This is a genomic window from Synechococcus sp. RSCCF101 (assembly GCF_008807075.1).
Lineage (GTDB): Bacteria > Cyanobacteriota > Cyanobacteriia > PCC-6307 > Cyanobiaceae > RSCCF101.
Genome location: NZ_CP035632.1, coordinates 1,402,387 through 1,624,233, shown reverse-complemented (window position 1 = coordinate 1,624,233; position 221,847 = coordinate 1,402,387). Strand labels below are relative to the sequence as shown.

Below are 221,847 nucleotides of genomic sequence, written 5' to 3'. Positions count from 1 at the left end.
GAAGCGTTCGCTGCCGGGGAACTGCTCCAGCCGTTCCCTGCACCAGCGCTCGTGCTCACGCCAGATGTGCACCGGTGGCCGCCCGTCAGCCAGGTCCACAACGCAGGCCGGGTCCAACGGCCGGGCCGGCGGTGCGCTCACCTCCAGGTGGCGGAAGATCTGCTCGTGAATGCCGCCCGGTTCGAGCCCGGCCACCTGGGTGGCGCCCACGTCGAACACGTAGGGCCCGCGGCGGAAGGTGCCGGCGCAACCGCCGCTCTGATGATGGGATTCCAGCAGAACCACCCTCAGGCCCTGCTTCGCCAGCAGGGCGGCCGCCGTGAGGCCGGCGATCCCGGCACCCACCACCACCACGTCGCAGTGTTCCTGTCCCGCCATTGGGCGATGCTGGCAGCTTCAGCGGGCCTGGCGTGATCGGTGGCGAGGGACCGGGCTGGCTGAGCGAGGCGCTGGGCCGGGATGTGCTGCGGCTGGAGCCGGTGGCCGGTGGGTGCATCCATGCCGCCTGCCGCGCCCTGATGTCCGACGGCTCCCAGCTGTTCGTCAAGTCGAACAGTCCCGCACAGCTTGAGCTGTTCGCCTCCGAGGTTGATGGGCTGGATGCCCTGAGGCGCCTGGCTCCTCCGGGGCTGGTTGTCCCCGCCGTCGAGGCCTGGGGTGTCTCGGGAGGACGCAGCTATCTGGTTCTCGAGTGGCTGCCGCTGCTGCGTTCCGGCGACTGGTCGCGCCTCGGTACGGGCCTCGCCCGGCTGCACCGGCGCTCGGCATCGGAGCCGGTGCACTCCGGAGCCGGGAACGGGGAGCGCTTCGGCTGGCACCGGAACAACGCCATCGGCTCAGCTCCCCAGAGCAATCGCTGGCACGGATCGTGGGGGATGTTCTTCCGCCAGGAACGGCTGCTGCCGCAGCTGCAATGGGCTGGGATCGAGGATCGGGACCTCCCCGGACTGGACCGGGCGCTGGAGCGGCTGCCGGCCTGGCTGGATGCTCACGCCTGTGACCCCTGCCTGGTGCATGGCGATCTCTGGAGCGGCAACGCTGCCCTGCTGGATGGCGGTGGCGGCAGCCTCTACGACCCGGCCGTGTACCTCGGCGATCGGGAGGTGGATCTGGCGATGGCCAGGCTGTTCGGAGGATTCCCGGAGAGCCTGTTTGAGGCCTACGAGGAGGAATGGCCCCTGCCGCCCGGTCACCGCGAGCGCTCAGAGGTTTACGACCTGTACCACCTGCTCAACCACGCCAATCTGTTCGGAGGCGGCTACCAACGGCAGGCCAGGGCCTCCATCCGAACGATGCTCCGGCTGCTGGAGCGGCCGCCGGTCTGAGCGATCAGCCCAGGTATTCCTGCTGCCAGCTGCGCAGCCGGCTGGTGAGGGCCTCGCGCTTCTGGCTGGTGGTGAGATTGGCCAGCGCCCAGCGACCGGCCACCACCAGACCGAGCAGTTCGAGAAGTCCGGGGACGATGGGGATCAGATTGACCGTGTCGAGCAGCCCCTTGATCAGGATCTGAGCCACGATGACGGCGGTGAAGATGCCGGCCACCTTCACGATCAGCCCCGCCTGGCTCCAGTCGACCTGGTTGAGGGTGCTGTTGATGGCCCCGAGCACCTGCTCGTAGCGCTCGCTGAAGCCGGCGCTGCTCTCGGCGGCCGGAGTGGCGGCGTCGTTGGGGGCTGAGGAGGTGAAGGTCGCTTCCGGCGCGTCGACCGCTTCACTGGTCGTTGTCACTGTTTCGCTCATCGCGCTGGGAAAGACTCAACTTGAAATCAAATGGAACATACCGCCGACGCCCCGAGCTGGCCAGCGGCGGTGCTCCTCCCGCTCGAGTGTTTGCGGATTCTCAGACGCCTTCTGGCCGCGGCCTCCCCGGAGGAGGGGTGCTGCCTGCTGCTATCGCCCGTCGACCCGTCCGGTCGGGACGCGGTGCTGCTGGAGGCGCTCTGGCCCTGCCGCAACGTGCAGCAGCCCCCCTCCGCGCGGCAGCGTCACTTTCTGGTCGACCCGCGTGAGCAGCTACTCGCCCAGCGCTGGGCCCGCGGCCGCGGGCTGAGGCTCGTCGGCCATGCCCACTCCCACCCCGCCGGCCCGGCCGTTTCCTCCCCGCTGGACCGGGCCATGGCCCTGCATCCGGCGCTGGTGCTCATCTGGGCCGGAGGGCAGCCGGCACGGGACGGACTGCGGGCCTGGTGGCTCGAGCCTGCCGCGGGGGAAGGGCCATCGCCCTCCCCCCGGCCGGTGCCGATCCACTTGTGGCACCGATCCCCGCTGAGCAGGATGGTGGTCTGCGGTCCTGAACCCTGATCCTGCAGGACGCCCACCGGCATGCTCCCCCCCGAGATCGGCAGCACGGCACTGGATGCAGAGGAGACCGGGCGCTACGCCCGCCACCTGAGCCTGCCCGAGCTGGGGGTGGTGGGGCAGCGGCGCCTGAAGGCCGCCTCCGTGCTCTGTGTGGGGGCCGGCGGGCTGGGCTCACCCCTGCTGCTCTACCTGGCGGCGGCGGGAATCGGTCGGATCGGTCTGATCGACTTCGACGTGGTCGATGCCAGCAACCTGCAGCGCCAGGTCATCCACAGCACCGCACGCATCGGTGAGGCCAAGGTTCACTCGGCCCGCGCCCGCATGCTCGAGCTCAACCCCCGCTGCGACGTGCAGGTGCACAGGGAGGCGCTCTCCAGCGCCAATGCCCTCGAGCGTCTGGCCTCCTACGACCTGGTCTGTGACGGCAGCGACAACTTCTCCACCCGCTACCTGGTCAACGACGCCTGCGCTCTGCTGGGGCTCGCCTGGGTCTATGGCGCGGTCTTCCGTTTCGAGGGCCAGGCCAGTGTCTTCAACCACCGGGGCGGGCCCGACTTCCGCGACCTGCTTCCCGAGCCGCCTCCCGCCGGTGCGGTTCCCTCCTGCGCCGAGGCGGGCGTGGTCGGGGTGCTGCCCGGCCTGATCGGAACCATCCAGGCCACCGAGGCCATCAAGCTCATCGCCGGCATCGGCACCAGCCTCAGCGGCCGCCTGCTGGTGCTCGATGCCCTCTCGATGCGGTTCCGTGAGCTGCGTCTGCAGCCCACGCCCGGCCGGGAGCCCATCCGTGAGCTGATCGACCACGCCCGCCCCTGCGCCGGGACGCCTGCGTCGTCACCGGAGGGTGGTGACGGCCACCCCGGCATCGATGTGGAGACCCTGCGGCGCCGACTGGAGAGCGCCACGCCAGCCGCCCCCATGCTGCTGCTCGATGTGCGCAGCGCCGAGGAGGTGGCGGCGGCCTCGCTGCCCGGTGCGCTCAACATCCCTCTGGCCGAGCTGGAGCGGGAGGCCAGCCTCTCGCAGCTGAAGCGGATGAGCGCTGCCGGCACGATCCACGTGGTCTGCAAGGCCGGCGGACGCAGCACCAGGGCCCTGGGGCTGCTGCGCCGCCATGGGATCGAGGGCATCAACGTGCTCGGGGGGATGGATGCCTGGCTGCAGCGGGGCTGGCCGGTGGAGTCCGCCGCACCCGGGGCCCGGTCATGACGGGACGCAGCGGCGGGCATCCCCTGGTGGAGCACCTCGAGGCGGCGGACCTGGAGTCGCTGCGGGCCCTGCGCGACTGGATGCTGAGCCACGACCGTCTCTGCATCGCCTACTCCGGTGGGGTCGACAGCACCCTGGTGGCCGCCATCGCCGCCGAGCAGCTGGGGGAGCGGGCCCTGGCTGTTACGGGTGTGTCGCCGGCTCTCGCGGAGGGACTCCGCCGGCAGGCGGGCCAGCAGGCGGGCTGGCTCGGCATCCGCCACCGGGAGGTGGGCACCCAGGAGTGGCGTGATCCGGCCTACAGCAGCAATCCCTCCCACCGCTGTTATGCCTGCAAGAGCGAGCTGCACCGGGTTCTCGCCGCCATCGCCGGGCAGGCCGGCCCCGGAGCGCAGGTGGTGGATGGCGTCAATGCCGACGACCTCGGGGAGCATCGCCCAGGGATCGCCGCCGCGCGCGAGCATGGCGTGAGATCGCCTCTGGCGGAACTGACGATCCGCAAGGCCTCGGTGCGCGCCATCTCGCGCGCCCTGGGCTTCCCCTGGTGGGACAAGCCCGCCCAGCCCTGTCTCGCGTCCCGTTTTCCCTACGGCGAGCCGATCAGCCCGGATGGCCTGGACCGGGTGGGGCGCGCGGAAGCGCTGCTGGAGGAGCGTGGCTTCCGCCGGCTGCGCGTGCGCTCTCAGGGGGACACCGCCCGGATCGAGCTCTCGCCCGGGGAACTGGCCCGGGCCCTGGAGCTGTGGTCCGACAGCCGTGAGCGAGCGGAGCTGGTGACCGCTCTGCGCGGCCTCGGGTTCACGGCTGTGAGCCTGGATCTCGAGGGGCTGGTGAGCGGCAAGCTGAATCGCTCGCTGCCCGGGCCCCCGGGCAGCGGCGGCTCCTGAGGTCCTCAGGCGGCCTGCAGCTGCGGGGCCAGAGGAGCCCGTTCGCTGCCGGCGACCGCGGCGGGTGCCTCCCTGAGGAAACTGCGCAGGGAGTAGCGGCCGGCCAGCAGCGCCTCGCGCAGGTGGGCGCAGGCCAGCTCCGGCATGGTGTGGTCACCGCAGGTGAACACGTCCACGGCGGCGTAACCCGACTCGGGCCAGGTGTGAATCGAGACGTGGGATTCGGCCAGCAGCGCCAGGCCGGTCACCCCCTGGGGTTCGAACCGATGCGTGACGAGCCGGAGCAGGGTGGCTCCGGCCTCGCTGGCCGCCCGGGTCAGGCTGCCGGCGATGAAGGATTCGTCGTTGAGCCGGACCGATGAACAGTCGTAGAGCTCGAGGATGCAGTGTTTGCCCACCAACGCGCCGGTGGGGCTGGAGAGAGGGGGCCCGGACTCGGGGCTCGGATCATCCACGCTCCATCCCGGGTGGGGATGCAGGCAGCTGAGTGTCTGCTTCATGGATTGCAATAAGGGCGCACGATCTTAAACCGCCCTTCACACCACATCGGCCACGCCCATCGGCCTCAGTCCGCCCTGCTCCACCTGCACCAGCTGGGACTGCCGCCGCCACTGCGGATCGAACCCCGCCAGGTGGGTGGCGCTGATCAGGCACTGATGGCCGTTCCCGGCCGTTTCCAGCAGCCAGCTCTGGCGTTGCAGATCCAGCTCCGCCAGCACGTCGTCGAGCACCAGAACGGGCGGTGCACCGCACACCGCTTCGATCAGTTCGAGCTCCGCCAGCTTGAGCGCCAGCACCAGTGTGCGCTGCTGACCGGCGGATCCATACCGCCGGGCCGAGCGGCCGGCCAGCAGAAAGCTGATCTCGTCGCGGTGGGGACCGGCCTGGGGGCTGCCGAGCCGCGACTCCAGGGAGCGCTGCCGTTTCAGCTGCTCCAGCAGCCGCTCCTCCCAGGAGTCCGGAGCCTCTCGGGGCGAAGGCTGCCCGGGCCCCTCCTCCTCCCGCTCGCTGCCGGCGTCCCCGCCGGTCCGGTAGTGCAGATCCAGGCTGCCGAGTGCGCCGCTCAGGCGCGCGTGCCACCGCTTCAGGCAGGGATCCAGGCGGCTGAGCGCCCGCTCCCGTCGCCGTCGGATCCGCCCGCCCACCATCGCCATCTGATGGTCGAGAGCGTCGAGCAGCGACTCCCGGTCCGCCGCCGGCATCGGCAGCTGCCACACCCGCCGGCGCTGGCGCAGCAGGCGCCGCTGGCGCTGCAGCAGATCGGCGTAGGCGGGCTCGAGCTGGAGCACCACGCCATCGACCCAGTGCCGGCGCCGACCCGGTTCGCCGCGGATCAGGTCGAGATCCATGGCGCTGAAGCTGACGCAGCGCAGATGGCCGAGCAGATCGCTCTGCCGGTTGAGAACGCGGTCGTTGCGCCTGACCTGGCGTCCGCCCCGCCGCCGCAGCACCAGCTCCAGGCGCTCGTCGGCGTCGGTGAGGCCGACCAGGCGCGCCCAGCGCTGACCGTGGCCGATGAGCTCGCCATCACTGCTGCAGCGATGGGAGCGAAGCGTGCCCATCAGTTCCACCGCTTCCAGCAGGTTGGACTTGCCGGCCCCGTTGGGACCCAGGAGGAGCAGCCGCGGTTCGTCAATCGTGAGGGAGACGTGCCCGTAGTTGCGGAAGCTCTGCAGGTCCAGGCGGAGCAGGCGGATGGGCTTCCGGCGGCGCTTGGGTAAGGTAACGCTGGCCCACTGGGGCCACTGGATGCATCGGCTTCAGCGTTCCACGCGAGCGTTGTCCGCTGATGACCCCAGGGCATGTAGCTCAGTTGGATAGAGCATCAGATTCCGGTTCTGAGGGTCGGGGGTTCGAGTCCCTCCATGCTCGTCATCAGACGCCGATCAGTTCCGTGCGGGATCGCGGAGCTGAAGGCCCATGGCCCGGATCCCGCCGGGATCCACCACGAAGCCGAGGGACCGCAGCGTCTCCAGTGCCTCGGGTGGCGCCGAGAGCGAGATGCTGCAGCCGGCCCGCTCGCGGCGCATGTGGGTCAGGGCCCGGTGCAGCAGCACTGCCATCAGGTCCCGCCGTCCGGAAAGGCTCGGCTCAACGGCCAGATTCCAGAGATTGGCGTTGAGGGCCCGGTCGCTGGTGGCCCGCACATAGCCCGCGAGGTGCTCCTGCTCATCACGGATCGACAACCACCAGTCGCTGGCCGCCATGGCCCTCGCCAGCCGCTCTCCGGCTCGGTCCGGGTCGCCGCAGGCCACCAGCAGCGCGTTGAGCTCCGCCGGCTCCGGCGGCGTCTCCCCCTCGAGCCGGAAGGGTGCGGGCAGGGCGGGGGGCGGCGCGAGGACGCGGAAGATCATCCGGCGTGTCTCATCCCGTGTTGCGCATTCCGGCGGCGATGCCGTTGATGGTCAGCAGGGCGCCCCGCAGCAGTTCGCTGCGGCTGTAGGTGCGGCTGTCGCGGCCGGGCTGTTCGGTCTCGCTCATGGGTGGCTGACGGTTCTGCTCCCGCAGCCTGCGCAGCAGTGCGGCCTGCAGGAAACCGAGGGGAACGATGGTGCGGTTGCGCACGTCCACCGAGGCCTGCAGCGCCGGGTCGGCGTCCAGAAGTCTCTCCTGACCGGTGATGTCGAGCACAAGAGAGCGGGTCAGGCCGTACTCGTGCGCGATCCGGGTGAAGATCGCCTGGAAGGCCTGCCGGTGGCTGGGGCGCCCCAGGCTCTCCACGTAGTGACGGGAGAGGTCGAGATCCACCTTGGAGAGCGTCATCTCCACCTTGGAGATCAGCATCCGGAAGAAGGGCCAGCGCTGATGCAGGCGCCGGAGCTGGGCGAGAGCCTCCGGATCGCTCTCCAGCTCCTCCTGCAGGGCCGAGCCCACTCCATACCAGCTGGGCAGGAGGAAGCGGCTCTGGGTCCAGCCGAACACCCAGGGAATGGCCCGCAGGCCCGACAGGTCGCGGGTGCCGGTGCGGCGGCGGGCGGGCCGCGAGGAGATCTGCAGCTTGCTGATCTCCTCGATCGGCGTGACCTGCTGGAAGAAGTCGACCAGATCGGGGTTCTCGTGCACCAGCTGGCGGTAGTGGTGGCGCGAGCGTCCGGCCAGACGCCGCATCAGTTCGTTCCAGGCCGGTGTGTCGTCCAGGTGAGTGGAGACCAGGCTGTTCTGGATCACCGCGGTGGTGACCGTCTCCAGGTTGTAGAGGGCCAGCTCGGGGAGGGAATACTTCGAGGCCAGCACCTCCCCCTGCTCGGTGATCTTGATGCGGCCCTCCAGCGTGCCGCTGGGCTGGGCCAGGATCGCCTGGTAGGCCGGCCCGCCGCCGCGACCCACCGACCCCCCCCGGCCGTGGAAGATGCGCAGGGCGATGCCGTGCTCCTCCGCCAGCCGCTCGAGTGCGATCTGGGCCTGGTGGATCTCCCAGTTGCTCGAGAGGAAGCCGGAATCCTTGTTGCTGTCGGAGTAGCCGAGCATCACCTCCTGCAGGGGCGGGCCGGCCGGCGTGCCGCTCTGCAGCAGCTCCAGGTAGGTGGGCTCGGAGAACAGCCGCCCCATGATCGCCGGCGCCTTCTGCAGGTCCTCCACCGTCTCGAACAGGGGCACCACCAGCAGCGCCGCCCGACTGTTGGTGGGGTCCACCAGTCCCGCCTCCTTGGCCAGCAGCAGCACCTCCAGCAGGTCGGAGACCGAGTGACTCATGGAGATCACGTAGGTGCGGCAGATGCGTGAGCCGAACTCGTGCTGCAGCCGCTGCAGCATCCGGAACACGGCCACGGTCTCCTGCGTTGCCGCTGACCAGGTGACGGCGGGGGGATCAGGGGGCGCAGGGTGGAGAGCTCGTTGAGCAGCCAGCTCACGCGGCTGTCCTCGTCCATCTCCTCGTAGGGGACCGGCAGACGCAGGTAGCGGGTCAGCTCATCGAGGGCGCTGCTGTGGCGGGTGCTCTCCTGGCGGATGTCCAGGCTGGCCAGGCTGAAGGAGAAGATGCTGACCTGGGATATCAGGGTGTCCAGGGCGTCGCAACCCAGGCCGGTGCTCTTGAGGCTCTCGCGGATCAGCTCCAGATCGGCCCGGAAGTCATCCACCGAGGCGTAGTGCCATTCGGCCGGCGGGCCGCTGAGGCTCTGACCATCGTTCGCGGGCGGCTCGCAGGGGGATTCCCAGCCGGCATCGGCCAGGAGCTGGTTGCGTTCCCGGGTGCGGCGCAGCCGTTCCAGGGTGTAGCTGAGCTTCAGCCGGTAGGGCTCCAGGCGGTAGCGGGCGGCACGCTCCTCGTACACGTCCGGGAAGCGGATCCGGTCCATCTCCAGGGACTCGAGCAGGGGTGCGCTCACCTGGCTCCACTGCATCGACACGCTGAGCTGTTCGCGCAGCTCCTGCACCGAATGGATGTAGCGGTCCAGCATCAGCTGCCGCTGGAAGCAGGCGGTGCGCCAGGTGATCGGCGGGGTGACCGAGGGATTCCCGTCGCGGTCGGCCCCGACCCAGGAGCCGAAGGTGCAGAACGCCGCCCGGGGTGGCCGCACATCCGGATAGCTGCTGCCCAGGGCGGCCTGAAGTCGGCGGCTCAGCTGCGGCATGGCCTCGAAGAGCACGTCCTGGAAGTAGTGCAGGGCGTAATCGACCTCATCGAGAACGGAGGGCTTGAACTGGTGCAGTTCGTCGGTGCGCCACCAGAGGCGGATCTCCTCCTCCAGCTGCAGCTGCAGGGCGCGGGGGTCACCCATGGGCTGGGGATGCTGCAGGCGCTGGATCAGGGAGGCGACGCGGCGCTGCTTGTGGCGCACCGTGTGGCGGACGATCTCGGTCGGGTGGGCTGTGAACACGAGCCGGATGTCGAGCACCTCCAGCAGGCGCTCCAGCCGCGCGGGCGGCAGGTTGAGCCGCCTCAGCCGGCTGAACAGCTGGCCGAAGGTGGCGGGGTCGGTCTGGGTGGCCAGCGGCGGCGCGAACGGGTCGACCGGTGCCGGCATCTCCGGCTCGCCCATGCTGGCCAGGTAGCCCTCCTCCTCGATGTGCTGCTCGATGATGTTGATCAGCTGGAAGTAGAGCGAGAAGGCGCGGGCCGCGGCGATGGCCTCGGAGAGATCCATCTCCCCGATCACCGACACCATGCGCGTGCTGGCATCGTGCGCGGCCGCGTCCTCTCCGGCGGCGACGGGTCCGCTGAGGTCCTTGAGGGTGAGCAGCTGTTCAGCCAGGCCTGGCGAGCACTCGCTGAGCAGCACCGTCTTCCACAGCTCCTCGACGAGCTGGAGCCGTTTCTGCAGGCGGATCGGGGCCGATTCCACGGCGCGCTGCACTCCGAGGCCGTTGCCGGCTGCCGTGGTCAAGGTCCCGGACTGCGGCATGGAAGCGCCCGACGTCGTCGTGATCTCCATGATCATCCCAAAGGCACGGAAGGAGTGCCGGGCAGGCCCATCGCCAGGGTGGCGTCGCGCTGGTCCAGCCAGCGGATCTCGCGCTGCAGCACAGAGGCGATGCTCTCACCCCCGTTCACGGCCTGCAGCCAGCGCATGGCGGCGTTCCCGCGCTGCAGCAGAGGCTCCAGTGGGGCCAGGGTCCCCTCCAGTCCCAGCTCGGCGGCCAGCGGAGCCAGCTGAGCGAGGAGCTGAGCGATCCACTCGCGGGCTCTGATGCTCCTGCCGTCCTGCCAGTGCACCAGCTGGGCGTCGAGGCTGTCGGCGGCGGCCCGGCTGTCGTTTGTGTCGGCCAGTTGGGCCAGTTCCTCCGGTGTGAACCGGCTGGCCCGCAGCGGGTCGTGCGCATCGCCCTGCTCGAGCAGGGTCAGGAGGCGCAGTTCCAGCAGGGCCGTGATCGCCAGCAGCAGATCCGGTTCGGCCACCAGGTCGCAGATGCGCAGCTCGAGCCGATTCAGGTCGTAGGGCCGTCGCTCACCGTTCGGCCGGACCGAGGTCCAGAGATGGCGCTCGTTGCGCATGGCCCCGCTGGCGAGCATCGACTCGAGCCAGCGCACGTAGTGGGCGTGATCGAGGAACAGGGGCACCTGTTCGGGGGTGAGCGGGAACTGGAGCCAGCGCTGGGAGTGGGCGCCGGTGCTGCGGCCGTCGAGGAAGGGAGAGCTGGCGCTGAGCGCCAGAAACAGGGCCGCCTCGCAGCGGAGCAGCCGGCAGCAGGCGAACAGCGGCTCCATCGCCGTGATGCCCAGGTTGATGTGGACGCTGGCGGTCACAACGCGCGTGCCGTAGGTCGCCTCGATGAAGGCGTGGTACGGGTTGCCGGGGTTGGAGCGTACGAAGCGGCTGCTGTCGCCCAGGCTGAGGGTGCTGCCCGGGAGAACGGTGAGCTCACGCTCGCTCAGCCAGCGCCTGAGGGCCAGCCGCGGTTCCAGCAGCCAGCGGAGCTGGCGCCGGTAATCGGCGTCCGGAGGGGTGATGTACTCGAGATTGCGCTGATCCGGCTCGGTGGCGAACCCGTTCAGAGCCCGTGCCGCATCGGCGGACACGCCCACGACGGTGCCATCCGCCCGCCCGGTGAAGAGCTCGACCTCGAACCCCTTGAGCAGAAATGATGGGCTCATGGCGTCGGGGTGGTCTCCGGGGTGCCGGCGCGCTCGCCGCCGGCGGGGGAGGCCAGGCAGGCCAGCGATGTGAGCAGGGCCCGCGCCTTGTTGAGGGTCTCCTCGTACTCTGCATCGGGCCTGGAATCCGCCACCAGCCCGGCGCCCGCCTGAACCTGCACGCGCCAGGTCCCGGGGGCGTCACGCTGAACCACCATCGTGCGGATCGTGATCGCGGTGTTGATGGCGCCGGCCAGATCCACCGAGCCGTAGACCCCCGAATAGGGACCACGGGCCTCGGGCTCCAGGGCGTGAATGAGCTGCATCGCCCGGATCTTGGGTGCCCCGCTCACGGTGCCGGCGGGGAAGGAGGCCATGAGCAGGTCCCAGATGTCGAGGCCATCGGCGAGCCATCCCTCCACCTCGCTCACGATGTGCATCACGTGGGAGTAGCGCTCGATCACCATCAGGTCCTGCACCCGCACGCTGCCGGGGCGGCAGACCCGGCCCAGGTCGTTGCGCCCCAGATCCACCAGCATCACGTGCTCGGCGCGTTCCTTCGGGTCCGCGAGCAGATCCTCCTCCAGGCGCTCGTCCTCCTCGGGGGAGGCGCCTCTCGGCCGGGTGCCGGCGATGGGGCGCAGGCTGGCCTTCACGCCTGCCGGGCCCGGCGCGGCCTTGACCATGACCTCGGGGCTCGATCCGATCAGGCACCAGGAGCCGAAATCGAAGAAGGCCATGTAGGGCGATGGATTCACCATCCGCAGGCTGCGGTAGAGGTCCAGCGGTTCGTGGCTGACGCTGGCGCTGAGCTTCTGGCTGAGCACCAGCTGGAACACATCGCCGGCTGCGATGTGAGCACGCGCCTGCTGCACCGCCGCCTCGAAATCCTCGCGGCTGCGGTTGACGCTGATGGCCGGCTGCCGCTGGGGCGTCTGGGACCAGGCCAGTGGCCGCACCGGCGGCAGGGGGGCCTGCATGGCCCGCTCCAGGGTGGCGATGCGCTCCAGTGCACCGCTGTAGGCCCGGTCGGGATCCTGCCCGTCGCTGACATCGGCGTAGGCCACCGCCGTGATCTGCCGCTTCACCTGATCGAAGATCAGCAGACTGTCGGCGAGCATCCAGCAGCCGTCGGGCGGGGCGGACCCGGGGCGATCGTGCACCGGAACCGTCGGTTCGATCCAGCGGATCAGCTCATAGCCCCAGAAGCCGAACAGCTGGCCCAGCGCCGGCAGGTCGGGCTGCGGTCCGGTGCGGTAGGCACCCAGGAGCTCGCGCAGCAGATCGAAGGGATTGCCCGTGAGGCGGCGGCGCCGTCCATCGCGCCAGCGCTGCTCCAGTCCATCGCCCCGGGCTTCGGCGATCCAGAGCGGATCCACCGCGACCGTGCTCCAGCGGCCGAGGGTCTCGCCCCCCTCCACCGACTCCAGCAGAACGCCGCAGCTGCCTTCGCGCCGCACCTTCAGCCAGGTGGTGAGCGGCGTCTCCAGATCCGCCGGCCAGCGGTGGGCGATCGGGATGAAGGTGTCCCCCGCCGTCAGCCTTTTGAGGAACAGCGCGCGGTCGGGGGAGCTCATCGGACGGCAGGCAAGACAAAGGGGCCCGTCGGCCCCACTCACCAGGCCCTCAGGGTCGCCGGGTCAGCTGTCGTAGGGGGTGCGACCGCTGAACTTGAGGCTGGACGGGTCGGCGTTGGCGCCGATGCGACGTGGATTGTGCCCGACGATGGGACGCCCCTCGTTCACCTTCTCGGGGAACACGCCATCCTTGGGGTGCAGATACTCGGTGTCGCCACCCGGGAAGATGCGGTAGATCTTGTAGTCCTCGATCCGGGGCTTGAACTTGGTCCTCAGCTGGGTGCCGAGGGCCAGGCACTGCTCCTTGCGGGCGAAGTACATGATGTTCTCGCCCTGGTTCATGATCGCCGCGCCGCCCGTGGGCAGCTCGAAGGTCTGGCTCGAGGAGCTGGTCCAGGTGATGGCGTACTTCTCCTCCGTCTCGGCGGAATTGAGGAGGCCACCGGTGCTGCCGATGAACTGGGGTAGTTGACCGCTCAGCGCCGTTGCTGTCATGGCTGTGCTTGCAGTGGGGACGGAAGGACCGGAAACCCTCGGGATCAGAACTCTGAACCAGCCGCTCGGGTGGGCCTGGCGGGAAGCTAGCACTGCGTTCTGGGCCCATCCGCACCGGCGTTGGCTCTCGTCACACCCGTCAACAAAGTCGATCGACGCTGGCCTCATCGGCCACAGGGAAGAACACCACCATGCTCTGACCGCTGCGTTCGGTGAGCCGGCCGCCGAGGTTGTGGAAGAGGCGCTGCGTCGCCTCCTGACTCAGGTGCAGACTGCCCGTTTCCGGGCTCCAGCTGAGCACCGGGCCCACCGTCGCGGCGCTCGCCTGGGAGGACTCCGCGGCACAGGCTCCACTCGGTCCCGGGCTCGGATCGCGAGCCGTGAGCTGCAGTTTGAGCCGGTCGCCGGCCGGGCTCAGTTCCAGCGTCACCAGCTGGCGGGCGCGCAGGCTGCGGCTGAATCGGTCCATCAGCCCTCCCAGGGTGGTCTCGAGCAGGCTGGCGTCGCTCAGCACCGGCGGCAGGTCGGGTGCCAGCAGGAGCTGGAATGTCAGGTCACGCCGCTGCAGCTGCTGGGCCCAGGCCGGACTGAGCTGCTGCAGCAGGCTGCTGAGGTCCGTGCGGGCCAGGGCGGCGGGACTGGGGGGCCTCCGTTCCAGCTCCGCGGCATGGAAGATCAGCCCGAACCGGTCGATCTGTTCGCTGCATTCGGCGTCGATCCGCTGGAGGCGCTCCCGCACCACCGCATCCAGACCGCTGCGGCGCAGCAGGGAGCGGATCAGGGTGCGGATCGTGGCCAGAGGTGTGCGCACCTCATGGGTCAGGGCCTCCAGCAGCTGAAGCTCCGCGGCCCTGGCCCGCGCCGCATCGCCGTCATCGGATGCGGGCGTCAGGACGGGCTGAAGCGTGACGCTCGGGGCCATGCCGGCCAGGCGAGCGCTGAGCCTGGGCCAGAACCCCGCCGCCAGCTCCGGGTCACTGCGCATGGCCCCCACGTCCCGCAGGGCCTCCCGCAGTCGCGTCGATTCCTCAGGGTCGTCCTCCTTGAGGCGCGAGTCCAGCAGGGTGAGGGCGGCCGAGAGGATTTCCGGATCACTGCGGATCACCAGCCCCCGGCGGCCCGGTTCGCCGTGCAGGGCCAGTCCCAGCTGGATCCGGCTGGTGAACAGCATCAGCACCGGATCCGTGCCGTCCTCGTCCCGCAGGGCCAGTCGCCTCAGACCGCCGCCGGTGGCGCCGGCCCCGCCGGGGAGCATCGGTTTCGCTCCGGGCCACTGGTCGCTGAGATCCGATGGGGTCCACACCCACCCCCGCAGCGCGGCCAGCAGCTCTGGTTCGTAGAGAGCCGGCAGGGGCGCCGCCAGCCAGACGCCGCTGTCCGGCGGACGGGGGATCAGATAGTCGTCCTGCAGGACACCGAGAGCCGCCCACCACTGGCGGCGGGCGCTGTCCTCATCGCCGGGGATCTCTTGCTTCCCCTCCGCCATCAGGTCCCGCAGACGGGCCAGGGTGGCCGGGCTGCTCACCGGAAGGAGGCGTGGTGGCGGCCGCGGCGGGCAACCGATCCGCACAGCCCCAGGGCGATGAAGTTGGCGAGCATGGCGGAGCGCCCGTAGCTCATCCATGGAAGCGGAATGCCGGTGACCGGTCCGAGACCGATGGTCATGAAGATGTTCACCACGACCTGGAACATCAGCATCGCTCCAACCCCCACCACCACCAGCGACTCGAAATCGGTGCGGGCATGTCCCGCGATCTGCAGGAGGCGCCACATGAGCAGAGCGAAGCCGAGAATCACAAGGACGCAGCCGATGAAGCCGGTTTCCTCGCCCAGGGCGCTGAAGATGAAGTCGGTGTGCTGCTCGGGGATGAACTGCAGCTTGGTCAGCTGGCCCTGCAGCAGCCCCATGCCCGTCAGGCCGCCGGAGCCGATGCCGACCTTGCTCTGGAGCAGGTGGTAGCCGCCGCCGAGAGGGTCCTGGGCGGGGTCGAGAAAGAGCACCAGCCGGTCGCGCTGATAGTCCTGCAGCACGTTCATCCAGAGCCAGGGGGTGAGCAGCGCCACGGCCCCCTGCACCAGCATCACCAGCACCGTCGCCAGCCGTTTCCAGGGCAGCGTCCGCCAGGCCAGCAGGCCGCAGAGAGGAATCCAGACCACCAGGCTCAGCGGCAGGAGGCCCGCCAGCAACGCGGCCGGCAGGGGGGAGAGCAGCAGCAGCACCCAGGCCAGCGGCATGCCCGACCAGAACAGCATCACCAGCAGCAGGGCCCCGAAGACCAGGGAGCTGCCCAGATCTGGTTGCAGGAACACCAGAAGCCACGGCAGCGCGATCACCCCTGCCGGTCGCCAGAGATCCACCGGGCGTTCGACGGGATGGCGGGCCAGCACCCCTGCCAGCAGCAGGATCACGGCCACCTTGGCGAATTCGGAGGGCTGCACGTGGAAGCCGCCGATGCTGATCCAGCGCTGGGCGCCGAGGGCCGTGGTGCCGGCCACCTTCACCGCGACGAGTCCGGCCAGGGTGACGGCGTAGACGGGCGCCAGCAGGAGCCTGAGCCGCTCCAGGGGCACCAGGGCCAGCAGCAGGGCGAGGATCAGCCCGACCCCGGCCGTCAGCCAGTGGTGGTACCAGTCGGCGTAATCGGCCTGCCGCTGGGTGCTGGCGATCAGGCCGCCAGCCACCAGGGTGATGGCGACCGGCACACCCCAGAGAATCCAGTCGATGCGGGCCAGCCGGCCACGGGAGCGCTGGCGCCGGCCCCCTCTGGAGATCAGGGCCCCGGGCGGCGACTGGGCGCGGGAGTACATCGTTCGGCGGCCGGCCCTGCCCTCAGACCGCCGCGGCGGCACGGCCGGCCAGGACGGTGCGGGCCAGATCGGCGAAGGCCCGTGCACTCGCCGAGTCCGGCTGGGCGATCACCACCGGCAGACCCCGGTCGCCGCCTTCCATCAGCGGCATCTCGATCGGCAGCTGCGCCAGCAGCGGTACGCCGGCTTCCGAGGCGAGCGTCGCCCCACCTCCGCTTCCGAAGATCGGGTAGCGACGATCGGGCAGATCGGGGGGGATGAAGCTGCTCATGTTCTCAACGACGCCGAGCACGTGCACCCCGAGCTGGCGGAACATGGCCAGCCCGCGGCGGGCATCCTGAAGAGACACCTGCTGCGGAGTGGTCACGATCACCACGCCGGCCATCGGTACGGCCTGGGCCAGGGTGAGCTGGGCATCGCCCGTGCCGGGCGGCAGGTCCACAACGAGCACGTCGCGCTGGCCCCAGTTCACCTGATAGAGGAACTGGCGGATGATGCCGTTGAGCATCGGCCCCCTCCAGATCACCGGCTGGTGGTCATCGATCAGCAGACCCATGGAGACCATCCCGATGCCGCAGCACTCGATGGGTTCGAGAATCTGGGCATCGCCGCCACTCACCTCGGGCGTCCGGTCCGCCACCCCGAGCATCGTGGGAGCGTTGGGACCGTAGATGTCGGCATCGAGCAGGCCGACGCGCTTGCCCTGAAGCGCCAGGGCGCAGGCCAGGTTCACGGCCACCGTGCTCTTGCCCACGCCGCCCTTGCCGCTGCTGACGGCGATGATCGTGCCCACGCCCTCGATCGGTTGTCGGGCCGGGACCCCGGCCGGGCCGCCGGAGGGCCCATGACCGGCCTGGCCGATCGGTGCGGCGGCTGGCGGGTCGCCGAGCTCGATCTGAACCGAGTCGATGCCATCGAGAGCGGTGAGCCGGGCGCGGGTCTCACCGGCGAGGCGGTCGCGCTGGCTGGCGGCGTAGCCGGGCAGGGAGAGACGGACCACGGCCCGCGGCGGGGTCACTCGCAGCTGCTGCAGCCAGCCCAGCTCGACAGCGCTGCGGCCGCTTCCGGCGTCGGTGATCGCCTGGAGGGCGTTCTGGGCGCGCTGGACGAGGGATTCACCGGACTCCGTCAAGCCGACCACAGATTCACAGAGCCGATCCTAGGGGCCTTGTGAAAGGCCGTGATGGGCTGGAATGCTGATCCATATCCGTGAGGCCCTCCGTATCCATGGCCGGAACCCTGCCTGCCCCGCCAGCCGACTCCCGCGGGCGTGCGCGCGACCTGCTGATGGGCCTGCAGGACCGGATCTGCGCCGGGCTGGCTGAGGCCGACGGTGAGGGCCGCTTCCAGGAGGACAGCTGGGAGCGGCCGGAAGGCGGTGGAGGCCGGTCCCGGGTGATCCGCGACGGTGCCGTGTTCGAACAGGGCGGTGTGAACTTCTCGGAAGTGGAGGGTGACTCGCTTCCCCCATCGATCCTCAACCAGAGGCCGGAGGCGAAGGGCCAGCGCTGGTTCGCGATCGGCACCTCGATGGTGCTCCACCCCCGCAGCCCCTACATCCCCACCGTTCACCTCAACTACCGCTATTTCCAGGCCGGGCCGGTCTGGTGGTTCGGCGGCGGCGCCGACCTCACCCCCTACTACCCCTATCTGGAGGACGCGCGCCACTTTCACGCCACGTTGAAGGGCGCCTGTGATTCCGTTGACGAGCGCTACTACCCGGTCTTCAAGCGCTGGTGTGACGAGTACTTCTTCCTCCGTCACCGGGGCGAGACCCGCGGCGTCGGCGGCCTCTTCTACGACTATCAGGACGCCAGCGGCACGCTGTACAAGGGCAACGATCCGGAGGGACCCGCAGCGGTCCTGGCCGCGGCAACAGGCGCCGTTCCCCAGGACTGGGAGAGCCTCATGCGCCTGGCCCGCGCCTGCGGCGAGGCCTTCCTGCCCAGCTACCTCCCGATCGTGGAGCGCCGGCGTGAACAGCCCTACGGCGAGCGGGAGCGTCAGTTCCAGCTCTACCGGCGTGGACGCTATGTGGAGTTCAACCTCGTCTTCGACCGCGGCACGATCTTCGGACTCCAGACCAAGGGGCGCACCGAATCCATCCTGATGTCGCTGCCGCCGCTGGTGCGCTGGGAATACGGCTATCAGCCCGCGCAGGGCAGCCGTGAGGCCCTGCTCACCGATGTGTTCACACGCCCGCAGGACTGGCTGACGGACGAGGGTCTTGAGGCGCTCTGCGAGCCGCGGGGCGCTGTGAGCTGAGTTCCCCGGGCGCCGGGGCCAGCGGGTCGTGACCGCTCACCAGGCTGCCGCGCATGCTCGTCACCACCCGCAGGGCGATGGCATCGATCGTGGACTCCCGTGTGCGGGGATCGCGCAGCCGGCGCTCAAGATCACCCTCCAGCTTGCCCACCTCCAGCAGCGAGATGCCGCGCCTGGGTCCCCCGAGGCCACCGCGGAAGCGCAGCGGGAAGGGTCCGAAGCTCGCCGCCAGGCCCTCATCCAGTCGGTTCGGGCCGGGGCTGAGCCTGGGGATCAGGCCGGAGCCGTAGCCATCGGGGCCGTAGGCATCGAAGTGCACCTCGAGGGCGTATCCGCCACGGCGCACATGGCGACGACCCACCGACCAGTTGGTGCGTGGATCGTCGGCGTTGTCGATGCGTAGGAGCGGCGGTTGGTAGTAGCGGATGTTGAGCCCCTGCTGCCGGCCCATCTGCACGACCCGGATCGCCACGAGCCGGTTCCAGAACAGCTCGTCGCGCATGCGGGGATCCATGGGGGCCTGCCCGAGGAGATCCACCGCCTCGCCGCTGGTGCCCGAACCCGCGATGCCCTGGGAATCGGCATGGCCGGCCAGGATCAGGATCGGGATGCCGAGGCCAGGCTGCTGCCTCCCGATCCAGTCCTTGGTCAGGGCGCTGCGCGGGCCGGTGATCGGGTCGCTCAGGGGCGGACGGGGTGCCATGGCCACGGCCGGGCGCCAGAGAGACACGCTGCAGGCTGCAGCCAGGACCAGGAAGGAGGCTCGGTTCATCGGCAGGCGGTGTTCAGATCGGTGAGCTGAGCAGGGAGCCGTCGCTGGCCAGATCCAGGCGGGCACCCAGCTGCTGCTCGATCGCGATCAGTTCATCGCGATGGGCCCGAAGGCGCAGCTGGCAGGGAACAGACTCACCGCTGCTCATCAGACGGATCTCCAGGGCTTCACTTCTGCTCGCCCGCTTCCGGTAGATCAGGCCGGCCAGCGGACCGGCGGCGATCAGCAGCAGAGGCCACCAGCCGAGCGATGGCAGCAGTTGGCGCAGGACCAGGCCGAGGCAGCCGGCCCCGAGCCCGCCGAGAAGGGAGAGGAGCACCGCCAGGGGGGCGGAGGCGGCCACCTGCCCTTCGAAACGCAGCACACGACGCTCCGGGTCCCCCCCTGGGTCCGCCAGCCCCGCTCCCTGAGCCAGTCGGAGACCCCGGTCAGCACCTCGAGGGCCGGCCGGGAGGATTCCACGTCGATCACCGTGGTGCGGTCCTTGCTGGCGGCGCGCAGAAAGAACACCAGCCCGATGGCCAGCAGGAGGGTCAGCAGCAGGGTGGAGGACAGTCCGGCGCTCATGCTTCCGCGATCCGGCGGGCTTGGAACAATGGCGCCATCCTGACGCATCCGTTCCGGCGGGAGGTCTGCGGTCGCTGAGGATGGGCAGCCAACGCGCATCGTCCATGGCCTCACCCTCCGAACCGGCTGCCTTCCAGGTCTTCGACGGCGACCTGGACGCGGCCTGGACCGAGCGGTACCGCGCGTCGGGCGCCCTCGGGGTGGACACCGAGACCATGGGCTTGGTGCATGGGCGCGACCGTCTCTGCCTGGTGCAGCTCTGCGATCGCGAGGACGGGGTGGCCTGCGTGCGGATCGCCCGCGGCCAGGACTCGGCACCGAATCTGCAGGCCCTGCTGGAGGACGCCGCGGTGGAGAAGGTGTTTCACTTCGCCCGTTTCGATGTGGCCGCTCTGGCTTGCGGGCTGGGCATCCGCGTGCAGCCCATCTTCTGCACCAAGGTGGCCAGCCGCCTGGTCCGCACCTACACCCCCAGGCACGGCCTCAAGGACCTGGTGAACGAGCTCACCGGCGTTGAGCTGGACAAGCAGGCCCAGAGCAGCGACTGGGGGCGTGTGGATGAACTGAGCGACAGCCAGCTGGCCTATGCGGCCAATGATGCCCGCTATCTGCTGAGCGCTCGGGACCAGCTGGAGCAGATGCTGCGGCGTGAGGAGCGTCTCGAGCTGGCCCGCCGCTGCTTCGCTGTGGTCCCTCTGATGGCGGATCTCGACATCCAGCGCTTCACCCAGGTGTTCGAGCACTGAGGCGACGGTCCGGGAGGAGGCCCCGGGCGCCCTAGTCGTCCTCCACGATGAAGCCGCCCCCGTCCTCGTCCGTGTTGAGCAGGGCGTCGAGCAGGGGGGCCCGCGGCGCGGCGCCCCGCTCCACCTCCAGCATCTCGAGGGCCATCGCCAGCCGGGCGGGTCTGTCCCGCTGGCCTGCGGCGGCGGCCGCCTGGTCCACCCGGCGGCGCGCCGAGGCCAGGCTCACCCCGAGCAGCCGGGCCAGTTCGCCGCAGGCGATCACGAAGGCTTGTTCCTCCTTGGCCATGCAGCTCACAGGCGGTTCAGGACCCATTCATCATCGGTGCCGGCGGTTGGATCAGTCGCTCCTCCAGCAGAGCGGCGAATCGGGCGCTGCCGCCGGGTCGGCCCATGCGCCGCCGGCCGATCAGCGCCAGCTGCCGGCGTCTGTGCGGCTGGTCCAGCAGGGTCTCCATCCGCTCCTTCAGCTCGGTGCTGCTGCTGCAGCAGGCCACCGCTCCTCCCAGCAGACGGCTCTGCCGGCGGGCGAAAGCGGCGGTGAACTGGGGGCCCGCCCCGGGCAGGGAGAGGGCGGGGATGCCCAGGCCCACCAGCTGCTCGGTAGCGGTCCCCGCGGTGGCCAGGCCCAGCTCCCCCCGCCCGGCCCATGCCGAGAATCGGCCCCGGCCGATGTGCAGCCGGATCCGGCCGCGCCGCCAGCTGGCGTCCGCACCCCGGTAGGCCGCCTCCGCCCCGTTGATCCTCCGGAAATCTGCGGCCTCCAGTAGCGGGGCGAGCTCCGCTGCCGCTGGCCGGCTGCCCGTCGGCAGCAGCACCTCCCACAAGGGCCCATCACGCCGTCGGGGCAGGCCGTCGATCAGGCGCGCCGCATTGCCGAGGGCTTCGGGGAGGCGGCTGCCGGGCAGCAGCACGATCGTGCGCATCGCCGCATCGACCGGTTCGCCCTGGAGATCCGCCGTGCCCGCGTCGGCCTGCAGGCCATCCATCATCGGGTTGCCCGGTGCCAGGGCCGGCACGCCGTGACGCCGCAGGCCCCTGGCGGTGAGGCCATCGCGCACCGCAACGAGCCGGCAGCGGCCATGGGCCATCAGCGTCCATTCCCAGGGGTCCCACTCACTCCCCTTGCAGCGGTGGTAGGCATCGGCCATCAGTGCCCGCCCCGGCCCGCTGCGCCAGGTGTAATCGCTCTTCGGCGTGCCGAGGAAGGCATAGGGAGCACCGCTGCTCCAGGCCAGGGCCAGGGGCAGCAGGTCACCCACAGCGAGGATGGGAACGCCGCGTCGGCCCAGGCTCCGGACCCGCCGCCACTGACGGCCCGTGAGCTGCAGCACCCCGGCCGCCAGGTCCCTGAGCAGGCCGTTCAGGCTCTGATTGCTGAACCCGCCGCTGGGCAGGGGCCGGGTGAGATCGCTGCAGTGCAGCCAGGAGGCCAGCGCCGGATCCCGGAAGGCCTCGCCCCGGCCCACCAGAGGCAGCACCTCCACCTGCAGCTCGGGGCGGAGCTGATGCAGGGCCCGGAGCAGGCGCAGGGCGATCTGGTCCTCGCCATGCCCGTTGCTCAGGGTCAGCAGCTGGGGGGGCCGGTCGTGGCTGATACGATCTCCCATCAGGGCTGCACCCCCTGAGGAACGGCTGTTCCCATCTGCGGTGTCCCGGCGGCATGGCCAAGTGGTAAGGCAGAGGATTGCAAATCCTTTATCCCCAGTTCGAATCTGGGTGCCGCCTTCGTCTCAGCATCCCTCAGAACTCGGCAGACCCCTGCCACAGGTCCCCGAGAAAGGTGGTGGACTCGCACCGTGCCTGACCGCCGGACAGAGTGCACTGTCCGGTTGCGGGCCATCCCGATGGCAGGGAGAGCGGGATGCCCCGCTCATCGAAACGGCCATGGCTGAGGCTGCTGACCACCGCCAGGTGATCCCGATCGTCCGGCCGGCATTGGCCACCTGAGCAGTTCAGAGCCGCTGTGGCATCGGGCAGGCGGCCGACGAATGTCATCTGGTGGCTGATCCCTTCGGCGTCGGAGCCCGTGATGAAGCGGATGCTGATCTGGCCCGGCAGCTGCTGGTGCAGCTGCACAGCGGAGCAATCCAGTGGGCCATCTCCCAGCGGCGCGGCGCTGATGCTGCAGCGCTGCGGCGTCGTTCGCCAGCGTCCGAACGGGAAGGTCGGTTCTGCGGAGGCGGGCGTCACCGGAGCCAGCAGCAGGACGGCCAGCACCAGAGATGCACGCACGGGTCGCTGCCGGCCGGGCTCAGTCGTCGGCGTCAGCCACACAGATGCCGCGGCAGCGGATGCCGTTGCTCGCCGTGCGCAGGCAATGGGGGCAGAGCACCCGGTCAGTCGAGCCGGGGTCGGTTCCCGGTGCCGTGTCCAGTGGAGCCGTGGCCGGCGGAGCCGGCGCCGCCGCTGTCGCCACCGCGATCGAAGGGAGTTGTGCCGCCATCGTTGGATCATGGCGTGATGCAGCCGGTGCCCGTGATCGACGCCATGCCCGCCGCCTCCGTGCCGCCCACCGGGCTCGCATCGACCATCGGCGTGGGCACCTGGGCCTGGGGAAACCAACTGCTCTGGGGCTACCGGGCCGATCAGGATGACCCCGTGCTCGGGGCCACCTTCGATCGCGCGGTCGCCGCCGGACTGCGGCTGTTCGACACGGCGGATTCCTACGGGACCGGACGCCTGCAGGGCCGCAGTGAAGAGCTGCTGGGCCGCTTCTCGGACCGCTGTTCCCCCGGGACCGCCTCCGAGCTGGTGCTGGCCACCAAGCTGGCCCCGTTCCCCTGGCGCTGGGGTCGGCAGGGGTTGAGGCGTGCCTTCGAGGCCTCCCGCCGGCGGCTCCGGGGCCGCCTGAGACGGGTGCAGCTGCACTGGAGCACCGCCCGCTACGCCCCGTGGCAGGAGGGGCCCCTGGTGGACGGGCTGGCGGACCTGGTCCTGGCGGGCGATGTGGAGGAACTGGGGCTGTCCAACCTCGGTCCGCAGCGGCTGCTGGCCCTTCACGGCCGCCTCGCACGGCGGGGTGTGGCGATCCGCAGCCTTCAGGTGCAGGGCTCCCTGCTCTGCCCCGAACCTCTGCTGGCCGGAGGCCTGGCGGATCGCTGCCGCGATCTGGGCGTGGATCTGCTCGTCTACAGCCCTCTGGCCCTTGGACTCCTCACGCAGGTGCCGGGTCATCCGGCGGCCGTGCCCCAGGGGCTGAGGGGGCTGCTGCAGCGACGCCTCCTGCCCCGAATCCAGCCTCTGCTGAGCCTGATGGGCGAAATCGCCGGGCATCACGGTGTCAGCCCGGCCCAGGTGGCGATCAACTGGTGCCGTCACCACGGTGCGGTGCCGCTGGTGGGCATGCGCCGCCCATCCCACGTGGACGAGGCGGTGGACGCCCTCGGATGGAGCCTGTCGCCCCAGGAGGTCGATCGGCTCACCGCTGTGAGCGTGAGCCTGCCGGTGCGCATGCCCGCCAACCCGTTTCAGAGCAACTGAGGGCTCGCGGACGGGGCCGGCGACGCGTCGCTCTCCTCCGGATACGGGCTCAGCACCACGGGAAGCCGGGCATCCGCGGCCCCCTGAATCATCTCCTCCGGTTCCGCAGGGGTGGCCGCCGTCTCCTCACCGCCGGCCTCTGCCTCCTCATCGCAGGCCTGCAGGGCCTCCTGCAGCAGCGAGTCGAAGGTGGCTCCCGGCAGCCGGTGGCGGGCGATCTCCAGAAAGGCCCGGGCGAGGGATTCCCCGGCCGCAGCCTTCAGAGCAGGGTTGCTGCGCCGCTGGTCCTGTTCCTCCCGCACCGCGCGGATGAAGCGCTCGGTGACATCGCGCTTGGTGGAGGCCCGGATCATGGTCTCCTGCTCCAGGGTGCTCAGGGTTCCCTGGCGCTGAAAGTCGGACAGCTTCTGCTCAAGGCTCTGCAGCATCTCGGCCGCTTCCTTGCCGACGTTGGCCAGCTGGCCGTCGGAGAGGCGTGGCAGATCCGCCACGAACACCTTGCCGTGATCCCTCAGGGTCAGGAACGTGGGTCGTGCGCGGGGGCGATTCGACAGCGGTTCCCGGCTCCGCAGTGGGCGCCTGGGGGGGAGCGGCCCGGCCGAACTGCGCCGACGCGTGGTGCGATGGCTGCGTTCGAAGCCCATGGAAACCTCCTTCGGTACGGATGCCGCGTCAGAGCGGCCGGATGTTGGATCGCGCGTCAGGCGGGCCGCGGCTGTCCTGGCATGAACAACCCGGACCTGGATGCCCAGTGGCGGGACTGTAGGGCGGATGCCCGGGTGGATGCTTCGGGATCCCTGCGGGGCCCCTCAGAGCGGCAGGCCGGTAATGACGGCGTCTCCAGCAGCGGCTTCCTCGACCACACCCATGTCCCAGGCGCGATGTCCCTCCTGAGTGCACACGTTCAGAGCCCGCTCCGCCTCGGTCGCCGGCACCACCAGGCAGAAGCCCACACCCAGGTTGAACGTGTTCCAGAGATCCGCTTCGGGGACCGCGCCCCTGTCCTGCAGCCAGTCGAACAGGGCCGGTCGTCTCCAGGTCGCCGTGTCGATGTGCGCCCGCAGTCCGTCCGGCAGGGCTCTCGGCAGATTTTCGGGCAGTCCGCCGCCGGTGATGTGGGCCATCCCATGCAGGGACACGCTCTGCATCAGTGCCGCCACGAGACTCACGTAGAGCTGGGTGGGCTCCAGCAGCATGCTGATCAGGCTGGTGTCCTGGCCCGTCAGTGGGGAGGAGAGATCCGCCTGGCAGGCCTCCAGGATGCGCCGCACCAGGCTGAAGCCGTTGCTGTGCACACCGCTGCTGGCCACGGCCAGGATGCGGTCGCCGGGCCGGATGCGGCTGCCGTCCACCCGGTCCTCCTCCTCCACAACCGCCACGCAGAACCCCGCCAGGTCGTAGCGGCCGGCCGGATAGAAGCCGGGCATCTCCGCGGTCTCCCCCCCAGCAGCGCACAGCCGCACTGGCGGCAGCCGTCGGCGATGCCCTCCACCACTTCGGCCATGGCCGCCGGAGTGAGCCGGCCGGTGGCGATGTAATCGAGGAAGAACAGCGGTGCGGCACCGCTGGTCACCACGTCATTGGCGCACATCGCCACCAGATCGATGCCGACGCCGTGGTGGCCGCCATGGTCCTGAGCCAGTTCCAGCTTGGTGCCCACACCATCGGTGCCGGCCACCAGCAGAGGCCGCCGCAGCCCCCCGGGCAGGCGGATCAGCCCCCCGAAACCGCCCAGTTCGCCGAGCACCTCGGGCCTGCGGGTGCTGTTGACGCTGTCGCGGATGCGGGTGACGAACTGCCGGCCGGCCTCAACGTCGACACCGGCGGATCGGTAATCCATGGCTGGGCGCTCCTGGGCGATGGACGGGTTGCCGTGGGCCTCAGCTAAGCCGATCACCCCGCGGAAGCGCGGTGCGATCGAGGCATCGTCCACCTGTTGATCAGTGGCGCTGATCACGCTGATCACCTGTGCTGATGCTGGATCGCCTGGTTCCGCGCGGCGTGCCGGGCCGGGCTGTGCCCCTCAGTCGCCAGCAGCACTGGTGTCATCGCCCTGTGGCGCGGCCCGCTCCGGGCTCCGGGCGGGCGTCCCGCCCTCCCCGGCCTGCACTGAACAGGGGGGTGACGGCTTCGGTCACCACCGATACCTTTTGCAACGTTTCATCCCCAGGGACATCGCCACCTCGTCGCGATTACCCCCGCCCGCCGGTTCGGGTCGCGTCCAGGGGAGACGCCCCGCGATTGCAGAGACACCGTCATCCAGATGATCCAGATTCCGTACCGCCTCCTCAGCCTCAGCGCCGGACTTCTCCTTGCCGGTCCCATCGTTCCCGGTGTTGCCGACGGCTTCGCGGACGGTCAGCCGATGCAGGCCACGATGGCCACTCTCCTCGAGTCGGTTCCGCTGGTGGATGAGGCGGCCACGCCTGACTCCGAGGTCACCGTGCCGGATTCAGCCACAGGTGCTGTTCTGACTCCACCTGCCGAGGTGGCTGAACCCAGCGATCCTGCGGCAGCCCTGGCCGAGCCGGTGGACTCCGAACCCGCGAACCCGGCGGTCGAGCCTGAGGCTGCCGTGTTGCCTGAACCGGAAGTCGAACCCGAGCCCGTCAGCGACGTGGTTCAGGTGATCACCGGCGAGGCCAGCTGGTATGGACCCGGCTTCTACGGCAACCGCACGGCGAGTGGGGAGGTCTTCCGCCCCGGCACCGTCACCGCCGCCCATCGCACCCTCCCCTTCGGAACCCGCGTGCGGGTCACCAACCTCTGGAACGGTCGCTCGACCGTGGTGCGCATCAACGATCGTGGTCCGTTCGCCGGAGCCCGCGTGATCGACCTCGCTCACGGTGCGGCCACCGAACTGGGCCTTATCTCCAGCGGGATCGCTGATGTGAAGCTGGAAGTGCTTCGGTGAGCGAGCCGGCGCTTCTGCGCCGCCGCCAGGCCCTCCATCACTGGCGCCGCCGCCAGGCTGAGGCCGGCCGGCCCGTTCACGTGGTGCCCACCATGGGCGCGCTGCATGAGGGACACCTCGCCCTGGTGCGTGCGGCCAGGGAAGCCTCGCCTTGCCGGCCGGCCGCGCTGCTGCTCACCATCTTCGTCAACCCGCTGCAGTTCGCCCCCGGCGAGGACTTCGATCGCTATCCGCGCGATCTGGAGGCGGATCTGGAGCGTGTCCGCGAGGCGGGGGTCGACGCCGTCTTTGCTCCGGAGACCGGCGAGCTGTTCCCGGGCGGAGAAGGGAGCCTGACCCGGCTCCTGCCGCCGGAAACCCTCTGCCGCAGTCTCTGCGGGGCCCATCGCCCCGGTCACTTCGAGGGGGTGGCCACCGTCGTGGCACGCCTGATCGCCCTGATCCGTCCCGATCTGATGGTCTTCGGTGAGAAGGACTGGCAGCAGCTTCAGGTGCTGCGCCGGGTGGTGGGCGATCTGGCCCTGCCGGTGCGCCTGCGCAGCTGCGCCACGGTGCGCGAGGTCGATGGCCTCGCCCTGAGTTCCCGCAACCGCTACCTCAGTGCTGCCGAGCGCCGGCTGGCCTCAGGCCTGCCCCGCTCCCTTCGCCGTGCCGCGCCTGCGGTCGCTGGGGCGCTCGGCAGCGGTGATCCGGGTGCTCTGGCCCGCGTCCTGGGAGACCTGACGAGCGAGCTGGAGGCGGGCGGGCTCAGGGTCGAGTATCTCGACTGCGTGGACGCCCACAGCCTCGTCTCCCACCGGCAGGCGCTGCCTCCGCTCGCCGGCAGGCCAGACTCGCCCGAGCCTTCCCCCCGCGCGGCTCCCCCGGCGACGCCCGGCATGGCCCTGCTGGCCGCTGCCGTGCACTGCGGCCCCACCCGCCTCATCGATCACCTCCTGCTGATGTCCCGAGCTCCGATCGTCGCCATCGACGGCCCCGCCGGAGCCGGCAAGAGCACGGTGACCCGGGCTCTCGCCTCCCGCCTCGGACTCCTCTACCTGGACACCGGCGCCATGTACCGCGCGCTTACCTGGTGGGTGCTGCGCCAGGGCGCGGACGCCGCATCGGCCGCGGCGGTCGCTCCGCTGCTGCGGGATCTCGACCTCAGCCTCAGCCTCGAGGCCGGCGGCGCCCAGCGCGTCACGCTCAACGGTCACGAGATCACCGACGCCATTCGCACGCCCGAGGTCACGGCGGCCGTGTCCCATGTCGCGGCCCACGCCTGCGTTCGCGAGGCGCTCACGGCCCAGCAGCAGCGGATGGGGCAGCGCGGTGGCCTGGTGGCGGAAGGTCGTGATGTCGGAACGGCCGTGTTTCCGGACGCGGAGGTCAAGATCTTCCTCACCGCCACCGTGGCGGAGCGGGCCCGACGACGGGCCGGGGATCTGCGTGAGCGGGGATTCGAGGTGCCGGAGCTGGCCCTGCTCGAGCAGCAGATCGAGGAGCGCGACCACCTGGATCGCTCGCGGGAGGTGGCACCGCTGCGGCGCGCGGATGACGCGCTCGATCTGATCACCGATGGCCTGACGGTGGAGGAGGTGATCGAGCGGCTCGTGGATCTGGTGCGGCAGCGGGTGCCGGAGGAGGCCTGGCCCCCGCCCGCCGAGGATCAGTCGTCGCCCCTGAGCAACACCTGATGCAGCAGGCCCTCGCAGGCCTCTTCAAGCAGATCGAGCACCAGCTCGAAGCCCTGATCGCCCCCGTAGTACGGGTCGGGCACATCGAGGCTGCCGCCCCGGCCTGAATAGCGGAGCATGGGCTCCACGATCGCCCCGCCCCCGTGCCGCCGCTGCAGCGCGGAGAGGGCGGCCAGGTTGTCGCTGTCCATGGCGAGGATGCGATCGAAGCGGTCCAGGTCCTCGGGCACCACCTGGCGCGCCCGGCTGGGCAGGTGCACGCCGCGGCGTTCGGCGGCGGCCTGCATGCGGCGGTCAGCGGGCTGTCCGGCGTGCCAGCCGCCCGTGCCTGCGGAATCCACCGTCACGCGCTCCAGCAGACCGTGCTCGCCGAGGAGCTGCAGCATGATCCCCTCCGCCGCGGGGGAGCGGCAGATGTTGCCCATGCAGACGAACAGGAGGCGCATCGGTTCAGGCTGGGGGCAGGAGACTTGGAGTGGTGGCGGCGTCGAGCCGCTGCAGAGCCCGGCGTGCCCGCTCCCGCACCACGGCCACCTCTTCCAGCTCGGGGTCGCTGCATCGGCGCAGCACCGCCAGTGCGCTGCGCTGTGCATCGGCGCCGAACGGAGGCTGGCTGAGGCGGCGTTCTAGGCCCACCACGGACGCGTAGCGGACCACCCATTCCCCGTCGTCCGCGCCCTGACAGAGAGCCGCCACACACTGGGTCAACGCCTTCGACTCGCCTGTCGTCCCAGCGGCCTGCAGCTGCAGACCCCCCAGGCCGCAGGCGGCGGCCCTGCGGACGCTCGGCCCCACGTCCGTCAGCAGCGAGTCCACCAGCACCTCCAGCCCTCGCACGTCCCGCAGGCCGGCCAGCGCCCGGATCGCCCAGGCCCGGGCTCCGTAGTTGCGGGCGTCCAGATTGCCGAGCAGCGGCAGCACGGCTGGTTCGCCGATGGCCACGAGGCCGTCCACAGCGGCCACGGCGGCACCGGGGTTGTTGAACCCGAGGATCGTGATCAGGGTCGGGATGGCAGCGGGATCCCCCATGGCGGCGAGGGCACGGCTGGCCATCAGCAGGGCCTGTGCACTTGAGGCCTCATTCACCGCGGCGATGGCCGCCTGAACCCTGGCTGGCGTGACTGTCATGGGTGTCCGTGCGGCGGCGCTGCCGGCCGGCTGGAGCTGGGCATGGACCGTTCTGGCACAGAGCGGGTGTCAGAGCAGGGCATCCATCGCCTCCAGCACACGCTCCAGATCCGGCCCCTCTCCGCGGGGATGTTCGGCGAGGCCACGCAGTGCGATCAGCTTGAGGCTGTTCTCCGCCTGGGTGCGCTGGATCGGCTCCAGTGAGTTTCGCCAGCCCACGGCACCGAGATCCATCAGGGCGGCTCGCCGCACCTGCAGAGAGCCATCCTGGAGCAGTTCCAGCAGCTTCCCGGCCCAGCGGCTCTCCCCGGTGAGGATCAGCAATGCCCGCCATGCGGCGCTGCGGATGATCGGGCGCTCGTGCTTCTCGAACGGCTGCACGGCATCGAGAACAGCCTGATCGGCAACGCCGATGTCGCCCAGCGCCTCCAGCAGGGCTTCGCAGGGCTCCTGCAGAAACGGTGTCCCGGCTGCCGGGGCGCCGGCTCCCGTCACGCCTCCTTCCAGCCGGCGGCAGAGGCCGGGCAGGGCGCGGGCGTCACCGATGTCACCGAGGGCGCGGGCGGCGGCTTCCCTCAGCCCGTAATCGGGATCCTCCAACACCTGCAGCAGTTCGGGCACGGCCTGCGCGGCTCGGAGCTTGCCCAGGCTGCGGGCCGCGTTGCGGGCCACAGCATTGGCCTCGACGCCGCTGTCGGGTTGGCGCGGCTGCCGCTGGGCCAGCGCACGGATCAGAAGAGGAATCACCTCCGGATGGCGGCTCCGCATGCGGCCGACCCACCAGGCGGCGTAGTACTGAGCGGAGGTGTCCTCCGTCTGGCGGAGGCGTGCCAGGGCCTCCTGCTCATCGATCGGTTCACCGGTACTCACGGTTGCGCTCCTGCTTGCGGTGCCCACCGGCCCGGAGCACCGGGGTCCGATGGGATGGGTTGCAGAGTCATGAAAAAAGGGGGGCTCCTGGCCCCCCGTTGATCATCGCGGTCTGAGGGCTCAGACGAGGGCGTTGATGGCGTAATCGATGTAGTTGTTGGCGATCACACCGGGGTCACCGCTGATGCCGTGGTTGGCCTTGATGTACTTGAGGGCTTCAACGTACCAGGAGGGGGAGAGCTCAAAGGCACGGTTGATTTCATCGAGACCGGCGATGAGGTACTCATCCATGGGTCCGGTGCCACCGGCAACGAGGCAGTAGGTGACCATGCGCAGGTAGTAACCGATGTCACGAGCGCACTTCTCCTTGCCACGCTGATCAGCAGCGTAGTTCGGGCCCTGCATCTGGGTGGTGTAGGGGAACTTGTTGTAGACGGCCTGAGCGGCACCGTTCACCAGGGAATCGGCGTTGCTGGTGAGGGCCTTGGCAGCCTCGAGGGCATTCTTGGCGCGCTCAAAACGACCGAAAGCGGAGTTGATTTCGGTGTTGCTGAGGTAACGGCCCTGAGAATCAGCAGCGGCGACGGCTTCTGTGAGAGGGGTCTTCATCGTGTTGGAAGAGAGATTGATAAGGGGTGAACGTCAGGGGAGACGTTGAAGCAGACGAGGCCGAGAGGCTCAGGCGACAGCGGCGGCAGCGCGGTCGAAGTAGGTGCCGACTTCAGACATGATGGCGGAGCAGTCACCGGGGGTGATGCCGTTGCTGTCGTTGGCGATACCGATGGCGGCATCCTTCATTTTGCGGACGCCTTCGGCGACGGAAGCGCCGGGAACGCCGAGGGCGAGGTAGGTCTCACGCAGACCGTTGAGGCAGCGATCTTCGAGGACGGAGGCGTCACCGGTGAAGATGGCGTAGGTGACGTAGCGGAGGATGATTTCCATGTCGCGGAGGCAGGCAGCCATGCGACGGTGGGTGTAGGCGTTACCACCGGGAGCGATCAGAGCGGGCTGCTGAGCGAAGAGTTCGCGAGCAGCGCTGGTGACGATCGCGGAAGCGTTGGAGGTGATGCGATTGACGGTGTCCATGCGCTTGTTGCTTTCAGCAACCATGGAGGCAAGCGCGTCGATCTGACCGGCGCTGATGAATTCGCCGCGGGCGTCAGCCTGCGCAACGACCTTGGTGAAGGCGTCGAACATTGAAAGAAACTCCGGGTGGTTTCGTTGGAACTGTTCCGAAGAACAGTCGGTGGGAAAGGTGAGCGGCCGGCAGCCCGAAGGGGATCTCGGCAGCGCAGATATCTTGAAGCAATGCGGGAGGAATCCGGGACCGTGTTCACAAAGGGTCATCCCGGTTGAAGCCATCCGTTTGTGGGCGCCCGGCGCCTGCCGGGCCGAGCGGTTCTGCCGCCTTCAGGCCACAACGCACCGCAGCACTCGCGCCCACATCCTCCGGGCTGAGAGGACGGATCTCCATAACACAAGCCCGGCCAGGCAGCCGATGGAAGGCTGCATGGCCGGGCACCGGGAGGCTGGATCCCTCCCTTTGCGGTGGTCAGAAACGATGGCTCACTGCACGGTGATTTCGCGCACCTTGCCACCCAGGCGGTTGGCACGCTGAAGCGCTTCATTCATGCGGGACACCGGCACACGGATCACGTAATCGGCGCTGCGCACCACGCTGTTGCGCGCCACACCGCTGATGGTGATCGTGGCGACGCGTCCTCCCGAGCTGCCCGCATCACGGTTGCCGGTGGGACCTCTGAGTTCGCTGGAGCGATGCAGGCCTGCCACGCCAAGTCGCGGGGTGGCATTCGGGCTCACCACCGGGGCGGGTCGGTTCTGGTGCAGTGCCGCACCCAGGCGGAACTGGGTGCCGGAGGCATCACCCTTGACCGACGCGGCCGATCCGCGGGCGAGCTGCATCAGCCAGGAGAACTGGCGGCCCTGATGCCCGGGTGTGTAGTCCCAGCCGTGGATGTAGGGCACGCCATCTTCGCCGAAGCGGGCCACGTACTCACTGCTGTCGATGTAGGAATCGATCTCGCTGTCAACGCCCTGCTCCTGCAGGATGGTGAAGTGAGCCAGCATCTCTTCGCGGTTCTGCGGAGCCCGTCCGAGAAGGTGCTTGTGGTTGAGCTCAATGAAGCGATAGGGATTGCAGTTCTCGAAGAAGCGCTCCCGATACAGGCCACTCTTGGCGACCGTGCGAACCAGCTCCCGGACGGTGAGGTAGTTGTTGCGGAACAGCGACTCGGCTCCGCTGAGACGCTCGTTCTCCATCAGATACTGCTGGCCCAGCACCTGCCGATAGACGGCACGGATGATCGTCTCACGATCCTGTTCTGCTGCGACCTGCCAGGATTCACGATCGCGATCGTTCGCGAACCGTTCAATGCCGAGATACGAGGCCTGAAGCAGAGCCATGGCGTGCGGAAAGTGATGGGAGGAGACGTCCAGTTGACTCGTTCAGGCGGACATCGTCATGCGCTGGTCGGCGTGCAGACGACGGATCCTGGCGAGTCCAGCGGAGTGCTTCTTTGACTCAATCTCTCTGATCGATCCCGATGAGCGGACCGATCAGATGACAAGTGCCTGTGAGCGTCAACGCCGCAGTGGCATCAACGTGAAGCGACTCGGGGAGTGTAGTGGTGTTTTGATCTACTCACAGGGAACCTTCACAGAGACTTTATGTTCTCGACTCAAGCCCCGACCGTGCCGGTTCGCTTCGAATCGCCCTGAGCCGGCCCATTAAAAAAGGGGGCCAAAGGCCCCCGGCTGATGATGGCTCCGGCTGGAGCATCCTGCGGCCAGATGGATCTGCTTCGAGTTGAGGAGATGACCTGGCCGATGGGATGCTCAGACGAGGGCGTTGATGGCGTAATCGATGTAGTTGTTGGCGATCACACCGGGGTCACCGCTGATGCCGTGGTTGGCCTTGATGTACTTGAGGGCTTCAACGTACCAGGAGGGGGAGAGCTCAAAGGCACGGTTGATTTCATCGAGACCGGCGATGAGGTACTCATCCATGGGTCCGGTGCCACCGGCAACGAGGCAGTAGGTGACCATGCGCAGGTAGTAACCGATGTCACGAGCGCACTTCTCCTTGCCACGCTGATCAGCAGCGTAGTTCGGGCCCTGCATCTGGGTGGTGTAGGGGAACTTGTTGTAGACGGCCTGAGCGGCACCGTTCACCAGGGAATCGGCGTTGCTGGTGAGGGCCTTGGCAGCCTCGAGGGCATTCTTGGCGCGCTCAAAACGACCGAAAGCGGAGTTGATTTCGGTGTTGCTGAGGTAACGGCCCTGAGAATCAGCAGCGGCGACGGCTTCTGTGAGAGGGGTCTTCATCGTGTTGGAAGAGAGATTGATAAGGGGTGAACGTCAGGGGAGACGTTGAAGCAGACGAGGCCGAGAGGCTCAGGCGACAGCGGCGGCAGCGCGGTCGAAGTAGGTGCCGACTTCAGACATGATGGCGGAGCAGTCACCGGGGGTGATGCCGTTGCTGTCGTTGGCGATACCGATGGCGGCATCCTTCATTTTGCGGACGCCTTCGGCGACGGAAGCGCCGGGAACGCCGAGGGCGAGGTAGGTCTCACGCAGACCGTTGAGGCAGCGATCTTCGAGGACGGAGGCGTCACCGGTGAAGATGGCGTAGGTGACGTAGCGGAGGATGATTTCCATGTCGCGGAGGCAGGCAGCCATGCGACGGTGGGTGTAGGCGTTACCACCGGGAGCGATCAGAGCGGGCTGCTGAGCGAAGAGTTCGCGAGCAGCGCTGGTGACGATCGCGGAAGCGTTGGAGGTGATGCGATTGACGGTGTCCATGCGCTTGTTGCTTTCAGCAACCATGGAGGCAAGCGCGTCGATCTGACCGGCGCTGATGAATTCGCCGCGGGCGTCAGCCTGCGCAACGACCTTGGTGAAGGCGTCGAACATTGAAAGAAACTCCGGGTGGTTTCGTTGGAACTGTTCCGAAGAACAGTCGGTGGGAAAGGTGAGCGGCCGGCAGCCCGAAGGGGATCTCGGCAGCGCAGATATCCTGAAGCAATGCGGGAGGAATCCGGGACCGTGTTCACAAAGGGTCATCCACGCAGGCATCCCTGCCGCCAGACAGAGCAAAGCCCGGCCGAAGCCGGGCGTGAGGCCTGAACACCGTTCCTCGGAACGGTGCGATCCACAGCTCCGGGTTGTGTGGGCGCCTGGCTCAGCTGACGGGTGTCACGCTGGCGACACGTCCACCCTGGCGATGAATTATCCGCTGGGTTTCGAGCATCTTGTCGAAGGTCACGAAGCGCACCGTGTTGCTGCGCTTGTGGAGGCGGTAGTTGTTCAGTCCGGTGATCTCGAGTCGATACACCCGTGCTTTCTGGCCAATGCCCTGAGCCATGGTGGTGATGCTCTCATTCGGCACCTGAGCCGGTTGGAATGCGGACCCCTTGGCATTCGGGCTGACCACGGGCACGGCACGGTCCTGATGCAGGGCCTTGCCCAGACGGAAGTTGGTGCCGGCCAGGTCACCCTTGACCGACGCCGCTGAACCGCGGGCGAGTTGCATCAGCCAGGAGAACTGGCGACCTTCCTGACCTCTGGAGTAGCCCCAGCCATGGATGTAGGGCACGCCCTGTTCGCCGAAGCGCTCCTGGTATTCGTTGCTGTCGATGTAGGAGTCGATCTCAGCATCAACGCCTTCCTCCTGCAGGATTGTGAAGTGCCTGAGCATCTCCGCCTTGTTCTGCGGAGCCCGGCCCAGCAGGTGTTTGTGGTTGAGCTCAATGAAGTGGTAAGGGTTGCAGTTCTCGAAGAACCGCTCCCTGTACAAGCCGCTCTTGGCCACAGCGCGCACGAACTCCCGCACGGTGAGATAGCCATTGCGGAACAGCGACTCTGCGCCGGTCAGTCGCTCACTGTCCATCACGTACTGGAATCCCAGCACCTGGCGGTAGACGGCCTGGATCACGGCTTCCCGATCCTGCGCCGAGCTGACCGACCAGTTCTCATTGTTCCGGTTGGCTGAGAATCGCTCGATGCCGAGATAGGGAGCGTTGAGGAGCGCCATGAGTGAAGGGGTGTGAGGACCGGTTGATCAGAACCGATCAGAGCTTATGTGCACTTCCTGATCGTGACCTTGCGCATGCGTCGTCTTTGTTACACCTTCTCATACTTGCCTGGCTTCCATTCCGGTTGTGCGGCGCAGCTGTCGCCCGTCCAACTCTGAGCCGGCCCATCAAAAAAGGGGGCCAAAGGCCCCCGGCTGATGGTGGCTCCGGCTGGAGCATCCTGCGGCCAGATGGATCTGCTTCGAGTTGAGGACATGACCTGGCCGATGGGATGCTCAGACGAGGGCGTTGATGGCGTAATCGATGTAGTTGTTGGCGATCACACCGGGGTCACCGCTGATGCCGTGGTTGGCCTTGATGTACTTGAGGGCTTCAACGTACCAGGAGGGGGAGAGCTCAAAGGCACGGTTGATTTCATCGAGACCGGCGATGAGGTACTCATCCATGGGTCCGGTGCCACCGGCAACGAGGCAGTAGGTGACCATGCGCAGGTAGTAACCGATGTCACGAGCGCACTTCTCCTTGCCACGCTGATCAGCAGCGTAGTTCGGGCCCTGCATCTGGGTGGTGTAGGGGAACTTGTTGTAGACGGCCTGAGCGGCACCGTTCACCAGGGAATCGGCGTTGCTGGTGAGGGCCTTGGCAGCCTCGAGGGCATTCTTGGCGCGCTCAAAACGACCGAAAGCGGAGTTGATTTCGGTGTTGCTGAGGTAACGGCCCTGAGAATCAGCAGCGGCGACGGCTTCTGTGAGAGGGGTCTTCATCGTGTTGGAAGAGAGATTGATAAGGGGTGAACGTCAGGGGAGACGTTGAAGCAGACGAGGCCGAGAGGCTCAGGCGACAGCGGCGGCAGCGCGGTCGAAGTAGGTGCCGACTTCAGACATGATGGCGGAGCAGTCACCGGGGGTGATGCCGTTGCTGTCGTTGGCGATACCGATGGCGGCATCCTTCATTTTGCGGACGCCTTCGGCGACGGAAGCGCCGGGAACGCCGAGGGCGAGGTAGGTCTCACGCAGACCGTTGAGGCAGCGATCTTCGAGGACGGAGGCGTCACCGGTGAAGATGGCGTAGGTGACGTAGCGGAGGATGATTTCCATGTCGCGGAGGCAGGCAGCCATGCGACGGTGGGTGTAGGCGTTACCACCGGGAGCGATCAGAGCGGGCTGCTGAGCGAAGAGTTCGCGAGCAGCGCTGGTGACGATCGCGGAAGCGTTGGAGGTGATGCGATTGACGGTGTCCATGCGCTTGTTGCTTTCAGCAACCATGGAGGCAAGCGCGTCGATCTGACCGGCGCTGATGAATTCGCCGCGGGCGTCAGCCTGCGCAACGACCTTGGTGAAGGCGTCGAACATTGAAAGAAACTCCGGGTGGTCTCGTCGGAAGGGGTCTGGTGAGGAGTGAGGCCTGGTTCAGCCGTGTGAACGGTTCTGGAACGTCCTGCTCCTCAAGCCGATGAACCTGAACTGTCAGACAGAACGTCCGAAGCGAGGCATTCATGGCACCCAGCTATTTTTCATCAGCTCTCAGGCGGTCTGTGGCTGTTGTTACAAACGGTCATTTGCTGACTGTCCTGTCTTCCGTTGGTCCCGAAGCCCATGAAAAAGTCCCTTCATCGTGGGATGAAGGGACTCAGGAGACGACGCCGAAATGGCTGATGCATGGTCAGAGCCGTGTGGTCCGTTCGATTGCGTCGAGCGGACCACCAACCTGGCCAGGCTGACTCAATCGTCTGACGATTCAGCCTTGTGGGACTCGTGCTCCGTCTGGGGATGTCCGAGGTCACCACCGCAGACGGTGACTGCCGTGATCCGCCCTCCCATGCGCTGCACCATGCGCATGGTCTCGTTCATGCGCGAATACGACACCTTGAGTGTGGTATCCGCGCTGCGCAGATAGTCGTTGTTGGCGATGCCGGTCACCAGGAGGGAGACCTGACGGTCTCCGGTGTCTGTGGTGGAGCGATTGCCTGCGGAGACCTTCATGACGGCATGGGGGCGTTGGTTGACAGTGGCGATTGGATGGACGTGATCAGAACGTCGGACGACCGTTCAGTTCACCGGTGTGATGCTGGCGATCCTGCCGCCTTCCCGTTGGATCTGCTGTTGATACTTCAGCAGCTTGTTGAAGGGGATGAAGCGAACGCGGTTGCTGCGCTTGTGCAGCCTGTAGTTGTTGAAGCCTGAGATCTCCACCCTGAAGGTGCGGCCTTCCTCGCCCGATCCAACGCCCTGACGCGTGATGCCATCCTTCATCACCTTCCGGAAGACGGCGCCCTTGGCATCGGGGCTGACCACCGGCACCGGGCTCTCGCTGTGAACCGAGGGATTCAGCCTGGACTGGTTCTTGCAGATGTCGCCCTTCACAGAGGCCGAGACGCCCCGGGTGAGCTGAAGCATGTAGGAGAACTGCAGGCCCTGCTGGCCAACCGAGTAGTTCCAGCCGTGCAGGTAGGGCACCACTTCTTCGCCGAAGCGGTTCTGGTACTCCTCGCTGTCGATGTAGGAGTCGATCTCGGCGTCGAAGCCCTCGTCCTGCAGGATGGTGAAGTGGCGCAGCATCTCCGCTTTGTTCTGGGGAGCGCGACCCAGCAGATGCTTGTGGTTGAGCTCGATGAAGCGATAGGGGTTGGTGTTCTCGAAGAAACGCTGGCGGTAGAGGCCGCTCTTGGCCAGTTGACGCACCAGTTCCCGCACGCTCAGATAGCCACGGCGGAACAGTGATTCCGGTCCGTCGAGACGATCGCTGTCAAGGATGTACTGGTAACCGAAGACCTGCTGGTAGGCGGCCCGGATCAGCGTTGACTTGTCACGCTCGGAACCGTTGGTCCAGTTTTCACGATTTCTGTCGGAGGCAAATCGCTCAATGCCTAGATACGACGCGTTCGCGAGAGTCATGGGGCAGTGGTGCCTGTTGGGGGAAGGGCTGTGCTCTGCACGGTTCCAGGGCGCTGACGCCATGCCATCTCAGCGGGCGGACGAGAGCGCGGAGAGTGGACGATCGTGCAGTGGTGCTCTGTGGCGTGACGGGCCAAGGGAGAAGAAATACCCAGCCCTGATGGGAGCAGCACGATCCTATGGATCTCGGCTGAGTCAAAGGCGCCAGTCTCCAAATCGTTACATCCACTGTCACAGACTGCTCCGGACCGGATGTCCGTGCCCTGGCCGTGTCCAGGATCGGCACCCGGACATGGAGAACCCTCCGGGTCGTCAAGACGGCGCACGCCTGTCATGACAACCCGGAGGGCCCTGGCCGTTCGGCTCTGTTCAGGCCTGCTGCGACTCAGGAGCCGGTGCTGAGCATCGCCCCGGCCGTGGTCGCCAGGACACGCACCAGTTCGATCGCTCCGAGAGCTCCGAGCAGCAGCCAGATCTGGAGCGCGATGCGAGGGGGCTGGCCACCCTGCCAGGCGGCCGAGACCGGCCCGGTCGGCGCCGGCGCCGCACCCCAGCCGGCGCCCCAGCCACCGCCTGGGGCACCCGCCGGAGCCCGCTGGGCCGACATGTCGCGCCAGTAGGCGTCGTAGCGAGGCAGGCGCTGGTTGGTGGGACGATCTCCCGTGGCGCGGCCCGCCAGCACGCGGTTGCGCTGGAAGGGCACGGTGTGTTCGCCGAAGGCCTGCTCGTATTCCTCCGATTCGAGCAGATGATCCACCAGGCCCTCCAGACCGCCGTTGGCCAGCAGGATGGAGAGGGCGATCCGCTCCTGATCACCGTGAGGCTGCCGGCCAAGGACTCGGCCGACGAGATGGTCCGCCACCCGATAGTTGCTGTTGCAGCCATAGAAGCCATCGCGGAAGCGGCTCGAGAGCAACAGGCCACGCACGAATTCCTTCACGGTGATGCGTCCATCGCGAAGCTGCGACTCGAGCACCGGTTCGCGGTCAACCTGGAAGGTGTGAAAAAACAGCTGGTAATAGGCCTGGTTGATCTGTTCCTCAACGCTCACGCCGCGCATCACCGAGGGGCCTCCCTGCAGGCCGGCCTCACTGACGCGTGGTGCTTCATCGCCTCCGGCGGTGAAGGTGTGCACCCTGGCGTTCTGACTCACAAAGGGTGTTTCGAGAACCGGGAGCGCCATGTCTGAGAGGGGGGAGCGAGAGAATGCAGCAGACCGTACGGGGTGTGGCCGGCTGTTGCAGTCGTCTGTAAAAAACACTCCACGTAGCTTCACCAGCCGCAACGAGGGGTGACCTTTGCCCCTCGGAGTCAGGCGACCCCGCTGCGCTCCCAGGTCTGGGTCCAGCTCTCCGGCACCTCTCCGCTGAGATCATCGGTCCGGTCGAATTCGAACGGACCGGCCTTGGATCCCCACAGCTGCTCGTGGGTGGTCGGGCTGTGCCCCCGGTCGATCGTCAGCATCCGCGAGCCGTCGATCTCGAACCGGCTCACCAGGTAGGTGATGGCCCCCTTCCGCTCCACCAGACAGCCGCATCCGGGCTCCACCTCGCCGACGAAGCCGCTGCCATTCTCCCGGACGAGATAGGCGCACCCCTCGAGGTAGCGCAGGTCGTCGGAGGTGATCGCATCGCGACGCTCGGCATCATCAATGCTGCCCCAGAAGCGTTCCTCATCCCGCAGTCCATGGTTGAGGATCCTGAGGCCAGCCTCGTCGCTCACCACCCGCAGCACCCGGATTCGGTAGGGCTTGCTCGGATCCAGGGCGTAGGACTGCTCCAGCAGCAGGGAGCCCGGCGCCAGCTGGGGCAGCGGGCGGACCTGCACCAGGATGTGGGCGTAGAGGGGGGGGTTGTCGAACGCCTGCTGCTGATTGCTGAAGCGTCCGCACAGCAGTCGAGTCAGTCGGGTGATCGGTTGCGTCATCAGGGGAGGGTGGTGATCCGGCCTGCAGAGGCGGCGGCGGCCTGCTGTTCAGAAGTCGAGCAAGCGCATGCGGAACAGCGCCACGTCGCGGGCCAGCTCCGGCGAGGCCTGAACGAAGGGATGCTCCGTCAGCGACGAGAGGATCTCTTCAAGTCTCTGATCACGTTCATCCTGGTCTCCTGAGCTGAGCGACGGGCGGCTCCGCCAGGCTTCATCGAAAGCCATGGCGAAGCTGTCGGCATTGTTGAACTGCCGGCCCGACTGTTCGCTGGCTGATATGAAAGGCAACGCCTGGGGCCTCTCCCAAAAGATGCCAGGACCCAGATTTGAACTGGGGACACGGCGATTTTCAGTCGCCTGCTCTACCAACTGAGCTATCCCGGCCTGTCGCCATTTCGGCTTTCACACCTTAGACCAGAGCCCCCTGCCCCCCGTCCAGGCTCCGGTGTGCGGGCCAGGCAGAGGACTCCGGCCACGGTCAAGCCGGCTCCCTGCAGGCAGCGGGCGGCAGCCGCCACGGTGTGCCCCGTGGTGAGGATGTCGTCCACCAGCACCAGGGGCGGGCCGGCGCTGCATCGTGAGGGGCCGGGCTGCCTGAGACGGAAGGAGTGCGCCTGGTTGCGCTCCCGCATCGCCCGGTCGAGATGGTGCTGCCCCAGGGTGGCGCGGCTTCGCTCCAGCAGATCCACCGGCTCTCCCGGCAGGGCCCGGGCGATCAGGTCCGGCAGGGGATTGCCCCGTCGTTTCCAGCTGGGGATCGGCTGCAGCCGGAGCGGACCGGCATCCGGGTCGCCGAAACGCATTCCTGCGGCATCGCTCACCCCGGCAACGAGCACCCTGAGCACCCGTTCATCGGGCTTCCGGCGTTGCGCCAGCAGCAGCTGGCGGAGTGCGCCGTCGTACGGGCCGGCACAGATCCAGGGCAGCCGGGGCTCGGGCCGCAGCCGTCCGCGCAGGCCCTTCGCCGGAAGTGTCAGCCGCTGGCGGCAGCGACCGCAGGGTTCGGCCTCACCCTCCCCGGGCTGCAGGGGCACCTGGCACACGCTGCAGGTGGGCTGCAGCACCAGGCTTCGGAACTGGGCCAGCAGGTCCCGCCACATTTCGTTCGCTCCGGAGTCGCAGCAAGGGTTCCCCGGCAGCGCCGGCCTGAACCGCTCTCAGCCCGGCAGGGCCCGCAGCATGGCCACCAGGGTGCGGTGGGCGTCCTCGCTGTCGCTGAGGCGGTGGTCGAAGCGGATGGTCATGGGCTGGCCATCCACGGCCAGTTGCATCGCCTCGGGTTCGATGCGCTCGAGCGTGGCCTGACTGGCCGCCGTCGCACCTCCGTAATGCCGGGCGTAGCTGAGCACGGCTTCGCCGTGGTCCTGGTTCATGTGCCGGCAGATGCGGTCACTCACCTCAGGGGTCAGGGGATCGGCGGCCATGGCGGTCGGGTGGATTGGGATCGGGCGGGGGGGCTGAGCGGCTCGGCTTCAGCCGGCCTGGAAACGCTGCCACAGGATCCAGCCCAGCCGCAGACCGCTGAAGCTCACGTAGGCGGCCAGGACCACAAACAGGGCCCCGGCCAGCAGATCGCGCGGTCGCAGGTTCATCGGGAACTGGAGAAGAGCGGAACGGAGCTCTGGCCGGTCAGGGCGGCCAGGGCCAGGCGGGCCACGCCGGCGGCCGGCAGCAGGTCGGGCCGGCTGAGCACCGGCACACCCAGATGATGCTGCCGCATGGCGCGCCACTGCGGGTTTCTGGCCCCTCCGCCCAGGGTGATCACCCGCCGCAGAGGCGGGGCTCCCAGGGCCTTCAGGCGCTGCCAGCCCCTGGCCTCGATCCTGGTCAGCCCCTCCAGCAGGGCCTGCAGATAGAGGGCGTCGCTCACCGGCCGCGGGTTCAGCCTCGGCTCCAGGTGGGGATCGTCGTCCGGGAAGCGCTCCCCCCGGCCGGGCAGGGGCAGAAGATCCAGCCCCGTGGGGCGACGCCAGTCCAGCTGGCGGCTGAGTTCCGTCAGATCCAGCCCGGGCAGCTCCCGGTCGAGCACCCCGCAGCCGGCGTTGGAGGCTCCTCCCGCCAGCCAGTGTCCCCCCAGGCGATGCATGGTGATGCCGGCCCCCTGCACGGGCTTCTCCACCCGGCACTTCAGAGCGATGGTGGTGCCGAGCACCGTGATGCCGTCCCCCTCGCGCAGGTCTGCGGCCAGCACGGCGGCATTGGCATCGGTGGTGCCGGCCACCACGAGGCAGCCCGGCTCCAGTCCGAGATCGGCCCGGGCCTGCACCCCGACCGTGCCGAGAATGGTGCCGCTGCTCACCACCTCGGGCAGGGCTTCCGCCCAGGGCCGCGATGTGAGGGCCTCCAGCCAGCTCCCCTCAGCAATCCGCCAGCCCAGCCGCAGGTTGTTGCCCTCCTCGCCCCAGCGCCAGCAGCCCAGCAGCCAGCCCATCAGCCAGTCGGCCTGATGCCGCAGCAGCGGTGCGGGCCCAGCCGGTGTCGCGCCGCTTCCGTCCAGCAGGGCCAGGGCCCTGGCCAGGCTCCCCGAGGTGGACCCGGCCGGCCCCTCGTCCTCTGCGACCAGCTGCCGCAGGCGCGTCTCCTGCTCCGGGCTGCGGTGGTGGTACGGCAGGGCGTCACCCAGGGGCCGGCCGTTCCGGTCGCAGAGCAGCAGAGTGCCGGAGGTGCCGTCGACAGCCACCGCAGCGATGGACCGGCGCAACGCGATCGGCATCGCTGCCAGCAGGGCCCGGGTGCCCGTGAGCCAGGAGTCCGACTGATCGAATGGGCCCGGGTATGGCAGAGCCCCGCTCCACACCTGCTGGCCGTCAGCGTTGAGAAGAGCGGCCCGAAGACCGCTGCTGCCCAGGTCGATGCCAAGTGCGGTGCTCACCCCATGGCGCCGGACGCGGTGGCGGTGCTGTCGCTGTTCGCACGCGCATGGCGCAGCGTATCGGCGATGGCCGTCACGTTCTCCCAGGGCAGATCCAGGTCGGGCCGGCCGAAATGGCCGTAGGCCGCGGTGTCGCGGTAGAAGCGGCCGCCCCGCTCGCGCGGCAGATCCCTCAGCCGCAGGTTCTCGATGATCGCGCCCGGCCGCAGGTCGAAGTGCTCCTGAACCAGGGCGGTGAGGGCTTCATTGCTCAGCTCGCTGCTGCCGAAGCTCTCCACCAGGATCGACACGGGCCTGGCCACTCCGATCGCATAGCTCAGCTGCACCTCGACCCGATGGGCAAGACCCGCCGCCACGAGGGCCTTGGCCACGTATCGGGCCGCATAGGCGGCGGAGCGATCCACCTTGGTGGGGTCCTTGCCCGAGAAGGCTCCCCCACCGTGGCGGGCATAGCCGCCGTAGGTGTCCACGATGATCTTGCGCCCGGTGAGGCCCGCATCCCCCTGCGGTCCGCCGACCACGAACTTGCCGGTGGGGTTGACCAGGAAGCGGGTGCGGTCCCGGTCCGGCCTGAGGCTCAGATCCGCCGTGGCGGGCTCCACCACATGGGTCCAGAGATCGCGGCTGATGCGGGCGCGCAGGTCGCTGTCCGAGGTGAGACCCTCGATCTCGGCGAGGTGCTGGGTCGACACGAGAATCGTGTCGATCGCCACCGGTTGGTCGTTCTCATAGACGACGCTGACCTGGGTCTTGCCGTCCGGCAGCAGGTAAGGGAGGGTGCCGTCGTGGCGCACCAGGGCCAGGCGACGCGCCAGTCGATGGGCCAGGCTGATGGGCAGGGGCATCAGCTCGGGCGTTTCATCGCAGGCGTAGCCGAACATGATTCCCTGATCGCCGGCCCCGATCCGATCGAGCGGATCGCCGCGATGGTCATCCGCCTCATCCACCCCCATGGCGATGTCGGGCGACTGCTGATCGAGGGCCACCAGAACGGCGCAGCTGTGGGCGTCGAAACCGCCGGCCCGGGCACTGCTGTAGCCGATGTCCTCGATGACGCCGCGCACGAGCGTGTTGAAGTCGACCCTGGCCTTGGTGGTCACTTCGCCGGTGATCAGGCAGAGGCCGGTGTTGACCACCGTCTCGCAGGCGACCCGGCTGGCGGGGTCCTCCCGCAGCAGGGCATCGAGAACCGCGTCGCTCACCTGATCACAGATCTTGTCGGGATGGCCCTCGGTGACCGATTCCGAGGTGAAGACGTGGCGACTCATGCCCGCTGCAAAAGTTGAGTGACTTTATGCGCCAGGCGCAACGCTGATCTCCTGCCAGTGGTGCAGGCTTTCGTGCGCCCTGGCGAGGGTCGGCGGTTCGCTCCAGGCGGAGAGATAGGCCAGGGTGAGCGGCACGCCGGCCCCGCGCGCCATCGTGAAGTCGCTGTCCGCATCGCCGATCAGGGCGCAACGCTCCGGGCGGCAGCCGATGCGGCGGCAGAGTTCGGCCACGGCGGCCGGGTCGGGCTTGCGCGGGCGGTCGTCGGCGCTCCAGATGGCGTCGATCCGCTCGAGGAGATGGTGGTGCGCAAGGAAGCGCCGGATGCCGTCGGCGCTGTCATTGCTGATCACGGCGCAGCGCACCCCGCTGGTCTGAAGCGCCTGAATCAGCTCGCCGGCTCCATCACTCAGGGCGCTCTCGCCATGGTCCCGGCCCGGCCGGTCCGCGTCGCAGGCATCGAAGGCCTGCTCCGCCACGGCCAGAGCGTCCGGCCAGGAGAGGCCCAGATGGCGCAGGGTCGACGCGGTGGCGATCAGATTGTCGTGCCGGCTGGCCACGGCCAGCACGCCGGCCGGTTCCACGGCCGCGTGCCCGAGCCCGTACACCTGTCTGAGGAGGGGCTCGACGGCTTTGGCCGGTTCGTCAGGCAGGAGGGAGGCGCAGGCCCTGAGCCGACAGTGGCCGAGGGCGAGGAGATGGGGCTGGCTGATCGAGAGGGTGCCGTCCTTGTCGAAGAGAACGGCATCCACCTCAAGCAGCCGATCACCCCTGAGGCTCAGCCAGGCCATGGGGGATCAGCGGGGGAGCGAGGCTCCCACCCCGTCAGTCGTAATCGACCATGTCGCCGCCATCCTCGGCCTGCTCCATCAGCATCTGCTTGTAGCGGGCCGCCATCTCCTCGGCCCGGTCGAACACCTTCTGGGGATCGGTGAGCATGTCGCCCGGCTCGGGCTCAAGCGCCTTGGTGGAGAGAGAGATGCGACCGCGCTCGGCGTCGAGATCGATGATCATGACCTTCATCTGATCATTGACATTGAGCACCGAGTGGGGCGTCTCGATGTGCTCGTGGCTGATCTCGGAGATGTGCAGCAGGCCGCTGACACCGCCGATGTCGATGAAGGCGCCGTAGGGCTTGATGCCACGGACGGTGCCGATCACCACTTCGCCCACCTCGAGGCGATTCATCTTGCGCTCCACCAGCGCGCGGCGGTGGCTGAGGACCAGGCGGTTGCGATCCTCGTCCACCTCAAGGAACTTGAGCGGCAGGAAGTCCGCGACCAGCTCCTCCTTCGGCTTGCGGGTGCTGATGTGGCTCCCGGGGATGAAGCCTCTCAGCCCCTCGACCCGCACCAGGGCTCCACCCCGGTTGGTGGCGAACACTTCGCTGTAGATGGTGGCGTCCTCCTTCTGGAGCTGGCGCACCCGCTCCCAGGCCCTCTGGTACTCGATCCGGCGGATGGAGAGGGTGAGCTGGCCATCCTCGTTCTCTTCGCTGAGGATGAAGAACTCGCGGATCTCGCCGGGCTCGAGCACATCGGCCAGCCCCTCGACCCGGTTGATCGAGACCTCGGGCAGTGGCATGAAGGCGGCCGTCTTGGCGCCGATGTCGATCATCGCGCCCTTGGGCTCCAGGGCGAAGACCGTGCCGTTGACGATGTCTCCGGGCTTGAAGTTGTAGTCGTACTTGCTGAGGAGGGCGGCGAACTCGTCGAGGGAGAAGCCGGCGTCGTTGGTGTCCTTCGGCAGGAAACGGCTGCTGCTGTCATCGGCAGCAGGCACATCCTCGGGCACCTCGCTGAGGTCCTCGTGGCCTGCCTCCGCCACCTCCGGTTCGGGCTCGGTGTGAAGCTCCTGCTCCTCGGCCGGAAGGGTGTCGGACGGCGTTGCGGTCATGAATGGCTGGCGGTCTGCCTTCAGGCAGTGAGACATGGGACGCCCATCCGCCCGCCGACGGACTGACGCAAACGTTGATCGTACCGTGCCAGACGTCAGCCGATCATGGCCAGTGAGGCGGCACCCGTCTCGGGTGGCTCATCCCGGTGCAGGCCGTCCAGGGCGGCGACGAAATCACTCACGCCCTGAAACTGGCGGTAGACCGAGGCGAATCGCACGTAGGCCACCTCGCTGATGCAGCGCAGCTTCTCCAGCACCAGCTCACCGATCTCGAGGCTGCTCACCTCCCGGCTGCCCCGCTGCTGGAGCAGCAGCTCGATGTCGTCCACAACCATGTCCAGGCGGCCGGTCTCCAGTCCGGTTTTCTCGCAGGCCCGCAGGAGACCGTGCAGCAGTTTGGACCGGTTGAAGGTCTCACGGGCGCCGTCGCGTTTGACCACGGTGATCGGAACCGTCTCGACCCGTTCGTAGGTGGTGAAGCGAAAGGTGCAGTTGAGGCATTCACGTCGCCTGCGCACGCTTCGCCCTCCGTCGGCTGCCCTGGATTCGAGCACCCTGCTGTCTGTGTGTTGGCAGGAGGGACACTCCATCCCCGGTCCGTGCTGATGCAGAAGCCTGCAGATTGTAAGCAGGCAGCATCTGATTGCCCAGAAGCGTGATGCAGCCGCTCCATCCAGGCCGATCCAGACAGCAAAAAGCCCCGCACGTGGGCGGGGCTGGATGGGATCAGCAGACGGGAGAGGTTGACCGCTCCGTTGCCGGAGAGGCTCCGCGTCTGGGGATCATTTCCCGATCTTCGGGGGGTCGCGGAAGGCGATGGCGAAGAAGAGGGTGGCGATCGCCAGGGTCAGGATGAGGATGTACGCGAAGCTCTCCATGGAAGGTCTCCTGAGGGTGGGTCAGCTGAGGGGGGTTCCCGCTGGAGGTGTGTAGCCCTCCGGCAGACGGCGAGTGCTCTGGTCGCCCAGTTTCTGGAACAGGCCGAACTCGACCTGTTCACCGAGATCGGGATCGATGCCCGCGAACACGTCCCTGTAGAGGGTGCGTGCTCCGTGCCAGATGTGCCCGAAGAAGAAGAGCAGGGCGAAGGTGGCATGGCCGAAGGTGAACCAACCGCGGGGTGAGCTGCGGAAGGTGCCGTCGGAGTTGTAGGTCTCCCGATCGAACTCGAAGGCCTCACCGAGCTGGGCCTTGCGAGCCAGACGCTTCACGTCGGCGGGATCGGTGAAGGTCTGCCCGTTCAAGGCACCGCCGAAGACGGTGGCCGTCACGCCCTGCTGCTCGATCGAGTAGCGGGCCTCAGCACGACGGAAGGGGATGTCAGCCCTGACGACGCCGTCACTGTCCTCGAAGATGACGGGGAAGTTCTCGAAGAAGTTCGGCAGCCGGCGCACTTCGAGGTCGCGTCCGTCCTTGTCGGTGAAGCTGATGTGGCCCAGCCAGCCGGTGGGTAGGCCGTCACCGTTGACCATCGGGCCGACGCGGAACAGGCCGCCTTTGGCCGGGCTGTTACCGACGTAGTCGAAGAAGGCCAGCTTCTCGGGAATCGAAGCGAAGGCTTCGCTGCGGGTGGCCCCTTCGTCCATGGCCGTCTGGACGCGGCGGTTGATTTCAGTCTTGAAGTAGCTCTGGTCCCACTGGAAGCGGGTCGGCCCGAAGAGCTCGATCGGAGTGGCGGCACAGCCGTACCACATGGTGCCGGCCACGATGAAGGCGGCGAAGAACACAGCGGCGATGGCGCTGGCCAGAACCGTCTCGATGTTCCCCATGCGCAGGGCCTTGTAGAGGCGTTCCGGCGGACGGGTGGTGATGTGAAAGACGCCGGCGATGATGCCGACGATGCCGGCGGCGATGTGGTGGGCCACGATGCCGCCTGGATTGAAGGGATCAAATCCCTCCGGCCCCCAGGCCGGTTGGACGGCCTCGATGTGGCCGGTGACTCCATACGGATCGGACACCCACATCCCCGGACCGAAGACCCCGGTCAGGTGGAAGGCGCCGAAGCCGAAGCAGCCCAGGCCGGCCAGGAGGAGGTGGATCCCAAAGATCTTGGGAAGGTCGAGTGCGGGCTCACCGGTGCGGGGGTCCTGCCAGATCTCGAGATCCCAGTAGGTCCAGTGCCAGATGGCCGCCAGGAAGAGGAGACCGCTGAAGATGATGTGTGCAGCGGCGACTCCCTCGAAGCTCCAGAAGCCGGGGTCCACCCCGGTCTCTCCGGTCACGCTCCAGCCACCCCAGCTGCCGGTCACACCCAGACGGGCCATGAACGGCATCACGAACATGCCCTGACGCCACATGGGGTTCAGGACAGGATCGGAAGGATCGAAGATGGCCAGTTCGTAAAGAGCCATCGAGCCGGCCCAGCCGGCGACGAGGGCGGTGTGCATCAGGTGCACGGCCAACAGTCGGCCCGGGTCGTTGATGACCACGGTGTGCACCCGGTACCAGGGCAATCCCATGGGGGTTTCAGGTCCGAGGAACGAAATCGGCTTCCGTCTGCTGCGGAAGCGGCACTGCCTGGGCCGGAGCCGTTGAAGAGGTGGGCCCAGGGAAATGCAGGGCTGAGCGTAATGGCTCCCGGGCGTGGGATGGGGGCCTCTCCCATGCCCTGACATGAGCCGTGATGCGCCCGTTCCCGGGCATCACACAATGGGTCTCCGCCGTGGAGTGGTCATGCCTGTGATCCGTTTCGTCCGCGAGGGCCGCGATGTGCCCTGCCTGCCGGGCGAGAACCTGCGCGAGGTGGCTCTCCGCGCCGGCGTCGAGCTCTATGGCTGGAAGGGCCGCCTGGGCAACTGCGGCGGCTGTGGCCAGTGCATCACCTGCTTCATCGCCGTCGATGAGTCCACTCAGGTGGAGGCTCTCTCGCCGCGCACGCCGGTGGAGGATCTCAAGCTCCGCAGGCGGCCTCCCCAGTGGCGTCTGGCCTGTCAGGCCCTGGTGAACCGCTCGCTGATCGTGCTGACCCGGCCCCAGGCGGATCTGCCCAATCGCGAGTCCCTGCTCGAGGCCGCCAGGCGGGCTCCCCTGCCGGATGGACCGGAGCTGCCGGAGGGGCTTGTGACCGCTCCCGATGCCGGTGAGCTCGAGTCGGAACCGGAGACCACAGCCGAGTCGTCCGCCCCTGACGCGGACGACTGACGCGCCCCGCAACAAGCGGCGACGGTTGTCCGGCGGCACGGTTCAGCGGTGATACGGTCGTGGCCCGCCGCTGACTCCTCACCCCATGGAAACGAACGATCTGGGCTTCGTGGCCAGCCTGATGTTCATCCTGGTGCCGGCCGTCTTCTTGATCATTCTTTACATTCAGACCAACAGCCGTCAGGCCTGACGGCTGTTGGTCTGGTGGTGGTCCGGCATGAGCTGGCTCAGGCGCTGAGCGTCCCGCCCCGGATGAGCAGAACGGGTGCCGGTGCATGCACCCGGATGTAGTCGCTCACCGAACTGCCAAGAAGCCGGTCCAGGTCGACCAGTCCCCTGGCAACCAGAGGCCGCCGGTCCTGGGAGGCGATCACCACCAGATCAGCCCGGCAGGATTCGGCGGCCTCGCACACGGCCCGCCCCACATCCCCCGTGACGTGCATCGGTTTGAGCTCCACGCCGAGGGTGCGTGCGCGTTTCACGGCCGCCTCGAGAACGGCATCGGCCGGCTGGGACCCGCCTCGGGTCGGCGCCAGGTCCCTCCGGCTCACATGCACGCCGGTCAGGGTGCCTCCCGGGATGTCGCGCACGAACTGACAGGCGATTGAGAGGGCCTCGGACCCCACGCCTGTCCCGTCCACCGCCACCATGACACGGTTCACGTGACGCACGTAAAGGTCGTCGCGCACCAGGAGCATGGGCCGGGTGGAGAGCTGGAAGACGTATTGACTGGCGCTGTTGGCCAGGATCGACTGCAGGCGTCCCAGGCCGCGGGAGCCCATCACGATCAGATCCGCATCCACCTCATCGGCCACCTTGAGAACGGTCTGCTTGGCGTCGCCCTGGCGGATCAGCGTGTTCACGCGCCCGGGCTCCAGCCCGATGCGGCTGACGGCCTCTGAAACAAGGCCTTCGGCCTCGCGCCGATGCCCCTCGACCGTTTCCGCGCCCTGTTCGCCCACCACGTGGAGCAGGTTGAGTCTGGCCTCCCGCAGCTGGGGCAGATCCAGCAGCATCCGGACCATCTCCTCGACATGACCCTGGCCGGAATCGGCGATCAGAAGGTTGCGGAACACGGCTGTCACAGGACTGTGAGGCAGCCTATGGCTGTTTCCCCTCCCCCCTGCCCATGGCACAAGCTCCCGTCATAGAAGAGGGGTGGTGCCTCCGCAGAACGGTTCTTCCCCAGCACGCGGATCACGCCGGGGTCATGTGGCACGGCGCCTATCTGGCCTGGCTCGAGGAAGCGAGGGTGGGGGCGCTCGAGCAGGCCGGGCTGCCCTATCACCGGCTTGTGAACCAGGGCGTGGAGCTTCCCGTGGTCTCGCTGCGCCTGGACTACCGCCAGCCTCTGCTGCTGGGGGATGCGGTGGAGGTGCGGAGCCACCTGCGACCGCGGCGGGGGGTGCGGCTTCATTTCGTCAGCCGGATGCTCTCGCCACGGGGTGGTGTGGCCGCGGAAGCCGAAGTGGTGCTGGCGCCCGTGGCCCAGACCCCTGCGGGTCCGGTGGTGATCAAGCGACTTCCCACCGAGCTCCGCTCGGCCCTGGAGACCCTGGAGACGAGACAGCGAACCGTGCGACAGTAGTACTTCTGTATTGGTATTTGTGCCATGTCCGACGTCCGGGAGTCTGGATGTGCCCATCGGCGTCCCTCCTGGTCCCATCGTCAGCGGGTCTGGTGGTGGTTTTCCTCCTGCTGCCCCGGTCTCGGCAGTCGGAGGCTTGCGCAGCTGCTCAGGGCCTACCCCGATCTCTCGCAGGCCTGGCAGCTCACGCCTGAGGCGCTGATCTCCCGGATGGACTGGCCGGCCCGGCTGGAGGCGACGCTGGCCTCTCACCGGCGCCCGGGAATGCCGGAGGGCCTGGAGCCGTCGCTGCCGACGCGCTGCCTGCTTCCGGGGGACCCTGCCTTCCCCGGGTCCCTGCATGGTCTGGAGCGAGTCCCGCTGGCGCTGTTCTGGAGGGGGCGCGGCAGCCTCTGGCCCCTGCTGCGTCAGCGTCAGGCCGTTGCCGTCGTCGGGACCCGCCGGGCATCGCCCAACGGACTGTCACTGGCGCGGGCCATCGGCCGCGAGCTGGCGTTGGCCGGCTGGCCCGTGGTCAGCGGACTGGCTGAGGGGATTGATGGAGCCGTTCACAGGGGCTGTCTGCAGGCCAACGGGGCCCCGGTGGCCGTGCTGGGCACCCCCCTCAGCCGGGCCTACCCCCGTCACCACGCCGCGCTCCAGGGGCAGGTCGGTGCCGCCGGTCTGCTGGTGAGTGAACAGCCGGAGGGTGCCCGGGTTCAGGCCGGCCACTTCGCAGCCCGGAACCGCCTGCTGGCGTCCTTCTGTCGTGCCGTGGTCGTGGTGGAGTGTCCCGAGGCGAGTGGGGCCCTGCATTCAGCCCGGATCGCGCTCGCTGAATCCCTGCCTCTCTGGGTGGTGCCGGCCGACCCGGGCCGGCGCTCGGCCGCCGGCAGCAATGCCCTGCTCAATGAGGGGGCCAGGGCGCTGCTGGATCCGGCTGATCTGACCCGCGCGCTGGGGCGGGGGCCACTGGCCCGAGCCACGGCTGTCCCCGGAGGCAGCAGCCGGTCGCCGGCCACGCCTGTGGATGGGGCGGCCGATGAGGTGCTGGCCGCGATCGGCCATGGTGCGGATCGCGACACGCTGCAGCAACGCCTGAGCATGGGCTCTGAAGACCTCACCCGATGGCTCGTGGAACTGGAGCTCGCCGGGCGCATCGTCGCTCACCCCGGCCTGCGCTGGTCGCGTCCATGAGGTCGCAGCCACCGCCCGGGGATGGAGTCTCGCTGGAGGCGGAGCGGCTGTTGGCCTGGCGCCGCAGGCTGCTGCGGGACGGTGGCTCGCCGGCGGAGCTCGACTGGTTGCTGGATCTGGCGGGGGGCCTCGGATGGAGGGACCTCCAGCACCTGCATCTCGATCCCGCCCGGACCGTTCGGCTGCGCCTCACGCTCGCGGAGCTCGAGGAGCTCTGGTGGCGTCACCGCCGCCAGAGGATTCCGCTCCAGTACCTGGTCGGACGCTGCCCCTGGCGCGATCTGGTGCTGGCCGTTGCGCCGGGGGTTCTGATCCCGCGCCAGGAAACCGAGCTGCTGGTGGATCTGGCGCTGGATCGGGCCGCCAGGCTACCGGACTCACCGGGGAGCCCGGCGCGCCTCCGCCACTGGGCTGATCTCGGTACGGGGTCCGGCGCCATCGCCGTGGCGCTCGCCCGGGCCCTTCCCACCTGGCGGGGCGCGGCCGTGGACTGTGAGCCCGCGGCGCTCGAGCAGGCCGGCGCCAACATCCGACGGCTGACGGACCCGGCCCTGGTGACGCTGCACTGCGGCCGGTGGTGGCAGCCGCTGCGGACGCTCCTGGGGCAGCTGGACCTGGTGGTCGCCAATCCTCCCTACATCCCGTCGGCTGAGGTGGAGCGTCTGGAGCCGCTGGTGCGGGACCGGGAGCCGCGGGTGGCCCTCGATGGGGGCCCCGATGGGCTGACCGCGATCCGGGACATCGCGTCCGGCAGCGGCGTGGCCCTGGTGCCTGGCGGCTGGCTTCTGCTCGAGCACCACCACGACCAGAGCGCTGCCGTTCTGGAGCTGCTGCGGCAGGCCGGCCTGGTGGACGTCACCTCCGCCCATGATCTGGAGGGCCGGTGCCGGTTCGCCCTGGCACGTCGGCCTCCGTCCGTGGGGGTGCAGCAGGATGGCTGAGACAACGCCTCCTGCAGGACCCATGGCCCGCGCCTGTTCGGCAGACGTGCTGGCCGAGCACCTCGCCTCCGGCTCCCCGGCACTCTTCCCCACCGACACGGTGCCGGCCCTGGCGGCCGCACCCGGGGCGGTGGCCCAGCTCTGGGCGCTGAAGGAGCGACCCCGCGACAAGCCGCTGATCCTGATGGGGGCTGCCCCGGAGGTGCTGTTCGAGGCCCTGGAGGTGCCGGTTGAACCGGCCTGGCGGGACCTGGTCGCGGCGCACTGGCCCGGCCCGCTCACCCTGGTGCTTCCCGCGCGGGGGGCCTGCCTCAACGCGCTCAATCCCGGCGGCAGCTGCCTCGGCCTGCGCATACCGGCCTCGGCCGCTGCCCTCGCGCTGCTCCGGCAGAGCGGGCCGCTGGCCACCACCAGTGCCAACCGCTCCGCCCAGCCGCCCTGCCTCAGCGCTGCGGCAGCGCAGCGGGCCTTCCCCGATGTGCCGCTGCTCGCACCGCTGCCGTGGCCGGCTGGAAGCGGACTGGCCAGCACCGTCGTGGTCTGGCAGCCGGATGCGGCCGGCCCATCGGATGTGCCATGGCGGGTGCTCCGGCAGGGCTCGCTTCGGCTCGAACCGGCCCCGACCGCCGCCACCCGAACTCAGGAGGGGGGCTGATGCTCTGGCTGGCCGTGTTCGTTCTGCTGATGCAGCAGAGCTACGCCCTCTTCGTGGCGCCCCTGATGGATCTCGCCATCCCGCTCACTCAGACCGGCTGGCTGGTCTGGGTGCTGCTGGGGATCGCGATCTGGGGCCTGTCCGTGCGGGACTGACGGCCGACAGGTGCTGACCAAGCCGGCTAACGGATTTGAACCGATGACCTTCGCTTTACAAAAGCGCTGCTCTACCGCTGAGCTAAGCCGGCCTCACGACACATTATCCCGCGCTCTGTCTCCCAGCGCCGGAGCGATGGCCGGTGTGAGCGACCACAGCAGCAGCTCCAGTCGGTTCCGGCAACCGCTTTTGCCCAGAGCACTCGAGAGGTGGCTCTCGATCGTTCGCGGGCTCAGCACGAGCCGTTCAGCCATGGCCCTGTTCGACAGGCCGCGCTGAAGCAGGCGCACCACCCTGGCCTCGGCGGGTGTGAGCGCGTCGGCTCCCGGGTCGGGGAGGGCGGGACCGGCAGCGGTGGTCATGGAGGAATCGATCTCTCTGGGAGGGATTCCCCACGCCGGCGGCGCTCCGGACCACGCCGGACCGGTTCAGCGGCTGCGGCTGACCCGGTTGCCCGGGGTGCTCAGGGGCCGACGGATCGGCAGGTTGGCCACCAGGGCGGTGACGCGGTCCTCCGTCTCCAGGCTCACATCGCCGTGGTCGACGTCGATCTCCACGTACTTGGCCACCACCGCCATGATCTCCTTGCGCATCTGCTCGAGCAGCTCGGGATTGAGGTCGCTGCGGTCGTGGGCGAGAACCAGCTGCAGGCGCTCCTTGGCCCGCACCGCGCTGGCCGGCTGCTGGCCGAGCAGCTTGGCGATGAACTCACGCAGGGTCATGGGTCAGAAGAGCTTCTTGGACATCAGCCGACTCAGCCGCGCTCTCAGCCCCTGATCGGCGTCAGCGGGGTCCATCAACGGGATCGCCTCACCGCCCAGGCGGCGGGCGATGTTGAGGAATGCCGTGGCCGCGGGCGATCGGCTGCCGTTGAGCGTGAGCGGTTCGCCCCGGTTGGTGGAGACGATCACCTTCTCATCCTCCAGCACCAGTCCGAGCAGGGGCAGAGCAAGGATGTCGGTCACGTCGCTGACCGAGAGCATGTCCTGACTGGCCATCATCGTGGGACGGACCCGGTTGAGCACCAGTTGCACCGGGGACACCTGCTGGGTGTTGAGCAATCCGATCACACGATCCGCGTCACGCACGGCGGAGACCTCGGGCGTGGTGATCACGATCGCCTCCTCAGCCGCTGCCGCCGCGTTCTTGAAGCCGTCCTCGATCCCGGCCGGGCAGTCGATGAGCACGTAGTCGTACTGACGCCGCAGCAGATCGACGATGCGGCACATGTCGGCCGGCTTCAGCCACTCCAGCATGCGGGGGTTGCCCGCCGGCAGCAGCGCCAGCTCCGGCTCCTGCTTGTGCTTCACAAGGGCCTGCTCCAGCCGGCAGCTGCCGGCGAGCACCTCCTGGGCGGTGTAGACGATCCTGTTCTCGAGGCCGAGCAGCAGGTCCAGGTTGCGCAGACCGAAATCGGCATCGAGCACCACCGTGCTGCTGCCCAGCCGGGCGAGCGCCAACCCGAGGTTGGCGGTGAGTGTCGTCTTGCCGACGCCTCCCTTGCCGGAGCAGATCAGGATGATGCGGGACTGGGACGCCACGGATTCGCCGGGATTGGCACGACATTAAGGCCCCTGCCCGGAGGCTCTGCCCTGTGCTGCCCGGCGGTCGGTGACGCGTGGCATCCAGCCGGGGTCGGCAGGCTCGATGCGGATCTCGCCGTCGCGAACGATCGCCTGCTCCGCCATTCCGGGTGGTGGAGCATCGTCGGGTCCCCGTGCCACCAGCTCCGCGATGCGCAGCTGCACGGGCCGCAGTTGCAGAGCGCTGATGCGGGCCGTCCGGTCGCCATCGCGGCCGGCATGGGCCACGCCCCGCAGCCGTCCCCAGACCAGGATGTCGGCGCCGGCGCTGAGGGTGGCACCGGGGTTTACATCCCCGAGCAGCAGAACCGAGCCATCCACCTGCAGGTGGTCGCCGGAGCGCAGGGTTCCGGTGTGCATGGCGATTGCGTTCGCCCTGCCGGCGTCGCTCAGCGCCGCCTCCTCCCGCGTCGCCTCCGTCTCCCGCTCGATCGGCGCACCGATGGCGCGACCCGCCACCAGGGTCCTGGCGCAGGCGGTGCGGATGGCGATGAGGGGATGACCGGCCTTCTCAAGCCAGGTCTTCAGATCGCGCAGCTCTGCGGTGCCCAGCCGCCTGCGGCCGGTCTGAATCATCAGCGGGGCACCGGGCGGCAATCCCGGCAGAGCGTGGTGCACGTCCTCATGCCAGGGCCTGGCCCCTCCGTCGGGGATCGTGAGCGTCAGCCCTGGCTCAGGCACCCCGCTCCGGTTCCCCGCCTGTCGCCTCTCCGGGTCGGCTGACGGCATCGGCGCGGCGGCGGCGGACACCGGATCCAAGCAGAACCTCCCGGGCCCCGCTCAGCTCCGCAGTGATCTCGCGCGGGTGCAGCAGCCAGGCGAGGGCCGTGGGCGTCATCAGCGTCGCCACGAGTCTGGAGCGCGTCTCCAATGGATGCACCGCCTCACCGTCCCACACCTGCAGGCCTCCCCGGTACGGGGCGTAGCCGCGGCTGCTCTGCCGGTGCAGATCGCAGCAGAGGGCGGGGTCCAGGCCCCGCTCACGACTGAGGCTGCTTGCCGTGCGGAGCAGCTGATCCTGCTCATCCGCCGCCAGCTCGCTCACATCCAGCGCCTTCAGCAGGCGTCGATCCAGCAGGCGGGCGCTCAGCTCGTTCAGGGGAGCCGGACCGTCCTCCCGCCAGCGGAGCAGGTGGTAGCCCAGCCGCAGATCGTCCTGGGCGAGATAGCTGGCTACGTCGAGCGGTGGATCCGGCCAGAGCCAGCGCGCCATGACGCGGTCGCAGTCCACAGCCTCCGGCCCCAGGCGCCGGGCCCAGCCCACCACCTGGTTGAGCAGCCAGTTGCAGACCACATTCAGGCGGTGGTTGTAGACGCTGCGATACATCAGATCGCGCACGAGCAGGTAGTGCTCCGCCGCCATCACGCCCTTGGCATGGATGGCCAGGTGCCCATCCGGGGCCAGTGTCAGAGCCGAGATCAGGCGATCCAGATCCAGCTGGCCGTAGCGGGCACCGGTGCTGTGGCTGTCCCGGAGCAGGTAGTCGAGCCTGTCGCAGTCCAGCTGGCTGCTCACCAGGCTGCCCACCACCGGATGGGGGCTCCGCCCATGCTCCAGCAGATCCGCCACCTGGCCTGCGAGCTGAGGGGCGTGGCTGTCGAGGCAGCGCCTCACCTCCGGCTGTTCCCGGATGATGCGGGCCGACCAGTGCTCATGCCGCATCCCGAACATCGCCTCGCCCGCGTGGCTGAGGGGGCCGTGCCCGATGTCGTGCAGCAGCGCGGCCGCATAGAGCAGGGCCTGATGCGACTCGAGGGCGGGGTCCAGCCGCATGAGCTGACCCAGGGCCCGACGGGCGAGATGCAGCACGCCGAGGCTGTGGGTGAAGCGGCTGGATTCGGCGCCGTGAAAGGTGAGAAAGGCCGGCCCGAGCTGACGGATCCGACGCAGACGCTGAAAGGGCGGCGTGTCGATCAGTGCCGTGGCCAGGCGCTCGGCCGGCCGGTCGCGGGCCAGGCTGATCGCCCCATGCAGGGGGTCGTGATACGTGCGGCAGCCGGCCGTCATGGCTGGGCGTCGGTCCGATCCGCCTCGTCCGTGGCCAACGCCGGCCCTGAGTCCGGCTCGGAGGTTCCGGATTCCAGCCGGCGCACGAGCATGCGCTCGGCCGCCCGCAGCCAGCGGTCCTCCTCGCTTCCGGGAACCAGCACCTCCTCGTCCTCCAGCACCTCGTCCGGCACGATGCCGGTGATCTGGATGTCACGACCGGCCGGAGTCAGATAACGCGCCACGGTGATGGCCAGACCGCTCCCGTCGCTCAGAGGGATCAGGCTCTGGATCAGGCCCTTGCCGAAGCTGGTCCGGCCCATCAGCGGCGATCGATCGGCATCCTGAAGGGCACCGGCCAGGATCTCGCTGGCGCTGGCGGTGCCTCCATTCACCAGGGTCACCATCGGACCGTCGTAGGCCTGCTCCGCGTGGGCGGAGAGCAGCTCGTCGATTCCCTCCCGGTTTCTGGTCTCCACGATCGGGACGCCTACGAGGAAGGCGTCCGCCACCGCCAGCCCGGCTTCCACCAGGCCGCCGGAGTTGTTGCGCAGATCGAGGATCAGCCCCTCGATCCCCTTGCCGGAGAGATCGGCCAGGGCCTGGATGAGCTGATCGGGCACGCCCTCGCTGAACTGGGTCAGGCGCACGTAGCCGAAGGTGTGGCCATCCAGTCGCACGCGACGGCTCCGCACCGGACGCAGATCGACCTGGCGTCGCTCCAGGGTCACCTCCGTCGTTTCACCCGGTGCTGCGCCCGGATCACGCAACTGCAGGATCACCTGTGTGCCGGCCTCCCCCCGCAGGCGGGCGGCTGTGGTCTCCAGGCCCAGAACGCTCACGGAGGCACCATCCACCGCGATCAGTTCCGTGCCGCTCTCGATCCCGGCTTCCGCCGCGGGGGAGCCTTCGAGCGGCGCGATCACCACCACCGATCCCTGCTCGCCACGAACCCCGAGCTGAAGCCCCACACCGCTGAGATTCCCCTGGGTGCTGGAGCGCAGAGCGGCGTAGTCCGCCGGCCTGAGCAGACGGGTGTAGGGGTCCCCGAGCGGCATCAGCATGAACTCGATGGCCTCGTAGGCATCGGAGCTGGTGACGATCGATCGCTCCAGGGCCTTCTGTCGCAATCGGCGCCAGCGCACCGCCTCCAGGCGGTCCGGATCCACATAGCCCTGGGACACGAGCCTCCAGGCCTCCACCACCAGGGCCTGGGCGTCGCTCAAGCCCGCGGCGGGCAGCGGCTGCAGCAGCAGCACGGCCACCAGAACCCAGGACATGAATCCGCTCAGGAGCCCCCTGGGCCCCGGGCTGATGTCCAGGCCCCGGAGCCTGTCCGGCCGGCTCCTGCCGGGGCTGTGGAATGGGGTGAAACGGAGACTCACGCCGCTGAGAGGGGATCGGTAGACTCTCGCAACCCTTGCGCCCCCCTGCATGGCGAATTCGTCCCCCGTCTACGACTGGTTCCAGGAGCGACTGGAAATTCAGGACATCGCCGACGACATCTCCTCCAAGTACGTCCCGCCCCACGTCAACATCTTCTATTGCCTGGGCGGCATCACCCTGGTGTGCTTCCTCATCCAGTTCGCCACGGGGTTCGCGATGACGTTTTACTACAAGCCCACCGTGGCTGAGGCCTACACCTCGGTGCAGTACCTCATGACTGACGTGAGCTTCGGCTGGCTGATCCGCTCGGTGCACCGCTGGAGCGCCAGCATGATGGTGCTGATGCTGATCCTTCACGTCTTCCGCGTGTATCTGACCGGCGGCTTCAAGCGCCCGCGGGAGCTCACCTGGATCACCGGGGTGACGATGGCCGTGATCACCGTGTCGTTCGGTGTCACGGGCTATTCCCTCCCCTGGGATCAGGTCGGCTACTGGGCCGTGAAGATCGTGAGCGGCGTTCCTGCAGCTATCCCTGTCGTGGGCGACTTCATGGTTGAACTGCTCCGCGGTGGTGAAAGCGTCGGTCAATCGACCCTGACTCGCTTCTACAGCCTTCACACCTTCGTCATGCCGTGGCTGCTGGCGGTGTTCATGCTGATGCACTTCCTGATGATCCGGAAGCAGGGCATCTCCGGTCCCCTCTGACCGCTTCATTCGCTCATCCCAGCTGGGAGCCGGCTGGCATCACGGTGAACACCTGTTTCATCCTCTGATGCATGCTCCTGTTCCCAGCCAGACTTTCTTCCTCTTCCACGCGTCACCGGCTGACGCCCACCGGCCCGAACTTCTGGTCCTGTTCAGCGAGTTCCACGCCATCCCCACCGCTTGAGCCATGCACATCCTCAAGAAGCCCGATCTGTCTGACCCCAAGCTCCGCGCCAAGCTGGCCAAGGGCATGGGCCACAACTATTACGGCGAGCCCGCCTGGCCGAACGACCTTCTTTACATCTTTCCCGTCGTCATCCTCGGCACGATCGCCTGCATCGTCGGCCTCGCTGTCCTCGATCCGGCCATGCTCGGCGACAAGGCCGATCCGTTCGCCACGCCTCTTGAGATCCTGCCGGAGTGGTACCTCTACCCGGTCTTCCAGATTCTCCGGGTCGTTCCCAACAAGCTGCTCGGCATCGCCCTCCAGACCCTGATCCCTCTCGGTCTGATGCTGGTGCCCTTCATCGAGAGCTTCAACAAATTCCAGAACCCCTTCCGCCGTCCTGTGGCCATGGCCGTGTTCCTCGGCGGAACCCTGGTCACCATCTATCTCGGTATCGGGGCCGCCCTTCCGATCGACAAGTCCCTGACCCTGGGCCTGTTCTGAGACCAGGCTTTCAACCCTGCTGATCTGAACCTCCGACCGTCCGCAGAGCCTGCGGGCGGTTTTTTTATGGCTCCGCAGCGGCGGAGCCGACGCTGGCATCCAGGTCGAAGAGCTGCACGTCGGCGGTGTTTCTGCGCAGGAAGTGGTGCAGCAGCAGAAACCCCACGATCGTCCAGGTCTGGTAAGTGCGCGACTGCTGGCCCACCCAGGTGCCTGTGGGGCCGTCGAAGTACTCAGCCCACTGCTGACGCGGCAGCTGGTTGAGCTGGGCCCAGTAGCACTCCTCCACCATGCTGCGGATCTGACCGAGCAGGAGCACATCGGCCTCGGGATGGAGCTGCTCGTGCAGCAGGGCAGCGGAGGTGAAGAACCAGAGCAGACTCGGCCAGTGGCCACCGTTGTGGTAGCTCCAGGGCCAGTTCTTGGGATCGGAGCCCGTCTTGTTGCTCCATTCGATGCCTTCCATTGGTGGATGACAGATGCGCATCGGCATCTGGGCCATCAGGTGCTGGCGGTTGTGCAGCACCAGCCGGAACAGGGCCCGCTGCTGGGCCGCCGTCAGCAGGCCGAACAGGCAGGCCAGGGAGTTGCCCAGGCTGTAGAAGCGGAAGTCCGGCCGGCCGGTCCGCATGTTGCCGATCAGGTAGCCGCCCCGGTTGTCGAGCCACTCCTGCAGCCAGGGCGGGATCACCTGAGGCTGCACGTTGAACTCGTTCTGATGCTGCAGATCGCCGTACTGCTCGGTGGGGCGCCGCCGGAGCACCTGCAGCGTCTTGCTGGTGACCCAGTAGTGCTTGAGCAGGAACAGCCGCAGATCGTGCAGCCACTGGTGTGTCACCGCCAGCCGCTGCTCCAGCAGGCGGCTGCGGTGCTGACGCTGGGCCAGCTCCATCAGCTGACAGCAGCTGCGCAGACAGCCGAACAGCAGCACCTCCACCTCCAGCGGGGCGCCCCAGACGTCCATGGGACGGTCAATCATGAAGGCGCAGTCCGGCACGAACAGCACCGGTGTGCCCTCGAACGTGGGGTGGAGCACCAGGTCGAGCAGCATCTGCACGCCGCGCTGCACGGACTGGCTGGTGCCGAAATCCACATCGCCGCTCCGTTTGACGTAGAGCCAGCAGAGGATCGGCCACCACAGGCTGGCGTCGACCGAGGTGATGCGTCCGATCGAGCGCTGGCCGTAATCCGCGATCAGCTGCCCGTCCTCCTCGACGAAGCTCGTCGGGAAGACCCCCCGGGTCTGGAAGCTGGAGCTCTGAAGCTGCAGGCACACCTCCAGGAAGTGGCGCACGATCCCGTAGCGCCCCTGGAGCAGCAGGTAGATCATCACCGGGACGTTGTCCCTGAGGAAGATCTCCCCGTAGTTCAGGGCCTCGTCACGCTGAGGGTGCTCCAGGGCGGCCACCGATCCGGCCAGCTGCCCCCCACCTGGACCAGCGTTTTCTCGAAATGCTCCTGGGCCCGGCCCACGATAGTGCCCTCACGCGAGTTGGGGCGAACCCGCAGGCGCTCCTGACTGAAGTGCAGTGCCATGTCCCGAGGCTAGGTCTGCTTGCCGATGCAGCCCTCAGGTGCATGCCGTCGTACCCCGGGGCTGGCCGTTTGGGCCCTGGGCGAACGCCCTGAGCGGCTGACCCCGTCCCGGTCCCAGGGCTGCTACCCAGGCCAGCCTTCCAGCCGGAGGTATTGCTGCCATCTGACTTGTCCCGGGGCATGTGGGGGTGTGTGTTGTTGCGGTAGCGGGGGTGATGGTGTTATGTTCTTGGGTCTGCGCGAGAGCGAGGAGCCGCGAGGTTCTGAGCTTGAGAGCAGCTCTCTGGATTGTGAGTGACGGTGACCGCTGAGAGGCGGAGGAGCGTTGCGAGCGGTTCTGGGAGACGGGAGCCGATGGAATGGCCTGTGAGGGCGGTTCGGTTGTGCTCCTGGGCCTGCGAGCCGGACAAGCGAGCGAGAGCGAGCGCGACGGTGTTGTAGGTTCTACAAGCGACCGGGATGACCGGTCCGAGCCACGGGAGCCTGGAGAGCAGGCGAGCGTGGCGCACCTGGACAACCAAGAAGTTTAGGAACTGACGCTTCTACCGCGTCATGGCCTCTGACCTGTGTGGTGAGGGAGCTGTGATGAGAATGCGGTGGAGGTGTGAGGTCCCGTCAAGAAAGAAACGCGATATTGCCGCGTTGCACCTGCTGCTGAGCTGGTTCTCACGATCAGTCGGTAGCGAGATAATGGTGCGAGGCGGAGGTATCAAACCGGATCTGAGATCCGGGTCAAGCATGATCAGTTGAGCGAGAGTTGAACTGGTTGGAATGCTGTTGTAGCCATTGTTATGAGAATAATGATGGAGAGTTTAGGCGACAACTATCATGTTGCTTTTTGGAGCAGCCGTGATGGGTGGAAGGCCGGCCACATCGAGCCGAGGTTGATCGAGCACTGATTGAGCCGAAAGGCTGAGTGAGTGATTGGTTGAATTTGGTGCAGGGATGTGAGTTTACAACGGAGAGTTTGATCCTGGCTCAGGATGAACGCTGGCGGCGTGCTTAACACATGCAAGTCGAACGAACCTTCGGGTTAGTGGCGGACGGGTGAGTAACGCGTGGGAATCTGCCCTCAGGAGGGGGATAACAGTTGGAAACGACTGCTAATACCCCATATGCCGCGAGGTGAAATGAATTTCGCCTGAGGATGAGCCCGCGTCTGATTAGCTAGTTGGTGTGGTAAGAGCGCACCAAGGCATCGATCAGTAGCTGGTCTGAGAGGATGATCAGCCACACTGGGACTGAGACACGGCCCAGACTCCTACGGGAGGCAGCAGTGGGGAATTTTCCGCAATGGGCGAAAGCCTGACGGAGCAACGCCGCGTGAGGGAAGAAGGCCTCTGGGCTGTAAACCTCTTTTCTCAAGGAAGAAGATCTGACGGTACTTGAGGAATAAGCCACGGCTAATTCCGTGCCAGCAGCCGCGGTAATACGGGAGTGGCAAGCGTTATCCGGAATTATTGGGCGTAAAGCGTCCGCAGGCGGCCTTTCAAGTCTGCTGTTAAAACGTGGAGCTTAACTCCATCATGGCAGTGGAAACTGTTGGGCTTGAGTGTGGTAGGGGCAGAGGGAATTCCCGGTGTAGCGGTGAAATGCGTAGATATCGGGAAGAACACCAGTGGCGAAAGCGCTCTGCTGGGCCATAACTGACGCTCATGGACGAAAGCCAGGGGAGCGAAAGGGATTAGATACCCCTGTAGTCCTGGCCGTAAACGATGAACACTAGGTGTCGGGGGAATCGACCCCCTCGGTGTCGTAGCCAACGCGTTAAGTGTTCCGCCTGGGGAGTACGCACGCAAGTGTGAAACTCAAAGGAATTGACGGGGGCCCGCACAAGCGGTGGAGTATGTGGTTTAATTCGATGCAACGCGAAGAACCTTACCAGGGCTTGACATCCTGCGAACCTCTGGGAAACCGGAGGGTGCCTTCGGGAACGCAGTGACAGGTGGTGCATGGCTGTCGTCAGCTCGTGTCGTGAGATGTTGGGTTAAGTCCCGCAACGAGCGCAACCCACGTCTTTAGTTGCCAGCATTCAGTTGGGCACTCTAGAGAGACCGCCGGTGATAAACCGGAGGAAGGTGTGGATGACGTCAAGTCATCATGCCCCTTACGTCCTGGGCTACACACGTACTACAATGCTACGGACAAAGGGCAGCGAACTCGCGAGAGTCAGCAAATCCCATAAACCGTGGCTCAGTTCAGATCGTAGGCTGCAACTCGCCTACGTGAAGGAGGAATCGCTAGTAATCGCAGGTCAGCATACTGCGGTGAATACGTTCCCGGGCCTTGTACACACCGCCCGTCACACCATGGAAGTTGGCCACGCCCGAAGTCGTTACTCCAACCCTTGTGGAGGAGGACGCCGAAGGTGGGGCTGATGACTGGGGTGAAGTCGTAACAAGGTAGCCGTACCGGAAGGTGCGGCTGGATCACCTCCTAACAGGGAGACAAACAAGATCGTGATGTCAGTCGTTTTTGTACTGACCATGATCGTGTCACCTTAGGTCGATCGGTACCTCAGCATGACTTGCATGAGTGAGTCATGATCAGTTCCTGAACTTCGTCTAGGTCACCCCGCAACGGGTCCTCCTGGGCCATTAGCTCAGGTGGTTAGAGCGCACCCCTGATAAGGGTGAGGTCCCTGGTTCAAGTCCAGGATGGCCCATTCGTGATTGGGGGTTTAGCTCAGTTGGTAGAGCGCCTGCTTTGCAAGCAGGATGTCAGCGGTTCGAGTCCGCTAACCTCCACTGACGCTTGACCGCCGCGCGTGAGTGTGGAGGAAACGTAGGGTGACGAGACAGGTGGACAGCTGAGAAGGAATTCAGCATTGTTCCATGCCTGAGAGGGTTGGAAGAATGCTGGACTCTGCCTGGTTGCGCAAGCGATCAGAGTTTAGTTCAGCGGAACCTTGACAACTGCATAGGTGAGTCTGGAAACAAGCATCTCATGGAAGGTGTTCTGTTGACGGCTTGGGGGATAGCGATCAGCGAAGCAATTCGCTGATCAAAGTTTCTAAAGTTGAGAACGGAGCATCAAATTCTTGAGTTGAGTCTCCATGAGCTTCATCAGAGATGATGGAGCGGAATGGTCAAGCTACAAAGGGCTCACGGTGGATACCTAGGCACACAGAGGCGATGAAGGACGTGATTACCTGCGATAAGTCTCGGGGAGCTGGAAGTACGCTTTGATCCGGGAATTTCCGAATGGGGCAACCCCTAGTACGACCATCTGAATCCATAGGGTGGAACGAGCCAACCCGGCGAACTGAAACATCTTAGTAGCCGGAGGAAAGGAAAGTAAAAACGACTCCCTCAGTAGCGGCGAGCGAACGGGGAAGAGCCTAAACCAATGCTTTCGAGCATTGGGGTTGTGGGACAGCGACATGGACCTGGGAGGTTAGTGGAAGCGTTTGAAAGGCGCGCCAGAGAGGGTGAAAGCCCCGTACGCGAAAACCGAACAGGCCTAGCTGGATCCCGAGTAGCACGGAGCACGTGGAATTCCGTGTGAATCAGCGAGGACCACCTCGTAAGGCTAAGTACTCCTGTGTGACCGATAGCGCAACAGTACCGCGAGGGAAAGGTGAAAAGAACCCCGGGAGGGGAGTGAAATAGAACATGAAACCGTGAGCTTACAAGCAATGGGAGCCCGACTGATCGGGTGACCGTGTGCCTGTTGAAGAATGAGCCGGCGACTTATAGGCACTGGCAGGTTAAACCGAAAATGGTGGAGCCAAAGCGAAAGCGAGTCTGAATAGGGCGTTAGTCAGTGTTTATAGACCCGAACCCGGGTGATCTAACCATGGCCAGGATGAAGCTTGGGTGATACCAAGTGGAGGTCCGAACCGACTGATGTTGAAAAATCAGCGGATGAGCTGTGGTTAGGGGTGAAATGCCAATCGAACCCGGAGCTAGCTGGTTCTCCCCGAAATACGTTGAGGCGTAGCGTCTGGTGCTCCAGCAGGGGGGTAAAGCCACCGTTTCGGTGCGGGCTGCGAGAGCGGTACCAAATCGAGACGAACTCTGAATACCCTGTGTGAAGCCAGGCAGTCAGACTGTGGGGGATAAGCTCCATGGTCGAAAGGGAAACAGCCCAGACCGCCAGCTAAGGTCCCTAAATGAACACTAAGTGATAAAGGAGGTGGGATTGCACAGACAACCAGGAGGTTTGCCTAGAAGCAGCCATCCTCAAAGGAGTGCGTAATAGCTCACTGGTCGAGCGATCCTGCGCCGAAAATGAACGGGGCTAAGTGTTCTACCGAAGCTGCGGATTCATTGAATGGTAGGGGAGCGTTCCATGTAGGGTGAAGCGTTAGCGTAAGCGGGCGTGGACAGCATGGAAGTGAGAATGTCGGCTTGAGTAGCGAAAACATGGGTGAGAATCCCATGCCCCGAAACCCTAAGGGTTCCTCCGGCAGGCTCGTCCGCGGAGGGTTAGTCTGGACCTAAGGCGAGGCCGAAAGGCGTAGTCGATGGACAACAGGTTAATATTCCTGTACCGGTTATGTTTTGGGAAGGGGGACGGAGAAGGCTAGCCAAGCCAGATGTTGGTTACTGGTTCAAGCGTTCGAGGCGTTGAGGAGTGGAGAAAACACTCTGAGCTGAGGCGTGAGTACGAGCTGCTACGGCAGCGAAGTTGGTGATGTCAAGCTTCCAAGAAAAGCCCTATACCCGTTAAGGCATAACTGCCAGTACCCGAAACCGACACAGGTGGGGTGGTAGAGAATACCGAGGGGCGCGAGGTAACTCTCTCTAAGGAACTCGGCAAAATGGCCCCGTAACTTCGGGAGAAGGGGTGCCAGCGAGAGCTGGTCGCAGTGAAGAGGCCCAAGCGACTGTTTACCAAAAACACAGGTCTCCGCTAAGTCGCAAGACGATGTATGGGGGCTGACGCCTGCCCAGTGCCGGAAGGTTAAGGAAGCTTGTCAGCGTAAGCGAAGCGAGCGACTGAAGCCCCGGTGAACGGCGGCCGTAACTATAACGGTCCTAAGGTAGCGAAATTCCTTGTCGGGTAAGTTCCGACCCGCACGAAAGGCGTAACGATTTGGGCGCTGTCTCGGAGAGAGGCTCGGCGAAATAGAATTGTCTGTGAAGATGCGGACTACGTGCACCCGGACAGAAAGACCCTATGAAGCTTTACTGTAGCTTGGTATTGTGCCCGGGCTCTGAATGCGCAGGATAGGTGGGAGACGTTGAACCATTGCTTGTGGGTGATGGTGAGTCACTGGTGAGATACCACTCTTTCAGAGCTAGGGTTCTAACCCTTACCCGTTATCCGGGAAGGGGACAGTATCTGGTGGGCAGTTTGACTGGGGCGGTCGCCTCCTAAAAGGTAACGGAGGCGCGCAAAGGTTCCCTCAGGCTGGTTGGAAATCAGCCGACGAGTGCAAAGGCAGAAGGGAGCTTGACTGTGAGACCTACAAGTCGAACAGGGACGAAAGTCGGCCTTAGTGATCCGACGGTTCTGAGTGGAAGGGCCGTCGCTCAACGGATAAAAGTTACTCTAGGGATAACAGGCTGATCTCCCCCAAGAGTTCACATCGACGGGGAGGTTTGGCACCTCGATGTCGGCTCATCGCAACCTGGGGCTGAAGTCGGTCCCAAGGGTTGGGCTGTTCGCCCATTAAAGCGGTACGCGAGCTGGGTTCAGAACGTCGTGAGACAGTTCGGTCCATATCCGGTGCATGCGCAAGAACATTGAGAGGATTTCTCCCTAGTACGAGAGGACCGGGAGGAACACACCTCTGGTGTACCAGTTATCGTGCCAACGGTAAACGCTGGGTAGCCATGTGTGGAGCGGATAACCGCTGAAAGCATCTAAGTGGGAAGCCCACCTCAAGATGAGTGTTCTCATGGCATAAGCCAGTAAGGTCACGGGAAGAACACCCGTTGATAGGCTCTACGTGGAAGCTTGGCAACAAGTGAAGCGGAGGAGTACTAATAGACCGAGGGCTTGACCAATCCCCAATGGGGACGTGACGCAAGCACGTGAGAGCTTGTTTTCAGGCGAGAAACCATTCCTTCTGGTGGAACCCAGACGGTTGGTTCATACCTATGCAGCTTTCAGGGTTCTGAAGCCAATGGATGCGTCTGTTGGTTTCCGACCTGATCCTCAGACAAGTTGGTTTTTACCTGGTGTCCATGGCGCTGTGGCCCCACACCGATCCATCCCGAACTCGGTTGTGAAACGCAGCAGCGGCGACGATAGTTGGGGGTAGCCCCCTGAGAAAATAGCTCGATGCCAGGTTAAACCTCTTGATTTGAGTGATGAGAAAGCCGCCTTTCGAGGCGGCTTTTTTCATGGTCGCCCCTGCCTGCCTACCTGCCTGCCGTTGTGCTGGCCCGAGGGGTCGCACCGGTCATGGCATGAGCAGCAGCTGATCGAGGCGTTCGATCCGCCGGTGGGGGCCGGGGGTGTCCTCCCTGTTGCCGTCGCGATGGCAGTAGGCCGTCCGGCAACCGGCTGTGCTGGCGGCATCGCATTCGGCCCGCGCATCGCTGACAAACAACACGGTCGATGGCTGACATCCCAGTTGGGAGGCAATGGTGCGGTAGCTGGCTGCGTCCGTTTTCCTGCCGCTGGTGGTGTCGAACCAGTGGCTGAACAGAGAACTCAGATCGCCCTCGGTGGTGTGGCTGTAGAGGAGTTGCTGCGCGCGCCGGCTGCCCGAGGAATACACCGCCAGCGTTCGCTTCTTCTGCCGCCACTGGCGCAGGCAATGGCTCACCTCAGGGAACAGGCTCACCTTCAGGTCACCGCTCTCATAGCCCCGGTTCCAGATGCGGCCCTGCAGTTCCTTCAGAGCCGTCACCTTCAGATCGGCATCGATCATGGCCAGGGCGATGCCGATGGCCCGTTCCGTGTCCGGCACTGTGCTGCTCTGCTGTTGTGAGGACCGCTCTGCTGCCACCGGCAGGGTGCCGGCATGCTCCCGGTCCCAATCGATCAGATGCTGCAGCTGACGCCTGACCTCCGGCTCTGCGGCATGGGCCCTGATGTGGTCAGCAAGGTGCTCGCGGGCGTAGGGGAACAGCACCTCGCTAACGAACGCGATGGGGCAGGTGGTGCCTTCGATGTCCAGCAGGATCACTTCGATTGGAGGCGCGTCTGACATCTCAGCCGGGCCTCCCGCCGTGCAGTTGTGGTGCTGCCCATGGCCTGCAAAACCGTTGCTCTGGCCCGAATCGTCGAGCTCTCGTTCCGCCGTCATCCGAATGCCCTCAATCCGCTGAATCGAGAGTGCTCATCCTGGCCTGACAGCCAGGGCCTGCAGCAGCAATCGGCGCCAGTGCTGTTCCAGCAGAAATTCCAGAATCTCCAGGTGGCGCCGGGCAGTGCTCAGGCCTGCGCCCCAGGCGTAGAGACCATGCCCCGCCACCAGCAGGCCCGGGCATCCGGGTTCAATCGTCCTCTGCGCCAGTTCGGCCAGTCGCGGCACGTTCTGGTCATTGGCGATCACGGGGATCCGCAGCTGCTCCTGATGGCTGCTCCGTCCGTTCAACCCCTTCAGCATCTCCAGCCCGGTGAGCCTCAGTCCGCCCCTCTCCAGGTAGTGGTCCGACAGCAGTGTTCCGGCCTGGGAATGGGTGTGCAGCACCGCACCGGCGCCCTGCGTGCTCACCGCCATCCAGTGCAGGGGCCATTCGGCGCTGGCCCGGCCGGAGCCCTGCACCACCTCCCCGCTGCCATTCACCAGGATCAGGGCATCCGCCTGAACCGTTCCCTTCTCCACCCCGCTCGGTGCCATCAGCAGCAGGGGTGGATCGCAGGAGGGCACGCGTACGCTGAAGTTTCCACCCGTTCCATCGCACCAGCCGCGCCGGTGGATCGCGGCCATGCAGCTGCACAGCTCTTCCCGCATCCGAGCTTGAGCACCTGTGTCCAGGGGCTGTTGAGGCAATGCGACCACCGCTCCTGCTCCACCTGTGACCAGGATGCCTCCCGCGTCGTCCATGACCCTGCCACCCAGCCTGATCTGGCGATCGGATCACCTCGATCTGCTCGACCAGCGATGCCTGCCTCAACAGGAGATCCGGCTGAAGCTGCGCACACCGGAATCCGTGGCCGACGCGATCCGCGCGATGGCGGTGCGCGGTGCACCCGCCATCGGCCTGGCCGGGGCCTGGGGCCTGGTGCTGGCGGCCCGTCAGGGGCGCGAGCTGCCGGAGGCGGCCTCCATGCTGCGGGCCTCAAGACCGACGGCGGTGAACCTGGCCTGGGCTCTGGATCGCATGCTCGAGGCCAGCAGCAGCGATCCCGAGCGGCTGGCCCTCGTGGCCGGGCGTCTGGCCGATGAGGAGCGTGAACGGAGCGAGCGCCTGGTAGCCCACGGAGTCCGGCTTGTGCCGGAGGGCGCCTCGGTGCTGCACCACTGCCACACCGGTGCCATCGCCACGGGGGCCGGCGTGGGTACCGCTCTCGGTGTGATCGCTGCCGCCCACCGGCAGGGTCGCCTGCGCCAGGCCTGGCTGGACGAGACGCGTCCGCGCCTTCAGGGTGCCGCCCTGTCGGCCTGGGAGCTGCAGCAGCTCGGGGTGCCCTGCACCGTGCTGGTGGATGGCGCCAGCGGGCTGCTGATGCGCCAGCGCCGGGTGGACCTGGTGATGGTGGGCTGCGACCGGGTGGCCGACAACGGCGATGTGGCCAACAAGATCGGCACCTACAACCTGGCCCTGGTGGCGAGGGCCCATGGCCTGCCCTTCTACGTCTGTGCGCCCCGCAGCAGCATCGACACCGCCACGGCCAGCGGCGGGGCCATCCCGATCGAGGAGCGGCCGGCCCGTGAGATCACCCACTGGCGGGACACGGCCATGGCGGCGCCCGGGGCCCGGATCTGGAATCCGGCGTTTGACATCACCCCGGCCGAACTGGTGACGGGGCTGATCACCGAAGACGGGGTGCTCCGGCCACCGTTCCCCGGCGGCCTCGGGCAGGCCCTGGACAGGATCGGTTCCACACGGGCTTGTGATCAGGCCGGAGCCTGACGGACGGCCTGGCAGCGGGGACACCAGTGGCTGCTGCGGCCGGAGATGCGCAGGCGCTCGATCACCGTGCCGCAGCGGCGGCAGGGCTCGCCCGTCCGTCCGTACACCCAGGCCTGACCGCCGTAGTTGCCGTTGAGGCCCCGCAGATCCCGGAAGTCGCGGAAGGTGGTGCCGCCGGCACCGATGCTGAGCTGCAGCACCTCGATCAGGGCCTGTCTCAGCCGCTCCAGCGCGGCGTCATCGAGAGTGCCGGCGGGGAGAAGCGGATGCAGGCCGGCCATGAACAGGCTTTCGTCGGCGTAGATGTTGCCGATGCCGGCCACCACCCGCTGATCCAGCAGCGCCGTCTTCACCGGGCGCCGGGAACCCTTCAGGGCCTCCCGGAATCCCGCCAGGGTGAAGGCGTCACCCAGCGGTTCCGGCCCCATCTCCTGAAGGCCGCGCACGATCGCCTCGACCGGTAGATCCGGAGGCACCCACCACATCTGGCCGAAGCTGCGGGTGTCGACGAAGCGGAGTTCGTCGCCGCCGGCGTCCCAGAGTCGGACGCGCGTGTGGGGGCATGGATCGGGAAGTGGCGGGGTGTGCCAGAGGAACTGGCCGGTCATCCTGAGATGCACCACCCAGAGGCCACGATCGGCCTCACCGTTGTCAGCGGTTGAAACCGGTCCGGATCCGGTGGAGTGGAGGGGGCAGATCAGGTACTTGCCCCGTCGCTGCCACACACCCGTCCGACTGCCCTCCAGGCCGGCCCTGAAGGCCGGCACCTCCGGAGGCCAGGCCACGGCTCTGGCCCTGAGCACTTCCACCCTGCGGATGGAGAAATCGGTCAGCTGACGCGATAGACCGCGCCTGACGGTCTCCACTTCGGGGAGCTCAGGCACGGCTCTCAGACCGGATCACCGGATCCCTGGTTGTCAGTGGATCCGGTGATCGTGATGCGATGCGGATTCAGGCCAGCTCGAGTTCGGACTCGGCGAAGTTGTTGGTGTTCACCCCGCCGTCGGAACCGCTGTAGCCGTTGTAGTTGACCTTGTCGAAGCGCACCACGACCGGGTAGCGGATGCCCGATGTGTCGACTGAGGCGACGGTGCCGACCTCGTTGAACCAGTAGGACTCAGGGCGCTTGATGCGCACCTTGGCGCCGCGGGAGATGGCCATCGCTGCGTTGGAGAACTGGTGTCTGCACGGGGAACCTAGCCGTGCGCCCCGGGCAGCCTCTGGCCGTGTCACAGAACGTCGCGGGGGCTGCGTCGTGGCACGATCGCGGCGGATCCACGGGACGGCTTGTGAGGGATGCTCCGGTTCTGACGCTTGATCTGCCCGATCCGGAGCAGGACGATCTGAGCACCGTGGAGTTCCTGGCCCGGCTGGAGGAAGCCTGGTCGGTGTGCGATCGCTTCGATCTGCAGACCGAGATCTGGCGCGGACGCATCCTGCGCGCGGTGCGCGATCGGGAGAAGCGGGGCGGGGAGGGCCGCGGCGCCGGTTTTCTGCAGTGGCTGCGGGAGCGGGAGATCAGCAAGACGCGTGCCTACTCCCTGATTCAGCTGGCCGATTCCTCCGATGCCCTGGTGGAGGACGGGCCGCTGGAGGCCGGCAGCGTCAATCACTTCTCCAAGCGGGCCTTCGTCGAGACCGCCCAGGCCCCTCCCGAGGTGCAGCAGATGATCAGCGAGGTGGCCAATGAGGGGCAGTCGATCACCCGCAAGCAGGTGCGTCGTCTCAGCGACGACTACCTCGCCGCCACCAGCCCGCTGATTCCGGAGGAGGTGCGGCAGCGCACGCAGGAGAACCTGCTCCCCCCCGGGCGGTGGCGCCGCTGGTGCGCGAGCTCGCCCGCCTGCCCGAACCCCAGCTGGAGGATCTGCGCTCGGTGCTGAAGGAGGAGCCGGAGCTCGAGCGGGTGCGTGAGGTGACCAACACGGCCCGCTGGCTCAGCCGTATGGGGGATGCGGCCCCGGCGGTGCGGGCCTTTCAGGATCTGGGTCTGGATCTGGAGGGGGCGTCGCGGGAGGCGGTTCGGCTCGATGTGCTCGGTGTCCTCTCCGATGCGGTGGCTCAGGCCCAGCAGCTGGAAGCCGCCGTGCTCAAGCTGCACACCAGCTGGCGGCGGCTGGCGGGACTGCACGAACGGCTCTGGGTGGAGAGCGGCAGCAGCACGCCCCATCTGCGGGAGGCGCTCGCGGCGCTCCAGGCCCTCAGCGGCAGCACGATCCGGGTGTCCCTTGGGGAGCTGAGCGGGGGCAAACGGCTGCGCCTGCAGCTGGTGGAGGAGAGTCCCGATCGCCTGGAGGCGCCGCCGCTGCCATGAGCCGCACCGATCCGCTCGGCCAGGCGCTGGAGCGGCACTTCGGCTGGACCAGCTTCCGCTCCGGCCAGCGGCCGGTGATCGAGGCCCTGCTGGCCGGGCGCGACACCCTGGCCGTGCTGCCCACCGGCGGCGGCAAGTCGCTCTGCTATCAGCTGCCGGCGCTGGTCCGGGAGGGACTGGTGCTGGTCGTCTCCCCTCTGGTCGCCCTGATGCAGGACCAGGTGCACCATCTGCGGCGCCGGGGCATCGCCGCGGCCTGCCTGCATGCGGGTCTGCCGCGGGAGGAGGCGGATGCCGTGCGGCGCTCCGTCGGCGACGGGAGCCTGCGCCTGCTCTATCTGGCGCCGGAGCGCCTGCAGTCGCAGGGGATCGCGCAGCTGCTCCGCGATGCGCTGGCCCGGGGGGGCCTGGTGGCTCTGGCGGTCGATGAGGCCCACTGCATCAGCGCCTGGGGCCACGACTTCCGTCCCCGCTACCGGCGCCTGGGGGAGCTGCGGGCGCTGTGTCCCGGTGTGCCGATGCTGGCCCTGAGCGCCACCGCCGCACCGCGGGTGCGGGCCGACATCATCCGCCTGCTGGCGCTGCGCCGGCCCCTGGTTCAGGTGAGCTCGGCCCGCCGCGCCAACCTCCAGTACACGATGCGGCTCCGTCCGAGTGATCCCCTGCCCCAGGTGCTGGACGCCGTGGCGGCCGCCCGCGGCGCCAGGCTGCTCTACGTGCGCACCCGCCGCGCTTCCGACACCTGGGCGGCCCGGCTGCGGGAGAACGGCGTGGCGGCCTGCGCGTATCACGCCGGCCTGGACTCCGGCGATCGCCATCAGGCTCTGCGGCACTTCCAGCAGGCGGATCGTCCCGTGCTGGTGGCGACCTCGGCCTTCGGGATGGGGGTGGACCGTCCGGACGTGGGGCTGGTGATGCATCTGGATCTGCCGGCCAGTGCCGAGGCCTATCTGCAGGAGTCCGGCCGGGCCGGGCGGGATGGGGCCGGGGCTGACTGTGTGGTGCTCTTCCATCCCGAGGACCGGCAGCGGCTGGCTCTGGCCATGCGGGCTTCGGTGATGCTGCAGGCCGGCGAGGAGACGGCCGAGCGGCTGGCCTGGAGCCAGCGCCAGCTTCGGCGGATGGAGGCTCTGGCCGAGGGGGAGGGGTGCCTGGAGCAGGGCCTGCTGCTGTCGGTCGGTGAGGTGGTGGACCCCTGCGGTCGCTGCGATCGCTGCCTGCGGCCGCCCGCCGCCAGCGACTGCAGTGACGGCGTGCGCCTGATTCTCGAGCAGCTGCCCGAGGCCGGCAGCGCCGATGGGCGCCGGCTGTGCCAGGAGCTCCAGCGCAGCCGGGCCGAGCAGGACCTTCAGTGGGACTGGCTGGTGCGGCGGCTGGTGGAGGAGGGGCTGGTGGGAGAGAGCGAGGACGGCGGGCGCCGGCTCTGGCTCACCGCCCCCGGTCGGCACTATCTCCGCTCACCCTGGAGGCTTCGCTTCGGCCGGCCGCAGGCGGCCTGATCGTTCCGCTGCCGCAGGCGGCCCCCCTCTCCTGCCCGCCGCGTCAGCCTCCCTTCTCCCGGCAGAGGTCGCTGAGCAGCTGTCGCTCGAAGTCGCTGCGGGGGGTCTCCCAGGTCTTCCAGGCTCCGGTGGCTCCGGTGGCGTTGAGCCGCTTCGCTCCGCAGTTCACCGCCAGGTAGAGGGGCTGATCGTCGCCGTTCAGCGTCGGCGCCACGTGGCTGCCATCCATCGGCAGCCAGTTGGCCCAGTCCACCCGGAGCGGGCCGTAGGTGCGCCAGTCGGGGGCGTTGGCCATGCCCTCCGCCGTGGCTGGTACGGGTTCCGCGGCGGCCGCGCGCTCGGGCTGTACCGCGGCGACCACGGTTTCAGGGGCCGGCTGCGGAGCGGGAGCTGCCGCCGGAGCGGGGGCTGCTGCTACTGGTGCGGGTGTGGGAGCGACCGCTGCTGGTGAATGGGCGGGTGCCGGTGCGGGGGGCGCCGCCGAGGCCGGCTGGCGGAGGTTCAGGCGCTGCCCCACCTGCACCCGGTCGGCATCCTCGATGCCGTTGAGCGCCATCAGGCGGCTGAGGGGCAGGTCGTAGGCCTCAGCGATCCGGGAGAGGGTCTGGCCGCGGCCCACCACATGCTCTGCGGCAGAGGGGTCCACCTTCAGCGGAGCGGGTTGGCTGCGAACGCCCGCCGGCAGCCGCAGGCGTTCGCCGGCCTGGACGTAATCGTCGTCGTCGAGGTCGTTGAGGGCGGCCAGCTGAGCTGCGCTCACGTTGTAGCGCTCGGCGATCTCCGAGAGGGTCTCCCCGGGTTGCACGGTGTGGCGGCCGCTGCCGGCGGTGCTGCCGCCGTCGCCTGTCGGGCTGAGCTGCAGGCTCTGGCCCGCCTCGATGTGGGCCGGATCACTCAGGCCGTTGAGCTGCATCAGCCGGCGCATCGACACCCCGTGCCGCTCGGCGATCTCCGAGAGGGTGTCTCCCGGTTGCACCGTCACCTGGGCGGCCGGCATCGGAGGCAGTGCGCCCAGCAGCAGGACGGGAGCGAGCAGTGCGCTGGCCGTGCCACCGAGGGTGCGCAGCATGGGTCTCACGTGGGTGAGCGAACCCTAAGGCGATTGCGGGAAGGCGCCAGTCCCTTCGGGGGCTGGACGGCAGCGCCCGGCGGACCTAGCTGTGAAGCATTGGCCTGGGCCGTTGATGTCGGGTGCTGGATCCCCCTGGTGGGAGGGGTGTGTGATCTATCAGCTGATCCCCCGTTCGTTCAGCGATGGCAACGGCGACGGCATCGGCGACCTGCAGGGTCTCAGTTCCCGGCTGTCCTACCTGCGCTGGCTCGGGGTGGAGGCGATCTGGCTGACGCCCATCTACCCCTCCCCCCTGCGGGACGGTGGGTACGACGTCAGCGACTTTCAGGCCATCCATCCCGAGCTGGGCGATCTGGCGGCCTTCCACCGGTTCGTGACCGCCGCCCATGCCAAGGGCATCAAGGTGGTGCTCGATCTGGTGCTGAACCACACCAGCGTGCTGCATCCCTGGTTCCAGCGGGCCCGCTGGGCACCCCAGGGGAGCGTGGAGCGCGAGGTGTACGTCTGGAGCGACGATCCCGGGCGCTATGCCGGGGCACCGGTGCTGTTCCGCCACTTCGAATCCTCCAACTGGGAGTGGGACGAGGTGGCCGGCCAGTACTACTTCCACCGCTTTCTGCGCCATCAGCCCGATCTCAACTACGAGAACCCCTGGGTGCAGGAGCAGATGCTCGCGGTGGTCGACTTCTGGCTCGAGCGCGGTGTGGACGGCTTCCGCCTCGATGCGGTGCCCTTCCTCTACGAGGAGGAGGACAGCCGCTGCGAGGGGCTGCCCGCCACCCATGCCTTCCTGAAGCGGCTGCGCGAGCGGGTCGATGCCTCCGGCCGCTCGATCCTGCTGCTGGCGGAGGCGATCCAGCCGGTGGAGGAGTCGGCCCCCTACCTGGCGGATGACGAGCTGCACGGTGCCTTCAATTTCGTGCTCACCGCCCATCTGTTCTCGGCTGTGGCCACCGGTCGCACCGAGGGCCTGAAGCGGGCCATCAGCCAGGCCGTGAGCACGGTGAAGGGCTGTCGCTGGGCCCTGCCCCTGCGGAACCACGATGAGCTCTGGCTGGGGGATGGCCATCTGGTGGAGCCCTCGGTGATCCAGGCGATCCGCTCCGGGCTCGTGCAGGGCCAGGGGCACTGGCTGAACTGGGGCATCAACCGGCGCCTGGCCCCCCTGCTCAACGGCGATCAGCGGGCCAACTCGATGCTGCACGGTCTGCTGTACAGCCTGCCGGGCATGCCGTGTCTGTATTACGGCGATGAGCTGGGCATGGGCGACTGGCCCGGTCTGCGGGACCGCGATCCCAACCGCACCCCGATGGCCTGGACGCCCGCCCGCAACGGCGGCTTCTCCACCGCCCCGGATCCCCTCCTCGTCTTGCCCCCGATCACCGCCCCGGGCTACGACTACCGGGTGGTGAACGTGGAGGTGCAGAAGCAGCTCTCCGGCTCGCTGCTCAACTGGCACCGGCGCATGCTCACCTGCCGTCGGGTGCTGCCGGCCCTGCGCACCGGCGACTGCCAGCTGCTGGATGCCGGCCATCCCAGCCTGCTGGCCTATGCGCGCAACGGGGATGGCATGACCGTTCTCGTGGTGGCCAACCTCTCCTCCGCCGGCGCCTCCACCTGGCTCGATCTCTCGGGCTGGCAGGGCGCGCGGATGCGGGAGGTGCTCTACGGCAGCGAGTTTCCCCCGGCCTCCCGCCGCTGGCACGTGTATCTGCCGGCCTATGGCTTTTTCTGGTGGCTGATCGGTGAGGTCGGCGAGGCGGGCGAGGGCAAGGGGGATGAGGCCTCCGAGACGCCGCGGCGGGCCGTGCCCGCGGCCCCTGCCGGCACGGTGGCCGCGGGGGGCATCCGCCCCTGAGCCTCAGACCAGCGTCTCCCAGTCGCCCGGCGCCGCTCCCGCCGGGGTTGGGGGGTGGCCTTCCCGGTCCAGGAGCTCCTCCACCAGCGGCGCGAGGCGGCGTGCTTCGGCCTGATCGACCATGGCCAGCCGGCAGCGGCGCGCCAGCACCTCCACCGCGCTGCGGGCCTGCTCGTGGCGGATGCCGTGGCGGATCTCGGCGGCGCAGAGCGGCACCGCCGGGCTGAGGGGCTCCAGCTCGGCGGGCGTCTCGGCGCAGGCCAGCACCCGGTCCGCCCTCAGGCCGTGGGAGGCGATGAGGTGATCGGCCTGCGCCTCCTGCAGCACTCCGGCCGGCAGTTGGCTGAGCAGGTCCTGCCGGCAGCGGTGCAGCGGCTCGGCCATCGCCGCCGCGCCCCCGGCCACGGCGCCCAGCACCGGAGCTTCGCGTTCGGCCGGCAGGCTGCGCCCCAGCTGCCGCTCCACCGCCTGCAGGGTGTCGTGGGCCATGGGCCGGCAGGTGGTCCATTTCCCGCCCATCACGCTGATCAGCCCGCTGGGCAGGGTCTCCACCTCGTGCTCCCGCACCAGGCCGGCGGTGTTGCCGGTGGGGCCCCCGGCGGCCTGCAGCAGCGGCCGGCCGCCGGCCCACACGGCACTGACGGTCACCGGTCGGTTCGGGAACCAGCGCGCCACGTAATCGAGCAGGTAGTCGCGCTCCTGGGGGCTGGCCCGGTTCACCTCGGCGGCCTGGCAGGGGGTGTCGGTGGTGCCCACCAGGGTGCGGCCATGGAAGGGCAGCATGAACAGCACGCGCCCGTCGTCGGTGGAGGGCACCAGGAGCCCGGCACCCTCCGGACAGAGGTTCTGCTCGAGCACCACGTGCACGCCCCGGCTGGTCTGGAGCCGTGGCGGAGCATCGGGATCGGCCATGTGCCGCACCGCATCGGCGGCCAGACCCGTGGCATTGACCACGACCCCCGCCTCGATCCGTTCGCAGCGGCCGCCCTGCTCCACCAGCGCGCCGCCGACGCGACCGTTCTCCAGCAGCAGCTCACGGGCCCGGCAGTGGGAGCGCACGTCGGCCCCTTCCGCCGCGGCAGTGAGAGCCAGGAGCAGGTTCAGCCGGGCGTCGTCGAACTGGCCGTCGCTGTAGAGCACCGCGCCGCTGGCCCGGGAGCTGAGGCCGGGCAGCAGCCGCTGCAGCGTGCCGCCGCTCACCGCCCGGCTGGGGGCGATGGCGCGGCGTCCGGCCAGGGCGTCATAGAGGCCCAGGCCGATGCGGTAGTAGAGCGTGGCCAGGGGCTGGCCGGTGGGCAGGGCCAGCTCCAGCGGCCGGGCCAGGAAGGGGACCTGATCGAGCCAGTGACCGCGCTCCAGCAGGGCCTCGCGCACCAGCCGCAGCTGGCCGGCATCGAAGGTCTTGAAGGCCAGCTCCAGGTAGCGCACACCGCCGTGCAGCAGCTTGGTGCTGCGGCAGCTGGTGCCGCCGGCCAGATCGCCCGCCTCCACGAGCACCACGGAGAGTCCACGCCGCACGCCGGAGAGGGCCACGGCCGCACCGGTGGCCCCGCCGCCGATCACCAGCAGGTCGGTATGGGTGGTGGACATGGCAGACCGATCAGGTGTCCCAGTGGAGGCTGCGGCGCACCGCCTCCTCCCAGCGCCGGCGCCACTGGCTCCGGGCCTCGCTGTCCATGCTGGGCTGGAAGCGGCGCGGGCCGGGATCGCGCACGCCAGCCTCGAAGGCGGATGGCTCGGCCACGACCCCGGCCTCCAGGCCGGCCATCATGGCCACGCCCCTGGCGGTGCTCTCCAGATCCGCCGGCCGCCGCACCGTGATCCCGCTCGCATCGGCCTGGGCCTGCAGCAGCAGGTCGGAGGCGGCGGCCCCGCCATCCACGGCCAGTTCCTGCAACGGGGTGCCCATGGCCTCCTCCGCCAGGCTGACCAGCGTCGCCACCGACAGGGCGATGCCCTCCAGGGCGGCCCGGGCGATGTGGCCGCGGCGGCTGTCGCGGGTGAGGCCGATCAGCAGAGCCCGCGCACCGGGATCCCAGTGGGGCGTGCCCCAGCCGGTGAAGGCGGGCACCAGCATCACGCCGCCGCTGCCGCTCACCTCCGCCGCCAGGGTGTTGACCTCCTCGGAGCGCTCGAACAAGCCGAGGCCGTCCCGCAGCCACTGCACCACCGTGCCGGCATTGAACAGGCTGCCCTCGAGGCAGTAGGTGGGGGTGCCGTGGGCGTCGGTCCAGCCCAGGGTGCTGAGCAGGCCGCTGTCGGAGCGCCGCAGCTCGCTGCCGGTGTTGATCACCAGGAAGGCGCCGGTGCCATAGGTGCATTTGGCCTCGCCCGCCCGGAGGCAGAGCTGGCCGAGGGTGGCGGCCTGCTGGTCGCCCAGCATCGCCGTGATCGGCACCCCGGCGAAGGGCAGGCCGGCGGCGATGGTTCCGAAGCCGCCCCGGCAGGGCCACAGCTCGGGCAGCGCGCTCTCGGGCAGACCGCAGGTGCCGGCGGCATCGGGCAGCCAGGTTCGCTGTTCCAGGTCCATCAGCAGGGTGCGGCTGGCGTTGCTCATGTCCGTGCGGTGGGGCTGACCCTCCGCCAGGTTCCGCAGCAGCCAGCTGTCGACCGTGCCGAAGCAGAGCTCGCCCCGCCCGGCGGCAGCCGCGGCCTCGGGCTCGTGCTCCAGCAGCCAGGTGATCTTGCTGGCACTGAAGTACGGATCGAGCAGCAGGCCGGTGCGGTGGCACCAGCTCTCCTCCAGGCCCGCCTCCTTCCAGCGCCGGCAGATGGCGGCGGTGCGCCCGTCCTGCCAGACGAGGGCGGGCCCGAGGGCGCGGCCGTCGCGGCGGGACCAGAGCACGGTGGTCTCGCGCTGGTTGGTGATGCCGCAGGCGGCCACCGCGCGGCGCTGAGCGTCATCGAGCTGGGTCTCGAGCGAGCGCATCGCCTGCCGCTGGCTGTCCCAGATGGCCCCGGCGTCCTGCTCCACCCAGCCATCGGCGGGATAGCGGATCGGCAGCGGCGCGCTGGCGGAGGCCACCTGCCGGCCCGACGGGGTGTACAGCACCGCCCTGGAGCTGCTGGTGCCCTGATCGAGAGCCAGGATCAGCGGTTCGGCCATGGCCCGCATCGCACTGCTCCAGTGCTAACGCTGAGGCCGGATGCGGGCCATGGGCATGGAACAGGCCGGTGCAACGGGCGGTGGCGGCGGCGGTCTCGACGGGTCGCTCGAACCGAGCTGGGTGGCCGATGCGGTGGTGTATCAGGTGTTCCCCGACCGCTTCCGCCGCAGTGGCCGGGTTCGCGAGCAGGCGGGCCTGACCCTGGACCCCTGGGGCAGTCCCCCCAGCCCGCATGGCTTCCAGGGGGGCGACCTGCTCGGGCTGATCGAGGGGCTGGATCACATCCAGTCGCTGGGGGCCACCTGCCTGCTGCTGAACCCGATCTTCCAGTCGGCCAGCAATCACCGTTACCACACGGACGACTACCTGCGGGTCGATCCCCTGCTGGGCGGCGAGGAGGCCTTCTCGGCCCTGCTGGAGGCCGTGCATGCGCGCGGCATGCGGCTGGTGCTCGACGGGGTGTTCAACCACTGCGGCCGCGGCTTCTGGCCCTTTCACCACCTGGTGGAGAACGGTGCCGACTCCCCCTACCGCGACTGGTTCGTGGTGGAGCGCTGGCCGATCGATCCCTATCCCCGCAGCCCTTCGGACACCTGCGGCTACCACTGCTGGTGGAACGCCCCCGCCCTGCCCAAGTTCCGCCACGCCCATCCACCGGTGCGGGACTTCCTGCTGGACGTGGCGCGCCACTGGCTGGAGCGGGGCATCGACGGCTGGCGCCTGGACGTGCCGGACGAGGTGGAATCGGGCTTCTGGCTGCCCTTCCGCCGGATGGTGAAGGCGGTGAACCCCGAGGCCTGGATCGTGGGCGAGATCTGGGGCGATGCCCGCCCCTGGCTGGCCGGGGACCGGTTCGACGGGGTGATGAACTACCGCATGGCCTGGAGCAGCCTGGGCTTCTTCGGAGCGGAGACGATCCGCTCGGACCTGGCCTTTCAGGCCATGCCCTATGGCCCCCTCGATGGGGCCGGCTTCCTGACGGTGGTGGAGCAGACCCTGGGCTGGTACACGGCGGCGGTCAACCGCTGCCAACTCAACCTGCTGGACAGCCACGACGTGCCGCGGGCGCTGCATGTGCTCGGGGGGGATCGCAGCGCTCTGACGCTGGCGCTGCAGTTTCTCTTCGCCCTGCCAGGCGCACCCTGCATCTATTACGGCACGGAGGTGGGCCTGAGCGGCGGCCCGGAACCCGGCTGCCGGGAAGCCCTGCCCTGGCGGCCACTGGAACAAGGGGGCGCTGCCGGGGCGAAAGCCGCCGTGGTGGTGGACCCGGAGCTCACCCGCCTGCTGCAGGAGCTGACGGCGCGGCGGGCCCGCCATCCGGCACTGCGGGGCGACGGCTGGCGGCTGCGGGAGCTCAGCGACGACAGCGGCGTCTGCTGGGGGCTCTGGCTCGAGCGCTGGCAGGACGGCGACCGGCTGCATCTGGTCTTCAACCGCAGCCGGGAGGAGCGGCCCGTGCCCGAGGCTCTCCTCTCGAACCTGGACGCGGAAACCCCATCCCGCATCCCGGCACGGGAGGTGCTGGTGCTGCCGGCCTGAGCGTCGCCGCAGGCGGCAGAAGCGGGTTCAGGGCAGTGCCAGCGCCGATCCCTCCCGTCGTGGGTCGGCGGCGCCACGCCAGCGATCGCCGCGGCGCCGGATCAGGGCCAGGCCGCTGCTGAAGCCCCGCCGCTCAATCCGGTGCCCCAGCTCGCTCAGCCCGTCAGCCGGGTGAGCGGGGGCCTCCTCCAGCAGGGTCGTCTCGGGCCGGACGGCCAGATGGGGAAGGGCCACCACCTCGGCGGCCGGCAGGTCCCAGTCGAGCGCGGCCTGCAGGGCTCCCACCAGATAGTGGGGAATCAGCCAGCCACCCGGTGAGCCCAGGGCCAGCACGGGCCGGTTGCCGTCGAACACGATCAGCGGGGCCATGGCGCTCATGGGCCGTTTGCCGGCATCGATGCGGTTGGCGATGGGCAGGCCGTCCCGCTCGGGCCGGAAGGAGAAGTCGGTGAGCTGGTTGTTCAGCACCATGCCGTCCACCAGGTGCCGGCTGCCGAACACGGTCTCCACCGAGCCGCTGAAGCTGGCGATGTTGCCGGCGGCATCCACCACCACAAGATGGGTGGTGCCGCCCCCGGCGCCGCGGGACTGGCTGGCGAAGCGGAGGCCGGCGCTGCCGGGCGGCGTGCCGGCGGCCGGGGCGGGGGTCGGCCGCTCCGGATCGATGCGTGTTGCCCGCTGCTGCAGGTAGGCCGGATCGAGCAGCCCCTGCAGGGGTATGGGGCCCTCGGCCGGATCCCGCACCCAGTGGGCGCGGTCGGCATCGGCCAGCCGCAGGGCTTCGGCCCGCAGATGCCAGGCCTTCAACTCCTCCTCCGGTGCGGGCTCCGGTAGGCGGGCCTGGAGCAGGGCCAGGCTCTGCAGCAGCGCCAGGCCGCCGCCGCTCGGGGGCGGCACGCTGCAGACCCGCCAGCGCCGGTAGGGCAGGCACAGGGGCTTCCGTTCCAGGGCCCGGTAGGCCGCCAGATCCTCAGCGGCGAAGCCCCGCCCGCGGGCTCCCTGCCGCGCCAGGCCCCGCAGCCCGGCGAGCAGGCTGCGGGCCTGCTCGCCGCGGTAGAAGGCGTCGCCGCCTCCCGCGGCCAGGCGCCGCAGGGTGGCCGCCAGCTCCGGGTTGCGCAGCCGGCTGCCCACAGCGGCCGGCTCTCCGTCCGGGCGGTAGAGCCGGCGGAAGGCCGGGCTGTGGCCGGTGCCGAGGCGTTCGGCCAGGGCGATGGAGCGCTGCAGCCGGGGCGTCACGCGGAAGCCACCGTCAGCCAGCGCGATGGCGGGCTGGAGCAGCTCACCCCAGGGCTGCTCCCCGAAGCGACGGTGGGCTTCGGCGAGGAGGGCGACTGTGCCGGGCACGCCGATGGCGGTGAGGGTGCGCGTGGCCTCCAGCCAGGGCAGCGGCGTGCCATCGCTCTTCAGCCAGCTGGCGGGGGTGGCGTGGGCCGGAGCCGTTTCCCGGCCATCGAAGGCCTGCAGCCGGCCGCTGGCCTGATCCCAGTGCAGCAGGAAACCGCCCCCTCCCAGCCCCGAGCTCTGGGGCTCCACCACCGCCAGCACCGTCTGGGCGGTCACGACAGCATCCATGGCGCTGCCGCCCTCGCGCAGCACGGCCAGGGCGGCCTGGCTGGCCAGGGGATGGGCCGTGACCACCAGGGACCGCCCCTCGGCACGCGACACGGTGGGGCGGGAGGCCTCGATCGCCTCCGGAGCTTCCGGGCTCGGCTGAGCCCAGACGGGCGCAGCGCCCAGGCCCGTCAGCAGGCTGAGCAGGGCGCCCGCCATGGTCACGCGGCGTGAACAACGGGGCATGCGGCAGCGAGGCTTGGAGGCAGGGTCCAGGATGGTGCTCCGAGACGGCGCAGCGGGAATCAGGGGAGCGTGCCGCCTGGGCTGGGGGAACAGGACGAAGCCATGAAGCCATCAGCAATGCTCAACCGTTGCTTTTCCACAGCTGCATCCGAGCTGTTTCCACAGGTTGATGCGGGACTTTCCACAGCAGGCTGCTGGCGAAGCTGATTCAGTGCAGGCTGTTTCGCACCTGGCTCTGGAAAACCCCGGTTTCCACTTGACAGGCTCATGCCGTGCGTTTTTCCGGCGGTTGTTGAGTCGATCTCCCTCCTCCTGGCCTGCCAGGACAGGCTTCTCGCGATCAGACGTGTACGAGAAGCGCGAGACGGGTGTTTTTGACGGGCCCAGGCTTCCGTGGCGAACTGGTGCTCCATCCTTCGCCCGCTGTCTCCGTGGAACGACCGCAGGAGCCATCGACGCGTGCCTCATCCGCTCGACGATCCGCGTCGCTGCCGCCGTCGCCCGCGACCGAGCTGTTGGTTCTCAGAGCCAGCAGTTTCGATGATGCCGCCAGCGCGATCGATTCGGTTCGCACCGGCGTGCCGGTGGTGTTTGATGTGTCCGGCCTGCCAACGCCGGTCCAGACCCGCCTGACGGATTACCTCTGCGGGGGTGTGGTTCTCGTCGGGGGATCGACCCGCTGCCTTCAGCCGGGATGCTGGCTGGCGGCTCCAATGACGCGACCCGCTTCGTGCCCCGGAAAAGCCCTTGACGAGACTTGAACTCGTGACCTCTCCCTTACCAAGGGAGTGCTCTACCGCTGAGCTACAAGGGCATGTGGAAGGTGGGCCGGGTTGGATTTGAACCAACGTAGGCAGAGCCAGCGGATTTACAGTCCGCCCCCATTAACCACTCGGGCACCGACCCGAACCACACCACGTGACCCTACCAGCCGACGCGCCGAGGACCCTGAAGGTGCTGCTGCTGAACGGTCCCAACCTCAACCTGCTGGGCCGCCGTGAACCCGGCATCTACGGCAGCGCCTCGCTGCAGGCGATCGAGGAGGACCTGGTCAGCCGTGCCGCCCGGCAGACCGTGGAGCTCGCCTGTTTCCAGAGCAACCATGAGGGGGCGCTGGTGGAGCGGATCCAGCAGGCCATGGGCCAGATCGATGGCATCCTGATCAACGCGGCGGCCTACACCCACACCTCCATCGCCCTGCGCGATGCCCTCGCCGCGGTGGCCCTTCCCTATGTGGAACTGCATCTGAGCAACGTGCACGCCCGGGAATCCTTTCGCCACCACAGCCTTCTGGCCGACCGGGCCCTGGGTGTGGTGAGCGGCTTCGGCGCTCACAGCTATGTGATGGCCCTCGATGGCCTGGTGCAGCATCTGCGCCGGAAGGAGGACGCCGGGGCCGGCGCATCCCGATGAGCCTGCTGCTCAGCCCGGAGGCCGCTACCGCCCGCATCCGCTGGCTGGCGGAGCCCAGCAGCGCCGCCTGGCTGGAGCAGGCCCTGGCCCATCCGATGGCGGTGCTGATCGATCACGCCCACTGCGAGCGCAAGGCCGCCGGAGCAGCGGTGCAGCTGATGTTCCGCTACCTCTGCGAACCGGGGCTGGGGGAGGTGCTCAGCCCGCTGGCGCGCGAGGAGCTGGAGCATTTCGAGCGGGTGCTGGCGCTGATCAAGGCGCGCGGTGAAACCCTGCAGCCCCTCAAGGCGCCGCCCTATGGCGCGTCGCTGGCGGCGCTGGTGCGCCGCGGCGAGCCCCAGCGCATGCTCGATTCCTTCCTCGTGTCCGGGCTGATCGAAGCCCGCAGCCACGAGCGGATGGCCCTGCTGGCCAGCCACAGCCCCGATGCCGAGCTGCGGCGCCTCTACGGCGACCTCCTCGCCAGCGAGGCGCGCCACTTCGGGGTGTACTGGCTGCTCTGCGAGGCCCGCTGGCCCCGGCCGCTGATCATGGAGCGCCTGCAGGAACTGGCTCAGGCGGAGGCGGCGATCCTGCGGACGCTGCACCCTGAGCCCCGGATGCACAGCTGAGGGCCTCCGGCAGGGCGTCGAGGCGTGGGTAGCGCGCTGCTCCCTCCCAGCCCGTGAAGCTGGCCACCCAGCCCTCCGGGTTGCCGAAGAAGCGCAGGGCACAGAAGTGGGGCCGGGGTCCCATGTCGAACCAGTGGCGGGTGCCGGCGGGCACGGCGATCCAGTCGCCCCGGGTGCAGAGCACCTGCAGCACCTCGTCTCCGATGTGGAGGCAGAACAGCCCCCGGCCCTCCACGAAGAAGCGCACCTCGTCCTCGCTGTGGGTGTGCTCCTGCAGAAACATGGCCCGCAGGCGCTCCCGCTCCGGGTGATCGGGGGCCAGGCGCACCACATCCACCGTCTGCAGCCCCACCTCGTTCCGCACCCGCTCGATGGCGGCGGCATGGCGCTGCAGCAGGGCTTCAGAGGCGGTGGCGTTGTCCGGGGTGTCGACGGTTGCCGGCGCGGTGGTCTCGATCGGCCAGCGCTCGAAGCGCAGGCCCCGGGCCGCCAGTTCCACTGCGATCCGTTCCGGCTGCTCGTGCAGGGCCCGCGGGCCGGCGGGTGCTCCCGTGCTGTCGTCTGTGGCGACGTCGTAGATCAGGAGCCGGCTCACCGCCCATCCGCAGCATCCGGCCGACCCTAGGAAGGCGGGTTGCGGTTTCTCCTCCTGCCTCCCTCCCCGACCGCTGCCGCGTGGCCGTTCCGCCTGCCCTCGCCACCATCGCCGCAGCGGCCGAGAGCGCGCCGGCCGGCCTGACCCTGGTGGGCGTGGGGCCCGGGGATCCGGAGCTGCTCACGGTGGCGGCGGTGCGGGCGATCGCGGCCGCCGGTGTGGTGGCCTACCCAATCAGCGCCGAAGGGGCCGCCAGCATGGCGGCGGCGATCGCGGCCCCCTGGATCGGGCCCGAGCAGCGTCGGCTGCCCCTGCTGATGCCGGTGGTGGAGGCGGCCGAACCGAGGCGACGGGCCTGGCGCGAGGCCTGCGACCGGCTGGCGCGGGAGGTGGAGGCCGGAGCCGCGGTGGTGTTTCTCTGCGAGGGCGATGTGTCGCTCTACGCCACGGCCGCCTACGTGCTGATGGCCCTGCGCCGTCACCATCCAGCCTGCCCGGTGGCCCTGATCCCCGGCATCACCTCGATGGCGGCGGCCGCCGCCCGCGGGGCCTGGCCCCTGGCGCTGCAGCGGGAGCAGCTGCTGATCACCCCCACGCCCGACACTGGGGAGGACATGGATTCCCTGCTGATCACCGCGGCCCGCGCCAACCGGGTGCTGGTGCTGCTCAAGCTCGGTCGCCGCTGGCGCTGGCTGCGGCCCCTGCTGGAGGCGCGCGGACTGCTGGAGGGGGCCCTGTTGGCGAGGCGGGTGGGCTGGCCCGATGAGCTCATCGCCCCGGCCGCTGCGGTGCCCGCCGCCGAGCTGCCCTACTTCTCCCTGCTGCTGCTGCGCCAGGGGCGGGCGGAGGTGTTGCCGTGACCGCAGCCCTCCCCGGCCCAGCCACTGATCTCCGCCTCCCCGGCCGCGGCCGGCCGCGCCAGCTGCGCTGCCGGGTGCTGCAGTCGCCCCTGGCGGGGGTGAGCGACCGGGTGTTCCGCGGCCTGGTGCGCCGCTGGAGCGCCGATGCGCTGCTGTTCACCGAGATGGTGAATGCCACCAGCCTGGAGCTCGGCCACGGTCTGCAGAAGATCGATGAGCTGGAGCGGGAACAGGGCCCGATTGCCGTGCAGCTGTTCGATCACCGCCCGGAGCCGATGGCCGATGCGGCCCGCCGGGCCGAAGCGGCGGGGGCCTTCCTGATCGACATCAACATGGGCTGCCCCGTGCGCAAGGTGGCCCGCAAGGGCGGGGGCAGCGGTCTGATCCGGGATCCGGATCTCGCCGCCGCGATCGTGAGCCGGGTGGCCGAGGCGGTGCGCGTGCCCGTGACCGTGAAGACCCGCCTCGGCTGGTGCGGTGGTGATGCCGACCCGGTGGGTTGGTGCCGCCGCCTGCAGGAGGCCGGCGCCCAGATGCTCACCCTGCACGGCCGCACCCGCGAGCAGGGCTTCAAAGGGTCGGCCGACTGGTCCGCCATCGCCGCGGTGAAGCGGGCGCTGCGGATTCCGGTGATCGCCAACGGCGATGTGGACAGCCCCGAGGCGGCTCTGCGCTGCCTGCGTCTCACGGGGGCCGATGGGGTGATGGTGGGCCGCGGCAGCATGGGCGCTCCCTGGCTGGTGGGCCAGATCGATGCGGCCCTCAGCGGCCAGCCGCTGCCGCCCACCCCAGATGCCCGGCAGCGCATCGCCCTGGCCCGCGAGCAGCTGCAGGCGCTGGTGGAGGCCAGGGGAGAGCATGGGCTCCTGATCGCCCGCAAGCACATGGGCTGGACCTGCCAGGGCTTTCCCGGAGCGCCGCAGCTGCGCCATGCCCTGATGCGGGCGCACACCCCGGCCGAGGCCATCGACCTGCTGGATCGGGCTGCAGACTCAGTGGCGTGCCGCACCGGCCTCGAGCTCGGAGGGGTGGCATGAGCGAACCCCTGCCCGACTGGCCCCTGAGCCGGGCCCTGCTCCAGGCGGTGCTCGATGATCGCCTCAGCGACCGCCAGGTCTGCGCCCTGATCTGGCACCGGCTCGGCTACGAAGCCGACCCAGGCGGCGGACCCTGGCGTGCCGGCGCCGCCACGCCGCCCGAGTGGGCCGAGGCCTTCCCTCTCGCGCCGGAGCTGATCGCCGAACGGCCGGCCAGCGTGCGGCTCACCCGGTCGATCGAGCGGCCCCACAAGCAGCTGCTCAAGGAGCAGCTGGGCTTCGCGGGGTACACGATCTCCGAGCTGGTGCCGCGCCGCACCCGCCGGGCCACCGCGGTGAACTGGTTGCTCGCCTGGCTGCGTCGCCGCGGCGAGCCCCTGCCGGAGCAGGGCCCGTTGCCGCCCCTGCAGCCCCCGCCGCCCGCTCCGGTGCAGGGCCATCCGGGAGATCCGCCGGTGCGCTGATCGCCGCCGCGATCCGCCGCGCTCGCCTCACACCTGGATCGTGACCGGAGTGCCCTTGGGCGTGCGCTCGAACAGCCAGCGGGCCTCCCGGGTGGGCATGCGCACGCAGCCGTGGCTGCGGGGAACCCCGAAGGACTGACCCGCCTGCTCCTGCCAGGGAGCGGCGTGGATGCAGATCGTCTCGTTGCGGGTCACGCACATCGCCCAGGGCACACCCGGCGCCACGAAGCCCCGGCCCCGCATGGTCACCGAGCGGTACTTCGTGTGCACCTGTCCCTGTCCGGTGGGGGTGGGCGAGGCCGGCGCACCGGTGCTCACCTGGATCACCCGCACGGGCACGTTCTGCTGGTCGTAGGCCGTGAGGGTCTGATCCGACAGATCCACCACGATGCTGGCGATGAGTTCGAGCATGGGCGCCTCCTTGCTCCTGCTGCCGCTGTCCTCGCCCTAGCCCGCTGCGCCCGCCGCAGCGCGAGACGCAACAGTCTCTTCTGTATCGCCAGCTACCGCGCTGGCCGCCGTGCTTCCCGAGAGCCCCGGAGAGCGTCGAAGGCCTCTGTTTAGGGTGATGGGCTTCTCGCTCCCCAGGGAGCTCCGTCTTGCCTCGTCCCCTCGTCGCCGTTCTCGGCCGTCCCAACGTGGGCAAGTCCACGCTGGTGAACCGCCTCTGCCGCAGTCGGCAGGCGATCGTTCACGACGCCCCTGGGGTCACGCGCGACCGCAGCTACCAGGAGGGCTTCTGGCGCGACCGCGACTTCCGCGTCGTCGACACCGGCGGCCTGGTGTTCGACGACGACAGCGCCTTCCTGCCGGCGATCCGCGAGCAGGCCTCCCTGGCTCTGAACGAGGCCCAGGTGGCTCTGCTGATCGTTGACGGCCAGCAGGGCGTCACCGCGGCGGATCAGGCCATCGCCGAGTGGCTGCGGGTGCAGGCCTGCCCGGTGCTGCTGGCGGTGAACAAGTGCGAGTCTCCCGATCAGGGCCTGGCCATGGCGGCCGAGTTCTGGGGGCTGGGCCTGGGTGAGCCCCATCCGGTCTCCGCCATCCACGGCGCCGGCACCGGTGAACTGCTCGACAAAGTGCTGGAGCACTTCCCTCCCCTGCAGGAGGAATCGGAGGAGCCCGAGCCGATCCAGCTGGCGATCGTGGGGCGCCCCAACGTGGGCAAGTCGAGTCTGCTCAATGCCATCTGCGGCGAGCCGCGGGCGATCGTGTCGCCGGTGCGTGGCACCACCCGCGACACGATCGACACCCAGCTGGAGCGGGAGGGCCGCTCCTGGCGTCTGCTCGACACCGCCGGCATCCGCCGCCGCCGCAGCGTCTCCTACGGACCGGAATTCTTCGGAATCAACCGCAGTTTCAAGGCGATCTCCCGCAGCGATGTCTGCGTGCTGGTGATCGATGCCCTCGATGGCGTCACCGACCAGGATCAGCGCCTGGCTGGCCGGATCGAGGAGGAGGGCCGCGCCTGCGTGGTGGTGGTCAACAAGTGGGATGCGGTGGAGAAGGACAGCCACACCATGGCCGCGATGGAGAAGCAGCTCCGCTCCCGCCTCTACTTCCTGGAGTGGGCCGCGATGCTGTTCACCTCCGCCCTCACCGGCCAGCGGGTGCAGGCGATCTTCGCCAGCGCCGCCGCGGCGGTGGATCAGCACCGGCGGCGCGTCAGCACGGCCGTGGTGAACGACGTGCTGCAGGAGGCCCTGAGCTGGCGCAGTCCCCCCACCACCCGGGGCGGCCGGCAGGGCCGGCTCTACTACGGCACCCAGGTGGCGACGCGGCCTCCCAGCTTCACCCTGTTTGTGAACGAGCCGCGTCTGTTCGGCGACAGCTATCGCCGCTACGTGGAGCGGCAGCTGCGGGAGGGGCTGGGCTTCGAGGGGTCGCCGCTGCGGCTGTTCTGGCGCGGCAAGTCGCAGCGCGACGCCGAGCGGGAGCGCTCCCGGGGGAGCTGAATGGACTGGTTGCGTCAGCTGCCCATCGGCCAGTTCGTGGCCGGCTGCCCGTGCTGGCTGCGCCGCCTCGATGCCCGCCTGAAGCTGGCCTGGACCGTGGCCTTCCTGATGACCCCCGTCCTGGCGGGTCCCCTCTGGCGGCTCGGCCTGGTGCTGCTGCTGCTGCTGATCACGGCGGTGAGCGGCCTGCCCTGGGCTCTCTGGCGCCGCAGCCTGCCCCTGCTCCTGGCGCTCTGCCTGCTGGTGGGCGGCCTGGCGGCCTTCCTGCCGGCAGGGGCCGGCGCCCCCATCCCCCTGCAGCGGCCGCCGCAGGAGCTGCATCTGGCTCCTGATGGCCCGAAGGACCAGGTCGGTCCCTCCTGGATCGTGTTTGAGGCGGGCCCGCTGAAGCTGGGGCCCCTCAGCCTGGGGCCGCTGACGGTGACCCGCCGCTCGGCCCGGCTCGGCTTCAACACCGCCACGCTGCTGCTCACCCTGATCCACAGCGCCAACCTGATGCTGGTCTGCACACCGCCGGAAGAGCTGGTGTGGGCCCTGGCCTGGACGCTGACGCCGCTGCGCTGGTTCCGGGTGCCCGTGGAACGCCTGGCCTTCATGCTGCTGCTGGCCCTGCGCTTCCTGCCCCTGGTGCAGGAGGAGTTCCAGAACCTGCTGCGCTCGCTGGCCACCCGGGCGGTGAGCTTCCGGCGGCTGGGGTTCAAGCCCGGGCTCGGTCTGGCCCTGGCCGTGGGCGAGCGGCTGCTGGCCAACGTGCTGCTGCGGGCCGAGCAGGGGGCCGATGCCCTCATCGCCCGCGGTGGGCACTGGCTGGCCCCGGCCCAGTTCCGGCCCCTGCGGGGCGCCCGGCCGCTGGTGAACGGCGCCGGCTGGCTCGCCCTGGTGCTGTTGCTCGGGCTGAGAGGCAGGTACGGTGCCCTCTGAAATTGTTGCAACCGCTGCTGCACCGGTGAGCGCTGAGAGCTACCTCAACCACCCAACGTTCGGGATGCTCTACCGGGTGGCCCAGGCCGGCGAGAGCCGCGACCTCTACGCAACGCTCTACGCCCAGCGGATGTTCTTCCTGGTGACCCTGCAGCCGCGCGGCGCCCGCTTCGAGGTGATTCCGCTGATGGATGCCCGCCACGTGGCCGAGCAGAACCTGGCCCGCAGCCGCCGCGATGACCCCACGGCCTACGCCCGCTGGCGCCAGCTGTTCGATCAGACCTTCATCTGAAGGCCCGCGGCATGACCGGCGCGTCCGACTCCCCCGCGCAGCGCTGGCAGGCGATTCAGGCCCGCCTGCCGCCCTCCTGCCGGCTGCTGGCGGTGAGCAAGGGTCAGCCGCTCGCCGCCATCGAGGAGTTGGCCGCTCTGGGGCAGCGCCACTTCGGTGAGAGCCGCCTGCAGGAGGCCCAGGTGAAGCAGGACGCCCTGGCGGCAGCGCCGGACGGAGGCTCCGGACTCGACTGGCACTTCATCGGCCGGCTCCAGGCCAACAAGGCCCGGGCCGTGCTGCGGCGCTTCGGCACGATCCACTCGCTCGACAGCCTCCCCCTGGCCGAGCGCCTGCACCGCATCGCCGGCGAGGAGGGACGTCGCCCGCGGGTGTTCCTGCAGGTGAAGCTGCGGCCGGATGAGGCGAAGGGTGGCTTCAGTCCCGAGGATCTGGCGGCCGCCTGGCCGCGCCTGCAGGAGCTCGATGCGCTCGAGCCGGTGGGCCTGATGACGATCCTTCCGCTCGGGCTGGAGGTTGATGCACGCCGCCGGGTGTTCGCCGAATGCCGCGCTCTGGCTGATCGGATGGGCTTGCCGGAGTGCTCGATGGGGATGAGCGGCGACTGGCCCGAGGCCCTGGAGCAGGGGAGCACCTGGTTGCGACTCGGCAGCGTTCTGTTCGGGCCGCGGCCGGCGCGGCCTCACTCCGCAGCGGCCGGACCGGCGGCATGAGTGGACTCCCTGCCGGGAATGCTCTTGCAGCGCTTGTCCCGGGACGCTATTTCTAGTCGAGCTTTGGCGGCGCTTTGACGGTCCCGTCGCGGCTCGATTCCTCTTCAGCTGATCTCCGAGGTTCCCAGGTGTCGTTGTTTTCCCGTCTTCGCTCCGTTGTTTCCGGCGACGACTATCTCGAAGACGATTACGACGAGCTCGAGTACGACACCGCTGACGAGAGCGAGGCAACTCCGTCGCCTTCCTCGCGCAGCTCAGCGGTGAGCAGCGCCCTAGCGCCCCTGGACTCCGGTTTCAGCAGCTCGGATCCCTTCGCCGGCACCAATGTGATCGGCATGCCGGGCATCGCCGCTGTAGCGGCCGAGATCTCCCTGATGGAGCCCCGCAGCTTCGATGAGATGCCGGCGGCCATCCAGGCCCTGCGCGACCGCAAGACCATCATCCTCAACCTGACGATGATGGAGCCCGACCAGGCCCAGCGGGCCGTGGACTTCGTGGCCGGTGGCACCTTCGCCATCGACGGCCATCAGGAGCGCGTCGGGGAGAGCATCTTCCTCTTCGCCCCCAGCTGCATCACCGTCACCACCAGCGACCGGGAGGAGACCTCCAGCACCACGGTGGTGAACAGCCCCACTCCCGCAGCTTCCGATAGCAGCCCGGCTCCAGCTCCCGCCTGGTCGCGTTCGGCTGAGACCGGTCTCAGCGCCGGCGTCTGATCGCCTCCGCAGCCGTGCCCGAGCCCAGCGGCGATCGCCCCGCCAGCTTCGGCGTGGTTGGCTTCGGGCGCATGGCCCGGGCCCTGCTTCAGCCCCTCCTAAGCGATGGCCTGCTCGACCCGGGCCGCGTTCGCGCGGCGGTGGCCACGCAGGCCTCTCTGGAGCGACTCCGTCCACTGCATCCTATCGAGCTCAGCTGCGACCCGGCCCGGGCCTGGGCCTCTGATGTGGTGCTGCTGGCGGTTAAGCCCCAGCAGCTGGAGGCGGTGGCCGCCGGCTGCACCGCGCCGGCCCCCGGTCAGCCGCTGCTCATCTCGGTGCTGGCGGGCGTGCGGCTGGAGCGGCTCCAGGCTCTGTTCCCTGCCCACCGCTGCATCCGGGCGGTGCCCAACACCCCCTGTCTGGTTCGGCAGGGCCTCACCGCACTGGCCTGGGGGCCTGGGGTGGAGGCGGCCCAGCAGCGCTGGGTGGCCTCCCTGTTCGCGGCGGTGGGCCGGGTGGTGGAGCTGAGCGAGCCGCAGCTCGATCCCTTCCTGGCGCTCACCTCATCGGGCCCGGCCATGGTGGGGCTGATGCTCGAGGCCCTTGCTGACGGGGCCGTGAGTGCCGGCATGCCCCGGGCGCTGGCGCTGGAGCTGGCCCCGGCCATGCTGCGCGGCAGCTGCGCCCTGGTGGAACAGGAGGCGCTGCATCCCTCGGCCCTCAAGGACATGGTGATGAGTCCTGCCGGCACCACGGCTGCGGCGGTGCGGGTGCTGGAGCGCGCCGGCCTGCGCTCGGCCCTGCTGGAGGCGGTGGTGGCCGCGAGCGAGCGCAGCCGGGAGCTGGGCTAGGCGCCCCTCAGGCTCACCCTCCGGCTCAGGGCCTGGACCCCGAACCGAGCCGGGGCTCCTGGCCCTTGACCAGTCGCTGGAGGTTGCTGCGGTGCCGCCAGAGCACAACCGCCATCGCCAGCACGGCAAGAGCCAGGTGGGCGGGCGGGGCCGAGCCCTTCAGCAGCATCAGCAGCGGCAGGCTCAGGGTTGCCAGCACGCTGGAGAGGGACACGATCCGGCTCAGGCTCAGGCTGAGCAGGAACACCCCCAGGCAGGCCAGGCCCACACTCCAGCTGATGCCCAGCAGAACGCCGAGCCCGGTGGCCACGGCCTTGCCGCCCCGACCCCCCAGCCACACCGGCCAGATGTGCCCGGCCAGGGCCAGCAGTCCGGCCGCCACCACCCACCACGCCGCTGCCGGTGTGGTGCCGCTCACCAGCAGGGCGGCCAGGCGCACCGCCGCGGTGCCCTTGCCCACATCGATCAGAAACACCACCAGGGCGGGGCCGCGCCCCACCACCCGCAGCACGTTGGTGGCTCCGGTGGAGCCGGAGCCCTCGTCGCGCAGGTCGACTCCGGCGCACCAGCGGCCGGCCAGCCAGCCGGCGGGGATCGAACCGAGCAGATAGCCCAGCAGCAGGCTCAGCGGACCGGCCAGCCCCGTCACAGCAGGTCCTCCTCGTCGCCCAGCTCGCCGGGACCGGCGGCGAAGGCCAGCCAGAGCGGGAACTGCAGCACCGGGATCTCCACCACCTGCTCGGCGGCATCGATCACGATGAAGGGAAGCTCATCACGCTCCTCGAGCCGGTCGGCCCGGTCCACCAGCGCATCCGGCCGCTCGAACAGCACGATGCCGCTGCTGGGGCCGAAATCGTCGCGCGTCAGACCCAGGGCATCCTGCAGGCAGCGGCGCCATTCCCCCAGCCGCTCCGGCCGGCTGGCCAGCACCAGGGTCTGGAACCGATCCCCGTAGAGCTCCCCCAGGATGGCGATCGCGGCCGCCGTGATCAGGGCGTTGCGGCTGCGGTTGCCGCCGCTGGGCTGGGCGCCGCGGCCGCCCTGGCTCAGGAACCAGTCCTCCAGCAGGGGCGCATGACGGGGGTCCAGGCTGCGGCGCAGCTGCCAGGGGTCGGCGTAGAAGTCCGGTTCCTCCAGGAACCGGCCCAGCCGATCCCGGATCAGGTCCGTATCGGCCGCGAAGGCGGCCGCGGCCCCGGCGGGTCCGGTGGCGGGCTCCGCGGCCGGGGCCGGATCGGCGTTCTCGCCGGCAGCGGCCTGGGCCTGCTCCAGATCGAGGGGGGAGGGCTGCACCACCAGGGGCTGCACCACCAGTTCCATCTGGGAAGCCGAGCTCACCAGGTCCTGCAGGGCACCCACCAGATAGTCCTGGAAGCCCTTCAGGCGTCGGGCCACCGCGTCGGTCTTGCCGGGCAGATCGTCCGTCAGCTCCTGCTCGAGCTGATCGCGGCGGCGCTGCAGGTCGCTGATCTCGCTCTCGAGGGCCTGACGCCGCGCCTGCAGGTCCTGCAGGGCGAGGGCGTAGAAGGCGTCGGCGGAGCCCGTGGCCTCGGTGGCGGAGGGTGCGTCGCTCAAGATTGGCCTCCATCGGTGGCCGCGGCGGCCGCGGCGCTGCGCTCCTCGATCGGCGCTCCCACGTTCCGGCGCAGCTCCCGGTTCAGCCCATCCGGCTCGAAGAGCATCGGCAGAAAGTGAATGCTGTTCACTTCACGGAAATAGAAGAGGATCGGCAGGCGCGGCCAGAACACCCGCCAGGCCAGCCACTCCCGGTAGGGGAAGCGGCGGATCACGGTCTGCTGCCGGCGCACCAGCAGCGCATCGCCGCTGAACTCCAGCCGGATCAGGGCCGTCTGCACCACCAGCACCAGCCCGAAGAGAGCGGTGAGCAGGGCCGCCACCACTGCGATCGCCAGCCAGGGGGTGGCCAGGGGCAGGTCGTTGAGGCGGCCGACCAGCACCGCTGCGGCCAGGATCACCAGGCCTCCTGCGGTGATCGCCAGCGAGAGGCGATAGCTGGGGGAGAGCACCGGATGCAACCGCGAAACGGCTCCATGCTGCCTCAGGCGATTCCTGGGAGCCTCAGCCGAACAGCAGCTGGGTCAGCACCACGTCCACCAGTGACACGGTGACCAGGATCATCACCACCGCGCCGGTGGTGCTGGTGCCCACCTCCTTGGGCCCGCCGCGGGTGGTCAGGCCCCAGCCGCAGGCCAGCACCGCGATCTGCAGACCGAACACCACCGCCTTGATCAGCATGCTGGGCAGGTCGTCGGGCAGCACCCAGGTGCGCACCGAGGTCCAGAACACCGTGGGAGGGATCTGATACAGCAGCGTGCTGCTCACCTGGCCGGACCAGAGCGCCACGATGAAGAACATCAGGCACTGCACCGGCGCCATCAGCACCATCGCCACCACCCGCGGCACCACCAGGTATTCCACCGGGTCGGTGCGGAGCATGGTGATGGCATCGATCTGCTCGGTGACCTTCATGGTGCCGAGCTGGGCGGCGTAGGCCGTGGCCACCTTGCCCGTGAGCAGGGTGGCGGTGAGCAGGGGCGCGATCTCCCGGGCCAGCCCCACCGCCAGCAGCCCTCCCACCGTGCTGTCGGCCCCCTGCCGGGTGAGTTCGGCGGCCACCTGGATGTTGAAGACCGTGCCCGCCGCCAGCGAGGTGATCAGCACGATCAGAAAACTGCCGGGACCAGCCTCCATCAGCTGATCGATCAGGTCGATCCAGTTGATGCGGCCGCGGGCGATCGCCGTGACCGCCTGGCCGCCGATCAGGGCGCTGGTGCCGAGCCGTCCCAGCCACGGCGGAGCCTTGGCGTTCATGGGGCGATGGGTTGCAGATGGGCGCCGCGGTCGGGCCAGCGGCGCATCACGATCAGTCCCAGCACCACCAGTACGGAGGGGATCAGGCCCATGCACAGGCGGATGGTGATCAGGGCACTGTCGGGTTGCTCAAGCGCCTGGGCCGTGGCCCCGGTCACCGACTCACCGGAGCGGTAGCCGCTGAGCGACAGCAGCACCCCCAGCAGCTGGATGCTGAGGCCGATGCCGATCTTCTGGATCAGCACCATCCAGGCGGTGTAGAGCCCGGCGGGCTTGTCGGGGTCGGCATCGATCGCATCGGGCAGGAGCGACCAGGGGATCAGGTAGGCCGTGGAGGCCCCCAGACCCATCAGCAGGATCGTCGCCACCAGGGCCAGGAACCGGGGCGCGTTGGCGCCCTGCATCACGGTGGCCCAGCCCGGCGTGGTGCCTGCGGCGGCGGGCTCCAGCGCCAGCATCGGGATCACCCAGAGGGCGATCAGGCAGGCCACGATCCAGATGGCCGCGCCCCAGCGCAGGGCCAGCACCCGGCCGCGGCGGTTGGCCACCAGGCTCCAGAGCTGGAGCCCCACCAGAGCGCTCACCTGGAACGGCAGCAGGATCCAGCTGGAGAGGGTGCCGGGCACATTCACCACCTCCACCAGGTAGATCAGGGCCACCGGCTGCATCAGCTGCAGCGCGCACCAGAGCAACAGATAGAGCCCAAGCACCCGCAGGAAGCGGCCGTTGCGCAGGATGCGGCGCAGCTGCTGCCGCACCGGTTCCGGGTGTCCACTGGGCCTGCTGGCCTGGCGGGCGAAGGGGGCCAGGCCCCAGCAGCAGCTGAGGGTGGCGGTGGCGGCGATCAGGCCGGTGATCTGGCCCATCTGGCGGTAGCCCGTCTCGCCGTTGGCCACCAGCAGCGACGCCACCACCAGGCCGCTGATGCCGGCGAGGATCGAGCCGGTGAAGCGAGCCGCATTCAGGCGCGTGCGGGTGCGGGTGTCGGTGGTGAGTTCGGTGGCCAGGGCCGCATAGGGCAGGTTCACGCTCGTGTAGGCCGTCATCAGCAGCACGGCCATCAGCACGTAGTAGGCGGTGCGGTGGAGCACGTCTCCGGGCGGCACCCACCACATGGCGGCCAGGGTGATGCCGAGGGGCAGGGCGGCACCGAGCATCCAGGGCAGCCGGGGACCCCAGCGCGTGTGGGTGTGATCGCTCAGCCAGCCCACCAGCGGGTCATTGATACCGTCCCAGACCTTGATCACCATCAGCAGCGAGCCGGCCACCGCCGCGGGCAGGCCCGCGATCGAGGTGAAGAACACGAAGAGATAAAAGCCCAGCTGGGTGGCGGCCAGGCCAGTGCCGGCATCCCCCAGCCCGTAGCCGACCATCAGGCGTCGGCGGGAGCCTCCCCGCGGGTTGGGCGTGGCGGCCAGCGTGGTCACGGTTCACGCATTCAGGTGCCCGCCATCATGAACGGAGCCCCGCCAGGTAAGGTGCCCTCGTCGCTACGACTCGAACAGAGCATTCACTGTTGCTTGTCCAGCAGAAGTGCCAGCTGAAACTGTTCATTTTGCGGGCGTAGTTTAGTGGTAAAACCTCAGCCTTCCAAGCTGATGATGCGGGTTCGATTCCCGCCGCCCGCTTGAATCTCTGCCGCTGCTGTCACAGCCGCGTGTCTCAATCGGTGGCGGCTGTGTCAAGTCCGGAAGCCTCCTGCAGCACGGCGAGCAGCGCATCGCCGTAGCGCTCCAGCTTGGCGGCACCGATGCCGCTGATCCCCGCCAGCCCGCTGCGATCCGAGGGGGCCGTGCCGCCAGTTCCATCAGGGTCCTGTCATGGAAGACCACATAGGGAGGCACCCCCTGCCGGCTGGCCTGCTCCCGCCGCCAGCGCTTCAGGGCCGCCAGCAGAGCCGGATCGCCATCCCCCATGGCTGCGGCCGTTCCAGCGGAGGAGGCCTGGCGTCGCTCGCGAGCGGCCGGGGCCAGCGGCAGCTCCAGGGTGCGCTCGCCCCGCAGCAGCGGCCGCACCAGATCGGGCGGCCCGAAGCGCAGGCCGCCCTTGCCGTCCGGCACCGGTTCCAGCACCCCGAGGCCGGTGACCTGACGCACCAGGGTGCGCCACTGGCCCCGATCCAGTTCCCGGCCGATGCCGTGCACGCTCAGCTGATCGTGGCCGAAGCGGCGGATCCGCTCACCGGTGCCCCCCAGCAGCACGTCCACCACGTGGGCCGCCCCGAAGCGCTGGCCGGTGCGGTAGACCGCCGAGAGGAGCTTCTGCACCGGCACGCTCTGGTCCACCAGGGTGCGGGGCTCCAGGCAGCCGTCGCAGTTGCCGCAGGGCTCGGCCAGGGTCTCGCCGAAATGGCGCAGCAGCACCTGGCGGCGGCAGCCCGCCGCTTCGCAGAAGCCGATCAGAGCTTCGAGCTTGCCGTGCTCGATCCGCTTCTGCTCCTCGTCTGCGCCGGAGTCGTCGATGAAGCGGCGCAGCTGGGGCACATCCCCCGGCCCCTGCATCATCCAGGCCACGGCCGGCAGCCCGTCGCGTCCTGCCCGGCCGGTCTCCTGGTAGTAGGCCTCGAGGCTCTTGGGCAGATCCACGTGGGCGACGAAGCGCACATCGGGCTTGTCGATGCCCATCCCGAAGGCGATCGTGGCCACCACCACCACGGCGCTGCCGGTGCGGAAGTGCTGCAGGGCCGCGGCACGGGCCTCGCTGCTCAGCCCGGCGTGATACGGCACTGCATCAAAGCCGGCGGCCTGCAGGTCGGCGGCGAGCCGGTTCACCCGGCTGCGGGAGCGGGCGTAGACGATGCCGGCCTCGCCCCGGTGCTCCGCCAGGAACTGCTGCAGCTGGCGGGCGGGCTGGTCCTTGGCTCGCACCATGTAGCGGATGTTGGGCCGGTCGAAGCTGGCCAGGAACACCCGGCCCGTCTGCAGCCGCAGCCGCTCGAGGATGTCCTCGCGGGTGCGGGGGTCCGCCGTGGCGGTGAGCGCCAGCCGCGGCACCTCGGGGAAGCGGTCCGCCAGCTCGCCCAGCTGCCGGTACTCGGGACGGAAGTCGTGGCCCCACTGGGACACGCAATGGGCCTCGTCGATGGCGAACAGAGCCAGGGGCTGGGGGCCCGGCAGGTCCGCCAGCCGCTCCAGCAGATCGCCGTTGAGCAGCCGTTCCGGGGACACGTAGAGCAGATCCAGCGCGCCCTGGCGCAGCCGTGACCAGAGCCCGGTGGCGCGCTCGCCATCCAGGCCGGAATGCAGCGCCGCCGCCTGCACGCCCAGCTGCTGCAGGGCCTCCACCTGGTCGTCCATCAGGGCGATCAACGGTGAGACCACCACCGCCAGCCCCGAGCGGCACAGGGCGGGCACCTGATAGCAGAGGGATTTGCCGCCACCGGTGGGCATCAGCACCAGGGCCGAGCCGCCGTCGATGACATGGCGCACGATGTCTTCCTGCGGGCCGCGGAAGCCCGGGTAACCCCACACCCGCTGCAGCACCTCCTGTGGGATCACCGGTCCGGCAGCGTGCGTCGCATCACCTCCACCAGGCCATCGGCCAGCGGTCGCCGCTGCTGCAGGCGGACGCTCCAGATCGATCCGCTGCGCAGGTCGTCGCTGCTCACCAGCGCCATGTCCTGCCCCTCCAGCAATCGCAGGGTCGACAGGGGCACCGTGAGGTCGGCCCGGAACACATGGGCCAGGCGGCGCTCGTTGCGGTGCTGCAGCCAGAGCACGGGCGCGACCGGCTGCCAGGCGATCTCCTCCAGCAGCTCGCGCCGGATCGCCTGCTCGGGTGTCTCGCCTGGGTCGAGATGCCCCCCGAACAGTCCCCAGCATCCCGGGGCGACGATGCCGGGTACGTCGTCGCGCAGCTGCATCAGCCAGCAGCCCTGCCGCTGCAGCATCGCCAGGGCCACCTCCTGCGTCATCGCCTCGCCCGGGGCCACGGCAACCCCCGGGGCCTGTGCTGCCCACGCGGAAGGGCCCCCCGTGGGGAGGGCCCTTGCACCGGTTGCGGGAGGTGCAGCAGAGCTCCCGGTCGGGTGTCTATCCACGTGTTAGCCCGCGTCCGGCCGGTTGTCAGCTCCATGGTCTGCATGGCTCTCGGCTCAGTCTTTCTCAAGGTCCGGCTGCCCGGCGGTGCTGCCTTCGGGGCAGATGAGATCCGCCGCGTGCCGCGCGTCCTGCAGCACCTCCCGCAGCTGCTCGGGGGTCTGCTGGAGCAGGCGCAACCAGGCATCGAGGTAGGCGGCGTGATTGGCCATCGCACTGCCGATCTGCAGGCGATCCCCCAGCAGCACGGCGCCGGGCTCCGCCACCAGCTCCTCACGGGCGTAGGCCGGGCCCAGCACGGCGCGATCCGCCGCCGCCCCCTGCAGATCCCGGTTGAGCCGCGATGGGTGCCCGCTGGAGTGCACGGCTTCGTGGGCCCAGGTGGCATAGAAGCCTTCCGCTGAGCCGAAGCGGCTCCGCTCCGGCAGCCGGATGCGATCCGCGGCGGGGTCGTAGCCGGCCGAGTCGCCGCCGTGCTGCACCGGCACGGGCCAGCGGCGCAGCTGCCGCTCCGCCGCCGCCAGGCGTTCGGGTGGCCGGAGCAGCGCCGCGGCTGCAGCGCGGCGCCGGGCCTCAATCAGGCGGCCCAGCCGGGGCCCCTCCAGATCGGCCGCGTTGACCAGCGGCACCGGCCTGAAGCGGCACCGGCCGCCGCCTGCATCGGGCAGAGGCTGGATCACCGCCACCGGCCGGCAGCCCGCCCGGGGCACCAGCCCAAGAGTGGCGGCCCGGCGCAGGCCGCACCAGTAGGGCCGGGCGGAGGGGATCCAGCCCATGGCCAGGCGGAGCAGCAGCGGATTGCCGCCCCGGTAGGGCCGGCCGCTGAGGAGATTGACCTGCTGGCCTGCCGCGCGCGGATCCCACGGACGACGCCATGGAGCGGTGCCGGCCCTGAGCAGGGCGATCAGTTCCTCCAGCAGCAGGGTCTCGGCAGCCGGCATCGGCGGCGCAGCGGTGCTCCCGGTTCATGCCCGGACCGTCTCAGGGCGCCGGGGCGACAGCCGGGTCCGGCTGGGCCAGGCTTGGTGGGCCGCGATCCCTGCAGACCCGTGACGCGCAGCCAGCCCGCCGGTGATTTCCTCCAGTTCCTCATCGGCGGCTGCCTGTTCGGCGCCGGCGGCTTCCTGATGGCCAACCAGGTGATGGTGCGTTCCGCCCTGGTGGGCGGAGGAGGGGGCTTCGGCTGGCGCGGCTTTGCCATGCCCTGGGGCACACCGGGCATGGGACTGCTGATGCTGCCGCTCGGGATCGGGGTGTGCCTGCTCTTCGCCGGACGCGTGCGCCTGTGGGCCAATCTGCTGATCTGGGCCACCCTGGCGGCCCTGTTCGTGGGCGTGCTCAACAGCCTGCGCATGACCTTCATGCCCACGACCCTCTGGCAGCTGGCGGCCTATGTGGTGATGATCGCCGCCGGTGGCGGCCTGATGTTCCGCGGCCTGCGGGCCTACGACGCCAACGGCCGCGACGGGGTCCGCGGCGACGCCCCAGGCGGTGAAGATCCGGAGGCGCTGCGGCGCGAGATCGACGATCTGCGCCGGCGCCTGGATCGTCAGGAGGAGGGGCCGGGCCGCTGAAGGCTGAGGCCGGCGGCCTCGCTGGCACTGATGTAGCCGCTGGCCACCAGGAAGGCCCTGAGCGCTTCGGGGTAGGAGCCGTAGCGGATCTCGGGGACCGGGCAGCGGCCCTGCTGGTCCAGGGGCTGGGGACAGTCGCTCAGCCCCCAGTCCTCGTCGGGGTCATGGCTGCGCAGCATCCGATCCCAGCCCGCCTGCAGATCCCCCACCAGGGCCGTGGTGGCCACGTAGGCCGCCAGAACGCCGTTGGGCATGTCTCCGGCCTCCTCCAGCTGGTCCTCCATCTGCAGCAGATGCTGCTGGTGCAGGGGTCTGTAGGCCGGCTCGTGGCTCACATCGCGGAAGCGATCGCCCTGGAGCTGCCAGATGCGCAGCGGCGCACCGCTGCAGGCATAGCAACCGAAGCGATAGAGGAAGCGGTTGTCCACATCCACGATGCGCCAGCGGCCATCACCCAGCGGATCGCTGGCGGGCGCCGGGCCCCCATTGAAGGGACCCAGGCTCACCTCCTGCCAGGCGCCGCCGCTTGCGGTGGGCCGCAGCACCTGGATCTGATTGCAGCAGTGGGCTCCGCCGGTGAAGGAAGAGAGCAGCACTTCGGGCAGGGGTGAGGCGGGGTCCATCTGGGCGATCTGCACCAGACCGGTGGGGTGGCCCCAGTGCTCGGCCCCCACCATCCGACCCACCGGCTGACCGTCCAGCAGAACCCTCAGCTCGGGCTGCACGACATCGGTCTCGTGGGGGCCATTGGCCTTCAGCTGGTTCACGCGCACCTGCACCTCCAGGGGGCCGCTGCGCAGGCTCATGGGCCCGCCGCTGCTCTCCTTCAGGTCGCTCAGTTCCAGCACCGGAGCCTCGCTGGCTCCGGGTCCGGCCGCGGCCGGCATCCAGGCCATCGCCCCCAGCAGGCCGATGAGGAGAGCGGCGGCGGCGGATCGGGGCCACCGGGATGGTGTGGCGGCCTCAGGCACCCTCCACCCCCGCCGCGCTGTCGCCGCCGCGGCCATCGAGCAGACGGCGCAGGTTCACCCCGGCGTCGTAGGCGGCCTGTTGCAGCACTTCCTGCTGGCTGGCGTCCAGCCCATCCCAGAAGGCATGGAACAGATCGAGTGAGGCCTTGCCCATGCCCACCAGTCCCATCAGGGTCAGGGGGCCGGTGAGCCAGGGGCAGACCAGCAGCACCACCGCCAGCACCATGCTCACCAGGGCGCCCTGCTTGGCCGATTCCCAGACGGTGACGGCGATGGTGTGCAACTGGGTGGCGCGATCGATCTCGCCCCGCTGCCGCATCGCTTCGGTGCGCAGGGCCGTGAGCAGAGCCTGATAGCCCGCGTAGACCGCCACCCCGCCGAGGGTGGATTCGGCCACCATCTCGCCGCTGCCGAAGGCACCGCCGTTGGCATTCAGGTCGATGGCCGCCAGTCCGGCTGCCGGTGCGGCCTCCCAGCCGGCGCGGGGGATGCGGAAGGGATCGCGTTCGCGGCTCATCACCGGGCTCCGGAGGGATGGCACCAGCTTGCCCCCATCTCCGGCCGGCGAGCGATCAGGGGTTGAGCGGTTCTTCCCGCCAGCCCTGCTCCAGCCGCCAGAGACTGCGGCGATGGGGATGGTCGCGGAGGTCGAGCAGCTCGGCCCGCTCGATCTCCAGCCGCAGCAGCAGGAAGCTGGCCGGAATCGGGCTGTCGTCCGCCAGCTCGGCCGGAAACAGGGCATCGCTCTCCCGGGCGGCCCCGGGCTGGGGCCAGCCCCAGAGCGCGCGGCCCGCGGGGCGCAGCGCCAGCCAGTGGCGGTTCTCCTCACGCCGGCGCCGCTCGGGCTCGAGCTCCGCGACGCGCCCCCGCAGACGGAACTGGCGGCGGGCCTTCGGCAGCAGCCAGCACACCTCCACCGCCGGCTGAGCCTGCAGTTCAGCGGCCTTGGCGCTGCGGCCATCGGTGAGCAGGTCCAGTTGCGCCGGTCCGGCCCAGCCACGGGCCACGAGCGTGCGCACCCGGGGCGTGCCATCTGCGGCCACGCTGGCCAGCTGCAGCCAGCGGGCAGCGGGGGAGCGCCCCTCCTGCTGCCGTGCGGCCCGCAGCAGCGGACGCCAGGGAGGCAGAGAGGGTTGACCGGAATGGGCCGAGGGTCGGTCTGGATCGTTCATCCGCCTTGGTCAGGTCAGCAGCCATCCCCACAGCGGCACGGTGATCAGGGCCAGCAGGGTGCTCCAGAGCACCATGGCCGACGCCGCGTCCACATCCGTTCCGGCCGCCTCCGCCATCAGCAGCACGGCGATGGCCGTGGGTGCAGCGCCCTGCAGCACCACCGCCTGCCGCACCAGCAGCGGCAGATCCAGCAGCAGACAGAGGCCCAGCAGCAGGGCCGGAAACAGCACCAGCTTGCTCAGCAGCGGCAGGGGCAGGCGCCCGGTTGAGGGCAGGCCCGTGCGCGTGAGGGCTCCGATCCGGGCACCCACCACCAGCAGGGCCAGCAGAATCACGATCCGGGCCGGCCACCAGAGCGCCGCGGCGATCGGTTCGCTCCAGGGGCTGACCTGAAGCAGCAGGGCCAGCAGCAGGCCACGGCTGGCGGGAGAGCGCCACAGGGTGCGCAACAGGGCCGGGCCGCCCAGGGCCTGACCGGAGATCAGGGCCGGCCCGAAGGTCCAGGCAAACAGGGTGGCTCCCACGTCGTAACTGACGCTGTAGGCCACCGCTTCCGGGGGCAGCAGGGCGAGGGCGGCGGGGATGCCGAAGTAGGCCGTGTTGCCCACCACCCCGCCGAGACGGCACGCCCCTGCCTGCAGTGCCGGCCGCCGGCGCTGCAGGCCGCTCAGCAGCAGCAGCGCCAGGCCGATGGCCAGCAGGGCCACCAGGGCCGCATCCAGCAGCTGCCAGCGCAGGCCCGCCCGCAGCAGCAGGGCCGTGATGCTCAGGGGAACCCCGAAGCGCACCAGCGGCGGCGCCAGTCGGGCGGCCAGCTCGGGGTGGCGTCGCCCCAGCAGCAGGCCCAGTCCGATGGCCGGCACCAGATCGAGCAGCAGCTGGAGCATGGCCCGGGCTTCCTAGAGTCCAGCTTCGCCGAGGCGCCTTCCGTGTTGCGACGTTGGTGGCCCGGTGTTCTGGCCCTGCTGCTCGTGCTGGCGCTGGCAGTGCCGCACCCGGGGAGCGGGGCGGCGTCCCGGGAGCCGGAGATCCGTGGGGTGTGGCTCACCCTCAACGACATGGCCACGCTGCGCGACCGGGAGCGGATGCGCGAGGCCGTGCGCCAGCTCCGGGCCCTGAACTTCAACACCCTCTACCCGGTGGTGTGGAACGGCGGCTACGCCTACTACCGCAGCGACATCACCCGGCGCATGGGGCTGCAGAGCTTCAGCTTCCGTGGCCTGCAGGGGCAGGACGTGCTGGAGGAGCTGATCGAGGAGGCCCATGCCCAGGGCCTGCTGGTGATCCCCTGGTTCGAATTCGGGTTCATGGCCCCGCCCACTTCGGAGCTGGCGGTGAAGCAGGCCGACTGGCTGACCCGCAAGCGCGACGGCGGTCTCACCTCGGTGAGCGCGGCCGGTGAGGTGGTGTGGCTGAACCCGTTCCGGAGCGAGGTGCAGCGCTTCATCCGCGACCTCGTGCTGGAGGTGGTGCAGCGCTACGACGGCGACGGCATTCAGTTCGATGACCACATGAGCCTGCCGCGGGCCTTCGGCTACGACCCGCAGACCCTGGCTCTCTACAAGGCGGCGACGGGTCGCAGCGATCCCGGCAACCCGGAGAACCCGGCCTGGGTGAAATGGCGCGCCGACCGGCTCACCGCCTTCATGGCCTCGCTGAAGCAGGAGCTCGAGACGACCCGGCCCGGCCTGCGGCTGTCGGTCTCGCCCAATTACCACGACTTCGCCTACAAGCTGCAGCTGCAGGACTGGCTGACCTGGGTCAGGCGAGGCATCGCCGACGAGGTGATCGTGCAGCTGTATCGCCCCGATCAGGCCAGCTTCGAAAAGGAGCTGGCCCGGCCGGAGCTCGCCACCAGTGCCGCTCGCATCCCCACCGCCGTGGGGGTGATGAGTGGCCAGCGCGGCCGCGGCGTGCCGATCCAGCTGGTGGCGGACCAGACCCGGGCCCTTCGGAGCCGGGGGCTGGGGGTGGCGTACTTCTATTTCGAGTCGTTGTGGCAGCGCAGCCCGGAGGATCCGGGGCTGCGGAAGCAGGCGTTGCTGCGGTTGTTCCCCAGGCCAGCGCTGAGGCCGCGGCGCGTCCAGGCCAGGGCTCCGGCACCGCCGCCGCCTCCCCTGCCGGCGGGTGCTCCCGTGTCCTCGCCGGCAGGCCGGCCCCGCCTGGTGCCGCCGCCGCTGCTTCCGTAGCGTCAGGAGAGCCTTCCGGTTGATGCCGGTCGCCCCCTGATGAACGCGTTGAGCCCCACCTCCGCCACAGCCCTGAGGGCTGCGGCCACCGCCGAAGGCGTGCTGATGATCGTGCTCGGTGTGCTCGCTCTGGTGTTTCCGGTGCTGGCCTCCTTCTGGGTCACGGCGGCCATCGCGATGCTGTTTCTGATCGGGGGGATCGTGGCCTGGATCACCACCCTCACCCGCGCCCGCGGCATGGATCGCTGGAGCTGCTTCTGGAAGCTGGTGGTGGCCACCCTGTTCCTGGTGGCGGGCGGCTCGATGATCAGCGGCTTCCGCGATCCGGCCCAGGCCACGCAGCAGGTGGCTGCCCTAAGCCTGGCCATCGGCATCGTGTTCCTGGTTGAAGGGGCACTGGCGCTGGCGACGGGCCTGCGTCACGCCCGCCGCCCCGGCGCGGGATGGGGCATCGCCAACGGGGTGGTGACCCTGATCCTCGGGATCCTGATCCTCTCGATGAAGTTCTGGGGTCTGCTCTGGGTGCTCGGCACGCTGGTGGGGATCAGCTTCATCTTCAGCGGCATCGATCTGGTGGCCTTCAGCGCCGCCCTGCACGGCGCCGATCCGGAGAAACCCGCCGGCGAGTCGGGTGAGCCCGCCTAGATCCCGGCCCGGTGCAGCCGGGCCTGATCGGTCGCAGCCCGGAACACGAGCAGGTGCCGCTCCACCAGCTCCGGCAGGGCGTCGTAGCCCCCGCCGATCACCGTGGCCACGGGCACACCGCGCCTCAGGCAGGCATCGAGCACCAGGTGATCGCGGCGCAGCAGCCCGGCGTCGCTGAGCTCCAGCCGGCCGAGACGATCCCTGCGGTGCGGGTCCACGCCGGCGTTGTAGAGCACGAGCTGAGGTCGGTGCTGCTCGATCAGCTCGGGCAGCACGCCTCCCACGGCCTCCAGGTAGGGCTCATCCTCCAGGCCGTCCGGCAGGGGCAGATCCAGATCGCTGCTCTGCTTGCGGGCCGGGAAGTTGCTGGCGGCGTGAGCGGAGAAGGTCAGCACCCGGGGCTCGCCCTGGAAGATCAGGGCGGTGGCATCCCCCTGATGCACGTCGAGATCCACCACCATCAGCCGCTGCACCAGCCCTTCGCTCAGCAGCACCCGCGCCGCCACGGCCACATCGTTGAAGATGCAGAAGCCGCTGCCGTGCTCGGGGAAGGCGTGGTGTGTGCCGCCGGCGAGATGGCAGGCGATCCCGTGCTGCAGGGCCAGCCGGGCGGTGAGCACGGTGCCCCCCACCGAGAGCCAGGTGCGCCGCACCAGCGGGGGCGTGGCGGGAAGGCCGATGCGCCGCTGCTGCTGACGCTCCAGGCTGTTGCGGGAGAAGGCCTGGTGGTAGGTGCGGCTGTGCACCAGCTCCAGCCAGCGGCGCGGGGCCGGTAGGGGACGATGCCACTGGTCCGCAGAGGCCAGTCCCCGCTGCTGCAGCGCCTGGTGCAGCAGGCGGAACTTGGCCATCGGGAAGCGATGGCTCGAGGGCAGTGGCGCCGAGTAGGCCGGGTGGTAGACGAGCGCTGGCCTCAAGGCATCGGCTGGAGGTGGGTAGCGAGAACGGTCAGATCAGTTCCCGCTTCAGGTTGTAGTAGTGAAAGGTGACACCGTCGGCGGCGTTGTCCTGATTGACGGCATGGCTGACCATCCCCCAGCCGTCTGCCCGGTCCCTGATGTGCTTGTACTCGAATCGCTTGCGGGAGTTGGGGTTCGGCATGGCGTCTGCGGGGATGGGGGATTCGGAGGATGGCTCAGGCCATCAGCCTCGGATTGGCCGCCTCAAACCCGAAGAAGGCGAAGGCCGATGTGGCCTCGTCGCCCGGGGCCGGCAGCAGGTTGCCCGGATTGGAGCTCAGAAAGCGGTCCACAACGTCTTCAACCTCGAGATCGTTGCCGCGGGTGGTGAGCAACACGGTGGCGAAGCCGGCTCCTCGGGCCGCGGCGAGCCTGTCCTGCCACGATCCACCGTCAGGCACACGGAACGGCTCCGGGTCGTCCTCATTCAGTACACGGCCCGTGATCAGGTCGCGCACCACCGCTTCGGCGTAGCCGCTCTCTCCGGGGCGGATCGTGTCGTTGCTGCGGCCGTCGCCATCGCTGTCGAAGCGGTCGATCACTGCGCCATCGGCACTGAACAGGCGGTAGAGGCCCAGCACCTCCACCACAGGCTTGTCCTCAGGTGCATCGCCTGACTCCTTTGCCGCCGTGGCATCGGCCGCCTGCACCGGCCCGATCAGGGGCGTGTCCACCGGGGCACCGAGGCCCACGTACTCGATCACGTTGCGCCCGCCGTAGTTGCGCGGGTTGGTCTGGTAGTTGTTCGCCACCCAGAGGTTGCCCGCCGGATCGAGTTCGAGGCCGGTGCCACGGAACAGGGTGCCCTCGATGCGGTAGCCCTCGGCGGGGGAGAGCAGCTCGCCCCGCCGCACCAGTTCTCCGGCCACGAGCTGGTCCTTGCCGCTCACCACATAGATCGACTCCTGTTTGAAGGCGTTGACGAACGCGTTGCCTGCGGCATCGAGATTGATCCCCCAGACACCGAGCTCGTCCTCGCTCAGGCTGAAGGTGTCGATCTGGCCCGACTCGGGGTCGATCACGTTCACGGTGGAACCTCGGCGACCGCCGCTGTTGGTGAACCAGACCTCACCGTCGCTGGCCACGGCGATCGCCCAGGGGCCATTGAAGTCCGGATCCAGGTAGCTGCGGCTCAGATATTGGCGGGTGAGCCGGTCGTAGCGGAGTTCCACCACACCGCCGTTGCCGTACTGGCCACCTTCGGTGAAGGCCACCCAGGCATCACCATCGGCGTCGATGGCGATGTCGAACGGTTCGCTCAGATCGGGATGAACAAAGGGCTCCGGATTCCAGGGATTCTCCGGCTCACCATCCAGGTAGAGCACCACCTTGCTCTCCTGGCGTCGCGTCTCGCGGTTGCTGGCGATCCAGATGTTCCCCTCCTGGTCGGACACGGTTCCCTGGGGGCCGAGCATGTCGCCCTGGGTGAAGCCGCCGCTGGGCACCCGCTGCGGGAGTTTCGGCCCATCCGGAGAGAGCGCTTCTCCCTCCGGGCTGAAGGCCGACACGCTGTTGCCGTTGCCCCGCAGCGGAATCAGGGCCGCCTCATCGGTGATCGGGTTCTCGCCACCGAAGCCGTAGTTGCCGACCCAGATGCGTCCCTCCGGGTCGATGCCGATGCCGAAGCCGGCTCCGTAGAGGCCGCCGCCGCTCAGGGGCTCGGGCTGAATCAGATTGCCGCCCGGATCGAGATTGATCAGGGTGTTGGCGGGGAAGGGTGGATCGCCTTCCGGCGTGTAGTTGTTCGTGACCCAGAGCTGGCCCTCGCGGCCGATCGCGATGTTGCCCGGGCCATTGAGCGGATTGCGCCCCTCGGCATCGGGCGCGAAGTGCACCAGGCTCAGCACCCAGGCCTGCGGTGTTCTGCCCGGAGGCCAGCCGCCGCTGTAGGCCGGATCCTCCAGGGCCAGCGCGATCAGTGGCTCGCTGACGCTCAACGGCGCCCGGGCCAGGTTGAGCAGGGCGTCCAGGGTGGAGCCCGCCGGCTCTCCCTCGGCATTGACCGCATGGTTGAACAGCACCGGGCAGCTGCCGCTCGGGTCGCTGATGCAGGCCGCCAGAAGATTGGAGAGGGTGAGGAAGGTTCTGCTGCCCTGCTCACCGGCCGCCAGCCGTGGGGCCACCGTGCCATCCGCCTGAACCAGGTTGCGGTACGTGGCCTCACCGATGCTCAGCGAGCGCTGGGGGCCGCTCAGCTCCGCGCCCTCGAGGAAGGGGTTGAGGCTCCAGGCGGTGGCCACCGTGCTGAGCTCGTTGACCACCAGGTCTTCTGTGGCCGTCTGGGGGGAACCCACCACCGCCGCCAGCTGCAGGGGCGGCCCGCCCGCCGGAGCTTCCCCAGCCAGGTTGGCAACCAGATAGATCAGCCCGTCGCCGGCTGGAGCCACGTCCTCGAAGAGGAAGCGGCCATCCGCCGAGGCCCGGCTGCGGCCGAGCAGCCTGGGATGTCCGCCATCGCCGCTCGCCTGCAGGAGCAGCAGCTCCGATCCCCCCTGGGGACCCTGGCCTGAGCGCACCTCGCCTGCGATCCGCAGATGGGCCATCGGAGCGTCGGGAAAAACCCAACCTCGGCATGGCCGGCCCGGCGGTCAACGCGCCGTCATCTGAAGACATGGCCGGCTCCGCCCGGCCCGATCACAATGCGACCGGCTCCCATGAGCAGCCCCGGCTGCGCGGCACCCGATGGCGGCAGTCCTGGCCCAGATCGCGAGTCAGCCCTTTCTGGCCGGTGTGGTGTCGGCCTGTTCGATGCCGCTCGGCGCGGCCACCGGCCTGCTCTGGCGGCCCCGCAACCGCACGAGCGCGGTGCTCATCGCCTTCGGCGCCGGGGCCCTGCTCTCGGCCCTCGTGATCGATCTGGTGGGCAGCGCCCAGGCCAAGGGGCACCTGCTCGAGCTGGGGGTGGGAAGCGTGGCCGGCAGCCTTTTCTACACGCTCGTGAACGCGCTGGTGAATGGCAGCGGCGGCTTCCTGCGCAAGCCCGCCACCATGCTCTCCCACCTCAGCGCCGAGAGCGCCCGCCTGCGCCGGCGCCGGGTGCGGCAGCTGGCGGCGGTGGATCTGTTCCGCGGCCTGCCGATCAGCGATCTGCAGGACCTGGCGGCCTGCGTTCAGGTGGCCGCCTACAGCGAACGCCACACCCTCTTCCGCAGCAACGACCCGGGCGAAAGCCTCTACCTGGTGCTGGAGGGAGCGGTGCATCTGCTCGATCCGGGCCGGGATGACGGCCTGTACGCCAGCGTCGGCCCCTTTGGCAGCGTGGGCCGGCTGGCGTTTCTCACCGGCACACCGCACCGGATGGCGGCCGTGTGTGCCTCCGAGGCCCAGCTCGCCATCCTCAGCCGGCCCGACTTCGAGCGGCTGCTGCAGGAGTCGCTCAGCTTCAGCCGCCACATCGCCGCCCGCCTGCACCATCCGGAGCTGCTCAGCTACCTGGAGGAGCGGGAACAGCTGCCGCGGCAGCAGGCGGAGGCCTGGGTGGCCGCAGCCCGGCAGGCGCTGATGGCCACGCGCCACCTGCCCGATGCGGTGACCATTGATCGCCACATCGCCGCCTTCCAGGCGCAGGCCCGCCACATCGGCAAGTTCCCGGTGTTCGCCAACCTGCCGGAGGACGACCTCGAGCAGGTGGCGGATCGTCTGGTCTACGGCCGCTTCGATGACGGGCACGCCTTCTTCCAGGCCGGTGAGGAGGCCGAGCGGCTGTTCCTGCTGGAGCGCGGAGAGGTGGAGCTGCTCGATCCCCGTCAGCCCCGGCGGCGACCGCGCCTGATCCGGGGCGGCGAGGCCCTGGGGGAGCTGTCCTTCGTCACCGGCGTGGACCACACCGTCACCGCGGTGGCCCGCACCACCGGGTCCGCCTGGGCGCTGCGGCGGGAGGACTTCGACCATCTGCTGGAACGCAGTGCCGCTCTGGATGAGGCCGTGCGTCTGTTCCTCAGCGATGAGCGGGTCCGCACCTATCTGCAGGGCAAGCAGGGGTTCACGGTCGATCTGAGCGAGCGCTGGGTGAACCGGGCCCTGCACGAGATGCACCGCGGCCACCTGCTGCCCTCGGCCAGCGTGGTGCTGGATGAGGTGAACAGCCGCGGCTCGGCGCCGCTGGCCATCTGGATCGGCCTGCTGATGGACGGCATCCCCGAAGCCCTCACCATCGGCGCCCATGTGATCGCCGCACCCCTGAGCTCCTCGCTGCTGCTGGGGCTGTTCATCGCCAACTACCCGGAGGCCCTCTCCAGCTCCCACGGCATGCGACAGCAGGGATTCCCCCCCTTCATGATCCTGGGCATGTGGGCCGGCCTGGCCCTGCTCACCGGGGTGCTGGCCGCTCTGGGCGCCGCGGTGTTTCAGGGCGTGTCGGACCGCTGGGTGTCGCTGATCGGTGCCATGGCGGCCGGCGCCATGCTCACGGTGATCTCCGAAACGATGCTGCCCGAGTCCTACGCCAAGGGTGGCTCGGTGGTGGGTCTGTCCACCATTCTCGGTTTTCTGGCGATCATCTACGTCAACGGCCTCAACGCATCCCCCCATGGCGCTGGCTAGGCGGCTGCGGACCGCGCTCCGCGATCATCCCCTGCTGACGGGCCTCGCCGTGGTGTCCGGAGCCATGCTCGTGTCGCTCGGGATCACGATCCAGTCGCAGCGGCAGCTGGCCCAGCTGACGGAGAACCTCCACCGCCACCTGTTCACGGTGAGTCGCAGTGTCTGGGGGATTCGGGCGGCGATCGTGGAGATGCACCGCGACATGAAGGATGTGGTGCTGGCCGAGAATGACGCGGCCATCCGTGACCGTGCGAACTCGGTTTATGAGCTTGAAGGCCGAGTCTTCGGTCTGTCTGATGTGATCGAGGAGCGCTTTCTCGGCGACCTCGACAAGATCACCAGCCTGAGGAAGGCGTTCGCTGACTGGCGACCGATTCGTCAGGAGGTGATTGCCCTCAGCCTCGCTGGCAAGCGGGAGGCGGCGGCGGCGCTCACGAAGGGAAAGGGCAGAGAGTACATCAACTCCTTGCTCCTGGAAATGAACGACGTTCAGGAGTTTGCCGAGCAGCAAGCTGCCACCTTCCTGGCTGATTCCAAGCGGGTGCAACGGAGGGTTGAACAACGCACCACGCTGTTCATCGTTTTCTTCTTCGCTCTGCTGAGCGTCTGGCTGTGGCTGTTGCTGCGCAGCCTGATGCTGCTGCGTCTCGACAGCGCCCGCACTCAGGCGCTGCTCACGATTCCCAGGCTTTCGGAAGGGGAGCACGAGCAGGATTTTCTCCAGGACGGCCTCGAGGTGGCCGAATCCCTCACCGGCAGCACCATCGGCTTCCTGCATTTCGTCAATGAAGACGGCCACTCGATCGAGCTGATCACCTGGTCTCGCCGCACGCTGTCGGGCTATTGCCACGCGGTGCATGACGCCCACTATCCCGTGGCGGAAGCCGGCATCTGGGCCGATGCGATCCGGCAGAAGCGGCCTGTGGTGGTGAACGACTACGCCAAAGCCAGCCATCGCAGGGGATTACCGGAGGGCCACGCCCACCTGGCTCGCTTCCTCACGGTTCCTGTGATCGAAGACGGACGCGTGGTGATGATCGCGGGAGTGGGCAACAAGCCCTCGGGCTACAAGCAGTCGGACGTGGAGACCATGCAGCTGCTGTTCAACCAGATCTGGCGCGCCGTCCAGCGGAAGCGCACCATGGCGTTGCTGGCCGAGACGGCCAAGGACCTGAAGATCTCAGCTGTGGCCTTCGAGCACACGGCCGACGGCGTGATGATCACCGATGCGAGCAATGCCATCATCAAGGTCAACCAGTCGTTCTGCCGGATCACGGGGTATTCGGAGGCCGAAGCGCTGGGTCAGAAGCCCAGCTTCCTGAAGTCGGATCGGCACGATGATGTGTTTTACGGCCAGATGTGGAACGATCTCCAACGCCACGACCAGTGGCAGGGCGAGATCTGGAACCGCCGCAAGGACGGCTCTCTCTTCGCCGAATTGCTGACCATCAACGTGGTGCGCGACAGCGCGAACACAAAAACCGGCTATGTGGCGGTGTTCACCGACATCTCCAGCCTCAAGCAGAGCGAGGCCATGCTCTACGACATGGCCCACACCCATCCGCTCACGCGTCTGCCGAACCGGCTGATGCTGAAGAAGCGGCTGGAGGAGAGCCTCAAACGGGCCGATCGGGAGGGCCGCAAGGTGGCGGTGATGTTCATGGACCTCGATCATTTCAAGAGCATCAACGACAGCCTCGGTCACGAGGTGGGTGACATCGTGCTGCTGGCTGTGTCCGATCGCATGAAGGCCCTGTTCCGCGCCAACGACACCCTGGCTCACTTCGGCGGTGATGAGTTCGTTGCCGTGCTCGAGTCGATTCCCGATAGTGATGCCGTGCAGATCGTGGTGAAGAAGATCCTCTCCCTCTACCGCGACCCGGTGGAGGTGGATGGCCACCAGCTCTTTCTCACCAGCTCCATCGGGGTCAGCCTCTATCCCGACGACGGCACCACGTCCGAGGTGCTGCTGCAGCACGCCGATGCGGCCATGTACAAGGCCAAGGAGAGCGGTGGCAATGCCCATCGCTTCTTCTCCCGCGAGATGGCCGAGCACTCGGCCCGCCACCTGGCCTGCTCCAACGCCATTCGCCAGTCGATCCAGCAGCAGGAGCTGGAGCTGCTCTACCAACCGCAGATCGATCTGGCCAGCAACCGCATCGCCGGCGTGGAGGTGCTGGTGCGCTGGCACGGCGCGCTGTCGTCCTCCATCAGCACCCGCGATTTCATCGACATCGCCGAGCAGAACGGCATGATCGAGGAGATCGGCCGCTGGGTGCTCGGCGAGGCCTGCCGGCAGGGCCGGATCTGGCTGGATCAGGGCATCGATGTCGGCCTGGTGGCGGTGAACATCGCCGGCCCGCAGATCCAGTCCGGCCAGCTGCTGGAGGTGATCGACAGCGTGGTGGCCGAAACAGGCTTCCCCACCTCCCATCTGGAACTGGAGGTGAACGAGGACTTCATCATGACCCACCCCGAGGAGCAGGTTCACACCCTGCGGGCCCTGCGGGAGCGGGGCCTCAACCTGTCGATCGATGATTTCGGCACGGCCTATTCCTCTCTCGCCCAGCTCAAGCGTCTGCCGATCGATCGCCTCAAGATTGATCAGTCGTTCGTGATGGCCCTGCCCAGCAGCCGCGAGGACCTGGCGATCGTGGAGTCGATCCTGGCCCTGGCCAAGGCGATGGATCTCACCACCGTGGCCGAGGGCGTGGAAGACGAGGCCCAGGCCCGGTGTCTGCGCGAGCGGGGCTGCACGGTGGGGCAGGGCTATTACTTCGCCCGACCGCTTTCCGCTGGCGATTTCCTGGCTTTTCTGCGGCGCTGGCCGAATGAGAGCCCGCTGCCGGCACCGGCTGCCGCGGCGGGCGCAGGCCATCCACCCGAGTCCCCGGCGCCCTGACGTTCGAGCCTGCCGGCGCCGGCCGCTAGACCTCCTCGGACTCGCCCCATTGGGGTGCGACCGGCTTCCACCCCTGTCGGCGCAGGCGCTGCCAGAGCGCGGTGGCCTCATCGCGGTGCACGTAGGAGCGGCTCTTCAGCAGAGCGGGCTGCCCAGGAAGAGGTCGCCCTGAATCGATGAAGACCATCGGGGTCTCCGTCCAGTGCGTCGTGTCGCGGTGGAAGCGTTTCGTTTCCGTGCTCGTGGGGTGCTGCAGCCAGCCTTGCTGTCCCATGGGTGCTGATCGGTGCGGGGGAGAGGGCATGGGCCGGAGTTCCAGTCCTGAGCCCGGAAGGTGGCGTAGGGGGAGGCGACAGGCATGGTTCGGCCGCAAGTACACCCGTACTAGCCGTGATTGGTGCAGCGGTCAAGCGACCCCGGATGGCCCTCTCCGAGGTGCGCGCCCTGAGCGGGTTGTCGCAACGGGTCCGCATCGTCATGGGCGGCCGTCTCAGTCGCAGGCCGTTCGCCGCCGGGCTTTGGACACGGGCCTGTCGCTGCGGCTTGCCGTTGGAGTGATGTCAGGTCTGAACCGGTGGCCTGCTCTTGCCGCCGCGATCACGGCTGCAGCGGCGTTGCTGTGGAGGCAGGGGGAGTCAGCTCAGCGGAGTGATGGATGGGGGCAGGGGGACTTGAACCCCCACAACCTTGCGGTCTGCGGATTTTAAGTCCGCTGCGTCTACCGATTTCGCCATGCCCCCGGCGGCTGTCTCAGAGGCGCGAGGCCGCCGCACCAGGCCCGGCGCCATCCCGCGCCTGGATGCGCAGGGCTTCGAGGGTGATGGGGCTGCGTCCGGCGGGACGCTCGCCCCGGGCCATCTGCCACTGGCTCAGAGCCTCTGCGTGCTGCCGCCACCAGCTGCCATCCCGCAGCAACCGCTTCAGGGCCATGAGGGGAGCGATGAACAACAGACACACGTTGGCGAGCCAGGCGCGAGATGCAAGGGTCGGGGTCAAGAGTGCCTCGGCCAGTCGTGTGCCAGTCACACCCGGCCTTGAGCCTGTGGTTCCGTGGGCTGGCGAGAGCGGCTGGTCGCGTTGTGAGACCGGTTGAGAGCGTCGTCGGCGGTGGAGCGCCGATTGATCTGGCTTGTTCCGTCTCAGTCGGTCTCGTGGCTGGTGTGCCACTTTGCGCCTGTCGATTCGTTCTCCCGGTGTGGCCCGTACAGTTGGCCCGGTGTTCATTGCAGCCTCCGAGCCATGACTCTGCCCGGGTTTCTGAGCAGCATCAGCCTGGAGAGCTGGTTGGTGATCGGCGCCTATCTCAGCCTGGGCGGCCTCTATCTGGTGGTGGTGCCGCTGCTGCTCTACGTCTGGATGCAGCGACGCTGGGTGGTGATGAGCAAGCTTGAGCGTCTCGGCGTGTACGGGCTGGTGTTTCTGTTCTTCCCCGGCCTGATCGTCTTCGCTCCCTTCTTGAACTTCCGCCTCAAGGGTCAGGGCGAACTCTCATGACGCGCGGACGGGCTCTGCTCCTCGGCCTGGCCGTATTCCTTCTGGGAGCGGCGGGCTATGGACTCTTCCAGCGCGTCGGGCTTGAGGCCGCTCAGGCGGGCATTGCCGCCCAGGCCATGCTGGTGCTGATCGTGCTCGGTTGGACCGGCACATACCTGGTGCGCGTCGTCAGCGGCCGCATGACCTTCATGGAGCAGCGGCGTCGCTATCGCGCCGGTTATGACGCCGCCACCGACGACGCATTGATGCGCCGCTTCGAAGAGCTCAGCCCGGAACAGCAGCGTGAACTGCTGGAGGAAGTGGGCCAGGTGGACGATGCTGACCGGGCCGAATCGGCCGGGCTCTGAGCCGCCGCCGGCATAGTCTGACCGCTGCATCCGTGCCTGACGGCTTGACAGGACTCCCCACTCCCGCCGCAGGCGCCCGAGACACAGCGATCAGCTCCCTGTTCAGCGCACTGCGTCAACAGCAGCGCTGTGCATTGATGCCGTTCCTCATGGCCGGCGACCCGGATCTGAACGTCACGGCCGACACCCTTCTGGCGCTGCAGCGTCATGGCGCTGATCTGGTGGAGCTCGGCATCCCCTACAGCGATCCTCTTGCCGATGGACCGGTGATTCAGGCTGCCGCCTCCCGCGCTCTGAAGGCTGGAACCACGCCCGCCAGGGTGCTGGAGATGCTGGCCTCGCTGCGTGATCAGCTGCGGCTGCCTGTGGTGTTGTTCACCTACAGCAATCCCCTGTTGAACCGGGGCATGGAACGCTTCTGCCGCGAGGCGGCCGAAGCCGGTGCCGCCGGGCTCGTGGTGCCCGATCTTCCCCTGGAGGAAGCGGACCTGCTCTCACCGATCGCTGCCGATCACGGACTTGATCTGGTGCTACTGGTTGCACCCACCACGCCGGTGGAACGCCTCCGGCGCATCGCGGCGGCCAGCCGCGGCTTCCTCTATCTCGTCAGCGTGACGGGAGTCACCGGTGAGCGGGCCCAGTTGCAGCAGGCCGTGGGCGATCGTGTGCGGCAGCTGAAAGAGCTCAGCACCATCCCAGTGGCTGTCGGGTTCGGCATCTCCGGCCCCGATCAGGTGCAGCAGGTGCGCGACTGGGGTGCCGATGGCGCGATTGTCGGCAGTGCCCTTGTGCGGTTGATGGCATCAGCCGGGCAGAAGGCCCAACCTGTTGCCGAGGCTGCTGGTGTGTTCTGTGGAGCGTTGCGGCGCGCGCTCGACGACACCGCAACGGCCTGAGCCGCGGGTCGGTTCACCGGTCCGGCAGGACGTGAGCCCTCGGCTTCAGATCATGGAGACGGCCTGAGGGGAGAGATCCCCTCAGGCCAGTGCTGGCCTGCCTTTCGGCGAGGCCAGCTGATCACTCCTCGTCTTCGTCGGTGCCGCCCACAGGCACCAGACGGATCTGTTTGCGGCCGAGCTTGATCTCGAATTCGTCGCCGGGCTTGAGATCCAGAAGGGCGGTGTAGGCCTTGCCGATGAGCAGATTGCCATTGCCCTGAACGGTGGCCACGTAGCTGAGTTTGCGGCCGCCCTTGCCGATGCCGGCGCCTGCACCGCCACCGAGGCTCACACCCTTGGCCTCGAGCAGGGCCTCGTAGAAGGCGGTGAAGTTCAACCGCTCGCTGCCGTCCTTCTTGGAGGACACGTAGCCGCAGGAGCGGACCAGTTCAGACTTGGAGACATCGCCGAGCTCCTTGACCTTGGCCAGAAGATCACTGCCGGTGAGCATTGGTGAACCTTTGAATCATCTCGCCAAACATAGCGCTTCAAGGGTGCCTGGCAGCAAGTCTCTTCACGTCAGAATGCTGAGAAGCTCTGAAGCCGAGGTCTGAACATGGCGCGATTCGTTGTCTGGGGTCGCTACTGCGAGGGTGCGATCGAGAAGCGAACACCCTTCCGCCAGGAGCATCTCGATCGCCTCAAGACCCTCAAGCAGGAGGGTTCTCTGATCACCCTGGGCCCCACGCAGGACAGCAGCCACCTCTTCGCCATCTTCGAGGCGGAGAGCCGTGAGTGGGTGGATGCACTCCTGCGGCAGGATGTCTACTGGCGCCAGGGAATCTGGATCGAGCTGCAGGTCTACCCCTGGATCCAGGCATTCTGAGCCTGCTGCCACACCCATTCCCCCACACGTTCGGCGCCACCGCTGCCGAGCACCTCTCCATAGCCGCTCATCTGGCCGATGCCTTCGGCTGCCACGCGGGCGATGGCCTGAGGGTCGGCAAGCCCCGCCCGCTCAAGCGCGTTGAGCTTGAGGGTTTTGCCGCGCCGGATGATGTTGCCGCCATTGATGTGGCAACCGGCACAGTGCTGCTGGAACAGGCTCTGGCCCGATGGAGGCGTCACCGCAGCGGCGGGACGTGCGATCGGCAGCAACAGCAGAGCGATCAGCAGCAGTCCGGCAAGACGGCTCTGGAGGGATCGTGTGGGTTGCCGCATGAGCACATCAATGGAGCGTCGCCTCCACTGTGCTCAATCGCCTTCTCCGCAGCTCCTGGGGTGATGTGTGACAAGGTGAGGACCTGTGATCAGCGAGCCGTGGCGGAAGAGGATCTGATTCGCTTCCTCGCCAAGGTGGCATCGCTGCAGGACCTGGTGCGCAGCCTGGAGGCGCAACCGCAGCGACGTCAGCAACTGGCCGCCTGCAGCCATCACAACGAGGTGGTGCAGCTGGCCCGGTCCTGGGGATTCAGCATCGGCACGCGCTGGGGCGATCGGGGCAGCGATGCCGTATCAGCCGGTCAGGACAATCTGTTGTGCTCCAGCTGCCCCGCGCCCGGGCAGGAGCGCCTGGATGTGCTCCTGCATCAGCCGACCTGGCGTCTCGAGAGGATCCACTCCAATGGCTTCAGCCACCCGGAGGATGTGTGGTGTGAGCAGCAGGAGCATGAGTGGGTGCTGCTGCTGCGGGGCAGCGCGCGTCTGCGCTTCGCGGATGAGGCGCAGGAGCGGGATCTGAGTGCCGGCGATCAGCTGTGGATCAGTGCCGGTCGTCGCCACCGTGTGCAGCGGACGGATCCCGATCCAGGGACGATCTGGCTGACGCTGCTCTGGACGGGCGAGTGGCCTCCGGGTTGAGCACCGGCTGACGCACGAGCCAGTAGGCCGCTGCAAGGGCCAGGGTGGCCAGCGCCAGGCCACCGAGCAGGGCCGGTTTGTCCTCGGCGCCGGCGGGGAGAACGATCACCTTCCGGGCCACGGCGGTGAGGGCGGTGACGAGCACCAGCTCCACCTGCACCACATGGCGGCGCAGGTAGCTGGTGATGTTCTGGAGCACCTCCAGGGCGATCAGGATGGTGAGGGTGTCACCCAGCACCTTGATCAGGCTGTCGCCGAGCCAGGTGGCCGAGTCGGGCTGGGCGAGTTTGGTGCTGACCCCCACGATCAGCTGCACGATCGAGGCAACGATCACCACCCCCATCACCACGGTGAGGATCTTCGCCACCAACTTTTCGCCCCGGTCGACCTGAGCCAGGAATGACCGACGCTTGGAATTCTGCGGATCCGACACCGTCAGTTCGAGAAGGGGTCGTACTGAATGCGGGCCGGCGTGTCGCTGGGGGAGCGTTCCACGCTGGTGTCACAGGTGATGGTGCCGTCCACCTCGGTGACGCAGTTGGTGGGAACGATGGTGCTGCCGGGTCCCGACTTGCTGCTCGGGCCGAGCAGGAAGCTCTCCCGCTGGGCCAGGGCCGCAGCCGGCAGCAGCAGGATCGCCGTCAGCAGGCCCAGGCTGAGAACCCCTGCCTTCGGTCGCAGCGATGACACGGCCGGCGCCGGACGGCGGCGTCGGAGGGGAGGGCGGGTTCCGGGCATGGGCGCAGGCCTCATCTGCCCCCACTCTGACGAATCTCCTGGAGCAGGAGATCAAGCTGGGCGTCCACATTCGCTTCTGACAGCCCCTCCGGCGCATCGTCGGCGGGCGTCTGCTCCTTCCACTCGCCCTCGATCCGACACAGGGTGCTGGCCAGACCCCGGAGCCCCTCGCGCTGATGCACCGCATCAAGGGCGTCGAGGATCACCGGCATCCGGCTGGAGGGAACCCGCAGGGCCCGCCTCAGGTCGGACTGCCGCCGGCCGCAATGGCGCAGCCAGTCGCGCAGGAGATGCTCGAGGGCCTCGCGATCGTCAGGGGAGAGGTCGGGGGCCATGGTTCGGCGGAAGGAGGGCCGCTGCGGCCGGATCAGCGCGTGGGTGGAAACCAGCGGTCGAGCCGATGGCGTGCCCGGCGGCGGATGTCGGGGGTCAGGTGGCCCCGCCAGACACTCATCAGTGCCGTGAGGGCCACCAGATCATCGCTGAAGCCCCCCACCGGGATGAAATCCGGGATGAGATCCAGCGGCATCACCAGATAGGTGAGGGCCGCGAGCATGGTCAGGCGCACCTGGGGCGGTGTGGCCGGATCGAGCATCACTTCGAAGCACTCCAGGGCCGGCAGGGCGAGGGTGCGGCCGGCCTGCCGCAGCACGCGCCAGAGCACGCCCTCGTCCACCACGCTGCTGTCCACCACTTCGGCATCCACCACACCGTTCTCGGGCGGAGCGGAACTGGAACGGCTGGAGGAGGCCATGGCACCCACAGGCTGCTGAGCCATCCACTATGTGCGGATCCGAACCGACACACCAGAGCGGGTCTCCCCCCGGCGGTCTGTCGGGCCAGGCAGGCCCTCAGTCGAGGGCGATCTCGGCCAGTCCGTCCTGGATGGCGGATTTGCGCAGCTTGCGCAGGGCTCGCTGCACCACCTGGCGGCAGTATTCGCGGCTGCAGCCCATCTGCCGGGCCACCTCCGCCAGGGTGCGCCACTCATTGCTGCCGTCCAGCCCGAAGCGCAGCATCACCACGGTGCGTTCCTTCGGTGTGAGGTTCGACTGGTCGAGCAGCTTCCAGGCCGAGGCGCTGCGTTCGTCGAGTTCGGCCCGCTCCAGTGGCGGCATCTCCTCACTGGGGAGCACATCCACCAGCTCGGACGGGTCCGATTTCGACTTCACCACCCCCTGCAGGCTGACGGTGACGCTGCGCAACTCACAGGCCAGCAGATCCTCCACATCCGCGAGTGGCAGGTTGAGGGCGCCGGCCAGCTGCTCGGGAGTGGGGGACGCGCCGTGCTCCTGCATCAGCCGGGCCTTGGCCGCGCGCATGCGGGTGAGTTTCTCGTTGACGTTGACCGGAATGCGGATGGTGCGGCTCTGAGTGGACAGGGCGCGATTCAGACCCTGACGGATCCACCAGTAGGCATAAGTACTGAAGCGATGGCCGCGGGTGGGGTCATATTTCTCCACCGCACGTGTGAGGCCGAGCGTGCCCTCCTGGATCAGGTCCAGCAGATCCAGACCCTTGCCCTGGTAGCGCTTGGCCAGATTCACAACCAGCCGCAGGTTGGCAGTGATCATCTGGTGTTTGGCCCGCTCGCCCAGGCGCAGGGTGCGGCGTTCCTGCGGGCTGGGGTCGTGCTCGGGAGCCGTTGCATCCGCGGTGCCGACGCTGCCGGCAGCCCACTGTTCGCGCAGCGTCATCATCGCCTGCACCTTGCGGCCGAGGGTGAGCTCCTGTTCGGGCGTGAGCAGTTGATGGCGGCCGATCTCGCCCAGGAACACACTCAGAGAACTCGCCATGACCCTCAGTTCGCTGTTTTGAAGCTAGGGGATCAGGAGGCATCGTTTGAGAGCAACGTAAAGACTTTGGTTTTCAGACTTCATTCCAACTTCAGACTTATTTCGGTGAACTTTTGTTCATTGGTTTCTTGCGTTCCGGGCCCTCGCTCGCTCCCGGACCCGCTGATGCCCGCCCCGGTCGGATCGCAGCGCAGCCCATGGGCCCGGCCCGCTGGTTACGGTCTGAGCCCCTGAACCGCACCCGGTGACCGGCCTGCTCTCCATCCCCAGCGACACGCTCGCCCGCGCCGGCGTGGCCTATGTGCACTACCTGAGCTTCATGGTCTGCTTCGGAGCCCTGGTCCTGGAGCGCCGCATCCTGAAGCCCTCGCCGGATCGGCGTGAGGCCATCGCCATGGTCATCACCGATGTGGTGTACGGAATCGCCGCCCTGGCGCTGCTGGTGAGCGGCATCCTTCGGGTCGTGCACTACGCCCAGCCCACGCCCTTCTACACAGAGAATCCGCTCTTCTGGTGGAAGGTGGGGCTTTACCTCTCCGTTGGCGCCCTCTCCCTCTACCCCACCATCACCTACATCCTCTGGGCGATTCCCCTGCGCAAGGGTGAGTTGCCGCAGGTGAGCGACGCGCTGGCCCGCCGTCTGGGCTGGATCATCAACATCGAGATCGCCGGTTTCGCCCTGATCCCCTTCCTCGCCACCCTGATGGCCCGCGGCGTGGGCCTGCCGGCGGCGTGATCGCGGCGCTGCTGCGGCCGCGACTGGGCGCGGCGGCCCTCGCCGCAATGGCTGCCGTGTGTGCAGGCGGTGCGCCCACGTTGGCCGGTCCCGATGAGCCGTGCGGCGAGGTCTTTGCCCACAGCGATCCGGAGCCGGCAGTGTTCCGGGCGCTTCGGCACACGGTCCCAGGCACCTACGTCGATCGCCTGGCCACCACCGATCAGGGTCTGCCGATCCTTCCCGTCTGGTGCGTCTGGGTCGAGCCGTTGCCGGAGGGAGGAGGGAGCCGCTGGGATCGGCGCTGGTTCGAGGCGGTGGAGGCGGCTCTCTCCACCTGGAGCCAGCACCTGAGCTTGGTCCGCGTTGCCGATGCCGGGCGGGCCCAGGTGCTGGTGCAGCGGCGCCGGCCGCAGCGCCGGCAGATCGCCGGCGTCTGGCGCGCCAGTCACGGCCGCGGCACGCTCCTGCTCAGGCGTGTGAACCGTTCGGGCGACTCGCCGGAGGGCACGGACCTCGCGGAGTCGCCTCTGGAACCCCTGGTGGTGGTGCAGGTGAGCCCGGATCAGCGGCGGCAGGCCATCGAAGCCACCGCCCTGCACGAACTCGGCCATGCCTTCGGCATCTGGGGGCACAGCGATGAGGCGGCCGATGCGATGGCCACGGCTCCCGGAGCCGAGCCCGTGCTCAAGCTGAGTGAGCGGGACCGGCGCACGCTCGAGTGGCTGCGCCGCCAGCCCACCGGCTTCGGTCGCCCCTAGTCCCGCCTGGGGGCACCGCGACGGCGCGCCAGTTCCTCCTGCACGGCCCGCCAGTCGACACCGTGGTGAGCCAGGGCCACCTGCATGTGGAAGAGCAGATCGGCGGCCTCCGAGGCGATGGCCTTCTCCTCCCCGTCCTTGCAGGCCATGACGAACTCGGCGCTCTCCTCGCCGATCTTCTTGAGAATGCGGTTGTCGCCGCCATCGAGGAGCCGATTCGTGTAGCTCCCCTCCAGGGGGGATGAGCGGCGCGACGCGATCACCCGGTAGAGCTCGGTGCAGGCATCGGCCGGCGGCTCGAGCACCGCCTCACCCGGCAGCCCATCGCTGTAGAAGCAGCTGCGGGCGCCGGTGTGACAGGCCACGTTGCCGCGTTGCTCGACGGTGAGCAGCAGCACATCGGCGTCGCAGTCGTAGCGGAGTCCCCGCAGGGTCTGGATGTGGCCGCTGGTGGCGCCCTTGTGCCAGAGCTCCTGACGGGAGCGGCTCCAGTAGTGCACCTCGCCGCTGGCCAGGGTGTGATCCAGCGCCAGCCGGTTCATCCAGGCCACCATCAGCACCGCCCCATCGAGCCAGTCCTGGGCGATGGCCGGAAGCAGACCATTGCTGTCGAAGCGCAGCCGGTCCTGCCAGCTCTCGGCCGCAGGGGAGGAGGGGGTGGATGGGGGCACGGACGGTGCGCCTGCAGAGCGGAGTGCACTGCAGCCATGATGCCGCCGGACCGATGCCCATTCCGCTTCGATGACCGCCAGCGACACCGCGACACTCCCCAGAACCGAGGGCGTGCCGGTGACGATCCTCACCGGCTTCCTCGGGGCCGGCAAGACCACCCTGCTCAACCACATCCTCACCAACCAGCAGGGGCTCAAGACCGCCGTTCTGGTCAACGAATTCGGCGAGATCGGCATCGACAACGACCTGATCGTCGCCACCAGCGAGGACATGGTCGAGCTCAGCAACGGCTGCATCTGCTGCTCGATCAATGGCGAGCTGCTCGATGCGGTGGACCGCCTGATGGAACGGCAGGCCGAGCTCGACTATCTGGTGGTGGAGACCACCGGCCTGGCCGATCCCCTGCCTGTGGCCATGACCTTTCTCGGCAGCGAGCTGCGCGACAGCACGCGGCTGGATTCGATCGTGACTCTGATCGATGCGGAGAACTTCGACGACAGCCTGCTGGCCGGTGAGGTGGGCCGCTCCCAGGTGATCTACGGCGACATCCTGATGCTCAACAAGTGCGATCTGGTGCCCGAGGAGCGGTTGCAGGCCATCGAGGCCGAGCTTCGGGCGATCAAGACCGACGCCCGCATCCTCCGCTCCGTGAATGCGGAGGTGCCGCTGGGCCTGCTGCTGAGCGTGGGCCTGTTCGAAAGCGACCGGATCGCGGCCTCCGAGCCGAATGGTGGCCACGACCACAACCACGACCACGACGGGCACGGCCATGGAGGCCATCACGACCATCACGGTCATGACCATGGTCCTGCCCATCACCACCACGGGCACGATCACCACCACGATCACGACCACTCCCATGAGGCCTCGCCGGATCACCTGGCGATCGAAGGCTTCACCTCGCTCTCCTTCCGCAGCGACGGGCCCTTCGCCCTGCGCAAGTTCCAGCATTTTCTCGACAACCAGCTGCCCGCGGGGGTGTTCCGGGCCAAGGGCGTGCTCTGGTTCAACGAGAGCGAACGGCGCCATGTGTTCCACCTGGCCGGCAAGCGCTTCTCGATCGACGACAGCGACTGGCCCGGTGAGCGCAAGAACCAGCTGGTGCTGATCGGCCGCGATCTCGATCACGACCGTCTGCGGCGTCAGCTCCAGGCCTGCGTCGCCCCCGATGCCGGCAAGGGCTTCGCCTGAGCGCGGCGAGTGGCAGCGGCTGCCTGATCCCCCCGGGGCGGACAACCGTCGCCCGGGTGTCGCCGGGCCTGGACAACCCGACTAGGGTGACGGCCCGACGAGGAACCGGCTCCATGGTTGATCTCCTCTCCGCCGCAGCCGTCCTGGGTCTTGTGGGCCTGCTCTGCTGGCTGATTGCCGATTCCGACGACGACAATTCCGGCGGCGGCCTGATGCAGCGTCAGCTCCAGCCCGAGCTGATTCCGGTCCGCGTCCGTTCCGGTCCCTCCCGCCGCGTCTGAAGGACGTCGCCGCAGCCCACGCGGCGCCCGTCACTGCACCCTGTTTCATTTGTGACGGGCTGAAGCGACAAATGTGCTGTTCGCACTGTGCGGTCGCTTCTTACCTTCGGGCATCTGAAGCGAGTGACATCTGTTCCTCCAACGTTTCGTTGACGCGCCCAGCGACCCTGCTCTTGGCGACCCGAGGCAGCCAGTCGGTCAAGCGCTGTTGCGGCTCGTCCGGCTGCTGAGTCCATCAGCGCTCCGGCCCCTCACCCACAGACCTCCTGTCTCCGGAAGCCGTCAGCTCCTGGTGGTTTCGGCGTTGCTGGTGGTCCTTCTGGCGCTGAGCCCTCTGCTGGGGCTGGGCTGGGCCGCTCTCGACGGCGCCGATCTCGGGGTTCTCTCCCTCGGCGCGGATGGCCTCGAACAGCTGATCAGCACCCTGACCCTGCTGCTGGGAGCAGCTGCTGCGGGCGCTGCTCTGGGGACGGCGAACGGCTGGCTGCTCGCCCGCTGCCGCTTCCCCGGGCGCCGCTGGCTGCGCATTGCCCAGCTGGTTCCCCTGGCCACGCCCGGCTACCTGCTGGCCGCCACCCTGGTGGACCTGGCCAGCCGCGCCGATTGGCGGGTGTACGGCATGGGCTGGGGCGTGCTGGTGCTGGGCCTCAGCACCTACCCGTACGTGTTCCTGCTGAGCACCGAGTCCTTCCAGCAGGGTGGCGCCCGCCAGCTCGAGGCCTGCCGCAGTCTTGGCGTGGGCCCCTGGGGCAGCTTCCGGCGCGTCGCCCTGCCCATGGCCCTGCCGGCCATCGGGGCGGGCGTGGCCCTGATCGGAATGGAGGTGGTGAACGAGCTCGGGGCGGTGCAGCTGCTCGGCATCCCCAGCGTGTCCGCCGGCATCCTGCAGCGCTGGCAGGCGGAGGGTGATCCCGCCGGCGCCGTGCTTCTGGCCCTGCTCACCCTGCTGGTGGTGGCCCTGCTGGTGGCGGTTGAGCGGCAGCTGAGGCGACGCAGCCGGCGCTGGAACCTGGGCAGTGATGCGGTGGCCGGCCCCGCCTGGTCCCTGAGCGGCGGCCGGGCGCTCGCCGCCCAGGCTCTGGCCGGCCTGCCGCCCCTGATCAGCCTCGGTGTGCCGCTGATCTGGATCGCGCTGAGCCTGGACCAGCTGGTGCTCAGTGACGCTGCTGAGCTTCTCGCCCTGAGTGGCCGCAGCCTGGCCCTCGGCGGCCTGGCCACTGTCCTCGCTGCCGGTGGAGCTCTGCTGCTGGCACTCACCGCCCGCTGGCAATCCCATCCCGTGCTGCTGGGCCTCACCCAGCTGGCGGGTCTGGGCTATGCGGTGCCGGGCGCCGTGCTGGCCCTGGCCCTGCTGCTGGTGGGAGCGCCCATCGGCCTGCCGGCCCTGCTGCTGCTGGTCTGGGGCTGCGCCGATCGGTTCATGGCCGTGTCCAAGGGCGGGCTGGACGCCGCCTTCGAGCGGATGCCCGTGCAGCTCGATGAGGCGGCCACCGCACTCGGGCAGGGCTGGAGCGGCGTGCTGCGCCGGGTTCACCTGCCGCTGCTGCGCGGGCCCCTGATGGTGGGTGGTCTGCTCGTGTTCGTCGACACCGTGAAGGAGCTGCCGCTCACCTTCGCGCTGCGGCCCTTCGGCTTCGACACCCTGGCGGTGCGGGTGTACCAGTACGCCAGCGACGAGCGGCTGGCCAGTGCTCTGCTGCCCTGCCTGATGATCATCCTGCTGGGCCTTGCCGCCTCGATCGCCCTGATCCCCGGCCTCGAGCGGGAGGCTTAGGCCAGCAGAGGCCGGCCATCATCGCGCCGGATCGCCACCACAGCCGGCCTCGGGGGCTGGCCCGGCGCCGGCGATGGCCAGGACGACCCCAGCGGGACCTGCCGCCGCTGCAGGAAGGTCCGGCCCTCCCGATCCACCAGCCGGTGCTCCTGCTCCAGCTGGCGGCCGGCCATCCTCCGCCCATGCCGTTCGCCGGGATGTTGCACCGCGAGGAACAGGGTGCGCTCATCCCGATCGAGCGCCAGGCCGCAGAGTTCGCACTCCATCGGCCCCGTGGCGAAACAGAAGGCCGTTTCCTCGGACCCGCTCCCACGGGGGACCAGCCAGCAGCTGTTGTTGCCGAAGATCTCCCCCGCAGGATCGCCGATGGACCGGTCCGTCACGATCCAGAGGTTGCCGTTCCGGTCCAGGGCGAGATTGTCCGGGTTGGCAAAGCCCAGGCCGCCGGCCCAGGGCTCACCGCCGGTGACCGCAAGACGCCAGCGGAACCCGTCGTCCTGATCCTGCAGGCGCATCACCCAGCCATGGGGCCAGCCGGCTTCTCCGGCCGGTCCGGTGAACACGGCCGGATCCGCGCCTCCCCGCTCATTCGGACGGCCGGACGTGAAGGCCACCAGCAGGTCCTCGCTCACCGGATCGAGGTCGGTGTCCTCCGGGCGGGCGGTCGGCGTTCCGCCAACAGCGCTGGCCGCGAGGTGGGCATCCACCAGGATCGCTCCCTGCAGCGCGGCGGCTGCGCCCCGGTAGAGGTGGGCCAGGGTCGGGAACCGCCGGCGGTAGGCGGCCACGGCGGCGTCATCGTCGAAGAGCTCGGCGCCAGCGAGGCGACGGTCGGAATGGGGCAGCTCCACCGGACAGCTGAGGCCTGCCGTCTGAAAGCGGCTCGGTAGAAACGGATCCACGGGCGTCTCGGGACGCAGCGGAATCCAACGGCCGCTGCCATCGCCCTCGAAGCGGGCCACCTGGAGGTCGCCCTGATCGAGCAGGGCCGAGTTGGCGGGATCGCTCGGGTCCTGCACCACCGCGTCGCTCACATAGCGGTAGAGGTGGCCGCCGCGCCGGTCACAGCCGGAGTAGATCTGCAGGTGTTCGCCGGCGATGGCCCTCACGGCCACCGCTTCATGGCGGAAGCGCCCCAGCCAGCTGTGCTTGCAGGCCGGGCGGGTCGGGTCGGCGGGATCGACCTCCACCATCCAGCCGTATTTGTTCCCCGCCAGGCCGTAGACGTTGCCGAGGCCGGCCAGGCGCGTCTCGCTGCAGAGAAAGGGCCTTCGGGAGGGGTGGGAGGCGCTGCCATCGGCATGAACGTCCTCGCTGATCTGGACCTGCACGTTCTCCTCGGCACTGAGCACAGTGCCCCAGGGGGTCACCCCGCCGGCGCAGTTCGCGAAGCTGCCGATCACGGATGCTCCCAGGCCATCGCTGTAGCCCATGGGCTCCGGCAGGTTGAACACAGCTGCGGCGGGACCACTCACCCGCAGCCGCTGGGCGGGATCCCTCAGACCGGCGAGCCCATCGATGCGCCGCTCCAGCGGCGAGGTCCTCCGCCTCCAGGCGCCCCGATGGCGCTCCAGGGCGATGACCCCCACCCCCAGATCGGCCATCGCCTCATCGCTCACCGCCCGGATGAGGGCGAGGAGCGGATGGCCTTCCGGCAGAGCGGTGCAGTCCGCCTCTCCCTGCTGTGGCTTGAGGGTGTCCGCCAGCTGCTGGTAGGGGAGTGGTCGACCCAGCACCGCTTCAAATCCCTGTTGCCAGGGGAGCGGGCTGATGTACTCGAAGTTCACCACCAGGAGCGCGCGTTCCGGACCATCCGCTCCGTCCGCGCGTGGTCCGGTCGGCTCGGGCACCAGGGCGACGTAATCGTTGTTGAATCCAAAGCGCGCCCCGACCGCCGGATCGCCGACGGGCTCACCCCACACGGCCAGAAGATCGGCCCGGAAGCCCGCCGGCAGCACCAGGCGATCCTCAAGCTGCACGCTGGCAAGACGCTGCCGCTGGGCTGCGGCCTCCAGTCCATCGCCTTGCACGGGCAGCGGTAGAGCGACCGGCTGAAATAGCAGTGCAGCTCCCGAAGGGTGCCCAGGTCGTCTCGCTGCGGTTCCAGCCCGGGGCCCTCCTTCAAGGGCGGCCCCTCCCGCGACCCCGCAGCTCAGGCCGAGCAGGCTGAGAACCGAGCGGCGGGTCAGGCTCATGTCGGGGGCCGGGAGGCTTCGGAGTCCAGGTGACCGGGCGCCACCGCCCCGCAGCCCGGGCGGCGACGGGGAGCGAGGCGCACCAGCCAGCTCCGTTGCCGGGTGGAGAAATTGTCATCGCTCAGCAGCAGCAGTGTCGCTCGCCCATCCGGAAGCGGCGGGCCCGGGGTCATGCCCTCCCAGTTGTCCGCCGGCAGCAGGTCAGCCAGCAGGTCCCAGCCCATCAACGGCTGCAGCGGTGCGGCCCGATCCGGCGCCTGCACGGGTCCGGGCAGGCGATAGAGCTGCAGCCGGGCCCACCAGCCCTGCAGCGGGTCGTAGCCGCGCACCAGGGCGAGCAGACGGTCCTGCCGCGGCAGGGGCAGGAGTTCGGTCAGGCCCCAGTTGGCCGAGCGGGGCTGCAGCGCCAGCGGGCGCAGGGGCTGGGCTGGTGGTGCGGGGCCGATGCCGGATCCCTCCATGCGCAGCCGGGCCAGGCGCACCCTGTCGTCGCGGTCCTGTTTCAGCGGACTCTCGGCGCCGACCAGCAGCTGCTCCTCACCCCAGCGGGCCAGGCTCTCGGGCCCCTGGTTCGAGCGCAGGCCGGCATCCGGAGCGGGCCGCCAGGCCCGGGGCAGGGGCCGCTTCTCCCGGAACCGGCCGCTGGCCAGATCGAAGCGCAGCAGCGCCGGTGGCCGTCCCAGCCGGCGCCGCCCCTCGCTCACGATCCAGAGGCTGCCATCGATCCGGACCAGTCCCTCACCGTCGAAGCGCGGCGCCAGCAGTGCACCGTCGGCCCCCCGCAGCCGCAGCCGCGGCCCGTAGCGGGGTGTGTCCATCCACCCCAGCAGAGGAATCAGCTCCGGCTGGTCCGTGTCGCTCAGCAGCCACAGCGGCCGGTCCCCGCTGCCGGAGTCCGCTCCCATCGCCAGGGCGGAGAAGCCGCCCATGCGGCGGCCATCGGGGTGGCGCCTTGGCAGGGCCGTGCGGGAGATCACCTGCCAGCCGGCACTGAGGGGGCACGGCAGGGGGATGGGCGGGGCAGGCAGCACGTGAACGGTGGTTCGGTGTCATCCGGACGCGGCCCCAGTGTCGCCTGCACGGACAATCCGGGTGGGTGCAGCGCAGGCTGGAGGCCAGCACTGCACGGACGTGATGATCCGGATCCGGGGAGATCGCACCAGCCTGATGACGGCGCTCCAGGCCGCCCAGGAGGATCCCACCGCGCCACCGCGGCTCTCGGCGGCGGCCATGGCCTCCCGGCTCAGTCCGGCTCCAGGGCCGGGTCTGCAGGGCTCCCGGCCAGGGCGGCGCAGCTCGGACAGAGGGCCCGCACGCTGAAGACGCACTCGAGCATCTTGAAGCCGTTCTCGCTGGCGGCCCGGGCTCCGGCCTGGAGCACCGCCTCGCTCTCGAACTCCTCGGTGCGGCCGCAACGCACACAGACGAGATGGTGATGGTCGCGGTGGGTGTCGCCCGCCAGCTCGAAGCGGCGACCGCCGTCCTTGATCTCCAGCTCCTGCAGCAGCCCCATCGAGCTGAGCAGCCGCAGGCTGCGATACACGGTGGCCAGCGACACCCGCTCCTGCTCCTGAAGCAGATGCTGATGCACCTGCTCGGCACTCAGGTGACGGCCCTCGCCCAGCTGCTCGAACACGCCGAGCACCTTCTGCCGCTGGGGGGTGAGGCGCCGCCCCCGGCCGCGCAGACCCTGTCTCAGCAGATCGGAGACCATCGGGGCCAAACTAAGACTCAGGAGCTGGAGCTGCCCTCAGACAGCGATACGGCCGGCGCGGCCGCGGCAGCGGGTGGCCCCACCAGTCGCCGGTCCAGGTGGCCGGTGGCCGCCAGCAGTCCGTCGGCGAGGGTGGCCAGCAGCCGGTAGCAGAGCGCGATGGCCAGCAGCGGGGCCTCGGGGATGAGGCTGCCGAAGCGCAGCAGCAGCGCCGCCTCGAACACCCCCAGTCCGCCCGGCGCACCGGGCACCACCAGCCCGGCCGTCCAGGCCAGGGCGAATCCCGCGATCCACACGGGCCAGCCCGCCGCGGCCTGCTCGGAGAAGGCCACCACACAGCAGGCGAAACCGAGGAACCGGATCAGCACGAACGCCAGGGCCGCCAGCAGCGGCAGCAGGGGGTAGCCCGGCACCGACCAGGCCGGTTCAGCGGCCAGCTCCCCCTCCAGGTGCATGGCCTCGGCCCGGCTGCGCTCCAGCCGTGCCAGCAGCGGGTTGAGCCAGCGGGGCATCAGGGCCAGCAGCGGCAGCAGCGCGATCAGGCCCAGCCCGCCCTGCAGCCCGCCCAGGGGCACCAGGGCCAGAGCTGCCGTGGCCATCAGGATCGGCTCCAGCAGCACGGACACCAGCGCGGGCGCCAGGCCGAAGACCGGCTTCAGGGCCTTCACCCGTGCTGCCAGGTGCCACACATTGCCCGGCAGGTACTTGAGCACGTTGGTGGTGAGGTAGAGCGTGAACGGCTCCAGGCCCTTCGGCCAGCGCCCCAGCCAGCGCAGCAGCACCGCCCAGACACCGGCGTTGCAGACCATGCTCGTGGTGGTGATGCCCAGCCCGACCGCCAGCCACAGCCAGCCCTGGCGGCTGATGCGCAGGGCCAGAAGCTGCTGCCCCTGATCGATCACGGCGGCCGCCACGAAGCCGATGCAGGCCAGGGCAACGGCGAACTTGAGCAGGCTGCCGCGGCTCATGGATGCTCCTCCAGGGCTTCCTCAGCCTCGGCGGTGCCTGGCTGGCAGGCGGCCAGAGCGATGCGGCGCACCTCGGCCAGGGGCAGGCCACTGGCCTCGGCCAGCGCCGTCAGATCGTCGTGCTCGGGCTTGAGGGTGCGCCCGCCCGGCCGCTCCGCCTCCTTGATGCGAACGGGACCGAGGCGGGTCTGCACGGTCCGTTCGCGGCGGGGCAGGGTCCAGCGCTGCTGCACCACCTCCCGCAGGCCGAGCGTGGTGCTTTCGCGGAACCAGATCCGGCGCAGCGCCGCCGCCCGGTCCGGCCGGGCCAGGGCCTGCACCAGCACCCCCGAGCGCCCCTTCTTCATCTGGACCGGCTGGCAGACCACATCGAGGGCTCCGGCGCGTCGCAGGCACGCCTGCAGATGGGCCACCGCCTCCCCGTCGGCGTCATCGAGCTGACACTCCTGCACGAGCACCGTCTCCGGCAGCGCTCCATCCTGGCTCTCGCTCATCTGCCCCTCCAGCCAGAGCCGCACCAGGTTGGGCCGATCCAGCACCCGGTGGCCGAGGCCCACCCCCACCGCCTCGGGCCAGCCGCCCCGGCTCGTTCCGAAGCGGCTGGCGTGCACTGCCATCAGGGCCAGGCCGGTGGGCGTGAGCAGTTCGCCGGCGGGGAGATCGCCGCTGCCGGCCAGGGGAACGCCGCAGCGCCGCGCCAGCTCCAGCACCGCCGGCACGGGGACCGGCAGGCGGCCATGGGCCGTGCCGACGCTGCCGTGGCCGGCGGGTGGGCAGGCGCAGATCAGCTCCTCACAGGCCAGATGTTCGAGCGCGGCGCAGACTCCCACCACGTCGACCAGGGTGTCGAGGGCGCCGAGTTCATGGAAGTGCACCGCCTCGGGCGCCTGGCCGTGCACCGCGGCCTCGGCCTCCGCTAGGAGCGCGAACACCGCCAGCACCTTGCCGCGCAGAGGCTCCTGCAGGGGGCTCCGCTCCAGCTCGCCCCGCAGCTCGCTCCAGTGGCGCTCCTGCGGCTGGCTCTGGAGGGGCGTCACCGTGACCCGCAGGCCGCGCAGGCCGCCGCTGCGCCCTTCATCGACGCGGAGGCGCAGTTGATCGAGCAGTCCCAGGTGCCGCAGCGGCTCCTCCACCACGCCACGAGGCACCCCCAGATCCAGCAGGGCCGCCAGCAGCATGTCCCCCGCCAGGCCGGTGGGGCAGTCCACCACCAGTCGCTTCACGAGGCGCCGCCCCGGAAGAGTCGGGGGGCCTGATCCAGCAGCTGCCGGGCCTGTTGCTTCAGGGCATCGGGATCGGAGCGAAGCCGGCGGGTCACCTCCCGCCGGGCCAGTCGCTGCTCCCGCCGTGCCGTGTCGACGTCGTGACCGGAGAGCCCCCAGAGGCGTCCGAGCAGGTGGCGGTCGTCGCGGCCGCCCCAGGCCTCGCCCAGGAGCAGTTCCTCGGCGACCATGCCCGCCTGCAGCACGCGGCTCCAGCGACGCAGCTCCTCCAGGGGAAGCTTGGCGTGATCGGGCACCGAGAAGGCGGTGGCCCCGCGGCTGGTCAGGCCGGCCCGCACACAGGCCAGGCTGCCCACCAGCACCTGAGACACGGGAATGGTCTCCGCCTGCGCCATCAGCACGTGTCCGGCCTCATGGGCGGCGATGCGCCAGAGGCGTTGCTGCCCTCCAGGGAGCGCCTCGGCCAGGATGTGGCCTCCCATGCCGGAGAAGCTGGCGGCATCCAGCGTGAGGGCGGCCAGGCCGCCGGCACTGATCAGGGCCAGCCAGGAGGCCGGCAGACCGAGCATCGGCCCGGCCACCGAGAGGCCGGTGAGAGCGGCCACCACCGCCCCCGCCCGCAGGGCGGTCGCCTCGCTCTGGGAACTCATCGGATCCAGCTGCCCACCACCGGCGCGAGGGCCAGGCCCGGCCAGGCCTGGCTCACGGAGGGGGCGGGGCAGTCGAGCAGCTCCAGCGCCAGGGCGAGCACCATCAGACCACCCACGGCCGAGGGAAACTGCACGAGCGGCGAGCTCTGCGGGTCGCTGATCAGGGCGCTGAGACGGGCCGCCGCCAGAGAGAGAGGAAGCTGGAGGGCCAGCAGCGGTGCCGCCACCCAGGCCAGGGCCGCATCGGTGCCGGCGGCCAGAACGGCAGCCGCCACTCCATCGAGGCTGGACTTGACCAGCAGCAGGTCGGCATCGCCGAAGGCGCCGTTGCGCAGGCAGCCCAGCAGGGTCATCGGACCGGCGCAGAAGAGCACGAAGGCACCGGGCAGCACGCCCTCCCGCAGGCCCCCCAGACGGGCCGGCAGCCGCAGGCTGCGGTTGAGGCGCCGGCCGATGGCGCTGCCCGCCAGCAGCAGCAGCAGGGCGGGCAGGAGGGCGGGCAGCGGTCCCAGCTCCAGCTCCAGCAGAGGGGCGGCCAGGCGCAGGCCCAGCAGCACGGTGATGACCCCCAGCCAGCGGCGCCAGTGATCCTGGAGTTCACTGGGCAGCCGGTGGCCGAACCGTCTGCCAAGCCAGCCGCCCAGCACCACGGCACCGGCGTTGAACCAGGTGCCCCAGGTGGCGCTCCAGAAGCTCATCCGCGCTGGCTTCCTGGACGGGAGAGTGCCGAGCGCAGCGCCCGCAGAGGCCGGCTGGCGGGTCTGTTCTGCTCCGGCTGGCCGCCGGCGGCATCGTGCCGCTGAGGGGCGCGGGCCGGCTTGTTGCGGGCCCGGCCGCCCCGTTCGCCGCGTCGCGGCAACGGTCCGACCAGCTCGTGCTGCTCGATCTGGAGCTCCTGCCCGTGACGGCGCACATCGAGCGCCACGAACTGGCGCAGGTGATCCATGGGCAGCGTGCCCTTCAGCTGAAGCTTGAACGGCAGGGGACGCTGGCCATCGGCGCGCCGCTTCTGGCGCACCTTCAGCACCACGTCTCCGGTCTCGGGGCGGGTGAACAGCACCTCGCCGCGGATGGAGAAGTAGTTGTCGCCCTCAGGCAGGGTGTCGGAGGTGTCGGTGACCTCCTCAGAGTCCTCGTCGGTCGTGAGGGTGCTGGGCTCCCAGATCCCGACGATCTGGAGGTGCAGCTGATCGGCGGTGCGGCAGCGGGGGTAGGTGACCCAGAGGTGGGGCGCGTCGAGGTCGATGTGCCGGCGCATCAGGGTGAGCACCCGGCCCAGCACAACCGCCTCAAGCTGGCTGCCGTCCTCGGTGCTGATGTGGCCGCGGGTGAGCTCGCCGGGGTCGTCCGGGCAGTAGCGCCCGCGCACCACACCGATGGCCCGGTACTGCATCGGTTCGGTGACCGGGGAGATCGGATGGTGGCGCATCGGGCGATGGAAAAGCCGGGACCGCTCGAGCCAACCTCGATCGGGGGTTCAATGTAGCGAGCGTCAATGGTCCCCTCGTCATGCCGCCGTCTCCGGCACGACCCCTGTCCCTCCGCCGCCAGCCCTTGACGCCGCTGCAGATGGGCCTGGCCCTGCTGGCGGTGCTGCTGGCGGCCGGACTGGGCTGGGAGCTGAGTGGTGCACTGCGGCAGCGCCGGCCGGAACCGGCCCAGGACTCGACCGGTGATGCGGAGCGGGACCTGTTGCGCAGCCGGATCATGGCCGGCGATCTGAGCGAAGCCGAGCAGTACGAACTCCTCGACCGCCTGCTTCTGCTGGGCAGCATGCCGGAAGCGCTGATGCTGCTGGAGCAGATGGCCGATCGCCGCTCCGAGGACCCCGGCCTGCGCCTGATGCTGGCCGAGCTGCGCCGCACCCAGAATGACCCCGAGGGCGCCGAGCGGGAACTGCGGCTGATCCTGCACCGCACCCCTGCCCACCTGGAGGCGCTTCAGATGCTCACGCTGGTGCAGCTGGAGCAGGACCGCGCTCCCGAGGCCGAGCAGCGGCTGCGGGAGGTGATGCGGCAGCTCGGCGCGGGCGAGCGGATGGAGGTGGGTCTGATGCTGGCGGAACTACTGGGACGGCAGGAGCGCCACCAGGAGGCGCGTGCCGTTCTGCGGATGCTGGCCGGTGAGCAGCCCGGCGACGTCCGGCCCCATCTGGCCCGGGCGCTGAGTGTGATGGACCAGGGCAACACCGCAGCCGCCCTTGCGGAACTGGAGACGGCCCGCGCCGTGGCGGGTTCCGAACTGCAGCCGCTGATTGACGGTCTGGCGGCCAGCTGGAGTCTGGAGGCCATGCGGGACGGTGAGCCACCCAGTTCAGTGGAGTCGCTCGCAGCGGAGGACGAGGCGACGTCCGGGCAGCCCGAGGAGAGCGGCGGTGACCAGGAGCTCAGGGGCCGCTGAGGCTGGCGCCGGGGGTCTGCTGCGCCTCGAAGTCCCGAAGGGCGGCATCGATGGCGTCATCGGGCGGGGTGGCGTCGTCCATGGCGGTGAGCCGCCGCAGGCGGTTCATCAGCTCGAGCGGGTTGGTGGCATCGAGAATGCCCTGATCCTGGGAGCCGGTGGGGTCATAGTCGTAGAGCTCCTGTTCCTGGCGGGTCCAGCCTGAGTCCCGGCTCCAGGTGGAGTTGGGATTGGACAGGGCGGGGCCGGCGGCGAGGGCCATGCAGGGGAGGCTGGCGGCGGCGCCGAGGAGAAGACGGAGTGTGCGGGTGGCCGGCATCTCGGGATCGCGTCGTCGATCGGATGCTAGGGGTCGCACCCCGACAGCGACGATCGGTGCAGATCGCCACCTGGAACGTCAATTCCATCCGCACGCGCCTGCCGCATGTGCTCGCCTGGCTCGATCGCTGCCGGCCGGAGGTGCTCTGCCTGCAGGAGACCAAGGTGGAGAACGACCGCTTCCCCACGGCGGCCTTCGAGGCTCTCGGCTACAGCGTCGGCATTCACGGTCAGAAGACCTACAACGGCGTGGCGATCCTGAGTCGGCCCCCGATCGAGAGCCTGGAACGCGGTTTCCGGGCGGTGCTGGCGGAGGATCCTGAAACCATCGCCTGTGATGAGCAGGCCCGGGTGCTCAGCGCCTGCATCGACGGCCTGAGAGTCGTGAATCTCTACGTGCCCAACGGCTCCTCGCTTCAGTCGGACAAGTACGCCTACAAGCTGCGCTGGCTGGCCCAGCTGCGCCGCTACCTGGAGCGGCAGAGCCGCGAGCCGGAGCCCCTGTGCGTGGTGGGCGATTTCAACATCGCTCCGGATGCCCGCGATCTGCCCGATCCGGACCGCCAGACCGGGGGCATCATGGCCAGCGACGCGGAACGGCAGGCGCTGCAGCTGGCCCTCCAGGCCTGCGGCGACGGGGAGGATGCTCTGCAGGATGGCTTCCGGGCCTTCGAGCCGGGCGCCGGCCACTGGAGCTGGTGGGACTACCGCAGCGGCGCATGGGATCGCGACCGCGGCTGGCGGATCGACCACATCTATCTCGATGCCGTGCTGCTCGCCCAGGCCAGTGGCTGCTCCATCGACCGCCAGGAGCGGGGCCGCCCGCAGCCGAGTGATCACGCTCCGGTGATCGTGACCCTCAGCTGGCCGCCGGCGGGCGGGGACGAGGAGGAGTGGCTGGAGGATCAGCCCCTGGGCTGGGAGACGTGATGGCCGGCGCCTGGAAGCCCCCCTGGACGACCAGAGCCGCCTGCATCGCCTCGGCTGTCATCGGTCGTCCGTAGAAATACCCCTGGGCGATCCCGCAGCCGCGGGAGCCGAGGAATTCGGCCTGCTGCCGGGTTTCGACCCCCTCGGCGATCACCTCCAGATTCAGGGCACGGCTCAGGGCGATCACCGCATCGGCGATGGCGGCATCGTTGCCGTCGGCGGGCAGGCCGCGGATGAAGGACTTGTCGATCTTGAGCCGGCTCACCGGCAGGTGGCGCAGGTAGGCCAGGGAGGAGTAGCCCGTGCCGAAGTCGTCGACGCTGGTGCGCACGCCCATGCGCTGCAACTCCTGCAGCTGGCCGATGCTGGTCTCGATGCTGTTCATCACGCAGCTTTCGGTGAGTTCCAGTTCCAGGCAGTCGGCGGGCAGGCCGCTCCGTTCCAGGGCGTCCTCCACAGCGCTGGCGAAGTCGAGCTGCTGGATCTGGCTCCCGGCCACATTCACCGCCACATAGCCGAAGGCGAGCCCCATGTCGTGCCAGGTGCGCGCCTGGAAGCAGGCCTCCTGCAGCACGTAGTCGCCCAGCTCACGGATGAATCCGCTGCGTTCGGCCACGGGAATGAACTGGTCGGGTGTGATGGGACCCAGATCGCCGTGGTCCCAGCGCAGCAACACCTCCATCCCCAGCAGCCGGCCCGTGCGGATCTCCACCTGGGGCTGATACGCCAGTGAGAACTCACCGCAGGAGAGCCCATGCCCGAGGCCGTTGAGCAGCTGGGCCTCCCGCTGCGCGCCCGCGCTCATGTCTTCGGTGAAGCAGCAGATCGTGTTGCGGCCCTGATCCTTGGCCCGCTGAAGGGCGGTATCGGCGTGTCGGATCAGGCTCAGGCCATCGGCCCCATCCTCGGGATACACACTCAGCCCGAGGCTGCAGGTGGTGTAGAAGCGCTGCGGGCCGATCTGGAAGGGGGCCTGGAGTTCCCGGTGGATCTTGCCGGCGATGCCGCGCGCTTCGCTGGGTGCGACGAGATCATCCAGCAGCAGCAGGAATTCATCGCCGCCGATGCGGGCCACGGTGTCCGAGGAGCGCACCAGCTTCTTCAGCCGGGTGCCCAGGTGCTGGAGCAGTTCATCACCGGCCAGATGGCCGAAGCTGTTGTTGATCGGCTTGAAGCTGTCGAGATCGATGTGGATCACCGCCAGCCGGGTGCCGTCGCGCTGGGCGGCGAGCAGCCGTTTGCCGAGGAGGGCGTCGAACAGCAGACGGTTGGGCAGGCCGGTGAGGGAATCGTGCTGGCCGAGCCACTGCAGCCGGGCCTCGGTCCCCTTGCTGGCGGAAATGTCAGAGAACACACCCACGAAGCCCGTGCTCTGGCCCTCCGCGTTCCGCACCGTGCTGATCGCCATCAGCGACGGATAGATGCGTCCGTCCCTGCCCCGGTTCCACAGCTCTCCCTTCCAGCGGCCCGTCTTCAGCTCCAGCGGCCCGTCTTCAGCAGCCCCTTCCAGAGCTGCCGATAGAAGCCCCGGTCGTGGCGGCCGGACTGCAGCAGGCGCGGGTTCTTCCCGAGCACCTCGAGCCGCGTGTAGCCGGTGATGGTCTCGAAGGCCGGATTCACATCGAGGATCGTTCCCTCCAGATCCGTGATCAGCGCCCCCTCGATCGTGTTGGCGAACACGGTGGCCGTCTGCTGCAGCCTCAGTTCCGCCCGCTTGCGTTCGGTGATGTCGATGTGGACACCGAGGATGCGGCTCAGCTCCCCCTGGCTGCCGAGCACCGGCACGCCCCGGGCCAGCATCCAGCGGTCCTCGCCCCGCCGGTGCCGCAGCCGGAACTCCGACTCCCAGACCCTGCCGGGGGCCAGGAGAAAGGCCTCCAGCTACTGCTGCACCCGCGGCCTGTCGTCGGGGTGGAGCAGGCGCTTCCAGGTGGCGACGCTGTCCTCGAGTTCGTGCCGCTGATAGCCCAGCTGGGCCTTCCAGCGATCGGAGAAGAACACGCGATCGCCGGCCAGATCCCAGTCCCAGATGCCATCCAGGCTGGCCTCGGCGAGCAGTTCATAGCGCTGGTCGCTCCCCCTCACCTCGCGCTGGACGCTGGTCATTGCCCGGGCGTCGAGGTCCCGGCTGATGAGCATCAGCCGGCCGCTCGGCAGGGGGTGCACCTCGTGCTCCCGCCAGCCGCAGATCCGCTCATCGGCGTAGGGGGCGCCGGGCATCGCTTCGGCCTTGCCGCTGCCCAGCACCCGCCGCATCACGGCCAGCAGTCCGAAGGCCTCCGCTGCGGGAAACACCTCCTGCAGCTCTCGCCCCAGCACCTGCCGGTGCGACAGACCCTCCATGGCCTCGGCCCGCCGGTTGAAGGCCAGGATGCGGAAGCGGCGGCCTCCCTCCAGCGGCTCATGCACGGACACGGCGAGAGGCAGGCCATCGAGCGCCTCCCGCAGACCCTCCTCATCGAGAGGGGTCACCGCAGTTGCCGCTGGGTCAGCCACGGCTGCCGGGGGTGCTCGGAGCCGGCGGTATCGCGGAAACAACGGAACGGTGAATCCAGCGTAGTGCGATGCCGGTGCCGCCTCCGGTGTTGCTTCCGGCGTCGCGGCCGGGTTCAGGTCTGCTCCGAGAGCACGGCTTCGATCTGCTCGGCCGGCATCGGAAGGCCATAGAGGTAGCCCTGGGCCAGTGGGCAGCCGTGATCGCGGAGAAACGCCGCCTGCTCGCGGAGCTCCACCCCCTCGGCGATCACGTCCAGCCTCAATGCCCGGCCCATGCTGATCACCGCCTCGGCGATGGCTGCGCTGTCATCGTGATCCGGAAGCCCGGCCACGAAACTGCGATCGAGCTTGAGGGCGTGGAGCGGCAGCTTCCGCAGGGCCGCCAGAGACGAGGCGCCGGTTCCGAAGTCATCGAGGCTCACAGGCACGCCCAGGTCCTTCAGGGCCTGCAGCAGCTGAGCGGCACTGCCGTTGCCGCTGCGTCGCATCAGCGCTCGCTCGGAAAACTCCAGCTCCAGATGCCTCGGCTCCAGGCCCGTCTCCTTCAGGGTCTGATCGATGCGCTCCACCAGATCACCCTGCTGCACTTCGGAGCCGGCCATGTTCACGCTGATGCGACCGAACAGCAGGCCCTGATCGAGCCAGTGCCGGCCCTGCCGGCAGGCCTGGTCCAGCACGTGAGCGGTGAGCGACCCCATCTGGCCACTGCGCTCCGCCAAGGGCACGAACAGATCGGGCGGGATGCTGCCCAGGCTGGGGTGCTGCCAGCGCAGCAGAACCTCCAGGCCCCGGAGCCGGCCGGTTTTCAGATCCACCAGGGGTTGATACATCAGTGAGAGCTGATGGCCGGCCAGGGCGGGAGCGAGGTCCTTCAGCAACCGGGCCTCCCGCTGGGCCGTGATCGTCATCTCCCGGGTGTGGAAGCTGATGCAGTTGCGGCCGAGTTCCTTGCTGCGGTACATCGCCGCATCGGCATGGCGCATCAGGCTGATCGCGTCATCGCCGTCCTGGGGGTAGAGGCTGACGCCGATGCTGCCGCTGATGCGCACCAGGTGGCTGCTGACGGTGAAGGGCCGCTGCAGGCTGCGCTGGAGCTGGTGGGCGATGATCCGCGCCTGATCGGTCGAGGCGAGCTGATCCAGCAGCAGCACGAACTCATCCCCCCCGATCCGGGCCACGCCATCGCTGGAGCGCACGGCATCCCTCAGGCGGTCAGCCACCTGCCTGAGCAGGCCATCGCCGATCAGATGGCCGAAATTGTCGTTGACGGGTTTGAAGTTGTCGAGATCCACATACACCACGGCCAGCTGGCTGTGATCGCGTTGCGCGGATTGCAAGCGCTTCTCCAGCAACGCGTCGAAGCAGGCCCGGTTGGGCAGGCCGGTGAGGGAATCGTGCTGGGAGAGGTGCTGCAGGCGTGCTTCGGTCTGTTTGCTGGTCGAGATGTCGGAGCAGACGCCCACATAGCCGTTGGCCCGACCGTTCTCATCCCGCAACCGGCTGATCGAGAGCCGAATCGGATAGGGATGGCCATCCTTGTGGCGGTTCCACACCTCACCGCTCCACTGGTTGCGATCCAGCAGCGCATTCCACATCCCCTGATAGAAGGCCTGATCCTGATGGCCTGACTTGAGAAAGCGCGGGTTCCTGCCGATGCTCTCCGCCCGGCTGTAGCCGGTGATGGTGGTGAAGGCGGCATTCACATCGAGGATCGTGGCATCGAGATCGGTGAGGATCACGGCTTCGCAGGTGTTGGCGAACACGGCCGCGGCCTGGCGGAGCTTCCGTTCATTCTGTTTGTGTGCGGTGACGTCCTGCGTGAGGCCCTCGATGCGGATCACGGCCCCCTGCTCATCCCTCACCGCAGCACCGTGGGCATGAATCCAGTGAATGGAGCCATCTGGATGGACGATCCGGTACTGGAGGTTGTGGTCTGATTCCCCCGACAGGCAGCGCGCCACGTCGTCCTGCCAGGCCTGAAAGTCGTCCGGGTGGATGGCTTGCCTCACCTCCTCGAAGGTGCCCCGGAACGAGCCGGCCTCCATTCCGTAGATGGCTTCCACTTCCTCCGACCACGTCACCGCCTGGCTGGCCACATCAAACGACCATGAACCGGTTTGCGTGGCTTTGAGCACGAAGCGGAGATGGCGTTTCTCTTCAATCAGCCTCTGCTCAGCCTGCTTGCGATCCGTGATGTTGATGTGCACACCGAGCAGGCGCACCACCTTGTTGTCGGCGTTCAGCACCGGCGTGCCTCGTGCCATCACCCACTGGTCATCGCCGCCCTTGGCCTGCATGCGGAACTCCTCGAGCCAGAGCTCCTCGGGCTGATCGAGAAACCGCTGCAGATGGGCCAGCACCCGAGTGCGATCCTCCGGGTGGAGATGGGTGGTGAAGGTTTCGAAGCTGTTGGCCAGCTCGTCATCCGCGAAGCCCAGCTGGGCCTTCCATCTGGGTGAGAGATAGAGCTGATTGTCCTCTACGTTCCAGTCCCAGATCCCGTCCAGGCTCGATTCGCTGAGCAGCTGGGTCCACTGCAGCAGGGCTCTGCTCAGGGATTCACTGGCCACGCGATCGCTCACGTCCTCGTAGACCGCCATCAACAGGCCGTTGTCCAGCCGGAAGACCCTGTTTTCCCGCCAGCCGCTGATGCGTTCGTCCTGATAGTGGGTGGGCGGCATGGTTTCGGGCCTGCCGCTGGTCTTCACCCGGTTGAGCACCTCCAGCAGCCCGAAGTCCTCCACACCGGGGAAGGCCGTTGTCAGCCGTTGGCCCAGCAGGTCCCCGCGCGGGACAGCCTCGGTCTGCTCCACCATCCGGTTGAGGCCGACGAAGACGTAGTCGTTCGCATCGGCAACGGGTCGGTAAAGAACGATTCCCCAGGGAAGCGTGTCGAGAACATCCCACAACGCCTCGTCATTCAGGAAACCCCTGGCGTCCTCCTGCTCCGGAGCGGCGGCGGCGTACGCCTCAGCGTTCTCCTCGTCTTCGGTGGGTTCCTGGGCTCTCATGGCGTTGCCTCGGCTCCCCCCCCTTGCAGTGAGGAAGGCCCAACTCCTGTCTGGCAAGGCATGTCTGGACACGCCACCGGCAGCAATGCCTAATCCAGCAGTTCAGGCTTGGCTTGCCCACCCCCTTCTGAGGACATCGGCGGAAGCGTCAATACACCTCGACCCCCGGCAGCACAGCCGCTCTCGGTGTCGCGGCCACCTTCAGGCCGGCATCGCTTCGCTCCGCCGCCTGCCGCCGCCGCAGCGACTCGCCGCAGCTGGTGGGGGTGGGGAAGATCTTGCCGGGATTGGCGCGCTGCGCGGGATCGAAGGCCTGCCGCACCAGCCGCATGGTGTCCAGATCGTCGGCGGCGAACATCCAGTCGAGGTAGCAGCGCTTGTCGGAGCCGATGCCGTGCTCGCCGCTGATGCTGCCGCCACTCTCCACGCACAGGCGCAGGATCGCGGCGCCCAGCTCCTTCACCCGGCTCTCCACCCCCGCCTCACGGCCGTCGTAGAGGATCAGCGGGTGCAGGTTGCCGTCGCCGGCGTGGAACACGTTCGCCACCGGCAGGCCGTGGTGACGGCTGAGGGCCTCGATCTCCGCCAGCACCTGCGGCAGCACGCTGCGGGGCACCACCCCGTCCTGCACGTAATACGTGGTGGTGATCTTGCCCACGGCGGCGAAGGCCGACTTGCGGCCCTTCCACAGCTGGGCCCGGTCCGCTTCGGAGTCCGCCTGGCGGATCCCGCCCGCCCCGGCTTCCCGGCAGAGCCGGTTGGTGGTGTTCACGGCGGCCTCCACCTCGGCCGGGCGCCCGTCGAGCTCGATCAGCAGCACGGCGGCCGCCTCCGGCGGGTACTCCTCGCGGCCGAACAGATCGTTCACCGCCCGGATCATGAAGTTGTCCATGATCTCCATGCCCGCCGGCAGCACCCCCGCCGCGGTGACCATGCGCACCGCCTCGCCGGCCGCCTCCATCGAGGGGAAATCGGCCAGCAGCACCGCCACCCGCCCCGGCAGCCGCGACAGCCTGAGGGTCACGGCGGTGGCGATCCCGAGGGTGCCCTCGCTGCCGATGAACACCCCGCGCAGATCGAGCTCGGGCTGTTCGCTGAAGCGCCCTCCCAGCTGGGTGATCGTGCCGTCCGGCAGCACCACCTCCAGGCCGAGCACGTGGTTGCTGGTGACGCCGTACTTCAGGCAGTGCACGCCGCCGGAGTTCTCGGCCACGTTGCCGCCGATGCTGCAGACCACCTGGCTGGAGGGATCGGGCGCGTAATAGAAGCCGTCGCCGCAGACCGCACGGGTCACCCAGCTGTTGATCACGCCCGGCTGCACCGTGATCAGCCCGTCGGCCAGGTCGGTGGCCAGGATCCGCCGCATGCGGCTGGTCACCACCAGCAGCGCCTCCTGTTCGGCCACCGCACCGCCCGACAGGCCCGTGCCGCTGCCCCGGGCCACGAACGGCAGCTCCAGCTCGTGGCAGCAGCGCAGGGCGGCCGCCACGTCAGCGGTGGTCTCCGGCAGCACCACCAGGGGTGGGGCATGCCGCTCCAGGGTGAGGCCGTCGCTGTCGTAGGTGAGGAGCTCCTGGCGCCGGCTCACCACCGCCCGTCGGGGCAGGTGACGCAGCAGGGCCCGTTCCAGCTGCGCCCAGCGGTCAGCGGCGGCTGCGGGCAAGGCGGTCACGGTTCAGTTGGATCCGCCCCGTTTTAGGCCAGGATGGTCGCCGGTCTGCACGGGCGTCCCGTGTCCGGCCCCACTTCTTCATCACCGTCTGCGGAACCCGTTTTGACCTCGGCGCCAGTGTCATCCCCTGCTCTGAACACCAGCCGTTCAGAGGAGATCTTCACCGCGGCCCAGTCGTTGATGCCCGGTGGCGTGAGTTCCCCCGTGAGGGCGTTCAAGTCGGTCGGCGGCCAGCCGATCGTCTTCGACCGGGTCAAGGGCGCCTACGCCTGGGACGTGGATGGCAACCGCTACATCGACTACATCGGCAGCTGGGGCCCCGCCATCTGCGGCCATGCACGCCCCGAGGTGGTCTCCGCTCTGCAGGAGGCCGTGGAGAAGGGCACCAGCTTCGGCGCCCCCTGCGCCCTGGAGAACCAGCTGGCCGAGATGGTGATCGACGCCGTTCCCAGCGTCGAGATGGTGCGCTTCGTCAACAGCGGCACCGAGGCCTGCATGTCGGTGCTGCGGCTGATGCGCTCCTTCACCGGTCGGGAGAAGGTGATCAAGTTCGAGGGCTGCTACCACGGCCACGCCGACATGTTCCTGGTGAAGGCCGGCTCCGGCGTCGCCACCCTCGGCCTGCCCGATTCCCCGGGTGTGCCCCGCGCCACCACCTCCAGCACCCTCACCGCCCCCTACAACGATCTGGAGGCGGTGAAGGAGCTCTTCGCCGAGAACCCCGATGCGATCGCCGGGGTGATCCTCGAGCCGATCGTGGGCAATGCCGGGTTCATCACCCCCGAACCCGGCTTCCTCGAGGGGCTGCGGGAACTGACCCGCGAGCACGGCGCTCTGCTGGTGTTCGACGAGGTGATGACCGGCTTCCGCATCAGCTACGGCGGCGCCCAGAAGCACTTCGGGGTGACACCCGACCTCACCACCATGGGCAAGGTGATCGGCGGCGGGCTGCCGGTCGGGGCCTACGGCGGCCGGGCCGACATCATGGCGATGGTCGCCCCCGCCGGCCCCATGTACCAGGCCGGCACCCTGAGCGGCAATCCCCTGGCCATGACGGCCGGCATCAAGACGCTGGAGCTGCTGCGCGAGCCGGGCACCTATGAGCGCCTGGAGGCCATGACCCAGCGCCTCAGCGCGGGCATCCTTGAGGCCGGCAAGGACGCGGGCCTGCCCATCTGCGGCGGCAGCGTCAGTGCGATGTTCGGCTTCTTCCTCTGCGCGGGGCCGGTGCACAACTTCGAGGATGCCAAGGCCTCCGACACCGCCCGCTTCGGCCGGGTGCACCGGGCCATGCTCGAGCGGGGGGTCTATCTGGCGCCGAGCGCCTTCGAGGCCGGCTTCACCTCCCTCGCCCACAGCGAGGCCGACATCGACGCCACGATCAAGGCCTTCCAGGAGAGCTTCCGCCAGGTGGCCTGAGCGGCTGGGCCGGCCCGTAGCCGCCGCCGCCGGGAGTCTCGATCGTGAGCCGGTCCCCGGCCATCGCCTCCACCTGGGCGGATCCCGGCAGCTCCTCGCTGCTGCCATCGGCCCGTTCGATCCGGTTCCGACCCACCCGGCCCGCCTCGCCGCCCGCCAGCCCGAACGGTGCCACCCGCCTGGAACCGGAGAGGATCGCCACGGTCATCGGCTCCAGGAAGTGGATCCGGCGCACCAGTCCGTCGCCGCCACGCCAGCGGCCCCTGCCGCCGCTGCCCCGCCGCAGGCCGAAACGTTCCACCCGCACCGGGTAGCGCTGCTCCAGGATTTCCGGATCGGTGAGGCGTGAGTTGGTCATGTGGGTCTGCACCCCTGACGCTCCCTCGAAACCGGACCCGGCGCCGCTGCCGCCGGCGATCGTTTCGTAGTACTGACGGCGTCCATCACCGAAGGTGAGGTTGTTCATCGTTCCCTGGCTGGCGGCGCTGGCCCCGAGGGCCCCCAGCAGCAGGTTGCACACGGCCTGGGAGGTCTCCACATTGCCGGCCACCACCGCCGCAGGAGGCCTGGGATGGAGCAGGCAGCCCTCGGGCACGATCAGCTGCAGGGGCTGGAAGCAACCCGCATTCAGGGGGATCGGCTCGCGCACCAGACAGCGGAAGACATAGAGCACCGCCGCCTTGGTCACCGCCAGCGGGGCCTGGAAGTTGTGGTCGCCCTGGGGTGATGTGCCGCTGAAATCGAGAACGGCCTCGCCCCGGGAGCGGTCCACCCGCAGCTGCAGCTGCAGCCGGGTGCCGTTGTCGAGCTCGAGGGAGAAGCGCCCGCTGCCCAGTCCCTCGATCACCCGCCGCACCGCCTGGGCGGCCTGGGCCTGGATGTGATCCATGTAGGTGGTCACCGGCTCGAGCCCCTGGCGCTGCACCAGCTGCTGCAGCTCTCGCACCCCCAGCTGGTTGGCAGCCACCTGGGCCTGCAGGTCGGCGAGCAGCTCGCCCGGGTTGCGGGGCGGCATCGGCCCCTCCCGCAGCCGTCGCTCCCACAGGCTGCGGTCGTGCTGCCCGCCTACCACAAAGGGCACGTTGCGCAGCAGCAGGCCCTCATCGCCGATGCGCCGGCTGAAGGGGGGCATGGAGCCCGGCGTCAGGCCGCCCACATCGGCATGGTGGCCGCGGCAGGCCACGAAGAACCGGGGCCCGCCGGCATCGATGTGCACCGGGGTGATCGCGGTGATGTCGGGCAGGTGAGTGCCGCCGTGGAACGGGTCGTTGCTGAGCACCGTTTCGCCGGGGCCGAGGGGGCCCCGCTCGCCGGATTCGATCTGCGCCAGCAGGTCCACCACCGCCTCCCCCATCGAGCCCAGATGCACCGGGATGTGGGGTGCGTTGGCCACCAGGGCGCCGCGGTGATCGAACAGGGCGCAGGAGAAATCGAGCCGCTCGCGGATGTTCACCGAGCGGCTGGTCTGGCGCAGGCGCTCCCCCATCTGCTCGGCGATGGCCATGAAGCGGTGGTGGAAGAGCTCGAGCAGCACCGGATCCGGCCTGGCGGCCATCGGCTCTGCCCTCGCTCCAGCGGCGGCAGGGGCGGAGGAGCCGGGGCCCGGTGCCTGCTCGCAGCGCTCCAGCAGCAGGGCGCCGTTGCCGTCGGTCTGGGCCTGCCAGCCCGGTTCCAGCACGGTGCAGCCCGTGCTCTCCACGATCAGGGCGGGCCCGCTCACCGTGTGGTCCGGCCTCAGGTCCTGCCGCTGCAGCAGGGGCACGCTCCGCCAACCCTCACCGGGCCAGTGCACCCTGGCGGCCTCCCGCGAGGGTGGCGCCTCCTGGCTGCGGCCCGTGCTCTCCGTGCCCCGTCCGCTGACGGCCACGGGCGCCACCAGCTCCACCACCAGTCGCTCCACCACCAGCGCGTCGTTGCGGGGCGGCACGTAGCCGAAGCGTTGCCGGTGGGCCTCCTCGAAAGCCATCCAGACCGCATCCCGGTCGCCGGCGGCGGGCAGCGGCAGGAGCAGACCCTGCTCGCTGGATCCGTAGCGCAGCTCGATGCGCTGGCGCCGTTCCCCATCGCCGGGGGCCGCTCCCGCCGACCAGTCCCCCGATTGCCTGAGCTCGGCCAGTCCCGCGGCGAGCTCCGCCTCGGCCTGCCGGCGCAGGTCCGTCAGCAGCGTGTCATCGAGGGCCTGCCGGATGGCCCGCTGGCGTTCCCGCCTCTGGCGCGCATGGCCGATGCCCCAGGCCGAGAGCACCCCGGCCAGGGGCGGCAGCAGCACGCGCTCGAGGCCGAGCTGTTCCGCCAGGCGGCAGGCGTGCTGCCCGCCGGCGCCGCCGAAGGCCACCAGGCTGCCGCCGCGGATGTCATGGCCCCGCTGCAGCGACACCCGCCGGATCGCGTCGGCCATCCGTTCCACCGCGATGGCCAGCGCCCCCTCGGCGACCTCCACCGGGCTGGTGCCGAGGCACTGGGCCAGCTCAGCAAAGCGGGCCTCCACCACCTGCCGGTCCGGAGGCAGGGTGCCATCGGGGCCGAACACCGCCGGGAACCGGCTCAGCTGCAGGCGCCCCAGCAGCAGGTTGGCATCGGTGATGGTGAGCGGGCCGCCGCGGCGGTAGCAGGCCGGGCCAGGGTTCGCGCCCGCCGAGCGGGGCCCCACCAGCAACCGTTGTTCCCCGTCGCTGCGGATGATCGAGCCGCCGCCCGCCGCCACCGTGTGGATCGGCAGCCGGGAGGCCATCAGGCGCTGGCCGGCCACCTCCGTCTCCGGAATGCGCGGCCAGTCCTCCTCCCGCAGGCCCGGGGCCACGTGGAACACATCGGTGGAGGTGCCGCCCATGTCGAAGCCCACCAGCGGCCCGTCCGCCAGTCCCGCCCGCTGCGCCGCCGCCACGGCGCCGACCATGCCGCCGGCCGGTCCCGAGAGGATCGTGTCCTTGGCCAGCAGTCGCAGGGGGCTGAGCAGGGAGCCGCTGGAGCCCATCACCCGCAGGCGCGGCTTGGGCCCCAGGGCGCGGCGCACCTGGGTCAGGTAGCGCTGCAGCACCGGCGCCACGGCCGCCTCCGCCAGGCAGGTCTGACCCCGAGGCACCAGACGCGGCAGCGGGCACACCTCATGGGAGCTGACCACGGTCCGGAAGCCCCGCTCCCGCAGCCAGGTCTGCAGCCGCTGCTCGTGCCGCGGCTCGGCGTAGGCATGCATCAGGGCGATGGCGCAGCTGTTCACGCCCCGCTCGCGCCATTGCTCAATCTCCCGCTCCAGGGCTCCATCGAGCTGGAGCGGCTCCACCTCCCGGCCCCGTGCATCGAGGCGGCCGCCCACCTCCACCACGCCGGCGGTCAGGCCGGCAGGTCTGCGGATGGCCAGGGCGAACAGGTCCGGCCGGTGCTGATCCCCGATCTGCAGCAGGTCTCCCAGGCCGCGGTTGGTCACGAGCAACACCGGCTCTCCGGCGGCTTCCAGCAAGGCATTGGTGGCCACGGTCGTGCCGAGGCGCACCTCGTCGATGCAACCGGCCGGGATGGCGGCACCCTCCGGCAGGCCGAGCACCTCGCCGATGGCCCGCACCGCCGGGTCGCCCCTGTGCTCCGGCTGTTCCGAGAGCACCTTGCGCACCACCACGGCTCCGTCCGGAGCGATGCCCACCAGATCGGTGAAGGTGCCGCCGCGGTCGATCCAGAACTGCCAGGCCATGGGTTCAGCGGTGGGTGGGCGGCGGCAGCGCGCGAGACCCATCATCCAGCGGTGCCCTCTGCCGGTACGGACAGGGGTGCTCCCCCACCGCGTCCTGCGCGTCCCGATGCCTCGATCCGCTGCTGCTCGCCTCAACACCATCGTCCGCAGCCGCCTCGGTGCGGCCCTGGTGCTCGCCGCACTGCTGCCGCCGCTGCTGGGGGCCTGCGGCCGCGGGCCGGGGCCGGCCCCGCAGGCAGCGGTTCCGGGACAGGAGGCCCCTGCTGCGGCTCCCCTGGACGATCGGGCCTACGCCGAGCTGCTGGCCCGCCACGTGGATGCGCGCGGTCAGGTGGACTACGCCGCGCTGCAGGCCGATCGCGCCGGCCTGGATCGCTATGCCGCGGCGATCGGAGAGGTGAGCCCCGAGCGCTTCGCCGCCTGGCCGGAGGCCGAGCAGATCGCCTTCCTGATCAACGCCTACAACGCGCTGACGCTCGTCTCGATCGTTGATCGCTACCCGGTGGACAGCATCCGATCGATCCCCGGGGTGTGGCGCTGGCGGCGCTTTCCGGTGGCGGGCCGTCAGCTCACCCTCGATGCGATCGAGCATGAGGTGCTGCGCAGGGAGTACGACGAGCCGCGCCTGCACATGGCGGTGAACTGCGCCTCCCGCGGCTGTCCGGTGCTGCGGCAGGAGCCGTACCGGGGTGCGGACCTTGAGGACCAGCTCCAGGATCAGGTGCAACGGATGCTGGCCGACCCGGCCCAGTTCCGCTTCGAGCCCGAGGCCGCTCAGGTGCGCCTCTCGGCGGTCTTCGACTGGTTCGGGGAGGATTTCGAGCCCAGGTTCGGTGAGGCCGAGCCCTACCCCGGCCTGAATGCCCGCCAGACGGCCATCCTCAATTTCCTGGCCGGCTCGCTGCCCCGGGAGCAGGCCGAGCGGCTGCGGCAGGGCAACCTGTCGGTGTCGTTCCTCGACTGGGACTGGAGCCTCAATGACCGTGAGCGCTGAAAGCGACCGGGCTGACGGGGCCCCTGCTCATCCCCCGCGATGACAGGGCTGCTCCCGAGCCTGATGGCCATCGTGCCGGTGCGGGATGAGGAGGACTCCATCGCGGCCGTGGTGGAGGAACTCCGCCGGCACGGGGTGCAGCGCTGCCGGGTGGTGGACAACGGCAGCCGCGACGGCAGCGCCGAGGCTGCCCGAAGGGCCGGGGCCGAGGTGCTGAGCGAGCCGGTGCCCGGTTATGGCCAGGCCTGCCGCCGCGGCCTGCAGGATCTGCCCGACGATGTGGAGTGGCTGCTGTTCTGCGACGGCGACGGCAGCGACGACCTCAGCCCACTGCCCCAGCTGCTGCGGGAGGCGGAAGCCGGTGCGGATCTCGTGAGCGGCAACCGCCTGGCCACGGCGGCCGGTCGGGCGGCCCTCAGCCCGGCCCAGCTGGGCGGCAACCGACTGGCCACGGCACTGATCCGCCTGGGCTGGGGCGGGCGCTGTCGGGATCTCGGCCCGCTGCGTCTGATCCGACGCAGCGCCCTGGAGCAGCTGCCGCCCCTGGATCGCGGTTTCGGCTGGATGGTGGAGATGCAGGTGCGGGCCCTGGAAGCCGGTTGGCGCATCGCCGAGCTGTCGGTGCCCTACCGCCAGCGGCGGGCCGGACACTCCAAGATCTCCGGGCGCCTGCGGGGGGTGCTGCTGGCCGGCGGCACGATTCTTCTGGCCCTGGCCCGCCTCTGGTGCCAGCGCGTCCGGGCCCGGTGGCGGGCCGGTGCCCAGCGTCTCGCCGCCTGGTCCTCAGGCCTGCTGCCGCTCTGGGCGGGGCTGCTTCTGCTGGGGGCCTGGCTGGTGCGGGGCCACGGTGGTTTTCTCGCTCCGGGTGGTCTGGGGCTGTTCTGGAGCGGTGCCGCATTGATGGGCGCCGGGTTCGCGGGCAGCTGGGCGCTGCAGCGGCCCGGAGCGCTGCCCTACTGGGGTGTGGCTCTGCTCGCCCGGCTGCTGCTCCTGGGCATGGAGCCCAGTGACGACATCTGGCGGTACCTGTGGGAGGGCCATATTCAGAACGCCGGGATCTCCCCCTATGCCCTGGCGCCGGATGCTCCGGAGCTCGAGGGACTGCGCACCCTCTGGTGGGACCGCATCAACCACCCGGGAACCAGCGCCATCTATCCGCCGCTGACCCAGTTGCTCTTCCGCCTGGTGGCGGCGCTGAGCACCAGCGTGCTGGCGTTCAAGCTGCTGGTGCTGGCGGCGGATCTCGCCGTCTGCCGCCTGCTGACGCAGCGCTGGGGCCGCGCTTCCGGGCTCCTCTACAGCTGGAATCCCCTGGTGCTGGTGGCCTTCGCCGGCGAGGGCCATCTCGACAGCCTGCTGCTGCTGGCGATGGTGCTGGCCTGGCAGGCCTGGGACAGCCGGCGACCGGTGGCGGCTGCTCTGGCGACCGGTGCCGGTCTGGCGCTCAAGTGGGTCAGTGCGCCTCTGGCGCTGTTCGTGCTGCTGCGGGGGCCAACGGCTGCGGGCCCACGCTGGCGGATGGTGGCGGCCCTCGCCCTGCCGTTCCTGCTCACCCTGCCCCTCGCCTGCGGGTTGGAGCTGTGTGTGCCGGCGCCGCTCCAGTCACGCTTCGTGCAGAACGGCCGCAGCGCCGAGCTGATTCCCGCTCTCGTGGGGCTGGTGCTGCCCGCCAGCCGTGCGGCCAACTGGCCCTGGGCGCTCGCCTTCGCCGTGGTGCTGGCCCTGCTGCTGCTGCGCTGCCGACGCTTCGAGGGGTATGCGGAGGGGAGCCTGTCGGCGTTGCTGATGCTCTCTCCGATCGTGCATGCCTGGTACGCCACCTGGCTGATGCCGTTCGCGGTGGCCACCGGCAACCTGGGCAGCCGGCTGCTCAGCCTCTCGGTGTTCAGTTACTACTGGCTGCGCGAGCAGCAGCTGCTGGGGGATCTCTCCTGGAACCTTCCGCCATTGCTGCGGCTGGCTCTGTGGGGGCCTTTTCTGCTGGGGTTGGTCCTGCAGCGGTGCTGGCCCGGCCGGCCGGGGGCCGGGTGTGACCCAGGATGCGTTCAGTCGCAGGGGGCAGGCGCCGGGTCACAGATCAGCAACCTCCCGGCCGACGGCCATCGCCACACTTCGGGCGTTCCTCAGCTCTGAGCACCATGTGGACCGCACGCCAATGCTCTCTGACGGCTCAGGCCACACTCCTGTTCACGGCCAGCGTGGCCCTGCCCGCGGTTCAGGCGGGTCCGAGGCCGATCGCCCAGACCTGCTACCAGCGCGTCTACGACGAGCGCTACGTGCCCGGCACCCCAACCCGGCAGGGGTACGTCCTGGCGGATTGGAAGGATGTGGAGGTGCCCTGCGCCCGCCCGTCGCTGGCGCCGGTGGCCCCGATCAGCCCGGCCGCCAATCTCTATGAGCCCGATGTGCCGCAGCGGGGGTACGGAGCCTGCACCGAGGGAGCTGTGATCGGCGGGCTCCTGGGCGGGGGCGTGGGGGCCGCCAGCTCCAGACCCTCGGCCCGCGGATGGGCCATCCCGCTGGGAGCGGTGGTGGGTGGCGGCCTCGGTTGCCTGCTCGATCGCAGCTGACGGTGTGTGGGTGGCGTTCGGGGGAGTGCTCAGGGGCGGTCTTCGATTGCCGCCCGATGGCCTGAGCGCGGGTGGATTCAGCGGTAGTTCTCGAATTGGAGCATGGGCTGATAATCCAGTCGTACCAATGCTTTTGAAGGGTAGCCTAGTCCCAGGTTCTTCGAATTCCTAGTACCACTTTGCCGATCTGCTTCACAGAACTTCTTGCGCTGCTGGGTCGAGGCCCTGGAGGAAGGGCATCAGGGCCTTCGGCTCTCACCCCGTCCAGGTGGGGTGGTCGTTCGCGTCCCCCTGTGATCGCCATCCAGGCCGGGAATGGGAAGGAGTACCAAGGCGGAGGTCGCTGGGTTCTGGTTTGAGCACCCCATGAGTTGCGGCTGGCGGGCGAGTGGTGCACCTGTGTCGCGGCTGGACGGGCCTCCACTTCGGGGTAACGGGAGGTGTCTCTTTGCGTTCAGACCCCTGAGCAATCTGGGTAGGGGTACCGGGGGAGATGTTGGCTTCGATGCCTTTGATTGGGCCCACGAAATTTTGCGTGAAAATCTCATCGGGAGCAGCCGTGGCTTAATCCACGACCCCGCTTCAGGATCTCAGCATCGAAGACATCCTGGAGAAGCATCAGCTCCTGTTCGAGCTGTCTGAGCTTCGGCTCCTTTCCACCCTTGAAAGCTTCATCCATCTTGGTTAGGAAAGCACGGGCCTGAGGTGTGCTCAGGTTCGCACCGTGCTTGGTCAACAGTTTGGTCATTGTTGTCTGTTCTATAGGTTGTAGATAGTTTCTTTCCCTCTCTGCGTGAGTCCGTAGTTACCCCATCAGGGGCTGCGAAAGCCAATGGCCCCGCCATAAGTGAGTACCTTCTCTCAGCGGGCCACGAAAGGCTATGGTCCCGTCAACAGGGCCGACACCCACAGCAGGGGCCACGAAAAGGCAATGGTCCCTCCAATAGAGTCGACACCCCCAGGACTACGTCTTGGTGATGGGTTCTCCTCTGAGCCCTCTGGAGCCCCCGTCTAAACTAGGCCCTTCACAAAACAATTCTGCGCCAGGCTTTCTCCGCGGGCTGGATTCCCCTGGAACCCCGTTTGAGCGATGGGGCCTCCTATAATCCTGACTTCTCAAACCCTGTTAGGACCTGAGTTGTTCCCAGGTTCGGGTAATGCGCTTTGAGAGGCGTGCTTGGGCCACCATCAGGGGTACACCTACGGCCAGGGGTCTACTGCTGCTAGGGGGTCATTCGCCGGGCTATCTCCAGGGCGACTTCGGCATCGATACGGAAGTTGTCATCATCTGGAGGCCATCGTGACAACAGTCGGAGGTACTTAATCCGCCTTCATCAGACAGAGCGGGGAACGCATAGGGGGCCCACCTAATAGCTATGGGTCTCTCTCTAAACGGTACACTTCAACAAAGCCAGTCGCCGTCTGGCTTTTGCCCAGATCTAAATCCCCCCCCGAGTCGTCTCTTGGCTGTCATGAGGGGTGTCCCCATGGCCAGGGCGTCTACCGCTGCCTCTGGCTCCTCCATGAACATGTAGAACATGACTAGGAACTCTTCGGCCTTGTGGGGTACCCTTGTTCCTGTGCTTGTGGTCGTTGAGGCCTCATCCTTCCTCAGCAGGTAGGCAAGTTGCTGGTGAGTACGCAGGTCATCACCATGCATGGTCCGCCATCTCACCATTTCCCCCTTGGAACGTAGTCAAAACGGGCTTCTCCGCTCGGTTTTCAAAACTGGAAGACCCCTCTGGTGGTGGTCGCGTGTGTTCATGCCTGAAGGGAATCACGGGGCTCTGGGGGGCATTGAGAGGCCGTAGAGGACAGGGCGGCATCGAGGAGTGCCTGGGATCGCGGACATACAGTCTTCGGTATCAGCATGTGGCTGTCCCTCTGTGGAGGTACGGCCATGGACGTCCACCCCGTCAACGATCGCAGGAGCTTCCGGCAGTTCAAGGCATGGCACCGTTCTCAGCTCACGAGGCGTCGTACTGCAGCCTGCGCGATGAGAACAGCCAACGAAAGGGCAAGTCGCGGCTGAGTTGCCGGTACATCACTCCTCGGTAGGTCTTGGTGTACTCATCCGGAGAGCCCTGTGACCAGGCCCTGGCAATGTCGGGGTTGTAGGCCACACCGCGATACGTCAAGAGGCCAGGTGAGAAGGAGGAGATGTGATTGATGGATCCCTGGCTGTGCCGTGCATAGGGGATGCCGCGATAGGTCAGCATGCTCATTGGTGCATTGGGTGTGAGTTGGGCGGAGAGAACCGTGTTCTTGGCTCCACTGCAGACACCCTCCTGGAAATGACGAGTCAGCACATCCTCCATTTGAAGGGTCTTTCCGGGGATCGCCCCGGCCATGAAGTGCCGTCGTGAACTTGGGTGCGGTTGAGGATCGGAGAACCGGACCGAGCGGGGTGGTCTCAGCACCTCTGCTGAGGAGTGTGTGACCAGACCTGAGCCTGCGAGGCTTCGGTGATGGCAACTCTGGGTTCGTTGCTGCTGGCCAAGCTGCTCCTGGCGTGAATTCAGCGGGCCTGGCCCAGAAGAGTCCAGTGAGAGCCCTGATTCGATCGACCCGGAGGGGCTGCCGGCAACACGCCGTGCCAGCGGCCAGTCGGGCAAGCCTCCCCAAGCCACTCAAAGGTTGGGGGGAGGGGCCATGCGCCGATGGCTATCCGCCCCTCCTGCGGAAGGCCACCAAAGGGGGATCGCGGACCTTCGCTGGCTTGGTCTAGCGAGACCCTTCCCGCGGATCTCATGACAGCGTTCATCCGAGACAAACTGAGACAACAGGCTCCCTGTTGGCTGGGTTCTGCTGAGCCCAGATCCCTCGACCAGCGCACGGCCCGGAGAAGAGGACCGGATGGGCTTCAGTCGCGGACACCTCTCGGGGGCCACCTGGACTGCGATGTGACTCCCGGAGTGTCGATCCAGCTCAGGCGAGACCATGCGTGCCGCATTGGCGTCGAGCCCCTACTGATCTAGCGGAGGTCAGGGCGGCAACCCATGGCGATGAATTGCAACTGGACTGTGACCCGACTTGCGTCTGCGTGCCTTTGAAGCAGCTCATCGTGGCGCTCCGGTATCAGCAGCGACAGATCCTTGCTCACCGGTTGCACTCTGAAGTGGCCATTGCGTTGTCTGGTGGAGCAGCACCCCTTCATTTGTAGGGTTCTGCCCTCGAATCCTTCAGATGAAGGATGAACGGTTCGGGCGGCAGGCAGATCATGACGTCAGGAGCCAAGGGAAGCGGCCTGCAACAGAGTCCTTCTGAGCAGGTCTGACATCACTACTCCTTCATTCCAAAACACAAGTGATGATCATGACCTTCACCAACATCGACCCCATCACCGGCTACAGCAGCGAGCATGCGCTGGAGACCGAACTGGCAAAGACCACACCAACCAATCCGAGCTTTGTTGACGGCTCCTCCGGATTAACAACACAGGGCAACACGCCATCACCCGCCATTGGCCTTAACAGCACATCAAGCGAGACATCGATGGCTTCAGAAGGCCAACATGGGGAACAGCCCCCGGAAGATCATGACGCAGGTGTCGAGAGTCCAACTACCGAAAAGGTGCTAGGCAGCACCAACGATCGCGTGCGTTCCTATGAGGAATCAACAGTAGTTGACGCTGGTGGCAAATACATTGCCGGAGATGAGTGGCTTAGGGTTGTCGACAAGCCTGGCAATCAAGCCAGCAGTCTCGTCCTGGCTCACACCGGAGCGAGGGTGGACATCGAGGGCAACCAGGATTCCATCATTCTTGTTCACAGCCTAGGCGATCAGGCGGTGGACGAGAAGCACGCGATGCTGATTAACGGTGGCGATGGATCCGATGTCATCGTCGGCTGGCAGGGAATGAGAAGCTCGGATTGGGAGCAGGCAACTCCTGAAACGGTATTCAGTTATGAGCCGAATGGAGATGGAATAAACAGGACCAGCGACATCATTAACGGAGGAGCCGGAGACGACTTGATCATGACCGGGGGAGGAAGTGATCTGGTCGACGGGGGTGATGGGAATGATGTGATCTGGATTAACTCCATGGGCAAGAACTCATACGAACACGGTGAGGAGGGGAAAGGAGATCACCACTTCGATCAGAATACGCTCAGCGGAGGTGAGGGCTCGGACACCTTTGTCGTCAGCACCTTCGCCCAGCAGATGCTCAGCTACGACTTTAGTCCCGGCTCATTTACTGAGCATCACAAGAAGAACGACTGGACAGAGACCTTTCGTGATATCGGCTTGAAGCTCGGCTCCAAGACGCCGGTTATTGGAGGGTTTATCGGCGCCATTGGTGACATCAGCCGTGCAATTAGCGGCTACACAAGTCCCACCTATGACCAGTTCGACTGGACGCCTCCCTCCCTCACCATCGACATCCCCGCACCGGAGAAGTCGCAGATCATCACCGACTTCAACCCTCTTGAGGACGTTCTGATCGTCGACCTGGTGCCCGAGAACGACACCCGTCTCAAGTTCGAGGCCAAGGACCCCCAGCAGGGCTTCGGGTTCTTGGTCAGCCAGCTCGACATGGCCACACCCCTGCTCGATGTGACCCTCAACCTCGATGAGGTGAAGGATCAGCTCGGCAACGCCTACGGCCCCCTCAGCGACGGCGACCTGAGCGAGGCACTGCTCGACTCCATCCATCGCAGCTATCTCTACCTCGATGGTGCCAACGATGCAGTGGCCACCGGCGCCGAGTTGAACACGGCACTCGCAACTGACCTCGACTGGCTCGGCAACAACCAGATGGCGGCCTTCGGGGCAGTCGGAACTCCCCTGCTGCAACAGTATGGCCAAGACGACGTCAATAACCTCACCGGTACCAATGGAAACGAAGTGATCGCCGGATTCTCCACAGGGTCCTGGCGGCCGGAAGCTCCCAGTAATTCCGACGTCGGCCTCTATGGCTTCGGGGGGACGACATCCTCATGGGCGGGAGCGGTAACAACCAGCTCCACGGAGGCGACGGCAATGACACCGCATTTTACAACTACGATCTAACCAACAATCCACGTGCTTTTGGAATAGAGGTAGACATGCTTCAGATCTACTCCACCTCATGGGAAAATCAAAACAACGGAACTTACTTCAACGTCTACCATGGGACCGTCGGCAATACCGCAGACGCCAGCACGCGAACAGATCATCTCTACAGCATTGAGAACATTACTGGAGGGATGCTTGATGATGTAATCCGGGGTGACGACTCCAACAACACCATCACCAGCGGAGGCGGTAATGACACCCTTGCTGGCCGCGGGGGAGCAGACACATTCGTTCTTACCGGAGGCCTCAATGTCATCGAGGACTACTCGTCAGCTGAAGGCGATGTGATCAAGATCAATGTCGACTCGTATAGCAACGCCAATGTGTCTGACTGGTATCGAACCCACGGCAGGAACACTGGAACCATGGATGTACGCTTCAAGACGGGCGACGACCAGGTGAAGGTTGCTGTCAAGCTAGAAGGAGTAACTAGTGACGATCCTCACTGGATTCAACTTGTTAATTCTGATGGCAAGGTTCTCAGGAACTTTGACTATCGCCACAACAGCTCCTCATTGGCTGATCCCCTGGATGAAGCCGATGACTTGAGCCCCAGCGCTCCCATCCTCCCGGATGATGGCCTCGGACCGGTTGATCCGATCACGGGAACAGCCGGCAACGATGTTCTGATGGGTACAGAGCAAGCCGACACCTTCCACTGGTCCGCAGGAGATGACGTCGTCTCGGGCTTCAGCTTCGAGCACGGTGACCTCTTCCACATCACGGCCGATACCAGCTACACGGTCCTCCAGTCCGGAGCCGATGCTCAGCTGGTCACTGATTTCGGCACCACCACCTTCACGGGGGTCTCCGCTGATCAGCTCGTGGAGGGACAGTCGGTCGTGATCGTCTGAGTACTCAGTCCGCCTTCAACTGCCTTCAGCCCCCGGGGCATCAGCCTGGGGGCTTTCTTATGCGCGGCTCAAGGACAGCTCAACGGGAACTTTCGTTGGAGTGCTCCACAAGCGTTGTGTCACGGACTTGAGCCCGACCGCAGAAAGGCCGGGCCGCCCAACCAGCGACCCGATCCAGTGCCGTGAGATCCCTTTCACGGGCAGCAGACATGCTGGCTGTAAGTCGTTCTGGAACCTGGATGCCCTGAGGGCTGGAAGCAGGATGCATCCTCCCGTAGCCCGCAGGTGTTGTCACCCACAAAGGCACTACGCCAGGCCGATCCCACTGCCTTCCTTCTGGAGCAGGTCGTAGACACGGTGCCGGTGGAGGAACCGGGATTGGCCCAGGGCTGATTCAAAGTGCGTCACAGGCAGTCTTGCCGTGGCTGACAGCATGGGTTGAGGTCGGTGGAATCGCCTCCTCCCTGTGCTCGACAGCGCTTTTGCCGCAACCGATCTCGACCTGATCAGCTTCCTTAAAGCGATCCCGGATGCGCGGATGCGTCGTGGGGTGCGTTTCCCCGCCTGGTATCTGCTGCTGGTGGCGGTGCTCGGGATCCTGAGCGGCTGCAAGAGCCTGCGGGACCTCGAGCGTTTTTCGATCCGTCACCACAGCGCGCTCACCGAGGCGCTGGGCGTGGAGCTGCGCCGGCCGCCATCGGATTCCTCGTTCCGCTATTTCTTCCATCAGGTGGACGTGGCCGAGCTGTGCGCGGCGATCCGTGACTGGACGATCGCCCAGATCCCCGGTGGTGCAGCGGATCTCGATCAGCTGGTGTGTGATGGCAAGACCCTGAGGGGTTCGATCGAGCCCACGGCCGGCGGGGGCTCCGCGTTCATTGCCCAGGTCACCCTGTACTCCGCGGCCCTCGGTGTGGCGATCAGTCAGGCCTGCTACGCCACTGGCGAAAACCATGAGCGGGCGGTCCTCCGGCAGCTGCTTGGCGAGCTGGATCTCGAGGGCGTGCTGATCCAGGCGGATGCCCTGCATACCCAGCGCCCGTTTTTCGGCAGCTCCAGGAGCAGGGGGCCGACTTCCTCTTGACGGTCAAAGCGAACCAGAAGACGCTGCACCGCCAGATCCGCAGCCAGTTCCAGGGCAAGCGCAAGATCCCATTCGCGGCAAGGCATCGCGAGGCCGGCCACGGCCGCGATATCACCTGGACGCTGCGCGCCAAGCAGGCTCCAGCGCACATCACTGAGGCCTGGATCGGCACCAGCTGGATCGTGGAGGTGACGGCCACCGGAACCCGCGACGGGAAGCCGTTCCAGGCCACCCACTTGTTTCTGAGCAGCCTGCGCACGACCCCAGAAGCGCTGCTGCGACTGGTGCGGGAGCGCTGGAGCATCGAGGGCTGGCATTGGATCCGGGACACCCAACTCCATGAGGATGCTCACCGTTACCGGGGCAACGGCGCTGGTGCCATCGCCACGCTGCGGACGGCAGCGATGAACCTGTTGAGGCTGTCGGGCTTTCAGTGGATCCGAGCCGGGATGCAGGCAGTGATGCACGACATCACGGCACTGCTGGCGATGGCGATGCGCCAGCCGAACCACGACCCTTGCTGAGACTTTGAATCAGCCCTGGGGATTGGCCGGACTGGCCGCCTCAACCGGGGGTGGTCTTCTGACCAATGCTCACGGGAGCGCACAGGGGCCAGAGAGCACTCCTCCTTTCAGATTGCGGACCTAGACAGTGGCCTTGTTGAGATCTTCGGCCCCAACGCTGCGGTGGCGATGCGGGCGGAGAGCCGGGATCAGAAGGGCAGCTGGCCCTCAAAGGCTGCTAAGTGCACACGGCTTATTCCTACCTGAGGTGGCCTTGGCATTGAGCCGGGCATGAGTGGCGGAAGTCAGCAGCAGACTTCTGCTTCAACCCACGAGGAGACAGCAATACCCGTACAACCTAGGGTCAGTAGAGAACCAGCTGCCGCTTTCATAAGTGGGATTGATTCTGTGTATTGCCTGTACTTTATCCCAGACTTCTTTCTAAACACAACTGGAACGTTAAGGACTGGCTAATCTCCACCGAGATCCCTGTGATGAACAGGCTTTTCAGATGCGCTGGTGGGATCAGAACCTCAATCCGAGGTACGTCAGGCATGTGAATGAGGCACTAGAACTGCACCACGTCCTATGCACTTCATCAAGTCAATGGCTAGGAATCTGGCGGACTCTGTTTTTACCAACCGTGCTGACGAGGCTCAGTCCAGCAGTGGTTGGCTCGTTTCAGCGGGTCAAACGGTCAATACCCGAGAAGGGAGTGACGAGATCACTGCCTCTGGCGCAATGGATGCTCTAACCGTGAGCGGTGTCCTCAATCTTGGTGGTGGCTCTGATGAGATTGTCGCCACCGGTACAAGCCGTGGAATTGTCAACGATGGCAGAATCTTTACCGGGGGTGGAGATGATGAGGTTACTGGTATCGGCCCTGACCAGGGCATATTCAATACTGGTGTGATTAACACTGGTAAAGGCGAGGATGAAGTTGAGGCTAGGGGAGGTTTTGGAGGTTCTGGGACCATCAACCTGGGCCAAGGTGATGATGATCTAATCGGATTCGGATCAGGCAGATTCATCGGCGGAAGTGGCGACGACGAGATCTCCTTTGGGCAAGGTGTCTATGTGATCAATGCCGAAGCCGGGACAATTGTCAGCAACGGGATCACCATGAGAGTTTCCCAGTTCGAGGAAGTTGGTGGGATCCAGTCTGGTGAGTTCGATTTTGCCAGCGGGACGCTGACTGTGAACGCTAATGGCATTGCTACTTTCGTCGCCGATTCCAGTGTCCTTCAGCCAGGACCCAGAGACTTGCTTAGTGTGTCATTTACCAACCGTGCTGACGAGGCTCAGTCCAACAGTGGTTGGCTCGTTTCAGCGGGTCAAACGGTCAATACCCGAGAAGGGAGTGACGAGATCACTGCCTCTGGCGCAATGGATGCTCTAACCGTGAGCGGTGTCCTCAATCTTGGTGGTGGCTCTGATGAGATTGTCGCCACCGGTACAAGCCGTGGAATTGTCAACGATGGCAGAATCTTTACCGGGGGTGGAGATGATGAGGTTACTGGTATCGGCCCTGACCAGGGCATATTCAATACTGGTGTGATTAACACTGGTAAAGGCGAGGATGAAGTTGAGGCTAGGGGAGGTTTTGGAGGTTCTGGGACCATCAACCTGGGCCAAGGTGATGATGATCTAATCGGATTCGGATCAGGCAGATTCATCGGCGGAAGTGGCGACGACGAGATCTCCTTTGGGCAAGGTGTCTATGTGATCAATGCCGAAGCCGGGACAATTGTCAGCAACGGGATCACCATGAGAGTTTCCCAGTTCGAGGAAGTTGGTGGGATCCAGTCTGGTGAGTTCGATTTTGCCAGCGGGACGCTGACTGTGAACGCTAATGGCATTGCTACTTTCGTCGCCGATTCCAGTGTCCTTCAGCCAGGACCCAGAGACTTGCTTAGTGTGTCATTTACCAACCGTGCTGACGAGGCTCAGTCCAACAGTGGTTGGCTCGTTTCAGCGGGTCAAACGGTCAATACCCGAGAAGGGAGTGACGAGATCACTGCCTCTGGCGCAATGGATGCTCTAACCGTGAGCGGTGTCCTCAATCTTGGTGGTGGCTCTGATGAGATTGTCGCCACCGGTACAAGCCGTGGAATTGTCAACGATGGCAGAATCTTTACCGGGGGTGGAGATGATGAGGTTACTGGTATCGGCCCTGACCAGGGCATATTCAATACTGGTGTGATTAACACTGGTAAAGGCGAGGATGAAGTTGAGGCTAGGGGAGGTTTTGGAGGTTCTGGGACCATCAACCTGGGCCAAGGTGATGATGATCTAATCGGATTCGGATCAGGCAGATTCATCGGCGGAAGTGGCGACGACGAGATCTCCTTTGGGCAAGGTGTCTATGTGATCAATGCCGAAGCCGGGACAATTGTCAGCAACGGGATCACCATGAGAGTTTCCCAGTTCGAGGAAGTTGGTGGGATCCAGTCTGGTGAGTTCGATTTTGCCAGCGGAACATTGACCGTTAATGCGAATGGTGTCGGCAGCTTTGATTCGCTGATTTGAGAGTCTGCTCGACATTATGCATGGGCTCAAGAGAGCCTTTGCAGAATGCTTGAGGGCAGAGCGGAAGGATCTTCCTGCCCTCAGGCTTCTCCAAGTAGGGCTTCCTGAGAAAGGCCGGAACAGCTGCGCCACAACGAGTCTGAGGAGCCTGTAGCAGTAAAGTGTTTGCCATTCGGCGCATTCCGGCCGAAAAGCTGCCTATGGTTTTCCACATGTACAGGCGTGAGCATCGTCATCAGCTCTCGTTTGAGGATTTCTTCCTGCCACGTGGCGGTAAGTCTTCTGGCGACAATCGCTGGATCAAGCTCGCCGAGCTGATTCCCTGGGATGACCATGATGCAAATCTGTCCAGTCCTAGCCAGTGATCACAGGACAACTCTCGCCTGGGCCGCTTGTTTCCCAGAGTCATCCTTATCCATCAGAGCTGACGACTCCTTGCCTATCACTGCCGCTCACCAGACAGAGGAGCTTTGCCTGCCCGGCCATCATCCACCGGCTCGACCAGGCCAGATCCGTAGCTCAAACCAGGGTTGAGCATTTCGACGATCATGATCTGGACGAGGAGTCAGAGGACTCCATGAGAGATCTGGCCATGGATCTTCGGAATGACCTTCATCTGGTGCAAGGGGTGATGGATGACCTCCTTGAAAACGACCTCCCGCTTCTGAAAGCACAGATGAGTGAGCAAGCTTGATCAGGAAGATCCCTGACAATGCGAACAGATGAGAGAAAACGACCCTGTTCAAGACCCAGCGGCCGCCAACGTCTTTCACTGGGTCTTCAACCCCAAAGACCACAATGTAGAGAGACACCCATGGAGCGAAGCGGAGTGGGTGTCTCCCAACAGACTCCAACTGACCACAACTGACCACAGCTGACCACAACTGACCTCAACTGATCTCAACTGATCTAAGCCAGTCTCCCTCCTCCCAAAATCGCCCTGTCCGTACAGGATTCTTCTTCTACAGACAGGGCAGTTTTAGACTGATGATGATGTAGGGCCCACCCTGAGCTGCTGTCTCAGAGCTGGTGATGGTGTGGGTCCATCATGAAGCCCTCTCAGTCAATGCCTCCTTCGATCACGACCTCAGCAGTTGGTCCAGCTGTGTCCCTTTATCTTCCAGTCTCTGGCCATCTTCTTGGAGACGACTCGCTTCTCAGCATCTCTCCAGATCTTGGGTGTCACTGATCTCTCAGTCAGCCGTTCTACCTCGACCCGGACGGATGCTCGCTTCCGGCTTGTTGCAGGTGGCAACGAGTGGAGGTGGTCTGCCAGGCATCGTGCCGTCAGTTCCGTCGTTGACATGGTGTCTACCAAGCTGATTGGTCTCAGGGTCTCGTAGTCCAGGATTCGGATGCCTGGGAAGGCTTCTTCGAGCAGCTCTAGGACGCCGTGTTGCTCCCGAGAGCTGAGTGCCACAAACCCGACCATTGGTTTGGCCTGAATGATGTCTGCAGCCTTCATCACTGACCGGCACATCCCTCTTGAAAGGGCCTGCTGGATGTCCGCAGCTGTCTGCGAGTTGAGGATCTCTCTGGTCGTGTAGTCAGCCACCTGCTTCTCCGGAGTCCGTGTCTGGGCCCGTGCCAGCGACGAGACCACTCGCTCGTCGTAGTGGTACGTCCCGAGCAAGACGACTGATGTGCAGTCTCGGTACTCGTTGGTGGCCTTGTGCTTCCCGTAGGTCGTGTAGTGGATGCCCTCTGTGCTGATCCCAGATGACTCCAGAGCCTGGTGGATGTGTCTTGTGTTCCTGCATCCGTCGGAGTCCTTGCCTGAGCCCCGGAAGGTCACGACAAGGCAGTCGCCTGCTGGTGAGTGATCCCGAATCTTTGGGATGACCTCCTTGGCCAGCCCTCTCCACTCAGGGGAGATCTCATCTCCTTCAAGGAAACGACTCTTCCCGGCAGCCCTCCGCATGACGTAGAGGGTCAGGTTGTCGTACCGCTTCAGCTGTTTGCCGTACTCCCTGATGAAGGGGCTTGGCTGCAGGCTGGGATCGAGCTGGATCAGCCGACTCGTCAACGCCGAGGCATCAGTCACCACTGCTCGGTCCAGTGCATCAGGCACCTCGACGACATGCTTCATCACCAGTTCCTCGGAGCTATCGGTTGCGTTGTTGGTCAGGAACCGAATCAACCCTGACTGGCCTGACCATTGTGCTAGTACCTTGGCGTGCTTCACGACGTCATCGCCGTACTTCTTCTTGCACTTCTCAGATGAGAGCACCTTCTCTACATCGTGCCTGTCCCTTCCTGATGGATACGCCTCCAGCTCGGGCACGCTGACCATTGTGGATGGCTTGGAGCTGTCCAAGGACGCTGCCTTGACCTTCGCGAGAAATGGGTCAAGGACCCGATCAACGAGCACATCCAGGCTTTCCAAAGGTAGCTGCCCATGCCTTTCTCGGAAGATCCGGAGCATTGAGAGACTGAGATGCGTTGCGCTTGTCGCAATGGCCTCCTCGTCCCAGCAGAGCAGCCGGACCTGGCCTCCGTAGAAGCAAAGATCACTGATCTGGCTCTCGGCGTTGGATCGCCTGTGATGGAGTGACGTTCCCTTCCTCCTGAGGAGACTCTGGGTGCAGAAGACGATGGGGTACTGGCTGAGAGCGTCGTAGCTCACGCGCTCCACCCTGGGCTGGAAGCCCTTGACCTCCGTCTTCGTGTGGTACAGGCCGATCTCAGGGACGACGGCTTCCCCCAGCTGATCCTGAAGGAAGAGGACATGGTCTTCCAGCTCGGTTACCTGATTGGAGCAGACCATGATTCCCCGGTCCTTGGGGATCTCGCCTGTCCTCCACCCCTTGATGGTCTCCAGCAGGAAGAATCTCAACGTTGTGGTCTTGCCCAGACCCGGCTGTGCTGCCCAGATCTCCCGGCTTGGGGTGTCCCCCAGGAGCTGGGTGGCGTAGGTGGTGGCCAGCCTTTCGATGAATGTCTCGTGGAGGGGAGCCAGCTCGTTCCATTGACGCAGGAAACGCTTGGTGGCGTCAGCCGTCAGACCCGCCAGTCCCTCGATGTCGGCTTTGATGTTCTTCATGGGAAATTGTTGTTGATGTTGATCTGAGTGTCTTCTTCCTTCTTTTCTATGGTTGCTTCTGCGAGACGATCACATCTGGAAGCAATCCCCTGCCAGCCTGAGGCGACCGCACCCCCTCTCATCACTCACGTTTCAAGGCAGCACAAGCCGTACCCCAGTTGTCTTCTGGGCTTCACCTCTCCCTGGGGCGACGCTTGCCGCTTACTTCAACATGCAGATCGCACGCTTCATTGCCTCGTGAGTTACTGTCCCGTAGACTCCTGTGCTGTTCTTGGGTGTGTGACCCAAGATGGCTCCGACAACTCGTTCATTCACGTCAGCATCTCGCAGCTGAGTCGCTACGGAGTCTCGCAGTGCCTTGGGGCTGATGCCAATCTTTCTCTGCCAAGGCCTGTTGGCTCCCCAGCGGCCCGTGCGTTCATCCTCTGCCCAAGGGAAGAGAAATGTCTCACCTTCTGCTCCGCCAAGGAGCATCTCAAGCTGAACCATGAGGCTGGGATGGATCGGAATCTCGCGCTCTCGGTATCCAGTCTTCAAGGGTCGTCTGGAGTGAGAGGCGAAATGAATGACACTCTCGTCCAGGCTGATGTCCTTGGCTCGTAGCCCCGCAGCCTCTGACACGTGAGAACCAGTCCAGCGCATGATCCAGTAGAGGAGTTGTTCTCTCTTCGGCAAACGGCCCACCTTCCTGTCAATCGCCTGGACGTCGAAGGGCTCCTTGCGGACTCGTTCCGCGCGAATCCTCTTGGATAGGCCGCTGAAGACGTTTGAGGTGACCCACCCCTCCTCAACCATCAGGTTCCACAGGCCGCTCAGGTAATTGAGCCTTGTCTTTGCGGTCCCTCCAGAGACCGTGTCGAGCAGGTGATCCCTGTATTTCTGCGCGTCAGGCCTCTCAAGTGACGTTGGGAGCGTCTTCCCGCAGCATTTCAGCAAGGCGTCAAGGTGCCTCCGCCACTCCCCAACGGTCGTTCTGGCTGGCTTCTTCAGCCTTGTGACCAGCTCCAGCAGCTCTTCGGTGGTTCTGCCCACCACACCTTCTTGATCGCCTTTCAGGCGCCCTTGGAGCCGCCTCCAGAGCCTGTACTGCTCCTCCTCCGGCAAGCGTGGCCACAGCTCATCAGGGCCCAGCTCCTCAAACCCACAGACGTCAACGCCCTCTGCCTTTGCTTCCTCCTTGTCTGCCGCTGCGGCTGAGAGCAAGGCCTGAGGGGTCCTCCAGCCCCACAGAGTGTCGATTTGCTCTTGCTCGGAGAGCGTCAGCTCCCCTCTGGCCACGGCGATCTCTCGTTCGGTCTCTGCGAGGAGCAGGGCTGCTTGCTGTCTTGCTTCCTGAGGCGTGTTGCCCGCCTTCCGCTTCCAGAGCTTTCTCCCCAGAGCTGCCTGTACATCCGCTGGCACGGACCTCTGGAAGTAGAACCCGTGCCGGCCAGGCCTTGTCGTGAGGTAGGTCGTGCGATGGCTTCCGGATCCCTTGGATCGCCTCCTCCTGTTTGGCTCTGTCTGGCCCATTGCTAGTACCAGTTGCTAGTACCAACGCTAGGCCCAAACTGCAGATGGGGCCTTGATCTCAGGCTCTGACTGCTGCTTCAGCGGTAGTTCTCGAACTGAAGCGGCACCTCCAGCTCCTCGGCCTTGAGCAGGGTGATGACCTGCTGTAGGTCGTTCTTGCTCTTGCTGGTGACACGCAGGCTCTCGCCCTGGATGGCAACGGTGACCTTCTTGACGTTGTCTCGCACGGTCTTGCTCAGCTTCTTGGCCAGCTCCTGGCTCAGGCCGCGGCGGAGTTTCACCTGCTGGCGCAGGCGGTTGCCGCCGACGCTCTCGGGCGTCTGAAAATCGAAGATCTTCAGCGACAGATTGCGCTTGGTCGCCTTCTGGCGCAGCACATCGGTCACGGCCTGAAGGGTCATCTCGCTGGCCGTGGTGATGGTCAGCTCGTTCTCCTGGAGGTCCAGTTCGCTGGCGGAATCCTTGAGGTCGTAGCGCTGGCCCACTTCACGGCGCACCTGATCCACGGCATTGACCAGCTCCTGCCGGTCGAAATCCGAGACCACATCAAAGGAGAAGCTGTCAGCCATGGAGGAGTGGAGCGCCCGCGCAGATCACTCTCCAGCCTAGAAAAGGACGCTTCAGCCCAATCCCTGCGGCTTCACCGCTTTCGAAGCGACCCCTCCGATGACGTCTGACCTGCTGCACTCGCCCACGGCGCCCTATGCCCTCTCCCTGATGCTGAGCGCTGCCGTGGTGCTGGTGGCTCTTGTGCCCCTCGGTGCGGCCCGCTCCAGGGCCGACTTTCAGATCGAGGATCTGGGGGCCCCCCGTGCCATGTTCGAGCGCCTGCCGATGTGGGGCAAGCGGGCCAGCTGGGCCCAGCAGAACGGTTTTGAAGCCTTCGGGCTCCATGCTCCGGCCTGCCTGCTGATGCTCGTGGCAAGCCTGCATTCCCCGGCGCAGGCCGGGATCACCACCGTCGCCGCGGCCCTGTTGCATCCACTGCTGAGGCTGCTCTATCTGGCCGCCTACGTGGCCGGGCTGGCCCCCGTGCGCAGCCTCTGCTGGGCGGCCGCTCTGCTCTGCAGCCTGATCCTGTATAGGAGCGGCCTGCGCGGGCTGCTCTGAACCGGAGCGGGCGGGGCCTCGTCAGTCCGAAGCGCCCTGTCTGAACCAGTCGGGGAGGCTGGTGAAGAGGGCGGCGTTTCGCTCGTTCTCGCGGGCTTCGGTCTTCCAGCAGCAGGTGCGGCCACCGTCCCGCTCCAGCAGCAGGGCGTTGGCCCAGCCCCAGATCAGTTCCGCCGTGGCCTCCATGCTCACGTTGTCCATGACGCGCAGATCGAGGGCGCCCAGTTGCCCCAGCCGCTGCCAGTCGTGCAGCAGCGGGTCGTCGCGGTTCACCAGAAAGGTGTGATCGAACTGCTCCTCCAGCTGCCGCCGCAGGGCCTTGAGCGAGGAGAAATCCACCACGAAGCCGCAGTCATCCAGCCGGGTGGCCCGGAACCAGAAGCAGAAGGAGCGGCTGTAGCCGTGCACGAACCGGCAGTGGCCCGGATGGCGCCACTGGCGATGCGAGCAGGGGAACCCATCGAAGCGCTTGCTCGATTCATGCATCGCGGCAGGTCCTGCTGCGGCTCAACGGCCCAGAGGGCCCAGGTGTCCTGAGGATCCGCCGGTGCCGCCTCCCGGCTCCTGCATGCCGCGCAGGGCGGTGAGGAGGGAGGCGGGGCTCTGGGGATCCACCATCAGCACGCTGCCACCGGGTGCCTGGGCCATGCCCTCGCCCATGCTGATCCAGTCGCGGGCCAGCATCAGCCTCAGGGCCTCGGAGGCCCGGGGACTGTTCTCCAGGGTCTCGGCGATCACCTGGGCGGCATGAGCCTTGGCTGTGGCCAGAACCTCCTGCTGCTTGGCCTGGGCATCGGCCTCCAGCAGCAGGGCTTCCTGCTTCGCCTTCGCATCGAGCACCAGCGCTTCGGCCCGCCCCCGGGCCTCGTTGATCTGGGCCTCCTTCTCCCCTTCGGACCGCAGCACCGCCGCCCGCTTCTCCCGTTCGGCCGTCATCTGCTGCTCCATGGCCTGCTGCACACCGGCGGAGGGAACGATGTCGCGCATCTCCACCCGGGTCACCTTCACACCCCAGGGATCGGTGGCCTGATCCAGCTCCCGCAGCAGCACCTCGTTCACCTCGTTTCGGGTGGTGAAGGTCTGGTCCAGGTCGAGCTTGCCCATCTCGGCGCGGATCTGGGTCAGCACCAGATTCACCATCGCGGCCTGCAGGTTGTCCACGGCGTAGTACGCGCGGGAGTGCTCCAGCAGCTGCCAGTACACCACCGCGTCCACCTCGATCGAGACGTTGTCGCGGGTGATGCACTGCTGGGGTGGGATGTCGAGCACCCGCTCCTTCATCGATTCATGGCTCACCACCCGCTCCACCATGGGCACCACCAGCGAAAGGCCGGGCCGGAGCTCCCGGTCGTATCGCCCCAGGCGCTCGACCAGACGCGAGCGCCCTCCGCTGGTGATCTTGATGCTGCTGCTGCCCATCAGGGCCAGGATCACGAGAGCGGGCAGCCCGAGAAGCGTTTCCATGCGTGGCCGATTTCATGGTCACGCTAGGGGCGATGACTGCCGCGGGCAGCCTCCCGGTCGGTGACGAGCCATGGCGATTCCCCCGGCGCCGGCTGCAGGCCGCGGTCGTTTGGATCACATTGGGGGAAGTCACCGCAGGGCGCGACGGCGATGGTGCCGCTGATCTGGTTGATGCTGGGCGGTGCGCTGCTGCTGCTCGAGGTGCTGGCGCCAGGTTTCGACGGCCTTCTGGTGGGGGCCATGGGTGCGCTGGTGGTCTCGCTGATGAGTGCCCTCACACCCATTCCCACCTGGCTGCAGGCGCTCATCTTCTTTGCCAGCCTTCTGGCTGGAGGCGTGTGGATGTGGCGCTGGTCACGCCAGCGATCCCCCAGCACCCATCAGCTGCATGCCCACGAGGCGGGTGCGGTGGTGCTCAGTCCCTTCGACCAGCAGGGTGAGGGCCGGGTGCGCTGGCACGGCCAGAGCTGGGCCGCCACAGCGCTCGGTGCGGACGATGCGCTCGTGCCGGGTATGCGGGTGATCGTCATGGGCCGTGATGGCACCCACCTGCAGGTGATGCCGGAGCAGGCCCTGCACGAGAACGACTGAGACCGCGGCTGACACGGAAGCCGCCTGTCAGTCGAAGAACATCAGCGTCACCACCTTGCCCATGTCCTCGGCGGATCGGCAGCTGGCCAGGAGCGTTTCGCTGTCGTGGAAGGCGTAGCAGATCAGCTGATCGCAGCGGCTGATGATCTCCTGATTGCAGAGGCTGCTGGCCATGGGCAACGGCAGTTCGTCGTGCTCCGGTTTCTCCACGAGATGCAGCACGCCCTCCAGCCGTTCACGGATCTCTGCCGGCTGGCGCTCGATGCTCTGGGGGAGCAGCACGGTGAGCAGGGAGGGGTCGATCGCCATGACGCCGCGGATCACGGCCGCGTTCACGCCCTGGGCACCGGATGTGATCAGGCTGTGACCCTCCTGAGCCAGGGCTCTAGCCACGAGTTCCACCAGGTGAATCGCCACCACCGGCACATGGCGGCTGCCGAGGATGGCGATGCGGCGCTTGCCCTGATCCTGTAGCAGGGCCAGTTCCTGGGCCAGGGTGTCGATCCGGTCCAGAGCCGGCAAATCCAGAGACCGGGTCACACGCTGACCACCATGTTGGTTGGAAAACTAGCAGCGTTCAGCCTGAACTCCGTGGTCAGCCCAGACCGAGGTGGTTCAACAGCGGCTCGAAGCGGCAATGCTGTTCCACCAGTCGGAAGGCGTAGGTGGCTTTCACGGCCTCGTGCAGGCGCACATGGCCGAAGGCCTGCTCGATCACCTCGACGGTGGTGAGGGTGTCCTGCTCGACCCGCAGCAGGGGCACCTCGAGTTCCTCGGCCCGACTCACGAGCGGCGGCAGCGGATCGCCGACCCCTGTGAGGATCAGGCACTGGGTGGAGGCCTCCAGGGCCGCCAGCTGGATGTCGGTGCGATCCGCTCCGGTCACCACCGCCATGTTGCGGCGCTTGCGGAAGAACTCCATCGCCGAATTCACGTTCATGGCCCCGATGCTCAGGGTCTCCACCAACAGATCGAGCCGGTCGCGGCAGCAGACCACCTCCGCACCGAGCCGACGCGCGAGTTCCGCCACGGTGACGCTGCGCAGCAGGGGCGAGCGGGGCATCACGCCGTACACCGGCAGGCCCAGGCGCTCCAGCGCCGGGCTCACCTCCTTCTCCAGCCGGGGAACGTCTTCGGGCGTCACGGCGTTGAGCACCACACCCAGCAGCCGTTCTCCCAGTTCCTGTCTGGCCTCCAGGAGGTCGTCGACGCTGCGGCTGTCGTGCCAGAGGTGCACGAGGATCACCGGAGCGTCCAGCCCCTCGGCCAGCTGCACCAGGCTCAGGCCGTAGAGGAGGCCTTCGCTGAGGCTGCCGGCCGCTTCCAGGATCACCAGATCGCTGGTCGCGTGATCCAGATGGGAGCGGAACTGCTCCACCGTGCTGCTGGCATGGAGCTCGCCCTCCAGCAGGCGGGCATGGGCGGTGGAGGGCGCCAGCACCTCCAGGGAGGGGATCAGCCGCTCGGGCGGGAGCTCCAGGGTCTCCCCGACGAAGCGCACATCGTCGTCGATCAGAGGATCCGGCCATGCCGGTCCCGCTCCTCCGCTCGACGCGCCTCCCGCAGAGGTCGCGTCCTGCTTGTCCTGCCCCTCCCGTTCGAGGCTCGTGGCCAGCGGTTTGCCGAAGCTGACGCTGATGCCCCGCTCGCTGAGGAGGCGGGAGAGGCCCAGCACCAGGGCCGATTTCCCGCTGAAGGAACGGCAGGATCCGATCAGCAGGGTCTTGCTCATGCCGGCGCCGGCCGATGCGAGGGCCCGCAATCTAGGTGGAGCCCAGGATGAGCCACTGCCAGAACCGCTGCGGCAGATCCCGGGGCTCCGGCTGGTCGTGCCAGTCCATCAGCCAGCCCACGAGCTCATAACAGGCCACGGTGAAGCTGTAGCGCACATCGGGCAGCCCGGGAAACACCAGCTCGCACTCGACCGGCTCCAGTGGCGCCAGCCCCGCCTGCCAGCTCAGGCGGAAGCGGTGCCCCTCCCGATCCTCCACCGGTCGCTCCCCCTCCGCAGCACCCTCACCGAGGGTGGTCAGGGCGGAGGCCAGGGCCTGCTGCCGGCTGATGCCCCCCAGATATGGGGAGAAGAGCGCCACCTTCGCCGCAGCAGGCTGGGCAGACATGGGGGAGGCTGACAAATCCTTCACACGATTGCACCATGTCTGCCCCTCGGCCAGATGCGGCCCGCGTTGCCATCACCGGAGCCTCCGGCGCCCTGGGGCAGGCCCTTTGCGAGCGCTTTCTCACCGCGGGCTGGTCGGTGCTGGCTCTCACGAGCGGTCCCATCCCGGCGACCGCTGAGGGGGGCGGGATCCGCTGGTGCTCCTGGCGCTGCGGCGAGGAGGCGGCGCTGCTGCCGCAGCTGGAGGATGTGGACCTGCTGGTGATCAACCACGGTCTCAACGTGCATGGCGAGCGCTCCGCCGATGCGGTGCGGCGCTCGCTCGAGATCAATGCCCTCAGCGGCTGGCGTCTGCTGGAACTGGTGCTCGAAGGCCGCCTCGACAACAGCGATGTCGCTCGCTCCGGGCCTACCGAGGTGTGGGTGAACACATCGGAGGCGGAGGTGCTTCCGGCCCTGAGTCCGCTCTACGAGATCAGCAAGCGGTTGATCGGGCAGCTGGTCAGCCTGCGCCGCCCCGATGCCCGCCGCTGTGGCGTGCGGCTGCGGACCCTGGTGCTGGGACCGTTCCGCTCCTCGCTGAACCCGATCGGGGTGATGACCCCGGGATTCGTGGCGGCCCGGATCCTGAACCAGGCCTCCTGGCCGCTGCCGTGGATCGTGGTGACCCCGAACCCGCTGACCTGGCTGCTGCTGCCCCTGAGCGAGCTGGTGCGGGCCACCTATTTCGTCCTGTTCAGCCGGCCGCCGGCAGAGCATCCCGATCGGTGAGGATCACGCAGCCGTCGCTGGTGACGGCGATCGTGTGCTCCCACTGGGCCGACAGGCTGCCGTCCACGGTCACCACCGTCCAGCGGTCGCGCAGGGTGCGGCAGCTCTTGCTGCCGGCGTTGAGGATCGGCTCCACCGCCAGGGTCATGCCCGCACGCAGCGTCACGTTCGGCAGGTCGCGGGTGCGGAAGTTGAAGACCGAAGGTTCCTCGTGCAGATTCCGCCCCACTCCATGGCCGGTGTAGTCCTCCACCACCGAGAAGCCGTCCGCCTCGACCCGGTCCTGCACAGCACCGGCGATGTCGAGCAGGGTGTTTCCGGCCCGGATCTTGGACAGCCCGGCCATCAGGGACTCCTGGGCCACCCGTGAGAGCCTCATCGCCTCCGGATCGGTCTCGCCGACGCAGATGGTGACGCAGCTGTCACCGTGATAGCCCTCGTAGAAGGCGCCTGTATCGACCTTGAGCAGGTCGCCGGTGCGGATCACCCGCTTGGCACTGGGAATGCCGTGCACCACTTCATGATTGATGCTGGCGCAGATGCTGGCCGGGAACCCGTGATAGCCCTTGAAGCTGGGCTCCGCGCCCATCTCCCGGATCCGCCGTTCGGCATGGCGGTCGAGGTCGGCGGTGGTCATGCCGGGCGCGGCCATCTCGATCACCTCCCTGAGCACGGTGGCCACGATGCGGCTGGCCCGGCTCATGATCTCGATCTCGCGGGCGGACTTGACCTCCACCCCCCGGCGGGACTTCTTAATGGTGGGACCGCTGCTGCCCCTGGTGGCCTGGCTGCTGGCCACCAGCTCGGCGAAGAGGTTCATCATGGGCTCTGGTGGGGCGGCGACCGCTGGTGGCTCAAGCTATCAATGCTGAATCGGTGATCGCCGCAGCGGGAGCTGTGGGTTGTCCACCCCTCCGATGAAGCTCGTGATCCGGCTCAGGCAGATTCATGCCGCGCTGGCCCCGTTCGTGCTGGCGCCCTTGCTGATCACCGCCCTCAGCGGTGTCAGCTACCGGGTCCTGCGGGACTGGGGAGGCTTCAGCCGGGATCAGGTGCATTGGCTGATGGCCGTTCACGAGGCGGAGTGGCTGGGGCCGTCCCTGGAGCCCCTCGTCGTGCTGCTGAACGGCCTGGGACTGCTCTGGATGCTGGTCACCGGCGCCGGGATGCTGGCCGAGCGGCTGCTGCGTCGCTTCAGGCGGCCGGCAGGGGGCACAGAGGGGTAGTCGTTTACACTCTTCGTTTGCCCCGTGAATCCGCACCGCAGGGATGGCAGCCGAATCCAAAGACACCGCCGGAACCGGGACGAGCCCGGAGCCAGCCGCCACGACAGAGGCCACGCCCGCTGCGGTCGCCGCGCCGGCGCGTCTGAGCGCCGAGCAGCTGATCCGCTCCTTTGAGGATGGGCAGCGCAAGAGCGCTGACGCCATCCCGGAGATCTACGTGGGCGACACGGTGCGCGTCGGCGTGCGCATCAGCGAAGGCAACAAGCAGCGGGTTCAGCCCTATGAGGGTGTTGTCATCGCCAAGCGCCACGGTGGATTGAACGAGACGATCACCGTGCGCCGCATCTTCCAGGGGGTCGGCGTGGAGCGTGTCTTCATGCTTCACAGTCCTCAGGTGGCATCAATCAAGGTTGAGCGGCGCGGTAAAGTGCGCCGGGCAAAGCTGTTCTATCTTCGCGACCGTGTCGGCAAAGCCACACGCGTGAAGCAACGCTTCGACCGCTGAACCAACGGTTCCGGTCTTCTCGTCATCTTTGTCAACGGTCCCGAGGCCATTCTTCGGGATCCGGGGTCATCCACGATGCGCCGTTAGTTCAGTTGGTAGAACGCAGGTCTCCAAAACCTGATGTCGGGGGTTCAAGTCCTCCACGGCGCGCTCGATGACCCCTTCCGTCGTTTCGTCGTTTCGTCATGGATCTGGATCTCCAGCCCGGTGATGTCGTCAAGGTGCTTGAGTCGGCCGCCCTCGGCTGGGTGCGGGCCCGGGTCATCCGTGTGAAATCCGGCGGCCGCGTCGTGGTTCAGAGCGACCAGGGGCGTGAATTCACGGCACGGGGCAATCAGGTTCGTCTGATCGAGCCTGCCGGGTTCCGGCCCTGATTCCTCACTGAACGTGGCCGATCGGTTGACGGCCGGCCACTCAGCACCGGATACTTCTTTCCATCGCTTCAGCGATGCCAGAAACGAACGAAGGCGGTCCGTCCCACACGGCAGGCCACTCTCGTTCAGACTCAGGATTCCAGATTCCGGCAGCGACCGAATCTCCTGAATTACCTCTGGGACCGTAGTTCAATTGGTTAGAGCACCGCCCTGTCACGGCGGAAGTTGCGGGTTCGAGCCCCGTCGGTCCCGTACCTCACTCCCAGCAGCGTGTCGTCCGCTCCGCCGCCTCGGGTCCGGCTGGCGCCCAGCCCGACAGGAACCCTTCACATCGGCACCGCGCGCACGGCGGTCTTCAACTGGCTCTTTGCCCGCCACGCCAACGGGCGTTTCCTGATCCGGATCGAGGACACGGATCGTGAGCGTTCGCGCCCCGAATACACCGAGAACATCCTCAGCGGTCTCCGCTGGCTGGGTCTTGACTGGGATGAGGAGCCGCTGCTGCAGAGCGAGCGTCGTGCCGAGCACGTGGCCGCGATTCAGACGCTGCTCGACCGGGGTCACGCTTACCGCTGCTACGCCAGCGAGGCCGAGCTGGACGCCATGCGCGAGGCGCAGCGACAGTCGGGTCAGGCCCCCCGGTACGACAACCGGCATCGCGACCTCAGCCCGTCGCAGGAGCAGGCGTTCATCGCCGAGGGGCGCCAACCGGTGATCCGCTTCCGTATCGATGACGACGTTGTCGTGCGCTGGCACGACATGGTGCGCGGTGCGATGGAGTGGCGGGGTGCGGACCTCGGCGGTGACATGGTGCTGGCCCGGCGGGCACCCGCGGACTCCGTCGGTGATCCCCTCTACAACCTCGTGGTGGTGGTGGACGACGCCTTCATGGCCATCACCCACGTGATCCGCGGCGAGGATCACATCGCCAACACCGCCAAGCAGCTGTTGCTCTACGAAGCGCTCGGCCTGCCGGTCCCCCGCTTCGCCCATACGCCCCTGATCCTCAACCGCGAGGGTCGCAAGCTCTCCAAGCGTGACGGCGTCACCTCCCTCAGCGATTTCCGTGAGATGGGGTACACCAGCGCCGCCCTGGCGAACTACATGACCCTGCTCGGCTGGTCGCCGCCCGAGGATCTCGGCGAGCGCTTCAGCCTCGATCAGGCCGCTGCCGCATTCGACCTTGAACGGGTCAACAAGGCCGGCGCCCGTTTCGACTGGGACAAGCTGCGCTGGCTCAATGCCCAGGTCCTGCACGACCTGCCGGTCGAGGCGCTGCAGGAGTCCCTCACTCCGCTCTGGAGCGGTTGCGGCTGGACTGGAGAACCCGACTGGTGCCGCGATCTCTGCGCCCTGCTGGGGCCGTCCCTCACCCTGCTGGAGGACGGTGTCGATCAGGCCCGCCCGTTCTTCGAGCGTCCCGAGCTCGATGAGGGAGCGCGCGCCCAGCTTGAGGTGCCCGGCGCCCGGCCTGTCCTGACGCTCCTGCTGGAGGCCCTCGATGCCGACCCCTGGGACGGGCAGGACCCCGCCCGGGCCCAGGAGCTCATCGCTTCGGCCGCCAGCGGCGCCGAGGTCAAGAAGGGCGTGGTGATGAAGACGCTCAGGGCCGTTCTCCTCGGCAGTCTCCAGGGTCCCGACCTGCTCACCACCTGGGGCCTGCTGGCCCGGGTCGGGGAGGACATCCCTCGCCTGCAGCGCGGGCTCTAGGCCCGCCGCACGGGCCGACACGCCTCAGGCTTTCAGCGGGTCGGCGCTCAGTTCCGGGGTCAGGGCGGCTGAGGTGTCGTCCGCTTCGCTGTTGCTCGCCACAAGATCGAGCGCTCCCGCCATCGGGCGGGCCGTGAGCCCCTGAAGCCCCACGGTGAGGAGGATGGTGAGGAAGACCAGCCCCTGCAGCCGGCCTGCGCCCAGCACGCCCTCCTGCTCCAGTCTGATGGCGAACAGGGAGGCCACGGCGGCGGTCACGATCCCCCGGGGCGCCAGCCAGGCCAGCAGCAGTTTCTGGTTGGCCTCCAGCGGCAGGCCAAGGGTGGCGAGCAGGATCGAGAGCGGCCGCACCACCAGCATCAGCAGCAGCACGCAGGCCAGACCTCCCCAGCCCAGGGGACTCAGCTCGGCCCAGGACACGTCCGCGGCCAGCAGCGGGAACAGCATCGTGATCGCCAGACGGGCCAGCTGCCGCACCACATCATCGAGTTGCTCAGCGGCGGTGGAGGCGCGCCGTGCCACCACCACACCCGCTGTGACCGATGCCGGCAGCCCGGATTCCGGCAGCAACCACTCGCACAGCCCGAACATCAGGAACAGCATCCCCAGCGTCAGCTGCAGGCGCAGACCGGTGGCGGGGTCCGGCTTCAGCCGCCTGAGCGCTTCAGCCAGCAGCAGACCCGCGAGGGCGCCGGCCAGCACGCCACCTCCCAGCCGGCTCAGCAGGCTCACGGCGAGATCCTGCCAGCTGTGCAGATCACCGAGAAGCCGCTCCACCAGCACCAGAGCCAGCACAGCCCCCACCGGCTCGAGCACCAACCCCTCGCCCTCCAGCACGTCCCCCAGGGGCGGCCGAAGATTCATCTGCTGCACCAGCGGTGTGACCACGGTGGGGCCGGTGGCCAGCACGATGGCGCTGTAGACGGCGGCCAGGGGCCAGCTCAGCCCGGCGAGCCAGTGGGCGGCCAGGCCGCCGGCCAGCAGCGAGAGGGCGAGACGCACCAGCACGATGCGCAGCACCACCGCCTTGATCGTGGTTCCGGGCAGGCGCAGGTTCAGGCCACCGTCGAAGAGGACGAGGCTGACCAGCAGACCCACCACCACCTCCAGGCCCACCCCCAGATCCAGCGGCTCCACCAGATTCAGGCCGGCCCTGCCGATCAGCAGGCCCGAGATCAGCAGCAGCACCACTCCCGGCAGGCCGGTGAGCACCGCCAGCAGCCGGGCGGAGGATCCCGCAAAGACGGTGATGCCCCAGAGCAGGCCCAGGCGTTCAGGTGTCATCGACGGCTGAGAACTGCGGCTCCACCCGCAGACCGATGACGCTGTGGACGCGCACCACCAGATACTCGCCATCGAGATCGGCGATGGGCACGTTCACGAACGGGTTGCCGCTCTCGGTGCCCGGACCGTTGAGCACGTTCTGGTACCAGTCCTGAAAGGAGGCGAGGTCGGGGAAATGCACTGTCTCCCGCTGTCCTCCGGCGAGGTGTAGGTGCACCGAATAGCGGCGGGGCGTGCGGGACATGCTGAAACCCTGCTGGCCGGAAGGAATGCACAGGATGCCGGATACCCCCCGGCTGTGACCATGGCCGGCTGGCCCAGCCTGCGCGGCGGCCTCTGGCAGGCTGACCCCATGGCCGAGAAACCGCTGCTGCTTCTGGTGGATGGCCATTCGCTGGCCTTCCGCAGCTTCTATGCCTTCGCCAAGGGTGGCGCGGGGGGGTTGGCCACCCGTGAGGGGGTGCCCACGAGCGTCACCTACGGCTTTCTCAAGGCCCTTCTCGACACCTGCGACGGCCTGCGGCCGCGCGGGGTGACCATCGCCTTCGACACCGGCGAACCCACCTTCCGCCACGAGGCCGATCCGGCCTACAAGGCCCACCGGGAGGAGGCGCCGGAGATCTTCTTCTCGGATCTGGCGAACCTGCAGTCGATCCTGAAGGAGCAGCTGGAGATCTCCCTCTGCAGTGCGGTGGGCTATGAGGCCGATGACGTGCTCGGCACTCTGGCCGAGCGGGCGGCCGGCCAGGGCTGGGCGGTGCGGATCCTCTCCGGCGACCGCGACCTGTTCCAGCTGGTGGATGACCGCCGCGACATCGCGGTGCTCTACATGGGCGGCGGCCCCAACGCCCGCAGCGGCAAGCCCACCCTGATCACCGCCGAGGGCGTGGTGGGCAAGCTCGGGGTGGCGCCCGGCGACGTGGTGGACCTCAAGGCCCTCACCGGCGACAGCTCCGACAACATCCCGGGTGTTCGGGGCGTGGGCCCCAAGACCGCGGTCGCCCTGCTGGGCGAGAACGGTGATCTCGATGCGGTCTATGCCGCTCTCGACGGCCTGGAGGGGGACAAGGCCAGCAAAGGTGTGATCAAGGGGGCCCTCAAGGGGAAGCTGAGCCGCGACCGGGAGCAGGCCTACCGCTCACGGCTTCTGGCCCGGATCCGCACCGATGTGCCCCTGCCGGAGCCGGCCGGCTGGACCCTGGGTCAGGTGCAGCGGGACGCGCTTGAGGAGCGCCTCAGGGGCCTGGAGCTCAACAGCCTGGCCCGTCAGCTGGACCGCTTCTCGGAGCTGTTCTCCAGCGGGCAGGCCCAGACAGCGGCGGCCAGCCCAGGGAGGACAGGGAAGGGCCCTGCGCCGGTTCCCGACGACGCTCTGCAGACTCCCGACGAGGACGCCTCCCCGGCGCTCCCGGAAGCCGCCGCGGCGCCGGAGCTGGAACCGGAGCGGATCACAACCACCACGGCATTGGAGACGCTGGTGCGGCGGCTCACGGCGTGCACCGATCCCGCCGCTCCGGTGGCCTTCGACACCGAGACCACCGACCTCAACCCCTTCCGCGCCGAACTGGTGGGGCTGGGGTTCTGCTGGGGAGATCAGCCGGGTGAGCTGGCCTACGTGCCCGTGGGCCACCACGAGACGGGCGAGCAGCTGCCGCTTGAGCAGGTGCTCACGGCCCTGGCGCCCTGGCTGGCCAGCACAGCCCATCCCAAGGCCCTGCAGAACGCCAAGTACGACCGACTGATCCTGCTGCGGCATGGCCTGGCCCTCGGCGGCGTGGTGATGGACACCCTGCTGGCCGACTATCTGCGCGACGCCACCGCTCGCCACAGCCTGGAGGCCATGGCGGAGGGGCGATTCGGCTTCCGGCCCACCGCTTACACGGATCTGGTGGGCAAGGGTCAGACCTTCGCCGATGTTCCCGTCGATGAGGCGGCGCGCTACTGCGCGATGGATGTGCACCTCACCCGCCGCCTGGCTCTGCTGCTGCGGCAGGAGCTCACGGGCATGGGTGAGCCCCTCCCCGCGCTGCTCGACGGGGTGGAGCTGCCCCTGGAGCCCGTGCTGGCGGCCATGGAGGCCACCGGCATCCGCATCGATGTGCCCTACCTCGAAGGCCTCGCCGGGGAGTGGCACGCCACCCTCGAGGATCTGCAGAGCCGGGCCCGGGCGGCTGCCGGAACCGACTTCAACCTGGCCTCCCCGAAGCAGCTGGGGGAGCTGCTGTTCGACACGCTGGGGCTGGATCGCCGCAAATCCCGGCGCACCAAGACCGGCTGGAGCACGGATGCCGCCGTGCTCGAGCGGCTGGAGGAGGACCATCCCGTGGTGCCGCTCGTGCTGGAGCACCGCACCCTCAGCAAGCTGCTGAGCACCTACGTGGATGCCCTGCCGGCCCTGGTGGAGCCCGAGACCGGCCGGGTGCACACCGATTTCAACCAGGCCGTCACCGCCACCGGTCGCCTCAGCAGCAGCAACCCCAACCTGCAGAACATTCCGGTCCGCACCGAGTTCAGCCGGCGCATCCGCCGCGCCTTCCTGCCCCAGGAGGGCTGGCAGCTGCTCAGCGCCGACTACTCCCAGATCGAGCTGCGCATCCTGGCCCACCTCTCGGGCGAACCCCTGCTGCAGGAGGCCTACCGCAGCGGTGAGGACGTGCATGCCCTCACCGCCCGGCTGCTGCTGGACCGCGATCAGGTCAGCGAGGCGGAGCGCCGGCTGGGCAAGACGATCAACTTCGGCGTGATCTACGGCATGGGCGCCCAGCGGTTCGCCCGCCAGACCGGTGTCTCCCAGAGCGAGGCCCGCCAGTTTCTGCAGCGCTACCGCGAGCGCTATCCGCAGGTGTTCCTCTTTCTCGAACTGCAGGAGCGGCTGGCCCTCAGCCGCGGCTGGGTGGAGACGATCCTCGGCCGGCGGCGCCCCTTCGCCTTCAACCGCTCCGGTCTTGGGCGCTGGCTGGGCCATGACCCGATGGAGATCGATCTGGCCATGGCCCGGCGGGGCGGGCTCGAAGCCCAGCAGCTGCGGGCGGCGGCCAATGCCCCGATCCAGGGGTCCAGCGCCGACATCATCAAGCTGGCGATGGTGGCCCTGCAGCGGCAGCTGCTGGAGCGCGATCTGCCGGCCCGCCTGCTGCTGCAGGTGCACGACGAACTGGTGCTGGAGGTGCAGCCGGAGGCGGTGGAGGTCGTGGTGCCACTGGTGCGCCGCACGATGGAGGAGGCGGTGCGTCTCAGCGTGCCCCTGGTGGTGGAGACGGGACTCGGCGCCAGCTGGATGGACGCCAAATGAGCTGTGTCCCAGGCGGGCCGCGCGAGCCTCACCAGGTCCGGTGCACCAGCCGGCCCATCAGCTCCCGCAGGGCCCGGCTGGTGCCGTCCAGCCCGCGGGCGCTCGGAATCCAGACCAGCGGATCCCGCCAGAGAGAGCCGGCCCAGAGGCCCCTGGCCTGGAAGTCCACCGGGAAGGGCTCCACGGCCAGCCCCTGGCGTTCGAACAGTCGCTGGGCGCGGCGCATGTGGAAGGCGCTGGTGACCAGGAGGATTCGCGGTGCGTCGTCGCCGGCCCCGGGCACCAGGCGGGCCACCGCCCGGGCCTCATCGGCGGTGTTGAGCACCGCTCCGGTGACCGCGATCGCACCGGAGGGGATGCCCAGATCCGTGGCTTCCTCCCGGTAGAGCGAGCCTTCGCTGGGCATGCCCGGCTGGAAGGGACTCACCCCTCCGGTGAAGATCAGCCGCGGCGCCCGGCCGGCCCGCCAGAGATTCAGCCCCGCCAGGAAGCGGTCGGGATCGTGCCACTCCTTCAGCCGGGCCGATCCGGGCGCCGGATGGCGGCCGCCGCTGAGCACCACGATCGCCTCGGCGCGGGGGGCGGCATCGGCCTGCCGGCGTAGCCAGGGCTTCTCCAGCCAGCGCCAGAGCCCCTGAGCCACGATCGGAGTGGAGCTGATCCAGAGCAGCACCAGGGCCAGCAGCACGGGCCAGCGACGGCCGCTGATCCAGCCTGCCAGCAGCAGCCAGAGCACCAGGCCCAGCGGCAGCACGAGCAGCGGCAGCACCTTGCTGAGCCAGTAGGTCATGGCTGTGGGGTCTCCAGGCCGCGCGCGAGATTGGTCTGGCTGTCACCATGCTGGCCCCGCGTCGCCCGCCAAGCGCCTTGTCCCTCCGGCTCACCAACACCCTCACCCGCCGTCAGGAGCCGTTCGAGCCCCTCCGGCCCGGGGCGGTCAGCCTCTACTGCTGCGGGGTCACGGTCTACGACCTCTGCCATCTGGGGCATGCCCGCAGCTACCTCGTCTGGGATGTGCTGCGCCGCTATCTGATCTGGCGGGGCTATGCGGTGACGTTCGTTCAGAACTTCACCGACATCGACGACAAGATCCTCCGCCGCGCCGCCGAGGAGCAGGTGTCGATGCAGACGGTGAGTGAACGCAACATCGCGGCCTTCTTCACCGACATGGATGCGCTCAACATCCTGCGGGCCGATCGGATGCCCCGGGCCACCGCCTGCCTGGACCCGATCCGGGAGCTGATCACGGAACTGCAGCAGAAAGGGGCGGCCTACAGCAGCGAGGGGGACGTGTACTTCGCCGTCAGCGGGCGGCCGGACTACGGCAAGCTCAGCCAACGCGATCTGAAGGAGCAGCAGGAGGGCGCCAGCGGCCGTGTCGGGGACGGAGAGGACGCCCGCAAGCGGCATCCCTTCGATTTCGCCCTCTGGAAAGCCGCCAAGCCCGGTGAACCGAGCTATCCCTCCCCCTGGGGGCCGGGACGGCCGGGCTGGCACATCGAGTGTTCGGCCATGGTCCGGCAGGAGCTCGGAGACAGCATCGACATCCACCTGGGGGGGCGGATCTGGTCTTCCCGCACCATGAAAACGAGATCGCCCAGTCCGAGGCGGCCACCGGCCAGCCGCTGGCCCGCTACTGGCTGCACAACGGCATGGTGAATGTGGGGGGCGAGAAGATGAGCAAGTCGCTCGGCAACTTCACCACCATCCGCGCCCTGCTGGAGTCCGGCGTAAGCCCGATGACCCTGCGGTTGTTCGTGCTCCAGGCGCATTACCGCAAACCGCTCGATTTCACCCAGGCGGCCCTGGATGCCGCCGCCACGGGCTGGGCCGGTCTGCGTGACGCGCTCGCGCTCGGTGCGCGCTTCGGTGCGGCTCTCGGCTGGACGGACGCCGTGCCGGAGCCCGTCACCACCCGCCGGGCTGTCGCTCCTCCGGCCCCGGAGGCTGGCGGCGCGTCGGGCGACGTGCGTGGCCGCTTCCTCGCGGCCATGGACGACGACCTCAACACCTCCGGGGCCCTGGCGGTGCTGTTCGATCTGGCCCGACCGCTCAAGGCGATCGCGCGACGTCTTGAGCGGGGCGAGGCCGCTGCTGAGGTGCTCACCGGTCAGGAGCGCCCCGAGGCACTGGAGGAGTCCTGGCGATTGCTGGTGGAGCTGGCGGGAGTCCTGGGTCTGAGCGCGTCCTCGGCATCCGAGCGGACATCGGTGCAGGCGCCTGAGGACGAGCCCGGCGAGGCTGAGGCGGCGATCCTTGCGGCCATCGCGGCGCGAGCCGAGGCCAAGGCGGCCCGCAACTACGCCGAAGCGGATCGCATCCGGGCTGAACTGCGCGAGCAGGGCATCGAACTGGTCGACAAGGCCGGCGGTCGCACCGACTGGCTGCGGCGCTGACCAACGCCTCCCTGTCGCATCAAGCGTCCGATGGCGGTTCAGGGCGACGGGTCTGGCCCTGCATCATTCCCTCGATCCGCCGCACCCGTGGCAGCGTCGTGGTCCAGACATCGAGGCGCAGCCGCTGGCCCGGGTCCATTCCGGCCTCCTCCCGGATGGCCTCCAGCCGGCCCTCCAGATCCTCGCCGCGCTCGAACGCGTCCCAGACCTCCCGCTCGAGTCGGGCGCGGGCGATGAAATTCCAGCGTTGCCACCAGGCCATGGTTCGGGATCGAGCAGGGGAGGACCGCCGGGGATCCTGGCGAACCGGCGGCTGCCGCCAGGGGGCGGATCAGCTCCAGTCGCGCACGAGGTCCAGCAGCGAGAAGATCAGGCCCAGGGCGATGCAGGGGGGCGACAGCCAGCGCAGCACCCGCAGCAGCCAGCGCCGCAGGCCGGCGGGGCTGCCGGAACCCTCCAGATCCGCCTCGAAGCGCTGCGGGTCGATCCAGCCCAGCAGCACCGCCAGGGCCAGTCCGCCAGCGATCAGCATCACGCCGCCGAAGACCGCGTCCATCCGGCCCAGCACGCTGATGTTCAGGGCCGAGGGGACCCCCGCCACGAAGATCGCGGCGCTGGAGAGCCACACCGCCCTCGGTCGGGTCCACCCCAGCCGGTCCATCAGGGAGGCCACGGGAACCTCCAGCAGCGACACCGAAGAGGTGATGGCGGCCATGTAGGCGAGGCTGAAGAAGGCGACGGCGACCCAGCGGCCCCCATCACCGAGGGAGGCCATGCCGGTGGGGAGGGCGATGAAGAGGGTGCCCACCGTGCTGGCGCTCACGAGCTTGGCCAGCCCGAAGCTCATCACCACCGGAAAGGTCACCAGTCCGGCCATCAGGCCCACCAGCGTGTCCATCGCCACCACCGCCACGGCCTCCCGCGGCAGGGGGCTGCGCTGGTCCAGGTAGGCGGCGTAGGCCAGGATGCATCCGATCCCGGTCCCGATCGAGAAGAAGGCCTGGCTGAAGGCGTTCCGGATCGTGGATGGGTCCAGCAGCTTCGCGGCATCCCAGCTCAGCAGGAATTCCCGGTAGCCCGCCGTGGCATCGGGAAGGGTCGCGGCCCAGCCGGCGAGCACCAGCAGCAGCAGGAAGAGCAGGGGCATCACCCAGCGGGACAGGCGTTCGATGCCCCGGCGCACGCCACCGGCCACCACGAGGGCGGTGAGCACCAGGCTGAGCAGCTGGCCGAGCAGGGCGCCGCCGCCGCCGCTGATCGCCTCGAAGAACCCCTCGGCCTCCTCGATGCTCCGGGGCAGGCCGCTGAGCAGGGCATGGAGGAGGGTCCGGCCCGTCCAGCCCATCAGAACCGCGTAGAACGCCAGGATGCCGCAGGCCGCCAGCTGGAAGAGCCAGCCCAGCCAGGCCCAGCGGGCGCCACCGGCGGTGATCGGCGCCAGCAGCGGGCTGTGCCGGGTGCTGCGACCCAGTACCATCTCGGCGATCAGCACCGGCAGGCACACCGCCAGCACGATCAGCAGGTACAGCAGCACGAAGGCTCCGCCGCCTCCCTGGGAGGCCCGGTAAGCGAAGCCCCAGAGGTTGCCGAGTCCGACGGCACTGCCGGCCGCGGCCAGCACGAAGCCGAACCCGGACCCCCAGCGTTCCCGTCCCCGTCCCGGCTTGGCCGCAGACTCCAGGTGGGGCTGGGGCATGGCGCGCCGGGGGCCGAATGGAGGTGGGAGACTAGGGCCCCTGCAACCGGGCGGCCATGAAAGCCATCAGCGTGCTGGGGTCCACTGGCTCCATCGGCACGCAGACCCTGCAGATCGTCGAGGAATTCCCCGAGCGCTTCCGCGTGGTGGCGCTCAGCGCCGGCCGCAACCTCGGCCTGCTTGCGGAGCAGATTCGTCGCCACCGGCCCGAGGTGGTGGCGGTGGCGGATCCCGACCTGCTGGGCGCGCTGCGCGATCAGGTGGCTCGGGACCCGGCGGGGCACCGGCCGCTGCTGCTGGCCGGCGCCGAGGGTCTGGAGGCTGTCGCCGCCTGGTCCAGCGCCGATCTGGTGGTGACGGGAATCGTCGGCTGTGCCGGTCTGATGCCCACCCTGGCCGCGATCCGGGCCGGCAAGGACCTGGCGCTGGCCAACAAGGAGACCCTGATCGCCGCCGCGCCGGTGGTGCTGCCCGCCCTGCAGGCCAGCGGCAGCCGGCTGCTGCCCGCCGATTCGGAGCACTCGGCCATCTTCCAGTGCCTGCAGGGCACCCCCTGGCCGGACACCGCCCGCCTCTCCACCGGCCAGCCGACGCCGGGACTGCGCCGCATCCAGCTCACGGCCTCCGGCGGCGCCTTCCGCGACTGGCCGGCCGCCGACCTGGCCCGGGCGACGGTGGCCGATGCCACCAGCCATCCCAACTGGAGCATGGGCCGCAAGATCACGGTGGACTCGGCCACCCTGATGAACAAGGGCCTGGAGGTGATCGAGGCGCACTACCTGTTCGGGGTCTCGTACGACGCGATCGAGATCGTGATCCACCCCCAGAGCATCATCCATTCGATGGTGGAGCTGGAGGATTCCTCGGTGCTGGCCCAGCTGGGCTGGCCGGACATGAAACTGCCGATCCTCTACGCCATGAGCTGGCCAGAGCGCATCGCCACCCCATGGCCGCGGCTCGATCTCGCCCGGCTCGGCCAGCTCAGTTTCCGCCTGCCGGATCGGGAGAAGTACCCGTGCATGGAGCTGGCCTATGCCGCCGGCCGGGCCGGCGGCAGCATGCCGGCGGTGCTCAACGCGGCCAATGAACAGGCGGTGGCCCTGTTCCTGGAGGAGCAGGTGGCCTTCCTCGACATCCCGCGCCTGATCGAGGCCGCCTGTGACCGCCACCGCAGTGACCTGATGGCTGCGCCCGACCTGGACGGCATCCTCGCGGTGGACCGCTGGGCCCGCCGGGCGGTGCGTGAGGCCGCCGCTCCGCTTCTGGCCGCATGAACCCTGCCGATCTCCGCGCCACGGGGGTGGCCTGTCACCTGCTGCTCTGTGCCACCCCAACCAACGCCGCCTGCTGCGATCCCGCCGAGGGGGCCCGCAGCTGGGCGCGGCTCAAGCAACTGGTGCGCGACCTCGGCCTGGAGAAGGCGGACCGTCCCGAGGGGCGTGTGCTTCGCAGCAAGGTGGACTGCCTGCGGGTCTGCCGCGATGGGCCGGTGCTGCTGATCTGGCCGGACGGCCACTGGTACGGAGGTGTGACCCCCGAGCGGATGGAGCGCATCATCCACGAGCACGTCATCGGTGGACGCCCCGTGACGGAGTTCCTGCTCGCTCAGACCCCCTGGAGCGAATCGGCCGTCAACCCGGTGTGATCGAGCCGGTGACGCCGGCCAGCAGCACCCAGAGCAGCTTGCAGCTCATGTGCAGCGACTGATCGCCCACCATCCGATACAGACGCCGGCACTTGCCGATGTCGATCAGCATGTGGACCCCCCATTCGAGGATCCCCAGCCAGGCCACGCCCGAGATCCAGGCCACCAGGAAGCCGTGGATGCCCCCATGGGCCGCCATCCACCAGCCCCAGCTGAGGGTGTGGCCGCAACCGGGACACTTCTCCTGGGCCATGCGGTCGCTCTGGAGACCGAAATCCCCGAGCCAGTGCCCCATCACCAGCATGAGCAGCAGGCTGAGAGCCGGCGGGAGATCCTGCATGGCGTGAAGGTCAGCCCCTCACCCTAGATAGCGCTCCAACCACGCCACCACCTGGGCATCGGACCAGCATCCCTCCGGTGAATGGAAGCCGTTATGCCCCCCCGGTCACTGATCACCACCTCAAGGGCGGGCAGGCCCTGCTTGGCCTGCAGGTCCTGCAGTTCTGCGGCTCCATCTGCGGGAACCCAGGGGTCGTCGCGGGCCTGCAGCACGAGCAGGGGCGGCAGAGCGGCCGGCTCCTCCCGCTGCAGCCGCCTCAGCGGGCTCGCCCGCCGGTAGTACTCGGCCACCGTGGCGTGACCCCAGCGGGGTGCGGTGATCAGGGCATCGAAGGCCCGGATCGAGCCCAGAGATCGAATGGCCCGTTCGGGCGGGGAGTCGCCCGCATCGCTGAGCGCCTGGCGCTTCAGGCGCTCCAGCAGCCAGGCCTGGTAGAGGCCGTTCCGTGGGCGCTCGATCGAGCGGGAGCAGCGCTCCAGATCCAGGGGACTGCTGGCGCAGACCAGCCCATCGAGGACGGGCCCCCGGTTGCCCTTCAGGTCCAGGCAGGCATGGATCAGGATCGTGCCGCCCAGGCTCAGGCCGGCCCCCAGCAGGGGCAGGGGGCTTCCGCCGGCGTCCCGGCCGAGATGGGTGGCAATCCGCCGCGCTTCGGCCAGCACCGGTGCGAGGTCCTCGCTGCAGCGGGCGGCGTAGCTCCCGGCGATCAGGCCGCGGCCCTCGCCGGCCCCGCGCAGGTTGAGCCGGAGCACGGCGCAGCCCCGCTCCAGCAGGCGGGACGCCAGCCGGCGCACCCCCCGTCTGCGGCTGCAGCCACCGAGACCGTGCAGCAGAAGCACCACGGCCCTTGTCGGCCCGGCCGGCCGGTCCCAGTGGGCGAGCAGGGCTCCGCCGACCTGCCAGGGCGTGGCAGGCACGGGAATCGCCAGGAGGCTCGAGCGGCGCAGGCCCCTGGAGGCCTCCCAGGGCGCCTCGGGACTCAGGCTGTCCCGCAGGGTCTGAAGGTCAGGCCCCAGCCAGGGGAGAGCCTGTCTGAAGGAGGCGCTCTCCACGCCGGTGCGATCGCGGACCCTAGACCTTCGCTGCAGCCTTGCCGACGCCCAGCTCTCGCAGCTCCTGCAGCAGGGTCCCGAGCACCGCCTTGGCATCGCCGAACACCATCGAGGTGTTGGTCAGCTCGAACAGGTCGTTCTTGATGCCCGAGTAGCCGGCACTCATGCCCCGTTTCACCACGAAGACGCTGGTGGCCTCCTGCACATCGAGCACGGGCATGCCGTAGAGGGGTGAGGTCGGGTCCTTCTTGGCCTGGGGATTGACCACGTCGTTGGCGCCGAGCACCAGCACCACATCGGTGGCCGGGAACTCGGGGTTGATCACGTCCATCTCCTTGAGCTGCTCGTAGGGCACGTCGGCCTCAGCCAGCAGGACGTTCATGTGGCCCGGCATGCGGCCGGCCACCGGGTGAATCGCGTAATCCACGGCCACGCCGTGCTGCTCCAGCAGGTTGGTCACCTCCCGCAGCACGTGCTGGGCCTGGGCCACCGCCAGGCCGTAGCCGGGAACGATCACCACCCGCTCGGCCGCCTCGAGGGTGAGGGCGCACTCCTCCGGGCTGCAGGAGGTGATGTTGGTGTACTCGCCGCCGCCGCCGGACGCGGCAGCCGTGCCCCCGAGGGCTCCCCCGAAGAGCACCGAGACGAGCGATCGGTTCATGCCGTCGCACATCACCTTGGTGAGGATCAGGCCGGCGGCGCCCACCATGGCGCCGGCCACGATCAGCAGCTGACTGCCCACCACGAAGCCGGCGGCGGCGGCGGCCACACCGGAATAGCTGTTGAGCAGGGAGATCACCACCGGCATGTCGGCCCCGCCGATGGGCATGGTCACGCCGATGCCCAGCAGGCTGGAGGCCAGCACCAGCAGGGTGAGCGCGGCGATCGGAGCGGTGGCGTCGGCCTGGGCTCCGCCGGCGATCGGAACCACCGTGGCGATCAGGCCGATCAGCGCGGCCACCGCCAGGGCGATGTTGACGGCGTGGCGGGCCCTGGTCTGGGCCCAGGCCGGGGTGGAGAGCCAGCCCTGCAGCTTGCCCATCGCCACGATCGAGCCGCTGAAGGTGATGGCCCCCACCAGCACCGAGATGGCGATCGACACGGCCTCCACCACCGGCGCCATCAGGGATTCGCCCTGGGGCACCAGGGCCACGCCCAGCGCCACCAGCAGGGAGGACATGCCACCGCAGCCGTTGAACAGGGCCACCGTCTGGGGCATGGCGGTCATGGCCACCGTGCGGGCGGTGAGGGTGCCGAGGAAGCCGCCGACCGCGGAGCCGATCGCGATCCAGAGCCAGGCCACCGGTGGCGGTTGCACCTGGATCAGCAGACCCACCACGGCCAGCCCCATGGCCAGGGCCGCCAGACCGTTGGCGCTGCGGGCCGAGCGCACCTTGGAGAGCCCCTTGATGCCCAGGGCCAGCAGCAGAACGGCTGCCAGATCGATGGCGATCTTCGCGACGGAAACGGTCATCAGGACTTGGTGGAGCGGGAGGAGGCGGGCTTGCGGCGGCTGAACATCGCCAGCATGCGGTCGGTGACCAGAAAGCCGCCGACGACGTTGTAGAGCGCGAAACCGAGGGACACGGCCCCCAGCACCAGCAGGGGGACCCGGTCGCCGGCGCGGGCGATCAGGGTCAGCGCGGCGAGCACCGTGATGCCGCTGATGGCATTGGCGCCCGACATCAGCGGGGTGTGGAGCGTGGGCGGCACCTTGCCGATCAGTTCCAGGCCGAGAAGGCTGCCCAGCAGCAGCACCCAGAGCAGTTCGTTGAGAGCCATCAGGAGGGCGGATTGGGGGGAACGATGTCGTCGCGGCGGCAGCTGCCGTCCTGGACGAGCAGGGAGTCGCCGATGAGCTGGTCCTCCAGGTCCAGGACCAGCTCCCCCTCCTTCAGGGCGGACTCCAGCAGGGTGGCCACGTTGCGGGCGTAGAGGGCGCTGGCGTGGTGCGGCACGGTGCAGGGGAGGTCGTTGGCGCCGATCACCTGCACGCCATGGCGCGCCACGGTGGTGTTGGGTTCACTGCCGGCGCAGTTGCCGCCCTGGGCCACGGCCAGGTCCACCACCACCGACCCCGGCCTCATGCCTTCGAGCATGTCGTCGCTGATCAGGCGGGGTGCCTGGCGGCCGGGCACCTGGGCGGTGCAGATGGCGATGTCGGCCTGGGCCAGCTGATCGGCCAGCTGCTGACGCTGGGCCGCCAGGAAGGCTTCCGAGGCCTGGCGGGCATAGCCGCCCGATTCCGACGGCTTCTCCTCCTGGGTGGGGGGCTCGATGAAGCGGGCGCCCAGCGACTCCACCTGCTCCTTCACCGCCGGCCGGATGTCGGAGACGTAGACCACGGCACCGAGACGCCTGGCGGTGGCGACAGCCTGAAGCCCGGCCACCCCGGCGCCCAGCACCACCACCCGGGCCGGCTGGACGGTTCCTGCCGCTGTCATCAGCATCGGCATATAGCGGTCGAGGGCGGCGGCGGCCAGGAGCACCGCCTTGTAGCCCGCCACATTCGCCTGGGAGGAGAGGGCATCGGCCGACTGGGCCCGGCTGATGCGCGGCAGCAGCTCCATCGCCACGGCCGAGAGGCGGGAGCGGTTGAGGGCATCCACCAGGGCCCGGTTGCCGTGGGGGTTGAGCAACCCCACCACCAGCGCGCCCTCGGGAAGCAGGGCCAGCCGCTTCAGCGGCGGCGCCTGAACCACCGGCAGCACGCGTGCTTCATTCCAGGCACTGTCCAGGCCCGGCGGCACCAGTTCGGCGCCGGCGGCGGCATAGGCCTGGTCGCTGAAACCGGAACGCTCACCGGCGCCCTGTTCCACCTTCACCGCAAAGCCGCGGCTCTGGTAGCGACGCACCGTGTCGGGCGTGACCGCCACACGGGTCTCCCCGGCGGCCGACTCCCTGGTCACCAAAAGCGTGGGCAACGCGCCTCCTCGCAAGGGCACTCATCGAAGACAGTATTCACGACCTGCCTCGGCGCACCCCCGCAGACCCGCTGCGCCAGGGGATCCGAACAGGTTCGCCCCTGCCCGCCACCGCACGAGATGACCCACTCCAGCCCCGCTCCCGCACCCGTTGCACTCCTCGGGACCGGACACCTGGGGGGGGCCATCGGCCAGCGGCTGCTGAGCTGCGGCCATCCGCTCACCGTCTGGAACAGAACCCCGCAACGGGCCGAGGCGCTGGTGACGGCCGGGGCTTGCCTGGCGTCCACCCCCGCCGCGGCTGTGGCGAGCGCCGGGTTGGTGGTGAGCGTTCTCAGCGATGGCTCCACCACCCGAGACCAGCTGGAGTCCTGCGCCCCTGCTCTGAAGGGGCGTCTGCTGATGCAGATCGCCACGATCGCGCCGCAGGAGAGTCGCTGCCTGGGCCGCTGGCTGGCCGAACAGGGTTGCGAGCACCTTGAGGCTCCCGTGCTGGGCAGCAAGCCCGAGGCCCTGGCGGGGCGGCTCCTGGTGATGACTGCGGGGCCGGAGGCGGCTCTCAGGCGCGCCGACGCCCTGGTGGCGGCCCTGAGCGAGCAGCCCACGCATCTGGGGGACTGGGGTCAGGCGCTGATCGCCAAGCTGGCCCTCAACCAGCTGATCGCCAGCCTCACCCACGCCTTCAGTCTGTCGCTCCACCTGGTGCAGCGCTCGGGCGTGTCCGTCGAGGCGTTCATGGATGTGTTGCGGCCCAGTGCCCTCCATGCCCCCACGTTCGACAAGAAGCTGCCGCGGATGCTCTCCGGCGACTACGCGGGGGCCAACTTTCCGCTGGCCCATCTCAACAAGGACCTGACCCTGTTCCTTCAGTCCGCCCGTGAGGCCGGACTCAACGCCGCCGGTCTCACGGGCCTGCAGCAACTGCTGGAGAGCCCGGCGGCCAGGGACGCCGCGGGGCTCGACTACAGCGCCCTGCATGGCCTGACCGCCCATCAGCTGGCCGGGATGCAGCCGTGACTACATCGCCCCAGCCACCTGGAATGCGAACTTCTGCGAATCAGCAGGACCGGTTCACCCCGGTTCTGGCCAATCTGTACCCCCTCGGAGCTGAGCCCCATGGATGCATCCCGTGAGCGCCGTGTCTTCGTGGCCACCTGCTGGGCCTCCACCCGCATCGCGGTGATGGATGCCGCTCAGCGCTACGAGGACAGCTTCGCCATCACCCAGGAATTCCGGGAGTGGACCCTGTGCCTGGGTCAGGACCCAGACGGTCTGGAGGCGTCCCTGCTGATGGTTCCCTCTCTGAAGACCGGTCGCTCGGCCGAGGAACCCTCCCCTGGCGGCTGACCCTGCTGCATCGCTTCGCTGCGCCTCGGTTCAGCATCCGCGAATCCCCGGGCCCGATCAGCGCGTGATCTGAAATCTGAAGCCTTTCTTAAGACGTCGCTCTGAGGCCCTTGAAATGGAGCCGGAGCCTTCAGCGGATCGGTCGGCCCGGTTGGTGTCGTGCAACGGATGGGGCGGCCGGGGCCCTAGGGTCAACTCATAGTCACTCCGCATTAGGCCCATGGGGGAGCAGCGCCCTGTCGATCACGCTGAGGCGATCGAGAACCTGGTCATCGTCGGTTCCGGGCCCGCCGGGTACACCGCCGCCATCTACGCGGCTCGGGCCAACCTCAGCCCGCTGCTGATCACCGGCTTCCAGCGGGGCGGCATCCCCGGCGGTCAGCTGATGACCACCACCCACGTGGAGAACTTCCCCGGCTTCCCCGATGGTGTGCTGGGGCCCGAGCTGATGGACCTGATGAAGGCGCAGGCGGTGCGCTGGGGTGCCCGGCTGCTGGAGGCCGATGCGGACCGCATCGACTGCTCCAGCCGTCCCTACAGCCTGGAGGTGGAGGGTCGGGTGATCCGCACCCACGCTCTGATCGTGGCCACCGGCGCCAGCGCCAACCGTCTCGGGCTTCCCCACGAGGAGCAGTTCTGGAGTCAGGGCATCAGCGCCTGCGCCATCTGCGACGGAGCCACGCCCCAGTTCCGCAGCGAGGAGCTGGCCGTGGTGGGCGGCGGTGATTCGGCCTGCGAGGAGGCGGTGTACCTGACCAAGTACGGCAGCCATGTGCACCTGATCGTGCGCTCCGATCGCCTCCGGGCCAGCGCCGCCATGGCGGATCGGGTGCGGATGAACCCGGCGATCACGATCCACTGGCATCAGGAGGTGGCCGACGTGGAGGGGGGCGCCTGGCTCGAGGCCCTGCAGCTGCGGGATCGCCGGGATGGTTCCCTCCAGTCCCTGCCCGTGCGTGGGCTCTTCTACGCCATCGGTCACACCCCCAACACCGACCTGCTCAGCGGTCAGCTGGAGCTCGATCAGAAGGGCTACATCGTCACCCGTCCCGGCCGGCCGGAAACCTCGCTCGAGGGCGTCTTCGCCGCCGGCGATGTGGCCGATGCCGAATGGCGCCAGGGCGTGACGGCGGCCGGCAGCGGCTGCCAGGCGGCTCTGGCCGCCGAGCGCTGGCTCAGCCATCACGGCCTGGCCACCACGATCGAGCGCCGGCAGGCGGACCCCGCTCCGGCCGAGACCCCGACCAGCAAGCCCGCCGCCACCGAGGAGACCTTCGATCCGGAGGCCTCCTGGCAGAAGGGCAGCTATGCGCTGCGCAAGCTGTATCACGACAGCGACAAGCCCCTGCTTGTGGTCTACACCTCACCCACCTGCGGGCCCTGCCACGTGCTCAAGCCGCAGCTGAAGCGGGTGCTGGCGGAGCTGGGCGGCCAGGCCCAGGGGGTCGAGATCGACATCGAGGCCGATCAGGCCATCGCCGAGCAGGCCGGGGTGAGCGGCACACCCACGGTGCAGCTGTTCATGGACAAGGCCCTGAAGCAGCAGTGGAAGGGGGTAAAACAGCGCAGCGCCTTCCGGGATGCCATCGAGGCGCTGCTCTGAGGCCGCCCGGGCCGGACTCAGCGACGCCGGGGCCCGCCGGGGCGGTTGCCCCCCGGCCTGGGTCCGGCGTTGGCGTTGCGTTCGCGGTAGGTGATCCGTCCGCGGCTGAGGTCGTAGGGGCTGATCTCCACCAGCACCTTGTCACCGGCCAGCAGCTTGATGCGGAATTTCGTGAGCTTGCCTGCCGCGCGGCAGAGGCACTGGTGACCCGCCGGTTGCTCGAGGGTGACGAGATAGAAGCCGTTTCCCTGCTCCTTCTCGATCACACCGGAGGTTTCGATCATGCGCGCAGGCGTTGTCTGAAGTACCGATCCATCGTATCCAGGCGCCCGCTTGTAGGGTCTGGCGGCCGTTTCCGTGTTCGACGCCCATGATCCTGCCCCCGCTCTCGATGGACATCGGCCTGCTGCTGATCTCGATCGGCGTGGTCAATCTCTACCGGACCAGCCAGAGCGAGGCCCGCTGAGGCGCCGGTTCCCTGCCCACACTCCTTCTGCACAAGCCCTACGGGGTGATCAGCCAGTTCAGCCCCGAGCCCGGAAGCCGCTGGAGCTGCCTGTCCGACCTGGTGTCGGTGCCAGATGTCTACCCCGCGGGCCGTCTCGATGCGGACTCGGAGGGCCTGCTGCTCCTCACCGATCGCGGCCGGCTCCAGCACCGCCTCACCGATCCCCGCCTCGGCCACTGGCGCCACTACTGGGTGCAGGTGGAGGGTTGTCCGGAGCCGCCCGCGCTCGATCGTCTGCGCCGAGGCGTGACCGTGCGCGGTGAGCGCACCCTGCCGGCGCGCGTCACCAGGATTCCGCCGCCACCGCTGCCGGCGCGCGATCCGCCGATTCGCTTCCGCCGGCACCAGCCGACCGACTGGCTCGGCATCGCGCTGCGGCAGGGCCGCAACCGCCAGATCCGGCGCATGACCGCCGCCGTGGGGCATCCCACCCTGCGGCTCGTGCGCCATGCGATCGATCTGATGGATGGTGAACCGCCCCTGGTCCTCGGTGATCTGGCGCCGGGGTGCTGGCGCCCGGTCACGCCGGCGGAGACCCGCCGCCTGGAGCGGCTGCTTCAGGCGCCGTCAGCCCTCAGCCGCAGCAGCCGGAGCGGGCGGCGGCGCCGCCGGGGAGGGCTCCGGTGAGGGTCACCGAGCGGAAGGAGATCCCCTCCACCACCTTCCAGGGCGTGTCGCTGCGATCGGCGTAGGTCACGTCCTCGAAGCCCAGAGCCCTGAAATCGGCCAGGAACGCGTCCTCCTGCCAGGCGCCGCTGATGCAGCCGCTCCAGAGGTCCGGGTCGTGCTGGAGGGCCAGGGGCACCTCCCGGTCGCTGACGATGTCGCTGATGGCGACCCGCCCGCCCGGGCGCAGCACCCGCCGGATCTCGCGCAGCAGCTGGCCCCGGGCCGCGGGATTGACCAGGTTGAGCACGCAGTTGCTCAGCACCACATCGACGCTGGCATCGGCCACCAGCGGCGTGCCATCCGGTGTGGGGGCGGAGAGATCCTCGATGGCGCCCTCGCGAAACGCCACATTCGCGTAGCCGAGGCGGGCGGCGACCTGGGGAGCGGCCCCCCGGGCCAGGTCGAGCATGTCGTGGTTGCGGTCGATGCCGATCACCCGCCCTCCGGCCCCCACGATCTGGGCACAGATGAAGGCGTTCTTGCCGCTGCCGCTGCCCAGATCCAGCACCGTGTCGCCGCTGCTCACCCAGCGGGTGGGGTTGCCGCAGCCGTAGTCGCGTTCGACCACCTCGGCCGGAATCACATCGAGCAGGGCGGGGTCGAACTCCACCGCGCAGCAGAGGCAGGCCTCCTGCTCCTGGGCCGCGGCGCCGTAACGCTCCTGCACCGCCAGGGTCTGATCCAGGTCGGCGGAGGTGGCTGCTGCTGCGGTGGAATCGAGGGCCATCGGTGGCAGAGAGGAGGTCGGGGGATCGGGAGGAGGTACCGGCGGATGGGCGGAACGGATCAGGCCCCGAGCGTCGCCTGCAGTTCGCGCACCACCTGAAGCTGACCGTAGTAGTAGTTCGCCTGGGCCCGCAGGCCGGGATCCTCAAGGCCGTCGAAAGCGTCGAAGCCGAGGCTGTGCCAGAGGTCGTGGCCGCAGAGGCGGGTCAGGGCGCCACCGGCCTCCTGCTCCAGGTTGTCGAGCCGCCGCCGGAGGTTCTTGATCTGAGCGATGGACATGGGCCGCGTGAGGCTGACTGTCGTGATGATAGTTCTGGTGTATCAATGCCGAGTCGATCCGGTCGGGTGTTGGTCGACCCTGAAGGTGTGGTGCCTGAGGGTGAGCGCCCCGCTGCGTCTCGGCCCCCCTGTCTCTCGGGCGCCCCTCAGAAGGGCAGCTTCTTCTTGGCGTCCTTGTCGAGATCGGCCTCCATCTCGCGCAGCCGCTTGAGGATCGTGTCGTAGTACTCCTTGAGGTAGGCGCGCAGATCGGTGGTCTCGGCCGGATCGAGACCGAAAGCCTCGTAGCTCTCCTGCATCGGAGCATCCAGCGGTTGGCCGCCGCCGGTGACCTCGGCGAAGGCGAGACGCTCGGCGATGTTCACCGCCGGCTCGAAGAAGGACGCCAGCGACTGCATCAACCGGATGAGGAAGGGCCGCACGCGGAAGACGCGGGCGCTGCGTCCGCTCAGCTGTTCGCACAGCTGCACAACCTCACCGGTGTTCCAGGCCCGCGGCCCCACCACCGGGAAGGCGCCACGCACCGTCTGCGGCCGTTCCAGGGCCGCCACGGCGAAGCGGGCCATGTCCTGAGTGTTCATGTAGGCGATCGGTGTGGGCGTGCCGCTGACCCACACCGTCTGGCTTTCGAGGACCGGGATGGCCACCTGGCCGATCACGCCCTGCATGAACGCGGCACCCCGCAGGATCGTGTAGTCGAAACCGGAGGCCATCAGCAGCTGCTCGGTGCAGTGCTTGATGTCCATCAGGGGGATGGAGCGGTGCTGATCCGCCCCCAGAAGCGAGAGGAAGACGAAGCGAGCCACGCCGGCCTTCGCGCAGGCCCTGAGCAGATTGCGCTTCCCGTCCCAGTCGATGTCGTAGATGCTGAGGGAGTCGCTGGGGCGGCTGGTGGCCGCGTCGATCACCGCCTCCTGGCCCTCGAGTGCGTAGTCGAGGCTGTCGGGTTCCAGCAGATCGCCCCGGGTCAGCTCGCAGCCCCACTCCTGCAGAAAGGCGGCCTTGCGGGGAGTGCGCACCATGCAGCGCACGCTGTGACCCTGATCCAGAGCGGTTCGGGCGATCTGGCGACCGAGAGTGCCGGTCGCGCCAACCACCAGAACCTGCATCGCCTCTTCCGTGCCAGCGGCGAGCCTAGAACTCGGTCCAGATGCGGCGAGAGCGCTCAGTCCTTCTGGAGCTTCAGCAGCAGGGCTCCGCCCAGCAGGCCCACGGGGATCAGCACCCAGAAGAGGGCGGCGGTGCCGAAGATTTCGGAGGCCAAGGCGATGCGCGGTCGGGAGCACCCATTAAACGTCGCTCAGGTCGCGTGCGGCACGCAGCACCTCGGGCCAGGGGGCTTCGGTGCGGAAGCGGCCCGGGGCGATCGCGCTGGCCGATGCCCGGTGCCCCAGCTGCCGCAGCCGCTCCAGCAGCCGCTGCTGGGGCGGCGGGCCGCCGCCGATGCGCCGGCCCAGCTCCGCCAGCGACCAGCAGAGGGCGGGCAGACCCGGGTCCTCCGTCAGCCGCTGCAGCTGACGCCGTGTCGCGCGCGTGATCTGAGGTCCGCCCGCCGACGGCCTCGCATCGGCCAGCTCCAGCAGCTCCCGGCAGAGCTCGGTGTTCTGCAGCGGACCGAGCCAGAGCGGCCCGCTCACGGCCAGCGACCGGCCCGGCTGGCTGCAGCAGCAGGCCGGCCAGCGGTTCAGGCGCAGCAGCGGCTGCAGCTGCTGGTCGCCGCAGGCATCGCAGCGGCCCAGCAATCCCACCCGGCGGGTGCTGGCGGGATCCAGCCGCCGCCGCAGCCGCACCGCGCTGCGAAAGGTGCGACCGTCGCTGATCTGGAGCAGGGGTTCCAGGTCGTGCCCCATCGCCCAGGCGCTGCGGGCGATCAGGGCCAGCTGCAGCCGCAGGGCGATCTCCCAGCTGCAGGGGTGGGCCCGCGCCGCCGCCAGGTGATGCCGCACGGCACCGATCCGGTCGTGACCGGTGGGGGAGCGCCCGTCGCTGCTGGTGAGCACCAGCACGCCGCCGAAGGCCAGCACCGGCAGCACCGCGGGCACGAGATCGCTGATGCTGCCGAAGCCATCGAGATCCACCAGATCGAAGCGGTGGCGTTTCAGGCGGCAATGGGCCAGCAGATCGTGGGCCGGCAACGCCGTGCAGCGCAGCCGGCGACCCGCCTGCTCCTGCAGCCAGACCTGCCGCAGCGGGGCCAGGTTGCGGCGGATCAGCTCCAGGCGGTCTGCGTCGCCGTCGTTGGCCCAGATCTCCTGAATGCCGCCGCCGGCCTCCAGGCCGCAGCGCAGGGCCCGGATGCCGCAGCCGCTCATCAGATCGAGCATCCGGACCGGCCCTCCGGCCCCGAGCCTGGCGCAGAGCAGCACGGTCAGATCGCGGGCCGTGCGCGAGTCCGGCTGGAAGAAGCCGGGGCCGAGCCGCAGGCGGGCGGCGCCTTCGCGATAGTCGGCCTCACGTGTGTCGTCGCAGCGAGGCGGAGGGACGGTGCCCAACGGAGTCGTGGAATCGGTGTCCCCTCAGCCTGCTGACGCCCCCATCGACTGGGGTGAGGCGGCGCTGTGGCAGTGGCGGGGCTGGCAGGTGCCCTGGCGCTGCCTGGGACCGGTGGGCGGGCCGGCGCTGTTGCTGCTCCACGGCTTCGGCGCCTCCAGCGGCCACTGGCGGGCTCTGGCGCCGCCGCTGGCGGCGATGGGCTGGCGGGTGTTCGCCCTCGATCTGATCGGTTTCGGCGGCTCCAGCCAGCCGGCCCGCCCGCTCGACAACCGGCTCTGGGGCTGGCAGGTGGCCGCCTTCCTGCGGCAGGTGATCCAGCCGGAGCAGCCCGCGCCGGTGGTGCTGATGGGCAATTCCCTCGGGGCTCTGGTGGGGCTCACCACGGCCGTTCTGGCCCCGGCGCGGGTGCGGGGGCTGGTGGCCGCGCCGCTGCCCGATCCGGCCCTGGTGCAGCCGCCGCGGCGCTCCGCGATCCGGCAGCGCCGACCCGGTCCGGGCCGCCGCCGCATCCGCCGACTGGGCCGCTGCCTGGTGCGCACGCTGCTGCGGCTGCTGCCGCTCGAGCTGCTGCTGCCGGTGATCGTGCGCACCCCGCTGCTCGATCTGGGTCTCCAGTCGGCCTACAGCCGTCCGGTGGGCCGGGACCGGCCGCTGCGGCACCTGATCGCGCGGCCGGCCTCACGCCGCACGGCGGCCGCCGCCCTGCGGGGCATGACGATCGGGATGACCCTCAGGCCCAGGTGGGCCACCGCGCCGTCGCTGCTGCCCCGGCTGCGCTGTCCGCTGCTGCTGCTCTGGGGACGCCGCGACAGGCTGGTGCCACCGATGCTGGCTCCGAAGGTGGAGGGGCTGGCGGGCGGTCCATGCCGGCTGGCGCTTCTCGACGGCGGCCACTGCCTGCACGACGACGTGCCGGGCGCCGTGCTGCGGGAGCTGGAGCCGTGGCTGCAGCGTCTGCCGGTGGCAGATACTTGACCCTCCTGCGCAACGGCGAGCCAGCGGCATGAAGCACACCCTCTCGGTGCTGGTGGAGGACGAGTCCGGTGCCCTCAGCAGGATCGCCGGTCTGTTCTCCAGGCGGGGCTTCAACATCGACAGCCTGGCGGTGGGTCCGGCCGAGAGCTGGGGCCATTCCCGGCTGACGATGGTGGTGGAGGGCGACGATCACGCCCTCGAGCAGGTGACCAAGCAGCTCGACAAGCTGATCAACGTGCTCACCGTGGTGGACCTGACCAGCATTCCCGCCGTGGAGCGGGAGCTGATGCTGCTCAAGGTGGCGGCCAGCCCCGAGAGCCGCAGCGCCATCTTCGATCTGGTGCATGTGTTCCGGGCCAAGGTGGTGGATGTGGCCGATGACGCCGTGACCCTGGAAGTGGTGGGGGATCCGGGCAAGCTGGTGGCCCTGGAGCGGCTGATGGCTCCCTTCGGCATTCTTGAGATCGCCCGCACCGGCAAGGTGGCACTCGAGCGGGCTTCGGGTGTGAACACCGAGCTGCTCAAGGTCACCGCGGGCACCAAGCGGGTGCCCGCCTGAGCCAGCCGGCGGAAGGGCTCAGTCCGCGGCCGGCGCCGGGGCTTCGATCACCCGTGTGGCCGTGATCCGGTCGCCCTGCTGGATGGCATCCACCACATCCATCCCCTCCACCACTTCACCGAACACCGCGTAGCGGCCATCGAGTTCGGGAAGTGGCTGCAGGGCCACATAGAACTGGGCGCTGGCCGAATTGGGATCCTGCGAGCGGGCCATGGCCACCGCGCCGCGCTCATGGGTCAGCCTCAGCTGGCGGGCCTGATCTGCGCCGGCCACGATCTCGCCGTAGCGGGGCTGCTCCTCGCCCTCCAGGCTCACCTCGAGCGGGATCAGCCGCGGCTGGGCCGTGTCCGGATCGATGAAGCTGCCGGTTCCGTAGCGCTCCGGCGGCACCGACGGGTCCTTGCTGGCCGGATCGCCGCCCTGCACCACGAAGGGAGCCGGGTCCCGCACCACCCGGTGGAACACCGTGCCGTCGTAGACGCCGCGCTGCACCAGATCGAGGAAGTTGCCCGCCGTGAGGGGAGCCTCCTCGCCGCGCAGCAGCACCCGGATCGTGCCGCGCTCGGTGTCCAGCTCCACCAGCGCCTGGCCGTCCAGACAGGGGGCGGCACTGCTGGAGCAGCCGCTCTCAGCCGAGGAGGGAATCTGGGCGCAGCCGGCGGCCCCGAGGCTGAGGGTGAGCGAGAGGAGCGCCGGCAGCAGGGCGGACCATCGGAGCGTCAGTGAGGGCATGGGGGTGAAGCCGGAGCGGGGCAGGTATGGAAGGGCCGGTGGTTCAGAGACCTTCGAGAGGCACGGAGAGGAAGCGGGCCAGCTGGGCGCCGTCCCGTTCCAGATCGGCGATGGGCAGCGGCTCACCCACCCGGGTCAGGGGCAGGTCGCGCCGGCCGCGGATGCGGAGGCTGACGCGGCGTCTGGGATTGAAGCCGTCGCGCACCTCCACCTTCACCGCGAGCACATCGGGGAGGGCCACCTCCACCTCGATCCACTGGCGGAAGCCGCGGCGCCGCACGGTGAGGAGTCCGGCGCTGCGATCGAAGCGGTTGGTGCCGGATCCCACATCGATGGCGATCACCGACCACAGATAGGTGGCCAGCAGGGCCGCGGCGATGCTGTACAGCCCCATCACCAGCCCCTGAGGGATCCAGATCAGGTGGGAGGGCTGGCCCACCGGCAGCAGGTCGCGGCCGAGGTAGCTGGAGAGGGAGGCCAGCAGAAAGCCGATGCCGCCGATGCTCACCATCGAGGCCACCAGCACGTTGGAGAGGCGCCGCGACCCGATCACACGGGTCTCCAGCAGCGTCTGGCTGGGATCGGAGGCCAGTGTCGGGGAGGAGGACACGGGGCGAGAAGCAGAGGAGAACAGCGGCATCCTGACCGAGCGACAGCGAACCCTGACGGCCGCTGCACTACAAGCGATGTCAGCTGTCACGGCACGGCCGCGTCGTCCCTGTCACGGTTGTTAAGGTCGCTCGGTATCCCACAGCCCGCGGGTTTTCCGCACCGTTTCACTCATGACGATCGCTGTAGGGCGCGCGCCACAGCGGGGATGGTTTGACGTCCTCGATGACTGGTTGAAGCGCGACCGCTTTGTTTTTGTCGGCTGGTCCGGCATCCTGCTGTTCCCGACCGCCTACCTGGCGATCGGCGGCTGGCTGACCGGCACGACCTTCGTGACCTCCTGGTACACGCACGGAATTGCGTCGTCGTACCTGGAGGGTTGCAACTTCCTGACCGCGGCGGTGAGCACACCGGCCGACGCGATGGGCCACAGCCTGCTGCTGCTCTGGGGCCCTGAGGCCCAGGGCGATTTTGTGCGCTGGTGCCAGCTGGGAGGCCTGTGGGCCTTCGTGGCGCTGCACGGCGCCTTCGCGCTGATCGGCTTCATGCTGCGTCAGTTCGAGATTGCCCGTCTGGTGGGCATCCGCCCGTACAACGCGATTGCCTTCTCAGGCCCGATCGCGGTGTTCGTGAGCGTGTTCCTGATGTATCCGCTGGGCCAGAGCAGCTGGTTCTTCGCGCCGAGCTTCGGCGTGGCGGCGATTTTCCGCTTCCTGCTGTTCCTGCAGGGCTTCCACAACTGGACGCTGAACCCGTTCCACATGATGGGCGTGGCCGGCATTCTGGGTGGCGCGCTGTTGTGCGCGATCCACGGAGCCACGGTGGAGAACACGCTGTTCGAGGACGGCGAGCAGGCCAACACCTTCAAGGCGTTCGAGCCGACGCAGGAGGAGGAGACCTACTCGATGGTGACGGCCAACCGTTTCTGGAGCCAGATTTTCGGGATTGCGTTCTCGAACAAGCGCTGGCTGCACTTCTTCATGCTGTTCGTGCCTGTGATGGGCCTGTGGACGAGCTCGATCGGGATCATCGGTCTGGCGCTGAACCTGCGTGCGTATGACTTCGTGTCGCAGGAGATCCGTGCAGCAGAGGATCCTGAGTTCGAGACGTTCTACACCAAGAACATTCTGCTGAATGAAGGTCTGCGTGCCTGGATGGCACCAGCGGACCAACCGCACGAAAACTTCGTCTTCCCTGAAGAGGTTCTGCCCCGTGGAAACGCCCTTTAATCCCGGTCTTGTCGCCGTCGGCGGCAAAGACCTCGACTCCACCGGCTATGCCTGGTGGGCTGGTAACGCCCGACTGATCAATCTGTCCGGCCGTCTTCTGGGTGCTCACGTCGCCCACGCCGGTCTGATGGTCTTCTGGGCCGGAGCCATGATGCTCTTCGAGGTGAGCCACTTCACCTTCGACAAGCCGATGTACGAGCAGGGCCTGATCCTGTTCCCCCACGTGGCCACCCTCGGCTACGGCGTCGGCCCAGGCGGTGAGGTCACCGACCTCTACCCCTTCTTCGTGGTCGGTGTGCTGCACCTGATCAGCTCCGCCGTTCTCGGCGTGGGCGGTCTGTATCACGCTCTGCGTGGTCCTGAAATTCTGGAGAACTACTCCACGTTCTTCTCCCAGGACTGGCGCGACAAGAACCAGATGACCAACATCATCGGTTACCACCTCATCCTTCTCGGTGTGGGTGCACTGCTGCTGGTGTTCAAGGCCATGTTCTTCGGCGGCGTCTACGACACCTGGGCACCCGGTGGCGGCGACGTGCGTCTGATCACCAACCCGACCCTCGATCCGGGTGTGATCTTCGGCTACTTGTTCCGCGCTCCCTTCGGTGGCGAGGGCTGGATCATCGGGGTCAACTCGATGGAAGACATCATCGGCGGCCACATCTGGCTCGGCCTGATCCTGATCTTCGGTGGCATCTACCACGTGGTCACCAAGCCCTTCGGCTGGGTGCGCCGTGCCTTCATCTGGAATGGTGAGGCCTACCTGAGCTACAGCCTCGGCGCTCTGAGCTTCATGAGCTTCATCGCCTCGGCCTTCATCTGGTTCAACAACACCGCCTATCCCTCGGAGTTCTACGGCCCCACCAACGCCGAAGCCTCCCAGGCCCAGAGCTTCACCTTCCTGGTGCGTGACCAGCGCCTCGGCGCCAACATCGGTTCGGCCATGGGCCCCACCGGTCTGGGCAAGTACCTGATGCGTTCACCCACCGGTGAGATCATCTTCGGCGGTGAGACCATGCGCTTCTGGGACTTCCGCGGCCCCTGGCTGGAGCCCCTGCGTGGTCCCAACGGCCTGAGCCTCGACAAGCTCCAGAACGACATTCAGCCCTGGCAGGTGCGCCGCGCAGCTGAATACATGACCCACGCCCCCAATGCCTCCCTCAACTCGGTGGGCGGCATCATCACGGAGCCCAACTCGGTCAACTTCGTGAACATCCGCCAGTGGCTGGCCGCCACGCAGTTCGTGCTGGCCTTCTTCTTCCTGGTGGGTCACCTCTGGCACGCCGGTCGCGCCCGCGCCGCTGCTGCCGGTTTCGAGAAGGGAATCGACCGTCAGGCCGAGCCCACCCTGGCCATGCCGGATCTCGACTGAACCATCGGTTCAGCACACGCTGCATCGTCAGCAACGCACAAGCCCCCGCAAGGGGGCTTTTTTGTTGGCAGCGCTCGTTGTTCTGGCGTCAGTCCGCCGTTGCTTCGCTGGCAAGCTCCACTCGGCTTAGATCTCAGTCGTGGAGAGGGTTCTCCTCGGGACATCCTGGAAAGGTGTGCAGATCGTGTGCAGGTGGGACTGAATCAGTCGGGCTTCGGGATGCGTCTCTGGATGATCGTGCTGGATCGGTGCAACCACGATGGCGACGGCGCCCCCAGCCAACCGGACCGGGTGCCGGGCGGACTCCAGGGTGTTCATCAGTCATCAGAGCTTCTGCAGCGGCGTGCTGGACGCAGCACGGCTCCTCGCCGCCTACCTCCACCACCCCGAAAACGCCGCTGACCTCGACCTGAAGCAACAGATCACCGATCCCGGGCGGGACTTCCCCGCCCTCTACACATGACCCCCCACGCCCAGCTCCTCCTCGCAGCCCTGCTGGTGGGCTGCGGCGCCGGCGGCGCTGCACAGGTGGAACGGGTGATCGACGGCGACACCCTGATGCTGCGGGGTGGAGAACGGATCCGGCTGGCCTGCATGGACACCCCAGAGCGGGGCCAGCCCAGCGCCGCCGCAGCCACGCGCCGCCTGCAGCAGCTGACCACCAGCGGGATCCAGGTGGAGCCGCTCACTACCGACCGCTTCGGCCGGACCGTGGGGGAGGTCTGGACCACGGCCGGGGTGAACGTGGGAAGCGCCTGGTGGAGGAGAGGCTGGCGCGGATCCACTTCCGCTACCGAGATCAATGCCGCTGGTCCAGATGAGGCGCCGCTGCGGGGAGAGTCATGTGCCGGGTTGAACAGGATTGCAACTGACATGTGACCGGGGGCACGAAAGTGCAACCCATTGATGAATCGTTCCAGTCCAGAGGAGTCAGAAGCAACAGATCCCCGGCTTGAGGGATGGGCCAGAGGTGGCAGATCTCATGTTACGAGCACCACACCCCTTCATTTGTAGGGTTCTCCCCCCGTATCCTTCAGATGAAGGATGCGGTGCCTGTGAATGAGGCGGAGCATGAAGTGACAGGGCGACTGTAGTGACGACGGTTCTTCGTGAACTGGGATAACGGCATGCCCTGGTCGGTTATTCATTCATTCATGGAGGCAGATCAATGGGCAACACAATCATCAGTCCTGCGGTCCGGCAAAGCAGTGAGCACGCGGTTGATTCAGCTTCTGGATCGCTGAGGGTTAGTTCGCACGTCGAAGATCCTCTCAACAGTGCAGATCCTGGACTTGAGATCTCTGGCCAAGGAGAATCGAATTACGGATTGCCACCCCAGCCATCTGCGCATGGGCCAGCTGACACGGGGGATCAGGTAGTGCATAAAGACGCGGAAGACCCTCTCAGCACTTCACGCGAAGTAGATGACGCTACAACGGTGACTGCGGCTGGAAAGTATAGCCATTTCGAGCGTGGGCAGATGCTTCGCGTGGTCGACGAGGGGGCTGCATCCGGCGATCCGACAATTGTGGGATCATTCAGTAATGATCAGCACATCTGGATCGACGGGGATCACAACGCAATAATTGTCGCCCAAGATCGCGGATTTGGATACAATAGCACTTTGGAGGGCGGCAACGGATCTGACACAATCGTCAACTGGAGGCTCTTCAGTGGCGACAACGACAAGATCTGGAATGAGGCCAGTGCCGAAACTATCTTTGGCTATGAGCGCAGGGGTGACGGCCTTGGCTATAGCTCCGACGTAATGATTGGAGGTGGAGGAGATGATCTGGTCATCACGGGCTATGGAAGCGACACAGTGAGTGGAGGTGAGGGTAATGACGTGATCTGGGTTGACGGGTTGGGGAAGCACACAGGCAGTCACGATGACCTGGAATACGATCAGAATATTCTTGAAGGAGGCTCAGGTTCAGACACCTTCATCATGAGCACCTTCGCGCAGCAGATGCTGACCTACGAGTTCAATCCAGGCTCGTTCAGCGAATATCACCAACAGACCGACTGGACCGTGGAGGTGCGCGACTGGGGGCTGGATATTGCCTCCTATACCCCTGTGGTTGGGGACATGGTCGGGTTTCTGTCCTCTGCCGCTGGCAAGATTTCAGGATACGTTTCGCCGACGTATGACCAGTTTGACTGGACGCCTCCATCTCTCACCATGGACATCCCCGCACCGGAGAAGTCGCAGATCATCACTGACTTTAACCCCTTGGAGGACGTGGTGATCATTGATCTGGTGCCGGAGAACGAAACCCGCCTCAGCTTCGAGGCCAAGGACCCCCAGCAGGGCTTCGGGTTCTTCGTCAGCCAGCGGAACATCGCCACACCCCTCCTCGATGTGACCCTCAACCTCGATGAGGTCAAGGATCAGCTCGGCAACGCCTACGGCTCCCTCAGCGACCGCGATCTGAGCGCTGCCCTGCTCAATTCCATCCAGCGCAGCTACCTCTATCTCGATGGCGCCAACGATGCGGTGGCCACAGGCGCGCAGCTGGAGACTCTGGAGAAACCTGTCTCCGCCGACCTCGGCTGGCTCGGCCAGAACAAAATGGCGGCCTTGGGTGCAGTGGGTGCTCCTCTTTTGGAGGCAAGTGGGCTGATTAACATCAATCATCTCACTGGCACCAACGGCGCCGAGGTGATCGCCGGCTTCTCCACCGAGTCCTGGCAGCCGGAATCACCGGACGATCACGGCGTCAGGCTATACGGCTTCGGGGGGGACGACATCCTGATGGGTGGGGGCGGCAACAACCAGCTCCACGGCGGCGAAGGCAACGACACCGCCTACTACCACTACGACCTCGCCGGCAACCGACGTGCCTTTGGGATCACGGTCGATATGGCTGACACCAGCACCGTCAGCTGGAGTAACGGCAACTCCGGCACCTACTTCAACGTCAAACACGGAACCATGGCGGATCGAAGCAATGCTCAGCCATTTGAAGACCAGCTGTTCGATATTGAGAACATCACCGGCAGCATGTTCGACGACGTCATCCGCGGTGATGACAACGACAACATCTTCACCAGCGGCGAGGGCGATGACATCCTCGCCGGTCGTGGTGGTGTCGACACCTTCGTGCTCAGCGGCGGTAGCAACACCATCGAGGATGCCACCGGGGAGGACAGCATCGAGATCCTCGCCGACGCCTACAGCTTTGCGGAGGGCATGCCGGACCTTCTGATCTCGAATGTGGACGCCGATGGGAACCGAACAATCGCCTCCAGTGGCGGTGACCTGATCGCGATTCTCAATGATCAGAGCGGCAGCTCCTTCGATCCCCTCACAGGCATCCGCGTCATTGATGCCGATGGCACCGCCATCGACGTTGATTCTGCTGTCGGTGGTACGGGGAGGGATGATGTACTAGTGGCTCAGTCGGCTAATAGCAGTGTCTACGGCTTGGCTGGGGATGATGTTCTGATCGGCTCTGGAGTCAACAATCAGCTCCATGGTGGTACTGGCCGTGACATCCTTCAGGGCGGCTTCTTCACCTACGGCAGCTCGGATGAGCTACTGGGAGGGGATGGAGCCGATGCCTTTGTGTTGAGTGATGGCTACGCAACGGTCGTCGATTTCAGCATCGCTGATGGCGATACGGTGGTTATCGATCCTTCGCAAATGATTGATAGCTTTACAATCAAAGAGGGACACGGCGGGAACCCCTCCAACACCTCCATCTACGCCTATGGAACACACTTCCAACGCATTGATCTGATCGGCATCTCTGTTGACGAGTTTCGCGCTTACGAGGGAGGCATCACAGTCGTGTCGGGCTTTGACCCTCTTGCGGATGACCCCTGGTCGCAGATCAATGCAGGACCGGCTGCGAACGTGCAAGATCCCAGCACGCCGATCCTGCTGGATGCGGATTCGACACCTGTCGATCCCATCACCGGCACCGCTGGTGACGACTTCATCACCGGGACAGAGGCTGCCGACGCCTTCCTCTGGTCCGCTGGGAACGACGTCATCTCTGGCTTCAGCTTCGAGCACGGTGATCTGTTCCACATCCAGGCTGATACCAGCTATTCCATCGTCCAGTCCGGCTCCGACGCTCAGCTGGTCACTGACTTCGGCACCACCACCTTCACCGGAGTGTCTGCTGATCAGCTCGTGAGCGAGCAATCGGTGGTGATCGTCTGATCAGTCCCCCTCAGCTTCAACTCATTCCTGCCCCTAGGCCGTCAGCCCGGGGGCTTTGTCATGCACGGGCACAGGGGTGAGTGGACTCCCTCCGTCACGCGCTTGTCCAGGCCACCACGAGCCCGTGCCTGTGCTGCGCGACAGAAAGGCCGGGCCACCCAACCAGCGACCCGACCCAGTGCCGTGTGACCCGGCTTCCCGGGCATTACGAATACCGGCTGTCAGTCTTCTTGGATGCCGAGTGCACTGCGGGCTGGCGGCAGGATGCAGCTCCCCGTGATCCGCTGGTGCCGTCCCCGACTGACCCGCTCCGCCAGGCAGACCCTGCCGCCTTCCTCCGGGTGCAGGTCGGTGACACCGTGCTGATCGACGACCCGGAGCCGTTCACTGCCGAATGGATCGGGCTGGTGATCCATGCCGAAGGCGGTGCCCGTTGACCGGACAACAACTACTTCCAGGTGGCGGATGTGGACACCGGCCTGGTGAAGACGCTCAGCGCCGACGCTTTGGTGGCTGTGGTTCAGCCGGTGGGTAAAGCTACTCGTAGATACAGGCCGAGAGGGCAGTCCCAGCCCATGGAAGCCCGCTTGCCGAATCTGGCCCTGAACTCGGGGTTGCCGGTGCCGCTCTTGCTCATTGGCAGGAGGCCGTTCTCAGAAGCGGCTTGCAATGCTTCAGATCTCAGTGGTGGGAGGCGTCTAATGAAGCATCCACATCAGGTCGTCGAATCAGAAACCAAGTTGATATTGCATCCATATCCCAGCAGCATGAGTATCTCTCAAGCCGAGATCTGAAGAATCGAGGTAGCGATACCCAATGTCAACGCTCAAGCCAGAATCGAATGTGTAACCTCCTGAAAGCTGAATCTGAGTGTTAGTGGTTTTGGCTTGACCTGGATTATTGTCACGCCAAAGTGATGACGCAATAGCCACATTCCATTGGCCCGCAAAGTACTGAACGCTAGCAGTCATGACGTCCCGAGTACTGTCTCGCAGACCTCCAGAGTTAGTGATGCGCGCATACTCGACAAACGGAGTGATACGTTGGTCTTCTCCCAGCTCTAATGGCCATTGGGCCGACACAACGCCTCGGTACTCATCTGCAATCTCATTCGCAGGAGTGGGGAATGGCAGGGCTCGCGGTTGAATGCGGTTGACGCGTTGCTTCATGAACCCGAAGTGGGTACGCAGTCCTGGAGCCTGGGAAAAGGAACTTGAATCTAGGACCACAAAGAAGGAGCTGAGGTCACCCGTGTTGCTAGGACCACCACCTTCCAACTCTGGCTTTGGGAAATCTGAGAGAAGGGGTTTGCTTAAGGGGCTTGTGTCAAGATAGAAGACACCACCGGTTAACGCATGATTACCCACATTCGAAGTAGTGAGCTTGCCACTAGCTAGCAGGCCGTTTCGGACCGGCACTCGAACGAAACGTTCTGCGACATCTCTACCCCAGATACCAGGCGCCGATCGAAACGCTGTGGAGAAGAAAGTTGTGCCCTTGCCGGCACTCAGAAGGAAGTTGTCGTTCTCATAGTTTAGATTCAATGCGCCAATAATCAGAGCCTGGTCCTCGAAGACTCGATCGCGCCGTGGACTTGGCGGAAAGACGAGTGGAAGATACCGCACAGCACCATAGAAATAGATCTCAGGACTCAGGAAAAGACTGGCGGCAAGCGTAGAGTCAGCAAAGAGATCATTATAGTTATTCTCACTTTCAGACCGAGAGAAGCTTGTTTGGTTGATCAGCCCTAGCTTGACGATCCCACTCAGTCTTGGGAATTCTGGTAGTAGTGGTTGGTTTGGATCTGCGACTGATTGGCCAAGCGTAGTACTCGCTGAGAATGGCGCTGGAAATCTCGTACTTGCAGTAGAGACTTCTGTGGCTCTACTATCAGGTAAAGACCACAAGGACGATGAGGTGTCAACGCCAGTTGGTTGCGGGTGGTTGTGGCAGCGTTGATCCAGAGCCCGTTGCAAACTTACGTTCACGGGGCGCGACAAGCTAATAGGATTAGACTGAATCCATCCCTCAAGGTAAGCAGCAAGAGCTTCGCGTGTCAGATCGGGCGCACAAGCATCAACAAGGGTACTCTGCCCTCTGAGCAACTCATTTAAGTAGATGACCTGATGACTTCGATTAAAAGCCAAGAAGCGTTGCCCAGTAATGGTCTCAGCCGGTTGAGCAAAGGATTTAGCTGATATCAATACCCCCATAACGCTGCTTGCAAGAAGGAGCATCACGCTCTCAAGGAGCAAGCTCTGCCGTCCTTTGAACTCTTGTGATCCGATTATCGTACGCATAGTGACGCAAGAATGATGCGTTCGATCCCAATTCGATCCAAGGGGGGAAGGGGATCAGTCTAACGGAACCTGCTATTGCCGACCCTGTACATGAGAAGTCAAAAAGATGATGTTAAGCCCTAAGGAATGGCATCCTGGCGAGTGGCACACGTTGTACCCGTGAGTGAGATTCACGGGTTATGCATTCTTGAATTCAGGCACTCGATCGCCGACAAATAGAGGATTGGCTAAAGCGGCATATGAGTGTGCGATCTGCATGACTGTGGAGTCTCTGTACGGGCTGCCAATAATCTGCATCCCGGAGGGCATTCCTTGGGCTGTAAGACCTGTTGGAACATTGACGACTGGATACCAGTTCAAAAAGTTCCAAGGTGCCGTATAGGCAAAGATAAAGCCACTGTAGAGTTCGCTGCCGTTCATCATAAACCCACCTTTCGTCAAGTCGTAGTCTGCAGGTACATGAGAGGTAATGAGGGACGGCATGATCAGAGCCTGATAACCGTTGCCAAAGACCGTGTCAACAACTCGGGAGTGAAAAGAGTTGACGAAGCGTTCATACTCATAGACTGCTTGATTCCCATACTTGCCACTTGCGGCCTTTTTCACGAACGAAGCGGCATAGGTTGTCATTTCATCACTACGATCAGCCATATCAGCAAGCCACCCCCCCATCGCCCCACCTAATGCTCCTTTAACGAACAGCTCGGTTGTATCCTCGACTCTGTAGCCTGGATTGATATCAACCTCATCTACAACTGCTCCTGCAGATCGCAGAACAGCAATTGCTTTCTGCATCATGCGTTGAGTATCTGTATCCGGCTCGGCAAGACCTAGTCCTTGTGAGTAGGCAATCCTTGTCCCCCGAATGTTGGGATAGTTATATGGCAAGTCCTCTTTGGGCAAGGTATTCGGGCTGTACTTGTCAGGGCCAGAGATGACGTTGTAGAGGCTTATCATGTCTTGAAATGTTCTCGCCATTGGCCCGCTTCCTGCGAAGTATGAAAGTGGGAGATCGCTATGAAACCGCCCAAATGGTGGCTTAAATCCATAAAGACCGTTGTATGCGCATGGTAGTCGGATGGAACCTCCCATATCCGATCCTGTTGCGAGTGTGCACATTCCTGCTGCAAGTGCTCCGCCGGAGCCACCGGAGGAGCCGCCGACTGTGTACTTGAGATTCCATGGACAGCGTGAGACACCCCAGAGACGTGTCCAGGTCACCGCATTGAGATAGAACTCGGGGACTGTCGTCTGAATGGGTAAGACAGCACCTGACTGCTTGAGTTTCTGAACTACAGGATCCGCCGAGTCCTGTCGGCTATCCTTCTCTAAGATCGATCCCTGCGTCATGATCCAGCCAGCATCATGATGCTCGTCTTTGACCCCCACTGTGATTCCTTCGAGTGGTCTAGCAGTTCCCCTTAGGTATCTTTCTTCTGATTGCCTCGCTTGCTTCATCGCCGATTCGAAGTGTGTGTAAGTAACACAGTTGATCAGCTCGTTGACTGACTGATAGCGGTCAATCTGGGCTTTTAGGAGATCGACTGGCGATAGCTCTTTGGACTTGAAGAGTGAGATCAGCTCAGAGGCAGGCAAATAAATAATGGATTCTTCGGTAAGCGTCTGAGCCCTTCCCATTCGTATTCCTGTGTTCGACGCTACTGCAAGGGTTAGTGCTCCCAGGCCAAGACGTCCAAATTCCCTACGGGTCGCCATCTTGTGATTCGCCTCATTGAGTCTGAGTAGCATACGGTAGGCAGGCAAAGACTTGACTGACGACCGCTGTGAGGCTCCACAGGATGTCGTCTCTTACGACATGTTCAGCAGAGCAGCTCCCTAAGGCGCTGATGCACTGAATGTATCCCAAGGACGAAGTGCATGAGGGAAGAGAGCGCCTCGGGTGGTACGCGGGAGTGCTGGATTAGCCCACGTCTTAGTGGGCTAGATGCTGTTCGTGGCTTCCAACCGCCGTAGCCGAGCCAACGCTGCGGAGGCTGTGGTGGAGTCAGAGGCCGAGGCTGAGAAGTCCAGTAGCCACCTGTAACAAGCTCAGTCCCCATATCCTTCATTTGGGGGATGCGGCAGGTGGCTGACCTGGAGTGATGTGGAAGTGTTCCAAGGAGAAACCCATGACACCTCCCATTCCTCGTGATCGCTCCCAGCTCATCGCCTGGCTGGAGGATCGAGGTGCGACCGTCCCACCTCAGCTGCGCCGCGCTGCAGCCCTCCAGGCCGAGCGCCAGCAAGCTGAGGAACATTGTGTCGTCCCCAGTCGAGGCTGAGATGAACTCCCCAACCCCAGAGCAGTAGCGGATCGACGTTGAGACGCCGGGCCTGGCGCGGCAGCTGGTGGAGCGGCTGGAGCCCTACCGGCACCATCACTCGGCGCAGGAGCGCTCTGAAGGTGGTGATTGACGGGGAGCTTCTGGAGCGATCCAGACCATCCGTCTTCCCCCCCTGCGCCAAGCCTCATCTGCCGCGCCTGTTCCACCTCCTCCGCGCTCACTCAGCCGCCCTGCCCGAAGGCCAGCATCTGCTCAGCCAAGCCCTGATCCGGCGTGTGCAGCAACGTCGAGCTGATCAGGTTGTAGGCCGCCACACCCAGTCGCAACACTGCGACGCATCATCTGGACCGAGCCCGCCAACTCCCGCCGGAGCTGGTTTGCCGTGGCGCTTATGCGGGCGCCAGCTGTCCCGACTGCTCCTCCACCTGGGCCTGAAGCAGCCCGAGGCTGGCCTTCAGCTCTGCCAGCTCCTCCTGCTGCGCCCGATGCTCCTTGTAGGACGTGTGCAACGTGAAGATCCGCGAGGCGGCTCCGAGCCGCACCCCGTCCTGATCGGAGTCGAGCAGGGCCACCAGGGTCTCCATGGCCTTGCTCAGGTTGGTTCGCATGGAGTCCTCGGCCTCGCGCTCCATTCGGCGGAGGGCCCGCTCCAGTGCCAGGGAGAACTCAGGGACGTTGTCACGCCAATGGCGGATCGTGTCGGGCCTTGAGTTGATCTCACGCCCAGTTCCCCGGATCGTGTGGCCCTGGGCCAGCAGCACGATGGCCTTACGTTGCTTGGCTGTCAGACCCCGGGGGCCTTCCGCCACTGATCGTCCGGCTCTGTCACGGCTCATCAGCAGACACCCTTGCCTAGACCTGTCATCTCCAGCTGGAGCTTCACTACGGCGGCCGCCTGGCCCCACTGCCGCGTCCTCAGGGCGCCGTAAAGAATCCGATCGGTGATGGCCAACCGGCTGGCTAGGTAGTCGTGCCGCTCTAGCTGAACCTCAGCAGCAAGACCCTCATGACCCTGGCGGACGAGGGCACGGGCGTCATCGGTGCTAAGGCCCCAGGTGGCGCTGGCCTGGGCGATCACATCACGGGAAGGAACACCGGTGGCGATCTGTTGCGCCACACGATCCAATCGCCTGCTTAATTCCCTGGCGGTGGTTTTCCTGACCATGGCCACATTCTGAACGTTTTGCACACGCCCTTGCACACTTCTGGCCGGCCAGCCGGGAGGCGGGGAGGCCGGGGCCAAGGATCTGGCGAGCTCTCGCCGTTGCTCTGATAGCAAGCTCAGCCATCCTCCGGAGACGGCCCGTACTGGCACTCGGCCACGGCCAGCGCATACCGCAGCTCCACCAGGAGACCGCCGAGCGCCCCAGCCAGCGCCTCGGCCGCTAGCCGGTCCTCCCCCAGGCGCACAAGGGCACTGTGGGCCTCCAGGGCGGCCTCCAGCACCGCCGGAGCGTCCACGGGTGCCCTCATGCCCTCGCCTTCCTCGCCACCCGCTCCAGGGCAGCCTCGCGCTGTCTGGTGGCCAGAGCGACGATCCGGGCCCAGGTCGGCGGATCCACCTGCTGCCGGGCCTGCCGGGCGATGAAGCTCTCCAGCGGTTCCACGGCATCGAACGGCGATGGTGGGGCCTGAGCCTGCTCGCCTCGCTTCAGGGCGGCGAGAGCCTGGCAGTGATCCTGGATCCGCTGGCCGAGCCCGCGCAGCCGATCGTCCAGGAGGGCCGCCTGACCCCGGCCATAGGCCCCAGGGGGCAACTCGGCCTTCTCGGCCTTCAGGGCGGCTCTCTCGGCCTCCAGATCGCGGATCTCGTCCAGGAGCCGGCGCATCGCCGGGGTCTGAACAACGGCCTTCGGGGTGGCGGCCATCAGTGCGCCTCCCCCCAGCTGGTGGCCACGTTGGCGTCCGCCTCCAGCGGGATGTCGCCCAGGTAGGTCTCCTGCAGCCGGGCGCTGGTCATCACCTCCAGGGCGAGGGCCTTCACCTCCTCAGCCTGGGCCTCGGGGACGCTGAGCAGGATCTCGTCGTGGATCAGGCCGACCACGCGCACCTCCGGGAACGCATCCAGCCGATGCCAGAGCTCGCCCACCGCATCGGCCAGCAGATCCTTCCCGCTGGCCTGGATCGGCAGGTTGATCCCGTTCGGACGTGACAGCGGCAGCGTGCCCAGCAGGCCGGTCTGGGGATCCGGCTTGAAGGTCTGGGTGCGGAGCCGGCGGCGGCTGACGCTGCGCACCTCCAGGACCGGATCGTTGCGGTCGCCGAACAGATCCATGCGCCGGCTGATCTCCGGGTGGGAGCGATGCCAGGCGTCATAGACCCGCTGCGCCTCCTCCCTGCTGACCGGACGCCCCTGGGCCACGGCCAGCTGGCTCTGGAGGTTCCGCACCCCGCAGCCGTAGGCCAGCGAGAAGTTGGCCACCTTGCCGATCGCAGCCCGCTCCGGATCGTCCTTCCCGATCGGCCGGCCGCAGACCTGGCTGGCGATGGAGCAATGGGGATCGATCCCCTCCAGCACGATCCGGCGCTGGCCCGTGTCCCGGTACAGGCGCGTGCTGGCCTGGAGCCGAACCTCGATCGATGACCAGTCCAGATCCACCAGGACGTGGCCCGGATCCGCCACCAGGGCGGCCCTCGTCCGGCCGGTGAGGCCCTGGAAGTTGCAGCCGATCTGCGGCAGCCGCACGCGATGGGGCTGGCCGGCCTGCTTGGCCTCCTCGCCGTAACGCTGGGTGTCGGACGGGACGGATCCGCTCTTCGCGGTCTTGCCCAGCTGGGCGCTGGTGGTGGTTCGGCCAGTGCGGGCGCCGAGGATCCGGTAGCTCGGGCGAGTCCGGCCCCCACCGATCGCGGCGTCCCCCTGGAGCCATGTGGCCTCCTTCAGGGTCTGGTCCAGGTCGCGGAGCTCCAGCAGCAGGGCCACCGCCGGATGCTCGGCAAAGGGCCGCAGCACCTCCGCGGAGGTGCTGGGGACATAGACGGGATTCCCGTCCGCGTCGTCCGCCTTGCGCTTCCGCAGCTCCGCCCCCACCGCGGCCTGCAGAGCCGGGTGGAGCTGATCCCCGGAGCGGTAGTTCCGGATCCCGAGCATCTGGTGGAGCTCTCGCACCTTGCCGCTGCGGGTCGCCTTGGCCTCGATCACCACACTGGCCAGCGCCGCGGTGTCGATCCGCAAGCCCGCGTCCTGGCCGTCCGCGCAGGCGCTGACCATGCCGCAGTCCAGCCGGTGGGCCTCCAGCTGGTCCGTGCGCGCCAGAGCACCCTGGAGGGCCTCCTGGAGTGGATGCAGGATCCGGGCGTCGGTGGCGGCGTAGGCGATCTGCTCCTCGGTGAGCGCACCGCCCCACTGGCTGGTCTGCGCGGCCTTGTCCATCGGGCGCTTCAGGTAATGCGCCGCCACCGCCTCCAGGGACTGCCTGGGCAGGTCACCGATCAGCTGGCTGGCCAGCATCGTGTCCCACCACCGGCAGAGCGGCCGGATGCCGGCAGCGCGGAGGTGGCTGGCCTCAAACAGGAGGTTGTGGCCGATCAGAGTCCGCTCCGGGTTCCGCACCAGCTCCGACAGCCAGTCGATCGCCGGCTGACCGATCAGGGCCACATCCACGATCCAGACCTTGCCGGAGGGGATGGCGAGCTGGGCCAGGCGGATCCGGCCCCCGAGGAACGGGTGCAACCGAGCCACATGGCGCCACAGGTCCGTTCGGCCGCTCCAGGTCTCCAGGTCGAAGCCGATCGGGTGCTCCGCCCTGGGGCTGATCGGAGGCAGCTCCTCGGCCGTGGCCACGTAGACCACGCCCTCCGGCAGGGGGCCGGCATAGGGGATCGGCACCGGCGCCTCGATCGACGGGGAGGTGTGGAACGGCAGGTAGTCCGGATCGCCGGCCTTGGGTGGCCTCGGCTTGCGTTGTCCGCCGTCCGTCTTGCGCCGTTGCTTGGCGGGCGCAGGCTTCGGAGGAGCTGAGGCTGGCCCCGGCTGGGGTCCGGCAGCGGGATCCTCCTCCGGCTGTGCAGGGGGTGTGCTGGCGGCCTCCTCGGTGGGCTCACCGGAGGGCTCGGGCGGATCCAGGGGCAGCTCGCCCTGGCAACCCGGAGGGGGTGTCCGATCGCTCGGGGGGTGTCCGATCGAATCCTCCTCAGCCGGCCCGGGAGTGGTGCTGGATTCACCCCAATCCGCCTCGCGCGTACGGGGAGACAGATAAAACGTGTCCAACCTGTCCGATCGCCCTTCCTGCCCAGGCCGCTCTTGACGGTCGGACACCCCGGTTTCTGGCGGTCGGACACCCCCCTTAGAAAACGATCGGACAGGTAGGACACATCTGGGAGTGATAGACGATTCGCTGTCCGATCGCTCCCCTTCCCCCTCCGCGGTTTCCGCCCACGGGTCCTCGACACGCACCCCGGGCTCCGGGCCCTCGACACCCTCTCCAGGAGGAGGGGCCTCGACCCCGGCAGGCCAGAACTCCTCCACTGCCCCGCCGCCCTCGACCGCCCCCGACCGGCTCCGCAGAAACCCCTTCAGCTGCAGGGCATGGAGGTTCCGGGAGATCGCCCTCCGCTCGTTGTCGCTCGTGAACCCCAGGTGCTCCGCCGCCTGCTTGGCGGTGGTCGTCTCCCCGTGGTGCTCCCAGCGTGTCCGCACGGCCTTCAGCACGAGCGGGTTCCGCCCCTGGAGCTTCTCCTCCACCTTCTTCAGCTGCTGCTCTCGCTGCACGCCCTCGGCGGAGCCGTGAGAGATCCACACCCCGTCCACGCGCTCCACCACCAGCTGGACCGGTTCACCACCCCGGCCATCGGAGGAGAGGATCCGGCGCCGGTCCTGCGCCCAGTTCTCCCCGCGGGCCACTCCCACGATCTTCAGCGTCTGGCTGGCCAGGGCCGGCAGGGCCGTGGTTCCCCGGCTGGCCTCCGCGGTGCTCGCTCCCGCCAGGCCCTTCCCGGCGTGGTGGAGGAGAACCAGGGTCGCGCCCAGAGGGCTGATCGCCTCCAGCAGGTCGCCGGCCGGTTCGGCGAAGTCCGCATCCTTCTCCGCGAAGCCGAGGCTGCGGGTGAGCTCGGCGTAGCTGTCGGCGATCACCAGCAGGCCGGGGTGCTTCTCCGCGTAGTCGGCGATTGTCTCCACGCCCTCCGGATCCAGGCTCAGCGGCCGGCCCTTGTGGAACAGACCCACGATCGGGCCGCCCAGCCGGTTGCCCTCCCCCAGCAACCCCACCTGGCCCAGCAGGCGCCGCCAGTCGGCCTCGGTCATGTCCACTCCCACCAGCAGCACCGGCGGACAGGGACCGATCAGGGGCCGCCCCAGGAACTCGGGCTCGCCCCGGAACCAACGAGCGATGAGATCCAGCATCAGGCTGGTTTTGCCCGACTTCGGCAGGCCCACCAGCAGGTTGAGCGCTGCCAGGAGGAGCATCCCCTCCCAGGCCCATTCCGCGTCCGAGCCGGCCAGCACATCGCCCGGCTTCATCGGCTCGGCTGCGCCTCTCGCCGCACGGCGGGCCTTCCAGACCGCCCGCTGGAGCTCGCCATCTGTCATCCGGATGCCCACCTTCTGGGAGTAGGCCCGGAGCAGGGGGAGCCGATCGACGGTGCCCACCTTGTCCTTGTCCGCGATGAGCTCCCCCGCCTTGGCGTAGACCGCCGCCAGGCGGTCCTTATCCGTCTTGGGTTCGGCTCCCTTCGGCGGGGGCGGGAGTGCCTCCGTGGCGGCATCCAGCAGGCGCTCCAGCTCGCGGCCACGCTCCTCGGGCAGCTGGAGGGCCAGGTGGTCATCCAGGCCCGTCTTCTGGGCCGGACCCGACAGGGGCACGCGCACCACGCGCACCCGAGCCACGCCGCGGCGCTGGAGCGCCTCGTAGAGCCGGGTCGCGCCCGTGTGAACCGTCGGGTTCGTGGCCACGTCTCCATCGGGCACCAGGACCACCTCGCGCCCCCGCAGCGGGATCCGGTCCAGGCACTCCACCTCACCGTCGGGTTGCCGGGTCTTGTCCTTCCAGCCCCAGATCCCGCACATCCGGACGGCCACGGCCTTCCCGTTCAGCCGCTCGCTCCGGGCGATGGCGCAGGCGCCGGCCAAGGCTTGCTTGCTCCCTTCGATCAGGAGCAGCACCGCGGCTG

Annotated in this window: 215 protein-coding genes, 12 tRNA genes, 3 rRNA genes and 8 pseudogenes (2 of these 238 cut by a window edge); 94 read left to right on the top strand and 144 right to left on the bottom strand. The window is 67.7% G+C overall.

Annotated features, from left to right (window positions below):
• On the bottom strand, positions 1–378 hold the 5' portion of the coding sequence (crtD, locus tag EVJ50_RS07930; protein ID WP_150883330.1) for a C-3',4' desaturase CrtD. The gene continues 1,179 nt to the left of window position 1, outside the view; the window shows 378 of its 1,557 coding nt (coding positions 1–378); it begins with the start codon at positions 376–378; its stop codon lies off the left edge, out of view.
• On the opposite strand from crtD, the gene EVJ50_RS07925 reads away from it, so the two are divergent.
• Positions 378–1,325 (top strand): fructosamine kinase family protein, encoded by a 948-nt coding sequence (locus EVJ50_RS07925; RefSeq protein WP_225322855.1) that lies wholly within the window; start codon positions 378–380, stop codon positions 1,323–1,325. The genes crtD and EVJ50_RS07925 overlap by 1 nt on opposite strands.
• A gap of 4 nt (positions 1,326–1,329) precedes the next feature.
• Here the strand turns inward: EVJ50_RS07925 and EVJ50_RS07920 are convergent, their stop codons facing one another.
• On the bottom strand, positions 1,330–1,740 hold the full coding sequence (locus EVJ50_RS07920; protein WP_150883328.1) for a CAAD domain-containing protein: 411 nt from the start codon (positions 1,738–1,740) through the stop codon (positions 1,330–1,332).
• Positions 1,741–1,770: 30 nt separating this feature from the next.
• Between EVJ50_RS07920 and EVJ50_RS07915 the strand changes: the two genes are divergently transcribed.
• The 3 genes from EVJ50_RS07915 to larE are packed head-to-tail and all read left to right on the top strand — an operon-like array spanning position 1,771 to position 4,397.
• A complete protein-coding gene (locus EVJ50_RS07915; RefSeq protein ID WP_150883326.1) occupies positions 1,771–2,301 on the top strand; it encodes a M67 family metallopeptidase in 531 nt (176 codons plus the stop codon).
• Between the two features lie 21 nt (positions 2,302–2,322).
• Complete coding sequence (moeB, locus tag EVJ50_RS07910) at positions 2,323–3,510, top strand: molybdopterin-synthase adenylyltransferase MoeB (RefSeq protein WP_150883324.1); 1,188 nt, start codon at positions 2,323–2,325, stop codon at positions 3,508–3,510.
• Positions 3,507–4,397: an ATP-dependent sacrificial sulfur transferase LarE gene (gene larE, locus EVJ50_RS07905; RefSeq protein WP_150883322.1), complete on the top strand. Its 891-nt coding sequence runs from the start codon at positions 3,507–3,509 to the stop codon at positions 4,395–4,397. Before moeB ends, larE begins: the two co-directional genes overlap by 4 nt.
• A 5-nt stretch (positions 4,398–4,402) precedes the next feature.
• On the opposite strand, the gene speD is transcribed toward larE, so the two are convergent.
• Positions 4,403–4,897 carry an adenosylmethionine decarboxylase gene (gene speD, locus EVJ50_RS07900; RefSeq protein WP_150883320.1) on the bottom strand — a complete coding sequence of 165 codons (495 nt, stop codon included), beginning with the start codon at positions 4,895–4,897 and terminating at the stop codon, positions 4,403–4,405.
• 36 nt (positions 4,898–4,933) lie between these two features.
• The gene (recF, locus tag EVJ50_RS07895; protein ID WP_370455638.1) at positions 4,934–6,073 is read right to left on the bottom strand and encodes a DNA replication/repair protein RecF; all 1,140 of its coding nucleotides are present in this window, start codon (positions 6,071–6,073) and stop codon (positions 4,934–4,936) included.
• Between the two features lie 122 nt (positions 6,074–6,195).
• Between recF and EVJ50_RS07890 the strand changes: the two genes are divergently transcribed.
• Positions 6,196–6,269, top strand: a tRNA-Arg gene (locus EVJ50_RS07890).
• Positions 6,270–6,283: 14 nt separating this feature from the next.
• Here the strand turns inward: EVJ50_RS07890 and EVJ50_RS07885 are convergent.
• The 8 genes and pseudogenes from EVJ50_RS07885 to EVJ50_RS07850 all read right to left on the bottom strand — a co-directional run bounded on the left by EVJ50_RS07885 (position 6,284) and on the right by EVJ50_RS07850 (position 16,923).
• Positions 6,284–6,751 (bottom strand): N-acetyltransferase, encoded by a 468-nt coding sequence (locus EVJ50_RS07885; RefSeq protein ID WP_150883316.1) that lies wholly within the window; start codon positions 6,749–6,751, stop codon positions 6,284–6,286.
• A 10-nt stretch (positions 6,752–6,761) separates the two neighbouring features.
• Positions 6,762–9,742: pseudogene (gene ppc, locus EVJ50_RS07880) on the bottom strand (phosphoenolpyruvate carboxylase).
• 32 nt (positions 9,743–9,774) lie between these two features.
• Positions 9,775–10,932 carry a glutamate--cysteine ligase gene (gshA, locus tag EVJ50_RS07875; protein ID WP_150883314.1) on the bottom strand — a complete coding sequence of 386 codons (1,158 nt, stop codon included), beginning with the start codon at positions 10,930–10,932 and terminating at the stop codon, positions 9,775–9,777.
• A complete protein-coding gene (locus EVJ50_RS07870) occupies positions 10,929–12,488 on the bottom strand; it encodes an anthranilate synthase component I family protein (protein ID WP_150883312.1) in 1,560 nt (519 codons plus the stop codon). The genes gshA and EVJ50_RS07870 overlap by 4 nt, the downstream gene beginning before the upstream one ends.
• Before the next feature lie 63 nt (positions 12,489–12,551).
• Positions 12,552–12,983, bottom strand: a complete 432-nt coding sequence (locus EVJ50_RS07865; protein ID WP_150883309.1) for a photosystem I reaction center subunit II PsaD — start codon at positions 12,981–12,983, stop codon at positions 12,552–12,554.
• Between the two features lie 139 nt (positions 12,984–13,122).
• Complete coding sequence (locus tag EVJ50_RS07860) at positions 13,123–14,508, bottom strand: histidine kinase dimerization/phospho-acceptor domain-containing protein (RefSeq protein ID WP_150883307.1); 1,386 nt, start codon at positions 14,506–14,508, stop codon at positions 13,123–13,125.
• The gene (gene rodA, locus EVJ50_RS07855; protein ID WP_150883305.1) at positions 14,505–15,791 is read right to left on the bottom strand and encodes a rod shape-determining protein RodA; all 1,287 of its coding nucleotides are present in this window, start codon (positions 15,789–15,791) and stop codon (positions 14,505–14,507) included. The genes EVJ50_RS07860 and rodA overlap by 4 nt, the downstream gene beginning before the upstream one ends.
• A gap of 22 nt (positions 15,792–15,813) precedes the next feature.
• A complete protein-coding gene (locus EVJ50_RS07850) occupies positions 15,814–16,923 on the bottom strand; it encodes an Mrp/NBP35 family ATP-binding protein (protein ID WP_150883303.1) in 1,110 nt (369 codons plus the stop codon).
• 95 nt (positions 16,924–17,018) lie between these two features.
• Here EVJ50_RS07850 and hemF point away from each other — a divergent pair, with 95 nt between their 5' ends.
• Entirely contained in the window at positions 17,019–18,056 is a 1,038-nt protein-coding gene (gene hemF, locus EVJ50_RS07845; protein ID WP_150884944.1) for an oxygen-dependent coproporphyrinogen oxidase, read from the top strand.
• Here hemF and EVJ50_RS07840 read toward each other — a convergent pair.
• Both EVJ50_RS07840 and EVJ50_RS07835 read right to left on the bottom strand, forming a co-directional pair.
• Positions 17,983–18,828 carry a hypothetical protein gene (locus EVJ50_RS07840; protein ID WP_150883301.1) on the bottom strand — a complete coding sequence of 282 codons (846 nt, stop codon included), beginning with the start codon at positions 18,826–18,828 and terminating at the stop codon, positions 17,983–17,985. The genes hemF and EVJ50_RS07840 overlap by 74 nt on opposite strands.
• 13 nt (positions 18,829–18,841) lie before the next feature.
• Positions 18,842–19,395 (bottom strand): annotated as a pseudogene (locus EVJ50_RS07835) (cofactor assembly of complex C subunit B).
• Between the two features lie 104 nt (positions 19,396–19,499).
• Between EVJ50_RS07835 and EVJ50_RS07830 the strand changes: the two are divergent.
• Complete coding sequence (locus tag EVJ50_RS07830; RefSeq protein WP_150883299.1) at positions 19,500–20,141, top strand: ribonuclease D; 642 nt, start codon at positions 19,500–19,502, stop codon at positions 20,139–20,141.
• 31 nt (positions 20,142–20,172) lie between these two features.
• Here the strand turns inward: EVJ50_RS07830 and EVJ50_RS07825 are convergent, their stop codons facing one another.
• Positions 20,173–20,427 (bottom strand): hypothetical protein, encoded by a 255-nt coding sequence (locus tag EVJ50_RS07825; protein ID WP_150883297.1) that lies wholly within the window; start codon positions 20,425–20,427, stop codon positions 20,173–20,175.
• A gap of 16 nt (positions 20,428–20,443) precedes the next feature.
• A complete protein-coding gene (locus EVJ50_RS07820) occupies positions 20,444–21,748 on the bottom strand; it encodes a lipid-A-disaccharide synthase-related protein (protein ID WP_150883295.1) in 1,305 nt (434 codons plus the stop codon).
• 47 nt (positions 21,749–21,795) lie between these two features.
• Here EVJ50_RS07820 and EVJ50_RS07815 point away from each other — a divergent pair.
• Positions 21,796–21,866, top strand: a tRNA-Cys gene (locus tag EVJ50_RS07815).
• 15 nt (positions 21,867–21,881) lie between these two features.
• On the opposite strand, the gene EVJ50_RS07810 is transcribed toward EVJ50_RS07815, so the two are convergent.
• Together EVJ50_RS07810 and EVJ50_RS07805 are read right to left on the bottom strand one after the other, a co-directional pair.
• Positions 21,882–22,373, bottom strand: coding sequence for a hypothetical protein (locus EVJ50_RS07810; RefSeq protein WP_150883293.1), 492 nt, complete (start codon positions 22,371–22,373; stop codon positions 21,882–21,884).
• Between the two features lie 19 nt (positions 22,374–22,392).
• A complete protein-coding gene (locus EVJ50_RS07805; protein WP_150883291.1) occupies positions 22,393–22,584 on the bottom strand; it encodes a hypothetical protein in 192 nt (63 codons plus the stop codon).
• Positions 22,585–22,628: 44 nt separating this feature from the next.
• Here EVJ50_RS07805 and EVJ50_RS07800 point away from each other — a divergent pair, with 44 nt between their 5' ends.
• Positions 22,629–23,621 carry an aldo/keto reductase gene (locus EVJ50_RS07800; RefSeq protein ID WP_150884943.1) on the top strand — a complete coding sequence of 331 codons (993 nt, stop codon included), beginning with the start codon at positions 22,629–22,631 and terminating at the stop codon, positions 23,619–23,621.
• On the opposite strand, the gene EVJ50_RS07795 is transcribed toward EVJ50_RS07800, so the two are convergent.
• Positions 23,609–24,265: a histidine phosphotransferase gene (locus EVJ50_RS07795; RefSeq protein WP_150883289.1), complete on the bottom strand. Its 657-nt coding sequence runs from the start codon at positions 24,263–24,265 to the stop codon at positions 23,609–23,611. The genes EVJ50_RS07800 and EVJ50_RS07795 overlap by 13 nt on opposite strands.
• 165 nt (positions 24,266–24,430) lie before the next feature.
• Positions 24,431–25,461: pseudogene (gene purM, locus EVJ50_RS07790) on the bottom strand (phosphoribosylformylglycinamidine cyclo-ligase).
• A gap of 426 nt (positions 25,462–25,887) precedes the next feature.
• Between purM and EVJ50_RS07785 the strand changes: the two are divergent.
• The gene (locus EVJ50_RS07785) at positions 25,888–26,535 is read left to right on the top strand and encodes a septal ring lytic transglycosylase RlpA family protein (RefSeq protein WP_370455637.1); all 648 of its coding nucleotides are present in this window, start codon (positions 25,888–25,890) and stop codon (positions 26,533–26,535) included.
• Positions 26,532–28,211, top strand: coding sequence for a pantoate--beta-alanine ligase (gene panC, locus EVJ50_RS07780; RefSeq protein ID WP_225322853.1), 1,680 nt, complete (start codon positions 26,532–26,534; stop codon positions 28,209–28,211). Before EVJ50_RS07785 ends, panC begins: the two co-directional genes overlap by 4 nt.
• Here the strand turns inward: panC and EVJ50_RS07775 are convergent.
• From EVJ50_RS07775 to psbB, 26 genes are all read right to left on the bottom strand, one after another.
• Positions 28,184–28,657: a low molecular weight protein-tyrosine-phosphatase gene (locus EVJ50_RS07775; RefSeq protein ID WP_150883287.1), complete on the bottom strand. Its 474-nt coding sequence runs from the start codon at positions 28,655–28,657 to the stop codon at positions 28,184–28,186. The two genes, panC and EVJ50_RS07775, sit on opposite strands and share 28 nt — an antisense overlap.
• Positions 28,658–28,661: 4 nt before the next feature.
• Positions 28,662–29,339: a HEAT repeat domain-containing protein gene (locus EVJ50_RS07770; protein WP_150883285.1), complete on the bottom strand. Its 678-nt coding sequence runs from the start codon at positions 29,337–29,339 to the stop codon at positions 28,662–28,664.
• A 69-nt stretch (positions 29,340–29,408) separates the two neighbouring features.
• Positions 29,409–30,209, bottom strand: a complete 801-nt coding sequence (locus EVJ50_RS07765; protein ID WP_225322852.1) for a HEAT repeat domain-containing protein — start codon at positions 30,207–30,209, stop codon at positions 29,409–29,411.
• 120 nt (positions 30,210–30,329) lie between these two features.
• Positions 30,330–30,818 carry a phycocyanin subunit alpha gene (gene cpcA, locus EVJ50_RS07760; protein WP_150883277.1) on the bottom strand — a complete coding sequence of 163 codons (489 nt, stop codon included), beginning with the start codon at positions 30,816–30,818 and terminating at the stop codon, positions 30,330–30,332.
• 69 nt (positions 30,819–30,887) lie between these two features.
• The gene (locus EVJ50_RS07755) at positions 30,888–31,406 is read right to left on the bottom strand and encodes a phycocyanin subunit beta (RefSeq protein WP_150883275.1); all 519 of its coding nucleotides are present in this window, start codon (positions 31,404–31,406) and stop codon (positions 30,888–30,890) included.
• Between the two features lie 369 nt (positions 31,407–31,775).
• Positions 31,776–32,633 (bottom strand): phycobilisome rod-core linker polypeptide, encoded by an 858-nt coding sequence (locus tag EVJ50_RS07750; protein WP_150883281.1) that lies wholly within the window; start codon positions 32,631–32,633, stop codon positions 31,776–31,778.
• Between the two features lie 432 nt (positions 32,634–33,065).
• Positions 33,066–33,554 (bottom strand): phycocyanin subunit alpha, encoded by a 489-nt coding sequence (gene cpcA / locus EVJ50_RS07745; protein ID WP_150883277.1) that lies wholly within the window; start codon positions 33,552–33,554, stop codon positions 33,066–33,068.
• A gap of 69 nt (positions 33,555–33,623) precedes the next feature.
• Entirely contained in the window at positions 33,624–34,142 is a 519-nt protein-coding gene (locus EVJ50_RS07740; RefSeq protein WP_150883275.1) for a phycocyanin subunit beta, read from the bottom strand.
• A 268-nt stretch (positions 34,143–34,410) separates the two neighbouring features.
• Positions 34,411–35,262: a phycobilisome rod-core linker polypeptide gene (locus tag EVJ50_RS07735; protein ID WP_150883279.1), complete on the bottom strand. Its 852-nt coding sequence runs from the start codon at positions 35,260–35,262 to the stop codon at positions 34,411–34,413.
• A gap of 276 nt (positions 35,263–35,538) precedes the next feature.
• Positions 35,539–36,027: a phycocyanin subunit alpha gene (cpcA, locus tag EVJ50_RS07730; RefSeq protein WP_150883277.1), complete on the bottom strand. Its 489-nt coding sequence runs from the start codon at positions 36,025–36,027 to the stop codon at positions 35,539–35,541.
• Positions 36,028–36,096: 69 nt separating this feature from the next.
• On the bottom strand, positions 36,097–36,615 hold the full coding sequence (locus EVJ50_RS07725) for a phycocyanin subunit beta (RefSeq protein WP_150883275.1): 519 nt from the start codon (positions 36,613–36,615) through the stop codon (positions 36,097–36,099).
• A gap of 369 nt (positions 36,616–36,984) precedes the next feature.
• Positions 36,985–37,245, bottom strand: coding sequence for a phycobilisome linker polypeptide (locus EVJ50_RS07720; RefSeq protein ID WP_150883273.1), 261 nt, complete (start codon positions 37,243–37,245; stop codon positions 36,985–36,987).
• 66 nt (positions 37,246–37,311) lie between these two features.
• Positions 37,312–38,157, bottom strand: a complete 846-nt coding sequence (locus EVJ50_RS07715; protein ID WP_150883271.1) for a phycobilisome rod-core linker polypeptide — start codon at positions 38,155–38,157, stop codon at positions 37,312–37,314.
• 385 nt (positions 38,158–38,542) lie between these two features.
• A complete protein-coding gene (locus EVJ50_RS07710; protein ID WP_150883269.1) occupies positions 38,543–39,340 on the bottom strand; it encodes a phycobilisome rod-core linker polypeptide in 798 nt (265 codons plus the stop codon).
• Positions 39,341–39,468: 128 nt separating this feature from the next.
• The gene (locus tag EVJ50_RS07705) at positions 39,469–40,083 is read right to left on the bottom strand and encodes a chromophore lyase CpcT/CpeT (RefSeq protein ID WP_150883267.1); all 615 of its coding nucleotides are present in this window, start codon (positions 40,081–40,083) and stop codon (positions 39,469–39,471) included.
• A 48-nt stretch (positions 40,084–40,131) separates the two neighbouring features.
• Positions 40,132–40,371, bottom strand: a complete 240-nt coding sequence (locus tag EVJ50_RS07700) for a hypothetical protein (RefSeq protein WP_150883265.1) — start codon at positions 40,369–40,371, stop codon at positions 40,132–40,134.
• A 23-nt stretch (positions 40,372–40,394) separates the two neighbouring features.
• Positions 40,395–40,467 (bottom strand) — tRNA-Phe (locus EVJ50_RS07695).
• The gene (locus EVJ50_RS07690; protein WP_150883263.1) at positions 40,458–41,183 is read right to left on the bottom strand and encodes a ComF family protein; all 726 of its coding nucleotides are present in this window, start codon (positions 41,181–41,183) and stop codon (positions 40,458–40,460) included. The genes EVJ50_RS07695 and EVJ50_RS07690 overlap by 10 nt, the downstream gene beginning before the upstream one ends.
• 57 nt (positions 41,184–41,240) lie before the next feature.
• Positions 41,241–41,507, bottom strand: coding sequence for a DUF2470 domain-containing protein (locus EVJ50_RS07685; protein WP_150883262.1), 267 nt, complete (start codon positions 41,505–41,507; stop codon positions 41,241–41,243).
• A gap of 164 nt (positions 41,508–41,671) precedes the next feature.
• Complete coding sequence (locus EVJ50_RS07680; RefSeq protein ID WP_150883261.1) at positions 41,672–42,955, bottom strand: FGGY-family carbohydrate kinase; 1,284 nt, start codon at positions 42,953–42,955, stop codon at positions 41,672–41,674.
• Positions 42,952–44,223: a methionine adenosyltransferase gene (gene metK / locus EVJ50_RS07675; protein WP_150883260.1), complete on the bottom strand. Its 1,272-nt coding sequence runs from the start codon at positions 44,221–44,223 to the stop codon at positions 42,952–42,954. Before metK ends, EVJ50_RS07680 begins: the two co-directional genes overlap by 4 nt.
• Positions 44,224–44,247: 24 nt before the next feature.
• Entirely contained in the window at positions 44,248–45,012 is a 765-nt protein-coding gene (locus EVJ50_RS07670) for an HAD family hydrolase (RefSeq protein ID WP_150883259.1), read from the bottom strand.
• Between the two features lie 34 nt (positions 45,013–45,046).
• Positions 45,047–46,117: a 30S ribosomal protein S1 gene (locus EVJ50_RS07665; protein ID WP_150883258.1), complete on the bottom strand. Its 1,071-nt coding sequence runs from the start codon at positions 46,115–46,117 to the stop codon at positions 45,047–45,049.
• Between the two features lie 95 nt (positions 46,118–46,212).
• Positions 46,213–46,707, bottom strand: coding sequence for a transcriptional regulator NrdR (nrdR, locus tag EVJ50_RS07660; RefSeq protein WP_150883257.1), 495 nt, complete (start codon positions 46,705–46,707; stop codon positions 46,213–46,215).
• Between the two features lie 192 nt (positions 46,708–46,899).
• Complete coding sequence (locus tag EVJ50_RS07655; protein ID WP_006042122.1) at positions 46,900–46,995, bottom strand: photosystem II reaction center protein T; 96 nt, start codon at positions 46,993–46,995, stop codon at positions 46,900–46,902.
• 21 nt (positions 46,996–47,016) lie between these two features.
• Positions 47,017–48,576 (bottom strand): photosystem II chlorophyll-binding protein CP47, encoded by a 1,560-nt coding sequence (gene psbB / locus EVJ50_RS07650; protein WP_150883256.1) that lies wholly within the window; start codon positions 48,574–48,576, stop codon positions 47,017–47,019.
• Positions 48,577–48,790: 214 nt separating this feature from the next.
• On the opposite strand from psbB, the gene EVJ50_RS07645 reads away from it, so the two are divergent.
• The gene (locus EVJ50_RS07645; protein WP_150883255.1) at positions 48,791–49,258 is read left to right on the top strand and encodes a 2Fe-2S iron-sulfur cluster-binding protein; all 468 of its coding nucleotides are present in this window, start codon (positions 48,791–48,793) and stop codon (positions 49,256–49,258) included.
• Between the two features lie 85 nt (positions 49,259–49,343).
• A complete protein-coding gene (psbM, locus tag EVJ50_RS07640) occupies positions 49,344–49,448 on the top strand; it encodes a photosystem II reaction center protein PsbM (RefSeq protein WP_150883254.1) in 105 nt (34 codons plus the stop codon).
• A 37-nt stretch (positions 49,449–49,485) separates the two neighbouring features.
• On the opposite strand, the gene EVJ50_RS07635 is transcribed toward psbM, so the two are convergent.
• Positions 49,486–50,334 (bottom strand): universal stress protein, encoded by an 849-nt coding sequence (locus tag EVJ50_RS07635; protein WP_150883253.1) that lies wholly within the window; start codon positions 50,332–50,334, stop codon positions 49,486–49,488.
• 134 nt (positions 50,335–50,468) lie between these two features.
• Between EVJ50_RS07635 and EVJ50_RS07630 the strand changes: the two genes are divergently transcribed.
• The 5 genes from EVJ50_RS07630 to EVJ50_RS14600 all read left to right on the top strand — a co-directional run bounded on the left by EVJ50_RS07630 (position 50,469) and on the right by EVJ50_RS14600 (position 53,773).
• Positions 50,469–50,846, top strand: a complete 378-nt coding sequence (locus EVJ50_RS07630; RefSeq protein WP_370455465.1) for an acyl-CoA thioesterase — start codon at positions 50,469–50,471, stop codon at positions 50,844–50,846.
• A 210-nt stretch (positions 50,847–51,056) separates the two neighbouring features.
• The gene (locus tag EVJ50_RS07625) at positions 51,057–52,022 is read left to right on the top strand and encodes a DNA-processing protein DprA (protein ID WP_225322851.1); all 966 of its coding nucleotides are present in this window, start codon (positions 51,057–51,059) and stop codon (positions 52,020–52,022) included.
• Complete coding sequence (gene prmC, locus EVJ50_RS07620; RefSeq protein ID WP_150883250.1) at positions 52,019–52,963, top strand: peptide chain release factor N(5)-glutamine methyltransferase; 945 nt, start codon at positions 52,019–52,021, stop codon at positions 52,961–52,963. The genes EVJ50_RS07625 and prmC overlap by 4 nt, the downstream gene beginning before the upstream one ends.
• 22 nt (positions 52,964–52,985) lie before the next feature.
• Entirely contained in the window at positions 52,986–53,618 is a 633-nt protein-coding gene (locus EVJ50_RS07615; RefSeq protein ID WP_150883249.1) for an L-threonylcarbamoyladenylate synthase, read from the top strand.
• Positions 53,618–53,773, top strand: coding sequence for a hypothetical protein (locus tag EVJ50_RS14600; protein WP_191964718.1), 156 nt, complete (start codon positions 53,618–53,620; stop codon positions 53,771–53,773). The genes EVJ50_RS07615 and EVJ50_RS14600 overlap by 1 nt, the downstream gene beginning before the upstream one ends.
• Before the next feature lie 20 nt (positions 53,774–53,793).
• Here EVJ50_RS14600 and EVJ50_RS07610 read toward each other — a convergent pair.
• The 7 genes from EVJ50_RS07610 to ctpZ form a co-directional block, all read right to left on the bottom strand.
• Positions 53,794–53,865, bottom strand: a tRNA-Thr gene (locus EVJ50_RS07610).
• 1 nt (position 53,866) lies between these two features.
• Positions 53,867–54,136, bottom strand: coding sequence for a helix-turn-helix transcriptional regulator (locus EVJ50_RS07605; RefSeq protein ID WP_150883248.1), 270 nt, complete (start codon positions 54,134–54,136; stop codon positions 53,867–53,869).
• Between the two features lie 66 nt (positions 54,137–54,202).
• Complete coding sequence (gene minE, locus EVJ50_RS07600) at positions 54,203–54,496, bottom strand: cell division topological specificity factor MinE (RefSeq protein WP_150883247.1); 294 nt, start codon at positions 54,494–54,496, stop codon at positions 54,203–54,205.
• A gap of 3 nt (positions 54,497–54,499) precedes the next feature.
• Entirely contained in the window at positions 54,500–55,315 is an 816-nt protein-coding gene (gene minD, locus EVJ50_RS07595) for a septum site-determining protein MinD (protein ID WP_150883246.1), read from the bottom strand.
• A 24-nt stretch (positions 55,316–55,339) separates the two neighbouring features.
• Entirely contained in the window at positions 55,340–56,038 is a 699-nt protein-coding gene (gene minC, locus EVJ50_RS07590) for a septum site-determining protein MinC (RefSeq protein ID WP_225322850.1), read from the bottom strand.
• The gene (locus EVJ50_RS07585) at positions 56,031–57,365 is read right to left on the bottom strand and encodes an HD domain-containing protein (protein WP_150883245.1); all 1,335 of its coding nucleotides are present in this window, start codon (positions 57,363–57,365) and stop codon (positions 56,031–56,033) included. The genes minC and EVJ50_RS07585 overlap by 8 nt, the downstream gene beginning before the upstream one ends.
• Positions 57,362–58,624 carry a carboxyl-terminal processing protease CtpZ gene (gene ctpZ / locus EVJ50_RS07580; protein WP_225322849.1) on the bottom strand — a complete coding sequence of 421 codons (1,263 nt, stop codon included), beginning with the start codon at positions 58,622–58,624 and terminating at the stop codon, positions 57,362–57,364. Before ctpZ ends, EVJ50_RS07585 begins: the two co-directional genes overlap by 4 nt.
• Before the next feature lie 154 nt (positions 58,625–58,778).
• Between ctpZ and petB the strand changes: the two genes are divergently transcribed.
• A complete protein-coding gene (petB, locus tag EVJ50_RS07575; RefSeq protein ID WP_150883243.1) occupies positions 58,779–59,435 on the top strand; it encodes a cytochrome b6 in 657 nt (218 codons plus the stop codon).
• Positions 59,436–59,622: 187 nt separating this feature from the next.
• A complete protein-coding gene (petD, locus tag EVJ50_RS07570) occupies positions 59,623–60,105 on the top strand; it encodes a cytochrome b6-f complex subunit IV (protein ID WP_150883242.1) in 483 nt (160 codons plus the stop codon).
• 64 nt (positions 60,106–60,169) lie between these two features.
• On the opposite strand, the pseudogene EVJ50_RS07565 reads toward petD, so the two are convergent.
• Positions 60,170–61,641 (bottom strand): annotated as a pseudogene (locus EVJ50_RS07565) (glycoside hydrolase 100 family protein).
• 955 nt (positions 61,642–62,596) lie between these two features.
• On the opposite strand from EVJ50_RS07565, the gene EVJ50_RS07560 reads away from it, so the two are divergent.
• From EVJ50_RS07560 to rrf, 5 genes are all read left to right on the top strand, one after another.
• Positions 62,597–64,081 (top strand): 16S ribosomal RNA (locus EVJ50_RS07560).
• Positions 64,082–64,232: 151 nt separating this feature from the next.
• Positions 64,233–64,306: transfer RNA gene (locus EVJ50_RS07555), tRNA-Ile, on the top strand.
• 9 nt (positions 64,307–64,315) lie between these two features.
• Positions 64,316–64,388: transfer RNA gene (locus EVJ50_RS07550), tRNA-Ala, on the top strand.
• Positions 64,389–64,727: 339 nt separating this feature from the next.
• Positions 64,728–67,598, top strand: a 23S ribosomal RNA gene (locus tag EVJ50_RS07545).
• Between the two features lie 170 nt (positions 67,599–67,768).
• Positions 67,769–67,884 (top strand): 5S ribosomal RNA (gene rrf, locus EVJ50_RS07540).
• Together the 16S, 23S and 5S rRNA genes with 2 tRNA genes alongside form the textbook arrangement of a ribosomal RNA operon.
• 112 nt (positions 67,885–67,996) lie before the next feature.
• Here the strand turns inward: rrf and mtnC are convergent.
• Both mtnC and mtnB read right to left on the bottom strand, forming a co-directional pair.
• Entirely contained in the window at positions 67,997–68,848 is an 852-nt protein-coding gene (mtnC, locus tag EVJ50_RS07535) for an acireductone synthase (protein WP_150883241.1), read from the bottom strand.
• Between the two features lie 33 nt (positions 68,849–68,881).
• Entirely contained in the window at positions 68,882–69,475 is a 594-nt protein-coding gene (mtnB, locus tag EVJ50_RS07530) for a methylthioribulose 1-phosphate dehydratase (protein ID WP_370455463.1), read from the bottom strand.
• 115 nt (positions 69,476–69,590) lie between these two features.
• On the opposite strand from mtnB, the gene mtnA reads away from it, so the two are divergent.
• A complete protein-coding gene (gene mtnA / locus EVJ50_RS07525) occupies positions 69,591–70,622 on the top strand; it encodes an S-methyl-5-thioribose-1-phosphate isomerase (RefSeq protein ID WP_150883239.1) in 1,032 nt (343 codons plus the stop codon).
• Here mtnA and EVJ50_RS07520 read toward each other — a convergent pair.
• On the bottom strand, positions 70,607–71,506 hold the full coding sequence (locus EVJ50_RS07520; protein ID WP_150883238.1) for a DNA-formamidopyrimidine glycosylase: 900 nt from the start codon (positions 71,504–71,506) through the stop codon (positions 70,607–70,609). The two genes, mtnA and EVJ50_RS07520, sit on opposite strands and share 16 nt — an antisense overlap.
• Positions 71,507–71,573: 67 nt before the next feature.
• Entirely contained in the window at positions 71,574–71,783 is a 210-nt protein-coding gene (locus EVJ50_RS07515) for a photosystem I reaction center subunit IV (protein ID WP_150883237.1), read from the bottom strand.
• A gap of 128 nt (positions 71,784–71,911) precedes the next feature.
• Here EVJ50_RS07515 and EVJ50_RS07510 point away from each other — a divergent pair.
• Positions 71,912–72,936, top strand: a pseudogene (locus EVJ50_RS07510) (hypothetical protein).
• On the top strand, positions 72,933–74,435 hold the full coding sequence (locus tag EVJ50_RS07505) for an ATP-dependent DNA helicase RecQ (RefSeq protein WP_150883236.1): 1,503 nt from the start codon (positions 72,933–72,935) through the stop codon (positions 74,433–74,435). Before EVJ50_RS07510 ends, EVJ50_RS07505 begins: the two are co-directional and overlap by 4 nt.
• A 43-nt stretch (positions 74,436–74,478) precedes the next feature.
• Here the strand turns inward: EVJ50_RS07505 and EVJ50_RS07500 are convergent, their stop codons facing one another.
• Positions 74,479–75,504, bottom strand: coding sequence for a LysM peptidoglycan-binding domain-containing protein (locus EVJ50_RS07500; RefSeq protein WP_150883235.1), 1,026 nt, complete (start codon positions 75,502–75,504; stop codon positions 74,479–74,481).
• Positions 75,505–75,619: 115 nt separating this feature from the next.
• Between EVJ50_RS07500 and EVJ50_RS07495 the strand changes: the two genes are divergently transcribed.
• On the top strand, positions 75,620–77,365 hold the full coding sequence (locus EVJ50_RS07495; protein ID WP_150883234.1) for an alpha-amylase family protein: 1,746 nt from the start codon (positions 75,620–75,622) through the stop codon (positions 77,363–77,365).
• Positions 77,366–77,368: 3 nt separating this feature from the next.
• Here the strand turns inward: EVJ50_RS07495 and EVJ50_RS07490 are convergent, their stop codons facing one another.
• Complete coding sequence (locus EVJ50_RS07490) at positions 77,369–78,955, bottom strand: glycerol-3-phosphate dehydrogenase/oxidase (RefSeq protein WP_150883233.1); 1,587 nt, start codon at positions 78,953–78,955, stop codon at positions 77,369–77,371.
• A 10-nt stretch (positions 78,956–78,965) separates the two neighbouring features.
• Positions 78,966–80,480: a glycerol kinase GlpK gene (glpK, locus tag EVJ50_RS07485; protein ID WP_370455462.1), complete on the bottom strand. Its 1,515-nt coding sequence runs from the start codon at positions 80,478–80,480 to the stop codon at positions 78,966–78,968.
• A gap of 46 nt (positions 80,481–80,526) precedes the next feature.
• On the opposite strand from glpK, the gene EVJ50_RS07480 reads away from it, so the two are divergent.
• On the top strand, positions 80,527–82,014 hold the full coding sequence (locus EVJ50_RS07480) for a glycoside hydrolase family 13 protein (RefSeq protein ID WP_150884940.1): 1,488 nt from the start codon (positions 80,527–80,529) through the stop codon (positions 82,012–82,014).
• Positions 82,015–82,041: 27 nt separating this feature from the next.
• Here EVJ50_RS07480 and EVJ50_RS07475 read toward each other — a convergent pair whose 3' ends face one another.
• Entirely contained in the window at positions 82,042–83,811 is a 1,770-nt protein-coding gene (locus tag EVJ50_RS07475; protein WP_225322848.1) for a gamma-glutamyltransferase family protein, read from the bottom strand.
• Positions 83,812–84,179: 368 nt separating this feature from the next.
• Here EVJ50_RS07475 and EVJ50_RS15350 point away from each other — a divergent pair, with 368 nt between their 5' ends.
• Positions 84,180–84,572: a cell division protein SepF gene (locus EVJ50_RS15350; RefSeq protein WP_370455461.1), complete on the top strand. Its 393-nt coding sequence runs from the start codon at positions 84,180–84,182 to the stop codon at positions 84,570–84,572.
• On the opposite strand, the gene EVJ50_RS07465 is transcribed toward EVJ50_RS15350, so the two are convergent.
• Positions 84,554–84,625 (bottom strand) — tRNA-Thr (locus tag EVJ50_RS07465). The two genes, EVJ50_RS15350 and EVJ50_RS07465, sit on opposite strands and share 19 nt — an antisense overlap.
• A gap of 10 nt (positions 84,626–84,635) precedes the next feature.
• A tRNA-Tyr gene (locus EVJ50_RS07460) sits at positions 84,636–84,717 on the bottom strand.
• Positions 84,718–84,759: 42 nt separating this feature from the next.
• Here EVJ50_RS07460 and aroQ point away from each other — a divergent pair.
• Together aroQ and EVJ50_RS07450 are read left to right on the top strand one after the other, a co-directional pair.
• Complete coding sequence (gene aroQ / locus EVJ50_RS07455) at positions 84,760–85,224, top strand: type II 3-dehydroquinate dehydratase (protein WP_150884936.1); 465 nt, start codon at positions 84,760–84,762, stop codon at positions 85,222–85,224.
• Positions 85,221–85,835: a tRNA-(ms[2]io[6]A)-hydroxylase gene (locus EVJ50_RS07450; RefSeq protein ID WP_150883230.1), complete on the top strand. Its 615-nt coding sequence runs from the start codon at positions 85,221–85,223 to the stop codon at positions 85,833–85,835. The genes aroQ and EVJ50_RS07450 overlap by 4 nt, the downstream gene beginning before the upstream one ends.
• On the opposite strand, the gene EVJ50_RS07445 is transcribed toward EVJ50_RS07450, so the two are convergent.
• Complete coding sequence (locus EVJ50_RS07445) at positions 85,753–86,430, bottom strand: acireductone dioxygenase (RefSeq protein ID WP_150883229.1); 678 nt, start codon at positions 86,428–86,430, stop codon at positions 85,753–85,755. The genes EVJ50_RS07450 and EVJ50_RS07445 overlap by 83 nt on opposite strands.
• A gap of 107 nt (positions 86,431–86,537) precedes the next feature.
• On the opposite strand from EVJ50_RS07445, the gene cobI reads away from it, so the two are divergent.
• Genes cobI through EVJ50_RS07430 form a run of 3 tightly spaced genes read left to right on the top strand, consistent with a single transcriptional unit; the run spans position 86,538 to position 88,791 of the window.
• Positions 86,538–87,290, top strand: coding sequence for a precorrin-2 C(20)-methyltransferase (gene cobI / locus EVJ50_RS07440; RefSeq protein WP_370455636.1), 753 nt, complete (start codon positions 86,538–86,540; stop codon positions 87,288–87,290).
• A complete protein-coding gene (dusB, locus tag EVJ50_RS07435) occupies positions 87,287–88,327 on the top strand; it encodes a tRNA dihydrouridine synthase DusB (protein ID WP_150883228.1) in 1,041 nt (346 codons plus the stop codon). Before cobI ends, dusB begins: the two co-directional genes overlap by 4 nt.
• The gene (locus EVJ50_RS07430) at positions 88,324–88,791 is read left to right on the top strand and encodes a DUF1823 family protein (RefSeq protein ID WP_150883227.1); all 468 of its coding nucleotides are present in this window, start codon (positions 88,324–88,326) and stop codon (positions 88,789–88,791) included. The genes dusB and EVJ50_RS07430 overlap by 4 nt, the downstream gene beginning before the upstream one ends.
• Before the next feature lie 27 nt (positions 88,792–88,818).
• On the opposite strand, the gene EVJ50_RS07425 is transcribed toward EVJ50_RS07430, so the two are convergent.
• A complete protein-coding gene (locus EVJ50_RS07425) occupies positions 88,819–89,202 on the bottom strand; it encodes a L,D-transpeptidase (RefSeq protein WP_150883226.1) in 384 nt (127 codons plus the stop codon).
• A 188-nt stretch (positions 89,203–89,390) separates the two neighbouring features.
• On the opposite strand from EVJ50_RS07425, the gene der reads away from it, so the two are divergent.
• From der to proC, 6 genes are all read left to right on the top strand, one after another.
• Entirely contained in the window at positions 89,391–90,746 is a 1,356-nt protein-coding gene (der, locus tag EVJ50_RS07420; RefSeq protein WP_150883225.1) for a ribosome biogenesis GTPase Der, read from the top strand.
• The gene (locus EVJ50_RS07415; RefSeq protein ID WP_150883224.1) at positions 90,747–91,667 is read left to right on the top strand and encodes an energy-coupling factor transporter transmembrane component T; all 921 of its coding nucleotides are present in this window, start codon (positions 90,747–90,749) and stop codon (positions 91,665–91,667) included.
• 25 nt (positions 91,668–91,692) lie between these two features.
• Complete coding sequence (locus tag EVJ50_RS07410) at positions 91,693–91,959, top strand: PipX family protein (RefSeq protein ID WP_150883223.1); 267 nt, start codon at positions 91,693–91,695, stop codon at positions 91,957–91,959.
• 11 nt (positions 91,960–91,970) lie between these two features.
• Positions 91,971–92,672 (top strand): YggS family pyridoxal phosphate-dependent enzyme, encoded by a 702-nt coding sequence (locus tag EVJ50_RS07405; RefSeq protein ID WP_150883222.1) that lies wholly within the window; start codon positions 91,971–91,973, stop codon positions 92,670–92,672.
• 128 nt (positions 92,673–92,800) lie between these two features.
• Complete coding sequence (locus EVJ50_RS07400) at positions 92,801–93,388, top strand: cell division protein SepF (protein WP_150883221.1); 588 nt, start codon at positions 92,801–92,803, stop codon at positions 93,386–93,388.
• Between the two features lie 71 nt (positions 93,389–93,459).
• Positions 93,460–94,221, top strand: a complete 762-nt coding sequence (proC, locus tag EVJ50_RS07395; RefSeq protein ID WP_150884932.1) for a pyrroline-5-carboxylate reductase — start codon at positions 93,460–93,462, stop codon at positions 94,219–94,221.
• 25 nt (positions 94,222–94,246) lie between these two features.
• Here proC and plsY read toward each other — a convergent pair whose 3' ends face one another.
• From plsY to EVJ50_RS07370, 5 genes are read right to left on the bottom strand one after another with little or no spacing between them, the layout of a single operon-like run.
• Positions 94,247–94,870, bottom strand: coding sequence for a glycerol-3-phosphate 1-O-acyltransferase PlsY (gene plsY, locus EVJ50_RS07390; protein ID WP_225322845.1), 624 nt, complete (start codon positions 94,868–94,870; stop codon positions 94,247–94,249).
• Positions 94,867–95,796, bottom strand: a complete 930-nt coding sequence (locus EVJ50_RS07385; protein WP_225322844.1) for a DUF3086 domain-containing protein — start codon at positions 95,794–95,796, stop codon at positions 94,867–94,869. Before EVJ50_RS07385 ends, plsY begins: the two co-directional genes overlap by 4 nt.
• The gene (locus tag EVJ50_RS07380; RefSeq protein WP_150883219.1) at positions 95,793–96,248 is read right to left on the bottom strand and encodes a DUF3119 family protein; all 456 of its coding nucleotides are present in this window, start codon (positions 96,246–96,248) and stop codon (positions 95,793–95,795) included. Before EVJ50_RS07380 ends, EVJ50_RS07385 begins: the two co-directional genes overlap by 4 nt.
• 52 nt (positions 96,249–96,300) lie before the next feature.
• Positions 96,301–97,053, bottom strand: coding sequence for an ABC transporter permease (locus tag EVJ50_RS07375; RefSeq protein ID WP_150883218.1), 753 nt, complete (start codon positions 97,051–97,053; stop codon positions 96,301–96,303).
• Complete coding sequence (locus EVJ50_RS07370; protein ID WP_150884928.1) at positions 97,050–98,426, bottom strand: MFS transporter; 1,377 nt, start codon at positions 98,424–98,426, stop codon at positions 97,050–97,052. The genes EVJ50_RS07375 and EVJ50_RS07370 overlap by 4 nt, the downstream gene beginning before the upstream one ends.
• Positions 98,427–98,610: 184 nt before the next feature.
• Between EVJ50_RS07370 and EVJ50_RS07365 the strand changes: the two genes are divergently transcribed.
• Positions 98,611–98,681: transfer RNA gene (locus EVJ50_RS07365), tRNA-Gly, on the top strand.
• 34 nt (positions 98,682–98,715) lie between these two features.
• On the opposite strand, the pseudogene recQ reads toward EVJ50_RS07365, so the two are convergent.
• From recQ to EVJ50_RS07355, 3 genes and pseudogenes are all read right to left on the bottom strand, one after another.
• A pseudogene (gene recQ / locus EVJ50_RS07360) lies at positions 98,716–100,481 on the bottom strand (DNA helicase RecQ).
• Between the two features lie 65 nt (positions 100,482–100,546).
• Positions 100,547–100,966, bottom strand: a complete 420-nt coding sequence (locus EVJ50_RS15010; RefSeq protein ID WP_225323175.1) for an NUDIX hydrolase — start codon at positions 100,964–100,966, stop codon at positions 100,547–100,549.
• 180 nt (positions 100,967–101,146) lie between these two features.
• Positions 101,147–102,031 (bottom strand): zincin-like metallopeptidase domain-containing protein, encoded by an 885-nt coding sequence (locus EVJ50_RS07355; RefSeq protein ID WP_150883217.1) that lies wholly within the window; start codon positions 102,029–102,031, stop codon positions 101,147–101,149.
• 108 nt (positions 102,032–102,139) lie between these two features.
• Here EVJ50_RS07355 and EVJ50_RS07350 point away from each other — a divergent pair, with 108 nt between their 5' ends.
• Complete coding sequence (locus tag EVJ50_RS07350; RefSeq protein WP_191964715.1) at positions 102,140–102,664, top strand: hypothetical protein; 525 nt, start codon at positions 102,140–102,142, stop codon at positions 102,662–102,664.
• Here the strand turns inward: EVJ50_RS07350 and EVJ50_RS07345 are convergent.
• Genes EVJ50_RS07345 through EVJ50_RS07330 form a run of 4 tightly spaced genes read right to left on the bottom strand, consistent with a single transcriptional unit; the run spans position 102,640 to position 105,695 of the window.
• On the bottom strand, positions 102,640–103,635 hold the full coding sequence (locus tag EVJ50_RS07345) for a hypothetical protein (protein ID WP_150883216.1): 996 nt from the start codon (positions 103,633–103,635) through the stop codon (positions 102,640–102,642). The two genes, EVJ50_RS07350 and EVJ50_RS07345, sit on opposite strands and share 25 nt — an antisense overlap.
• On the bottom strand, positions 103,628–104,152 hold the full coding sequence (locus EVJ50_RS07340) for a hypothetical protein (protein ID WP_150883215.1): 525 nt from the start codon (positions 104,150–104,152) through the stop codon (positions 103,628–103,630). Before EVJ50_RS07340 ends, EVJ50_RS07345 begins: the two co-directional genes overlap by 8 nt.
• A gap of 55 nt (positions 104,153–104,207) precedes the next feature.
• A complete protein-coding gene (locus EVJ50_RS07335; RefSeq protein WP_150883214.1) occupies positions 104,208–104,807 on the bottom strand; it encodes a pyridoxamine 5'-phosphate oxidase family protein in 600 nt (199 codons plus the stop codon).
• A gap of 9 nt (positions 104,808–104,816) precedes the next feature.
• Entirely contained in the window at positions 104,817–105,695 is an 879-nt protein-coding gene (locus EVJ50_RS07330; RefSeq protein ID WP_150883213.1) for an AEC family transporter, read from the bottom strand.
• 45 nt (positions 105,696–105,740) lie between these two features.
• Between EVJ50_RS07330 and EVJ50_RS07325 the strand changes: the two genes are divergently transcribed.
• Together EVJ50_RS07325 and EVJ50_RS07320 are read left to right on the top strand one after the other, a co-directional pair.
• The gene (locus EVJ50_RS07325; protein ID WP_225322843.1) at positions 105,741–106,997 is read left to right on the top strand and encodes a glycoside hydrolase family 10 protein; all 1,257 of its coding nucleotides are present in this window, start codon (positions 105,741–105,743) and stop codon (positions 106,995–106,997) included.
• Between the two features lie 39 nt (positions 106,998–107,036).
• Positions 107,037–107,642, top strand: coding sequence for an HdeD family acid-resistance protein (locus EVJ50_RS07320; RefSeq protein WP_150883212.1), 606 nt, complete (start codon positions 107,037–107,039; stop codon positions 107,640–107,642).
• Here EVJ50_RS07320 and EVJ50_RS07315 read toward each other — a convergent pair.
• The 3 genes from EVJ50_RS07315 to EVJ50_RS07310 are packed head-to-tail and all read right to left on the bottom strand — an operon-like array spanning position 107,639 to position 111,144.
• Positions 107,639–108,559, bottom strand: a complete 921-nt coding sequence (locus EVJ50_RS07315) for a histone deacetylase (RefSeq protein ID WP_150883211.1) — start codon at positions 108,557–108,559, stop codon at positions 107,639–107,641. The genes EVJ50_RS07320 and EVJ50_RS07315 overlap by 4 nt on opposite strands.
• A gap of 31 nt (positions 108,560–108,590) precedes the next feature.
• On the bottom strand, positions 108,591–108,743 hold the full coding sequence (locus tag EVJ50_RS14590) for a hypothetical protein (protein ID WP_191964714.1): 153 nt from the start codon (positions 108,741–108,743) through the stop codon (positions 108,591–108,593).
• A gap of 34 nt (positions 108,744–108,777) precedes the next feature.
• On the bottom strand, positions 108,778–111,144 hold the full coding sequence (locus EVJ50_RS07310) for a hypothetical protein (protein ID WP_150883210.1): 2,367 nt from the start codon (positions 111,142–111,144) through the stop codon (positions 108,778–108,780).
• 139 nt (positions 111,145–111,283) lie between these two features.
• On the opposite strand from EVJ50_RS07310, the gene EVJ50_RS07305 reads away from it, so the two are divergent.
• Together EVJ50_RS07305 and EVJ50_RS07300 are read left to right on the top strand one after the other, a co-directional pair.
• Positions 111,284–113,143 carry a cyclic nucleotide-binding domain-containing protein gene (locus EVJ50_RS07305; RefSeq protein WP_150883209.1) on the top strand — a complete coding sequence of 620 codons (1,860 nt, stop codon included), beginning with the start codon at positions 111,284–111,286 and terminating at the stop codon, positions 113,141–113,143.
• Complete coding sequence (locus EVJ50_RS07300) at positions 113,130–116,045, top strand: EAL domain-containing protein (RefSeq protein ID WP_150883208.1); 2,916 nt, start codon at positions 113,130–113,132, stop codon at positions 116,043–116,045. Before EVJ50_RS07305 ends, EVJ50_RS07300 begins: the two co-directional genes overlap by 14 nt.
• 25 nt (positions 116,046–116,070) lie before the next feature.
• Here the strand turns inward: EVJ50_RS07300 and EVJ50_RS07295 are convergent, their stop codons facing one another.
• From EVJ50_RS07295 to EVJ50_RS07285, 3 genes are all read right to left on the bottom strand, one after another.
• A complete protein-coding gene (locus EVJ50_RS07295) occupies positions 116,071–116,319 on the bottom strand; it encodes a DUF1651 domain-containing protein (RefSeq protein WP_150883207.1) in 249 nt (82 codons plus the stop codon).
• A gap of 382 nt (positions 116,320–116,701) precedes the next feature.
• Positions 116,702–116,785, bottom strand: a tRNA-Leu gene (locus EVJ50_RS07290).
• A 10-nt stretch (positions 116,786–116,795) separates the two neighbouring features.
• The gene (locus EVJ50_RS07285) at positions 116,796–117,041 is read right to left on the bottom strand and encodes a hypothetical protein (protein ID WP_150883206.1); all 246 of its coding nucleotides are present in this window, start codon (positions 117,039–117,041) and stop codon (positions 116,796–116,798) included.
• A 243-nt stretch (positions 117,042–117,284) separates the two neighbouring features.
• Between EVJ50_RS07285 and ndhL the strand changes: the two genes are divergently transcribed.
• The 3 genes from ndhL to trpA all read left to right on the top strand — a co-directional run bounded on the left by ndhL (position 117,285) and on the right by trpA (position 118,782).
• A complete protein-coding gene (ndhL, locus tag EVJ50_RS07280; protein WP_150883205.1) occupies positions 117,285–117,539 on the top strand; it encodes an NAD(P)H-quinone oxidoreductase subunit L in 255 nt (84 codons plus the stop codon).
• The gene (locus EVJ50_RS07275; protein WP_150883204.1) at positions 117,536–117,886 is read left to right on the top strand and encodes a DUF3007 family protein; all 351 of its coding nucleotides are present in this window, start codon (positions 117,536–117,538) and stop codon (positions 117,884–117,886) included. The genes ndhL and EVJ50_RS07275 overlap by 4 nt, the downstream gene beginning before the upstream one ends.
• A gap of 137 nt (positions 117,887–118,023) precedes the next feature.
• On the top strand, positions 118,024–118,782 hold the full coding sequence (gene trpA / locus EVJ50_RS07270) for a tryptophan synthase subunit alpha (RefSeq protein ID WP_370455459.1): 759 nt from the start codon (positions 118,024–118,026) through the stop codon (positions 118,780–118,782).
• A gap of 121 nt (positions 118,783–118,903) precedes the next feature.
• Here trpA and EVJ50_RS07265 read toward each other — a convergent pair whose 3' ends face one another.
• A complete protein-coding gene (locus EVJ50_RS07265; protein ID WP_150883202.1) occupies positions 118,904–119,275 on the bottom strand; it encodes an AbrB family transcriptional regulator in 372 nt (123 codons plus the stop codon).
• Between the two features lie 105 nt (positions 119,276–119,380).
• Here EVJ50_RS07265 and EVJ50_RS07260 point away from each other — a divergent pair, with 105 nt between their 5' ends.
• On the top strand, positions 119,381–119,650 hold the full coding sequence (locus EVJ50_RS07260) for a YciI family protein (RefSeq protein ID WP_150883201.1): 270 nt from the start codon (positions 119,381–119,383) through the stop codon (positions 119,648–119,650).
• Here the strand turns inward: EVJ50_RS07260 and EVJ50_RS07255 are convergent.
• Complete coding sequence (locus tag EVJ50_RS07255; protein ID WP_150883200.1) at positions 119,626–119,985, bottom strand: c-type cytochrome; 360 nt, start codon at positions 119,983–119,985, stop codon at positions 119,626–119,628. The two genes, EVJ50_RS07260 and EVJ50_RS07255, sit on opposite strands and share 25 nt — an antisense overlap.
• A 99-nt stretch (positions 119,986–120,084) precedes the next feature.
• Here EVJ50_RS07255 and EVJ50_RS07250 point away from each other — a divergent pair, with 99 nt between their 5' ends.
• Positions 120,085–120,624 (top strand): Nif11 domain/cupin domain-containing protein, encoded by a 540-nt coding sequence (locus tag EVJ50_RS07250; RefSeq protein ID WP_150883199.1) that lies wholly within the window; start codon positions 120,085–120,087, stop codon positions 120,622–120,624.
• Here the strand turns inward: EVJ50_RS07250 and EVJ50_RS07245 are convergent.
• The 5 genes from EVJ50_RS07245 to EVJ50_RS07225 form a co-directional block, all read right to left on the bottom strand.
• A complete protein-coding gene (locus tag EVJ50_RS07245; RefSeq protein ID WP_370455457.1) occupies positions 120,527–120,991 on the bottom strand; it encodes a phosphate-starvation-inducible PsiE family protein in 465 nt (154 codons plus the stop codon). The genes EVJ50_RS07250 and EVJ50_RS07245 overlap by 98 nt on opposite strands.
• Positions 120,992–121,059: 68 nt before the next feature.
• On the bottom strand, positions 121,060–121,362 hold the full coding sequence (locus EVJ50_RS07240) for a hypothetical protein (protein ID WP_225322841.1): 303 nt from the start codon (positions 121,360–121,362) through the stop codon (positions 121,060–121,062).
• Positions 121,363–121,373: 11 nt separating this feature from the next.
• Positions 121,374–121,697 carry a hypothetical protein gene (locus EVJ50_RS07235; protein WP_150883198.1) on the bottom strand — a complete coding sequence of 108 codons (324 nt, stop codon included), beginning with the start codon at positions 121,695–121,697 and terminating at the stop codon, positions 121,374–121,376.
• A 32-nt stretch (positions 121,698–121,729) separates the two neighbouring features.
• Positions 121,730–122,116, bottom strand: a complete 387-nt coding sequence (locus tag EVJ50_RS07230) for a YkvA family protein (protein WP_150883197.1) — start codon at positions 122,114–122,116, stop codon at positions 121,730–121,732.
• Between the two features lie 97 nt (positions 122,117–122,213).
• Positions 122,214–123,158: a sigma-70 family RNA polymerase sigma factor gene (locus EVJ50_RS07225; RefSeq protein WP_150883196.1), complete on the bottom strand. Its 945-nt coding sequence runs from the start codon at positions 123,156–123,158 to the stop codon at positions 122,214–122,216.
• A gap of 244 nt (positions 123,159–123,402) precedes the next feature.
• Between EVJ50_RS07225 and EVJ50_RS07220 the strand changes: the two genes are divergently transcribed.
• Together EVJ50_RS07220 and EVJ50_RS07215 are read left to right on the top strand one after the other, a co-directional pair.
• Positions 123,403–123,894 carry a DUF2214 family protein gene (locus tag EVJ50_RS07220; protein ID WP_150883195.1) on the top strand — a complete coding sequence of 164 codons (492 nt, stop codon included), beginning with the start codon at positions 123,403–123,405 and terminating at the stop codon, positions 123,892–123,894.
• The gene (locus EVJ50_RS07215; protein WP_225322840.1) at positions 123,891–124,634 is read left to right on the top strand and encodes a peptidase; all 744 of its coding nucleotides are present in this window, start codon (positions 123,891–123,893) and stop codon (positions 124,632–124,634) included. Before EVJ50_RS07220 ends, EVJ50_RS07215 begins: the two co-directional genes overlap by 4 nt.
• Here EVJ50_RS07215 and hisIE read toward each other — a convergent pair.
• A complete protein-coding gene (gene hisIE / locus EVJ50_RS07210) occupies positions 124,631–125,305 on the bottom strand; it encodes a bifunctional phosphoribosyl-AMP cyclohydrolase/phosphoribosyl-ATP diphosphatase HisIE (protein WP_225322839.1) in 675 nt (224 codons plus the stop codon). The two genes, EVJ50_RS07215 and hisIE, sit on opposite strands and share 4 nt — an antisense overlap.
• Before the next feature lie 70 nt (positions 125,306–125,375).
• Between hisIE and EVJ50_RS07205 the strand changes: the two genes are divergently transcribed.
• The 3 genes from EVJ50_RS07205 to EVJ50_RS07200 all read left to right on the top strand — a co-directional run bounded on the left by EVJ50_RS07205 (position 125,376) and on the right by EVJ50_RS07200 (position 128,552).
• On the top strand, positions 125,376–126,497 hold the full coding sequence (locus EVJ50_RS07205; RefSeq protein WP_150883193.1) for a GTP-binding protein: 1,122 nt from the start codon (positions 125,376–125,378) through the stop codon (positions 126,495–126,497).
• Between the two features lie 113 nt (positions 126,498–126,610).
• Positions 126,611–126,778: a hypothetical protein gene (locus tag EVJ50_RS14585; RefSeq protein ID WP_191964713.1), complete on the top strand. Its 168-nt coding sequence runs from the start codon at positions 126,611–126,613 to the stop codon at positions 126,776–126,778.
• A gap of 292 nt (positions 126,779–127,070) precedes the next feature.
• Positions 127,071–128,552 carry an ABC transporter permease gene (locus tag EVJ50_RS07200; RefSeq protein ID WP_370455456.1) on the top strand — a complete coding sequence of 494 codons (1,482 nt, stop codon included), beginning with the start codon at positions 127,071–127,073 and terminating at the stop codon, positions 128,550–128,552.
• Here the strand turns inward: EVJ50_RS07200 and EVJ50_RS07195 are convergent.
• The 8 genes from EVJ50_RS07195 to EVJ50_RS07160 form a co-directional block, all read right to left on the bottom strand.
• A complete protein-coding gene (locus EVJ50_RS07195) occupies positions 128,549–130,582 on the bottom strand; it encodes a PhoX family phosphatase (RefSeq protein ID WP_370455455.1) in 2,034 nt (677 codons plus the stop codon). The two genes, EVJ50_RS07200 and EVJ50_RS07195, sit on opposite strands and share 4 nt — an antisense overlap.
• A 161-nt stretch (positions 130,583–130,743) precedes the next feature.
• A complete protein-coding gene (locus EVJ50_RS07190) occupies positions 130,744–131,778 on the bottom strand; it encodes an esterase-like activity of phytase family protein (RefSeq protein ID WP_225322838.1) in 1,035 nt (344 codons plus the stop codon).
• A gap of 212 nt (positions 131,779–131,990) precedes the next feature.
• Positions 131,991–132,461 carry a Fur family transcriptional regulator gene (locus EVJ50_RS07185; RefSeq protein WP_191964904.1) on the bottom strand — a complete coding sequence of 157 codons (471 nt, stop codon included), beginning with the start codon at positions 132,459–132,461 and terminating at the stop codon, positions 131,991–131,993.
• A 17-nt stretch (positions 132,462–132,478) separates the two neighbouring features.
• Positions 132,479–133,429 (bottom strand): lysylphosphatidylglycerol synthase domain-containing protein, encoded by a 951-nt coding sequence (locus EVJ50_RS07180; RefSeq protein ID WP_150883190.1) that lies wholly within the window; start codon positions 133,427–133,429, stop codon positions 132,479–132,481.
• Positions 133,426–134,652, bottom strand: coding sequence for a nickel pincer cofactor biosynthesis protein LarC (gene larC, locus EVJ50_RS07175; RefSeq protein ID WP_150883189.1), 1,227 nt, complete (start codon positions 134,650–134,652; stop codon positions 133,426–133,428). Before larC ends, EVJ50_RS07180 begins: the two co-directional genes overlap by 4 nt.
• Positions 134,649–135,302, bottom strand: a complete 654-nt coding sequence (locus EVJ50_RS07170; protein WP_150883188.1) for a hypothetical protein — start codon at positions 135,300–135,302, stop codon at positions 134,649–134,651. Before EVJ50_RS07170 ends, larC begins: the two co-directional genes overlap by 4 nt.
• Positions 135,299–136,000, bottom strand: coding sequence for a DUF554 family protein (locus EVJ50_RS07165; RefSeq protein ID WP_150883187.1), 702 nt, complete (start codon positions 135,998–136,000; stop codon positions 135,299–135,301). Before EVJ50_RS07165 ends, EVJ50_RS07170 begins: the two co-directional genes overlap by 4 nt.
• Positions 135,997–136,731, bottom strand: coding sequence for a hypothetical protein (locus EVJ50_RS07160; RefSeq protein ID WP_225323131.1), 735 nt, complete (start codon positions 136,729–136,731; stop codon positions 135,997–135,999). Before EVJ50_RS07160 ends, EVJ50_RS07165 begins: the two co-directional genes overlap by 4 nt.
• 125 nt (positions 136,732–136,856) lie before the next feature.
• Between EVJ50_RS07160 and EVJ50_RS07155 the strand changes: the two genes are divergently transcribed.
• A complete protein-coding gene (locus tag EVJ50_RS07155; RefSeq protein WP_191964903.1) occupies positions 136,857–137,702 on the top strand; it encodes a tetratricopeptide repeat protein in 846 nt (281 codons plus the stop codon).
• Here the strand turns inward: EVJ50_RS07155 and EVJ50_RS07150 are convergent.
• Entirely contained in the window at positions 137,689–138,021 is a 333-nt protein-coding gene (locus tag EVJ50_RS07150; protein ID WP_225323130.1) for a hypothetical protein, read from the bottom strand. The two genes, EVJ50_RS07155 and EVJ50_RS07150, sit on opposite strands and share 14 nt — an antisense overlap.
• 56 nt (positions 138,022–138,077) lie before the next feature.
• Between EVJ50_RS07150 and xth the strand changes: the two genes are divergently transcribed.
• Positions 138,078–138,950 (top strand): exodeoxyribonuclease III, encoded by an 873-nt coding sequence (gene xth, locus EVJ50_RS07145; RefSeq protein ID WP_191964902.1) that lies wholly within the window; start codon positions 138,078–138,080, stop codon positions 138,948–138,950.
• On the opposite strand, the gene EVJ50_RS07140 is transcribed toward xth, so the two are convergent.
• The 5 genes and pseudogenes from EVJ50_RS07140 to EVJ50_RS07120 all read right to left on the bottom strand — a co-directional run bounded on the left by EVJ50_RS07140 (position 138,880) and on the right by EVJ50_RS07120 (position 146,129).
• Complete coding sequence (locus EVJ50_RS07140) at positions 138,880–140,358, bottom strand: bifunctional diguanylate cyclase/phosphodiesterase (RefSeq protein WP_150883184.1); 1,479 nt, start codon at positions 140,356–140,358, stop codon at positions 138,880–138,882. The genes xth and EVJ50_RS07140 overlap by 71 nt on opposite strands.
• A gap of 65 nt (positions 140,359–140,423) precedes the next feature.
• A complete protein-coding gene (locus EVJ50_RS15005) occupies positions 140,424–140,630 on the bottom strand; it encodes a PAS domain S-box protein (RefSeq protein WP_225323172.1) in 207 nt (68 codons plus the stop codon).
• A 75-nt stretch (positions 140,631–140,705) separates the two neighbouring features.
• A pseudogene (locus tag EVJ50_RS07130) lies at positions 140,706–141,293 on the bottom strand (PAS domain-containing protein); the annotation flags it as partial.
• A 266-nt stretch (positions 141,294–141,559) separates the two neighbouring features.
• Positions 141,560–144,457 (bottom strand): EAL domain-containing protein, encoded by a 2,898-nt coding sequence (locus EVJ50_RS07125; protein WP_150883182.1) that lies wholly within the window; start codon positions 144,455–144,457, stop codon positions 141,560–141,562.
• 148 nt (positions 144,458–144,605) lie between these two features.
• Complete coding sequence (locus EVJ50_RS07120) at positions 144,606–146,129, bottom strand: FAD-linked oxidase C-terminal domain-containing protein (RefSeq protein ID WP_370455624.1); 1,524 nt, start codon at positions 146,127–146,129, stop codon at positions 144,606–144,608.
• Positions 146,130–146,246: 117 nt separating this feature from the next.
• On the opposite strand from EVJ50_RS07120, the gene hemL reads away from it, so the two are divergent.
• Complete coding sequence (gene hemL, locus EVJ50_RS07115; RefSeq protein ID WP_150883181.1) at positions 146,247–147,548, top strand: glutamate-1-semialdehyde 2,1-aminomutase; 1,302 nt, start codon at positions 146,247–146,249, stop codon at positions 147,546–147,548.
• On the opposite strand, the gene EVJ50_RS07110 is transcribed toward hemL, so the two are convergent.
• Complete coding sequence (locus tag EVJ50_RS07110; protein WP_150883180.1) at positions 147,511–151,233, bottom strand: hydantoinase B/oxoprolinase family protein; 3,723 nt, start codon at positions 151,231–151,233, stop codon at positions 147,511–147,513. The two genes, hemL and EVJ50_RS07110, sit on opposite strands and share 38 nt — an antisense overlap.
• A gap of 106 nt (positions 151,234–151,339) precedes the next feature.
• Between EVJ50_RS07110 and EVJ50_RS07105 the strand changes: the two genes are divergently transcribed.
• Genes EVJ50_RS07105 through EVJ50_RS07090 form a run of 3 tightly spaced genes read left to right on the top strand, consistent with a single transcriptional unit; the run spans position 151,340 to position 154,797 of the window.
• On the top strand, positions 151,340–152,227 hold the full coding sequence (locus EVJ50_RS07105; RefSeq protein ID WP_150883179.1) for a DUF547 domain-containing protein: 888 nt from the start codon (positions 151,340–151,342) through the stop codon (positions 152,225–152,227).
• A 39-nt stretch (positions 152,228–152,266) separates the two neighbouring features.
• Positions 152,267–154,360, top strand: coding sequence for a glycosyltransferase family 2 protein (locus EVJ50_RS15000; RefSeq protein WP_225323129.1), 2,094 nt, complete (start codon positions 152,267–152,269; stop codon positions 154,358–154,360).
• A gap of 5 nt (positions 154,361–154,365) precedes the next feature.
• Positions 154,366–154,797, top strand: a complete 432-nt coding sequence (locus tag EVJ50_RS07090; RefSeq protein WP_191964901.1) for a glycine zipper 2TM domain-containing protein — start codon at positions 154,366–154,368, stop codon at positions 154,795–154,797.
• Positions 154,798–156,764: 1,967 nt separating this feature from the next.
• Here EVJ50_RS07090 and EVJ50_RS07085 read toward each other — a convergent pair.
• Positions 156,765–157,148 (bottom strand): DUF4278 domain-containing protein, encoded by a 384-nt coding sequence (locus EVJ50_RS07085; protein ID WP_150883177.1) that lies wholly within the window; start codon positions 157,146–157,148, stop codon positions 156,765–156,767.
• 964 nt (positions 157,149–158,112) lie between these two features.
• Between EVJ50_RS07085 and EVJ50_RS07080 the strand changes: the two genes are divergently transcribed.
• From EVJ50_RS07080 to EVJ50_RS07060, 5 genes are all read left to right on the top strand, one after another.
• The gene (locus EVJ50_RS07080; protein WP_150883176.1) at positions 158,113–159,810 is read left to right on the top strand and encodes a hypothetical protein; all 1,698 of its coding nucleotides are present in this window, start codon (positions 158,113–158,115) and stop codon (positions 159,808–159,810) included.
• The gene (locus tag EVJ50_RS07075) at positions 159,738–160,709 is read left to right on the top strand and encodes a hypothetical protein (protein ID WP_150883175.1); all 972 of its coding nucleotides are present in this window, start codon (positions 159,738–159,740) and stop codon (positions 160,707–160,709) included. The genes EVJ50_RS07080 and EVJ50_RS07075 overlap by 73 nt, the downstream gene beginning before the upstream one ends.
• 466 nt (positions 160,710–161,175) lie before the next feature.
• A complete protein-coding gene (locus tag EVJ50_RS15210) occupies positions 161,176–161,793 on the top strand; it encodes an ISAs1 family transposase (RefSeq protein ID WP_150883174.1) in 618 nt (205 codons plus the stop codon).
• Positions 161,790–162,317 (top strand): ISAs1 family transposase, encoded by a 528-nt coding sequence (locus EVJ50_RS15205; protein ID WP_150883173.1) that lies wholly within the window; start codon positions 161,790–161,792, stop codon positions 162,315–162,317. Before EVJ50_RS15210 ends, EVJ50_RS15205 begins: the two co-directional genes overlap by 4 nt.
• 567 nt (positions 162,318–162,884) lie before the next feature.
• Complete coding sequence (locus tag EVJ50_RS07060) at positions 162,885–164,825, top strand: hypothetical protein (protein WP_150883172.1); 1,941 nt, start codon at positions 162,885–162,887, stop codon at positions 164,823–164,825.
• Positions 164,826–164,905: 80 nt separating this feature from the next.
• Here EVJ50_RS07060 and EVJ50_RS07055 read toward each other — a convergent pair whose 3' ends face one another.
• The 4 genes from EVJ50_RS07055 to EVJ50_RS07040 form a co-directional block, all read right to left on the bottom strand.
• Complete coding sequence (locus tag EVJ50_RS07055) at positions 164,906–165,160, bottom strand: hypothetical protein (protein WP_150883171.1); 255 nt, start codon at positions 165,158–165,160, stop codon at positions 164,906–164,908.
• A gap of 752 nt (positions 165,161–165,912) precedes the next feature.
• A complete protein-coding gene (locus EVJ50_RS07050) occupies positions 165,913–167,868 on the bottom strand; it encodes a hypothetical protein (protein ID WP_150883170.1) in 1,956 nt (651 codons plus the stop codon).
• A gap of 201 nt (positions 167,869–168,069) precedes the next feature.
• Complete coding sequence (locus EVJ50_RS07045; protein WP_150883169.1) at positions 168,070–169,380, bottom strand: tyrosine-type recombinase/integrase; 1,311 nt, start codon at positions 169,378–169,380, stop codon at positions 168,070–168,072.
• A gap of 77 nt (positions 169,381–169,457) precedes the next feature.
• Complete coding sequence (locus EVJ50_RS07040) at positions 169,458–169,949, bottom strand: YajQ family cyclic di-GMP-binding protein (protein ID WP_150883168.1); 492 nt, start codon at positions 169,947–169,949, stop codon at positions 169,458–169,460.
• A gap of 97 nt (positions 169,950–170,046) precedes the next feature.
• Between EVJ50_RS07040 and EVJ50_RS07035 the strand changes: the two genes are divergently transcribed.
• Positions 170,047–170,490, top strand: a complete 444-nt coding sequence (locus tag EVJ50_RS07035) for an MAPEG family protein (protein ID WP_150883167.1) — start codon at positions 170,047–170,049, stop codon at positions 170,488–170,490.
• A 21-nt stretch (positions 170,491–170,511) separates the two neighbouring features.
• On the opposite strand, the gene EVJ50_RS07030 is transcribed toward EVJ50_RS07035, so the two are convergent.
• Both EVJ50_RS07030 and EVJ50_RS07025 read right to left on the bottom strand, forming a co-directional pair.
• Positions 170,512–170,976, bottom strand: a complete 465-nt coding sequence (locus EVJ50_RS07030; protein WP_150883166.1) for a 6-carboxytetrahydropterin synthase — start codon at positions 170,974–170,976, stop codon at positions 170,512–170,514.
• A gap of 21 nt (positions 170,977–170,997) precedes the next feature.
• Complete coding sequence (locus EVJ50_RS07025; RefSeq protein WP_150883165.1) at positions 170,998–171,954, bottom strand: SPFH domain-containing protein; 957 nt, start codon at positions 171,952–171,954, stop codon at positions 170,998–171,000.
• Between the two features lie 150 nt (positions 171,955–172,104).
• On the opposite strand from EVJ50_RS07025, the gene EVJ50_RS07020 reads away from it, so the two are divergent.
• Entirely contained in the window at positions 172,105–172,545 is a 441-nt protein-coding gene (locus EVJ50_RS07020) for an NfeD family protein (RefSeq protein WP_150883164.1), read from the top strand.
• A gap of 27 nt (positions 172,546–172,572) precedes the next feature.
• Here EVJ50_RS07020 and EVJ50_RS07015 read toward each other — a convergent pair whose 3' ends face one another.
• The 3 genes from EVJ50_RS07015 to ebsA are packed head-to-tail and all read right to left on the bottom strand — an operon-like array spanning position 172,573 to position 174,665.
• Complete coding sequence (locus EVJ50_RS07015; protein ID WP_150883163.1) at positions 172,573–173,085, bottom strand: DNA recombination-mediator protein A; 513 nt, start codon at positions 173,083–173,085, stop codon at positions 172,573–172,575.
• 55 nt (positions 173,086–173,140) lie between these two features.
• Entirely contained in the window at positions 173,141–174,277 is a 1,137-nt protein-coding gene (locus EVJ50_RS07010; RefSeq protein ID WP_150883162.1) for a phosphotransacetylase family protein, read from the bottom strand.
• A gap of 31 nt (positions 174,278–174,308) precedes the next feature.
• Complete coding sequence (gene ebsA, locus EVJ50_RS07005) at positions 174,309–174,665, bottom strand: type IV pilus biogenesis protein EbsA (RefSeq protein ID WP_150883161.1); 357 nt, start codon at positions 174,663–174,665, stop codon at positions 174,309–174,311.
• Positions 174,666–174,700: 35 nt separating this feature from the next.
• Between ebsA and EVJ50_RS07000 the strand changes: the two genes are divergently transcribed.
• On the top strand, positions 174,701–175,435 hold the full coding sequence (locus EVJ50_RS07000; protein WP_150883160.1) for an NAD-dependent epimerase/dehydratase family protein: 735 nt from the start codon (positions 174,701–174,703) through the stop codon (positions 175,433–175,435).
• On the opposite strand, the gene map is transcribed toward EVJ50_RS07000, so the two are convergent.
• Positions 175,401–176,255, bottom strand: a complete 855-nt coding sequence (gene map, locus EVJ50_RS06995) for a type I methionyl aminopeptidase (RefSeq protein ID WP_150884916.1) — start codon at positions 176,253–176,255, stop codon at positions 175,401–175,403. The genes EVJ50_RS07000 and map overlap by 35 nt on opposite strands.
• A 97-nt stretch (positions 176,256–176,352) precedes the next feature.
• Between map and EVJ50_RS06990 the strand changes: the two genes are divergently transcribed.
• The 6 genes from EVJ50_RS06990 (at position 176,353) to gltX (ending at position 179,250) form a co-directional block, all read left to right on the top strand.
• Positions 176,353–176,661 carry a PepSY domain-containing protein gene (locus EVJ50_RS06990; protein ID WP_150883159.1) on the top strand — a complete coding sequence of 103 codons (309 nt, stop codon included), beginning with the start codon at positions 176,353–176,355 and terminating at the stop codon, positions 176,659–176,661.
• Positions 176,662–176,704: 43 nt separating this feature from the next.
• Complete coding sequence (rplS, locus tag EVJ50_RS06985; protein ID WP_150883158.1) at positions 176,705–177,166, top strand: 50S ribosomal protein L19; 462 nt, start codon at positions 176,705–176,707, stop codon at positions 177,164–177,166.
• A 77-nt stretch (positions 177,167–177,243) separates the two neighbouring features.
• Positions 177,244–177,316 (top strand) — tRNA-Trp (locus EVJ50_RS06980).
• A gap of 35 nt (positions 177,317–177,351) precedes the next feature.
• Positions 177,352–177,540, top strand: a complete 189-nt coding sequence (locus EVJ50_RS06975; protein ID WP_150883157.1) for a hypothetical protein — start codon at positions 177,352–177,354, stop codon at positions 177,538–177,540.
• Positions 177,541–177,718: 178 nt separating this feature from the next.
• Positions 177,719–177,792 (top strand) — tRNA-Asp (locus tag EVJ50_RS06970).
• Positions 177,793–177,810: 18 nt separating this feature from the next.
• A complete protein-coding gene (gene gltX, locus EVJ50_RS06965; protein ID WP_225323128.1) occupies positions 177,811–179,250 on the top strand; it encodes a glutamate--tRNA ligase in 1,440 nt (479 codons plus the stop codon).
• 24 nt (positions 179,251–179,274) lie between these two features.
• Here the strand turns inward: gltX and EVJ50_RS06960 are convergent, their stop codons facing one another.
• Complete coding sequence (locus tag EVJ50_RS06960; protein ID WP_150883155.1) at positions 179,275–180,534, bottom strand: cation:proton antiporter; 1,260 nt, start codon at positions 180,532–180,534, stop codon at positions 179,275–179,277.
• A complete protein-coding gene (locus tag EVJ50_RS06955) occupies positions 180,524–180,778 on the bottom strand; it encodes a hypothetical protein (protein WP_150883154.1) in 255 nt (84 codons plus the stop codon). The genes EVJ50_RS06960 and EVJ50_RS06955 overlap by 11 nt, the downstream gene beginning before the upstream one ends.
• 60 nt (positions 180,779–180,838) lie before the next feature.
• Between EVJ50_RS06955 and polA the strand changes: the two genes are divergently transcribed.
• Positions 180,839–183,826 carry a DNA polymerase I gene (gene polA, locus EVJ50_RS06950; protein WP_225323127.1) on the top strand — a complete coding sequence of 996 codons (2,988 nt, stop codon included), beginning with the start codon at positions 180,839–180,841 and terminating at the stop codon, positions 183,824–183,826.
• 28 nt (positions 183,827–183,854) lie between these two features.
• On the opposite strand, the gene EVJ50_RS06945 is transcribed toward polA, so the two are convergent.
• Positions 183,855–184,616 (bottom strand): YdcF family protein, encoded by a 762-nt coding sequence (locus EVJ50_RS06945; protein ID WP_150883153.1) that lies wholly within the window; start codon positions 184,614–184,616, stop codon positions 183,855–183,857.
• 77 nt (positions 184,617–184,693) lie between these two features.
• On the opposite strand from EVJ50_RS06945, the pseudogene cysS reads away from it, so the two are divergent.
• Positions 184,694–186,222 (top strand): annotated as a pseudogene (gene cysS, locus EVJ50_RS06940) (cysteine--tRNA ligase).
• 19 nt (positions 186,223–186,241) lie between these two features.
• On the opposite strand, the gene EVJ50_RS06935 reads toward cysS, so the two are convergent.
• Together EVJ50_RS06935 and EVJ50_RS06930 are read right to left on the bottom strand one after the other, a co-directional pair.
• Positions 186,242–186,484, bottom strand: a complete 243-nt coding sequence (locus EVJ50_RS06935; RefSeq protein ID WP_150883152.1) for a hypothetical protein — start codon at positions 186,482–186,484, stop codon at positions 186,242–186,244.
• Positions 186,485–186,553: 69 nt separating this feature from the next.
• On the bottom strand, positions 186,554–187,918 hold the full coding sequence (locus tag EVJ50_RS06930; protein ID WP_150883151.1) for a sodium-dependent transporter: 1,365 nt from the start codon (positions 187,916–187,918) through the stop codon (positions 186,554–186,556).
• A 56-nt stretch (positions 187,919–187,974) separates the two neighbouring features.
• Between EVJ50_RS06930 and EVJ50_RS06925 the strand changes: the two genes are divergently transcribed.
• Both EVJ50_RS06925 and EVJ50_RS06920 read left to right on the top strand, forming a co-directional pair.
• Positions 187,975–189,192 (top strand): 1-deoxy-D-xylulose-5-phosphate reductoisomerase, encoded by a 1,218-nt coding sequence (locus tag EVJ50_RS06925; protein WP_150883150.1) that lies wholly within the window; start codon positions 187,975–187,977, stop codon positions 189,190–189,192.
• Complete coding sequence (locus EVJ50_RS06920) at positions 189,189–189,563, top strand: ferredoxin (protein ID WP_150883148.1); 375 nt, start codon at positions 189,189–189,191, stop codon at positions 189,561–189,563. Before EVJ50_RS06925 ends, EVJ50_RS06920 begins: the two co-directional genes overlap by 4 nt.
• On the opposite strand, the gene EVJ50_RS06915 is transcribed toward EVJ50_RS06920, so the two are convergent.
• From EVJ50_RS06915 to EVJ50_RS06895, 5 genes are read right to left on the bottom strand one after another with little or no spacing between them, the layout of a single operon-like run.
• Positions 189,550–189,903 carry a DUF3307 domain-containing protein gene (locus EVJ50_RS06915; protein WP_225323126.1) on the bottom strand — a complete coding sequence of 118 codons (354 nt, stop codon included), beginning with the start codon at positions 189,901–189,903 and terminating at the stop codon, positions 189,550–189,552. The genes EVJ50_RS06920 and EVJ50_RS06915 overlap by 14 nt on opposite strands.
• Before the next feature lie 23 nt (positions 189,904–189,926).
• Positions 189,927–190,955 (bottom strand): alpha/beta fold hydrolase, encoded by a 1,029-nt coding sequence (locus EVJ50_RS06910; protein WP_370455622.1) that lies wholly within the window; start codon positions 190,953–190,955, stop codon positions 189,927–189,929.
• A 19-nt stretch (positions 190,956–190,974) separates the two neighbouring features.
• Complete coding sequence (locus EVJ50_RS06905) at positions 190,975–192,429, bottom strand: NAD(P)(+) transhydrogenase (Re/Si-specific) subunit beta (protein ID WP_150883146.1); 1,455 nt, start codon at positions 192,427–192,429, stop codon at positions 190,975–190,977.
• Positions 192,429–192,737, bottom strand: a complete 309-nt coding sequence (locus EVJ50_RS06900; protein ID WP_191964900.1) for an NAD(P) transhydrogenase subunit alpha — start codon at positions 192,735–192,737, stop codon at positions 192,429–192,431. Before EVJ50_RS06900 ends, EVJ50_RS06905 begins: the two co-directional genes overlap by 1 nt.
• On the bottom strand, positions 192,737–193,879 hold the full coding sequence (locus tag EVJ50_RS06895; protein WP_150883142.1) for a Re/Si-specific NAD(P)(+) transhydrogenase subunit alpha: 1,143 nt from the start codon (positions 193,877–193,879) through the stop codon (positions 192,737–192,739). Before EVJ50_RS06895 ends, EVJ50_RS06900 begins: the two co-directional genes overlap by 1 nt.
• A 120-nt stretch (positions 193,880–193,999) precedes the next feature.
• Here EVJ50_RS06895 and EVJ50_RS06890 point away from each other — a divergent pair, with 120 nt between their 5' ends.
• The 3 genes from EVJ50_RS06890 to trxB all read left to right on the top strand — a co-directional run bounded on the left by EVJ50_RS06890 (position 194,000) and on the right by trxB (position 196,829).
• Entirely contained in the window at positions 194,000–194,896 is an 897-nt protein-coding gene (locus tag EVJ50_RS06890) for an NAD(P)-dependent oxidoreductase (RefSeq protein ID WP_150883140.1), read from the top strand.
• A gap of 99 nt (positions 194,897–194,995) precedes the next feature.
• Positions 194,996–195,226, top strand: a complete 231-nt coding sequence (locus EVJ50_RS06885; protein ID WP_150883138.1) for a hypothetical protein — start codon at positions 194,996–194,998, stop codon at positions 195,224–195,226.
• Positions 195,227–195,446: 220 nt separating this feature from the next.
• Positions 195,447–196,829: a thioredoxin-disulfide reductase gene (trxB, locus tag EVJ50_RS06880; RefSeq protein ID WP_150883136.1), complete on the top strand. Its 1,383-nt coding sequence runs from the start codon at positions 195,447–195,449 to the stop codon at positions 196,827–196,829.
• 17 nt (positions 196,830–196,846) lie between these two features.
• On the opposite strand, the gene infA is transcribed toward trxB, so the two are convergent.
• Complete coding sequence (gene infA, locus EVJ50_RS06875) at positions 196,847–197,113, bottom strand: translation initiation factor IF-1 (RefSeq protein WP_010310444.1); 267 nt, start codon at positions 197,111–197,113, stop codon at positions 196,847–196,849.
• Between the two features lie 227 nt (positions 197,114–197,340).
• Between infA and EVJ50_RS06870 the strand changes: the two genes are divergently transcribed.
• Positions 197,341–197,964 (top strand): pseudouridine synthase, encoded by a 624-nt coding sequence (locus EVJ50_RS06870; protein ID WP_370455620.1) that lies wholly within the window; start codon positions 197,341–197,343, stop codon positions 197,962–197,964.
• On the opposite strand, the gene EVJ50_RS06865 is transcribed toward EVJ50_RS06870, so the two are convergent.
• From EVJ50_RS06865 to EVJ50_RS06845, 5 genes are all read right to left on the bottom strand, one after another.
• On the bottom strand, positions 197,912–198,733 hold the full coding sequence (locus EVJ50_RS06865) for a methyltransferase domain-containing protein (RefSeq protein ID WP_150883132.1): 822 nt from the start codon (positions 198,731–198,733) through the stop codon (positions 197,912–197,914). The genes EVJ50_RS06870 and EVJ50_RS06865 overlap by 53 nt on opposite strands.
• 59 nt (positions 198,734–198,792) lie before the next feature.
• The gene (locus tag EVJ50_RS06860) at positions 198,793–199,011 is read right to left on the bottom strand and encodes a hypothetical protein (RefSeq protein ID WP_150883130.1); all 219 of its coding nucleotides are present in this window, start codon (positions 199,009–199,011) and stop codon (positions 198,793–198,795) included.
• Between the two features lie 146 nt (positions 199,012–199,157).
• Positions 199,158–200,120: an NAD(P)H-binding protein gene (locus EVJ50_RS06855; RefSeq protein ID WP_150883128.1), complete on the bottom strand. Its 963-nt coding sequence runs from the start codon at positions 200,118–200,120 to the stop codon at positions 199,158–199,160.
• Between the two features lie 56 nt (positions 200,121–200,176).
• A complete protein-coding gene (gene petM, locus EVJ50_RS06850) occupies positions 200,177–200,275 on the bottom strand; it encodes a cytochrome b6-f complex subunit PetM (RefSeq protein ID WP_150883126.1) in 99 nt (32 codons plus the stop codon).
• A gap of 25 nt (positions 200,276–200,300) precedes the next feature.
• Entirely contained in the window at positions 200,301–201,503 is a 1,203-nt protein-coding gene (locus EVJ50_RS06845) for a N2,N2-dimethylguanosine tRNA methyltransferase (protein WP_150883124.1), read from the bottom strand.
• Here EVJ50_RS06845 and EVJ50_RS06840 point away from each other — a divergent pair.
• Positions 201,496–202,479, top strand: coding sequence for an alpha/beta fold hydrolase (locus EVJ50_RS06840; RefSeq protein WP_225323125.1), 984 nt, complete (start codon positions 201,496–201,498; stop codon positions 202,477–202,479). The genes EVJ50_RS06845 and EVJ50_RS06840 overlap by 8 nt on opposite strands.
• A 28-nt stretch (positions 202,480–202,507) precedes the next feature.
• Entirely contained in the window at positions 202,508–203,038 is a 531-nt protein-coding gene (gene ilvN / locus EVJ50_RS06835) for an acetolactate synthase small subunit (protein ID WP_150883123.1), read from the top strand.
• An 18-nt stretch (positions 203,039–203,056) separates the two neighbouring features.
• Here the strand turns inward: ilvN and EVJ50_RS06830 are convergent, their stop codons facing one another.
• Both EVJ50_RS06830 and EVJ50_RS06825 read right to left on the bottom strand, forming a co-directional pair.
• Entirely contained in the window at positions 203,057–203,770 is a 714-nt protein-coding gene (locus tag EVJ50_RS06830; protein ID WP_150883122.1) for a peptidylprolyl isomerase, read from the bottom strand.
• A gap of 43 nt (positions 203,771–203,813) precedes the next feature.
• Complete coding sequence (locus EVJ50_RS06825; protein ID WP_150883120.1) at positions 203,814–204,410, bottom strand: photosystem I assembly protein Ycf4; 597 nt, start codon at positions 204,408–204,410, stop codon at positions 203,814–203,816.
• 142 nt (positions 204,411–204,552) lie between these two features.
• Here EVJ50_RS06825 and psbD point away from each other — a divergent pair, with 142 nt between their 5' ends.
• The 6 genes from psbD to EVJ50_RS14580 all read left to right on the top strand — a co-directional run bounded on the left by psbD (position 204,553) and on the right by EVJ50_RS14580 (position 211,588).
• Complete coding sequence (gene psbD, locus EVJ50_RS06820; protein WP_006041823.1) at positions 204,553–205,608, top strand: photosystem II D2 protein (photosystem q(a) protein); 1,056 nt, start codon at positions 204,553–204,555, stop codon at positions 205,606–205,608.
• Entirely contained in the window at positions 205,592–206,980 is a 1,389-nt protein-coding gene (gene psbC / locus EVJ50_RS06815; protein WP_150883118.1) for a photosystem II reaction center protein CP43, read from the top strand. The genes psbD and psbC overlap by 17 nt, the downstream gene beginning before the upstream one ends.
• Before the next feature lie 259 nt (positions 206,981–207,239).
• A complete protein-coding gene (locus EVJ50_RS06810) occupies positions 207,240–207,443 on the top strand; it encodes a hypothetical protein (protein ID WP_150883117.1) in 204 nt (67 codons plus the stop codon).
• A complete protein-coding gene (locus EVJ50_RS06805) occupies positions 207,440–207,859 on the top strand; it encodes a thermonuclease family protein (RefSeq protein WP_150883116.1) in 420 nt (139 codons plus the stop codon). Before EVJ50_RS06810 ends, EVJ50_RS06805 begins: the two co-directional genes overlap by 4 nt.
• A gap of 601 nt (positions 207,860–208,460) precedes the next feature.
• Positions 208,461–211,151, top strand: coding sequence for a calcium-binding protein (locus EVJ50_RS06800; RefSeq protein WP_150883115.1), 2,691 nt, complete (start codon positions 208,461–208,463; stop codon positions 211,149–211,151).
• Between the two features lie 287 nt (positions 211,152–211,438).
• On the top strand, positions 211,439–211,588 hold the full coding sequence (locus EVJ50_RS14580) for a DUF3104 domain-containing protein (protein ID WP_191964899.1): 150 nt from the start codon (positions 211,439–211,441) through the stop codon (positions 211,586–211,588).
• A gap of 291 nt (positions 211,589–211,879) precedes the next feature.
• On the opposite strand, the gene EVJ50_RS06785 is transcribed toward EVJ50_RS14580, so the two are convergent.
• The 7 genes from EVJ50_RS06785 to EVJ50_RS06755 form a co-directional block, all read right to left on the bottom strand.
• Positions 211,880–213,406: a porin gene (locus tag EVJ50_RS06785; RefSeq protein WP_150883110.1), complete on the bottom strand. Its 1,527-nt coding sequence runs from the start codon at positions 213,404–213,406 to the stop codon at positions 211,880–211,882.
• A gap of 222 nt (positions 213,407–213,628) precedes the next feature.
• Positions 213,629–215,089, bottom strand: a complete 1,461-nt coding sequence (locus EVJ50_RS06780; protein WP_191964898.1) for an amidase — start codon at positions 215,087–215,089, stop codon at positions 213,629–213,631.
• Positions 215,090–216,125: 1,036 nt separating this feature from the next.
• A complete protein-coding gene (locus EVJ50_RS06775; protein WP_150883106.1) occupies positions 216,126–216,545 on the bottom strand; it encodes a hypothetical protein in 420 nt (139 codons plus the stop codon).
• A gap of 26 nt (positions 216,546–216,571) precedes the next feature.
• Positions 216,572–216,853, bottom strand: coding sequence for a hypothetical protein (locus EVJ50_RS06770; RefSeq protein ID WP_150883104.1), 282 nt, complete (start codon positions 216,851–216,853; stop codon positions 216,572–216,574).
• Between the two features lie 164 nt (positions 216,854–217,017).
• Positions 217,018–217,209, bottom strand: coding sequence for a hypothetical protein (locus EVJ50_RS06765; protein WP_150883103.1), 192 nt, complete (start codon positions 217,207–217,209; stop codon positions 217,018–217,020).
• Positions 217,206–217,604, bottom strand: coding sequence for a hypothetical protein (locus EVJ50_RS06760; RefSeq protein ID WP_150883102.1), 399 nt, complete (start codon positions 217,602–217,604; stop codon positions 217,206–217,208). Before EVJ50_RS06760 ends, EVJ50_RS06765 begins: the two co-directional genes overlap by 4 nt.
• Positions 217,604–221,847: the 3' portion of a DNA polymerase gene (locus EVJ50_RS06755; protein WP_150883101.1), read on the bottom strand. Its footprint extends 253 nt past the window's final position; the window shows 4,244 of its 4,497 coding nt (coding positions 254–4,497); the start codon falls outside the window, past its right edge; the stop codon is at positions 217,604–217,606. Before EVJ50_RS06755 ends, EVJ50_RS06760 begins: the two co-directional genes overlap by 1 nt.

Coding starts and splice junctions, on each gene's coding strand:
- EVJ50_RS07920 (WP_150883328.1), bottom strand. CDS start 1,740: ATGAGCGAAACAGTGACAACGACCAGTGAAGCGGTCGACGCGCCGGAA.
- EVJ50_RS07915 (WP_150883326.1), top strand. CDS start 1,771: ATGGAACATACCGCCGACGCCCCGAGCTGGCCAGCGGCGGTGCTCCTC.
- moeB (WP_150883324.1), top strand. CDS start 2,323: ATGCTCCCCCCCGAGATCGGCAGCACGGCACTGGATGCAGAGGAGACC.
- larE (WP_150883322.1), top strand. CDS start 3,507: ATGACGGGACGCAGCGGCGGGCATCCCCTGGTGGAGCACCTCGAGGCG.
- speD (WP_150883320.1), bottom strand. CDS start 4,897: ATGAAGCAGACACTCAGCTGCCTGCATCCCCACCCGGGATGGAGCGTG.
- EVJ50_RS07885 (WP_150883316.1), bottom strand. CDS start 6,751: ATGATCTTCCGCGTCCTCGCGCCGCCCCCCGCCCTGCCCGCACCCTTC.
- gshA (WP_150883314.1), bottom strand. CDS start 10,932: ATGAGCCCATCATTTCTGCTCAAGGGGTTCGAGGTCGAGCTCTTCACC.
- EVJ50_RS07870 (WP_150883312.1), bottom strand. CDS start 12,488: ATGAGCTCCCCCGACCGCGCGCTGTTCCTCAAAAGGCTGACGGCGGGG.
- EVJ50_RS07865 (WP_150883309.1), bottom strand. CDS start 12,983: ATGACAGCAACGGCGCTGAGCGGTCAACTACCCCAGTTCATCGGCAGC.
- rodA (WP_150883305.1), bottom strand. CDS start 15,791: ATGTACTCCCGCGCCCAGTCGCCGCCCGGGGCCCTGATCTCCAGAGGG.
- hemF (WP_150884944.1), top strand. CDS start 17,019: ATGGCCGGAACCCTGCCTGCCCCGCCAGCCGACTCCCGCGGGCGTGCG.
- EVJ50_RS07840 (WP_150883301.1), bottom strand. CDS start 18,828: ATGAACCGAGCCTCCTTCCTGGTCCTGGCTGCAGCCTGCAGCGTGTCT.
- EVJ50_RS07830 (WP_150883299.1), top strand. CDS start 19,500: ATGGCCTCACCCTCCGAACCGGCTGCCTTCCAGGTCTTCGACGGCGAC.
- EVJ50_RS07825 (WP_150883297.1), bottom strand. CDS start 20,427: ATGGCCAAGGAGGAACAAGCCTTCGTGATCGCCTGCGGCGAACTGGCC.
- EVJ50_RS07820 (WP_150883295.1), bottom strand. CDS start 21,748: ATGGGAGATCGTATCAGCCACGACCGGCCCCCCCAGCTGCTGACCCTG.
- EVJ50_RS07805 (WP_150883291.1), bottom strand. CDS start 22,584: ATGGCGGCACAACTCCCTTCGATCGCGGTGGCGACAGCGGCGGCGCCG.
- EVJ50_RS07800 (WP_150884943.1), top strand. CDS start 22,629: ATGCCCGCCGCCTCCGTGCCGCCCACCGGGCTCGCATCGACCATCGGC.
- EVJ50_RS07795 (WP_150883289.1), bottom strand. CDS start 24,265: ATGGGCTTCGAACGCAGCCATCGCACCACGCGTCGGCGCAGTTCGGCC.
- EVJ50_RS07775 (WP_150883287.1), bottom strand. CDS start 28,657: ATGCGCCTCCTGTTCGTCTGCATGGGCAACATCTGCCGCTCCCCCGCG.
- EVJ50_RS07770 (WP_150883285.1), bottom strand. CDS start 29,339: ATGACAGTCACGCCAGCCAGGGTTCAGGCGGCCATCGCCGCGGTGAAT.
- cpcA (WP_150883277.1), bottom strand. CDS start 30,818: ATGAAGACCCCTCTCACAGAAGCCGTCGCCGCTGCTGATTCTCAGGGC.
- EVJ50_RS07755 (WP_150883275.1), bottom strand. CDS start 31,406: ATGTTCGACGCCTTCACCAAGGTCGTTGCGCAGGCTGACGCCCGCGGC.
- EVJ50_RS07750 (WP_150883281.1), bottom strand. CDS start 32,633: ATGGCTCTGCTTCAGGCCTCGTATCTCGGCATTGAACGGTTCGCGAAC.
- cpcA (WP_150883277.1), bottom strand. CDS start 33,554: ATGAAGACCCCTCTCACAGAAGCCGTCGCCGCTGCTGATTCTCAGGGC.
- EVJ50_RS07740 (WP_150883275.1), bottom strand. CDS start 34,142: ATGTTCGACGCCTTCACCAAGGTCGTTGCGCAGGCTGACGCCCGCGGC.
- EVJ50_RS07735 (WP_150883279.1), bottom strand. CDS start 35,262: ATGGCGCTCCTCAACGCTCCCTATCTCGGCATCGAGCGATTCTCAGCC.
- cpcA (WP_150883277.1), bottom strand. CDS start 36,027: ATGAAGACCCCTCTCACAGAAGCCGTCGCCGCTGCTGATTCTCAGGGC.
- EVJ50_RS07725 (WP_150883275.1), bottom strand. CDS start 36,615: ATGTTCGACGCCTTCACCAAGGTCGTTGCGCAGGCTGACGCCCGCGGC.
- EVJ50_RS07720 (WP_150883273.1), bottom strand. CDS start 37,245: ATGAAGGTCTCCGCAGGCAATCGCTCCACCACAGACACCGGAGACCGT.
- EVJ50_RS07715 (WP_150883271.1), bottom strand. CDS start 38,157: ATGACTCTCGCGAACGCGTCGTATCTAGGCATTGAGCGATTTGCCTCC.
- EVJ50_RS07710 (WP_150883269.1), bottom strand. CDS start 39,340: ATGGCGCTCCCGGTTCTCGAAACACCCTTTGTGAGTCAGAACGCCAGG.
- EVJ50_RS07705 (WP_150883267.1), bottom strand. CDS start 40,083: ATGACGCAACCGATCACCCGACTGACTCGACTGCTGTGCGGACGCTTC.
- EVJ50_RS07690 (WP_150883263.1), bottom strand. CDS start 41,183: ATGTGGCGGGACCTGCTGGCCCAGTTCCGAAGCCTGGTGCTGCAGCCC.
- EVJ50_RS07685 (WP_150883262.1), bottom strand. CDS start 41,507: ATGGCCGCCGATCCCCTGACCCCTGAGGTGAGTGACCGCATCTGCCGG.
- metK (WP_150883260.1), bottom strand. CDS start 44,223: ATGAGTCGCCACGTCTTCACCTCGGAATCGGTCACCGAGGGCCATCCC.
- EVJ50_RS07670 (WP_150883259.1), bottom strand. CDS start 45,012: ATGGCCTGGCTGAGCCTCAGGGGTGATCGGCTGCTTGAGGTGGATGCC.
- EVJ50_RS07665 (WP_150883258.1), bottom strand. CDS start 46,117: ATGACCGCAACGCCGTCCGACACCCTTCCGGCCGAGGAGCAGGAGCTT.
- nrdR (WP_150883257.1), bottom strand. CDS start 46,707: ATGGAGTGTCCCTCCTGCCAACACACAGACAGCAGGGTGCTCGAATCC.
- EVJ50_RS07655 (WP_006042122.1), bottom strand. CDS start 46,995: ATGGAGAGCTTCGCGTACATCCTCATCCTGACCCTGGCGATCGCCACC.
- psbB (WP_150883256.1), bottom strand. CDS start 48,576: ATGGGATTGCCCTGGTACCGGGTGCACACCGTGGTCATCAACGACCCG.
- EVJ50_RS07645 (WP_150883255.1), top strand. CDS start 48,791: ATGCCTGTGATCCGTTTCGTCCGCGAGGGCCGCGATGTGCCCTGCCTG.
- psbM (WP_150883254.1), top strand. CDS start 49,344: ATGGAAACGAACGATCTGGGCTTCGTGGCCAGCCTGATGTTCATCCTG.
- EVJ50_RS07630 (WP_370455465.1), top strand. CDS start 50,469: ATGTGGCACGGCGCCTATCTGGCCTGGCTCGAGGAAGCGAGGGTGGGG.
- EVJ50_RS07625 (WP_225322851.1), top strand. CDS start 51,057: ATGGACTGGCCGGCCCGGCTGGAGGCGACGCTGGCCTCTCACCGGCGC.
- prmC (WP_150883250.1), top strand. CDS start 52,019: ATGAGGTCGCAGCCACCGCCCGGGGATGGAGTCTCGCTGGAGGCGGAG.
- EVJ50_RS07615 (WP_150883249.1), top strand. CDS start 52,986: ATGGCCCGCGCCTGTTCGGCAGACGTGCTGGCCGAGCACCTCGCCTCC.
- EVJ50_RS14600 (WP_191964718.1), top strand. CDS start 53,618: ATGCTCTGGCTGGCCGTGTTCGTTCTGCTGATGCAGCAGAGCTACGCC.
- EVJ50_RS07605 (WP_150883248.1), bottom strand. CDS start 54,136: ATGACCACCGCTGCCGGTCCCGCCCTCCCCGACCCGGGAGCCGACGCG.
- minE (WP_150883247.1), bottom strand. CDS start 54,496: ATGACCCTGCGTGAGTTCATCGCCAAGCTGCTCGGCCAGCAGCCGGCC.
- EVJ50_RS07585 (WP_150883245.1), bottom strand. CDS start 57,365: ATGACGGCCGGCTGCCGCACGTATCACGACCCCCTGCATGGGGCGATC.
- ctpZ (WP_225322849.1), bottom strand. CDS start 58,624: ATGTCCTGGGTTCTGGTGGCCGTGCTGCTGCTGCAGCCGCTGCCCGCC.
- petB (WP_150883243.1), top strand. CDS start 58,779: ATGGCGAATTCGTCCCCCGTCTACGACTGGTTCCAGGAGCGACTGGAA.
- petD (WP_150883242.1), top strand. CDS start 59,623: ATGCACATCCTCAAGAAGCCCGATCTGTCTGACCCCAAGCTCCGCGCC.
- mtnC (WP_150883241.1), bottom strand. CDS start 68,848: ATGACGGCGGAACGAGAGCTCGACGATTCGGGCCAGAGCAACGGTTTT.
- mtnB (WP_370455463.1), bottom strand. CDS start 69,475: ATGGCCGCGATCCACCGGCGCGGCTGGTGCGATGGAACGGGTGGAAAC.
- mtnA (WP_150883239.1), top strand. CDS start 69,591: ATGACCCTGCCACCCAGCCTGATCTGGCGATCGGATCACCTCGATCTG.
- EVJ50_RS07515 (WP_150883237.1), bottom strand. CDS start 71,783: ATGGCCATCTCCCGCGGCGCCAAGGTGCGCATCAAGCGCCCTGAGTCC.
- EVJ50_RS07505 (WP_150883236.1), top strand. CDS start 72,933: ATGAGCCGCACCGATCCGCTCGGCCAGGCGCTGGAGCGGCACTTCGGC.
- EVJ50_RS07500 (WP_150883235.1), bottom strand. CDS start 75,504: ATGCTGCGCACCCTCGGTGGCACGGCCAGCGCACTGCTCGCTCCCGTC.
- EVJ50_RS07495 (WP_150883234.1), top strand. CDS start 75,620: ATGTCGGGTGCTGGATCCCCCTGGTGGGAGGGGTGTGTGATCTATCAG.
- EVJ50_RS07490 (WP_150883233.1), bottom strand. CDS start 78,955: ATGTCCACCACCCATACCGACCTGCTGGTGATCGGCGGCGGGGCCACC.
- glpK (WP_370455462.1), bottom strand. CDS start 80,480: ATGCGGGCCATGGCCGAACCGCTGATCCTGGCTCTCGATCAGGGCACC.
- EVJ50_RS07480 (WP_150884940.1), top strand. CDS start 80,527: ATGGAACAGGCCGGTGCAACGGGCGGTGGCGGCGGCGGTCTCGACGGG.
- EVJ50_RS07475 (WP_225322848.1), bottom strand. CDS start 83,811: ATGCCCCGTTGTTCACGCCGCGTGACCATGGCGGGCGCCCTGCTCAGC.
- EVJ50_RS07450 (WP_150883230.1), top strand. CDS start 85,221: ATGAGCCTGCTGCTCAGCCCGGAGGCCGCTACCGCCCGCATCCGCTGG.
- EVJ50_RS07430 (WP_150883227.1), top strand. CDS start 88,324: ATGAGCGAACCCCTGCCCGACTGGCCCCTGAGCCGGGCCCTGCTCCAG.
- EVJ50_RS07425 (WP_150883226.1), bottom strand. CDS start 89,202: ATGCTCGAACTCATCGCCAGCATCGTGGTGGATCTGTCGGATCAGACC.
- EVJ50_RS07415 (WP_150883224.1), top strand. CDS start 90,747: ATGGACTGGTTGCGTCAGCTGCCCATCGGCCAGTTCGTGGCCGGCTGC.
- EVJ50_RS07405 (WP_150883222.1), top strand. CDS start 91,971: ATGACCGGCGCGTCCGACTCCCCCGCGCAGCGCTGGCAGGCGATTCAG.
- proC (WP_150884932.1), top strand. CDS start 93,460: ATGGCCCGGGCCCTGCTTCAGCCCCTCCTAAGCGATGGCCTGCTCGAC.
- EVJ50_RS07375 (WP_150883218.1), bottom strand. CDS start 97,053: ATGAACGCCAAGGCTCCGCCGTGGCTGGGACGGCTCGGCACCAGCGCC.
- EVJ50_RS07370 (WP_150884928.1), bottom strand. CDS start 98,426: ATGGTCGGCTACGGGCTGGGGGATGCCGGCACTGGCCTGGCCGCCACC.
- EVJ50_RS15010 (WP_225323175.1), bottom strand. CDS start 100,966: ATGACGCAGGAGGTGGCCCTGGCGATGCTGCAGCGGCAGGGCTGCTGG.
- EVJ50_RS07355 (WP_150883217.1), bottom strand. CDS start 102,031: ATGCCGGCTGCCGAGACCCTGCTGCTGGAGGAACTGATCGCCCTGCTC.
- EVJ50_RS07340 (WP_150883215.1), bottom strand. CDS start 104,152: ATGAGCCGCGAACGCGATCCCTTCCGCATCCCCCGCGCCGGCTGGGAG.
- EVJ50_RS07335 (WP_150883214.1), bottom strand. CDS start 104,807: ATGAACGATCCAGACCGACCCTCGGCCCATTCCGGTCAACCCTCTCTG.
- EVJ50_RS07330 (WP_150883213.1), bottom strand. CDS start 105,695: ATGCTCCAGCTGCTGCTCGATCTGGTGCCGGCCATCGGACTGGGCCTG.
- EVJ50_RS07320 (WP_150883212.1), top strand. CDS start 107,037: ATGAACGCGTTGAGCCCCACCTCCGCCACAGCCCTGAGGGCTGCGGCC.
- EVJ50_RS14590 (WP_191964714.1), bottom strand. CDS start 108,743: ATGCCGAACCCCAACTCCCGCAAGCGATTCGAGTACAAGCACATCAGG.
- EVJ50_RS07310 (WP_150883210.1), bottom strand. CDS start 111,144: ATGGCCCATCTGCGGATCGCAGGCGAGGTGCGCTCAGGCCAGGGTCCC.
- EVJ50_RS07305 (WP_150883209.1), top strand. CDS start 111,284: ATGGCGGCAGTCCTGGCCCAGATCGCGAGTCAGCCCTTTCTGGCCGGT.
- EVJ50_RS07300 (WP_150883208.1), top strand. CDS start 113,130: ATGGCGCTGGCTAGGCGGCTGCGGACCGCGCTCCGCGATCATCCCCTG.
- EVJ50_RS07295 (WP_150883207.1), bottom strand. CDS start 116,319: ATGGGACAGCAAGGCTGGCTGCAGCACCCCACGAGCACGGAAACGAAA.
- ndhL (WP_150883205.1), top strand. CDS start 117,285: ATGACTCTGCCCGGGTTTCTGAGCAGCATCAGCCTGGAGAGCTGGTTG.
- EVJ50_RS07275 (WP_150883204.1), top strand. CDS start 117,536: ATGACGCGCGGACGGGCTCTGCTCCTCGGCCTGGCCGTATTCCTTCTG.
- trpA (WP_370455459.1), top strand. CDS start 118,024: ATGCCGTTCCTCATGGCCGGCGACCCGGATCTGAACGTCACGGCCGAC.
- EVJ50_RS07265 (WP_150883202.1), bottom strand. CDS start 119,275: ATGCTCACCGGCAGTGATCTTCTGGCCAAGGTCAAGGAGCTCGGCGAT.
- EVJ50_RS07260 (WP_150883201.1), top strand. CDS start 119,381: ATGGCGCGATTCGTTGTCTGGGGTCGCTACTGCGAGGGTGCGATCGAG.
- EVJ50_RS07255 (WP_150883200.1), bottom strand. CDS start 119,985: ATGCGGCAACCCACACGATCCCTCCAGAGCCGTCTTGCCGGACTGCTG.
- EVJ50_RS07240 (WP_225322841.1), bottom strand. CDS start 121,362: ATGCCCGGAACCCGCCCTCCCCTCCGACGCCGCCGTCCGGCGCCGGCC.
- EVJ50_RS07235 (WP_150883198.1), bottom strand. CDS start 121,697: ATGGCCCCCGACCTCTCCCCTGACGATCGCGAGGCCCTCGAGCATCTC.
- EVJ50_RS07230 (WP_150883197.1), bottom strand. CDS start 122,116: ATGGCCTCCTCCAGCCGTTCCAGTTCCGCTCCGCCCGAGAACGGTGTG.
- EVJ50_RS07225 (WP_150883196.1), bottom strand. CDS start 123,158: ATGGCGAGTTCTCTGAGTGTGTTCCTGGGCGAGATCGGCCGCCATCAA.
- EVJ50_RS07205 (WP_150883193.1), top strand. CDS start 125,376: ATGACCGCCAGCGACACCGCGACACTCCCCAGAACCGAGGGCGTGCCG.
- EVJ50_RS14585 (WP_191964713.1), top strand. CDS start 126,611: ATGGTTGATCTCCTCTCCGCCGCAGCCGTCCTGGGTCTTGTGGGCCTG.
- EVJ50_RS07185 (WP_191964904.1), bottom strand. CDS start 132,461: ATGGTCTCCGATCTGCTGAGACAGGGTCTGCGCGGCCGGGGGCGGCGC.
- EVJ50_RS07180 (WP_150883190.1), bottom strand. CDS start 133,429: ATGAGCCGCGGCAGCCTGCTCAAGTTCGCCGTTGCCCTGGCCTGCATC.
- EVJ50_RS07170 (WP_150883188.1), bottom strand. CDS start 135,302: ATGAGTTCCCAGAGCGAGGCGACCGCCCTGCGGGCGGGGGCGGTGGTG.
- EVJ50_RS07165 (WP_150883187.1), bottom strand. CDS start 136,000: ATGAGCTTCTGGAGCGCCACCTGGGGCACCTGGTTCAACGCCGGTGCC.
- EVJ50_RS07160 (WP_225323131.1), bottom strand. CDS start 136,731: ATGCGCCACCATCCGATCTCCCCGGTCACCGAACCGATGCAGTACCGG.
- EVJ50_RS07150 (WP_225323130.1), bottom strand. CDS start 138,021: ATGCCGGCCACCCGCACACTCCGTCTTCTCCTCGGCGCCGCCGCCAGC.
- EVJ50_RS07140 (WP_150883184.1), bottom strand. CDS start 140,358: ATGGCGATCAGCACGGTGCGGAACGCGGAGGGCCAGAGCACGGGCTTC.
- EVJ50_RS07125 (WP_150883182.1), bottom strand. CDS start 144,457: ATGAGAGCCCAGGAACCCACCGAAGACGAGGAGAACGCTGAGGCGTAC.
- EVJ50_RS07110 (WP_150883180.1), bottom strand. CDS start 151,233: ATGGCCTGGCAGTTCTGGATCGACCGCGGCGGCACCTTCACCGATCTG.
- EVJ50_RS07105 (WP_150883179.1), top strand. CDS start 151,340: ATGCCTCGATCCGCTGCTGCTCGCCTCAACACCATCGTCCGCAGCCGC.
- EVJ50_RS15000 (WP_225323129.1), top strand. CDS start 152,267: ATGACAGGGCTGCTCCCGAGCCTGATGGCCATCGTGCCGGTGCGGGAT.
- EVJ50_RS07090 (WP_191964901.1), top strand. CDS start 154,366: ATGTGGACCGCACGCCAATGCTCTCTGACGGCTCAGGCCACACTCCTG.
- EVJ50_RS07085 (WP_150883177.1), bottom strand. CDS start 157,148: ATGGCCGGGGCGATCCCCGGAAAGACCCTTCAAATGGAGGATGTGCTG.
- EVJ50_RS07080 (WP_150883176.1), top strand. CDS start 158,113: ATGACCTTCACCAACATCGACCCCATCACCGGCTACAGCAGCGAGCAT.
- EVJ50_RS07075 (WP_150883175.1), top strand. CDS start 159,738: ATGGGCGGGAGCGGTAACAACCAGCTCCACGGAGGCGACGGCAATGAC.
- EVJ50_RS07060 (WP_150883172.1), top strand. CDS start 162,885: ATGCACTTCATCAAGTCAATGGCTAGGAATCTGGCGGACTCTGTTTTT.
- EVJ50_RS07055 (WP_150883171.1), bottom strand. CDS start 165,160: ATGGTCATCCCAGGGAATCAGCTCGGCGAGCTTGATCCAGCGATTGTC.
- EVJ50_RS07050 (WP_150883170.1), bottom strand. CDS start 167,868: ATGAAGAACATCAAAGCCGACATCGAGGGACTGGCGGGTCTGACGGCT.
- EVJ50_RS07045 (WP_150883169.1), bottom strand. CDS start 169,380: ATGGGCCAGACAGAGCCAAACAGGAGGAGGCGATCCAAGGGATCCGGA.
- EVJ50_RS07040 (WP_150883168.1), bottom strand. CDS start 169,949: ATGGCTGACAGCTTCTCCTTTGATGTGGTCTCGGATTTCGACCGGCAG.
- EVJ50_RS07035 (WP_150883167.1), top strand. CDS start 170,047: ATGACGTCTGACCTGCTGCACTCGCCCACGGCGCCCTATGCCCTCTCC.
- EVJ50_RS07030 (WP_150883166.1), bottom strand. CDS start 170,976: ATGCATGAATCGAGCAAGCGCTTCGATGGGTTCCCCTGCTCGCATCGC.
- EVJ50_RS07025 (WP_150883165.1), bottom strand. CDS start 171,954: ATGGAAACGCTTCTCGGGCTGCCCGCTCTCGTGATCCTGGCCCTGATG.
- EVJ50_RS07020 (WP_150883164.1), top strand. CDS start 172,105: ATGGTGCCGCTGATCTGGTTGATGCTGGGCGGTGCGCTGCTGCTGCTC.
- EVJ50_RS07010 (WP_150883162.1), bottom strand. CDS start 174,277: ATGAGCAAGACCCTGCTGATCGGATCCTGCCGTTCCTTCAGCGGGAAA.
- ebsA (WP_150883161.1), bottom strand. CDS start 174,665: ATGTCTGCCCAGCCTGCTGCGGCGAAGGTGGCGCTCTTCTCCCCATAT.
- EVJ50_RS07000 (WP_150883160.1), top strand. CDS start 174,701: ATGTCTGCCCCTCGGCCAGATGCGGCCCGCGTTGCCATCACCGGAGCC.
- map (WP_150884916.1), bottom strand. CDS start 176,255: ATGAACCTCTTCGCCGAGCTGGTGGCCAGCAGCCAGGCCACCAGGGGC.
- EVJ50_RS06990 (WP_150883159.1), top strand. CDS start 176,353: ATGAAGCTCGTGATCCGGCTCAGGCAGATTCATGCCGCGCTGGCCCCG.
- rplS (WP_150883158.1), top strand. CDS start 176,705: ATGGCAGCCGAATCCAAAGACACCGCCGGAACCGGGACGAGCCCGGAG.
- EVJ50_RS06975 (WP_150883157.1), top strand. CDS start 177,352: ATGGATCTGGATCTCCAGCCCGGTGATGTCGTCAAGGTGCTTGAGTCG.
- EVJ50_RS06960 (WP_150883155.1), bottom strand. CDS start 180,534: ATGACACCTGAACGCCTGGGCCTGCTCTGGGGCATCACCGTCTTTGCG.
- EVJ50_RS06955 (WP_150883154.1), bottom strand. CDS start 180,778: ATGTCCCGCACGCCCCGCCGCTATTCGGTGCACCTACACCTCGCCGGA.
- polA (WP_225323127.1), top strand. CDS start 180,839: ATGGCCGGCTGGCCCAGCCTGCGCGGCGGCCTCTGGCAGGCTGACCCC.
- EVJ50_RS06945 (WP_150883153.1), bottom strand. CDS start 184,616: ATGACCTACTGGCTCAGCAAGGTGCTGCCGCTGCTCGTGCTGCCGCTG.
- EVJ50_RS06935 (WP_150883152.1), bottom strand. CDS start 186,484: ATGGCCTGGTGGCAACGCTGGAATTTCATCGCCCGCGCCCGACTCGAG.
- EVJ50_RS06930 (WP_150883151.1), bottom strand. CDS start 187,918: ATGCCCCAGCCCCACCTGGAGTCTGCGGCCAAGCCGGGACGGGGACGG.
- EVJ50_RS06925 (WP_150883150.1), top strand. CDS start 187,975: ATGAAAGCCATCAGCGTGCTGGGGTCCACTGGCTCCATCGGCACGCAG.
- EVJ50_RS06920 (WP_150883148.1), top strand. CDS start 189,189: ATGAACCCTGCCGATCTCCGCGCCACGGGGGTGGCCTGTCACCTGCTG.
- EVJ50_RS06915 (WP_225323126.1), bottom strand. CDS start 189,903: ATGCAGGATCTCCCGCCGGCTCTCAGCCTGCTGCTCATGCTGGTGATG.
- EVJ50_RS06905 (WP_150883146.1), bottom strand. CDS start 192,429: ATGACCGTTTCCGTCGCGAAGATCGCCATCGATCTGGCAGCCGTTCTG.
- EVJ50_RS06900 (WP_191964900.1), bottom strand. CDS start 192,737: ATGGCTCTCAACGAACTGCTCTGGGTGCTGCTGCTGGGCAGCCTTCTC.
- EVJ50_RS06890 (WP_150883140.1), top strand. CDS start 194,000: ATGACCCACTCCAGCCCCGCTCCCGCACCCGTTGCACTCCTCGGGACC.
- EVJ50_RS06885 (WP_150883138.1), top strand. CDS start 194,996: ATGGATGCATCCCGTGAGCGCCGTGTCTTCGTGGCCACCTGCTGGGCC.
- trxB (WP_150883136.1), top strand. CDS start 195,447: ATGGGGGAGCAGCGCCCTGTCGATCACGCTGAGGCGATCGAGAACCTG.
- infA (WP_010310444.1), bottom strand. CDS start 197,113: ATGATCGAAACCTCCGGTGTGATCGAGAAGGAGCAGGGAAACGGCTTC.
- EVJ50_RS06865 (WP_150883132.1), bottom strand. CDS start 198,733: ATGGCCCTCGATTCCACCGCAGCAGCAGCCACCTCCGCCGACCTGGAT.
- EVJ50_RS06860 (WP_150883130.1), bottom strand. CDS start 199,011: ATGTCCATCGCTCAGATCAAGAACCTCCGGCGGCGGCTCGACAACCTG.
- EVJ50_RS06855 (WP_150883128.1), bottom strand. CDS start 200,120: ATGCAGGTTCTGGTGGTTGGCGCGACCGGCACTCTCGGTCGCCAGATC.
- ilvN (WP_150883123.1), top strand. CDS start 202,508: ATGAAGCACACCCTCTCGGTGCTGGTGGAGGACGAGTCCGGTGCCCTC.
- EVJ50_RS06830 (WP_150883122.1), bottom strand. CDS start 203,770: ATGCCCTCACTGACGCTCCGATGGTCCGCCCTGCTGCCGGCGCTCCTC.
- EVJ50_RS06825 (WP_150883120.1), bottom strand. CDS start 204,410: ATGCCGCTGTTCTCCTCTGCTTCTCGCCCCGTGTCCTCCTCCCCGACA.
- psbD (WP_006041823.1), top strand. CDS start 204,553: ATGACGATCGCTGTAGGGCGCGCGCCACAGCGGGGATGGTTTGACGTC.
- EVJ50_RS06810 (WP_150883117.1), top strand. CDS start 207,240: ATGGCGACGGCGCCCCCAGCCAACCGGACCGGGTGCCGGGCGGACTCC.
- EVJ50_RS06805 (WP_150883116.1), top strand. CDS start 207,440: ATGACCCCCCACGCCCAGCTCCTCCTCGCAGCCCTGCTGGTGGGCTGC.
- EVJ50_RS06800 (WP_150883115.1), top strand. CDS start 208,461: ATGCTTCGCGTGGTCGACGAGGGGGCTGCATCCGGCGATCCGACAATT.
- EVJ50_RS06780 (WP_191964898.1), bottom strand. CDS start 215,089: ATGGGAAGGGCTCAGACGCTTACCGAAGAATCCATTATTTATTTGCCT.
- EVJ50_RS06765 (WP_150883103.1), bottom strand. CDS start 217,209: ATGAGGGCACCCGTGGACGCTCCGGCGGTGCTGGAGGCCGCCCTGGAG.
- EVJ50_RS06760 (WP_150883102.1), bottom strand. CDS start 217,604: ATGGCCGCCACCCCGAAGGCCGTTGTTCAGACCCCGGCGATGCGCCGG.